This window comes from Thermohalobacter berrensis, from assembly GCF_003609645.1.
In the GTDB taxonomy this organism is placed as follows: domain Bacteria; phylum Bacillota; class Clostridia; order Tissierellales; family Thermohalobacteraceae; genus Thermohalobacter; species Thermohalobacter berrensis.
This window is the reverse complement of the sequence record NZ_MCIB01000001.1, coordinates 1-230686: the sequence shown is the minus strand read 5'-3', so window position 1 is coordinate 230686 and position 230686 is coordinate 1. Positions and strand designations below refer to the sequence as shown.

General features: G+C 29.0%; 245 protein-coding genes, 1 tRNA gene, 2 pseudogenes, 2 riboswitches and 1 other annotated feature (1 of these 251 cut by a window edge). Of the genes and pseudogenes, 16 read left to right on the top strand and 232 right to left on the bottom strand.

All coding sequences use genetic code 11. The annotated features are described in order from the left end of the window. The 64 genes from infB to BET03_RS00895 form a co-directional block, all read right to left on the bottom strand. Positions 1–1912 carry the 5' portion of a translation initiation factor IF-2 gene (gene infB, locus BET03_RS01210; RefSeq protein WP_120166417.1) on the bottom strand. Its footprint begins 128 nt before the window's first position, so 1912 of the gene's 2040 nt are visible here — the first part of the coding sequence; the start codon lies at positions 1910–1912; its stop codon lies off the left edge, out of view. A 34-nt stretch (positions 1913–1946) separates the two neighbouring features. Then, positions 1947–2243 (bottom strand): L7Ae/L30e/S12e/Gadd45 family ribosomal protein, encoded by a 297-nt coding sequence (locus tag BET03_RS01205; RefSeq protein WP_120166415.1) that lies wholly within the window; start codon positions 2241–2243, stop codon positions 1947–1949. After that, a complete protein-coding gene (gene rnpM / locus BET03_RS01200; protein ID WP_120166413.1) occupies positions 2236–2505 on the bottom strand; it encodes an RNase P modulator RnpM in 270 nt (89 codons plus the stop codon). Before rnpM ends, BET03_RS01205 begins: the two co-directional genes overlap by 8 nt. A gap of 16 nt (positions 2506–2521) precedes the next feature. Next, on the bottom strand, positions 2522–3634 hold the full coding sequence (nusA, locus tag BET03_RS01195) for a transcription termination factor NusA (protein WP_120166411.1): 1113 nt from the start codon (positions 3632–3634) through the stop codon (positions 2522–2524). Between the two features lie 12 nt (positions 3635–3646). Next, entirely contained in the window at positions 3647–4117 is a 471-nt protein-coding gene (gene rimP / locus BET03_RS01190) for a ribosome maturation factor RimP (RefSeq protein WP_120166409.1), read from the bottom strand. 164 nt (positions 4118–4281) lie between these two features. Further along, positions 4282–8592, bottom strand: a complete 4311-nt coding sequence (locus BET03_RS01185; RefSeq protein WP_120166407.1) for a PolC-type DNA polymerase III — start codon at positions 8590–8592, stop codon at positions 4282–4284. 18 nt (positions 8593–8610) lie between these two features. After that, positions 8611–9273, bottom strand: a complete 663-nt coding sequence (locus BET03_RS01180) for an MgtC/SapB family protein (protein WP_120166405.1) — start codon at positions 9271–9273, stop codon at positions 8611–8613. Between the two features lie 9 nt (positions 9274–9282). Beyond that, a complete protein-coding gene (locus tag BET03_RS01175; RefSeq protein ID WP_120166403.1) occupies positions 9283–9918 on the bottom strand; it encodes a glycosyltransferase family 2 protein in 636 nt (211 codons plus the stop codon). A 23-nt stretch (positions 9919–9941) separates the two neighbouring features. Further along, positions 9942–10991, bottom strand: a complete 1050-nt coding sequence (gene ispG, locus BET03_RS01170) for a flavodoxin-dependent (E)-4-hydroxy-3-methylbut-2-enyl-diphosphate synthase (protein WP_120166401.1) — start codon at positions 10989–10991, stop codon at positions 9942–9944. Between the two features lie 12 nt (positions 10992–11003). Beyond that, a complete protein-coding gene (rseP, locus tag BET03_RS01165; protein WP_207666019.1) occupies positions 11004–12008 on the bottom strand; it encodes an RIP metalloprotease RseP in 1005 nt (334 codons plus the stop codon). A 13-nt stretch (positions 12009–12021) separates the two neighbouring features. Next, positions 12022–13170 carry a 1-deoxy-D-xylulose-5-phosphate reductoisomerase gene (locus tag BET03_RS01160; RefSeq protein ID WP_120166396.1) on the bottom strand — a complete coding sequence of 383 codons (1149 nt, stop codon included), beginning with the start codon at positions 13168–13170 and terminating at the stop codon, positions 12022–12024. Positions 13171–13181: 11 nt separating this feature from the next. Then, positions 13182–13958 carry a phosphatidate cytidylyltransferase gene (locus tag BET03_RS01155; RefSeq protein WP_120166993.1) on the bottom strand — a complete coding sequence of 259 codons (777 nt, stop codon included), beginning with the start codon at positions 13956–13958 and terminating at the stop codon, positions 13182–13184. Positions 13959–13971: 13 nt separating this feature from the next. Continuing rightward, on the bottom strand, positions 13972–14721 hold the full coding sequence (locus BET03_RS01150; protein ID WP_279230321.1) for an isoprenyl transferase: 750 nt from the start codon (positions 14719–14721) through the stop codon (positions 13972–13974). Positions 14722–14786: 65 nt separating this feature from the next. Continuing rightward, a complete protein-coding gene (locus tag BET03_RS01145) occupies positions 14787–14975 on the bottom strand; it encodes a hypothetical protein (protein ID WP_120166392.1) in 189 nt (62 codons plus the stop codon). Positions 14976–14980: 5 nt separating this feature from the next. Then, positions 14981–15538, bottom strand: coding sequence for a ribosome recycling factor (gene frr / locus BET03_RS01140; RefSeq protein WP_207666018.1), 558 nt, complete (start codon positions 15536–15538; stop codon positions 14981–14983). 2 nt (positions 15539–15540) lie between these two features. After that, complete coding sequence (gene pyrH, locus BET03_RS01135; RefSeq protein ID WP_120166388.1) at positions 15541–16257, bottom strand: UMP kinase; 717 nt, start codon at positions 16255–16257, stop codon at positions 15541–15543. Between the two features lie 137 nt (positions 16258–16394). Beyond that, on the bottom strand, positions 16395–17042 hold the full coding sequence (gene tsf, locus BET03_RS01130) for a translation elongation factor Ts (RefSeq protein WP_120166386.1): 648 nt from the start codon (positions 17040–17042) through the stop codon (positions 16395–16397). A gap of 81 nt (positions 17043–17123) precedes the next feature. Next, positions 17124–17822: a 30S ribosomal protein S2 gene (gene rpsB, locus BET03_RS01125; RefSeq protein WP_120166384.1), complete on the bottom strand. Its 699-nt coding sequence runs from the start codon at positions 17820–17822 to the stop codon at positions 17124–17126. 207 nt (positions 17823–18029) lie between these two features. Further along, complete coding sequence (locus tag BET03_RS01120; protein WP_120166382.1) at positions 18030–18488, bottom strand: hypothetical protein; 459 nt, start codon at positions 18486–18488, stop codon at positions 18030–18032. Positions 18489–18502: 14 nt separating this feature from the next. After that, the gene (locus BET03_RS01115; RefSeq protein WP_120166380.1) at positions 18503–18820 is read right to left on the bottom strand and encodes a hypothetical protein; all 318 of its coding nucleotides are present in this window, start codon (positions 18818–18820) and stop codon (positions 18503–18505) included. Between the two features lie 13 nt (positions 18821–18833). Then, positions 18834–20648 (bottom strand): FapA family protein, encoded by a 1815-nt coding sequence (locus BET03_RS01110; RefSeq protein WP_120166378.1) that lies wholly within the window; start codon positions 20646–20648, stop codon positions 18834–18836. A 27-nt stretch (positions 20649–20675) separates the two neighbouring features. Further along, the gene (locus tag BET03_RS01105; protein ID WP_120166375.1) at positions 20676–21422 is read right to left on the bottom strand and encodes a FliA/WhiG family RNA polymerase sigma factor; all 747 of its coding nucleotides are present in this window, start codon (positions 21420–21422) and stop codon (positions 20676–20678) included. A 55-nt stretch (positions 21423–21477) separates the two neighbouring features. Continuing rightward, entirely contained in the window at positions 21478–21960 is a 483-nt protein-coding gene (locus tag BET03_RS01100) for a chemotaxis protein CheD (RefSeq protein ID WP_120166373.1), read from the bottom strand. A 2-nt stretch (positions 21961–21962) separates the two neighbouring features. Continuing rightward, on the bottom strand, positions 21963–22574 hold the full coding sequence (locus BET03_RS01095) for a chemotaxis protein CheC (protein WP_120166371.1): 612 nt from the start codon (positions 22572–22574) through the stop codon (positions 21963–21965). A gap of 10 nt (positions 22575–22584) precedes the next feature. Further along, complete coding sequence (locus tag BET03_RS01090; RefSeq protein ID WP_120166369.1) at positions 22585–23037, bottom strand: chemotaxis protein CheW; 453 nt, start codon at positions 23035–23037, stop codon at positions 22585–22587. Between the two features lie 16 nt (positions 23038–23053). Beyond that, complete coding sequence (locus BET03_RS01085) at positions 23054–25072, bottom strand: chemotaxis protein CheA (RefSeq protein WP_120166367.1); 2019 nt, start codon at positions 25070–25072, stop codon at positions 23054–23056. Positions 25073–25075: 3 nt separating this feature from the next. Then, entirely contained in the window at positions 25076–26122 is a 1047-nt protein-coding gene (locus BET03_RS01080) for a protein-glutamate methylesterase/protein-glutamine glutaminase (RefSeq protein ID WP_120166365.1), read from the bottom strand. Further along, positions 26123–26782 carry a flagellar brake protein gene (locus BET03_RS01075; RefSeq protein WP_120166363.1) on the bottom strand — a complete coding sequence of 220 codons (660 nt, stop codon included), beginning with the start codon at positions 26780–26782 and terminating at the stop codon, positions 26123–26125. A 4-nt stretch (positions 26783–26786) separates the two neighbouring features. Further along, positions 26787–27689, bottom strand: a complete 903-nt coding sequence (locus BET03_RS01070; RefSeq protein WP_120166361.1) for a MinD/ParA family protein — start codon at positions 27687–27689, stop codon at positions 26787–26789. After that, complete coding sequence (gene flhF / locus BET03_RS01065) at positions 27673–28812, bottom strand: flagellar biosynthesis GTPase FlhF (RefSeq protein WP_120166359.1); 1140 nt, start codon at positions 28810–28812, stop codon at positions 27673–27675. Before flhF ends, BET03_RS01070 begins: the two co-directional genes overlap by 17 nt. After that, positions 28809–30842 (bottom strand): flagellar biosynthesis protein FlhA, encoded by a 2034-nt coding sequence (gene flhA, locus BET03_RS01060; RefSeq protein WP_120166357.1) that lies wholly within the window; start codon positions 30840–30842, stop codon positions 28809–28811. The genes flhF and flhA overlap by 4 nt, the downstream gene beginning before the upstream one ends. Positions 30843–30857: 15 nt before the next feature. Beyond that, positions 30858–31946 (bottom strand): flagellar biosynthesis protein FlhB, encoded by a 1089-nt coding sequence (flhB, locus tag BET03_RS01055; RefSeq protein WP_120166355.1) that lies wholly within the window; start codon positions 31944–31946, stop codon positions 30858–30860. A gap of 4 nt (positions 31947–31950) precedes the next feature. Beyond that, a complete protein-coding gene (fliR, locus tag BET03_RS01050; RefSeq protein ID WP_120166353.1) occupies positions 31951–32736 on the bottom strand; it encodes a flagellar biosynthetic protein FliR in 786 nt (261 codons plus the stop codon). A 16-nt stretch (positions 32737–32752) separates the two neighbouring features. Beyond that, on the bottom strand, positions 32753–33022 hold the full coding sequence (gene fliQ / locus BET03_RS01045) for a flagellar biosynthesis protein FliQ (RefSeq protein ID WP_120166351.1): 270 nt from the start codon (positions 33020–33022) through the stop codon (positions 32753–32755). A 16-nt stretch (positions 33023–33038) separates the two neighbouring features. Then, positions 33039–33803, bottom strand: a complete 765-nt coding sequence (gene fliP / locus BET03_RS01040) for a flagellar type III secretion system pore protein FliP (RefSeq protein WP_183108662.1) — start codon at positions 33801–33803, stop codon at positions 33039–33041. Further along, positions 33796–34332: a flagellar biosynthetic protein FliO gene (locus BET03_RS01035; RefSeq protein ID WP_120166347.1), complete on the bottom strand. Its 537-nt coding sequence runs from the start codon at positions 34330–34332 to the stop codon at positions 33796–33798. Before BET03_RS01035 ends, fliP begins: the two co-directional genes overlap by 8 nt. Positions 34333–34348: 16 nt before the next feature. Then, the gene (locus BET03_RS01030; protein ID WP_120166345.1) at positions 34349–34711 is read right to left on the bottom strand and encodes a response regulator; all 363 of its coding nucleotides are present in this window, start codon (positions 34709–34711) and stop codon (positions 34349–34351) included. A 20-nt stretch (positions 34712–34731) separates the two neighbouring features. Next, a complete protein-coding gene (fliY, locus tag BET03_RS01025; protein WP_120166343.1) occupies positions 34732–35886 on the bottom strand; it encodes a flagellar motor switch phosphatase FliY in 1155 nt (384 codons plus the stop codon). Beyond that, the gene (gene fliM, locus BET03_RS01020; protein WP_120166341.1) at positions 35876–36874 is read right to left on the bottom strand and encodes a flagellar motor switch protein FliM; all 999 of its coding nucleotides are present in this window, start codon (positions 36872–36874) and stop codon (positions 35876–35878) included. Before fliM ends, fliY begins: the two co-directional genes overlap by 11 nt. Before the next feature lie 13 nt (positions 36875–36887). Continuing rightward, entirely contained in the window at positions 36888–37307 is a 420-nt protein-coding gene (locus tag BET03_RS01015) for a flagellar basal body-associated FliL family protein (RefSeq protein WP_120166339.1), read from the bottom strand. Between the two features lie 19 nt (positions 37308–37326). Continuing rightward, the gene (locus BET03_RS01010; RefSeq protein WP_120166337.1) at positions 37327–38076 is read right to left on the bottom strand and encodes a flagellar motor protein MotB; all 750 of its coding nucleotides are present in this window, start codon (positions 38074–38076) and stop codon (positions 37327–37329) included. Next, entirely contained in the window at positions 38077–38862 is a 786-nt protein-coding gene (locus BET03_RS01005) for a motility protein A (RefSeq protein ID WP_120166335.1), read from the bottom strand. A 115-nt stretch (positions 38863–38977) separates the two neighbouring features. Continuing rightward, positions 38978–40411, bottom strand: coding sequence for a flagellar hook protein FlgE (locus BET03_RS01000; protein ID WP_120166333.1), 1434 nt, complete (start codon positions 40409–40411; stop codon positions 38978–38980). A gap of 76 nt (positions 40412–40487) precedes the next feature. After that, positions 40488–40865, bottom strand: a complete 378-nt coding sequence (locus BET03_RS00995) for a TIGR02530 family flagellar biosynthesis protein (RefSeq protein WP_120166331.1) — start codon at positions 40863–40865, stop codon at positions 40488–40490. A 13-nt stretch (positions 40866–40878) separates the two neighbouring features. After that, positions 40879–41337 carry a flagellar hook assembly protein FlgD gene (locus tag BET03_RS00990; protein WP_120166329.1) on the bottom strand — a complete coding sequence of 153 codons (459 nt, stop codon included), beginning with the start codon at positions 41335–41337 and terminating at the stop codon, positions 40879–40881. A gap of 11 nt (positions 41338–41348) precedes the next feature. Beyond that, positions 41349–42779, bottom strand: coding sequence for a flagellar hook-length control protein FliK (locus tag BET03_RS00985; RefSeq protein ID WP_183108661.1), 1431 nt, complete (start codon positions 42777–42779; stop codon positions 41349–41351). Positions 42780–42810: 31 nt separating this feature from the next. Next, on the bottom strand, positions 42811–44043 hold the full coding sequence (locus tag BET03_RS00980; protein ID WP_120166325.1) for a MotE family protein: 1233 nt from the start codon (positions 44041–44043) through the stop codon (positions 42811–42813). A 12-nt stretch (positions 44044–44055) separates the two neighbouring features. Then, positions 44056–44493 (bottom strand): flagellar export protein FliJ, encoded by a 438-nt coding sequence (fliJ, locus tag BET03_RS00975; RefSeq protein WP_120166323.1) that lies wholly within the window; start codon positions 44491–44493, stop codon positions 44056–44058. A 14-nt stretch (positions 44494–44507) separates the two neighbouring features. Next, complete coding sequence (gene fliI / locus BET03_RS00970; RefSeq protein WP_120166321.1) at positions 44508–45830, bottom strand: flagellar protein export ATPase FliI; 1323 nt, start codon at positions 45828–45830, stop codon at positions 44508–44510. 6 nt (positions 45831–45836) lie between these two features. Then, a complete protein-coding gene (locus BET03_RS00965) occupies positions 45837–46574 on the bottom strand; it encodes a FliH/SctL family protein (RefSeq protein WP_120166319.1) in 738 nt (245 codons plus the stop codon). Further along, on the bottom strand, positions 46567–47574 hold the full coding sequence (fliG, locus tag BET03_RS00960; RefSeq protein WP_279230299.1) for a flagellar motor switch protein FliG: 1008 nt from the start codon (positions 47572–47574) through the stop codon (positions 46567–46569). Before fliG ends, BET03_RS00965 begins: the two co-directional genes overlap by 8 nt. A 13-nt stretch (positions 47575–47587) precedes the next feature. Next, complete coding sequence (gene fliF, locus BET03_RS00955; RefSeq protein ID WP_120166315.1) at positions 47588–49135, bottom strand: flagellar basal-body MS-ring/collar protein FliF; 1548 nt, start codon at positions 49133–49135, stop codon at positions 47588–47590. Between the two features lie 30 nt (positions 49136–49165). Then, positions 49166–49459: a flagellar hook-basal body complex protein FliE gene (fliE, locus tag BET03_RS00950; RefSeq protein WP_120166313.1), complete on the bottom strand. Its 294-nt coding sequence runs from the start codon at positions 49457–49459 to the stop codon at positions 49166–49168. A 17-nt stretch (positions 49460–49476) separates the two neighbouring features. Beyond that, complete coding sequence (gene flgC / locus BET03_RS00945; protein ID WP_120166311.1) at positions 49477–49917, bottom strand: flagellar basal body rod protein FlgC; 441 nt, start codon at positions 49915–49917, stop codon at positions 49477–49479. A gap of 3 nt (positions 49918–49920) precedes the next feature. Then, on the bottom strand, positions 49921–50322 hold the full coding sequence (gene flgB, locus BET03_RS00940) for a flagellar basal body rod protein FlgB (RefSeq protein ID WP_120166309.1): 402 nt from the start codon (positions 50320–50322) through the stop codon (positions 49921–49923). 279 nt (positions 50323–50601) lie between these two features. Continuing rightward, complete coding sequence (codY, locus tag BET03_RS00935) at positions 50602–51384, bottom strand: GTP-sensing pleiotropic transcriptional regulator CodY (RefSeq protein ID WP_120166307.1); 783 nt, start codon at positions 51382–51384, stop codon at positions 50602–50604. A gap of 15 nt (positions 51385–51399) precedes the next feature. Next, positions 51400–52791: an ATP-dependent protease ATPase subunit HslU gene (hslU, locus tag BET03_RS00930; RefSeq protein WP_120166305.1), complete on the bottom strand. Its 1392-nt coding sequence runs from the start codon at positions 52789–52791 to the stop codon at positions 51400–51402. 12 nt (positions 52792–52803) lie between these two features. Further along, positions 52804–53334: an ATP-dependent protease subunit HslV gene (hslV, locus tag BET03_RS00925; protein ID WP_120166303.1), complete on the bottom strand. Its 531-nt coding sequence runs from the start codon at positions 53332–53334 to the stop codon at positions 52804–52806. A 52-nt stretch (positions 53335–53386) separates the two neighbouring features. Next, on the bottom strand, positions 53387–54709 hold the full coding sequence (gene trmFO / locus BET03_RS00920) for a methylenetetrahydrofolate--tRNA-(uracil(54)-C(5))-methyltransferase (FADH(2)-oxidizing) TrmFO (protein WP_120166301.1): 1323 nt from the start codon (positions 54707–54709) through the stop codon (positions 53387–53389). A gap of 4 nt (positions 54710–54713) precedes the next feature. Then, positions 54714–56807, bottom strand: coding sequence for a type I DNA topoisomerase (gene topA / locus BET03_RS00915; RefSeq protein ID WP_120166299.1), 2094 nt, complete (start codon positions 56805–56807; stop codon positions 54714–54716). Between the two features lie 80 nt (positions 56808–56887). Then, positions 56888–57979, bottom strand: a complete 1092-nt coding sequence (dprA, locus tag BET03_RS00910; protein WP_120166297.1) for a DNA-processing protein DprA — start codon at positions 57977–57979, stop codon at positions 56888–56890. A 30-nt stretch (positions 57980–58009) separates the two neighbouring features. Next, a complete protein-coding gene (locus BET03_RS00905; RefSeq protein WP_120166295.1) occupies positions 58010–59548 on the bottom strand; it encodes a YifB family Mg chelatase-like AAA ATPase in 1539 nt (512 codons plus the stop codon). A gap of 225 nt (positions 59549–59773) precedes the next feature. Then, positions 59774–60607 (bottom strand): family 1 encapsulin nanocompartment shell protein, encoded by an 834-nt coding sequence (locus BET03_RS00900; protein WP_183108660.1) that lies wholly within the window; start codon positions 60605–60607, stop codon positions 59774–59776. Positions 60608–60622: 15 nt separating this feature from the next. After that, complete coding sequence (locus BET03_RS00895; protein ID WP_120166291.1) at positions 60623–60994, bottom strand: demethoxyubiquinone hydroxylase family protein; 372 nt, start codon at positions 60992–60994, stop codon at positions 60623–60625. 284 nt (positions 60995–61278) lie between these two features. On the opposite strand from BET03_RS00895, the gene BET03_RS00890 reads away from it, so the two are divergent. Together BET03_RS00890 and BET03_RS00885 are read left to right on the top strand one after the other, a co-directional pair. Continuing rightward, positions 61279–62091, top strand: a complete 813-nt coding sequence (locus BET03_RS00890; protein ID WP_243096827.1) for a histidinol-phosphatase HisJ family protein — start codon at positions 61279–61281, stop codon at positions 62089–62091. Between the two features lie 116 nt (positions 62092–62207). Then, on the top strand, positions 62208–62621 hold the full coding sequence (locus BET03_RS00885) for a putative ABC transporter permease (protein ID WP_120166289.1): 414 nt from the start codon (positions 62208–62210) through the stop codon (positions 62619–62621). A 30-nt stretch (positions 62622–62651) separates the two neighbouring features. Here BET03_RS00885 and BET03_RS00880 read toward each other — a convergent pair whose 3' ends face one another. From BET03_RS00880 to BET03_RS00750, 27 genes are all read right to left on the bottom strand, one after another. After that, on the bottom strand, positions 62652–63005 hold the full coding sequence (locus tag BET03_RS00880; RefSeq protein ID WP_279230298.1) for a YraN family protein: 354 nt from the start codon (positions 63003–63005) through the stop codon (positions 62652–62654). Beyond that, positions 62995–63276, bottom strand: a complete 282-nt coding sequence (locus tag BET03_RS00875) for an EscU/YscU/HrcU family type III secretion system export apparatus switch protein (RefSeq protein WP_120166287.1) — start codon at positions 63274–63276, stop codon at positions 62995–62997. The genes BET03_RS00880 and BET03_RS00875 overlap by 11 nt, the downstream gene beginning before the upstream one ends. Before the next feature lie 4 nt (positions 63277–63280). Beyond that, entirely contained in the window at positions 63281–64663 is a 1383-nt protein-coding gene (locus BET03_RS00870) for a flagellar hook-length control protein FliK (RefSeq protein ID WP_120166285.1), read from the bottom strand. Then, a complete protein-coding gene (locus BET03_RS00865; protein ID WP_120166283.1) occupies positions 64650–65303 on the bottom strand; it encodes a ribonuclease HII in 654 nt (217 codons plus the stop codon). The genes BET03_RS00870 and BET03_RS00865 overlap by 14 nt, the downstream gene beginning before the upstream one ends. Positions 65304–65590: 287 nt before the next feature. Next, positions 65591–66454, bottom strand: coding sequence for a ribosome biogenesis GTPase YlqF (gene ylqF / locus BET03_RS00860; protein WP_120166986.1), 864 nt, complete (start codon positions 66452–66454; stop codon positions 65591–65593). A 104-nt stretch (positions 66455–66558) separates the two neighbouring features. After that, the gene (rplS, locus tag BET03_RS00855) at positions 66559–66906 is read right to left on the bottom strand and encodes a 50S ribosomal protein L19 (protein ID WP_120166281.1); all 348 of its coding nucleotides are present in this window, start codon (positions 66904–66906) and stop codon (positions 66559–66561) included. Positions 66907–67002: 96 nt separating this feature from the next. Beyond that, entirely contained in the window at positions 67003–67740 is a 738-nt protein-coding gene (trmD, locus tag BET03_RS00850; RefSeq protein ID WP_120166279.1) for a tRNA (guanosine(37)-N1)-methyltransferase TrmD, read from the bottom strand. Continuing rightward, positions 67737–68237: a ribosome maturation factor RimM gene (rimM, locus tag BET03_RS00845; protein WP_120166277.1), complete on the bottom strand. Its 501-nt coding sequence runs from the start codon at positions 68235–68237 to the stop codon at positions 67737–67739. Before rimM ends, trmD begins: the two co-directional genes overlap by 4 nt. 50 nt (positions 68238–68287) lie before the next feature. Further along, complete coding sequence (locus BET03_RS00840; RefSeq protein ID WP_120166275.1) at positions 68288–68518, bottom strand: KH domain-containing protein; 231 nt, start codon at positions 68516–68518, stop codon at positions 68288–68290. Between the two features lie 24 nt (positions 68519–68542). Beyond that, positions 68543–68812, bottom strand: a complete 270-nt coding sequence (gene rpsP, locus BET03_RS00835; RefSeq protein ID WP_120166273.1) for a 30S ribosomal protein S16 — start codon at positions 68810–68812, stop codon at positions 68543–68545. A 28-nt stretch (positions 68813–68840) separates the two neighbouring features. Continuing rightward, entirely contained in the window at positions 68841–70181 is a 1341-nt protein-coding gene (gene ffh, locus BET03_RS00830; protein WP_120166271.1) for a signal recognition particle protein, read from the bottom strand. An 11-nt stretch (positions 70182–70192) separates the two neighbouring features. Then, positions 70193–70561: a YlxM family DNA-binding protein gene (gene ylxM / locus BET03_RS00825; RefSeq protein WP_120166269.1), complete on the bottom strand. Its 369-nt coding sequence runs from the start codon at positions 70559–70561 to the stop codon at positions 70193–70195. A gap of 81 nt (positions 70562–70642) precedes the next feature. Then, on the bottom strand, positions 70643–71668 hold the full coding sequence (ftsY, locus tag BET03_RS00820) for a signal recognition particle-docking protein FtsY (protein ID WP_120166267.1): 1026 nt from the start codon (positions 71666–71668) through the stop codon (positions 70643–70645). 13 nt (positions 71669–71681) lie between these two features. After that, positions 71682–75266: a chromosome segregation protein SMC gene (smc, locus tag BET03_RS00815; protein WP_183108659.1), complete on the bottom strand. Its 3585-nt coding sequence runs from the start codon at positions 75264–75266 to the stop codon at positions 71682–71684. Between the two features lie 84 nt (positions 75267–75350). Continuing rightward, positions 75351–76439: an elongator complex protein 3 gene (locus BET03_RS00810; protein WP_120166263.1), complete on the bottom strand. Its 1089-nt coding sequence runs from the start codon at positions 76437–76439 to the stop codon at positions 75351–75353. Further along, positions 76432–77154 carry a ribonuclease III gene (gene rnc / locus BET03_RS00805; protein ID WP_120166261.1) on the bottom strand — a complete coding sequence of 241 codons (723 nt, stop codon included), beginning with the start codon at positions 77152–77154 and terminating at the stop codon, positions 76432–76434. The genes BET03_RS00810 and rnc overlap by 8 nt, the downstream gene beginning before the upstream one ends. An 88-nt stretch (positions 77155–77242) precedes the next feature. Then, on the bottom strand, positions 77243–78484 hold the full coding sequence (gene fabF / locus BET03_RS00800) for a beta-ketoacyl-ACP synthase II (protein ID WP_120166259.1): 1242 nt from the start codon (positions 78482–78484) through the stop codon (positions 77243–77245). 82 nt (positions 78485–78566) lie between these two features. After that, positions 78567–78803 (bottom strand): acyl carrier protein, encoded by a 237-nt coding sequence (gene acpP / locus BET03_RS00795; RefSeq protein ID WP_479725443.1) that lies wholly within the window; start codon positions 78801–78803, stop codon positions 78567–78569. 38 nt (positions 78804–78841) lie between these two features. After that, positions 78842–79585, bottom strand: coding sequence for a 3-oxoacyl-[acyl-carrier-protein] reductase (gene fabG, locus BET03_RS00790; protein ID WP_120166255.1), 744 nt, complete (start codon positions 79583–79585; stop codon positions 78842–78844). A gap of 14 nt (positions 79586–79599) precedes the next feature. After that, positions 79600–80544 carry an ACP S-malonyltransferase gene (gene fabD / locus BET03_RS00785; protein ID WP_120166253.1) on the bottom strand — a complete coding sequence of 315 codons (945 nt, stop codon included), beginning with the start codon at positions 80542–80544 and terminating at the stop codon, positions 79600–79602. 10 nt (positions 80545–80554) lie between these two features. Further along, a complete protein-coding gene (gene fabK, locus BET03_RS00780; protein ID WP_120166251.1) occupies positions 80555–81493 on the bottom strand; it encodes an enoyl-[acyl-carrier-protein] reductase FabK in 939 nt (312 codons plus the stop codon). Between the two features lie 15 nt (positions 81494–81508). Continuing rightward, the gene (locus tag BET03_RS00775) at positions 81509–82507 is read right to left on the bottom strand and encodes a beta-ketoacyl-ACP synthase III (RefSeq protein WP_279230297.1); all 999 of its coding nucleotides are present in this window, start codon (positions 82505–82507) and stop codon (positions 81509–81511) included. A gap of 9 nt (positions 82508–82516) precedes the next feature. Beyond that, positions 82517–83503 (bottom strand): phosphate acyltransferase PlsX, encoded by a 987-nt coding sequence (plsX, locus tag BET03_RS00770; protein ID WP_120166249.1) that lies wholly within the window; start codon positions 83501–83503, stop codon positions 82517–82519. A gap of 20 nt (positions 83504–83523) precedes the next feature. Further along, positions 83524–84087: a transcription factor FapR gene (fapR, locus tag BET03_RS00765; RefSeq protein WP_120166247.1), complete on the bottom strand. Its 564-nt coding sequence runs from the start codon at positions 84085–84087 to the stop codon at positions 83524–83526. 213 nt (positions 84088–84300) lie between these two features. Next, positions 84301–84480 carry a 50S ribosomal protein L32 gene (gene rpmF / locus BET03_RS00760; protein WP_120166245.1) on the bottom strand — a complete coding sequence of 60 codons (180 nt, stop codon included), beginning with the start codon at positions 84478–84480 and terminating at the stop codon, positions 84301–84303. An 18-nt stretch (positions 84481–84498) separates the two neighbouring features. Beyond that, positions 84499–84999 carry a YceD family protein gene (locus tag BET03_RS00755; RefSeq protein ID WP_183108658.1) on the bottom strand — a complete coding sequence of 167 codons (501 nt, stop codon included), beginning with the start codon at positions 84997–84999 and terminating at the stop codon, positions 84499–84501. Between the two features lie 126 nt (positions 85000–85125). After that, positions 85126–86322 (bottom strand): acetate kinase, encoded by a 1197-nt coding sequence (locus BET03_RS00750; RefSeq protein ID WP_120166241.1) that lies wholly within the window; start codon positions 86320–86322, stop codon positions 85126–85128. Between the two features lie 220 nt (positions 86323–86542). Between BET03_RS00750 and BET03_RS00745 the strand changes: the two genes are divergently transcribed. Continuing rightward, positions 86543–87802, top strand: coding sequence for a nucleotidyltransferase (locus BET03_RS00745; RefSeq protein ID WP_120166239.1), 1260 nt, complete (start codon positions 86543–86545; stop codon positions 87800–87802). Here the strand turns inward: BET03_RS00745 and BET03_RS00740 are convergent, their stop codons facing one another. After that, complete coding sequence (locus tag BET03_RS00740) at positions 87803–88591, bottom strand: patatin-like phospholipase family protein (protein WP_120166237.1); 789 nt, start codon at positions 88589–88591, stop codon at positions 87803–87805. A 66-nt stretch (positions 88592–88657) separates the two neighbouring features. Then, positions 88658–88807, bottom strand: coding sequence for a hypothetical protein (locus BET03_RS13535; protein WP_183108657.1), 150 nt, complete (start codon positions 88805–88807; stop codon positions 88658–88660). Between the two features lie 170 nt (positions 88808–88977). On the opposite strand from BET03_RS13535, the gene BET03_RS00735 reads away from it, so the two are divergent. After that, positions 88978–89652: a hypothetical protein gene (locus tag BET03_RS00735; protein WP_120166235.1), complete on the top strand. Its 675-nt coding sequence runs from the start codon at positions 88978–88980 to the stop codon at positions 89650–89652. Positions 89653–89702: 50 nt separating this feature from the next. On the opposite strand, the gene BET03_RS00730 is transcribed toward BET03_RS00735, so the two are convergent. From BET03_RS00730 to BET03_RS00690, 9 genes are all read right to left on the bottom strand, one after another. Further along, on the bottom strand, positions 89703–89939 hold the full coding sequence (locus BET03_RS00730) for a hypothetical protein (RefSeq protein ID WP_120166233.1): 237 nt from the start codon (positions 89937–89939) through the stop codon (positions 89703–89705). Between the two features lie 242 nt (positions 89940–90181). Further along, positions 90182–92236 (bottom strand): methyl-accepting chemotaxis protein, encoded by a 2055-nt coding sequence (locus BET03_RS00725; RefSeq protein WP_120166231.1) that lies wholly within the window; start codon positions 92234–92236, stop codon positions 90182–90184. A gap of 73 nt (positions 92237–92309) precedes the next feature. After that, on the bottom strand, positions 92310–92912 hold the full coding sequence (locus tag BET03_RS00720; RefSeq protein WP_120166229.1) for an HD-GYP domain-containing protein: 603 nt from the start codon (positions 92910–92912) through the stop codon (positions 92310–92312). Positions 92913–93021: 109 nt separating this feature from the next. Continuing rightward, positions 93022–93112: riboswitch (cyclic di-GMP riboswitch) on the bottom strand. Positions 93113–93252: 140 nt separating this feature from the next. Further along, entirely contained in the window at positions 93253–93708 is a 456-nt protein-coding gene (locus tag BET03_RS00715; RefSeq protein WP_120166227.1) for a GNAT family N-acetyltransferase, read from the bottom strand. A 283-nt stretch (positions 93709–93991) separates the two neighbouring features. Then, positions 93992–94327 (bottom strand): L,D-transpeptidase, encoded by a 336-nt coding sequence (locus tag BET03_RS00710; protein WP_279230296.1) that lies wholly within the window; start codon positions 94325–94327, stop codon positions 93992–93994. Between the two features lie 133 nt (positions 94328–94460). Then, the gene (locus BET03_RS00705; protein ID WP_120166223.1) at positions 94461–94970 is read right to left on the bottom strand and encodes a GNAT family N-acetyltransferase; all 510 of its coding nucleotides are present in this window, start codon (positions 94968–94970) and stop codon (positions 94461–94463) included. Positions 94971–94991: 21 nt separating this feature from the next. Then, entirely contained in the window at positions 94992–95555 is a 564-nt protein-coding gene (locus tag BET03_RS00700; protein ID WP_120166221.1) for a flavodoxin family protein, read from the bottom strand. Between the two features lie 248 nt (positions 95556–95803). Then, positions 95804–96289: a GNAT family N-acetyltransferase gene (locus BET03_RS00695; RefSeq protein WP_120166219.1), complete on the bottom strand. Its 486-nt coding sequence runs from the start codon at positions 96287–96289 to the stop codon at positions 95804–95806. A gap of 77 nt (positions 96290–96366) precedes the next feature. Further along, on the bottom strand, positions 96367–97035 hold the full coding sequence (locus tag BET03_RS00690) for a DNA alkylation repair protein (protein WP_120166217.1): 669 nt from the start codon (positions 97033–97035) through the stop codon (positions 96367–96369). A 343-nt stretch (positions 97036–97378) separates the two neighbouring features. On the opposite strand from BET03_RS00690, the gene ylbJ reads away from it, so the two are divergent. The 3 genes and pseudogenes from ylbJ to BET03_RS00675 all read left to right on the top strand — a co-directional run. Next, complete coding sequence (ylbJ, locus tag BET03_RS00685) at positions 97379–98665, top strand: sporulation integral membrane protein YlbJ (protein WP_183108656.1); 1287 nt, start codon at positions 97379–97381, stop codon at positions 98663–98665. A 106-nt stretch (positions 98666–98771) separates the two neighbouring features. Next, the gene (locus tag BET03_RS00680; RefSeq protein WP_183108655.1) at positions 98772–99719 is read left to right on the top strand and encodes a calcium/sodium antiporter; all 948 of its coding nucleotides are present in this window, start codon (positions 98772–98774) and stop codon (positions 99717–99719) included. A gap of 62 nt (positions 99720–99781) precedes the next feature. After that, positions 99782–100309: pseudogene (locus BET03_RS00675) on the top strand (MntP/YtaF family protein); the annotation flags it as partial. 13 nt (positions 100310–100322) lie between these two features. On the opposite strand, the gene BET03_RS00670 reads toward BET03_RS00675, so the two are convergent. The 9 genes from BET03_RS00670 to BET03_RS00635 form a co-directional block, all read right to left on the bottom strand. Further along, a complete protein-coding gene (locus BET03_RS00670; RefSeq protein WP_120166208.1) occupies positions 100323–100565 on the bottom strand; it encodes a hypothetical protein in 243 nt (80 codons plus the stop codon). 89 nt (positions 100566–100654) lie between these two features. Continuing rightward, positions 100655–101044, bottom strand: coding sequence for a hypothetical protein (locus tag BET03_RS00665; RefSeq protein WP_183108654.1), 390 nt, complete (start codon positions 101042–101044; stop codon positions 100655–100657). 240 nt (positions 101045–101284) lie between these two features. Continuing rightward, on the bottom strand, positions 101285–101446 hold the full coding sequence (locus BET03_RS13530; protein WP_183108653.1) for a hypothetical protein: 162 nt from the start codon (positions 101444–101446) through the stop codon (positions 101285–101287). A gap of 487 nt (positions 101447–101933) precedes the next feature. Continuing rightward, positions 101934–102380: an ATPase gene (locus BET03_RS00660; protein WP_120166204.1), complete on the bottom strand. Its 447-nt coding sequence runs from the start codon at positions 102378–102380 to the stop codon at positions 101934–101936. Positions 102381–102384: 4 nt separating this feature from the next. Next, positions 102385–102864 carry a pantetheine-phosphate adenylyltransferase gene (coaD, locus tag BET03_RS00655; protein WP_183108652.1) on the bottom strand — a complete coding sequence of 160 codons (480 nt, stop codon included), beginning with the start codon at positions 102862–102864 and terminating at the stop codon, positions 102385–102387. After that, positions 102864–103424, bottom strand: a complete 561-nt coding sequence (rsmD, locus tag BET03_RS00650) for a 16S rRNA (guanine(966)-N(2))-methyltransferase RsmD (protein ID WP_120166200.1) — start codon at positions 103422–103424, stop codon at positions 102864–102866. Before rsmD ends, coaD begins: the two co-directional genes overlap by 1 nt. A 211-nt stretch (positions 103425–103635) precedes the next feature. Then, positions 103636–105708, bottom strand: a complete 2073-nt coding sequence (recG, locus tag BET03_RS00645; protein WP_423246969.1) for an ATP-dependent DNA helicase RecG — start codon at positions 105706–105708, stop codon at positions 103636–103638. Positions 105709–105834: 126 nt separating this feature from the next. After that, positions 105835–107469, bottom strand: a complete 1635-nt coding sequence (locus BET03_RS00640) for a DAK2 domain-containing protein (RefSeq protein WP_120166196.1) — start codon at positions 107467–107469, stop codon at positions 105835–105837. 18 nt (positions 107470–107487) lie between these two features. Further along, positions 107488–107844 carry an Asp23/Gls24 family envelope stress response protein gene (locus BET03_RS00635; RefSeq protein ID WP_120166193.1) on the bottom strand — a complete coding sequence of 119 codons (357 nt, stop codon included), beginning with the start codon at positions 107842–107844 and terminating at the stop codon, positions 107488–107490. A gap of 181 nt (positions 107845–108025) precedes the next feature. Here BET03_RS00635 and rpmB point away from each other — a divergent pair, with 181 nt between their 5' ends. Then, the gene (gene rpmB, locus BET03_RS00630; RefSeq protein ID WP_120166191.1) at positions 108026–108217 is read left to right on the top strand and encodes a 50S ribosomal protein L28; all 192 of its coding nucleotides are present in this window, start codon (positions 108026–108028) and stop codon (positions 108215–108217) included. A 45-nt stretch (positions 108218–108262) separates the two neighbouring features. Here rpmB and BET03_RS13525 read toward each other — a convergent pair whose 3' ends face one another. The 20 genes from BET03_RS13525 to dapF all read right to left on the bottom strand — a co-directional run bounded on the left by BET03_RS13525 (position 108263) and on the right by dapF (position 125722). Continuing rightward, entirely contained in the window at positions 108263–108406 is a 144-nt protein-coding gene (locus tag BET03_RS13525) for a hypothetical protein (RefSeq protein ID WP_183108651.1), read from the bottom strand. Positions 108407–108418: 12 nt separating this feature from the next. Further along, a complete protein-coding gene (locus BET03_RS13520) occupies positions 108419–108583 on the bottom strand; it encodes a hypothetical protein (RefSeq protein ID WP_183108650.1) in 165 nt (54 codons plus the stop codon). 116 nt (positions 108584–108699) lie between these two features. Then, positions 108700–109335 carry a thiamine diphosphokinase gene (locus BET03_RS00625; protein WP_120166189.1) on the bottom strand — a complete coding sequence of 212 codons (636 nt, stop codon included), beginning with the start codon at positions 109333–109335 and terminating at the stop codon, positions 108700–108702. Between the two features lies 1 nt (position 109336). After that, positions 109337–109999 (bottom strand): ribulose-phosphate 3-epimerase, encoded by a 663-nt coding sequence (gene rpe / locus BET03_RS00620; protein ID WP_120166187.1) that lies wholly within the window; start codon positions 109997–109999, stop codon positions 109337–109339. Between the two features lies 1 nt (position 110000). Further along, positions 110001–110876: a ribosome small subunit-dependent GTPase A gene (gene rsgA, locus BET03_RS00615; RefSeq protein ID WP_120166185.1), complete on the bottom strand. Its 876-nt coding sequence runs from the start codon at positions 110874–110876 to the stop codon at positions 110001–110003. Positions 110877–110888: 12 nt separating this feature from the next. After that, positions 110889–112898 (bottom strand): Stk1 family PASTA domain-containing Ser/Thr kinase, encoded by a 2010-nt coding sequence (gene pknB / locus BET03_RS00610; protein WP_120166183.1) that lies wholly within the window; start codon positions 112896–112898, stop codon positions 110889–110891. A 14-nt stretch (positions 112899–112912) separates the two neighbouring features. Continuing rightward, a complete protein-coding gene (locus BET03_RS00605; protein ID WP_120166181.1) occupies positions 112913–113647 on the bottom strand; it encodes a Stp1/IreP family PP2C-type Ser/Thr phosphatase in 735 nt (244 codons plus the stop codon). A 36-nt stretch (positions 113648–113683) separates the two neighbouring features. Then, positions 113684–114727, bottom strand: coding sequence for a dual-specificity RNA methyltransferase RlmN (rlmN, locus tag BET03_RS00600; RefSeq protein ID WP_279230295.1), 1044 nt, complete (start codon positions 114725–114727; stop codon positions 113684–113686). Positions 114728–114789: 62 nt separating this feature from the next. Then, positions 114790–116136 carry a 16S rRNA (cytosine(967)-C(5))-methyltransferase RsmB gene (rsmB, locus tag BET03_RS00595; protein ID WP_120166177.1) on the bottom strand — a complete coding sequence of 449 codons (1347 nt, stop codon included), beginning with the start codon at positions 116134–116136 and terminating at the stop codon, positions 114790–114792. Between the two features lie 42 nt (positions 116137–116178). After that, positions 116179–116880, bottom strand: a complete 702-nt coding sequence (locus BET03_RS00590; protein ID WP_120166175.1) for a zinc metallopeptidase — start codon at positions 116878–116880, stop codon at positions 116179–116181. A 3-nt stretch (positions 116881–116883) separates the two neighbouring features. After that, the gene (locus BET03_RS00585) at positions 116884–117636 is read right to left on the bottom strand and encodes a DUF116 domain-containing protein (RefSeq protein ID WP_120166173.1); all 753 of its coding nucleotides are present in this window, start codon (positions 117634–117636) and stop codon (positions 116884–116886) included. 15 nt (positions 117637–117651) lie between these two features. After that, on the bottom strand, positions 117652–118581 hold the full coding sequence (gene fmt / locus BET03_RS00580) for a methionyl-tRNA formyltransferase (RefSeq protein ID WP_120166171.1): 930 nt from the start codon (positions 118579–118581) through the stop codon (positions 117652–117654). A gap of 11 nt (positions 118582–118592) precedes the next feature. Further along, the gene (gene def / locus BET03_RS00575; RefSeq protein WP_120166169.1) at positions 118593–119045 is read right to left on the bottom strand and encodes a peptide deformylase; all 453 of its coding nucleotides are present in this window, start codon (positions 119043–119045) and stop codon (positions 118593–118595) included. Between the two features lie 13 nt (positions 119046–119058). Then, the gene (priA, locus tag BET03_RS00570; protein ID WP_120166167.1) at positions 119059–121533 is read right to left on the bottom strand and encodes a primosomal protein N'; all 2475 of its coding nucleotides are present in this window, start codon (positions 121531–121533) and stop codon (positions 119059–119061) included. A gap of 64 nt (positions 121534–121597) precedes the next feature. Next, positions 121598–122797 carry a bifunctional phosphopantothenoylcysteine decarboxylase/phosphopantothenate--cysteine ligase CoaBC gene (coaBC, locus tag BET03_RS00565; RefSeq protein WP_120166165.1) on the bottom strand — a complete coding sequence of 400 codons (1200 nt, stop codon included), beginning with the start codon at positions 122795–122797 and terminating at the stop codon, positions 121598–121600. Between the two features lie 14 nt (positions 122798–122811). Further along, positions 122812–123021, bottom strand: coding sequence for a DNA-directed RNA polymerase subunit omega (gene rpoZ / locus BET03_RS00560; protein WP_120166163.1), 210 nt, complete (start codon positions 123019–123021; stop codon positions 122812–122814). A gap of 1 nt (position 123022) precedes the next feature. Beyond that, the gene (gmk, locus tag BET03_RS00555; RefSeq protein ID WP_120166161.1) at positions 123023–123628 is read right to left on the bottom strand and encodes a guanylate kinase; all 606 of its coding nucleotides are present in this window, start codon (positions 123626–123628) and stop codon (positions 123023–123025) included. Between the two features lie 14 nt (positions 123629–123642). Next, positions 123643–123915 (bottom strand): extracellular matrix/biofilm regulator RemA, encoded by a 273-nt coding sequence (remA, locus tag BET03_RS00550; RefSeq protein WP_120166159.1) that lies wholly within the window; start codon positions 123913–123915, stop codon positions 123643–123645. A gap of 16 nt (positions 123916–123931) precedes the next feature. Then, the gene (locus BET03_RS00545; RefSeq protein WP_120166157.1) at positions 123932–124813 is read right to left on the bottom strand and encodes a YicC/YloC family endoribonuclease; all 882 of its coding nucleotides are present in this window, start codon (positions 124811–124813) and stop codon (positions 123932–123934) included. Between the two features lie 75 nt (positions 124814–124888). After that, positions 124889–125722: a diaminopimelate epimerase gene (gene dapF / locus BET03_RS00540; protein WP_120166155.1), complete on the bottom strand. Its 834-nt coding sequence runs from the start codon at positions 125720–125722 to the stop codon at positions 124889–124891. Between the two features lie 184 nt (positions 125723–125906). Between dapF and BET03_RS00535 the strand changes: the two genes are divergently transcribed. Further along, positions 125907–127682 (top strand): Rqc2 family fibronectin-binding protein, encoded by a 1776-nt coding sequence (locus BET03_RS00535; RefSeq protein ID WP_120166153.1) that lies wholly within the window; start codon positions 125907–125909, stop codon positions 127680–127682. Between the two features lie 10 nt (positions 127683–127692). On the opposite strand, the gene pyrE is transcribed toward BET03_RS00535, so the two are convergent. The 11 genes from pyrE to BET03_RS00480 all read right to left on the bottom strand — a co-directional run bounded on the left by pyrE (position 127693) and on the right by BET03_RS00480 (position 139336). Then, positions 127693–128271 carry an orotate phosphoribosyltransferase gene (pyrE, locus tag BET03_RS00530; RefSeq protein ID WP_120166151.1) on the bottom strand — a complete coding sequence of 193 codons (579 nt, stop codon included), beginning with the start codon at positions 128269–128271 and terminating at the stop codon, positions 127693–127695. A gap of 18 nt (positions 128272–128289) precedes the next feature. Continuing rightward, the gene (locus tag BET03_RS00525; protein WP_120166149.1) at positions 128290–129210 is read right to left on the bottom strand and encodes a dihydroorotate dehydrogenase; all 921 of its coding nucleotides are present in this window, start codon (positions 129208–129210) and stop codon (positions 128290–128292) included. Beyond that, positions 129203–129973, bottom strand: a complete 771-nt coding sequence (locus BET03_RS00520; RefSeq protein ID WP_120166147.1) for a dihydroorotate dehydrogenase electron transfer subunit — start codon at positions 129971–129973, stop codon at positions 129203–129205. Before BET03_RS00520 ends, BET03_RS00525 begins: the two co-directional genes overlap by 8 nt. A gap of 11 nt (positions 129974–129984) precedes the next feature. Further along, on the bottom strand, positions 129985–130872 hold the full coding sequence (gene pyrF / locus BET03_RS00515) for an orotidine-5'-phosphate decarboxylase (protein WP_120166145.1): 888 nt from the start codon (positions 130870–130872) through the stop codon (positions 129985–129987). A 5-nt stretch (positions 130873–130877) separates the two neighbouring features. Continuing rightward, a complete protein-coding gene (locus tag BET03_RS00510; protein ID WP_120166143.1) occupies positions 130878–132152 on the bottom strand; it encodes a dihydroorotase in 1275 nt (424 codons plus the stop codon). Positions 132153–132215: 63 nt separating this feature from the next. After that, on the bottom strand, positions 132216–133484 hold the full coding sequence (locus BET03_RS00505; RefSeq protein WP_120166141.1) for a uracil-xanthine permease family protein: 1269 nt from the start codon (positions 133482–133484) through the stop codon (positions 132216–132218). A gap of 90 nt (positions 133485–133574) precedes the next feature. Next, the gene (pyrR, locus tag BET03_RS00500; protein ID WP_120166139.1) at positions 133575–134111 is read right to left on the bottom strand and encodes a bifunctional pyr operon transcriptional regulator/uracil phosphoribosyltransferase PyrR; all 537 of its coding nucleotides are present in this window, start codon (positions 134109–134111) and stop codon (positions 133575–133577) included. Between the two features lie 215 nt (positions 134112–134326). Beyond that, positions 134327–135610 (bottom strand): L-cysteine desulfidase family protein, encoded by a 1284-nt coding sequence (locus tag BET03_RS00495; RefSeq protein ID WP_120166137.1) that lies wholly within the window; start codon positions 135608–135610, stop codon positions 134327–134329. Positions 135611–135808: 198 nt separating this feature from the next. Beyond that, a complete protein-coding gene (locus BET03_RS00490; RefSeq protein WP_120166135.1) occupies positions 135809–137110 on the bottom strand; it encodes a dicarboxylate/amino acid:cation symporter in 1302 nt (433 codons plus the stop codon). A gap of 112 nt (positions 137111–137222) precedes the next feature. After that, complete coding sequence (locus tag BET03_RS00485) at positions 137223–138065, bottom strand: response regulator (RefSeq protein ID WP_120166133.1); 843 nt, start codon at positions 138063–138065, stop codon at positions 137223–137225. Next, complete coding sequence (locus tag BET03_RS00480) at positions 138062–139336, bottom strand: ATP-binding protein (protein WP_120166131.1); 1275 nt, start codon at positions 139334–139336, stop codon at positions 138062–138064. Before BET03_RS00480 ends, BET03_RS00485 begins: the two co-directional genes overlap by 4 nt. 306 nt (positions 139337–139642) lie before the next feature. On the opposite strand from BET03_RS00480, the gene pyrB reads away from it, so the two are divergent. Continuing rightward, positions 139643–140569 (top strand): aspartate carbamoyltransferase, encoded by a 927-nt coding sequence (pyrB, locus tag BET03_RS00475; protein ID WP_120166129.1) that lies wholly within the window; start codon positions 139643–139645, stop codon positions 140567–140569. 3 nt (positions 140570–140572) lie between these two features. After that, on the top strand, positions 140573–141010 hold the full coding sequence (locus BET03_RS00470; protein WP_120166127.1) for an aspartate carbamoyltransferase regulatory subunit: 438 nt from the start codon (positions 140573–140575) through the stop codon (positions 141008–141010). A gap of 11 nt (positions 141011–141021) precedes the next feature. Here BET03_RS00470 and BET03_RS00465 read toward each other — a convergent pair whose 3' ends face one another. From BET03_RS00465 to BET03_RS00405, 14 genes are all read right to left on the bottom strand, one after another. Then, entirely contained in the window at positions 141022–141942 is a 921-nt protein-coding gene (locus tag BET03_RS00465) for an RluA family pseudouridine synthase (protein WP_120166125.1), read from the bottom strand. Positions 141943–141954: 12 nt separating this feature from the next. Continuing rightward, positions 141955–142413, bottom strand: a complete 459-nt coding sequence (gene lspA, locus BET03_RS00460; protein WP_120166123.1) for a signal peptidase II — start codon at positions 142411–142413, stop codon at positions 141955–141957. 133 nt (positions 142414–142546) lie between these two features. Further along, positions 142547–143218, bottom strand: coding sequence for a TraR/DksA C4-type zinc finger protein (locus BET03_RS00455; protein WP_120166121.1), 672 nt, complete (start codon positions 143216–143218; stop codon positions 142547–142549). Positions 143219–143228: 10 nt separating this feature from the next. Continuing rightward, a complete protein-coding gene (locus tag BET03_RS00450; protein ID WP_120166119.1) occupies positions 143229–143513 on the bottom strand; it encodes a DUF5665 domain-containing protein in 285 nt (94 codons plus the stop codon). A 78-nt stretch (positions 143514–143591) separates the two neighbouring features. Then, complete coding sequence (locus BET03_RS13515; protein WP_183108649.1) at positions 143592–143729, bottom strand: hypothetical protein; 138 nt, start codon at positions 143727–143729, stop codon at positions 143592–143594. Between the two features lie 102 nt (positions 143730–143831). Next, the gene (locus BET03_RS00445; protein WP_120166117.1) at positions 143832–144647 is read right to left on the bottom strand and encodes a bifunctional 3-deoxy-7-phosphoheptulonate synthase/chorismate mutase; all 816 of its coding nucleotides are present in this window, start codon (positions 144645–144647) and stop codon (positions 143832–143834) included. 17 nt (positions 144648–144664) lie between these two features. Further along, the gene (locus tag BET03_RS00440; RefSeq protein ID WP_120166115.1) at positions 144665–145363 is read right to left on the bottom strand and encodes a 5'-methylthioadenosine/adenosylhomocysteine nucleosidase; all 699 of its coding nucleotides are present in this window, start codon (positions 145361–145363) and stop codon (positions 144665–144667) included. Between the two features lie 152 nt (positions 145364–145515). Continuing rightward, complete coding sequence (gene ileS, locus BET03_RS00435) at positions 145516–148293, bottom strand: isoleucine--tRNA ligase (RefSeq protein ID WP_120166113.1); 2778 nt, start codon at positions 148291–148293, stop codon at positions 145516–145518. An 87-nt stretch (positions 148294–148380) separates the two neighbouring features. Then, positions 148381–148593: a binding site (T-box leader), on the bottom strand. Positions 148594–148650: 57 nt separating this feature from the next. Further along, complete coding sequence (locus BET03_RS00430; protein WP_120166111.1) at positions 148651–149109, bottom strand: DivIVA domain-containing protein; 459 nt, start codon at positions 149107–149109, stop codon at positions 148651–148653. A gap of 12 nt (positions 149110–149121) precedes the next feature. Continuing rightward, complete coding sequence (locus tag BET03_RS00425) at positions 149122–149853, bottom strand: YlmH family RNA-binding protein (RefSeq protein ID WP_243096826.1); 732 nt, start codon at positions 149851–149853, stop codon at positions 149122–149124. 67 nt (positions 149854–149920) lie between these two features. After that, positions 149921–150187, bottom strand: coding sequence for a YggT family protein (locus BET03_RS00420; protein WP_120166107.1), 267 nt, complete (start codon positions 150185–150187; stop codon positions 149921–149923). A gap of 20 nt (positions 150188–150207) precedes the next feature. Further along, positions 150208–150639 carry a cell division protein SepF gene (locus BET03_RS00415; protein WP_120166105.1) on the bottom strand — a complete coding sequence of 144 codons (432 nt, stop codon included), beginning with the start codon at positions 150637–150639 and terminating at the stop codon, positions 150208–150210. 12 nt (positions 150640–150651) lie between these two features. Then, on the bottom strand, positions 150652–151338 hold the full coding sequence (locus tag BET03_RS00410) for a YggS family pyridoxal phosphate-dependent enzyme (protein WP_341466497.1): 687 nt from the start codon (positions 151336–151338) through the stop codon (positions 150652–150654). A 20-nt stretch (positions 151339–151358) separates the two neighbouring features. After that, positions 151359–152669 (bottom strand): biotin/lipoyl attachment domain-containing protein, encoded by a 1311-nt coding sequence (locus BET03_RS00405; RefSeq protein ID WP_120166101.1) that lies wholly within the window; start codon positions 152667–152669, stop codon positions 151359–151361. A 172-nt stretch (positions 152670–152841) separates the two neighbouring features. Here BET03_RS00405 and BET03_RS00400 point away from each other — a divergent pair. Then, a tRNA-Pro gene (locus tag BET03_RS00400) sits at positions 152842–152918 on the top strand. Positions 152919–152959: 41 nt separating this feature from the next. On the opposite strand, the gene spoIVA is transcribed toward BET03_RS00400, so the two are convergent. The 48 genes from spoIVA to BET03_RS00160 form a co-directional block, all read right to left on the bottom strand. Next, on the bottom strand, positions 152960–154438 hold the full coding sequence (gene spoIVA / locus BET03_RS00395; RefSeq protein ID WP_120166099.1) for a stage IV sporulation protein A: 1479 nt from the start codon (positions 154436–154438) through the stop codon (positions 152960–152962). Positions 154439–154696: 258 nt separating this feature from the next. Then, positions 154697–157135: a bifunctional diguanylate cyclase/phosphodiesterase gene (locus BET03_RS00390; RefSeq protein ID WP_120166097.1), complete on the bottom strand. Its 2439-nt coding sequence runs from the start codon at positions 157133–157135 to the stop codon at positions 154697–154699. Positions 157136–157326: 191 nt separating this feature from the next. Continuing rightward, positions 157327–158355, bottom strand: coding sequence for an NAD(P)H-dependent glycerol-3-phosphate dehydrogenase (locus BET03_RS00385; RefSeq protein WP_120166095.1), 1029 nt, complete (start codon positions 158353–158355; stop codon positions 157327–157329). A 16-nt stretch (positions 158356–158371) separates the two neighbouring features. Further along, entirely contained in the window at positions 158372–158968 is a 597-nt protein-coding gene (gene plsY, locus BET03_RS00380) for a glycerol-3-phosphate 1-O-acyltransferase PlsY (RefSeq protein ID WP_243096825.1), read from the bottom strand. Positions 158969–158970: 2 nt separating this feature from the next. Beyond that, positions 158971–160293, bottom strand: a complete 1323-nt coding sequence (gene der / locus BET03_RS00375; RefSeq protein ID WP_120166091.1) for a ribosome biogenesis GTPase Der — start codon at positions 160291–160293, stop codon at positions 158971–158973. 4 nt (positions 160294–160297) lie between these two features. Beyond that, positions 160298–161632, bottom strand: coding sequence for a DUF512 domain-containing protein (locus BET03_RS00370; RefSeq protein WP_120166089.1), 1335 nt, complete (start codon positions 161630–161632; stop codon positions 160298–160300). Positions 161633–161805: 173 nt separating this feature from the next. Continuing rightward, positions 161806–162000, bottom strand: coding sequence for a capping complex subunit for YIEGIA (locus BET03_RS00365; protein WP_120166087.1), 195 nt, complete (start codon positions 161998–162000; stop codon positions 161806–161808). 12 nt (positions 162001–162012) lie between these two features. Further along, on the bottom strand, positions 162013–162930 hold the full coding sequence (locus BET03_RS00360; RefSeq protein WP_120166085.1) for a YIEGIA family protein: 918 nt from the start codon (positions 162928–162930) through the stop codon (positions 162013–162015). A gap of 22 nt (positions 162931–162952) precedes the next feature. Next, complete coding sequence (spoIIP, locus tag BET03_RS00355) at positions 162953–164023, bottom strand: stage II sporulation protein P (protein WP_183108648.1); 1071 nt, start codon at positions 164021–164023, stop codon at positions 162953–162955. After that, positions 164013–164711: a DUF1614 domain-containing protein gene (locus tag BET03_RS00350; RefSeq protein ID WP_120166081.1), complete on the bottom strand. Its 699-nt coding sequence runs from the start codon at positions 164709–164711 to the stop codon at positions 164013–164015. The genes spoIIP and BET03_RS00350 overlap by 11 nt, the downstream gene beginning before the upstream one ends. Positions 164712–164822: 111 nt before the next feature. Further along, a complete protein-coding gene (locus BET03_RS00345) occupies positions 164823–166037 on the bottom strand; it encodes a methyl-accepting chemotaxis protein (RefSeq protein WP_120166079.1) in 1215 nt (404 codons plus the stop codon). Positions 166038–166069: 32 nt separating this feature from the next. Then, positions 166070–167083, bottom strand: coding sequence for a cache domain-containing protein (locus BET03_RS00340; protein WP_120166077.1), 1014 nt, complete (start codon positions 167081–167083; stop codon positions 166070–166072). 213 nt (positions 167084–167296) lie between these two features. Then, positions 167297–169057: a two-component system histidine kinase PnpS gene (gene pnpS / locus BET03_RS00335; RefSeq protein WP_120166075.1), complete on the bottom strand. Its 1761-nt coding sequence runs from the start codon at positions 169055–169057 to the stop codon at positions 167297–167299. An 11-nt stretch (positions 169058–169068) separates the two neighbouring features. After that, complete coding sequence (locus tag BET03_RS00330; protein ID WP_120166073.1) at positions 169069–169764, bottom strand: response regulator; 696 nt, start codon at positions 169762–169764, stop codon at positions 169069–169071. A 20-nt stretch (positions 169765–169784) separates the two neighbouring features. After that, positions 169785–170606: a peptidoglycan editing factor PgeF gene (pgeF, locus tag BET03_RS00325; protein WP_120166071.1), complete on the bottom strand. Its 822-nt coding sequence runs from the start codon at positions 170604–170606 to the stop codon at positions 169785–169787. Between the two features lie 202 nt (positions 170607–170808). Further along, on the bottom strand, positions 170809–171270 hold the full coding sequence (gene nrdR, locus BET03_RS00320) for a transcriptional regulator NrdR (RefSeq protein WP_120166069.1): 462 nt from the start codon (positions 171268–171270) through the stop codon (positions 170809–170811). Between the two features lie 107 nt (positions 171271–171377). After that, positions 171378–171647: a YlmC/YmxH family sporulation protein gene (locus BET03_RS00315; protein WP_120166067.1), complete on the bottom strand. Its 270-nt coding sequence runs from the start codon at positions 171645–171647 to the stop codon at positions 171378–171380. 94 nt (positions 171648–171741) lie between these two features. Then, positions 171742–172515 carry an RNA polymerase sporulation sigma factor SigG gene (sigG, locus tag BET03_RS00310; protein ID WP_120166065.1) on the bottom strand — a complete coding sequence of 258 codons (774 nt, stop codon included), beginning with the start codon at positions 172513–172515 and terminating at the stop codon, positions 171742–171744. 140 nt (positions 172516–172655) lie between these two features. Next, entirely contained in the window at positions 172656–173387 is a 732-nt protein-coding gene (gene sigE, locus BET03_RS00305) for an RNA polymerase sporulation sigma factor SigE (RefSeq protein ID WP_120166063.1), read from the bottom strand. A 16-nt stretch (positions 173388–173403) separates the two neighbouring features. After that, on the bottom strand, positions 173404–174297 hold the full coding sequence (gene spoIIGA, locus BET03_RS00300) for a sigma-E processing peptidase SpoIIGA (protein WP_120166061.1): 894 nt from the start codon (positions 174295–174297) through the stop codon (positions 173404–173406). Between the two features lie 161 nt (positions 174298–174458). Then, the gene (gene ftsZ, locus BET03_RS00295) at positions 174459–175556 is read right to left on the bottom strand and encodes a cell division protein FtsZ (protein WP_120166059.1); all 1098 of its coding nucleotides are present in this window, start codon (positions 175554–175556) and stop codon (positions 174459–174461) included. Positions 175557–175582: 26 nt separating this feature from the next. Further along, complete coding sequence (gene ftsA / locus BET03_RS00290; RefSeq protein WP_120166057.1) at positions 175583–176830, bottom strand: cell division protein FtsA; 1248 nt, start codon at positions 176828–176830, stop codon at positions 175583–175585. 35 nt (positions 176831–176865) lie between these two features. Then, positions 176866–177207, bottom strand: coding sequence for a small basic family protein (locus BET03_RS00285; RefSeq protein WP_120166055.1), 342 nt, complete (start codon positions 177205–177207; stop codon positions 176866–176868). Between the two features lies 1 nt (position 177208). Next, entirely contained in the window at positions 177209–177931 is a 723-nt protein-coding gene (locus BET03_RS00280; RefSeq protein ID WP_120166053.1) for a DUF881 domain-containing protein, read from the bottom strand. A gap of 17 nt (positions 177932–177948) precedes the next feature. After that, a complete protein-coding gene (locus BET03_RS00275) occupies positions 177949–178683 on the bottom strand; it encodes a DUF881 domain-containing protein (RefSeq protein WP_120166051.1) in 735 nt (244 codons plus the stop codon). Between the two features lie 3 nt (positions 178684–178686). Beyond that, positions 178687–179472 (bottom strand): cell division protein FtsQ/DivIB, encoded by a 786-nt coding sequence (locus BET03_RS00270; RefSeq protein WP_120166049.1) that lies wholly within the window; start codon positions 179470–179472, stop codon positions 178687–178689. A 52-nt stretch (positions 179473–179524) separates the two neighbouring features. After that, positions 179525–180775 (bottom strand): UDP-N-acetylglucosamine 1-carboxyvinyltransferase, encoded by a 1251-nt coding sequence (gene murA / locus BET03_RS00265; RefSeq protein WP_120166047.1) that lies wholly within the window; start codon positions 180773–180775, stop codon positions 179525–179527. Positions 180776–180866: 91 nt separating this feature from the next. After that, positions 180867–181982 carry an undecaprenyldiphospho-muramoylpentapeptide beta-N-acetylglucosaminyltransferase gene (gene murG, locus BET03_RS00260; RefSeq protein ID WP_120166045.1) on the bottom strand — a complete coding sequence of 372 codons (1116 nt, stop codon included), beginning with the start codon at positions 181980–181982 and terminating at the stop codon, positions 180867–180869. Positions 181983–181988: 6 nt separating this feature from the next. Beyond that, positions 181989–183092, bottom strand: a complete 1104-nt coding sequence (ftsW, locus tag BET03_RS00255) for a putative lipid II flippase FtsW (RefSeq protein ID WP_120166043.1) — start codon at positions 183090–183092, stop codon at positions 181989–181991. Further along, positions 183070–184452 carry a UDP-N-acetylmuramoyl-L-alanine--D-glutamate ligase gene (gene murD / locus BET03_RS00250; protein ID WP_120166041.1) on the bottom strand — a complete coding sequence of 461 codons (1383 nt, stop codon included), beginning with the start codon at positions 184450–184452 and terminating at the stop codon, positions 183070–183072. The genes ftsW and murD overlap by 23 nt, the downstream gene beginning before the upstream one ends. 18 nt (positions 184453–184470) lie before the next feature. After that, a complete protein-coding gene (gene mraY / locus BET03_RS00245; protein WP_120166039.1) occupies positions 184471–185433 on the bottom strand; it encodes a phospho-N-acetylmuramoyl-pentapeptide-transferase in 963 nt (320 codons plus the stop codon). A 45-nt stretch (positions 185434–185478) separates the two neighbouring features. Then, positions 185479–186942, bottom strand: coding sequence for a UDP-N-acetylmuramoyl-L-alanyl-D-glutamate--2,6-diaminopimelate ligase (locus BET03_RS00240; RefSeq protein ID WP_120166037.1), 1464 nt, complete (start codon positions 186940–186942; stop codon positions 185479–185481). Between the two features lie 93 nt (positions 186943–187035). Beyond that, a complete protein-coding gene (locus BET03_RS00235) occupies positions 187036–189213 on the bottom strand; it encodes a stage V sporulation protein D (RefSeq protein ID WP_120166035.1) in 2178 nt (725 codons plus the stop codon). Between the two features lie 19 nt (positions 189214–189232). Continuing rightward, positions 189233–189700, bottom strand: a complete 468-nt coding sequence (gene ftsL / locus BET03_RS00230; protein ID WP_120166032.1) for a cell division protein FtsL — start codon at positions 189698–189700, stop codon at positions 189233–189235. 30 nt (positions 189701–189730) lie between these two features. Then, complete coding sequence (gene rsmH, locus BET03_RS00225) at positions 189731–190663, bottom strand: 16S rRNA (cytosine(1402)-N(4))-methyltransferase RsmH (protein WP_120166030.1); 933 nt, start codon at positions 190661–190663, stop codon at positions 189731–189733. A 58-nt stretch (positions 190664–190721) separates the two neighbouring features. After that, positions 190722–191153 carry a division/cell wall cluster transcriptional repressor MraZ gene (mraZ, locus tag BET03_RS00220; protein WP_120166028.1) on the bottom strand — a complete coding sequence of 144 codons (432 nt, stop codon included), beginning with the start codon at positions 191151–191153 and terminating at the stop codon, positions 190722–190724. A 310-nt stretch (positions 191154–191463) separates the two neighbouring features. Continuing rightward, on the bottom strand, positions 191464–191610 hold the full coding sequence (locus BET03_RS00215; RefSeq protein WP_120166026.1) for an aspartyl-phosphate phosphatase Spo0E family protein: 147 nt from the start codon (positions 191608–191610) through the stop codon (positions 191464–191466). A 177-nt stretch (positions 191611–191787) separates the two neighbouring features. Beyond that, complete coding sequence (gene lgt, locus BET03_RS00210; protein ID WP_120166024.1) at positions 191788–192531, bottom strand: prolipoprotein diacylglyceryl transferase; 744 nt, start codon at positions 192529–192531, stop codon at positions 191788–191790. Positions 192532–192634: 103 nt separating this feature from the next. Next, entirely contained in the window at positions 192635–193924 is a 1290-nt protein-coding gene (gene yfmH / locus BET03_RS00205; protein ID WP_243096824.1) for an EF-P 5-aminopentanol modification-associated protein YfmH, read from the bottom strand. A gap of 12 nt (positions 193925–193936) precedes the next feature. Then, entirely contained in the window at positions 193937–195211 is a 1275-nt protein-coding gene (gene yfmF, locus BET03_RS00200; protein ID WP_120166022.1) for an EF-P 5-aminopentanol modification-associated protein YfmF, read from the bottom strand. Between the two features lie 82 nt (positions 195212–195293). Continuing rightward, the gene (locus tag BET03_RS00195; RefSeq protein WP_120166020.1) at positions 195294–196487 is read right to left on the bottom strand and encodes a ferrochelatase; all 1194 of its coding nucleotides are present in this window, start codon (positions 196485–196487) and stop codon (positions 195294–195296) included. Between the two features lie 88 nt (positions 196488–196575). Beyond that, complete coding sequence (locus BET03_RS00190) at positions 196576–197172, bottom strand: YhcN/YlaJ family sporulation lipoprotein (RefSeq protein WP_183108647.1); 597 nt, start codon at positions 197170–197172, stop codon at positions 196576–196578. Between the two features lie 82 nt (positions 197173–197254). Continuing rightward, positions 197255–197902: a phosphate signaling complex protein PhoU gene (gene phoU / locus BET03_RS00185; protein ID WP_120166016.1), complete on the bottom strand. Its 648-nt coding sequence runs from the start codon at positions 197900–197902 to the stop codon at positions 197255–197257. 12 nt (positions 197903–197914) lie between these two features. Beyond that, positions 197915–198670, bottom strand: coding sequence for a phosphate ABC transporter ATP-binding protein PstB (gene pstB, locus BET03_RS00180; RefSeq protein WP_120166014.1), 756 nt, complete (start codon positions 198668–198670; stop codon positions 197915–197917). Positions 198671–198689: 19 nt separating this feature from the next. Then, entirely contained in the window at positions 198690–199547 is an 858-nt protein-coding gene (gene pstA, locus BET03_RS00175; RefSeq protein ID WP_120166012.1) for a phosphate ABC transporter permease PstA, read from the bottom strand. Continuing rightward, entirely contained in the window at positions 199547–200491 is a 945-nt protein-coding gene (pstC, locus tag BET03_RS00170) for a phosphate ABC transporter permease subunit PstC (protein ID WP_120166010.1), read from the bottom strand. The genes pstA and pstC overlap by 1 nt, the downstream gene beginning before the upstream one ends. 181 nt (positions 200492–200672) lie before the next feature. Further along, positions 200673–201635 carry a PstS family phosphate ABC transporter substrate-binding protein gene (locus BET03_RS00165; RefSeq protein ID WP_120166008.1) on the bottom strand — a complete coding sequence of 321 codons (963 nt, stop codon included), beginning with the start codon at positions 201633–201635 and terminating at the stop codon, positions 200673–200675. A 347-nt stretch (positions 201636–201982) separates the two neighbouring features. Next, the gene (locus BET03_RS00160; protein ID WP_120166006.1) at positions 201983–202183 is read right to left on the bottom strand and encodes a hypothetical protein; all 201 of its coding nucleotides are present in this window, start codon (positions 202181–202183) and stop codon (positions 201983–201985) included. Between the two features lie 116 nt (positions 202184–202299). Here BET03_RS00160 and ychF point away from each other — a divergent pair, with 116 nt between their 5' ends. After that, the gene (gene ychF / locus BET03_RS00155; protein ID WP_120166004.1) at positions 202300–203388 is read left to right on the top strand and encodes a redox-regulated ATPase YchF; all 1089 of its coding nucleotides are present in this window, start codon (positions 202300–202302) and stop codon (positions 203386–203388) included. Positions 203389–203417: 29 nt separating this feature from the next. On the opposite strand, the gene BET03_RS00150 is transcribed toward ychF, so the two are convergent. The 13 genes from BET03_RS00150 to BET03_RS13510 all read right to left on the bottom strand — a co-directional run bounded on the left by BET03_RS00150 (position 203418) and on the right by BET03_RS13510 (position 214348). After that, entirely contained in the window at positions 203418–204761 is a 1344-nt protein-coding gene (locus BET03_RS00150) for a methyl-accepting chemotaxis protein (RefSeq protein ID WP_120166002.1), read from the bottom strand. Between the two features lie 214 nt (positions 204762–204975). Next, positions 204976–205647: a deoxyribose-phosphate aldolase gene (gene deoC, locus BET03_RS00145; protein ID WP_120166000.1), complete on the bottom strand. Its 672-nt coding sequence runs from the start codon at positions 205645–205647 to the stop codon at positions 204976–204978. Positions 205648–205661: 14 nt separating this feature from the next. Next, entirely contained in the window at positions 205662–206234 is a 573-nt protein-coding gene (gene pduL / locus BET03_RS00140) for a phosphate propanoyltransferase (RefSeq protein WP_120165998.1), read from the bottom strand. A 162-nt stretch (positions 206235–206396) separates the two neighbouring features. After that, on the bottom strand, positions 206397–206942 hold the full coding sequence (locus tag BET03_RS00135) for a GNAT family N-acetyltransferase (RefSeq protein ID WP_120165996.1): 546 nt from the start codon (positions 206940–206942) through the stop codon (positions 206397–206399). 26 nt (positions 206943–206968) lie between these two features. After that, on the bottom strand, positions 206969–208249 hold the full coding sequence (aroA, locus tag BET03_RS00130) for a 3-phosphoshikimate 1-carboxyvinyltransferase (RefSeq protein WP_120165994.1): 1281 nt from the start codon (positions 208247–208249) through the stop codon (positions 206969–206971). Further along, on the bottom strand, positions 208246–209328 hold the full coding sequence (aroB, locus tag BET03_RS00125) for a 3-dehydroquinate synthase (RefSeq protein WP_120165992.1): 1083 nt from the start codon (positions 209326–209328) through the stop codon (positions 208246–208248). Before aroB ends, aroA begins: the two co-directional genes overlap by 4 nt. Before the next feature lie 4 nt (positions 209329–209332). Beyond that, complete coding sequence (gene aroC / locus BET03_RS00120; RefSeq protein ID WP_120165990.1) at positions 209333–210484, bottom strand: chorismate synthase; 1152 nt, start codon at positions 210482–210484, stop codon at positions 209333–209335. Positions 210485–210660: 176 nt separating this feature from the next. Continuing rightward, positions 210661–210963: an MTH1187 family thiamine-binding protein gene (locus BET03_RS00115; protein WP_120165988.1), complete on the bottom strand. Its 303-nt coding sequence runs from the start codon at positions 210961–210963 to the stop codon at positions 210661–210663. Between the two features lie 12 nt (positions 210964–210975). Beyond that, positions 210976–211548: a flavodoxin family protein gene (locus BET03_RS00110; protein ID WP_120165986.1), complete on the bottom strand. Its 573-nt coding sequence runs from the start codon at positions 211546–211548 to the stop codon at positions 210976–210978. A 106-nt stretch (positions 211549–211654) separates the two neighbouring features. Continuing rightward, positions 211655–212629 (bottom strand): restriction endonuclease, encoded by a 975-nt coding sequence (locus tag BET03_RS00105; RefSeq protein WP_120165984.1) that lies wholly within the window; start codon positions 212627–212629, stop codon positions 211655–211657. A gap of 116 nt (positions 212630–212745) precedes the next feature. Then, positions 212746–213435 (bottom strand): TIGR01906 family membrane protein, encoded by a 690-nt coding sequence (locus BET03_RS00100; protein ID WP_120165982.1) that lies wholly within the window; start codon positions 213433–213435, stop codon positions 212746–212748. Between the two features lie 15 nt (positions 213436–213450). After that, on the bottom strand, positions 213451–214074 hold the full coding sequence (locus tag BET03_RS00095; RefSeq protein ID WP_183108646.1) for a DedA family protein: 624 nt from the start codon (positions 214072–214074) through the stop codon (positions 213451–213453). A gap of 97 nt (positions 214075–214171) precedes the next feature. Continuing rightward, the gene (locus tag BET03_RS13510; RefSeq protein WP_183108645.1) at positions 214172–214348 is read right to left on the bottom strand and encodes a hypothetical protein; all 177 of its coding nucleotides are present in this window, start codon (positions 214346–214348) and stop codon (positions 214172–214174) included. A gap of 125 nt (positions 214349–214473) precedes the next feature. On the opposite strand from BET03_RS13510, the gene BET03_RS00090 reads away from it, so the two are divergent. Together BET03_RS00090 and BET03_RS13505 are read left to right on the top strand one after the other, a co-directional pair. After that, complete coding sequence (locus BET03_RS00090) at positions 214474–215037, top strand: flavin reductase family protein (RefSeq protein ID WP_120165977.1); 564 nt, start codon at positions 214474–214476, stop codon at positions 215035–215037. 133 nt (positions 215038–215170) lie between these two features. Further along, positions 215171–215335: a hypothetical protein gene (locus tag BET03_RS13505; protein WP_183108644.1), complete on the top strand. Its 165-nt coding sequence runs from the start codon at positions 215171–215173 to the stop codon at positions 215333–215335. Positions 215336–215352: 17 nt separating this feature from the next. On the opposite strand, the pseudogene uvsE reads toward BET03_RS13505, so the two are convergent. The 10 genes and pseudogenes from uvsE to BET03_RS00035 all read right to left on the bottom strand — a co-directional run bounded on the left by uvsE (position 215353) and on the right by BET03_RS00035 (position 222557). Further along, a pseudogene (uvsE, locus tag BET03_RS00085) lies at positions 215353–216248 on the bottom strand (UV DNA damage repair endonuclease UvsE). 11 nt (positions 216249–216259) lie between these two features. After that, complete coding sequence (locus tag BET03_RS00075; protein ID WP_120165971.1) at positions 216260–217030, bottom strand: nitroreductase family protein; 771 nt, start codon at positions 217028–217030, stop codon at positions 216260–216262. Positions 217031–217105: 75 nt separating this feature from the next. Beyond that, complete coding sequence (locus tag BET03_RS00070; protein ID WP_120165969.1) at positions 217106–217558, bottom strand: Fur family transcriptional regulator; 453 nt, start codon at positions 217556–217558, stop codon at positions 217106–217108. A 9-nt stretch (positions 217559–217567) separates the two neighbouring features. Then, a complete protein-coding gene (locus BET03_RS00065; protein ID WP_120165967.1) occupies positions 217568–217924 on the bottom strand; it encodes a NifB/NifX family molybdenum-iron cluster-binding protein in 357 nt (118 codons plus the stop codon). A 12-nt stretch (positions 217925–217936) separates the two neighbouring features. Next, complete coding sequence (locus tag BET03_RS00060) at positions 217937–218791, bottom strand: ATP-binding protein (protein ID WP_120165965.1); 855 nt, start codon at positions 218789–218791, stop codon at positions 217937–217939. Further along, positions 218792–219628 carry an ATP-binding protein gene (locus tag BET03_RS00055; protein ID WP_120165963.1) on the bottom strand — a complete coding sequence of 279 codons (837 nt, stop codon included), beginning with the start codon at positions 219626–219628 and terminating at the stop codon, positions 218792–218794. It abuts the gene before it with no gap. Further along, positions 219628–220005 carry a NifB/NifX family molybdenum-iron cluster-binding protein gene (locus tag BET03_RS00050; protein WP_120165961.1) on the bottom strand — a complete coding sequence of 126 codons (378 nt, stop codon included), beginning with the start codon at positions 220003–220005 and terminating at the stop codon, positions 219628–219630. Before BET03_RS00050 ends, BET03_RS00055 begins: the two co-directional genes overlap by 1 nt. Positions 220006–220016: 11 nt before the next feature. Then, positions 220017–220766: an Mrp/NBP35 family ATP-binding protein gene (locus tag BET03_RS00045; RefSeq protein ID WP_120165959.1), complete on the bottom strand. Its 750-nt coding sequence runs from the start codon at positions 220764–220766 to the stop codon at positions 220017–220019. 131 nt (positions 220767–220897) lie between these two features. Next, on the bottom strand, positions 220898–221680 hold the full coding sequence (locus BET03_RS00040) for a GNAT family N-acetyltransferase (protein ID WP_183108642.1): 783 nt from the start codon (positions 221678–221680) through the stop codon (positions 220898–220900). A gap of 25 nt (positions 221681–221705) precedes the next feature. After that, on the bottom strand, positions 221706–222557 hold the full coding sequence (locus BET03_RS00035) for a GNAT family N-acetyltransferase (RefSeq protein ID WP_120165953.1): 852 nt from the start codon (positions 222555–222557) through the stop codon (positions 221706–221708). A gap of 287 nt (positions 222558–222844) precedes the next feature. Between BET03_RS00035 and BET03_RS00030 the strand changes: the two genes are divergently transcribed. After that, positions 222845–224218: an MATE family efflux transporter gene (locus tag BET03_RS00030; RefSeq protein WP_120165951.1), complete on the top strand. Its 1374-nt coding sequence runs from the start codon at positions 222845–222847 to the stop codon at positions 224216–224218. A gap of 174 nt (positions 224219–224392) precedes the next feature. Here the strand turns inward: BET03_RS00030 and thiT are convergent, their stop codons facing one another. The 5 genes from thiT to BET03_RS00005 all read right to left on the bottom strand — a co-directional run bounded on the left by thiT (position 224393) and on the right by BET03_RS00005 (position 230455). Next, the gene (gene thiT, locus BET03_RS00025; protein WP_120165949.1) at positions 224393–224950 is read right to left on the bottom strand and encodes an energy-coupled thiamine transporter ThiT; all 558 of its coding nucleotides are present in this window, start codon (positions 224948–224950) and stop codon (positions 224393–224395) included. A gap of 101 nt (positions 224951–225051) precedes the next feature. Further along, positions 225052–225157, bottom strand: a riboswitch (TPP riboswitch). A gap of 340 nt (positions 225158–225497) precedes the next feature. Beyond that, positions 225498–226757: a PTS ascorbate transporter subunit IIC gene (locus tag BET03_RS00020; RefSeq protein ID WP_120165947.1), complete on the bottom strand. Its 1260-nt coding sequence runs from the start codon at positions 226755–226757 to the stop codon at positions 225498–225500. Between the two features lie 68 nt (positions 226758–226825). Continuing rightward, positions 226826–227110 (bottom strand): PTS sugar transporter subunit IIB, encoded by a 285-nt coding sequence (locus tag BET03_RS00015; protein ID WP_120165945.1) that lies wholly within the window; start codon positions 227108–227110, stop codon positions 226826–226828. A 38-nt stretch (positions 227111–227148) separates the two neighbouring features. Continuing rightward, positions 227149–229263 carry a BglG family transcription antiterminator gene (locus BET03_RS00010; protein WP_120165943.1) on the bottom strand — a complete coding sequence of 705 codons (2115 nt, stop codon included), beginning with the start codon at positions 229261–229263 and terminating at the stop codon, positions 227149–227151. A gap of 433 nt (positions 229264–229696) precedes the next feature. Then, positions 229697–230455, bottom strand: a complete 759-nt coding sequence (locus BET03_RS00005) for a transposase (protein WP_120165941.1) — start codon at positions 230453–230455, stop codon at positions 229697–229699. Between the last annotated feature and the right edge of the window lie 231 nt (positions 230456–230686).

Genomic DNA, 230686 nt, shown 5'->3' with positions numbered 1-230686 from the left:
TAAGTGAGGAAATTTCTCCTTCATGTATTACAACATTGTCTCTTAATAATCTAACTTTTGAATTTCTAGTAATTTTACCCTCTTGAACATATATACCTGCTACAACACCTACGTTAGGTATTTTAAATGTAGCTCTAACCTCCGCTCTACCTAGCACAACTTCTTTATACTCAGGTTCAAGCATACCTTTAATCGCAGCTTCAATATCCTCAATAGCATTGTAAATTATTCTATATGTTCTAATATCTACCTTTTCTCGCTTTCCTAAATCCCTAGCTGGAGATGTTGGTCTTACATTAAAACCAACTATAATTGCATTTGAAGCTGAAGCTAGCATTACGTCACTTTCAGTAATAGCACCAACACCACCATGTATTGTATTTACTTTTACTTCCTCATTACTTAACTTTTCTATTGCTTGTTTTACTGCTTCTATAGATCCTCTAACATCAGCTTTTATAATCACATTTAAGTCTTTTACTTCTCCTTTCTGAATCTGATCAAAAAGGTCATCTAATGTTATTTTTTGTTTTGCTTTAAGTTGTTCTCTTCTTAATTTTTCTTGTCTATTTTCTGCTATAGTTCTAGCCTTTTTATCATCATCAACAGCATATAGGATTTCACCTGCATCTGGAACTTCAGATAAACCTAATATTTCTACTGGAGTAGATGGACCTACTTTTTTAACTCGTTTTCCTTTATCATCAATCATTGCTCTAATTCTTCCATAAGAAGTTCCAGCTACAACTGCATCTCCTACTTTTAATGTACCTTTTTGTACTATTACAGTTGCCACAGCTCCTCTACCTTTATCAAGCTGTGCTTCTATAATTGTACCTTTAGCTTTTCTATCTGGGTTTGCCTTTAGCTCCTGCATTTCTGAAACTAGAATTATCATTTCTAAAAGTTCATCAATACCCTGTTTTTTTAGGGCTGATATAGGTACAAAAATTGTATCTCCACCCCATTCTTCAGGTACTAATCCATGTTCTGTAAGTTCTTGTTTAACTCTTTCGGGGTTTGCATTTGGTTTATCTATCTTATTAACAGCTACAATTATAGGAACATCTGCAGCTTTTGCATGGTTTATAGCTTCTACAGTTTGAGGCATTACACCATCGTCTGCAGCTACTACTAATATAGCTATATCTGTTACCTGAGCTCCTCTAGCTCTCATCGCAGTAAATGCCTCATGTCCCGGTGTATCTAAGAAAACTATCTTCTTATCATTAACATTTACTACTGAAGCACCTATATGTTGAGTAATTCCTCCTGCTTCTTTTTCTGTTAAATTAGTTTTTCTTATTGCATCTAATAATGATGTTTTTCCATGGTCAACATGTCCCATTACAGTTACAATTGGTGCTCTTGGGGCTAAGTCTTCTGGCTTATCTTCAAAATCTAATCCTTCATCTTCGTTATCTTCTTCTATTTCAGCTGCTTTAACTTCATAATTAAATTCTTCTGCTATTATACTAGCAGTATCAAAATCTATTTCTTGATTAATATTAGCCATAACACCTAAACCAATTAGCTTTGTAATAACTTCATTTGGATTCACATTAATTTTTTCTGCTAACTCTTTAACAACTATCTTTTCTTCAATTTCAATAATTTTATTTTCCTCTTTATTTGAATTTTCTTTTTTGCTTTCGTTCTTATCTTTTTTATTCTCATCATTTTTTGACTTATTCTTATTATTATTATTAGATTTTGATTTATTTTGTTTTTGATGATTGTTCTTATTATTTTCCTCTTCTTTGAATAATTCTTTTAATAGTTCTGCTTCATCTTCCTCTAAAGTATTCATATGAGATTCAACATTTATATCTAATTCTCTTAGTTTAGACATTAACTCCTTACTGGTAATCCCCAATTCCTTTGCTAGTTGATATACTCTCTTTTTTGACAATTTCTTCACCCCCTATTTTTTTACAGGTGATAAATTATATTAAAATATCTTCTAATGTTGCAGCAAAATTATTATCACAAATAGCTATAACTGAAATTAAACCTTTACCTATAGCATTTCCTAAGCTATCTTTTTGTCCAAATTCTATATATTTAACATTATACTTATTACATAATTTTATAAATTTTTCTTTAGTGTTTTTAGAAGCATCTTTTGCTATTATTAATAGTTTACACTTTTTCTTTTTTACTGATAGAGTACAACCTATTTCACCATATTTTATTTTTCTAGCTTTTTGTGCAAATCCAAGCATAGTATAGGCTTTACTCATTTTCCAATATCACCTTTTTTATTTCTTCATATATTTCCTTTGGTATATCAATCTTTAAAGATCTATTTAGCTTTTTTTCTTTTATAGCTTTATTTATACATTCTTCACCTTTACATATATATGCTCCTCTACCTTTAGCTTTACCTGTTTGGTCAATATTCACTTGACCTTCTTTATTTCTAACAACTCTTATGAGTTCCTTTTTTGGTTTGCTCTCACCGCAACCTACACATTTTCTAAGTGGTATTCTTTTCTTTTTCATATTATACCACCCCTTATTAATCTATTAATTCAATATTTTCTGATTCAACATCATCTAAAGATTCTTCTTTAGTTATATTTTCATTTACCTCTTCAGCTTTTGCTTGACTTTCACTTTTTATATCAATCTTCCAATTTGTTAGTTTAGCTGCAAGTCGAGCGTTTTGCCCTTCTTTTCCTATAGCTAGAGATAGTTGATAGTCAGGAACTATTACTTTTGCAGTTTTCTCTTCTTCATTGACTTCAACACTAAGTACTTTAGCAGGACTTAAACTATTTGAAATAAATTCTTCGATGTTTTTATTCCATGTAACTATATCTATTTTCTCACCATTTAATTCATCAACAATGGCTTTAACCCTACTACCTTTATAGCCAACACATGCTCCTACTGGGTCCACGTTTTGGTCATTTGAATAAACTGCTATTTTAGTTCTTGAGCCAGGTTCTCTAGCAATACTAAAAATATCTACTATACCATCATGAATTTCAGGTACTTCTAATTCAAATAATCTTTTTACAAGACCTGGATGGGTCCTAGATAAAATAATCTGAGGTCCTTTAGTAGTCTTTTTAACTTCTAATATATACGATTTTATTCTATCACCTTGATTATAAATTTCCCCTTGAATTTGTTCACTATTTGGTAATATACCTTCTGTTCTACCTAGATTTACTAATATATTAGACTTACTTACTCTTTGCACTAAACCTGTTACAATCTCTGATTCTCTATTAACAAATTCTTCATAAACTATTTCTCTTTCTGCCTCTCTTATACGCTGAAGAACAACTTGTTTAGCAGTTTGGGCTGCTATTCTTCCAAAATTTTTAGGTGTAACCTCTACCCTTACAATATCTCCAATCTCATACTTAGGATTTATTTTTCTCGCTTCCTCAATATTCAACTCTAATAAATCATTTTCAACCTCTTCTACTACAGTTTTCTTAGCATAAACTTTAGCGTCTCCATTTTCTTTATCTATTTCTATTTCAACATTTTGTGCTGAACCAAAATTTTTCTTATAAGCAGTTTTTAGTGCAGCCTCTAAAGCATCATACAGTATATCTTTTGAAATTCCCTTATCCTTTACTATTTCTTCTAAAGCATCTAAGAACTCGGCTCTCATCATTATACCTCCCTATTCAAATTTAACAGCCAAGTTAATTTTAGCTATAATTTTCTTCTCAATATCTAAAGTACCAACACTTTCATCTTCAATTTGAATTTTATCATCATCAAATTTAATTAATTTACCCATAAACTTTCTTTTTCCATCAATTGGCTTATATAGACTTACTTCAACATCTTTGTTAAGATTACGTTCCAAATCTCTATCTGTTTTTAATGGTCTGTCTATTCCTGGAGAAGAAACTTCTAAAAAGTATCTTTCTTCTATAGGATCAATTTCATCAAGTTTGTCACTTAATCTTTCACTCACTTTTTGGCAGTCATCTATAGTAATCCCACCAGGCTTATCTATGTAAACCCTTAAAAATTTTTGAGAGCCCTCTTTTACATATTCTACATCTACAAGTTCAAAGTCATAATCATCTAAAATTGGTATTGTTATATCTTTTACTATTTTTTCTATTTCTTTTTTAGTACTCATTATCTCACCTCCATTTTATTACATTTATTTTTATTTTTTCATAAAAATTTTTTCTTATACTAAGTCTTTTCTTGAAAAACTAAAGAGTGGGACAAACCCACTCTTTTTCCTTACTTAATTATCTCGTTGTTTACTTTTAAATATAACACATTCTTTTCAAAAAATCAAATACTAAATAGGCTTAATTGGTTGCTTTCTGGCATTCCGTCTAGACAACCATGTCCTTTTAAAGCCTCAATTACTGTTTTAGTAACCTTAGCCCTATTTACCAAGTCTTCTATAGATAGAAATTGACCGTTTTCCCTTTCTTTTGCAATACTTTTAGCTGCATTTTCACCAACTCCTTGAAGGGATTTTAGAGGTGGTATAATTCCATTTTTGCCTATTAAGAATTTATCACTATCTGATTTATATAAGTCTACTTTTTCAAACTTTAGACCCCTTTTGTACATTTCTAAAGCAACCTCTAGAACGGTTAGTAAATTTTTCTCTTTTGCTGTTTTGTTATTCCCCAATGATTCTAATTCTTTAATTTTTTCTTTTACAGTTTCTTCCCCTTTAGTTATTAAATCTGCATCAAAATCCATTGCTTTTGAAGTAAAATACGTAGCATAAAATGCTTCTGGATAGTAAACTTTAAAATAGGCTATTCTAAATGACATCATTGTATAAGCAACAGCATGTGCTTTAGGGAACATATACTTAATCTTTTTACATGATTCAATATACCAATCAGGAATATTATTTTCCCTCATGTATTGTTCTTCCTCTTCTGTTAACCCCTTACCTTTTCTTACTTTCTCCATAATTTTGAAGGATTTCTTTTTATTTAAACCATTATAAATAAGATATAACATAATATCATCTCTTGTAGAAATAACCTCTTCCAAAGTGGCTACTCCATTTTTAACTAAATCTTGTGCATTATTTAACCAAACATCAGTACCATGGGATAAACCACTTATTCTAACAAGACCTGCAAATGAATTTGGCTTTGTATCAATAAGCATTTGTCTTACAAATTTTGTTCCAAATTCAGGTATTCCTAAAGTGCCTACTTCACAGTTTATATCTTCTTTACTAATACCTAAAGGTTCTGTTGAAGTAAAAATCTTTAGTGTTTGTTTATCATCTAATGGTATTTGTTGAGGATCAACTCCTGTTAAATCTTCTAGCATTTTTATAATAGTAGGAACATCATGACCTAATATATCAAGTTTTAATATCCTACCACTTATTGAATGGTAATCAAAATGAGTAGTTATTACTCCAGAGCTCTTATCATTGGCTGGATATTGTATTGGTGTAAAATCAAATATTTCTTTATCTTGAGGAACTACCATTAATCCTCCTGGATGTTGACCAGAAGTTCTTTTAACTCCCGTACATCCCTTTACTAATCTATTAATTTCCGCATTATTTACTGCAACTTTCTTTTCATCAAAATACTTCTTTACAAATCCATAAGCAGTTTTTTCTGCAATTGTACCTATTGTACCAGCCCTAAAAACATGTCCTTTTCCAAACAAAGTTTCTGTATATTTGTGAGCTACAGGTTGATATTCACCTGCAAAGTTTAAATCAATATCTGGTTCTTTGTCTCCTTCAAATCCTAAGAAAACCTCAAAAGGTATATCATGACCATCTTTTTCATATTTAGTTCCACATTTAGGACAATCTTTATCAGGAAGGTCTACACCTGACCCTATAGAACCATCTGTAATAAATTCACTGTTCTTACATTTAGGACAAACATAGTGAGGTGGTAATGGATTAACTTCTGTAATGTCGCTCATAGTTGCAACAAAAGAAGAACCAACAGATCCTCTTGACCCAACTAAATATCCATCTTTTAACGATTTAGTAACAAGCTTTTGAGCAATTATATATAAAACTGCATAACCATTTTTTATTATAGAATTTAACTCTCTTTCAAGTCTATCCTCTACAATCTCAGGTAATGGGTCTCCATATATACTTTTTGCTTTTCTATAGGTCATTTTTCTTAATTCTTCTTCAGATCCTTCAATCTTCGGTGGAAAAGTACCTTCAGGGATTGGTAACATATCCTCAATCATATTTGCTATAAAGTTAGGATTTTTTATGACTACTTCCTTTGCTTTTTCTTTACCTAAATAACTAAATTCTTCTAGCATTTCGTTAGTTGTTTTAAAATATAAAGGTGCTTGGTTATCAGCATCAGCAAACCCTTGACCATGCATTAATATCCTTCTGAAAGCTTCGTCTTGTGGATCTAGAAAATGAACATCTCCCGTGGCAACAACTGGTTTATTAAACTTATTCCCAAGGGAAACAATTTTTCTATTGATTTGTCTTAACCCCTCTTTATCCTTTACGAATCCTTTCTCTATTAAATGTAAGTTATTATCAATTGGTTGTATTTCTAGGTAATCATAAAAATTAACGATATCCCTTATTTCATTATAACCTTTATTTTCTAATATTGCTTTATATAATTCACCAGCTTCACATGCTGTACCTAAAATTAAATCTTCTTTATATTTGGCAATTAAAGATTTAGGTATTCTTGGTTTTCTATAAAAGTATTTAAGATGTGATTCTGATACTATTTTATAAAGATTTTTAAGTCCTCTATAGTTTTTTGCAAATATAACAATATGGTAAGCTTTGTCTGACTTATTAATTTTCTTGTCAGTAAAGATTTTATTTAAATCTTCTAATTTTTCGACTTCTTTTTGTTGTAAAAGTGTAAAACATTTCAATAGAACTTTAGCTGTAGCTTCAGAATCATCTACAGCTCTATGATGGTTTTCAAGTTTAACATTTAAATGTTCACAGACTTTATTGAGCCTATGACTCTTTAATTTAGGAAACAATGCTCTAGTAAGTTCTAAGGTATCTAGAATCGGATTGTTTAAGTTTAAGTCTAATCTTCTACAATTCTCTTTTATAAAGCTTGTATCAAAATTTGCATTATGTGCAACTATAACAGAGTCACCAATGAAATCAATAAACTTTGGTAACACCTCTTCTATAGTAGGCTTGTCCTTAACTAATTCATTAGTTATACCAGTAAGTTTCACAATTTTTTCAGGGATTTCTACTTCTGGATTAATGAGTTGATTGAATCTATCAACAATTTCATTGTTTCTTATTTTTACTGCTCCAATCTCTGTAATTTTGTCATTAGTAGGTGAAAGCCCGGTAGTTTCAATATCAAATACTACATATTCACAATTTAATGGCTCATCATTGTAATTAATTACAATAGGTTTACTATCATTTACTACATAACCTTCAACCCCATAAAGGACCTTAATACCATATTTTTTTCCAGCTTCCATTCCTTCAGGAAAACTCTGAACAACTCCGTGGTCAGTAATAGCAATTGCTTTATGTCCCCATTCTGAAGCTCTTTTAGCAATATCTTTGAAACTTGAAACACCATCCATAGAGCTCATTTGTGTATGTACATGTAATTCAACCCTTTTTTCATTACAATCATCTACTCTTAAAGGCTTATTAACAATTTTTATTGCTTTACACATTACAATTAATTGTTTTATAAAGTTATCATATACAACATTCCCTTGCACTCTAACATATAAACCATCCTTCAAATTAGAGTCTAAAACTTCTTGAGACTTTTTATTAGCAAATACTTTTACAGTGATAGAATTTGTAAAGTCTGTGATGTTGAATATATATAGCTTTTTATTGCCTTTTTTCAAATTTTTAACCTCAACATCAAATATTTCTCCCTCTATTATAGCGGTGCCAGTTTCTGTATGAATTTCTGATATTTTAATTACATCATTATCAATTTGTTTTCCATATAAAAGTCCGTTATTATTCTTTTTCTCATTTTTATTGCGATTTCCTTGACTATCCTTTTCAGTTTTCTGGGTTATTTTCATCTTATTAATAAGATTTAATTCTTCTTTTTCCTTTAACTTATTATATTTATCTTTTCTTAATTCTAATTCTTTATTCTTAGAATTTGTAAAAATTACATCTAACTTTAATTTAAATTTCTCATTAATTATACTTTTAACCTGTTTGTCTAATTTTTTATTTTGAATAGTAAATAAAGCAATTTCACTTCCAACTTCAACAATAAAAGTATTATCTTCTAAATGATATTTAAGGGTTTTTATCCAAGCAGAACTAGAAGGTATTTTCTTCTTAAATAAATATACTATATTAGGCCATATTTTTTTAATAACATGGTCTTTGGGACAATCTATATTGCAATAGGTAATATCAAAATTTACATCATTAAATTTTTTTAATCTGCTTTTAAGTTCTTCTCTTATTTTATCTATATTGCTATAATCTACAACATCATAACTATTCAATTTTATTTTCATTTTTTTATTTTGTGGATTAACATATACTCTTTCTACTTCTGAATCAAATAATACCTTATCTGTAATACTTATATCTACAGCTTTTAATAATTCACCAAACACTTTAACATTTGATAAAGACATGTAGATAAAATCCTCCCTCTATTTTTCGGTTACTTCATTTATGCCTTCAATATTCCCTAGATTAGTTATTAACTCTAATTTTACTGATTTATCTGGCAATAATGCAGTTATATAAACAATTACTAAATCCTCTTCCCGAGAATCTAATTCTATATTTTTTATATTAGCACCCATATCTCCCATTACTTTTCCAATCTTCCCTAATTGGCCAGGTTTATTTATAGAAACTATTCTTAAGTTAATGTAATTTCTTCTTGTCTTAATACGTTTATCCACTTTTGAGAATAGGTATAAAGTAATAATTACAAAAAATGTAGTAAATATAGCCCCAACATAGAACCCTGCACCAACAGCTAACCCAATACATGCTACTGCCCATAATCCCGCTGCTGTTGTAAGTCCTTTAACTGTTGTACCTTCTTTTATTATTGTTCCAGCCCCTAAAAAACCTATTCCACTTATTACTTGAGCTCCTAAACGTGCTACATCAAGGTCTGACTCATACTTAAAAGTATTAACTAGATGAATACCAACTAGCATAGCTAAAGTAGAACCAACACAAACTAAAATATGTGTTCTAAAACCAGCTGGTCTTTTTATACTTTCCCTTTCTAGTCCAATTAACCCAGAAAGGATTATAGATAATAATAGTCTAAAAATAATCTGTTCAACTGATAACATCTTCAACACCTAACTTTTGAAGTTTATAAACTTTGCAATATCCCTATACATTTTTAATCTCTCAGTGAATCCTTTAACAACACCTAGTTTCTCTTCTTTCATTACATGTGTCAGATTATCTAATACAACTTCCTTTGTTGAAATATGATTTTGTGAAGCGTATCTAGTTAAAGCAACTTCAACTCCATATCTTGTGATATCCATATTGGATATTTCCTTAATAACATTTTTTCTTACTGCTCTTTGGCCTGATAAATAAGGTGCTACTTTTTGAGCTAAATCTGTAGCAAATCTACCATTACTAAAAATTCCAATAGTCATATCACATTCTTTATTTATAACTGGTAAAAGTAAACTATTGATATGGTCAACCCTAAGGCCAATAAGGTCAGCATCTAAAAATAAAACTATATCACCTTCTGAATTCTCTACACCCTTTTTTAAAGCTCCACCTTTACCAACATTTTCTTTTAAATCGATTACTCTAACACCATAAGATTGAGATATCTCAACAGTACTATCTTTTGAACCATCACTTACAACTATGATCTCATTTATAAGTTCTGCTTGTTTAACAACATTAAGAACATCGCCTATAGTTTTTTCTTCATTATAGGCAGGTATTATAGTTGTTATATAATTCATATAAGCTACTCCCCCTTGAAACTTTACATTTTTTCTATTTCTTTTATGAGTTCATTCAATAAATCTTCTTCCTTAACCTTTTTTAATATCTTTCCTTTTTTAAATAGCAATCCACTTTCTTTTCCCCCAGCAATTCCAATATCTGCTTCCTTTGCTTCCCCCGGACCATTAACTGCACATCCCATAATAGCAATTTTTATAGGCTTATCTATATTTTTTAGCTTATCTTCAGCTTTCTTCACTAATTTAATAAGGTCTATTTGTGTACGTCCGCAAGTAGGACAGGATATTATTTCAATTTTATCTTTTAATAGTCCCAAGGACCTTAAAATTTGTTTTCCTACTCTAACCTCTTCGATTGGGTCGCCTGTTAAAGAAACCCTGATCGTATCACCTATTCCTTTTAATAACAATGCACCTATACCTATTGCTGATTTAATAGTTCCACTCCAAGTAGTACCAGCCTCTGTAATACCTAGATGAAAAGGATAATCAACTAATTTTGCCATTTTTTCATAGGCTTTAACTGTAAGTTCAATATCTGTTGCTTTAAGTGATATTACAATATCCTTAAAATCCATATCTTCTAAAATCTTTACATGTTCTAAAGCACTATAAACCATAGATTCTGTATTTACCCCACCATATTTCTCAAGATAAGCCTTTTTGATTGAACCTGAGTTTACTCCTATTCTTATAGGTACTTGATATTCTTTACAAGCTTTTACAACTTCTCTTACTCTATCTTCAGCACCAATGTTTCCTGGATTAATTCTTAGTCCGTCAACTCCATTCTTAACAGATTCTAACGCTAGTTTATAGTCAAAATGTATATCTGCAATTAAAGGAATTTTTATCTCTTTTTTTAATCTTTTTAAAGCTTTAGCATCATCTATATTTCTAACTGCTACCCTTATAATATCGCAGCCCTCTTTTTCTAGCATTCTAATCTGTTTAATAGTTTCATTTAAATTTGCTGTATGTGTATTAGTCATAGATTGAACGGTAATTGGCGCATCTCCACCTACTCCTACTTTATCATAATAAATTTTTCTGCTACTTCTTCTTTCCATCATTTCACCTACCTAAAATACATTGAATCTTATTAGATCCTTATATGCAATGAATATCATAAGGAGCATTAAGAAAACAAAACCGACAAAATGAATAAAGCCTTCTTTTTCCGGGTCAATTGGCTTTCCTCTAAATAACTCTATTATTAAAAACATTAATCTACTACCATCTAAAGCAGGTATAGGTAATAAGTTAAAAAAACCTAAGTTAACACTTATTAATCCTGCAAGTGATAAGACATTCAAAAAACCTAATTTAGCAGCTTCTCCAACTAAATGAATAATTCCCACTGGACCAATCACATCAGTAGTATTAACATTTCCAGTTAAAAGCATTCGAAGAAATCTAAACATCATACTTAGCATAAAAATCATTCTATCAAAACCATTTTTTATTGAATACAATATAGATTTTTTCATTTCGGGAACTATTCCTATTATGGCTCTTCCTGTATCTTTTTCAATCACTGGATCTACATAAAAATCTATCTTTTTATTGTTCCTTAAAACTGTTACTTTTAGTTCTTTTCCTTCCGATTTACTTATTACACTAACTAATTCATCCCAAGTATCTATATCTATATTATTAACACTAATAATTTTGTCACCACTTTTTATACCTGCATTATAAGCTGGCATGTCTTTTGTAGTTTCCATAATTGTTGTAGTAGGCGCACCAATAATATAAGAAATCAAACTAAAAACTAATAAAGCTAATATAAAATTCATAATTGCTCCAGCAGCAATTACAGCCATTCTTGCTAATACTGGTTTATTACTAAAACTCCTTATGTCATCAGATTTTTCATCTTCACCTTCCATTTTTACATATCCACCAATAGGTAAAGCCCTTAGAGAATAATCCGTTTCGCCTTTTTTTACTTTAAAAATTCTTGGTCCCATTCCAATTGAAAATTCATGTACTTTTATATCAACTAGTTTAGCAACTATAAAGTGTCCAAATTCATGAAAAACTACAACAAGAAAAAAAACAAAAATTGCAGCAAGTGCTGTCATGATATTACACCACCTATCTACTAAATTTTGACTTCACTAGTTCCCTAGCCCAACTGTCTGTATTTAAAATATCATCTAATGACGGATTTTCTATAATTTTATGTTGATTCATTATTTCTTCTATTATATATGGTATTTCAATAAATTTAATTTCTTTCTTTAAAAATAAATTAACCGCAACCTCGTTAGCAGCATTTAGTACCGTAGGCATAGTTCCTCCTATCTTTATAGATTTAAAAGCAAGTTTTAAGCATGGAAAAGTATCTATATCAGGAGCTTCAAAATCAAGTTTTCCTACTTCAACTAAATTTAACCTTTTTAATTCATTTGTTTTCCTTTTAGGATAAGTTAAAGCATATTGTATAGGAATTCTCATGTCTGGTATACCCATATGTGCAATTACACTTCCATCAACAAACTCAACCATTGAATGAATGATACTTTGAGGATGTACTACTACCTCAATATCATTTATATCTACATCAAAAATCCATTTAGCTTCAATTACTTCTAGTCCCTTATTCATTAAAGTTGCAGAGTCAACAGTAATTTTTTTACCCATTGACCAATTTGGATGATTTAATGCTTCTTCTAGTGTGACATTTTTCAAATCCTCTTTTGTTTTCCCTCTAAATGGTCCTCCTGATGCAGTTAATATTAGTTTTGATATTTCATTATAATTTTCTCCATTTAAACATTGGAATATAGCTGAATGTTCACTATCAACAGGAATTATATGTACATTATGTTTTTTTACTTCATCCATAACTAATTTGCCAGCAGTAACTAAAGTTTCTTTGTTAGCTAAAGCTATAGTTTTTCCAGCCTTAATTCCTTCAAGGGTTGGAATTAATCCAATCATTCCTACTACAGATGTTAGTAAAATATCTGCAGATGATTGAGTAGCTACTTCAATTAATCCATCTAAACCACTAACTACTTTTATATCATACATCTTAAGCTTATCTTTTAGTATTTTTGCTTTATTTTTATTATATACAGCAACAACTCTAGGTTTAAACTTTAAAGCTTGTTCTTCAAGAAGTTCTATATTTCTATTAGCTGATAAGGCAACTACATTAAATTCAGGATTTTTTTCTATTACATCAAGTGCTTGAGTCCCTATTGAACCTGTTGAACCTAATATGCTTACTCTTTTCAATATTATCACTCCTAAATTATTTTTAATACTATATCTAAATAATAATATATTATAGGTGAAGTTAAAAGTATGCTATCAAATCTATCTAAAATCCCACCATGTCCTGGCATTATATATCCATAATCTTTAATATTGGCTAATCTTTTAAACTTTGAAGCAGTTAAATCTCCTATTTGAGCTATTATTGATGATATGACACTTAGAATTGATAATTGTAAAATATGTTGTTGATTTAAAACTATTAAAAATATTATAGTCACAATCAATGTTCCAATAACCCCACCTATAGCTCCTTCTACTGTTTTTTTAGGGCTTAACTTTGGACACAGTTTTCTTTTACCAAAAAATCTTCCACTAAAATAAGCAAATGTATCAGTTGCCCATGAACTAATGAAAACTAACCAAATCAAAATTGTAGTTTTAAGTAAGACTAAATGAAAAAGAAAAAAAGATATATACATACCACCTAAAAGAGTAATACCTAGGTCTACTGGTTTTATACTTCTAGCAAAAACAAAACAAACTAGAAGTGAAAAAACATAAATAAATAATAAAAAAGGTAAAAGGTTAAGCTTGTCATATAAAAATAAAATAAAAAGACCTATTGTAAATAAATACCCGATAATACTTAGAGGTCTTATATTATATTTTTTAATTGCTGTAAAAAATTCATATAATCCAATTAAAGATATAGTTAAAACAGAAAAATCAAATAAAATTCCTTTATTTATTACAATATATACTAAAATTATTAAGCCTAATACTCCACTTATAATTCTCTTTTTCACTTTTTCACCATCCCTATATACCGCCAAATCTTCTATTCCTATTTTGATAATCTAATATAGCCTTAAATAAATGCTCTTTAGTAAATTGAGGCCAATAAATATCTGTAAAATAAAACTCTGTATATGCAATTTGATATATTAAAAAATTACTAATTCTTAACTCCCCACTAGTCCTTATTAACAAATCAGGATCAGGTTGACTGCCAGTATATAAAAATTCCTTAAATAATTCTTCATTTATGTCTTCTAATTGAATCTTATTATCCTTAACATTTTTAGCCAATAATTTAATAGCCCTAATAATTTCATCTCTGCCTCCATAATTTAAGGCTATATTTAATATTAATTTATTATTATTTCTTGTTTTTTCAATTGCATTAAAGACTTCTTGTTTAGGTAATGAAGGTAATTTTTCTAAATCTCCAAGGATGTTTATTTTTACATTATTTTTATGTAAAGTATTTAACTCTTTTTTTAAGTATTCTACTAGTAATTTCATTAAAGAATCTATCTCATCTTTAGGTCTTTTCCAATTTTCCGTTGAAAATGCATATAAAGTTAAATACTTGATTCCTAAATCACCACATGCTTTAACTATTTCTCTTACTCTTTTTACTCCCTCTCTATGACCTGCTGTACGGGGTAAGAATCTTTTTTTAGCCCATCTACCGTTGCCATCCATTATTATAGCGATATGATTTGGTAAATTTGTTTTATCTATTTCCTTGATTAATTTTCTTTCTATATCTGTATTTTTAGCCATTGATTCCATTTTTAAACCTCCATTGCAATAATCATTAAAAACCCCTTCTCTTAAAAAGAAGGGGATTAAAAATATCCTATAACTATGTTTACTGTATTATTTTCCTTTTTTACTCTTAGAATCCTTCTTTGACTATTATCTACCTCTTTATTAACATAAGTTTCAGTAATGTTAATATGAAAATTATCTAACTTATCTTTTAAAATCTTTAAACCCTCTTCAAGCTCTAGTCCAAGTACATCATAGTTTTCCAACTAAATTATACCTCCATTAATTCCTTTTCTTTTCTTTCCATCATTTTATCAATTTCTTCAATATATCTATCAGTTAATTCTTGTACTTTATCTTCTGCCCTTTTTAAATCATCTTCTGTCAATTCTCCATTTTTTTCCATTTTCTTCAGTTTATCGTTTGCGTCTCTTCTTTCATTTCTTATTGCAACTTTGGCATTTTCTGTTGTTTTCTTTAAATATTTTGTTAGTTCTTTCCTTCTTTCTTCAGTTAATTGAGGTATAATTAATCTTATGTTTTTCCCATCTGTTGAAGGATTTAGTCCTAAATCAGATTGCATTATAGCTTTTTCAATGTTAGGTATCACATTTGCATCCCATGCTTGTATAAGAAGCTGTCTTGGTTCTGGTGCTGTTATACTCGCTATTTGTTTTAGTGGAGTTGGAGTACCGTAATAATCTACAACAATCTTATCAAGCATAGCTGGATTTGCTCTTCCAGCTCTAATACCTGCAAGTTCTTCACTATAAACCTTTATTGTTTTTTTCATTTTTTCTTCTGCTTCCTTATGAACATCTAAATACATACTTATTCCTCCTTTATTTGAGTTCCAATTTCCTCACCATTAATTACCTTTACTATATTTTCTGGTTGATCTAATCCAAAAACTATAATTGGAATTTTATTGTCCATACAAAGAGATGTAGCTGTAGAATCCATAACTTTTAATCCCATATTAAGAATATCTATGTAATCTAACTTATCGAACTTTTGTGCATTAGGTTGCTCCATTGGATCTGCATCATATACTCCATCTACACCTTTTTTAGCTAATAAAATAACCTCTGCTTCAATTTCTGCAGCCCTTAATGCAGCAGTTGTATCAGTAGAAAAATATGGATTACCAGTTCCAGCTGCAAATATTACTACACGTCCTTTTTCTAAATGTCTAATAGCTCTTCTTCTAATATAAGGTTCAGCTACTTCTCTCATTTGTATTGCAGTCTGAACCCTAGTATCTACTTCGTTATTTTCTAAAGCACCCTGCATAGCTAAGGCATTAATAACTGTAGCTAACATTCCCATATAATCAGCTGTTGCTCTATCCATTCCTTTTCCACTTCTACCTCTCCAAAAGTTACCTCCACCTACTACAATAGCTACTTCTACACCCATTTCATGAATTCTTTTTATATATTTAGCAATGTTTAATAGAGTATCTGGATCTACTCCGAATCCTTTTTTACCTGATAATGCTTCACCGCTTAGTTTTAGTACTATTCTCTTATACTTTGGTTGCTTCATATGAACACTCCCAATATTCCTATTATTTATTCTATTTCATTAATTCTACAATATTATTAAAAATCCTTTTAATTTACATAAAATAAAATTTTACTATTATTTAAATGGAGAACACAAAAGTGTTCTCCTATAAGAATTTATTGGTTCATTTGTTTAGCAACTTCTTCAGCAAAGTTTTCCTCTTTCTTTTCTAACCCTTCGCCTACTTCAAATCTAACAAATCTTCTTATTTTAAGATTTTCTCCAATTTTAGCTATTTTTTGAGTTAATAGTTCTTTTATAGTAATATCAGTATCTTTAATAAATGGTTGTTCTAGTAGACAAACTTGCTCAAAATATTTTTCGATTCTTCCCTCAACAATTTTTTCAACTATATGATCTGGTTTTCCTTCGTTTTTAGCCTGTTCTCTTAGAATATTTTTTTCCTTTTCAAGTTCTTTCTCAGGTACTTCTTCTCTTGATATGTATTTAGGATTTTGAGCAGCTATTTGCATAGCTATATCCTTTACAAATTGCTTAAACTCTTCATTTTTAGCAACAAAATCTGTCTCACTATTAACTTCTACTAAAACACCTATTCTTCCTCCGTGAATATATGCATCTACAATACCTTCAGCAGCTATTCTGTCAGCTTTTTTAGCTGCTTTTGATAAACCTTTTTTCCTTAAGATCTCTACTGCCTTTTCTATATCTCCATTAGTCTCTTCTAAGGCTTTTTTACAATCAAGCATTCCAGCTCCTGTCTTTTCTCTTAACTCTTTTACCATTGAAGCTTTTATAGCCATTTTATCCCTCCTATGTTTATTGTAAATAAAAAGGTAAGAGTAGTAAGGGATAAAACTCCCTTATAACCCTTACCGCAGTTTTTATTCTTCCATTTGTTCGCCTTGTTTACCTTCAAGCACAGCGTTTGCCATAGTTTCTGTTAATAGCTTAACTGCTCTTATTGCATCGTCATTTCCTGGTATAACATGGTCCACCTCATCAGGATCGCAGTTAGTATCAACTATTGCAACAATTGGAATTCCTAACTTCTGTGCTTCTTTTACAGCTATTTTCTCTTTTCTTGGGTCCACTATATAAATTGCATCTGGAAGTTTATTCATATCTTTTATTCCACCTAAGAATTTCTCTAATCTTTCTCTTTCATGTCTTAGCTTAATAACTTCTTTCTTAGGTAAAACATCAAAAACTCCGTCTTCTTCCATTTTTTCTAATTCACGTAGTCTATCGATTCTTGTTTTTATAGTTTTAAAGTTTGTTAACATACCACCAAGCCATCTTTGATTTACATAGTGCATTCCACATCTTTTAGCTTCTTTTTCAATAGACTCTTGAGCTTGTTTTTTTGTACCTACAAAAAGAATTTGTCCACCATTTTCAATAAGTTCTTTTACAAACTTATAAGCTTCATCAACTTTTTGAACTGTTTTTTGCAGATCGATAATATAAATTCCATTTCTTTCAGTAAAAATGTATTGAGCCATCTTAGGATTCCATCTTCTAGTTTGATGGCCAAAGTGAACCCCTGCTTCTAATAGCTGTTTCATATTAAGTACTGACATTATGGCACCTCCTCTTTGTTATTCCTCCACTCAACTCATCTTCCTAAAAGACCTAAATTTAGGCACACCTTTAGGAATCGTTAAGTGTGTGTGATTTCACCGTAAGTAGTATATCATACCTTTTAGTATTTGACAATATTTTTTTTTAACTTATTTAATATATTTTCCTTAATCATAAATTATATACAAAAGAATCCATAATTAACTTTATTTTTTTCTCTTACTATTTTCTAATTTTAAAATAATATCTATTTCCCTAATGCTTTTTCCTAATTTTTTGGCTATTTCATGTTTATTAAGTCCTAATTTCATTAAATTTATTATTTCATTATAAATGTTATCATGTTCATCTATTTCCACATTATTAATATCTTTGTTATTGGTTATTATGTAATCTTCATTAGTTATATGGTTATTATGATTATCAGGATAATCATGTTTGTAATTCGAATCATCCGTTTTATTGTTATTAGATAAATATAAATCTAATTTATCATTTAGCTTGTCTGCTATCTCCTCAATGATTAAGGCATAATCATTTATATCTTTATAAATTTTTTTTATTTCATTATATTTTTCATCTTGTTCTCTTTCTTCCTTAAGAAAGAGTAAAACTGAAAAAGTAATACAAATAATACCAATTATCATTAATATTATACCGAACATTGTTGCCTCCTTAATTATATTTTTATATCAATATGGTTCCCCAGTTCTGTTAGAAGCTTTTCTTGTTCTTTTTGATTTTTTTTATTCTTATTTTTATTTCTTTTTTTATTATTCCTATTATTACTCCCTTTCCCCTTATCTTTGTTCGCTCTCATTTTGTAAGGCTTATCGGTATTATTTACTTGTTTTTGTTCTCTTTTTATTTTTTGATTAAGGTTAGTCCTCTCACTATGTATATAATTATTATGCTTAAACTGTTCCTGTTGCTTAGTTTTAGCAGCTTCTTGGGTTTTAGAAATATTAACCTGTAAATCAATTGGTTTGATAGACATAACTTTCCCCCATTTACTCCTTATAATGAGCTATTTTTATCTCCCCATCTTCCCTATATATAGTGCATGCTTTAACCTCTTCTTTTACATGCATTGTACTGTTCCCAATTACTATTTTTACCCCTGGATATACTACATTACTTACTTTAATTTTTCCTTTAGATAAACATTCTATTCTATACTCAATTTCTTCTAATTCTTTTTTCACTTTCTTATATTGTTCATCTAAAACCTTTTTAGTTTTAATAAATTTTATTAGTAATTCTTTTTTATCCTTAGTAAGCCTATTATTATCATTTAATCTTTTTAATAAAAGGATAGACTTATTTACCTTATCTATATTATTTTTTATTTTTTTATTCTCTTCTTTTAAATTCTCGTATTTAGTCTTTAGATTTGGGTCTATTCCAACTTCTATAGTAGTTAATGTTGACATACTAGAACCAATAGTTTTAGCCCTTACTTCTTTTGCTGCTCTACAGGTCCCTCCTACAATTAGCCCCTTTCTTCCTAAAGCCTCAACTGTATCATTACTAGAAATATCACTATGCATTATTGCATCAGCTTGTACTAACCCATTACATTCTATAAAAGCATTTTCAACATATTTAGCTATAATATTTCCTTTAGAATTTAATTTTCCTTTATGATGACCTTGTATTCCTCTTTTTAAAATAATATTACCTTCACTTTCAATTAAAGCTCCCTCTACAACACCTTGTATTTCAATATCACCAATTGCCTTTACTTTAAAACCCGTTTTTACATTACCATTTATCTTAATACTACCATTAAATTGAATATTGCCAGTAGAATTATCAACATCTTCATTTATTTTATGTATCTTTTCTACATGTACCCTGCCATTTTTCAGTATAACCTCACCATCTATTAATGAAATAACTTTATTTCCATCTTCAGAATACTCTACATTCTTACCTAATTTTACCTTTTTAGATTTGCCTTTTTTATGTTTTAATACTTTACCTGTAACTGTGTAGCCAGCATCTCCTTCTGTAGGAGGGACTATTTCTGCTAATATATCTCCTTTCTTTACGTTGTTAATAAGCTGTAGATTTTTAAAATCAACAGATCCATCTTCTAATTCTTTGGGTATGTATTTTTTTTCTGTATCAAAAAAATATTTTATATAGCCATCTTTTCCATCAATAGGAAGTTTACCTTCAGCTATTAATGTTCTTTTATAGTATTGTTTTTTATTTATAATGTCTTTCATATGATTATAATTTATACCAAATTTAATCTTTTGCTCAACTATTTTTAAAGCATTATCATAACTTAAATCCTCACCATCTTCAGGTGGAATTAATGTCATATAAGCTTTCATATCATTGTCTTCTATTTCTATAATAATATCAGCATCTATCTTTTTCTTTTCTTGTTTAGGTGCAATTTTAACAGGCTGTTCAACATTTTCTTTAATGGCCTTTATAATTTTATTCTCACTATAATCTTCTATTCTCTTTCTCTTTATAGTATCTAAGATTTCTTCATAGAGAGCATTAGAGTCCTTATTATTCCTAATAACATTTAGATAAACACCATCATCTAAATAGTCAATAGAATATGTTTTTAATTTAAAGTTCATGTTATCAATTTCTTTAATTATCTCATTGTCAATAATGTTATCATTTTTTTTTCTTGAAATTTTAACCTTATATTTTTTTACCCAAACCCCCAAAACCTTTTTTCCTTCTTGTAAAATTTTAACATTAGCGTTTTCTTCTGTTATATTTAATTTTTCTAATCCTTCCTTAATTAAATCATCCAAGCTTGTTCCTTCAACAATAATGTGGTTTCCCCCCATGATGTCACCACCTTTATCTTAAACAAATTAATTATAATTATTAACACCTATTTTATTCAAATTATTTTTTATTTGAAGTATAATCTTGCTATGAAGTTGAGAAATCCTCGATTCAGAAAGGTTTAATACTTCCCCAATCTCTTTATAGGTTAATTCATCATAATAGTAAAGTGAAATAATAAGTTTTTCTCTCTCAGGTAGAGAATCAATAACTTCTTTTAAAATTTTCTTAATCTCTTTATTTTGGTAAATAGTTTCTGGTGTATCATAGGATTTGCTATAAATATTATATTCTCCTCTTTCTGTAAGGATTTCTTCTAATGATACTAAATTAAAAGTTGAAGTTTGTCCTAAAATTGTCTTAATTTCACTTTCATCTTTATCTAATTCTTCTGCAATATCTTTTATTGTAACATTTCTTTGTAATTTATTTTCTAATTTATTAATTGCCTTCTCAATTTCCTTAGTTTTTTGTCTTAAAGACCTAGGAATCCAATCTAATTTTCTTAAATTATCTACTATTGCACCTCTTATCCTAATTTGAGCATATGTTTCAAATTTTAAATTTCTATTGATATCAAATTTTTCAATTGCATCTATTAATCCAAATACACCATAACTTAATAAATCATCATATTCTACATTCCCACCATAATAATTATACATTCTCCCAGCTACTATCTTTACTAAATCAATATACTCTTCAATAAGTCTTTTTTTAAGTTCTATATCATTGCTATCTTTATATTTTTTCCATAATTCATCTTTTGTCATAAAGAGTACCCCCTAAAATTGGGTTACATAAAACTTTTATGTAAATAAAATTTCCTTATATTACTTTTGTTCCATGTCCTATTGTTTTAACTAGCAAATCTCCATTAGATGAATCTAATTCAATTGTCCTTCCATAATTTCCTCCTGTATCTTCCGATATAATTTTAATTCCTAACTGATTTAATTTCTTTTTACTGGCAAGGACATTCCTCTCTCCAATTTTTAGGATATCATTCTTTGTATTAAATGAGAACATTTGAGCTCCACCAGAAAGTTTAGCAACAATGTTCCATTTATTTGAACCTAACGACTCCATTTTTTCTAATAGAATTTCTATTGCTGTATCTGCAAATTTAGCTTTATTAGAATTATTTTTAATTTCTTTGCTGTTTGGGAGCATTATGTGAGCTAATCCTGCAATTTTGGTTCTTTTATCATATAATGCAATCCCAACACATGAACCTAATCCTAAAGTAATTAATTTACCTGGTGATTTAACTACTGCTAAATCCGCCATTCCTACTTTTATTATTTTCATGGTTATACTACCCCTAATTTATTTAGTATTGTATTAAATGAATCAATATCTGGTATCAAAAACAAGTCTCCTGTCACTTGGTTTTTACCTTCTTGAAACTCTGTTTCTATAAATAATACTTTATCTCCCATAACTCCAAACTGAATAGCTGGTACACTTAATATTGCGCCTGCCATATCTATTGATATAGATGGCACTGAAATCTTTAGCTTTAGACCAGTTAAAGTACTTAAGGAATTAATATAAGATGCAGAAAGGATATTTCCAACCTCAGATAATGCAGAAATATCCATTTCATCTAATTGTTTTCCATTATCTCTATTAAATAATATATTAACTAAATTTTTTGCAGATTTTTGGCTTAGAGCAAATAGAATATTGCCAGCAGCATCACCCTCAAAATGAAAATATATTCCTACAATTACATTTTCTGGTCCCCCCAAGACGTCTGATACATCTTTATAGTCTAATATTTTTACCTGTGGTACAGACATATCAACCTTTTTATTTATCATTTTTGCTAAGGCAGTTGCTGCATTTCCAGAACCTATATTACCTAACTCTTTCAAAACATCTATCATATTTGAATTTAAATTATCTATGTCTAAACCCATGTTTACACCTCTAACTTTCTTCAATATTGGTTTTAATACCTAATACTTTTTCAATATCTAATATCATTATTAATCTTTCACCATCTTTACCAATATGTTTAATAAAATCTTCAGTAACATTCCCCTCAACATGAGGTGGGTTGTCCAAATTTTCAGCTGTCAATTGTAAAACTTCAGATGATGAATCAACAATTAAACCAACATCTATATCATTAACTGTAACTATTATTATCCTTGAATTACTATAATCATTTTTATTTGGTAAATTAAATCTTTTTCTTAAATCTATAACTGGAACAACTTCTCCTCTTAAATTTATAACACCCTTTACATAGTTTGGAGCATTAGGTACCCTAGTAAAGTTTTGTATTTTTTCTATCGTTTTAACCTTTGAAATATCTATTCCATAATATTCATCATTGAGTTTAAACAAAACATATTGTGCGCTGTTTATATTACTCATTTTTCTCACCTTCCTTTTATAGAAGTGAATTTACATCTAATATTAAAGAAATACTACCATTACCTAAGATAGTTGCTCCAGCTATATGTTTTATTCCTGATAAAAATTTCCCTAATGATTTAATTACTATTTCTTGTTGACCAATAAGTTCATCAACAATTAAACCTGCTTCTTTTTCGCCTTTTTTAACAATAACAATGACTAGTTCTTTTTTATTAATGTTATCTTCAATACCAACTATACGATTTAATCGGATGATAGGCAAAGTTTTATTTCTAAATAATATAACTTCTTGGTTTTGGACTTTTCTAATTTTTTCACTATTAATAGTACTTATTTCTTTAATTGAACTTAAAGGTATAGCATAAATTTCTTCTTTTAATTTAATAAGTAATGCTTGAATGATTGCTAAAGTTAGAGGTATTCTAATTGAAAATTTTGTCCCTTTGTTTGATTCTGTTTTAGTTTCTATAATTCCACCTATAGATTCAATTTTTGTTTTAACTACGTCTAATCCTACACCTCTACCGGAAACATCTGATATTTCATTGGCAGTACTAAATCCAGCTTCAAATAAAAACTCGATAATTTCTTCTTTTGGTAAATCCTTAGCCCTATCCTCTGAAACTATACCCCTCTCTATAGCCTTTTTTCTAACTTTTTCAATATCAATACCTCTACCATCATCTTCTACCTCTATAACAACATGGTTTCCATCAGGATATGCTTTCAATTTTAATGTACCAGTTTCATCTTTTCCAAGCTTATTTCTTTCATCAGGACTTTCAATTCCGTGATCTATAGAATTTCTTATAAGGTGTACTAAAGGGTCTCCTATTTCATCTATTACTGTTCTATCAACTTCTGTTTCTTTTCCAGTCATCTCTAAATTAACTTTTTTACCTAGTTCCTTTGATAAATCCCTTACCATTCTCGGAAATCTATTAAAAACCCTTTCGATTGGTACCATTCTAACTTTCATAACAGCATCATGTAAATTAGTTGTGATTCTTTCTAAGTATTCAATAGCTTCATTCATATTTTGTCTTTTAGAATCATCCCCTATATCTTCCATCCTTGTTTTTATAATGATAAGCTCACTTACAAGATTCATTAAATTATCAAGTCTATCTATATCTACCCTTACAGTTTTTCCTACAATATTATTTTTCTTTTTCTTAATATTAGTTGTTGTCGAAGGTGTTTTTGACTTATTTTTTTTAACAAATGCTTTATTGCCTTCTTTTTTACCAAGAGATTCTTTTTGGTCTTTTATTATTTTCCCAATATTTATTTCAGCTACTTCTACTTTCTCAATTTCTGAAACAGAATTTATTTCCTTTTCAATTAAACTTTTTTCTTCTTTTGTTAATACTATTAGTGATATCTCAAAATCAAACTTTTCATCTTCAATATCTTCAACAGATGGTTCAGATTTTATGATTTCAGAAATAGCTTCTAATTTGTTAAATAAAATAAAAGCTCTTGCAGATTTTAACATGCAATTTTCATCAAGTCTTATTTTTATACTATAAGCTTTATATCCATCTTCTTTAGCTTTACTTAATATATTGATAACATGGTCTTCTAAATCTCTAATTTGGTCATCAAAATTTTCTTCATTTTGTTCTTCATTTACTTCTTCATTTTTTGAATTACCTAATAAAGCATTTAATCTGTTTACAAGCCCTGAACTATCTATATTTCCTTCTTCTCCACTTATACTTATTGAAGTTATGTATTCTTCTAAGACATCAAAACATTCAAACAATGTATCTATAATATCTACATTAATTTCAATTTTACTACTTCTAATTTCATCTAATAGATTTTCCATTTGGTGTGTCAAACTCTGCACCTTTTCAAAACCCATAGTACCTGCCATTCCTTTTAATGTATGGGCAACTCTAAATATTTCATTGATTAATTCCATATCATCTGGGTTTTTTTCTAGGTTTAATAAATTTTCATTCATATTTTGTAAATGTTCCTTAGCTTCTTCTATAAAAATTTCTAAATACTGATTTACATCCATTTTTTACACCCCCACTCTATTCATTATTTCTTGAGCTATTTTTTCTAATGGTAGTATTTTGTTAATACCTTCAATTTCAACTGCTGATTTAGGCATACCATAAACAACACAGGTTTCTTCATTTTGTGCTATAGTAAATCCATTATTATCTTTAACGCTTTTTATGCCTTTAGCTCCATCTGATCCCATCCCTGTAAGGATAATACCTATTTTTTTCATGGATTTAACTTTTGAAACTGACTTCATTAGTACATCTACTGAAGGCCTATGGCCTGAAACTGGCCTATCTTTGTTTAGTCTTATATATAACTCTTTTCCATTTACTTCATCAATAGTCATATGATAATCCCCTGGAGCAATATAACAATATCCTTTTTTTATCCTTTCATTATTCTCTGCCTCTTTAACGGTTATCTCCGAAAGGGAATCTAATCGTTTGGCTAAAGATTTAGTGAATCCTGGTGGCATATGCTGAACAACAACAATACTCCCATTTATATTCTTAGGTATATGTGGTATTATTGCTTGTAAGGCTTTTGGTCCACCTGTTGAAGTACCTATAGCTATTAAGTTTGAGAATTCTCCTCTGTTTTTTTTATAGTTATTCATCCTAATTATTTTATGTTGACTGTTAAGTTTACCGTTTAAAATTTTCACTTTAGATGAAATTTTCACTTTTTGAATAATTTCTTTCTTTTTTTCATCAGCACCAACTTTAAATATGTTAGTAGGTTTTGTGATAAAATCAACAGCACCTATTTCTAAAGCTTTAAGTGTTGCTTCAGCTCCTTCTTTTGTTAAGCTACTTAGCATCACAACTGGTTTTTTAAAATCATTCACTATATGTTTCAAGGTTGTTATACCATCCATGATTGGCATCTCAATGTCTAAGGTAATTACATCTGGTGATAATTCTTTAATTTTTCCTAATGCCTCTTTCCCATTTTTTGCAGTATCTACTACCTCTAATATTTCATCTTCATTTAATATATCTGAAATAAGTTTTCTCATAAAAACTGAATCATCAACAACGAGAACCTTAATGGCCATTTATATCAATCCTTTTTGTCTAAGTTTTCTCTGTTCATCAAAGATAAACTTTATTATCTTTTCACGTTGATAATCTGTTATATCTATAAACTTCATTCCTAAGGAGTACTTATAATTTTTATTATCACAATCTTCAGTTCTAACAACTTGACATTTTAAGCTTAATTCAATCCCATTCATAGTAAATTTACATAATACTATGTCATCAAGATTATGCTTTTTGTTACATAAAATTCTTAAACCACCACCACTAATATCTTCAGTTATACACTCTTCTTTCTCTATTTCTTTGTTTTTCATGTTCTGAAATTGTTTTATTACTTTAATCATTATTGGTAATCGATAAAAATTTCTTTCTTGCAATCTTTTTATCTTGTTTAACCTCTCAATTTTTATCTTATATATTGGTTTTTTCTCTCTTTCAATAATTTTAGCCTTAAACATAAACCGACCTTTTTGTTCCTTACAATACATTACTTTTATTTGTAATCCCAATGATAAAGGTACAATATTTCTTTTATGGATAGGACCGCTTATTTCATAGGTATATTCATCTAAAACATTCAATATTTGACTAACATATTTTTCTTTATATGATGGATCCAAAACTTTTATATCAACTTTATCTCCTACCTTAGGTAAGCTGAATTTAGATGCCATTAAGCTAGTTTCCCCCTTTATCTAAAAAGCTTTTAAAAACATTCACAAATTTTTTAATACCCGAACTATCTTCATAGCTTTTCTGATCTCCTAATATTTTTAAAGCTATTCCATTAATTTTTTTAGCTATTGGTGAATTAGGATACATTAATAAAAGTGGATTTTGTTTTATGACTGAATCAGTTAATAATTTACTATTATATAAATATCCTAGATATTCTACATTAACATTTAAAAATCTACTAGACACCTTTTCAATCTTTTCATATATATCATTGGCCTCTTTACTATTTTTAACTCTGTTTATAACTAATTGTATTTTATTATCTTCATCCATCATAGTTAAAACTTTTATCATAGCATATGCATCAGTAAGTGAAGTTGGTTCTGGAGTAGTTACTAGTATAACTTCATCAGCAGCTTTTACGAAATTTAATACTGTATTAGCAACTCCAGCACCAGTATCAATTAATATAAAATCTGCCATACTTTCTAACTTTTCTAATTGATTAGAAAGTTTGTCTAACATTATTCTATCAACATTCATTAATTCTGTTATACCAGAACCTCCAGCTATAATTTTGATTCCATTGGGCCCATCTGTAATTATATCTAAAATATTTTTTCTACCATTTATAATATCAGCTAAAGTGTATTTTGGATATATACCAAATAATACATCAATATTAGCTAGTCCTATATCAGCATCGAATATAACAACCTTATATCCAAGATTACTTAGGGAAATGGCAAGGTTGACAGTAAAATTAGTTTTACCTACTCCTCCCTTACCACTTGTAATGGCTAAAACCCTAGTATTTTTTGTTCTTTTCCTATTGTTATTAATATTATTACTAAATTTTAGATCCCTCATAATCTCTCTTAACTTTTCAGCTTGGTCTCTCATATCCTAACTCTCCAATCAATGTTTTGCTTAATTTTTGTATGTTTGCTAATTCTATATCCTCAGGAACATTTTGTCCCATCGTAACATATGAGAGTGGTTTATTAGCATAAAATTTTGTATTTAAAATAATTCCTAAATTATCAGCTTCATCTAGCTTTGTAAATATTATTTTATAATCTTTTATAAAACTATATCTATCTAAAATTGTTTTAATATTGTTAAAATCAGTAGTTGCACTTAACACTAGATAAACCTCTTTGTTATTTACAGTTTGTAAAAGTTCCTTAATTTCATTTAATTTGTTTTTATCCTTGTGGTTTCTTCCAGCAGTATCGACTAAAATAAATCTCTTATCTTTTAAATTCGCCAAAACTTTATAAATTTCCTTTAAATCATATACAACTTTTAATGGTATGCTTAATATTTCACTATATGCTTTTAACTGGTCCACTGCTGCTATTCTATAAGTATCTGTTGTAATTAGACCGACTTCATTCTGGTTCTTTATACATAATTGTGCAGCAATTTTCGCCAAAGTTGTAGTTTTACCAACACCAGTTGGACCTATAAAAAATATTACTTTTTGATTATTAGCTGGAACTAAAGGATAAGACTTTCCTAAATATTCATTTATGTTGTATAGTATTACATCCTTAATTGTTTTCTCATCCATTATATTAATGTTTACCTTATCATTTATATCTTTTAATATCTTTATAGCTATATTGTCTTCAATGCCATTTTGTTCCATAATTTCTCTATACTTTTCCAGTTTAGATGGTAATGACTGTTCATTTTTACCGATCTGACTCATGAAAAACTTCATCTCATTTCTTAAACGTTTAATTTCTAAATCTATATTAGATAGATTATTATTTTGCTTATTAATTATTATATTATCATTCAATTGTTTAGTCTTTATTTCCTTCTTCATATACTCTTCTTTAGCCTTGTTGTCATCTACTGCTGCAACTATCTCAATAATAGGTTTCTTTATAAACCCCATTATTCCTGGCTTTCTAATTTTCCTTGTGTGGAGGATAACAGCATTTTCTCCTAATTCTTTTTTTAGCTTATACATTGCTTCTTGATTTGTCTTCCCTATAAACCTTTTTATTTTCATTTTAATGTCACCATCCCTAAGGATTGAATTTCAACTGAAGGTTCTAATTCATTATAAGACAATACAATTAGGTCTTTTATTGCATGTTCAGTAATTCGTTTAAAATATATTCTAACAATTGGCGCAGTTAAAACTATAGGTTGTTCTCCGATGGAAGTAAACTTTTCTACGTTCATAGAAAGGCTATTTAAAATTCTTTGTATTGTATTAGGATCTAACGTTAAATGAGTTCCAGTTTCTGTTTGATTAATAGATTCCATTATAAGTTGTTCAAGTTCACCATCTAAAGTTATTACATTAATTTTATTCCCTTGAGTATATTTCTTTGTAATATATCTAGACATGCTTTGTCGTACATGTTCTGTCAATATATCAGGATCTCTAGTTATAGGTGCGTTATCTGCAAGAGTTTCTAATATAGTAACCATATCCCTTATTGAAATATTCTCTTTTAATAAATTGGCAAGCACCTTTTGTATTTCTCCAATCGAAAGAACATTCGGTACAACCTCATCAACTAATGCAGGATGTTCTTCTTTTACGTTATCAATTAGCTTTTTAACATCCTGTCTATTTAGTAATTCATGAGCATGCCTTTTTATTATTTCGGTTAAATGGGTAGATATTACAGAAGGTGGATCAACAACTGTATATCCTAATACCTCTGCTTTTTCTCTTTCTTCTTCAGTAATCCATTTAGCTGGAAGGCCAAATGCAGGTTCTGTTGTTTCAACCCCCTCAATATCGCCTTCAGCTGTACCTGGATTCATTGCTAAATAATGATCAAATAAAACTTCTCCTTTAGATATTTCTATACCCTTTATTTTTACTACATATTCATTTGGATTTAGTTGTATATTATCTCTTAATCTAACCATAGGTACTATAATTCCTAACTCAAGGGCAATCTGTCTTCTTATCATTACTATTCTATCTAATAGGTCTCCACCTTGATTTGCATCTGCCAAAGGTATTATTCCATAACCAAATTCTAGTTCTATATCTTCTACTTTTAGTAAAGACATAACATTTTCTGGACTCTTAACTTCCTCTACTTCAGCTTCTTCAGCAATTTCTTTTTCCTCTTCTGTGGAAATTTTTAATCTTGAATGAATTTGATATCCAATTAGAAAGAATGATGAAGATAATATAATATAAGGTATATTAGGTAAAGGAGTTAGTAATCCTAATACTAATAAAACACTTCCTATGATGAACATAACTCTATGATAAGCAAAAAGCTGTTTTAAAACATCATTTCCCATATTTGTGTCAGAAGCAGCTCTAGTAACTACAATTCCAGTAGCCGTAGATATTAAAAGAGCTGGTATCTGGCTTACTAAACCATCTCCAACTGTTAATAAAACATATTTATTTAGAGCTTCTAAAAAAGACATATTATTAATTATTATTCCAATTGTAAAACCAGCTGCTATATTTATAATGGTAATAACTATTGATGCAATAGCATCACCTTTTACAAACTTACTGGCACCATCCATGGCACCATAAAAGTCTGCTTCTCTTTGTATTTCTTTTCTTCTTTGTCGTGCCTCTTCTTCAGAGATTAATCCTGAGTTTAAGTCAGCATCTATAGCCATCTGTTTTCCTGGCATAGCATCTAATGTGAATCTTGCTGCAACTTCTGCTACCCTTTCTGCACCCTTTGTTATAACAATAAATTGTATAATAACAATTATAAGAAATATAATAAAACCAACTACAGCATTCCCTCTTATCACAAATTCTCCAAAAGCCTCAATTACCTTACCTGCATCTGCCTCTGATAGAATATATCTTGTAGTAGAAATGTTTAATGATAATCTGAATAATGTAGTAATCAGTAAAAGTGAAGGAAATATAGAAATTTGAAGGGAATCCTCAATATACATAGAAATTAATAGAATTAATAAAGCCAAAGAAATATTAAAGCTTAAAAGTATGTCTAGAGCACTTTTTGGTACCGGTATTATTATAATTATTACTATGGCAATTATAGACATTGCTACTATGATATCACCAAACTTCATAATTGTCCTCCTATCTTAACTCCTTAAACTATACACATAAGCAAGAATTTCAGCTACTGCTTGATATAATTCTTCTGGAATAACATCACCAATATCGACCATTTTATATAACATTTGAGCAACTGGCTTGTTTTCCACAATAGGTATATCTTCTTCTTCACCTATTTCTTTTATTTTTTCTGCAACTTTATCTTTACCCTTTGCCAACACATATGGAGCATCATATTTATCCTTATCATACTTAATTGCTATTGCGTAATGAGTTGGGTTTGTTATAATTACATCTGCTTTCGGTACATCCTGCATCATTCTTCTCATAGCAATTTGTCGCTGTTTTTCTTTAATTTTAGATTTAATCTGGGGGTCTCCTTCAGTCTGCTTATGCTCTTCTTTCACTTCCTGCTTACTCATTTTTAGATTTTTTTCATGTTCCCACCACTGATAAATATAATCTATTATTGCAATCACAAGAAGTACTGCCCCTACCCTCATAGCTACTTGAAATGAAATATTAGCAATATAATTAACTATTGACTCGATATTCATATCCATAAGCTTAAAAGTATTTTGAATCTCTTTTAAGCCATAAATGTAAACTACATAACCTGCAACAAAAACTTTTATAACTGATTTTAACAATTCTATTAATGCCTTTTTAGATATTATTCTTTTAAAGCCCTCTATTGGGTTTAATTTTTTAATGTCAGGCTTTAATGTTTCTGTAGTAAATAAAAAACCGACCTGAACATAACTCACTCCTATACCAATAATGAAAGCAATTGCACTAATAGGCAGTACAGTTTTTCCTGTGGCAAAAAACATGTTTAAAAATAAATTATTAAGACCTTTTACTGTAAATGTAGTATCTGATTGTACATATTCAGTAAATACAAATCTACAAAACTCAATCATTTTCTCTAACATATATCCACCAAATATTTTTAATCCTAGAAAAGTGGCTATTAACACAAATGCAGAATTTACTTCTCTACTTTGAAGTACCTGTCCTTTTTTTCTAGCTTCACGTCTTTTTTTAGGTGTAGCTTTCTCCGTTTTTTCTTCACCAGCAAATAGTTGTAAGTCAATCTTATAATCTAATGTCATAAAATCATCCCTTATTTACAGCCTTTAAAAAGTCAACTACTGATGAAAACATGAAATCAAATATATGCTGAAACACAACACTATATAATGGAATCATAATAACAATAGTTAAAATACCTATAAGAATTTTTAAAGGCATACCTACAATAAATACATTCATCTGAGGCATCGTTCTAGCTAAAATAGCTAAAAGGACATTAGTCAAAAAAATTGTGGCTAATATTGGAGCACTTATTTTAAAACCAATAACAAATATTTGAGAAAAAATAAAAATAAACTGCTGAAATATGGAGTCACTAAAACCAATTTGACCAAGTGGAACAATATTGAAAGAATTTACAAGTTGCTTAATTAATATATGGTGTCCATTAATAGTAAGAAAAGTTAATATTGCAATAATATAATAAAAATTACCTACAATAGGAACTTGCGAATTATTTAGAGGATCAAATACATTAACCATTCCGAAGCCTATTTGCATATCAACTATTTGTCCAGCAATGTATAGAGACATCAGTGTAATATAACATATAAATCCTATTAAAAAACCTAGTATAAGCTCTTTAACTAAAACAATAAATATTTCTAATCCATTTAAGGTAATTAAATTTTCTCCATTCACAGAATAAATAAGTAAAATTGAGATTATCAATGTAAAGCCTATTTTGGTTATATTAGGAATATTTCTTCTACTAAAAAGTGGACTTATAATAAATATTCCTGACATTCTAATAAAGATGATTAAAAAAACATCATATTTTTGTAAAATATAATTTAATATATCAATCATTCATTTCACCTAATATTTATTTAATGTAAAGATTAATATTAGTAAATAAATTTCTAGTAAAATCTGTGATTACATTTATCAGCCAAGGAGAAAAAATTAAAAAAGAAAGTAGCACAGCAACTATTTTAGGTATAAAAGCTAAAGTTGCCTCTTGAATTTGAGTAGTCGCTTGAAAAATACTCACTAGTAAACCTACTAAAAGTCCAAACCCCAGCATTGGGGCAGCAAGAATCAAAACTGTCATCATAGCTTGCTGTGCTAAGGTAATTATATCACCTTGCGTCATTTTATCACTCCTAATATTATCTAAAACCTAATAGTAATGCTTTTACTATTAAATGCCATCCATCTACCATTACAAATAGTAATATTTTAAAAGGTAATGAAATCATAACTGGAGGTAACATCATCATACCCATTGACATTAAGGTACTAGCAACAACCATATCTATAACTAAAAATGGAATAAAAAGTATAAATCCAATTTGAAAAGCTGTTTTTAATTCACTAATAATAAAAGCTGGAATTAATACCCTTGTTGGTATGCCGTCTAAATCATCTTTATCCTCTAAATTTGTGTTTGATATATCCATAAACAGTGCCAAATCTTTTTTTCTAGTCTGTTTAAACATAAACTCTCTAAGTGGTTTTATGGCTTTATCAATAGCTTCTCTTTGATTTATTTCTTCATTTAAATAAGGCTGTATAGCATCTTCGTTAATTTCACTAGCAATAGGTGACATTATAAAAAACGTTAAAAATAATGCTAATCCTATTAAAACCTGATTTGGCGGTGTTTGTTGAGTTGCTAACGCATTTCTTATTAAAGATAGAACTATAATTATCCTGGTAAAGCTAGTCATCATTATTAAAATTGCTGGTGCTAGGGTTAAAATAGTAAGTAAAACTAGCAGTTGTATACTAAAAACATAGTCGTCAGGATTTTCAGTATCATTAAGTGTTACTGTTTTACCTAAAATAGATATCTCTGGATCAGCATATATATTAGACGAAAGCAGAACAATAACTGCTAACGTAAGAAGAGTTATTTTAAATATATTAGTCATAACTTTCATCCTTGTCTAAGCCATTTTGCTGGTCTTTGTTTAGTATCCTTATTTTATTTTTAAGACTCATTAGTTTATCATTACTAGTACTATCAGTTTCATATAAATCTATTTTACTAGTTTTAAACTTTTCTATTATATTTTCTAGATAGTTTTGAAACTTATTATTAGATAAATAAGTTTCGTTAGTCTTAATATTTATATTAGTTTCATTTATTTTGTCTACAACTGTAGTATCATTGTTATTTAATGAAAGAATATAAACATTGTTAAATATTTTTACTATAACAATTTTATGGCTATTATCCAATGAAATATAGTCAATAACTTTTATATTGCTTGTACTACCATAATTAGTAGCCTTTTTTGCCATAAATTTAGTAAAATAATATGCTAATACAACAACTACTATAAAAGATAATAAATAAACAAAAGTAGATACTAATATAGAAGTATCTCCTATTTTTTTTAGGCTGGAGTCTTCTAAAATATTAGCATATAAGCTTATATAACTAATAGGCATGTCCATTATCTAAAATGTTTAATTATCCTAATACTTTCTTTACAGCTTCTAGTACCCTATCAGCTTGGAAGGGCTTAACAATAAAGTCTTTTGCTCCAGCCTGTATTGATTCTATAACCATAGCTTGCTGTCCCATAGCAGAACACATAACTATATTTGCATTATTATCCATACCTTTTATTTCTTTTACAGCTTGAATCCCATCAACTTCAGGCATAGTTATATCCATAATTACTAGGTCAGGATTTAATTCTTTATACTTTTCTATTGCTTGTGCACCATTTTCTGCTTCTCCCACTACTTCATATCCGTTTTTTGTTAAAATATCCTTTACCATCATTCTCATAAATGCTGCATCATCAACAACTAAAACTTTTTTACTCATTTTAAATTCCTCCTTATTCTTTATTTTTTAATACGTTTTGATGGACTTATAATATCAGTTATTCTAACTCCAAAATTATCATCAATAACCACAACTTCCCCTTTAGCAATAAACTTTCCATTGGCGAAAATTTCAAGGGGTTCACCAACTAATTTGTCAAGTTCAATTATTGTTCCAGGACCATATTCAAGAATTTCTTGAATTTTCCTTGTTGTTCTACCTAATTCTACAGTAATTTCTACAGGTATTTCCTGTATTAGATTTATACTTTCATTATATTCTATTTTTTCTTCATTATCAAAGGATCGAAACTGAGCTTTTTGAATATTTACAGCTTTTTCTTCTTTCTTTTTATCATATTGAGGTTTTTCGATATTTTTTTCTTTAGTTTCAAAATTATCCTTATTAGATGTTGCTATTTCTTTGCTTATCGTTTCTTCACTTATCTTTGCTTCATTTTCCATTTCTTTTGGCTGGATAGGTTGGGAGTTATCTGAAGAATCTCCCATTAATTTCTTTACCATATCTTGAGCAAATTCTAAAGGTATTAGTTGCATTATTTCACTATCAATTAAATCACCTATAATCATTCTAAAAGATACTTTTACAATCTCTTCATTTTTATCAAAAAGCAGTGGTATATCTTCACTTGAAAAATCTATTTCAAAAGCTTCTGGTGGTTCTATATCTATTGTATAAGAAAACATTTCTGATAGTGATGTGCATGAAGAACCTACCATCTGATTCATAGCTTCGCTTATAGCGCTTAAATCCATTTCATTTAAGTCTCTATCAATATTGGTTCCATCACCACCCATCATTAAATCAGCAATAACTTTAACATCGTCCGTTTTTAGAATTAATAAATTTGTTCCTCTTAAGCCTAATTTATATTTAACCTGTACAGCTACAAATGGAATTTGATATTCAGAACTTAATTCTTCCATTGTAGTAATTTTTACTTTTGGTGTTGTTATTTTAACTGGTTGATTTAATAGTGTATATAATGTTGTAGCTGCTGTCCCCATACTTATATTTCCTATTTCTCCTAGGGCATCTTTTTCTACGTCATTTAGTGCATCTTGAGAGTCTGATTCACTTGTATTTCCTATATCACCTAGATTCCCTTTTAAAAGGGCATCTATTTCCTCTTGAGAGAGCATATCATTGTTCATCTATGTCCTCACCGTCCTTCTTAATTCTAGAAATTTTTACGGCTAATTTATTATTCTTTTTACCTGGTGTACCAAAATATTTTACATTTGAACCTAATTTAATTTTTATCTCATCTCCATATTTACTATCAAGCTTTATTACATCTCCAATATCTAAATCTAATAATTCTCCTATTGTAAGTTTAGCAGCGCCTATTTCAGCCTTAAGGGTTACTTTAGCTTTTTTTAGCCTATTTTCTATAGCTTTTATATCATCCTTAGTAACTTCCTGTTGGGCTGCAGAAAACCAAAGTTTTGTGCTTAACTTGTCAAGTATTGTTTCTATTGTTATATGGGGTATACATATATTTATCATTCCTTCTACATCTTCTATAGTTATATTCATTGTTACTAAAGCAATTGTTTCATTAGGTGAAATTATTTGAGCAAATTGTGGATTTGTTTCAACTTTATCTAAAGTAGGTCTAATGTCAATTACATTTTCCCATGCTTGTGCCATTAAGTTTAACAGCCTATTTACTATTTTTTTAAGAAGTACAAGCTCAATTTCTGTAAAGCTCCTTTGTGCTGTTATGCCCTTTCCTTTTCCTCCTAATAAACGATCTATCATTGCAAAAGCAGTTTTAGTTGAAATATCCATAATTATTTGACCTGACAAAGGTTTAAAATCGATAATAGATAAAAAAGCTGGATTTGAAATAGCATTGCTAAACTCACTATAGGCATATTGGTCAACTGTTAATATTTCAATATTAACTGGTGACCTCAAATAGCCTGATAAGAATGTTTGTGTCAGCCTACCAAAATTATCATAAATAATTTCTAAAGTCCTCAGCTGATCTTTAGCAATCTTTTGAGGATTTCTAAAATCATATTTTTTTACTTTTCTTTCTTCACTCTCTTCCTTTATTTCTTGTACATCCACTTCACCTGAATTAAGGGCTTGAAGTAGGGCATCTATTTCGTTTTGTGATAAAACTTCAGACAATAGCTATACCTCCCTACTGAACAATAAATTCTTTGAAATATATGTTATTTATTTTATCATTTTGAAAAATCTCTTTTAATGTTTTTGTTATTTCTTCTTGCAACATAATTTGTCCATTACTTCCTTCAATGTCTTCTTCATTTTTACTTCTTATAATCTTATTTATTTCATCTTTAATTAAAAAGTCTTTATTAGTAAATACCTCAATTAATTCTTCATCTGTAACTTCTATTGTTATATTTAGTTTCGCAATTCTGCCTGTATCCTTTAAATTACAATACATTTCTCCTACATCAAAGTAATACTTTTCAGCAGGTGATTCTTTTGGTGGATTAGTCCCATTTAAATAAAAAATACCAAAAACTATTGCTGCAATTAGCAGTAATAGAAAAAAAGAAACTGCTGAAATAATTATAATTTTTTTTGTACTCAATATAGTCAACTCCTTCTATTTATTCTGGTTCCCATTCTCCATATGAAGATTTAAGTATAACTATATCTACCCTTCTATTTTTAGCTTTGTTTTCAGGAGTATCATTTGAAGCAACAGGTCTATAGTAAGCATATCCTGCCGAGGATATCCTACTACCATCTATATCCTTTTTTTCGATAAGAAATCTTAAAACATTTGTTGCTCTAATAGCAGAAAGTTCCCAGTTTGAAGGAAACCTGTAAGTATTAATAGGGTCAGTATCAGTATGTCCTTCTATTTTTATATGTTTATCTTTAAACTTATCCTCTTTTAAAACATCTCCAATATATAATAAAACCTCTTTAGCTTGATGTTTAATATCAGCCTTTCCAGAGTCAAAGAAAAGATTATCAAGTACCCTTATTATTAAACCTCTTTCCTCTATCTCTACAATTATTTTATTTTCTATTCCCTTTTCCTTTGCATACTCTTCAATATGAGCCTTTAACACCCTAAAGTCCTCTAACTCTTCCCTTTCAACAGTAGTTAAATCACTTGGTAAATTACCATTATTGATATAGGGAATTTCTTCTATTGTTTTTCCACCTTCTAATACTCCTAAAGAACCTTGGAATGATCTAATTATAGCTTGAAATTTTTGAGCATCTATTTTTGAAAAGGAAAAAAGTAAAACAAAAAAGCAAAGGAGTAAAGTTACCATATCACTATATGTAAGCATCCAATCATTTTTTGTTTCATTATTTGTGCTACTTCTTCTCTTTCTATTCAATTAAGCTCCCTCACTTTCAGCTTCTAATTTCATATTTTTCCTTTGCTCGGGAGATAAAAATGTTTTTAATTTTTCCTCTATTATCCTAGGGTTTTCACCAGCTTGTATCGAAAGAAGTCCTTCTAATATCAACTCTTTAACAAGAATTTCTTCTCTGCTTCTGCCTTTTAATTTATTAGCTAGTGGTAAAAATATTAAATTGGCAAAAAGGGATCCATAAAAAGTAGTAATCAATGCAACTGACATATTAGGACCTATACCTGAAGGATCATCTAAGTCTTTTAACATATTAATTAGTCCAATTAATGTTCCTATCATACCAAAAGCAGGAGAAAAACCTCCCATAGTCTGAAATATGTTTTGACCTTCACCATGTCTTTCTTCAAGGAATGCTACTTCTGTTTCCAAAATATTTCTTACTAGCTCAGGGTCTGTTCCATCAACTATTAAAATAATTCCTTTTTTTAAAAACTCATCATCAATACTTTCTGCAGCTTCCTCTAAAGCTAGAAGCCCTTCCCTTCTTGCAACATTTGATAATTCTATAATATTTTGTATTATTTCAACTGGCTCTATAGTCTTTTCAATAAAAGCATTTTTAACAACCTTTATAGTTTTAAATACCTTTTTTAATGGAAAACTTATAAAGGTTGCTGCAACAGTTCCACCTAAAACAATTACTATAGAAGGTATATGAAAGAATGTAGTAACCTCACCGGTAAGAGTAATTCCCCATATCATAAAACCAATGCCTATAATAAAACCTATAGCAGTTGCTAAATCCAATAACTACACCTCATTTCTTGTACTATAGTTTTATATTATTTAATTGAATATTAAGCTTGCATCATATGTTAGTACATTCTAGTTGGGTAGACTTAAAAGTCTACCCAACTAAATATTATCTTTTCATATTTACTAATTCTTGTAACATTTCATCAGTAGTAGTTATTACCCTTGAGTTAGCTTGAAAGCCTCTCTGGGTTTTTATCATTTCTGTAAACTCCATAGATAAATCTACATTTGACATTTCTAAGGTTCCAGGATTTATCGATCCAAAGCCACTATTTGCAGGTTTACCAACCTGTGGTTCACCTGAGTTTGGTGTGTTTTCAAAAAAGTTATTTCCTACTTTTTGAAGTCCCATAGGATTGTCAAATTTAGCTAATGCTATTTGCCCTAAAGCTTTCTTTTCTCCATTAGTAAAGCTACCTGTTATCACTCCATTAGCTCCTATTGCAAAACTGTCTAAGCTGCCAGCACTATTACCCTCTATAGCATATGGCTTTGCATCAAATTCATTAGCATATTGTGTTAACTGAGTATAATCAATACTTATTTCATTACTATAGGTACCACTAGTTTCATCATATTCTCCAAATCCAACTGGTAAATCAGGACTTCCTGTAAATTCTATTGTTAAATTACCACCTGAAGCTAACTCTCCATTATTATCAAATGTTATTTCTTGAGGTTCATCCGTTGGTGATATTTGAAAACTAGCTCCTGAAGGTAATCCTTCTATACTTTTTATATTCATTATCCATTTATTGGAACTCCAATCAATAGTTGGTTGTGTAGCATAGCTTCCAAATTCATCATTTTTATAATCTGCTGGATTTAATGATGTACCATCAACAGTTATAGCTTTCATAAATTCAACTTTAACTGTATAAGAATTTCCATGACTGTCTTTTATAATAGTATCGGTTACATAAACTCCCTCATCATCTCTAACAAGTTTGTAAGTACCAGGAGATGTACTATCTTCAATTACTTTAAAAGGAAGTTCAGCCGTTGAATCTAAATTATCTCTTATTTCTATATTCTTTGTTGTAGTTGGTGCTACAGTTTCTGATCTATTTATTTTAATAGGTGTGATTTCGCTTGTCCAATTTCCATTTTCATCATACTTATAACCTAAAACCTTATATCCATCAGGGGTTACAAGGTAACCCTCTTTATCTAATGCAAAATTCCCAGCCCTTGTATAATATCTATTTTCAGCATTGGGATCATCTGAGACAATAAAAAATCCTTCACCATCTATCATTAAATCCGTAGGATTATCAGTCCTTTGGGTTGACCCTTTTGTATGTACAGTATTTATTGCTCCAACTTTTAATCCTAAACCAATTTGTTGAGGGTTCGTTCCTCCTCTTCCCCCTTGTGGAGCACCTGCACCTTTAACTACTTGACTAAATACCTCTTGAAAGGTAACTTGTCCCTTTTTGTATCCAACTGTATTTACATTGGCTATATTATTGCCTATTACATCCATTTTTAATTGATGTACTTTTAAACCTGAAACACCTGAATACATTGACCTCATCATAATAAATGACCTCCTTTTTAAGCCGTATTATGCCATCTGTCAGTCAAGCATAAATAGCCTCCTTTAAAAGGTCCAGCTATATTATTACGGCTCCATCTATATTTGTAAACACATTTTCTTTTAACTGGTCTTCAGTTGCAGTAGTAATTATAGTTCTATTGTTTATACTTGCAATAAAAGCTGTATTATTCATTAGTATTAAAGCTTCTTTTACACCTTTGTTTGCAGCTTTATCTATGGCCTTTTCTATAGATTTTATCTGTTCACTGTTTAAGTTAATATTTCTTAACTTCATTCTCTCTTGAGCATGTTTTGAAAATTTAACACTATTATTATTTTTTATTTGATTAAAAACTTCTTCAAAACTTTTTTTATATTTAACATTATTGTTAGCAACTGAATACCTATTTTTTATGATATTATTATTTATTTTATTTAAATTTAGCTTGTCCATAAAGACCACTCCATTATTGGCTTCCATTCTCGCTGTTAGAATTTAAAGAATCACTAATTGTGTCTAAACTATTTATGATCTCTTCTTGCTTTTTGATTAAAGTATCATGATTAGTTGTATAAGAATTGTATGCATTTTCAATCAATTCTTTTATGCTTTGTTGATTTTCTTTATATGTATTATTTAAATTTTCAATACTATTTTTTATTTCTTCTTGAGATTTTTGTAGGTTTTTATCTATATTTTGTAACTGTTCTAGAGTGCTAAACTGAGCCATTTGTGAAATAACCTCTTTATTATCCATAGGACTTAAAGGATCTTGGTTCTTCATTTGTGTAACTAATAATCTTAAAAAAGCATCTTTGCCTAAAACACCTTTATTTTTATTTTCTTTTTTATCTGTTGTTGATTTTTTTTGTGTTTTTTCAAAGTTATACCATAAAGTATCATTTTGGGTGCTTTCTATTGCCATTCCTTTACCTCCTAAATAATTAAATCAATCCTTCCCAAGCCAAAATTGCTTTTCTCTTGCTCAATTATTACTGCATCTTCATATAGGTTTTCTTCTTTAATAATTTTTGACTTTCCTTTAAACTGTCTATTTCTTCCCATATTCCAATTATTTGAATTATTATTACTAAAGCTTGTATCCTTACCTACAGTAACTTCGAAGGTTTCAATTTTAACTCCCTGTTCTTTAAGACTTTCTTTTAACTGATGTAAATTTGACTCTAGCACCTCTTTTACATAATAGCTTTCTACAACAGCTTTAGCAGTTGCTAGCCCTTTTTCCATTGTAACTTTAAGTGTCATTTCACCTAATATATCAGGCTTTAGTTTTATTTTAACTTGTGATTCATTACCATTTACATTTACTTTTGCCTGTTTAATAATTTGATTTATAAGATTATATTTATCAGTTACAGACGCTTTATTTAAATTCTCTTGATTAGGAATAGTAGCTTGAGTATTCTTTAATATTTGAGAATTTGTTCTAGTTACTATCTGTGCTTCTAAATTCTGTATGTTTTTAGAATCATTTGTTGAATTCGTACTTATTTTTACTAGTTTATTAAAATTATTATTTTCATTTTTTAACTCTAATTTTTCTCTACTATTTTTTATATTGTTTTGGATTAATTCAGTATCTTTACTATTTAGTATTCTTTTTTCAAAAGTAACATTATTTTTCTTCTCATTTTCTTGTATATTGTAATTAAGTTTATAGATATTATTTTTTAAATCATTTTTAATATTTTCCAAATTTTCCTTAGAAAGCTTAATTTGTTTCCCTTCTTTTGTTTTTTCTAACATTACTAGTATATCTTCAATATTATCCATTATCTCTATATTAGACTTAATTTTTAAATTATTAAAATCATTGGTAGATTTTAATGCTTGTAGTAGTTTTTTAATTTCATTAATTAAATTATAGGCTTTTTTTGTTAACTTAATATTAATAGATGATTCTTTTTCTGGCTTATTTTTTAAGACTTTATCTAACATTAACATTAGTCTTTTTAATTCTTCATTTAAAACAATGAGCTTAGTATCTTCCTCTTTAGTTTTATTCTTTGTATTCTCCATTTTTGTATCATTTTTTTTAGTTGGTTTTTTTATTTCATTTTCTGATGTTTTATTTTTTGTTATTTCTTTTATACTATTCTTGCTACTTGTTTTTATATTTCTATTATCTTTTTTACTATCATTTACTTTTGTTTCTTTATTAATATTTTGTTTGATTTTATTGTCCTTTGATTTATTCCTATATTTTTTATCATTATGGGTTTTATTTGCTAAATCTAATATTGATTCAAAAGATGTTTTATTACCTTTATTTTGTTTATTTATCTTTTCATCATTAAGAAAATTATTAAATTGGTTAACTGCTAAAACATTACCACCATTTCTCATCTTTTCACCTCCTTTCTATGAAGTTATTTTTTTATTCAATGGCAAGCCTTTTTGTTATTTCAGCTGCCTTTCTTGTGTCTAAATAATTTAATATCTCAGATAGATTATTCCTTTTTATTCTACTTAATATGTCTAAAATTATTGTTGAATCTGAAATTTGATATTGAAAATCGGGTCCAATTTCGAATAATGTAACCCTATTATCATTTATCATCATTTTTTCTACAATATTTGCCACTTCCTGAGGATTCATTTTTTCATAAATGTTTACAAGTTTGTCTACTTTACTCTCATAATCTTTTATTGCATTTATTGCTTTATTAATTTTTATTGTATAGGAATCTTTAACTCCTAATAGTCTTTCTTCTTCTCTTATTTCTGTAAAAAGTTCATCCAGAAATTGATTATCTGTACTAAATTTAAGTATTTCTGCAGCATTTTTTACATGTAAATTCATAAATATTATTGCTAGTTCTTCCATTGAATAAATTTCTGTATTACCTAATTCTCTAAATGCTTCATAAGGGTCTTTTTGTTCATATTCTTTAGCTATTTTCTTTAGTTCATTATTTCTTATTTCTTTTTGTAGAAGTAGAATATCAAGTTGTTGACGTTTATTAACATTATTAATAGATGATATTATTTGCATCCTCTTATTTTGATCTAGATAATAAAGAATGTCGGCCACTATTTGTTCATCCATTAAATGGATTAGAGATAATATATAATTTAATCCATCTTCACTTTCTGCTAATATATTCTCTATTTCATTTACTGCTAAATATAATTGTAAATTTTCCAGAGTTTCAGCCTCATTTTTTATTTTAGATTCTTTTTCATTTATTACTTCTTCATAGATGGAAAAAAGCAAATCCTTTCTTAACTCAATATTTCTAACCTGTTCTACTATTTTTTTAGTCTTATTAGATGAGTAATTTGCCATGTATTTTACTATATCGTTATACAATAATTCATCTTCCTGTTTTATAATATACATTTTATCTGCTGCATTTTTTTCATTAAGGGATAAGTAATATTGGGCCAAATATTGCTTTTTGCTTTCCCTTTCTTCCTCTGTTGGATACTTTTTAAAATGATCTCCTATAAAACCAGGTACTTTCCTTAAATAATTATTAGCAGAAGTTCTAAAAGCATCATTACTGTAATAAATTAAAGAAATAATTCCTATGGGGACTAAAATAAAAACTATAAAAAGGATTATTATTATTTTAAATACATTGTTTTGTTTTTGTTCTTTTACCATGATATACCCCCACTAATTTTTACTATTTTTAAAAGATACTAATTCATCTGTAATTTTATCCTCTTCTTTTTTAACCTCATATAGATAATTTTCATAGTGTCTTTCCTTTAATTTTTCTAACATTCTTTTTTCCTTTGAAGCCTCTATAAGTTCTTTTTTTCTGTTATCTAATTCCTGTTGATATGTAAAAACAACTTCTTTTTGTTTCTCTATTTTTTTATTTACATGGGTTAAAAATAAACTATAATGTTTCAAATCAAGTATTGTTGAATTTTCAGAGACTTTATTTTTTTGATTGATAATCTTTTTTTTGTTTATAATGTAGTTATCCAGTTTTTGTTTTTCTGTTCTATATTTCTTTAGAGCTTGTACATAATGAGCCTTTTTATTATTTTCAATTTGTTCTTTAAATTCTAATAGGTTGTTCATTTTAAATATGAATTTCTTCACAGAGTATCACCCCATTAGATATCCTTAGAGATATCTTCTAATAAACTTAAAGTATCTTCCATTTTAAAACTTTCCATTATGCCTTGTCTCAAGAAACTGTTAATTCTATCTATTGATTCAACAGCCTTGTCAAGCTTTTTATTATTTCCTTTTTTGTATGCTCCTATGTTTATTAAATCCTCTGACTCTCTATATGTTGCTATAATATCTTTTACCTTATTTGATATGCTTAAATGCTTATCATCACAAATGTTGGGCATTACCCTACTTATACTGGCTAATATGTCTATTGCTGGGTAATGATTTTGGCTTGCTAATTTTCTCGAAAGAACTATATGTCCATCTAATATACCCCTTACGGTATCAGTTATAGGCTCATTTAAATCATCACCATCAACAAGCACAGTATATAGTGCTGTAATTGATCCTTTATTTGAAGTTCCAGATCTTTCTAATAATTTAGGTAGTGTAGCAAATACTGAAGGAGTAAAACCTCGTGTAACAGGTGGTTCTCCAATAGCTAGTCCAACCTCTCTTTGTGCCATGGCAAACCTTGTTAGAGAATCCATAAGAAGCATAACATTTTTCCCTTGGTCTCTAAAATATTCTGCTATAGCCGTTGCAAGCAATGCCCCTTTCATTCTTATTAGGGCAGGCTTGTCAGAAGTTGCAACAATAACTACTGACTTTTTAAGTCCCTCTTCTTTAAGGTCATTTTCTATAAACTCCCTAACCTCTCTTCCCCTTTCTCCAATTAAAGCAATAACATTAATATCTGCTTCTGCATTTCGAGCAATCATACCCATTAAAGTACTTTTACCTACTCCACTACCTGCAAAAATACCTATTCTCTGTCCTTTTCCGCATGTTAATAAACCGTCTATTGCTTTTATACCTAATGGTAGTATTTCTTTAATCTTTTTCCTTTCAAGGGGGTTAGGAGGTGTATTAGATACAGGGTAGTAGGTCACATTTTTTAAAGGACCTTTTCCATCTATTGGATTACCTAATCCATCTAATATCCTTCCTACAAGGTTATGACTTACATTCACCTTAAGGGAATATCCACTGGCTACTACTTTACTACCTGGACCTATGCCTTCCATTTCACCAAGGGGCATAAGAAGAATCTTATCTTCCTTAAATCCTACAACTTCTGCTAAAATAGGTTCTTTACTTTTAACCGGATATATATAACAGAGTTCCCCTATTTTAGACAAAGGGCCGTTAGATTCAATTGTTAAACCAATAACTTTAGTAACTCTTCCAGTATATTTTATAAATTCAGTGTTGTTGACGGCGTTTATATATCTTTTAATATCTGTTATCGTATCCATTACTTATCACTCACCGTTTAGTAAGTTATAAAGTAGATTTTTCATTTCTTCAATTTGTGTTGATAAACTTATATCGGCATTACCTTTAGAAGTCTCAATAATACAATCCCCTCTGGCCAAATTATTATCTAATTTTATATCAATATCTTCAACTAAACTAGCCATGGCTAATATTCTATCCTTAGATTCTAAAATAAAATCATAATCATCGTTAGAGACCCTTAACATAACTTCATCACTTACAGCTAATTTTTCTAGTCCATCCTTAATAACATTAATTAGTATTTCTTTATCATTATCAACTTTTTGGCATAAAATTTTCTCACAGATAGTAATCGTTAAGTCTATAAGATCTTTCTCTAATGATCCAAGCACTTCTTTTTTCTTCAAAAGATATTCCTTTTTTATCTCATTTGCTTCTTTGATTAATCTATCAGCCTTTTCTTTACCCTCTGAAAAACCCTTTTTATATCCTTCTTCAAAACCTTTTTCTTTAGATTCTTCAATAATACTTTTTGTTTCTATATATGTCTCTTCAAGAATTGAATCAGCTTTTTTCTCAGCATCTTCAATTATTTTGTTTGCTTTTTCATTAGCTTCCTTTAAAATTTGATTATACTTTTCTTTTGCTTCTTGAATAGTTTTTTCTATTGTAAGGGCAGAATTATCTTTTTGAGAACTAAGAATAACGTCTTTTTTAATTTTAGTTTCAATAACCTGGTTAGACTTTATAACATTAGACAATTATCTCATCTCCTTCTCTTGGAGTGACAATTTCTCCTTCATCTTCTAATCTTCTAATTACATTAACTATATTTTGTTGTGCATCCTCTATGTCTTTAAGTCTAACAGGTCCCATAAATTCCATATCTTCCTTTATCATTTCAGCTAAACGTTTAGACATATTAGAAAATATAACCTCTTTAACCTCGTCGCTAGCAGCTTTTAATGCAACAGCCCATTGATTATTATCAATTTCTCTAATAATTCTTTGTATTGATCTACTATCAAGGGTAACGATATCTTCAAATACAAACATTCTTTTTCTAATTTCTTCACTTAGCTCTGGATCCTGCGCTTCTAGTTCTTCCATTATTCTCTTTTCTGTACCCCTATCAACTGAGTTTAGTATTGAAACAATAGATTCAATGCCACCAGCTGAAGTAAAATCTTGAGAAACCATTGTAGAAAACTTGCTTTCCAATACCCTTTCAACCTCTTTAATAATTTCAGGGGATGTTCTATCCATTGTTGCTATTCTTTTTGCAACCTCAGCTTGTTTTTTATCAGATAAACTAGACATAATTTGTCCAGCTTGGCTTGGTTTTAGATATGAAAGTATCAAAGCAATAGTTTGAGGATGTTCATTTTGTATATAATTCAAAAGTTGATTCGGGTCAGCTTTTCTTATAAACTCAAATGGTCTTACTTGTAATGAAGCTGTTAGTCTGTTTATAATATCAACTGCCTTCTGTGAGCCCAATGCCCTTTCTAATACGTCCTTAGCGTAATTGATACCACCTTCTGAAATATATTCTTGGGCAAGGCATAGTTGATAAAAGTCTTCTAATATTTTCTGTTTTTCTTCAGGAGAAACCATTCTTATATTTGCAATTTCTAAAGTTAGCTCCTCTATTTCTTCATCGCTTAGATGTTTGAAAATATCTGCTGATTGCTGAGGTCCTAATGCAATTAATAAAATTGCAGCCTTCTGTCTGCCTGAAAGTTGCCTAATATTAGTCACAGTTTCTCCTCCTTTAATCTTCATTTAACCATGTTCTAAGTAATTGTGCTACTGCCTCTGGGTTTTTGTCTACAAATTTTTCAATTTGTTTCTTAACTTCAGACTTATCCCCGTCTAAATCTATTTCCTCTACTTCTTCCATTTCCGAGCTCTTTTCCTCAAGAACATCATTTATGTCATATTTTGGAGTTTTTCTTCTATAAACAACAAAACTTAAAATTCCTATTATAGATAAAGCTCCAATTGCTATTGCCCACATATACCAGTTATCAGGTATTTGGGCTTCATTATCACCAAATACATTCTCATTTGAGCCAATTAGTTCTTTATTAAATCTACTTGCACTAACAAATACCTGTTTTGTATTTAAACCGGTTGCTGCATAAATTAAATTTGTTATCTCTTTTTCTTTCTCTTCAGTTAATTCACCATCAACTAAAGAATCTTCGTTTATAAGTATTGCAACTGTCACAGATTCAATTTGACCAGGTGCCCTTTTAATTTGTCTATTAATTTCATTTAACTCATAATTAATAACTCTACTAGCCTTTTGGTATTTAGAATTTTCATTTTCAATTTGTGCATAGTCTGTAATTTCATCTGTGTTTGACTCTGTACCGGGTACTCCACCATTTGCTCCATTAACCATTTCTTCTTCAATTTCTTCCATACTCCTAATGAGTCCTTCATCATTGCCTTCTATAGGCGGTGAAAACTGTACTATACTTGTTACTTCACTATCAAAATTCATTTTTACATTAGTTCTTACATCTACATTTCCATACCCAAATACATTTTCTAAAAACCTTTTTATACTGTTATTAATCCTATTTTGAATATTTTGTTGGATATTTAACTGTTCAGTTAAGTTATAATTCTCCAAAGAATCTTCATCATTTGTTAAAAGGCTGCCTGAATCATCAATAATTGTTACATTATCAATACTCATTCCTTTAATAGCTCCAGCAACTAAATTTTTAATAGCCGATACTTTAGCATTTGATAATGGGATTCCCTTTGCAAGTTTTACAAAAACAGAAGCCTTGGCATTTGTATCTTCGTTTAATATATATCCTGACTCCTCTGGAATATCTATGTAAACTTTAGCATCTTCTATACCATTTATTTCTGATATAGTACTTGCTAATTCGCTTTGTAGAGCCAATTTTAACCTTTGCTTTTTTTCATAGTCAGTCATAGTCCAGCTTGTACTATTTATAGCATCTAAAAAGCTGTATCCTTCCTTTGGTAAGCCTTCAGAAGCTAGTTCTATTTTAATTTTGTTTTTCATTCCCTTTGGAACGAGTATCGTTGTTTCGTTATCTCCACTTTTCCACTGTACACCCATTTCATCCAACTGTTGTGTAATTGAAGCTGTATCTTTAAGGGTTAAGTTTTTATATAAAACCTCATACTCTGTTCTAGTAGTAAAATAAATAATTGCTGTCATACTTATAACTATAAATAAACTACTAATTCCTAATTTTATTTTTTTATTCTTATCTAATCCTTGCCAAAATTCATTAAGCTGCTTTTTAATCTTGGCAATTATTTCTCCCACCTAATCACCTCATTTCTTACTGCGTCTAAGTTAAATTTGCATTCTCATTATTTCTCTATATGCATCCATAATTTTATTTCTAACACTAATAGTAAACTGTAAAGCAATGTTTGCTTTCTCAGTAGCAATCATAGCTTCATGTATGTTATTAACTTGTCCTGTAGCTAAAAGCTTTCTATAACTATCTGCTTCTATTTGTAGCCTATTTACATTATCTAAGGCATTTTCAAGATATGTCCCAAATGATATAGAGCTTTCTTTTTCATTAACCTTAACTTTATTTTTTATTATTTCACTGCCAATTTTATTAACACTATCTATCATTTCTTATAACCTCCTCATTATTTTCCAATATTTAAAGCCCTCATTGCCATTGACTTAGAGGAGTTTATCGCAGTAATGTTAGCTTCATATGCACGGGTTGCAGATATCATATCTACCATTTCTTTAACTATATCTACGTTAGGCATTAATACATAACCTTCTTCATTAGCATCTGGGTGACCTGGATTATAAACCTTTTTAAAAGGTGTTTTATCTTCAGCAATTGTACTTATTTCAACTCCACCCGTTTTAACGTCTTTTTGAGTATAACTAGATAGGTATTCAGCAAACGACTTAGATTCCTTTTCTTTAAAAACTACCATTTTTCTTCTGTATGGTTTACCACTACTAGTTCTTGTGGTGTTAGCATTAGCTATATTTTCAGAAATAATATCCATTCTAGTCCTCTCAGCTGTTAGTCCACTAGCACTTATATTTATTGAATTAAATACACCCATTTACTATTTGCCTCCTTCTCTTAAAACGGTTTTAATTTTATTAAACTCATCTGAAACCTGTCTTATGATAGCATTATACATAATTGTATTTTTAGCCAAGTTTGCCATTTCCACATCTATATTAACGTTATTTCCATCTTTTCTAGTAGAAGTGCTTTTATCTCTCTTAATTAAAGGAGAAAAATTTCTTAATGGGTTACTAATATGCTTATTATTAGTTGTTATTAATTGTACCGACTTTTCGTCTAGAGAATCTTTTAAATGCTTTTCAAATTCAACTTCTACTTTTTTATAGTCTGGTGTATTTACATTTGCAATATTGTTAGAAATTGCCTCATGTCTAAGTGATAATCCATTTAATGCTTTTTGTAAAAAATTGATGTTTGAGTAAAGCTTATTTAACACAAAATCACCTCATTTATACTTTCATAAATATATATTCGATATTTTTTTACAAAATCCTCCGCATAAAATAGTATAATACATAATTCTATAATTTTCCACAATATTCTATTCTATTCAATTGTTTAATATCCTTCTTAAAAGTTAATTCTCCAGTTTATTAGTCCAAAAGTCCTATAATTATATTGTAGTGGAAATTTCGACATCTTAATTTAACAAAATTTGCTCTAATTAATACAAAAAAAATGGTATGACTTTTCGTCATACCATTAGATAGGATTTTTATCTATTAACCTTTTTTAATTCATCTAATAGCTTATCATTTAATATTTTAATGTAAGTTCCTTTCATCCCTAGTGATCTAGATTCTATTACACCCGCACTTTCAAATTTTCTTAATGCATTAACTATTACTGATCTAGTGATACCTACTCTATCAGCAATTTTGCTTGCAACTAGTAAACCTTCATTGCCATCTAATTCATTAAAAATATGTTCTACTGCTTCAAGCTCTGAATATGAAAGGGTTCCAATTGCCATTTGAACAATTGCCTTTTTCCTTGCTTCTTCTTCGATCTCTTCATTTTTAGCTCTAAGGATTTCCATTCCTACTATAGTAGCACTGTATTCAGCTAAAACTAGATCCTCTTCAGTAAATTCTCTACCAAACCTCGCCAAAACTAAAGTTCCTAATCTAGTACCACCACTGTTTATAGGTACAATTGTACTCAATTTATTTGGATAATTACACTTAGATACTTGATCAAATACACATTCAGCAATTTCTTTTACATTTTCTCTAGTTTCTGAAATTTTTAATAGTTCTTCATTATATTTTTTAGGAAATCTTCTTTCTTCAACTACTTCATTTTCTATTATGCTACATTCAAATCCTTCTAGCAGTGAAAAACCTAAAACCCTTCCTTTTCTACTAGCAATATATACATTAGCTTCTAATATATCACTTAGAGCTCTACTTAATTCTGAAAAAGAAACAGGCTTGCTTCCAGTATCTTGCAAAATCCTATTAAGTTTTCTAGTTTTCTGTAATAAAGTTTCTCCCATAATAATCCTCCTCTTTTATAAAATGTATTTTGTCATGTTGCTATCCTCTAGTTTTCTTTTGAGTTTTTGACTTACATATTTGCTATCAACTATAATTTCATTTTTATCTATATCAGGTGCTTCAAAAGATATGTCTTCTAAAAGTTTTTCTAATATTGTATGTAATCGTCTAGCTCCTATATTTTCAGATTGCTCATTAATCTTATAAGCAATTTTAGCTATTTCACTAATAGCATCCTCTGTAAATGTTATTTTTATACCCTCGGTTTCCAATAAAAGCTCATATTGCTTTATAAGAGCGTTTTTTGGTTTAATTAAAATTTCTTCAAAATTTTCTTTTGTAAGATTTTCAAGCTCTACTCTAATAGGGAACCTTCCCTGAATCTCTGGAATCAAATCAGTAACTTTCGCAACATGAAATGCTCCAGCTGCTATAAATAATATATGGTCAGTTTTTACTGGTCCATATTTTGTAATTACCGTACTTCCCTCTATTATGGGGAGTATATCTCTTTGAACACCTTCTCTTGAAACATCAGGTCCTGCACCATATCCCCTTCCTGCTATCTTGTCAATCTCATCAATAAAAATTATTCCATGCTGTTCAGCTCTTTTAATACCATCATTAACAGCTTCATCCATATCTATAAGCTTTTGTGCCTCTTGAGTTGCAAGGATTTTTCTAGCTTCCTTTACTGTAACTTTTCTTTTTTTAGTTTTTTTAGGTAAGATACCACCTAAAATGTCATTCATATTAATATTTAGTTCCTCAGTTCCTATTCCACTAAACATCTCTATAGTAGAATTTCTATTTTCTTCAACTTCTATTTCTACTATTTCATTTTCCAATTCTCCGTTTTTTAGTCGTTCTTTCAATTTCTGTCTTTTTTTCATAATATTTTGAACATTCTCGGCATGGATATTACTTTCTTTTTCTTTGTTATCTCCAAAAAATATTTCTAATGGATTGGCAAAATCACTTTTTTGACTTGGCAATGGTAGTAAAATTTCTACTATTTTATTATTTGCCATTTCTTTAGCTTTACTATATATCTTTTCTATTCTTTCTGTCTTTACTAATCTTATTGAGGTTTCTACTAATTCCCTTATCATAGATTCAACATCTCTGCCAACATAACCTACTTCAGTAAATTTAGTGGCTTCAACTTTAACAAAGGGGGCATTAACTAGTTTGGCTAATCTTCTAGCAATTTCAGTTTTCCCTACTCCAGTAGGTCCTATCATTAAAATATTTTTGGGCTTTACTTCTTCTTGAAACTCTTTATCTAAAAGGCTTCTTCTATACCTATTCCTTAATGCTACTGCCACTGATTTTTTGGCACTATCTTGGCCTATTATATATTTATCTAATTCTTTAACAATCTGTTTTGGAGTTAACTCCTTCATATTAACACTCCCCTATACCTCCTCCACAGTTATATTGCTATTTGTAAATACACATATTGAGGAGGCTATCATTAAGGCTTCCTTAGCAATCTCATTTACACCTAGATTTGAATACTTTAGCAAAGCCTTTCCGGCAGCTAAAGCATAGTTGCCTCCTGAGCCTATTGCAGCTATTCCATCGTCTGGTTCTATTACCTCACCATTTCCCGATATTACAAACAAATTTTCCTTATCACCTGCAATTAACATAGCCTCTAATTTTCTTAAAACCTTATCTTTTCTCCATTCTTTTGCAAGTTCTACAGTTGCACGTCTTAAATTTCCACCATATTGCTCTAATTTTTCTTCAAGTTTTTCATACAGAGTAAATGCATCAGCAACAGAACCTGCGAATCCTACTAGTACTTTTTTGTTATATAACCTTCTAACTTTTTTAGCAGTGTGTTTCATTATTGTTTTATCACCCATTGTTACTTGCCCATCACCAGCAATTGCTAGATTATTACCTTTTTTAACTGCTATAATTGTTGTACCATGTAACACATTATCCCCCCTGAAAAAACAGACCATTTGAATAATAACAAAAATTAAGTCATTATTCAACATAAATTTTATTAATTTTTAAAAATTCATCTAATATTTCTAAACTTCTTTCCGATTTTTTTCTATTTCTGTCTCTTTTTGACTTGATTTTTTTATTCAATTTTGGCATAAGACCAAAGTTCACATTCATTGGTTGAAAGTTTGAAATACTACCATCTGAAATATAATGGCTTAATGCTCCAATTGCAGTCTCTTTTGGAAAAACTAATGGTTCTTTATTCTTAACTACTCTTGCCATATTAATTCCTGATACTAATCCTGATGAAGCTGATTCCACATATCCTTCTACACCAGTAATCTGCCCTGCAAAAAGTATTTTGGTATTTTGTTTAAATTGATAAGTTGCCTTTAAAACTTTAGGTGAATTAATAAATGTATTTCTATGCATTACCCCATATCTTACAAACTCAGCATTTTCCAATCCAGGAATTAAACTAAATACTCTTTTTTGTTCACCCCATTTTAGGTTTGTTTGAAATCCTACTATATTATATAATGTTCCTTCTTTATTATCCTGCCTTAACTGAACAACAGCATAATAGCTTTCTCCTGTTTTAGGATTTTCAAGCCCAACAGGCTTTAATGGCCCATATCGAAGGGTATCTTTACCCCTTTTTGCCATAACTTCAATTGGCATACATCCTTCAAATACTATTTGTTTTTCAAACTCTTTTAATGAATGTACTTCTGCATTTATTAGTTCTTGGTAAAATTTTTCATATTCTTCCTTATTCATTGGACAATTAATATAATCAGCTTCTCCCTTATTATATCTTGAACCTTTGAAAACTCTTTCTTTGTTTATTGAATCATAAGCAACTATTGGAGCAGCTGCATCATAAAAATATAAATACTTTTCATTTGTTAATTTAGCAATGTCCTTTTCTAACCCCTTAGAGGTTAAAGGTCCAGTAGCAACAATTACATATTTATCCTTTGGAATTTCTGTTAACTCTTCTCTAATTAATTCAATATTAGGATGGTTAGTTATTCTTTCTGTTATTTCTTCTGAAAATTTTTCTCTATCTACAGCTAAAGCCCCTCCTGCTGGCACTCTATGTTTATCAGCACATTCAATAATAATGGAATTTAATTTTCTCATTTCTTCTTTAAGCAAACCTACTGCATTTTCAAGACTGTTTGATCTTAAAGAATTACTACACACAAGTTCTGCTAACTTCTCAGTATGATGTGCTTCAGTATTTTTTTTGGGTCTCATCTCATATAACTTAACTTTAACCCCTCTATTTGCTAATTGCCAACTTGCTTCACTTCCTGCTAAACCTCCACCTATAACGATTACTTCGTTAGTCATTATATCACCCTCTTTTTTTCTTATTGTATTCTTTTCTGTGACCACATTCTTTATTTGTACATTTTATATATGTTCCCTTTTTTGTTCTTTTTAGTACCATCATACCATCGCATTCAGGACATTTTTCGTTAACTGGCTCATCCCAAGAAACAAACTTGCAATCAGGATAATTGCTGCATCCGTAAAATTTTCTACCTTTTTTTGATTTTCTTTCTACTATTTCATTACCACATTCAGGACATTTAACTCCTATCTCTTTTACTATAGGTTTTGTGTTTTTACATTCTGGATAACCAGGACATGCGAGGAATTTTCCGTATCTACCATGTTTAATAACCATATTCCTACCACATTTCTCACATATTACATCAGTTTCTTCATCTTCTATTTCTATTTTATTAATCTCTTTTTCAGCAGTTTCTAATATTGGTTTAAAGCTTGAGTAAAAATTCTTTATTACATCTTTCCATTGTACCTTTCCTTCTTCAACTTTGTCTAATTTTTCTTCTAATTCTGCTGTAAACTTCTCATTCATTATGTTTTTGAAATATTCTTCTAACAACTCTGTAACAACAGTTCCAAGTTCAGTTGGTTTAAGGCTTTTGTTTTCATATATTACATATCCCCTACTTAAGATGGTACTAATGGTTGGAGCATAAGTACTGGGTCTTCCTATTCCTAATTCTTCTAAAGTTTTTACTAAAGAAGCTTCAGTATATCTTGAAGGTGGTTGAGTAAAGTGTTGTTTTGGTTCTATTTTATTTAATTCTATCTTCTCACCTTTAGCTAAACTAGGTATATCAATATCTTTATCTTTACTTGATATATTGTAAATTTTTAAAAATCCGTCAAATTTAAGTTTTGAACCCCTAGCTTTAAAAATATAGCTTCCCACTTTAATTTTTACTGAAAGGGTATCATATATTGCTGGACTCATTTGACTGGCTACAAATCTCTCCCAGATTAGTTTATATAGTTTATATTGGTCTTTATTTAATGATTCTTTAATTGCTTCAGGCGTTCTATAAATTGACGTAGGTCTTATACATTCATGGGCATCCTGTATATCATTCTTTTTACCTTTGCTAAATTGTCTTTTTCCTACAGAATATTTGTCTCCTATTTTCTCTTTTATATAATTATTAGCACTATTTAGAGCCTCTTTAGAAATTCTAACAGAATCTGTTCTTATATAAGTTATTAAACCTACAGAACCTTCTCCCTTAATATCAATTCCTTCATATAATTGTTGAGCTATTAGCATAGTCTTCTTAGTAGAAAAGCCTAATCTTCTTGAAGCATCTTGCTGTAAACTACTTGTTGTAAAAGGTGGATAAGGGTTTCTTTTTTTCTGTTTCTGTTTAACTTCATCAACAATAAATTGCTTGTCTTGTATATCTTTTAAAATTTTATTAACTTCATCTTTATTATTAATCTCTACTTTTACTTCCTTATTTCCCTCTTTTTTACCGTAGAATGAAGCTTTGAACTCTTCACTATTTTTGCTTAAAATTGCATCAATAGTCCAGTATTCCTTGGGTTTAAAATTTTCAATTTCCTTTTCTCTATCACAAATCAGTTTGACAGCAACTGACTGAACCCTTCCAGCACTTAAACCCCTTTTTATTTTTCTCCAAAGTAAAGGACTAATTTTATATCCTACTAATCTATCTAAAATTCTTCTAGCCTGCTGTGCATCAACTAAGTTTTGATTAATTGGTCTTGGATGCTTTATCGCATTTTTAATGGCATTTTTTGTTATTTCATTAAACTCTATTCTTACATTATCATTTTCATCTAAGCCTAAAATATATGCTAAATGCCACGATATAGCTTCCCCTTCTCGATCTGGGTCTGTAGCTAGAAAAATTTTTTCTGCTTTTTTTGCCTCTTTCCTTAATTCCTTTAATACCGGTCCTTTACCTCTTATTGTAATATATTGTGGCTGAAAATCTTCTTCTATATTTATTCCTAATTTACTTTTAGGCAGGTCTCTTACATGTCCTACTGATGCTTTTACTTTATATTTTCTTCCCAAAAACTTGGCTATAGTTTTTGCTTTTGATGGTGATTCGACAATAACTAAAGATTTTGCCAAAGTATGCACCTCCGAATATAATAATGATTATTATAATTAAAAACAAGTATATGTATAACAATATGTACCACCTTAATTTATTATAATGACAGTGAAAATATTTTCCCTGGTAATTGTTTTGCAATTCCTTTCATTTCTAATATGGTTAATATACTATTGACTTTTGAAATTTCTATACCTGTATGATATGAAATTTTATCACAATGCATAGGATATTCATAGATACATTTTACTATTTTTGCTTCATCTTCACTTAAATTGTCTAAGTTAATTTTTTGATTTTTTATTTTTTTAGACTTTTCTTTTAATTGTTTAATCTCATCAAAAATATCTTCTACTTCTGTTAAAACTTTAGCTCCATCCTTTATAAGAAGATTAGTTCCTCTACTGTATATACTATTAATATTGCCTGGAAGTGCAAACACTTCCTTACCTTGCTCTAATGCATGATTTGCTGTTATTAGTGACCCACTTTTTTCACTAGCTTCTATTATAACTATCCCTATTGCTAATCCACTAATAATCCTATTTCTTTTAGGAAAATTCCCTGGAAATGGTTTGGTGCCAGGAAAATATTCAGAAATAATAGCACCGTTCTCCTGTATTTTATCATATAATACTTTATTTGATTTAGGATAAATAACATCAACCCCACTACCTAATACAGCAATAGTTCGTCCATTTGCTTTTAATGCACCTTCATGTGCTTTTGTATCTATACCTACAGCCATTCCACTAATTATAGTAACATCCATTTTAGCAAGTTCTTTTGCAAATTTCTCTGATGCCCATTTACCATATGGGGTAGCTTTTCTTGAACCAACTATTGCAATTGCTAATTTATCATTTACTTTTAAGCTGCCCTTAACATACAATACTTTAGGGGGGTTATAAATTTCTTTAAGTCTATCAGGATAATTTATGTCATTAATACAAAGTACATCTATTCCAGTATTATAGATTAATTTCTTTATTTTTTCAAAGTATTCTTTATTTTTATATGATATTATTTTATTTTTTATTTTATCACTAATTCCTTTTAATGACATTATTTCTTTGTTGGAAGCTTCCCAAATATATGATAAGTCAATAAATTTTTTTTGCAATTTATCTATTGTAATATTATCAATATTTAAACTGTTTAACCAGATTAAAATATCTTTGTTATTCATATTATTACCTACTTCCTCTTAATATTATAATCAACTGTTAAATTTCCTGTCTAAACTTCGAAATTGAATAGCTTCTGCTAAATGATGTTTTTTTATTTGTTCACTATTTTCTAAATCAGCAATAGTTCTTGAAATTTTTAATATTTTGTTATAAGCCCTAGCACTTAACCCTAATGTATCAAAAGCAGTTTTTATAAGTTCTTTACATTCTTTATCAAGCTTGCAATATTTATTTATGCTTTTAGCTCCTAATTGTGCATTGGAATATATATTTTTCTCCTCTTTTGAATACCTTTCCAACTGAATTTTTCTAGCTCTATTTACTCTTTTTCTAATTTCTTTAGATGATTCCGATTTTAAATTTTCACTTTCTAAATCTTCATATTTTACTGGCATAACTTCAACATGTATATCTATCCTATCCAATAAAGGTCCACTAATTTTATTTTGGTATTTACTTATTTCTCTAAATGAACATGTACACTCATGAATAGGGTCACCATAATATCCACAAGGACATGGATTCATACTTGCTACTAACATAAACTTGGCAGGGTATGACAAGGTAGCATTTACTCTAGAGATAGTTACAAGTCCATCTTCCATAGGTTGGCGTAAAACCTCTAAGACACTTTTTGAAAATTCAGGTAATTCATCTAAAAAAAGAACTCCATGATGAGCTAAAGATACTTCACCAGGCTTTGGAATTCTTCCTCCTCCAACTAAAGATACTTTTGATATAGTATGATGAGGTGCTCTAAAAGGTCTTTCAGTTACTAAAGAATTTTTAGAAAGGTTACCAGAAATACTATATATTTTTGTAATCTCTAAAGATTCTTCAAAGCTTAATTTGGGTAATATAGATGGTAGTCTTCTTGAAAGCATAGTCTTTCCTGACCCAGGTGGTCCAATAATTAATATATTATGTCCCCCGGCAGCTGCAACTTCCATAGCTCGTTTAATATTTTCCTGTCCCTTTACATCCTCAAAGTCTTCATAGTTTTCATTATCTATATCAAAGAATGACTCTGTTTTTGTTTTATAGGGATAAATTTCTTTTTCTTTATTAAGAAATTGTACTAGTTCATAAAGATTTGATACAGGTATTATATCAATATCACTAATTACACTACATTCTTTTTTATTTTCATAAGGAACAATTACTTTTTTTATACCCATTTCCCTTAAAGATATTATTATTGGTAATGCTCCATTTATTTTAGTTATCTTCCCATCAAGTGACAATTCTCCGATAAAAGCAAAATCATTCAAACTGGAATTCTTAATTACTTCAGTAGCCCTAAGAATTCCTACAGCAATTGATAAGTCTAATTGTGAACCTTCCTTTTTTAAATCTGCCGGTGCCAAATTTATTGTTATTCTGTTTAAAGGAAACTGAAATCCACTGTTTTTAATAGCTGTTCTTACCCTTTCCTTTGATTCTTTAATAGATGTATCAGGTAATCCTACAATGTTAAAGGCTGGCATACCACGGGATATATCAGTTTCTACTTCAACTAAATACCCCTTTAAACCCTGTAAAACACATGTGTTAATCTTGGCTAACATTATATCTACTTCCTCCCTATCTATACCATATTGATTAAAATTCGATATCTTATTATTAAATCCTCTATTTTTTTTGAAAATTCTGTATTATATACAACTGGATTGTATTCCAAAAAGGTGATTAAAGCTCACGCCACTTGGGGATATATATTTTATGTCTAGCTCAATGATACTACAGCAAATATATTTCGCATAAAAAAATCCCCATCAAAAGATGGGAATTTTTTATTCAATAGTACATATACTTTTTGGTCTTTTAATTCTAAGGACTACACTTTCCATAACTCTAAAAATATGATTTAGCTGCTCATCACCTAAATATGCTGTTACCATATCTTGACCTATAACTAGGTCTAAATTTTGCCTACCCATTGATACAACTACCCCTTTATCATTATTAATAACAGGAGTTTGATATACTCTACCATCTACTAGCTCTTTTACACGTGATAAAACTGTAACACCTGTTCCATCTTGAATCCTCTGCATTTTTACATATAATGATGGACTAACTACTAAGGAATAGGGTCCATAGGAACCTTCATTTAGTAAATTCTCTATTGATTTAGCAACATCTTTATAAGGGTTATCATCTACTGCCCAATCACCCTTTTCAACTACCAGTCTTCCCTTCACATTCATTATACCCTCTGTTTCTTTTGTTCCATTAAATATAATATCATCTTCTTTATATGAAAGAGCACTTACGGCTGCACCTAATACTGAATAATCTAAAGGTCTACCCATTTCTTTAACTAATTCTAAATCTCTCCAAGTATATAAAAAATCTTTATAAATAAGTGATATAGAAATATATTTTCTATCTTTAGTTTCAATTATATCTTCAGTTTCATTACCTTTATCACCTAAGTTTGCTTTTCCATCATCCTCAATCTTATCTAATTCTATACTTTGATAACCTCCCCCTAAAGGTCCAAATATGTCAATAAATCTTCTACCAACTAATCTGTTAGATGCTATTTTTACTACTAACTCATCAATCTCTTCCCATTGTTTTTCAGTTAATGGAGCTTCTTCCCTCATTAAATAATCTTTCAAAATCATCAACCCCTTCTATTTATTAATAAGACTACCTACAGTTTTTGGCTCCTTGTCAGATAAATCTATTTCTTTTTTAGGCATTTCTATGTTTAATTCTTCCATCATTTCTTTTACTTCTTCTTTTCCATTGGCAAATAGTTCTGCTTCTCTAGGGTCAAGTATGTTAAGTAAAGTCATTAACTCACCTACATGCTCCCTTTCCTCATCCCTGATATCTTCTAATATTTTTTTAGCCCTAGGGTCATCTGTAGCTTGAGCATGTGCATCATATAAAAATATAGCTTCTAACTCCCCTACTATATCCTGCCTAATAGCTTGAATTAATTCTTCCTTAGTTATTTTTTTTGGTATTTTCATTCCGAAAGGATTTGGCATTTGTGGCATACTTACTCCTCCTTATTACTAATTTTTTTATAATATTATTTTGTTACCCCTATTTATTATTCTCAAACAGTCTAAATAAATTTAAGTTTTTTGTCACATTAATTTTATATTTATTTAATAGTTTATATATGATAAAATTATTTAGAAAATAAAAAAGTCTTTTATTAAAAATTGAAGATTCTCAAGGTTGACTTTTTTGAAACACATAACGGAAATTATATTTTTTATCTACAATATTTATTTGATTATAATTTCCTATGTGTTATGAAAAGGAGATGATAATTATGTATATTGCTGACTACCATATACACTCTCATTTTTCAGGTGATTGTAATACTCCCATGGAAGATATAGTTAAACATGCAGTAAATTTAGAATTAAAAGAAATTGCTTTTACTGATCATGTGGATTTTGACTACCCATCTCCTGACCCTAATTTTGAAATAGATTTTGATGACTATCTTGAAAAGTTTAACGAAATTAAAGACAAATATAATCATAAAATAAATATTATTTTAGGGATAGAGGTAGGTCTTCAGCCTCATATTTCAGATAAAATAAAAAAACTAGTCAATAAATACCCATTTGCATTTGTGATAGGTTCAATTCATGCAGCAGACAGAATGGACTTATATAATGGGGATTTTTTTAGAGGTAAAAGTCAAAAAAATGCTTATTTGAGATACTTTGAAAATGTCTTGGAAAATATAAAAATACATGATGAATTTGATGTATTAGGACACATAGACTATATAATAAGATATGGAAATTATGAAACTAAAAAGCTTTCTTATAATGATTATACTGATATAGTTGATACAATTTTAAAAAGCCTCATAACAAAGGGAAAAGGGTTAGAGTTAAACACTTCTGGTTATCGTTACAAATTAGATCAAACCCACCCTCAATTTAGTATATTAAAACGTTACAAAGAGCTTGGTGGAAGTATAATTACAATAGGCTCAGATTCTCACATTGTTGAAGATATATGCTCTCACTTTAAAAAGGCATATAACCTCTTAGAGAGAGCAGGTTTTAATAAAATAACTTTATTTAGAAACAGAACTCCTATTTTTGTTGATTTTATAAATATATAGTTTTATTTTTATTCCCTGGGTAATAGTCAAATACCGACATTCATGCCCTTTTTTGTCCTAAAATGTATTATTATCTTTTAATGAATAAAAATTTGTGATTTGATCATAATAAGTTTATGTTAACTCGTTATATTATATATGGATTTAGTGGCTTAATAATTGAAATTTTCTGGACTGGATTAGGGTCATTATTTTCAGGAAATCTTTCTTTAACTGGTCATACTTATATATGGATGTTTTTTATATATGGTTTTGCTGTATTCTTAGAACCTATACACGATAAAATAAGAAACAATAATATTTTTTTAAGAGGCATAGTTTGGACGGTTTTAATATATACAATAGAATTTTTTTCAGGTATGCTTTTAGATTATCTAATAGGTATATGTCCATGGGATTATACAAAATCTACAAAATATACACTTTATGGATATATAAGATTAGATTATTTTCCTGCATGGTTTCTAGCTGGTATCTTTTTTGAAAGATTTCATGATTTCTTAGATAGTAAAATTGCGCACATAGAATAAGGGCATCCATATTGGGATGCCCTGTAGTTTTTATATCCAAAAAGCATTTTTAATGTGGTTAATCTTTTCTTTTTTATTTAAATAGACTTCTACTATATCAAATCTATATTGTGTATTATTCAATTTATTTTGTCTTATATAACAATAGGCTGTATTAATAATTTTATTTCTTTTTCTTTTATTAACTGCCTCATAAGGATAACCATAATTAAGATTTTTTCTCGTCTTAACCTCTATAAAAATAATTGTCTTATCCTTTTTAGCAATTATATCAATCTCTCCAATTTTATTTTTATAGTTTTTCTCTAAAACTTTATATTTGTTTTTGGTTAAATACTTAGCTGCAATTTTTTCACCAATTATCCCTGTAATCCTATTCCCCAAGATTATCCCCCTTATTTTTATCCAGTTGATAAACAAAAGCTAAAATTTCAGCAACAGCTGTATATAACTCTTCAGGTATTTCCTGACCAATATCCAAATTAATAAGTTTGTCTGTAATTTCTTTATTTTCTACTACCTCTATGCCTTCTTCTTTTCCTTTGTTTATAATTTTTTTAGCTACTTCACCTTTTCCCTTTGCAATTACTTTAGGTGCAATATCACCTTCATTATATTTAATTGCCACTGCCTTTTTTTTATTGCCATTTTTCATTTAATCACACCCTTATATCAAGCAAGTAATTACTTGGTCTATCTTCTGAAAAGAGGTCTAAAGGGTCAGTTTTTTCTTTAACCTTAAATTTTATATTTACATTGAATCCGTATTCTGATAATTTGTTTTTTAAGTTCTCTTGTTTCTCTTTAAATAGTTTTATAATACCTTCATTTTCTAAATTAAATATTACATTTAAATTCGATTGATTCAAATGGCATAAAATATTAACTTTATTTAAATTTTTTGTATTTAGTGATATAAAAACCTTAAAATCATTACTATTTCTTTTTAGTCTTTTTTTATTTAAAATAAATAGTTGTTGACCTTTTTTATTTTTATTATTTAGAGTAATTGGTATATATAGAAATGTACCATTCTCATTTAATCTATTAATAAAATCTATTTTACTTTGAATTTGCTCAAATTTATTTAAAACTTCCTTAGAAATCTTTCTATTTTTCTCTAAAATATCTTTTATATTATTAATAATTTCATTTAATTTTTGATAGTAATTCTTAATATTTTCTTTATCTTCATTATTAAACTTTACATTGACACCTTCAATTATTTTGGATGCTTTATTTATTAATTCTTTATCTGAGATTTTTTCTTTTAAAAGATTAATTATTGCGTCAATATCCTTTTCAATTGGATTTTTCCCCTCTAATATTTCAGACAAAAATTTAAAACTATTAATTGATATTTTCATATCTGCTTTTAATAAAAAAACTACTCTTTTAATAAGCTGATAGATTACCTTTTTTTCTTTATAATCACTAGTTATATTATTGAACATATCCTTTAATACACTTTTATTTGCTAAGGAAAGTTGGTTTTTCATTTCATTATTTATATTACCCTTTACTTTAACCTTAATTAACTTTTCTAGGCTTTCATTGAGTATATCTTTACTATTACCCATTACTTCAATATTTTCATCTTCCTTAAGATTACTTAATCCAATTATTTTGTTAATAAGTACACGTATTCTATTAATTGTTTCTCGATTTACTGGCATTTTATATTTAAATAAATTTTTTAATATCTCAAGATTTTCTTCATTAATTTCTAAATTATTTTTTAAAAGTACTGTCTTTAAGTTTTCTTCATTATCCATTGTATTAACATTTTCATTATTAAGAGGTGTCATAATTATTTTAGAATCATTTGCATCCTTTATAAAAAATCTTAGAGTTTTACCTAATTCTTCTTTAAGAGGGATATTAGTTTTACCCTTCAAAATATTTCCATGGCCTAAATCTAATGTCACATATTCTCCATTAATTTCTATTACCTTAGCTCTAATAACAGTCCCTTTGGATAAAGCTATACTCTTTTCATTCTTTATTTGTAAACTATCTGATAAAAGTTTACCTATCCTCATTTTCATCACCAAATAGGCTTATCTGCTTTTCTTGAGTTAATATTTTTTTTAAAAAACTTTTTCTATGTATAGCTGAAGGTCCTAATTTTTTCAAAGCCTCTCTATGTTTTTTTGTCCCATAACCTTTATTATTTTCTAAGTCGTAGCCTTCATATTTTTTTGACCAATCATAACATAATCTATCTCTAAATACTTTAGCTATTATAGATGCAGCAGCAATTCCATGACATTTACTATCCCCTTTTATAACACTCATTTGTGGTATATTCATATCTATTTTTTCTGCATCAATTAAAAGAAAATCAGGTTTAATCTTATTACCTTCTTTATCTTTTAAATTCTCAACTGCCCTTTTCATAGCTAATAATGTACTTTTTTTAATATTGATTTCATCTATTGTCTTAGAATCAACACGACCAATCCCAACACCAATTGCTTTATCTAAAATAATATCATACAATTTTTCCCTTTTTCTAGGAGTTAACTTTTTTGAATCTTTTACATCTTCTATTACTAACTCTTTTGGCATTATTAATGCACAGGCTACAACATCTCCAGCTAAACAACCTCTTCCAACTTCATCTATACAAGCAATATAATCATAGCCTTTTTCCCATAATTCTTTTTCTATTTTAAGCATTATATCTCCCTCCACCTATATTAATAAATTCTCTTTTAATATATAAATTCCTTTTTAAAAATAAAAAAAGCCAGCTTTGCTCGCTTCCGCTAGGGGATCCTAGTTCCCCTTCGGCCATTGCTTGTAAGTCTTTAGAACTCCTCTAATACCAAGGGATTTCATCCCCTACAACCCTTTATTTTTATTGTCTCACAAAAATCTACACATTCCTCAAATGTTGTATTTTCTTTTTTTTAAAGAATACATAAAAATATACTTTATATAGACAATAAAAAAGGCACATTAATTTAAAATGTGCCCTCAATTTGATTAGGTTCTTCCAGTGTTATTTTACCAATTATCCCTTTTCTAAATTCATCAAGTATTAAATGGGCTACTCTAGTATAGTCAACTTCTCCACCACTTACAATACAACCTCTTTTTACTGCAATATCATCTAATACTTGTAGTCCTGTTTTATCTGATATTTCAACATTATATCTATTCTCTAGTTTTTCAGGGGATATTTCTATTAATCTTTCAATTAACCTTAAAGCTAAAGTTTCAGTATCTATTATTTCATCTTTAATGGCTCCTGTAAATGCGAGATTAAGCCCAACCCTTTCATCATCAAACTTTGGCCATAAAATTCCCGGCGTATCTAAAAGCTCTAAATTTCCTCTAAGTTTAATCCATTGTTTTCCTTTTGTAACACCAGGTTTATTTCCAGTCTTAGCTCTCTTTTTCCCTGCCAAAGCATTAATCAATGTTGATTTTCCCACATTAGGTATTCCCACTATCATAGACCTTATTGGCTTGTTCTTAATTCCTTTTTTTCTTAATGCCTCTATTCTATCTTTCATAATCTCATTAGATTTTTTTATTATTTTGTCAATTCCCTTATTATTTGCAGCATTCGTTAACACAATTGGAATATTTTTAGAATTAAAATACTCTATCCACTTAGTATTTATATCTTTGTTGCTTAAATCGGCTTTATTAAGGATAACTATCCTAGGCTTATTCCCTATTATCTTATCAATTTCTGGATTCTTACTACTTATAGGTATTCTTGCATCGAGCAATTCAAATACAATATCTATAAGCTTAAGATTCTTTTTAAGTAACTCTTTTGTTTTTTTCATATGCCCAGGATACCAGTTAATTTTCATTCTATCACCAGCCTTTTTTTCTATTATCACCTAATAGTAAGTCTTTATTCTAATTATCTTTATTTAAAAATAAATATTGGGACTGAAAAACAGTCCCAATACCATTAATAATCTCTCTTCTCTTTTACTCTAGCAGCTTTACCAGTTCTATTTCTTAAGTAATTAAGTTTAGCTCTTCTAACCTTACCTCTTCTAGTTACAACTAACTTCTCTATTCTTGGAGAGTGCACAGGGAAAGTTCTTTCTACTCCTACACCGTAAGATATTCTTCTTACAGTGAAAGTCTCTCTACAACCTCCACCTTGTCTTTTAAGTACTGTACCTTCAAATACCTGTACTCTTTCTCTGTTTCCTTCTTTTACCTTATAGTGTACTTGTACAGTATCTCCTACGTTGAAATCTGGTATATCGTTTCTTAGTTGTTCTTGTTCTATTTGTCTTATTATATCCATGGCTGTACCTCCTTTCTTCCTAGACGTTCTTATCACATTATGTGACAGAGGACCGCCCGTTTTGCCACATGTAATTATAGCATATATAGAATAAAATTACAATAATTTATTCATATCTTCTTTAATTTGTTTTAATAATTTTTCTTCTTCCTTTGTTAGCTTCTTATTTTTTAGTAGATCTGGTCTTCTAATATATGTAAGTTCTAAGGCTTTATATTTTCTCCATTCTTCTATTTTTTTATGGTTACCTGATAGCAATACTTCAGGAACCTTATGACCTTTAAATTCCCTAGGCCTAGTATATTGTGGGTATTCTAATAGCCCATCATAATGTGATTCTTCTATAAAGGATTCTTCTTTCCCTAATACTCCTGGTATTAATCGAACCACAGAATCTATAACAACCATGGCAGGTAATTCTCCACCAGTTAATACATAATCTCCTATTGAAATTTCATCAGTTACATAATTTTCAATAATTCGATTGTCTACTCCTTCATAGTGTCCACATAGGAATATTAAATGCTTCTCCTTAGATAAACTATTTGCAATTGATTGATTATATACTTTCCCTTTTGGTGTTAGAAATATAATTCTAGAATCAGCAGCTTTTACGGATTCTATTGCATCATAAATAGGTTCAGGCTTTATCACCATTCCTGGACCTCCACCAAAGGGATAATCATCTACTTTTTTATGTTTATCTTTAGAAAAATCCCTAATATTAATACAATTAATATCAACAATTTCTTTTTCAATAGCCCTTTTTAATATACTACTTCCAAAAACACCCTTAAACATTTCAGGAAATAGAGTTAAAATATCTATTTTCATTCTATCATTCCTTCAATAGGGTCTATTACTATTTTTCCTTCCTCAAGATTAATTTCCTTTATAAACTCTTTTACTGCTGGTATTAGATATTCTTTATTTCCATTTTTAACAACATATACATCATTAGCTCCTGGTTGTAATACATCAACTACTTTACCTATCTTTTCTCCATTGATATGATATACATCTAATCCTTTTATTTCAAAGATAAAATAACTGTCCTCAGGTAATTCAATTGCATCATCTTTATGAATTAAAATAAATCTATTTTTAAATTTTAAAACATCATTTATATTATTATATCCTTTTAATTTTAGAATAACAAAATTTTTCTTATACCAAACCTTTTTAACTTGAAATTCATCTTCTTCCTTTTCAATAAAGATAGTATCTAATTTTTCAAACCTTTCAATATCATCAGTTAAAGGAATAACCTTTAATTCACCTTTAATACCATGAGTATTAACTATCTTACCAATTTGAATATAATCAGTCATACCCATTACCCCTCTTATATAAAATAAAGGGACTAGTAAAACTAATCCCTTTACTGAATTATCTCTACTACTACTCTTTTATTCTCCTTAGTAGCAGCTGCTTTCACTACTGTTCTTATAGCTTTTGCTATTCTACCTTGCTTACCAATAACTTTACCCATATCTTCTGGGGCTACCTTTAGCTCAATTATAACTGATTGTGTTCCTTCTATTTCATTTACTCTTACATCTTCTGGTCTGTCAACTAGTGCTTTCGCAATTGTTTCTACTAGTTCTCCCACATAGTTTCACCCCCTGAGGAATAATTATGCTTCTTTTGATTCTTCTAATTTTTCATAAATTCCATTTTTCTTAAATAAGTCATTTACAGTATCAGTTGGCTTTGCCCCATTTTTTAGCCACTTAACAGCCTTCTCAGCATCAATTTTAACTTCTTTAGGCTCTGATACTGGGTTATAAAAACCTAACTCCTCAATAAATCTACCATCTCTTGGTGAACGAGAATCAGCAACTACAATTCTGTAGAAAGGCTTTTTCTTAGCACCCATTCTTCTTAATCTAATTTTTACTGCCATTAAAATGCACCTCCTTAAATATTTTTATCTATCTGAAAAATGGAAATTTAAACTTTCCTTTTTTCATAGCTTTTTCCATATTTGTCATCTTCTTCATCATCTTTTTAGTTTCTTTAAATTGCTTTAAAAGTCTATTTACATCTTGTATATTTGTACCACTACCTCTAGCTATTCTTTTTCTTCTGCTTCCATTTATTATAGATGGATTTTGTCTTTCTTCTTTAGTCATAGATTGAATAATTGCTTCTATTTTAACTAATTCCTTTTCATCTACCTTTAGCTTTTTAAGCTGTTTTGATCCTATACCTGGTATCATCTCAAGTATTTGATCAAGTGGTCCCATATTTTTCATTTGCTGTAATTGTTCAAGGAAATCATCAAATGTAAATTGCTGAGTTTTTAACTTTTTTTCAAACTCCATTGCTTTTTTAGCATCTATGTTTGCTTGAGCCTTTTCTATTAGTGTTAGGACATCTCCCATTCCTAATATTCTTGAAGCCATTCTATCTGGATAAAAAGGCTCAAGCTGGTCTAACTTTTCTCCCATACCTACAAACTTGATAGGTTTATCGGTAACAGCTCTTATAGATAAAGCTGCCCCTCCTCTAGCATCACCATCAAGTTTTGTTAAAACAACACCATCTATACCTAACTTATCATTAAAAGATTCTGCAACTGTTACAGCATCCTGTCCTGTCATTGCATCTACAACTAAAAGAATCTCTTTAGGATTTACTTCACTTTTTATATTTTCTAACTCATCCATAAGCTCTTCATCTATATGAAGTCTTCCAGCTGTATCTAAAATTACCACATCATATCCATTCTTTTTTGCATGTTCAATAGATGCTTTTGCAATATTTACTGGATTTTGCTTATCACCCATTGAGAAAACTGGTATATCAGCCTTTTCACCAACTACTTCTAATTGCTTTATTGCTGCTGGTCTATATATATCACAAGCTACTAGTAATGGTGATTTACCTTTTTTCTTTAATAAAATACCTAATTTTCCAGAAGTAGTTGTCTTACCTGCTCCTTGTAATCCGCACATCATGATTATAGTAGGAGGTTGTGGTGCAAACTCTATTTTCTTCTGTTCTTCACCCATTAATTTAGTTAATTCATCATTAACTATTTTAATTACTTGTTGTCCAGGTGTTAAACTTTCCATTACCTCATGCCCTACTGCTCTTTCCTTAACACTGTTTACAAACTTCTTTACAACTTTAAAGTTAACATCTGCTTCAAGTAGGGCTAGCTTTACTTCTCTCATAACCTGTTTTACATCTTTTTCCGATAACTTACCTTTTCCCTTTAACTTATTTAAAGACTTTTGCAGCTTTTCGGCTAAACTTTCAAAAATCATTACTTAACCTCCTAATTTTTTTCTAAAATATCCAAAGCAATTTCCTTAATCTCTTTTATATGATTTTTTAACTCGCCGTTTTGTTCTGCTGTCAGTTCTTCATTTACTTTATTAGCATAATCTAAAATCTTTTTAAGTTTCTTTTTATTATCTTGGAATTTCTTAACGAGACCTAATTTATCTTCATAAGAATACAATTTATCTTCTGCCCTTTTTAATATATCATAAACTCCTTGTCTGCTTATCTTAAGTTGTTCGCCTATTTCTGCAAGTGATAAGTCATGTAAATAATACATCTCAATAATTATATACTGTCTTTCACTTAAAAGTTTTCCGTAAAAGTCAAATAGTAAACCTATTTCAACAACCTTCTCATACATTATAATCACCAACATTTTACCTGTCAAGTTAACAACTTGACAGGAGTATTTTATAATAATAATTTACTTTTGTCAATATTTTTATTCAGAAAAAATTGCTTCTACAAAATTATCTGGATCAAAATCTTGTAAATCATATATCTTTTCTCCAACACCTACTAGTTTTACAGGAACCTTTAACTCTGACTGTACAGCTAATACTACTCCACCTTTAGCTGTACCATCTAATTTTGTTAATACTATACCAGATATATCACATGCTTCCTTAAATGTTTTTGCTTGTAATACAGCATTTTGTCCAGTTGTAGCATCTACAACTAATAGTACTTCTTTAGTTGCCTCAGGATATTCTCTCTCCACTATTCTGAAAATTTTATTTAATTCATTCATTAAATTTTTCTTATTATGAAGTCTACCAGCTGTATCACAAATCAATACGTCTGATTTTCGTGCTTTGGCAGCTTGAATTCCATCATAAATAACTGCAGCTGGATCTGCACCCTCTTGATGAGCTATAATATCTACGCCAGCCCTATTTGACCATTCAGTTAATTGCTCAATTGCTGCAGCTCTAAAAGTATCACCAGCTGCTATAAGAACCTTTTTACCCTCATTTTTAAGCCTATAAGCTAGCTTTCCTATAGTCGTTGTCTTTCCAACTCCATTTACTCCAACAACTAATACAATTGCTGGGGACGGTTCAATATTAAGTGAAATATTTTCATCAACCTCAGTTAATATTTCTTTTAGTTCCTCTTTTAATAATTCTCTTATCTCTTCAACTTCTGTTATTTTTCTTTCCTTTACCTTATCTTTTACATCCTCAATAATTCTCATTGTTGTATTTACTCCTACATCAGCAGTAATTAATACCTCTTCTAATTCTTCAAAAAGTTCTTCATCAATTTTTTTATAAGACTTTAAAATAACATCTACCTTTTCAGTAATTCCCTTTCTCGTTTTAGAAAGCCCTTTCTTTAAACGACTAAAAAAACCTTCCTTTTTGTTCTCTTCTGACTCAGTAGTGTTATTTTCTTTTTCAATCTGCTGAGTCTGTTGATTATTATTTTCACTATTATTTTTTTTTCCAAAAAGTTTTTTAAACATTTAGATTCCTCCTTTAACTAGCCATTTCTTTTATTTTATCTGTTAGTTTAACTGAAACCATTTTTGTAACTCCTTCTTCCTCCATAGTTACACCATAAAGTGTATCTACAGATTCCATAGTACCCTTCCTATGGGTAATTACTATAAACTGTGTCTGTTTTGAGAATTCTTTTAAATAATCGGCAAACCTGTAAACATTAGCTTCATCTAATGCTGCTTCAATCTCATCTAATACACAGAAAGGAGTTGGTTTAGTTTTTAATATTGCAAAAAGCAATGCAATAGCTGTTAAAGCCCTTTCTCCACCAGATAAAAGAGATAAAGTTTGAAGTTTTTTTCCTGGAGGTTGAGCAGTAATCTCAATCCCACTTTTTAGAATATCATCTTCATTTTCAAGGTAAATCTCGGCCTTTCCTCCACCAAATAGCTTTTTGAATACATCATTAAAATATTTTTTTATTATTTTAAATTTAGCAATAAATTCTTCTTTCATTTTCTTCTCCATATCTTTTATTACTTTTTTAAGGGATTCTTCAGCTTCGATTAAATCATCTCTTTGACCTTTAATAAACTCATACCTCTCCTTAACTTGTTTAAATTCTTCTATTGCATCAATATTTACATTTCCTAATTCTTTTATTTTTTTCTTTAAATTCCTTATTTCATTCTGAACTTTTGTTACATTTTCAATATTCTTTTTATATTTTAGTGCCATTTGATATGATAATTCATATTCATCCCATAATTTATTAATATAATTTTCCATTTTCATATTATATTTAGCATATTTCACATCTAATGTATTTAAACTTTTTTGTAAATCGCTTATCTTTAAATTCATATCCTTAAGATTTTCCTGAAAGGAATAAAAACTTTGCATTAAATTATTTTTATCACTTTTTAACTCCTTTAGTTTTATATCAAACTCTATTAATGTTTCTTTAAGATGACTTTTCTCCTTTTTCAATGAATCAATTTTATCTTTCAATCTATCAATTGTATCTTGTGATTTTTTATATTCTTCTTCTTTAGATTTTATCTCACCTAAAATTCTATTTTTGTCTTGATTCATTTTATTTAATGAATCATCAACTGCTTTAATTTCTTGATTGTATGATGCTATTTTTACTTTTAAATCTGTAATTTCCTTCTGAAGTCCTTCTCTTTTTTTCTTTTCATTCTCAAAATATTTTATCATATTATCTATATTTCCTTGAGTTGAAGCATTCTTTTCTTTTAGTTTTTCCAATTTTTCCTTTTGGCTATATTCATCTCTGTTTAAGCTATCCTTCTCTTCTAAAAGTTGTTCTTTTTCTTTTAAATTCTTTGATATAGAATGTTCAATATTTTTCATTTCCTGTTGAGTCTGGTTTAGGGTATTTTCTAACCTCACTAACTTCATTTCCATGTCGTTAATTTTTGTATTACTACTTTCTAATTTAGAATCTAATTTTGATAACTCTTTCTTATACTCTTCAAGTTTTGTATTATAATTATTATACTTATCTTTCAATTTTCTTATATCATTTTCTAATTCTTCTATTTGTCTTTTTCTACCCAATAGACTTGAATTATTTTGTGTCTTATAACTTCCTCCTGTTATTGAACCACCTGGATTAATTACATCTCCATCTAATGAAACTATTTTTAAGGTATAATTAATCTTTTTAGCTATATTTATTCCATCATCAATATTTTCTACTATTAAAACCCTTCCTAGAAGATATTTAAATATATTTATATATTTGTTTTCAAATTCAATTATATCAGAAGCTATTCCAATTAATCCTTTACTATCTAGAATTTTTTTCTCTCTACTATTAAGTCCTCTTCCTCTAATTGAAGTCATAGGTAGGAAAGTAACCCTTCCAAGCTTTCTCTTTTTAATATATTGAATAATATTTTTTGCATCTTCCTCTGTTTCAGTAACTATATTTTGTATTGAAGAACCTAAAGCTACCTCAATTGCCTTTTCATATTTTTTATTAACTTTAATAAGTTCAGCTACTACTCCTTTTACTCCCTTTCCTAAGTCTCTATTTCTTTCACATGCCTTAAGGACATTTTTTACACTTTTATAAAAACCTTCATAGTCATCTTTCATTTCTTTTAAGAAGTTATATCTTGAAACTTTTCCTTGTATTTCACCCTTTAGGTTGTTTAATTTGTCTAGATTCTCATTAAAGTTAACTTCTTTTTCTTTTTTTATTTTTTCTAAATTATCTTTCTCCCTTTTTAATCTATTTAAATTATCTTTAAGATCTTTTGTTTTTTCATAATTTGTCTTAATTTCACTTTCTTTATTAATTTTGCTTTTGTTAAGCTCATCTATTTCAATCTCTATTTGTTTTATTCTTTTGTCTATATTTTGTTTAAATGAATTTATACTATTAATTTTACTTTTTATATTAGCAATATCATTTAATGACTGTATAATATCACTTTTTTGTTCTTCTATATTCTTTTCTTTGTTTATAATATCAGCATTTATTATCTGTAGTTTTTCAGATTTTGTTTCAAGTTTATTATTTAAATTATTAACATTTGTCTCTATACTTTTTCTATGTTCTTCTAATTTTTCTTTTTCTTTATTTATTTTTTCTATTCTTTCTTGTAGGTTTTCTTTTTCCTTCTCTAACCTCTGTAAGTCCTTTCTTAATAAGATTATTTTTTCATTATTTAGATTTAATTCCCCTTCAATTTTTTCTTGTTTATTTTCAGTACTGTGCTTAAATTGTTGAATTTCCTCTAAGCTTGATTCTAGTTTTTCAATTTCGTTTTTAGATTTATTGTATTTTTTTTCTATCTCTTTTTTTCTATCTTCATTATATTTTAATTGTTCATTTATTAATTCTTTTTGGTTTTCAATATGAGAAATTTGCTCTTTAAGTCTTTCTATTTCCCTTGCAAAAAGATTAACCTCTATATCCTTTAGTTTTTCCTTTAAAGTTAAATATTCCTGAGCTTTTTTAGATTGCTTTTCTAATGGTGTTAGTTGATTTTCTAACTCACCAATTATATCTTCTATTCTAACTAAATTTTCTTTAGTCTTGTCCAATTTTTTCTCTGCCTCTATTTTTCTAGTTTTATATTTAACTATACCTGCAGCTTCTTCAAAAATACTTCTTCTATCTTCTGATTTACTACTTAAAATTTCATCTATTCTTCCTTGTCCAATTATAGAATAACCTTCTTTACCAACACCTGTATCCATAAATAGCTCTCTAATATCTTTTAATCTACATGATGTTTTATTAATATAATATTCACTTTCACCAGACCTAAACAATCTTCTAGTTATACTTACTTCAGAATAGTCTATTGGCAATTTACCATCCTTATTATCAAAAACTAAAGTTACTTCAGCAAAGCCTAAGGGCCTTCTTTTAGAAGTACCAGAAAAAATTACATCTTCCATCTTACTTCCTCTTAAAGATTTAGCACTCTGTTCACCTAATACCCATCTTATTGCATCAGATATATTACTTTTTCCACTTCCATTTGGTCCCACAACACCAGTTATACCGCCTTGAAATTCGATTGCTACTTTGTCTGCAAATGATTTAAAGCCTTGTATTTCTAGTCTTTTTAAATACAATGTCATACACCTCTTCTTTTTATCTAATTTAGGCAAATTAAAAGGTTTCCATTTATATTGGAAACCTTATTTTATATATTCTCTCTAATTTATTATTTTCCTTTCTTTTAAGTATTTTTCTATATAGTACATTTTATCTATTTTTAGTTTTAAATTATCATATTCAACATAAAAATATCCACTAGGTATATTTTCTCTTAAGACTTTTACCTTTTTAAAACCAAATTTTGATTTTAAGTATTTAATATTACTTGATTTTTGACCAACTATATTAGCTATTTCCTTATTATTTGCCCTAAATATTATTATATCATTTTTGAACTGTCTGTTTTTTATAAAATTATCCAATATAATTTTATAAAAATTTGATTCAACTAGTTGTCTAATAGAAGGGTGAAAAGGGCCTGTTATTACATCTTTATCTAAAGCAATATTTTCACTAGGTTGTAATCCAATTCTAATTACCATAATATTATTATAGTTAAACAACATTAAAAGCTCAGTACATATACTTACTGCCTCTTCTAGAGATAAGGGAGTATATGTTCCATTTAAATACATTCTTTCTAAATATGTGTCCTTTACTACAAGTGTAGGATATATTCTTACAAAGTCTGGTTTTAATTCAATAATCTTTTTACCTGTATTAAGGGATTTTTCCCTTGTATCACCAGGTAATCCTATCATCATTTGTAATCCTAATTTAAAGCTATATTCTTTTATTAATTTAACTGCATTTATTACATCTTCAGGAGTATGTCCCCTAAAGCTTCTTTCTAAAACAGTTTCATCTAAAGATTGAACTCCTAATTCTATAATATCAACACCAAGTTTTTTTAATAATTCTAGTCTCTCTATATCTATATAATCTGGTCTAGTAGACAACCTGATTCTATGAATTAACCCTTTTTCTTTATATTTAAAAACAGTTTCTAAAAGCTCTTTTTGTGTCTTTAACTCTATACCTGTAAAACTCCCACCATAAAATGCTACCTCTATATTATTAACACCCTCTGGTATTGTTTTTAAATATTCTGTTACTATTTTATCTACTTCATCACTAGTTACATCAGTTGTTAAACCTGTTATCTTTTTCTGATTGCAAAATACGCAATCATGGGGACAACCTCTATGGGGAACAAAAATAGGAATGATTCTATATCTATTACTCATCTAAAACACCCATTCTAAATAATGCGGCTTTAGCTGCACATTGTTCCGCTTCCTTTTTACTTTTTCCCTTTCCTTCACCTAAAACATTATTACCAACTCTTACTTCAACATAGAAGGTTTTTCTATGGTCTGGCCCTTCTTCATCTATAACATTGTATTTTATCTTATCATTACTATCCTTTTGTACTTCTTCTTGTAGCTGAGTCTTGTAATCTAAGAAAAGTTTTCCTTTAACAGCTTCTTCAATGAGTTTGGATAAATTTGATAGAACAAAATTTTTAGCATTTTTGAAACCACCATCTAAATAAATAGAGCCTATAAGTGCTTCAAAAGCATCTGCAAGTATAGAAACCCTTTCTCTGCCTCCAGTAGCTTCTTCACCTTTTCCCAAAGACAAATATTTCCCAAGCTCTATTTTTTTAGCTACATTAGCTAGAGAAGGTTCGCAAACAACAAGTGCTCTTAACTTACTAAGCTCTCCTTCGGGATAATTAGGATACTTTTCAAAAATGTAGTTGCTAACAACTAACCCTAAAACAGAGTCCCCTAAGAACTCAAGTCTTTCATTATTTTTAATATTTTTATCTTTATTCTCATTAGCATAAGAACTATGAGTTAATGCCCTATCAATTAAATTCAAATCTTTAAAGTTATATTTTATTTTATTTTGTAAATCTATTAATTGCTTTTTTCTTTCGGTACTTAACTTACCCATTAGCTACCTCCAACAAAATAAAACTTTAAATCAGTATATAGTTTACTATATATTATATAATTAATGCAAATCTTTATTATAAATATATTTACTCTTTAAATTTTTTCATAACTATTGTTGCATTATGGCCACCAAATCCAAGTGAATTTGACATTGCATACTCAACAGTATGTTCAATCCCTTTATTAGGTACATAATCTAAGTCACAATCTTCATCTTTTGTCTCGTAGTTAATTGTTGGAGGAATAAAATCTTCATATAATGAAAGGGCTATTACACTTCCCTCTAAGCCTCCTGCAGCTCCAAGAAGATGTCCTGTCATAGACTTTGTAGAACTAACCTTTAATTTATACGCATGCTCCTTAAATACATTCTTAATTGCTATCGTTTCAAATTTATCATTATATGGAGTAGATGTACCATGTGCATTTATATAATCTACATCAGTTGGATTTATATTAGCATCTTCTAAAGCTAACTTCATTGCTCTAGCTGCACCTTCTCCATCCTCTACAGGTGCTGTAATGTGATATGCATCTGAAGTCATTCCATATCCAACAACTTCTGCATATATTCTTGCTCCTCTATTTAAAGCATGTTCCAATTCTTCAAGTATTAAAATTGCTGAACCTTCCCCCATAACAAATCCATCTCTATTTTTATCAAAAGGTCTGCTTGCTCCTTTAGGATTTTCATTATTAGTAGATAATGCCTTCATTGATGAGAAACCTGCTAATGCTAAAGGTGTTATTGATGCCTCAGCTCCACCAGTAATCATTATATCTGCATCTCCTCTTTGTATTATTTTAAAGGCATCTCCAATAGCATTAGTCGATGATGCACATGCAGTTACAACCGTTTCATTAGGCCCTTTAGCTCCAAGAATAATAGATATTTGACCTGCAGCTAAGTTACTTATCATCATAGGTATAAAAAATGGACTTACCCTTTTTGGCCCTTTCTTTAACAATCTTTTGTGTTGTTTTTCAAGTGTCTCTATTCCACCTACTCCTGAACCAAGAACTACCCCAAACTTTTCTTGGTTTATTTCATCAGCTTTTAGATCAGCGTCTTCTACTGCCATTTTACTAGCTGCAACAGCATATTGAGTAAATCTATCCATCCTCTTAGCTTCTTTTTTATCTATATAATCACGAGGGTCAAACTCTTTTACTTCTGCAGCTATTTTAGTAGTAAATTCTTCTGTATCAAATCTAGTTATATAATCAACACCACTTTTGCCTTCTTTTAAAGCTGTCCAAAAATTTTCTTTTCCAATTCCTACAGGGCTTACTATTCCTATACCAGTTACAACGACTCTTTTTTTCATTTTTAAACCCTCCTAAAACTTGTTAAATAAATATATTTATTTAGAAGGTCCCGAATTTTTTCGGGACCTAGTGTTTTCTTAATTATGCATGCTTTTCGATGTACTCCACAGCATCCTTAACTGTTTCAATCTTTTCTGCATCTTCATCAGGAATTTCAATGTCAAATTCATCTTCAATAGCCATTATAAGTTCAACAACATCTAATGAATCTGCATCTAAATCATCCTGGAATGAAGATTCCATTTCAATCTCATCTTCATCAATTTCTAATTGCTCAGCTATTATTTCTTTTAGTTTTTCAAATGCCACTATGTACACCTCCTTTCAAAATTACTAAAAAAATTTATATTAACAAATTACATTAACATTCCACCATCTACAACTAATACTTGCCCTGTTATATATTTTGACATATCACTTGCTAAGAATAATACTGCATTTGCAATATCTTCAGTCTCTCCAAATCTATTTAATGGTATCTTTTTAATATATTCATCTTTAACTTTATCTGGTAGCTTATCTGTCATATCAGTTTGAATAAATCCTGGAGCTATTGCATTTACTCTTACATTCTTTTTAGCAACTTCCTTAGCTACTGATTTTGTAAATCCTACAAGTCCAGCCTTTGATGCTGCATAATTACATTGTCCAGCATTTCCTGATAAGCCAACTACTGAAGCTATATTTATTATGCTACCAGATTTTTGCCTTAACATTTTTCTTATTATGGATTTAGTAACATTAAAAGCTCCTTTTAGGTTTACACTTATTACATCATCCCATTCATCCTCTGACATTCTCATTAAAAGATTATCCCTTGTAATACCTGCATTATTTACAAGTATATCTATTTTTCCAAATTTTTCAATAGCTTTATTTATTAATTCCTGTGCTTGATCTAACTTAGAAACATCGGCCTGTATCGCTATACCCTTTCTACCTAAATCTTCAACTTCTTTAATAACTTCCTTTGCTTTTTTATCATTTCTTGAATAATTTATTACAATGTTTGCTCCCGCAGAAGCAAGTTTTAAAGCAATTGCTTTTCCGATTCCTCTAGAACCTCCAGTTACTAAAGCAACTTTTCCCTCTAGATTCATAGTTTATCCACCCCTTAAGTTAATTTTTGCTTCAGCTTTCCTAAAGTCTTTAAATTTTCAACATTAAGTGCTGTAACTTTTTTCTTTAATTTCCTTGAAATCTTTTTAGTAAATCCAGTTAATGCTTTACCAGGTCCTATTTCTATAAATGTATCTACACCATCTTCTATCATAAGTCTTATACTATCTTCCCATAAAACAGATTTTGAAACTTGTTGCATTAATAAACTTCTAATATCATCATCTCCAGATATATAGTTAGCAGTTACGTTTGAAATAACTTTCTTTGTTGGTTTATTAATGCTTACCTTCTTTAATTCTTCCATTAGTTTATCACCAGCTGGTTTTAGCATACTACTATGGAATGGAGCACTTACTGGTAACTTTATAGCCCTTTTTGCTCCTTTTTCTTTAGCTAATTCACAAGCCTTTTCTACAGCTGGTACTTCACCTGATATTACAATTTGTCCTGGACAATTGTAGTTAGCACCTTCAACTACTCCAGTTTCTTTAGCACTATCTATTATTCCATCAACAACTTCTCTATCTAATCCTATTATTGCTGCCATAGTACCCTTCCCTAATGGTACAGCTTCCTGCATATATTTACCTCTTTTTTTAACCAAGTTTACTGCTTCTTCAAATTTTAGTACATCACTATATACTAATGCTGAGTATTCTCCTAAACTTAAACCGGCTGTAACGTCTGCGTTAATTCCCATTTCTTTTACTGCCTGCAAAATAGCAATTGAAGTTGTTAATATTGCAGGCTGTGTGTTTTCCGTTTTTACCAGTTCTTCCTCCGGTCCTTCAAAGCATAACTTCTTTATATCAAAGTTTAAACTTTCATTTGCCCTTTCAAAAATTTGATTAGCACTTTCATATTCATTAGCTATTTCTTGACCCATTCCAACGTATTGTGAGCCCTGTCCAGAAAATAAAAATGCTATCTTACCCATTTTATCACTCCTATAAGGTTTTTAAACTTCCAATTACTTCTTTCGCTTCACTTATAATATCTTTAATAACATCTTCACAAGTCTTTATTTCCTTTATAAGACCACTTATCTGTCCTGCCATTACTGAACCATTATCAGCATCACCATTAATAACAGCATTCCTTAAAGCACCAACACCTAGCTTTTCGATTTCTTCCTTATTAGCACCTTCTTTTTCTAGCTTTATAAACTTTTTAGCAAGTTTATTTTTAATTATTCTTACTGGGTGTCCTGTACTCCTTCCTGTTGCTATAGCATCTCTATCCTTTGCCTTAATTATTTTCTCTTTATAATTGTCATGGGCTATACATTCTTCTGTGCAAACAAACCTAGTTCCTATCTGAACACCCTTAGCCCCTAGTGCTAATGCTGCTACAACACCTCTGCCATCAGCTATACCTCCTGCAGCAATTACAGGTATATTTACTGCATCTACTATTTGAGGAATTAAAGCCATTGTTGTTAATTCTCCTATATGCCCTCCGGCTTCTGTTCCTTCTGCTATTATAGCATCTGCTCCTACCTTTTCCATTCTCTTTGCTAATGCTACTGATGGTACAACAGGAATTACTTTAGTACCAATACTTTTAAATCTATCTATGTATTTTCCTGGATTTCCTGCTCCAGTTGTAATTACAGGAACTTTTTCTTCATAAAGCAAATCCATTATTTCATCAACATAAGGTGATAATAACATTACATTTGCTCCAAATGGTTTATCAGTTAATTTTTTAACTTTATCAATTTCCTCTTTTATAACTTCCGCAGGAGCATTACCACAGCCAATAATTCCTAGTCCCCCTGCATTTGAAACAGCAGCCGCTAGTTCAGCTGTTGCAACCCAAGCCATACCTCCTTGGATTATTGGATATTCTATATTTAATAGCTTACATATTTCTGTATTGAACATTTTTTTACCCCCTAACTACTTGTGCCATTTTATTACACATGATCCCCAAGTTAATCCAGCACCAAAACCAACTAAAACTATATTGTCACCATCTTTTATTTTATTCTTTCTATTTGCCTCATCTAGAGCAACAGGAATTGAAGCAGCAGACATATTACCATACTTATCTAGATTTACATATACTCTATCTTCATCTAATTTAAGTCTTTTTCTAGCTGCTTCTATTATTCTAATATTAGCTTGATGAGGAATTAAAAAGTCTATATCTTCAATATCTAATCCACTTTTTTGTATAACCTTTACTGAAGCCTTTTTCATAGTTCTAACAGCAAATTTAAATACTTCATTTCCTTCCATATTAATATAATGTAGCTCATTATCAATAGATTCTTTAGTTGCAGGCATCTTTGAACCACCAGCAGGCTGAGTTAAATATTCTTTTCCACTACCATCTGCTCCAAGGTCAATAGCTAATATACCCTTTTCATTTGGAACTCTACTAATTACAGCAGCACCTGCACCGTCACCAAAAAGAACACAAGTGCTTCTATCCTTCCAGTTTATAATTCTAGATAGAGTCTCAGCTCCTATTAAAAGTACATTATTACTTAATCCTGCCTTAACTTGACTATAAGCTAAAGATAGTCCATATAAGAAACCTGAACATCCCGCTTCTAAGTCAAATGCAGCGGCATTTTTACAATCCAAATTATCCTGAACAATACATGCAGTTGATGGAAAAGCCATATCTGGCGTTACAGTTGCTACCATAATTAGATCAATGTCTTCAGCGTTTATACCTGCATTTTCTATAGCTCTTTTAGCTGCTTCTGTAGCCATATAAGAAGTAGCTTTATCTTCCTCAAGAATCCTTCTTTCTCTTATACCTGTTCTAGTTCTTATCCATTCATCACTTGTATCTACAATTTTCTCTAAATCAAAATTTGTAAGTATCTTATCCGGAACAAAACTTCCAGTACCTATTATTCCTACTCCCATGTTATTAAGTTCCATTTTTACCCCCTACTCTTCAATATTTTCTTTAATTTTTTCTAATACTTTATTTTCAACAAAAATTTTAGCCTGTCTAATTGCATTCTTAATTGCCTTAGCATCTGAACTACCATGTGCTTTTATAACTGCTCCATTTACACCTAATAAAGGTGCTCCTCCATATTCTGTATAGTCAAGTTTATTTTTAAAGTTCTTTAGTCCTGGTTTTAACATTAAAGCACCTAATTTTGTAAATGGAGTTTTCGTAAATTCTTCTTTTAACATTGAAAATATTGTTAAAGCTAGGCCTTCTGTCAGTTTTAATATTATATTACCAACAAATCCGTCACAAACTAGTACATCAACTAAACCTTCAGGAATATCTCTAGCCTCTAAATTACCATAAAAGTTAATATTAGATTGAGACAAAATTTCGTATGTATCCCTTGTTAATTCGTTTCCTTTCCCTTCTTCTGTTCCGATATTTACAAGGCCTACTTTAGGATTTTTAATATTTAACACTTTTTCAGCATAAATTGAACCCATAATTGCAAATTGTTCTAAAAATTTTGGCTTACAATCAGCATTAGCCCCTGCATCTAGAAGTACTGAAATACCTCTCTTAGTCGGATAAACAGGTGCTAAGGCTGCCCTTTCTATTCCTTTTAATCTACCAACTACAAATAAGCCTCCTGTAAGTAATGCTCCTGTATTCCCTGCAGAAATGAAAGCATCAGCTTTTTTGTCTTTTACCATTTTCAAACCAACAACCATAGAAGAATCTTTTTTCCTTCTTATTGCTTTTACTGGTTTGTCTTCATTGGCTATAACTTCTTCTGCATTTATTATTTCAATATTATTTCCTTTATATCCGTTTCTTTCTAATTCCTTTTTAATTTCATTTTCTTTACCTACTAAAATTAAATCTATGTCATACTCAGATGCAGCTTGGATGCTCCCCTTTACCGTAGCTCTAGGGGCATTATCGCCTCCCATAGCATCAACTACTATCTTCATTTTTACCCTCCTATGTAAAACTAATCATCTATAGAAACTAATATAAACTTACCTCTAAAAACCTGTTCTTGACCTACATATGTAAAAACATGAACAAAGTGCTTATTATTCCTTCGTCTTACAACTTCTGCTTTAGCAATAAGCTTTTGGCCTGCCTTCACAGGATTTTTATACTTTATATTTGAAACACCTGTTAATGCTGCATCAGCATCTATAACAGCCATAGCTAAAGATTCTGCTTGTGCAAAAATATGGTGTCCTTTTATAACATTTGTTTTCTTAAAAGCCATACTTTTATCTGTTTCTAATATTGATATTCCATTTTCTCCTAAATTTAAATCTACCAGTTCTCCTACTATTTCTGCTCCACCTATTGACCTAACCTTTGAATAGTTTTGTTCAGCTACTTTTTTTATTCGCTGTCTTAATTCTGGAATTCCTAATTCTAGTCTGTCTAACCTGATTGTTTGAATACTAACATTAAACATCTGCATTAACTCTTCATCTGTCAAAAACGGGTCTTTTTCCAGCTCTAATTTAAGTCTTTTTTGCCTTTCTTTTTTAGGCAATCTCTTTACACCCATTATTTTCACCTCAAATTAACACTTGCATTTAGTACCTATTACTAATAGTAAGTATATATCAATTATTTAAAAAAAGCAAGAAATTTTTCCATTATTATCTTCCTATTATATAAATCAAAAAAGCGAGCAAAGCTCGCTTTAGTTAAGAATATCACTAATAAATTTTATATAATAAAAAAGATAGTGATATAACATCACCATCTTTTAAGAAAATTACTCAGCATCAATAACCTCTTTGTTTTTATAGTATCCACATGACTTGCATACTCTATGAGGTAATTTTGGTTCATGACATTGTGGACACTTGCTAATTGCTGGTGCCGCTAACTTAGAATTTGCAGATCTTCTTTTATCTCTTCTTGCTTTTGAAGTTTTACGCTTAGGTACTGCCATTAAAAACACCTCCTTAAATCAGTCAAGTAGTTCTTTTAATTTTGCAAAGCGTGGGTCAATATTGTCATCTTCACAATTACATTCAACTTCATTTAAATCTTGACCACATTTTGGACAAATTCCTCTACACTCTTCATTACAAAGAACCCTCATAGGTAAGGATAGAAGAATTGTATTAATAGTTAGTTCATCTAAATCAACTTCATTTCCCTCATAAAAAATTTCAGTTTCATCTTCATCATTTTCAATTTTATTTTTTTGCTCTTTCTCCACAAGTCTACCTGAGATAGAAGTGTCAACTTTATCTTTTACTTCCTTTAAACACCTAGCACATTCATCTGAATATTCATAGGTAATATTTGCACTTAAGTAAAGTCCATCATTTGTTTTAAATACATTACCAGTAACTTTAACTGGACTTGTAAGTATAATCTCCCTATCTTTAGTTTTTATTTTCTTAATATCAGCAGTTTCGTCAAAGCTTATTTTACTCTCTGTTCCATCAATTAATTTAGACAAATCTATTCGCATACTATTCACCTCTAAAATGTTGACACAAATTTTATTATATAAGCGCAAATCTCATTTGTCAAGTTATAATTGTATATTTAAAGGCAGGAAGCTATCCTGCCTTTAAATCCTAAACTATTTCACTACTAGTTCCTTTGTATCTCTTGCAATCATAAGTTCTTCGTTTGTTGGAACTACTAATATTTTTACCTTTGAGCTTTCAGTATTAACAATAGCTTCTTTGCCTCTTACTTTATTTTTATCTTTATTTAATTCTATACCCATAAACTCTAAGCCTTCGCAAATCTTTTCTCTCATTTCAGCTGAGTTTTCTCCTAATCCAGCAGTAAATACTATAGCATCAACTCTACCCATTAAAGCAGCATAAGCTCCTATATACTTTTTAACTCTACTAGCAAATTTATCAAGTGCTAGTTGAGCTCTTTCGTTTCCATTTTCTGCAGCTCCTTCTATATCTCTAAAATCACTGCTAACACCAGAAATTCCTAAAACACCTGATTTTTTGTTAAGAAGATTATTAACCTCATCTAATGTCATATCTTCTTTTTCCATTAAGAAAGGAACAATAGCTGGGTCTATATCTCCACTTCTTGTTCCCATAGCTAATCCTTCTAATGGAGTGAATCCCATACTAGTATCTACTGATTTTCCACCTTTTACAGCAGCTAAGCTTGCACCATTTCCTAGATGGCAAGTAATAATATTTAAATCTTCAATATTTTTGCCTAATATTTCAGCTGCTCTATTTGATACATACTTGTGTGAAGTTCCGTGGAAACCATACTTTCTAATACCATATTTTTCATATAATTCATATGGAAGAGCATATATGTATGATGATTTTGGCATAGTTTGATGGAAAGCCGTATCAAATACTGCTACCATTGGTACATTTGGCATAAGCTCTTTGCAAGCCTGAATACCCATCATATTTGGTGGGTTGTGTAGTGGTGCTAAATCAGCGCATTCTTCAATAGCTTTCATAACCTCATCATCAATTATAACTGATTCCGCAAATTTTTCTCCACCATGAACTACCCTATGTCCTACAGCATTTATTTCTTCCATAGATTCCACAACGCCATGCTCAGGATTTACTAAGGCATTAATTACTATTTCTAAAGCTACCTTATGGTCTTTCATTGGTTTTTCAATTACAACCTCTTCTTTTCCTGATGGTTTATGCTCAACCCTTGAACCATCTATTCCTATTCTTTCTGCCAAACCTTTTGCCAAAACTTCTTCTTTTGTCATGTCAATTAACTGGTATTTTAAAGACGAACTACCACAGTTAATAACTAGAATTTTCATATGTATACCTCCTACTTTTTATAATATTTACCATTATCCATATTATTATAACTTATAAAAAAAATCAACTATATTGTAATTTATTTAACTTTTTCAGTATTTTTTATTCACTCTGTTTACTTTTCAAATAATTTTTGGTATGTTTTTTATAGTTTACTTAATTTTGTAGTAAAATATAATTTGTAATTATCAATAATATTACTTAAATTGGAGGATAAAAATGAGAGTTGTTGGATTAATTACAGAATATAATCCATTCCATAATGGTCATAAATACCATTTAGAAAAATCAAAAGAGATATCTAGAAGTAATTATTCAGTTGCTGTAATGAGTGGTAATTTTCTTCAAAGAGGAGAGCCAGCTATAGTTGATAAATGGACAAGAGCAAAAATGGCTATAGATAGTGGTGTAGATTTAGTTATTGAGCTACCAGTTGTTTATGCATGCCAAAGTGCAGAGTACTTTTCATATGGTTCTGTAAAACTATTAGATTCTCTCGGAGTAGTAGATAGTATTGTTTTTGGAAGTGAAAGTGGAGATGTAAAAAAAATAAATGCGATAGCTGATATATTATTAAAAGAACCTAATAATTTTAAAAATTACCTAAAAGATTATCTAAGTAAAGGGAATACTTTTCCTAAATCTAGAACTAAAGCATTAATTAAATATGCTAGAAACCATTTAAATTCAAAATTATCAACTGAAGATATAGAAGATATAATTAATTCCCCTAATAATATTTTAGGAATAGAATATTTAAAGGCCCTAAAGAAAATTAATAGTAAAATAGTACCTTATACTATCAAGAGAATAGGAAGTGATTATCATCAGGAAGATATCACGGGAAAATTCTCAAGTGCAACTTCAATAAGAAAGAAGATTTTTGAAGATGGAAATTTAGATACCATTAAAGATATTGTTCCATACCACACATATATACACTTAAATAATTTTCTTAATAAATATGGTTCTTTTAATAAAACTTGTAATTATAATGATATACTACAATATATTTTAATTAACACAGATCGTAAAAAATTAAAGGAAATCTTAGATGTAGAGGAAGGGTTAGAAAATAGGATATTAAAATGTTTCAATGAAAATAATACAATTGAAGGCTTAATAAACTGCATAAAAACTAAAAGATATACTTTAACAAGAATTCAGAGAATTATCATGCATCTACTAATTAATATTAATGAAAAGATATTTTCAGAATTTCATAAAACTGGCCCATTATATATTAGAGTTTTAGGTTTTAATAGTAAAGGAATAGAATTGCTTAGGGAAGCAAAAAAGAAAGCAAAACTCCCAATAATAACTAATTTCTCTAATTATAGGAAACTAAAAGACCATAAAATAAATAGAATGATAAGCTTCGATAAAAGGGCTACTGATATATATTTTTTAGGTCTTAAAAATTATAATAGTGAAAAAAAGAATTTAGACTTCTATACAAATCCATATATAAAAAAATAATTATTTCATTACAATACTTTTTTCAAGTACCTTATTAATATCTCCAATTCTCTTTTTTGCTTCATTATAACCCCTTTTTACACATTTTTCTACTTCATCAAATCTAGATGGTCTAATGTCAGATAAATGGGGTTCTATTAATATATCTGCATGTGTAACACTATTAGATAATATCTGCATAGACATTACATCAATCGATTGTAATATTACATCAAATATATGATTGATTCTACCCTGATTATTAGAAAAACCAACATCAACACCTATAACAATGTCTGCCCCCATTTGCTTTACTACTGTAACAGGTAGTCTATCGGTTACTCCACCGTCAACTAAAACCATATTATTCATTTTTAAAGGTATAAAAATACCTGGAATAGAAATACTAGCCCTCACAGCTTTATAGATTGGGCCTTCCGTAAAAATATATCTTTTAGATGTTTTTAAATCTGTTGCTACAATTGCCAATTTTTTATCTAAATCCTCTATATTTCTTTCCTTTGTTAATAATTTAATTATCTCCTCTATTCTATCACCTTTTATAAATCCCCTTTTAGGCACAGATAAATCTACCCACAGTTTTCTATCTAACTGCATGGCTATTCTTTCAATAGTATCAGGATCAATACCACAACAATATATAGATCCAATTAATGCCCCAATACTGCTACCCGCTACATAATCAATCTCTATATTATTCTCCTCTAAAGCTTTTAAAACTCCTATATGAGCTAATCCTTTTGCTGCCCCTGATCCAAGTGCTAAACCTATCTTAGGCTTATTACTCATCAAAAAACCCCCCCAAAACTAATCTATTTAAGTTATAGATATTTCTTATTTATATATGTATTATCATCAGTCAACATCTTTTCTATTTTTATATAATTCATTATGAATATCAGGGTCTGATCCTGTTGCTCCTTTTGTATTAATCTGCTTCATATCATAACCTATTTTTCCTGATTTTTTGTTTTCAACTTCTTCGTTTTCTTTTCGTTTTTTCATAATACCACCTTAATAACCTTATTTTAACATATTTTATTGTACTCAATAATTAAATATTTATTCAATATCAGTGAACCTCCTTAATTATTATCTATAATAAAATTAATTAGATTTAACTTTACATATTTGATATAATATTTTTGTATATTAACAAAAAGGAGGTAAAAATATTGAAAAAGTTCGACATATTGTGGTTATTAGGACTCTTACTAGTTGCTTTTATTCTTTTATATCCTACAACTCATAATGTTTTTGTTTCTGCAACAAATTCCCATCCATATATTATGGGATTTATAAAAGTTGCAATACTTGCAACAATGGGTGAGTTGTTAGCCTTAAGAATTGCTACAGGAAAATTTACTAAACCCCACGGGCTTATTTATCGTCTTATTGTATGGGGCTTTTTAGGAATGTGTTTTGTAATAGTATTTGATTTGTTTGCTAATGGAGTTAAAGGGGCTATGGGAAAAGGTTTGCTTCCAGCATTATCTAATAATCCTTTAGGATCTAAAATATTATTTGCATTCTTTACTAGTACATTTATGAATTTAATATTTGCACCTACATTTATGGCACTTCATAGAGTAACGGATACCTATATAGATTTAGGCAAAGGAAGCTTAGAAAAGATACTAAAGGTTAAACTTGATGATGTAATTAATAACATTGATTGGAATGGCTTTATAAGCTTTGTTGTTTTAAAAACTATACCTTTTTTCTGGATTCCAGCCCATACTGTAACTTTCATGCTACCTTCAGTATATAGAGTTTTAGTTGCAGCATTTTTATCTATCGCTTTAGGGGCTATCTTAGCCTTTGCTAAACGAAACAAAGCTAAAGCTTAATATTATTTAATAAATCCCCGAGTTAAACTCGGGGATTTTTAATAGCTAAATTATACTAATCCTCTATTTGTTAGACCTTGAGTAGCACTTTTTTGCATTTCTTGTCTTACTTGCTGAATTTCTTGTTGTCCAACTGAAGTTGAGTTCTTAAGAGATGGAATTCCACCCATTGTCATATTACCTTGAGTAGTTTGACCCATATTTCTCATTTCTTGTTGAGCTTTTTGAACTTCTCCTTGCCCAACAGCTGTAGAGTCATTTAAACTAGGAGCATTTTGATAGTTCATTAAAGGCATACCTCCAAATTTAATTTTATTTTAAGGTTTTAACCTTACATTTAATATTATATGTAGATTTAAGTTAAATATGGCTTGAAATATTTTGATAACTTATATAAAATTGTATCTATTAATATTTATCATTTATGATGAAGTTAATTATGATATTTAAATATATACAAAAAGTAGATGCATTATCAACACATCTACTTTTTGTAGTTTTAACCATATTTTGTATTTTATCTCTCAACCTACTCTACTTTAAACCTGTTAACTGCACCTTGTAACTCTTCTGCAAGAGTTTTTAGATTATCTACATTAGATAGAATATTTTCAGTTGAAGCTAATTGTTCCTCAGTTGAAGCTGATACCTGTTGAGTAGCAGCAGAAGTTTGCTGTGCTACTGATGAAATATTAGAAATTATATCAACAATTTCATCCTTTTTATTTGACATTTCTTCGTTGTAAATCTTTATTTGGGAAACTTTTTGACTTAAATTCTGTATAGATTCAATTATTTGACTGAATATCTCTTTAGTTTCTTTTACAGCAACATCTTGAGCTTCTATAATAGATTTTGACTTATCCATAGCTGAAACTGCTAACTTGGATTTATTTTGAATACCTTCAATCAGTTTTTTTATTTCATCTGCTGCTTTTGAAGATTCTTCTGCTAATTTTCTTATTTCTTCTGCAACTACTGCAAAGCCTTTTCCATGTTCTCCTGCCCTTGCTGCCTCTATTGCAGCATTTAAAGCAAGTAAATTCGTTTGTTCAGCTATTTGTGCTATCGTCTCTGTTATTACTCCGATTTCTTCTGAACTTTTATCTACCTGTTGTATAGCCTCATTTACCTCATTTGTAGATTCATTACTTTCTTTATTCTTTTCTGTTAAAAGATTTACTGTCTCTAACCCTTTATTACTTAGCCTATTTGTTTCATTAGAAGCATCACTTATTTCTTCTGTTAAATTAACCACATCTTCAATTTTACTAGCTAATTCATGAGTGTTAGAAGCTCCTCTTTCAGTATCCTTTGCTTGTTCATCAGTACTTTTTGCTACTTCTTCAACTGTTTTAGCTATTTCTTCTGTAGCTGTAACAGTTTGTTCTGTAATTTCATTTAGAGAATTTGATGATTCATATACAGTATTTGAAGATTTTATTACATCTTTTATTAAAGCCTTTATATTTGTAATCATTTCATTAAAGCTTTGGCCAATTTCACCAAATTCATCATTAGACTTAATATTAACTGTAGTTGTTAAATCTCCAGTTGTAGCCTTAGTAAAAGCATTTTTTATAGTATTTATAGGTTTAGAGATATAACCTGAAATTAGTATGGAGATTATTACAGCAACTGCTAAACCAATGGCTACTCCAACTAAAGTAAAGTTTTTAATAGCATCTGTATCATTTAATAGTTCTCTATCCTTTAAGGTAGCAGCTATCTTCCATCCGGTCTTTTCATTTGTAACAAAAGTTAAAAACTTATCTTCCCCTTCGTATGTATAACGGGCAAATCCTTTACTATTAGATTTAACTGTTGGCCAAAACTCCTGTTCTGTAGGAGCATTAGTACCAACTAATTCTTTACTAGGATGACTAATTATTGTCCCTACAGCATCTGATATAAAAACATAACCCTCTTCGCCTACAACTATTTGAGCTAACTTTTTAGACAGTCTATCAAGGTCTATGTCAATCCCAATTACTCCAATTACCTCTCCATACTTTACTACTGGTTTTGACGCTGTAATAACAACTTTTCCTGTAACTGCGTCTATGTATGGTTTTGACCAAGTTACCCTATTTTTATTCTTAATAGCACCCTTATACCAAGGTCTTAGTCTAGGGTCGTAGTCATCATCTAAATCTTGAATTGGGTATAGATGCATTTTACCATCCGTAGATCCAAAATATGCATTAGTAATGTCTGAGCTACTTTCTTGTGTATTCTTTAGAATTTCCATAAATGATAAATTAGCCTTAGGGTTACCTCCTTGTTCACCTTCTAAAGTAGTACTATCTATCTCTTTAAAACGTGAGTCAGCAGCTAAAATATCAACAATATGTTCAACTCCAATAAGATACTCATTTAAGGCTTCATTTACTTCTGCCACAGTTTGTCCACTTGTAAGTACTAATTTGTCTTCTAGTATATTAAAAGATCTCTGATATGAGAAATAACCTAGCAAACTTAAAGGTAATACTATTGCTATTATCAATATTGGAATAAGTTTATTCCTCAATTTTCCCCTTGAATGCTTTTTCTTATTAATCTTCTTTTTACTTTTTTTCTTCATTGTTATCCTCCTTTTCTATTAAATTAATTTATATTCTTTTTAAAAATAAACTTTAAATATCATGATTAATTGTTTAACTTTCTCTAAACAAATTTTTAAATTTAGGCCATAACATTTCTACTTTATCTACTAAATATGGGTCAAATTGAGTCCCTTTATTATTATGAATTTCATTTAAACATTCCTTAAAAGTTAATCTTTTTCTGTAAGGTCTTTCAGATAGCATAGCATCAATAGAATCACATATTGATATAATACGTGAGCTAATAGGTATGTCTTCTCCCTTAATTTTATGGGGATATCCTTTTCCATCCCACCACTCATGATGGTGTAAAACAATTTTGGCAACATTTTTCAAGTTATTCGATTGGCTAAGTATTGAATATCCAATTGCAGGATGTTCCATAATCTTTTCCCATTCTTTTTTGTCTAGTGGGGTTTTTTTATTTAAGATAGAATTTGGAACACTAATTTTACCTATATCATGTAGTTTTGCTGCAATATAAACTTGTTCTATTTCATATTCTTTTAGTCCAATTGATTTGCATAATTCATAAGTCATTTGTGCTACCCTTTTAGAATGACCACTAGTATATCTATCTTTTGCTTCAAGTGATGCAACTAAACAAAGCATTATTTCATAAGAAATATTATTCTTTATTTTAAAGTTATACATTAAATTCCCCCTTCAAACAAAAAAAGCGCCTTTTTAAGGCGCAAAAAATGAGTCATTTTGATTGTTTAAGACTACCTATAAAAGTACATATTTAAATTTTAAATATTACTTCGGTAGTCTGGCAATCATAGGGATATAAGTATCCCCTTAGACCCATGACTTTGCGCCCTTACCTTTCAGTAAGTTTGCCCTTATCGGTATTTTTTAGCTGGAAACACCGCATCTATTATAATATAAAAAATCTATAAAGTTTGTCGAAGTTTGTCGCATGTTAAATTTTTTTACAAGTTTTTTGGTATTTTTTGTGTCTTTTGTCGAATTTTCTATAAATAAAAAAACTTTATTTAATAATTTTTTTCTCATATAGCATTTCAATATGTGGGATGCCATCTTCTAAATATGTACCTGACACTGCTTTAAACCCTAAGCTTTTATAAAAATTAAGCAAATACTCCTGTGCTGATATTCTGATTCTGTCTTCTCTTAACTCATCTATAATATACTTTATTGCCCTCTCCATTAGACTTCTACCTAATCCATTTCCTCTATAATCTTTTTTTACTAGCACTCTCCCTATTGATGCTTCCTTATAAGAAACTCCCGGTGGAATAATTCTAGCATAAGCGACAATTTCATTATTATCAGTTGCATATATATGATATGAGTCTAAATCTTTATCATCACATTCAAAATAAGGACATTTTTGTTCAACAACAAAAACATTTATTCTCTGTTTAATAATTTCATATAATCCATTTGTAGTTAATTCATTAAAATGCTTTATCTTCCACTCCATAATAAACCTCCTAATCCTTTTCCATTTACTATATCATAGTTATTAAAATCATACCAAATACTCCTTAATATTTCATTATCGAGTTATAATAATTCTAGAAATACAAAATAAAAAAAGCCTAACTTACTTTTTATTAATTAGGCTCTTTAAAAAGTATCTTCTATAATTTTTGTATTAAAAGTCTATAGACTTATAAAGATTTTTTACTGTTATAATAATAAACTTAAATTCCTCTTAATAGTTACAAATTACTTAGACTTTACTTTAGTTAACTATAAAAATACTATATTATTTTTACAGTAGTACCAATTGGAACTATATTAAAAAGCTCAATAATATCTTTATTATACATTCTAACACAACCATTTGATACTGCTTTACCTATTGATGCTGGATTATTTGTTCCATGAATCCCGTAATGGGGTATACTTAACCCTAGCCATCTCACTCCAAAAGGTCCTCCAGGGTTAACAGCCTTATTTACAATTGTATAGGTCCCTTTCGGTGTGGGAGTTGATGGTTTGCCTACTGCAATAGGGTATGATTTAAACCATTGTCCATTTTTAAATAAAGTTAATGTACGAGAACTTGTATTAATTGTAATACTATAAGTTTGCAAAATTGAAGGATAAAAATACATTTTTTCACTCCCTAACTTTATATTTGTTTAGTATAGAATATGAATTGAAAAATATGGGAGTGAAATATATTTATTTTAATAAGTATTAATATTATCTAAAAGCCTTTACAATTTAATCAAACTCTGGATTTAACATAATATATTCTAATCTTTCTATCCCTTTATATTCAATAGTTCTATTATATTCAAAACCACATTTTTCAGCTAATTTAATGGATGATATATTTTTAGGATCTATTTCTGCAACTATTTTATTTAATCTTAGTGTGTTAAATCCGTATTTAAGCAATGCTTGAGCTATTTCATACCCTAACCCTTGTCCCCAATATGCTTTATCTACAATGTAAGAAATATTTATATTTCCCCCTTTAATCTTATAATGTAAACCTCCAAAACCGACGGTCTTTAAAGAACTTTTATTAAGTACAATAAAATCTCCAAACCTATTATTCTCCCAATGAGATACAATCTTTTTGACTCTCCTTCCAGTTTGTTCTATAGTTTCATCTTTTCCTGATACGAAATATCTAGTTAACTCTTCATCACTAAATATCTTAAAAAGCTTTTCAGTATCTTTTAATTGAACTCTTTTTAAAAATGTCCTCTTAGTTTCTAGTTGCATTATTCTTCCCCTAAAAAATAATTAGTTTTTTACCTTCTTAATTAATTTTAGTATATTAGTTCCAAGGATTTCAGCTTGTCTTAAAGCTTCTTTTTGTTGGAGAATATCACCAGGGTCAGATGCTTTTGCTGTAACACCATTTAATTCACCAGGAACACATATTACCCCACATGATAGCATCCAATTATAAATTGCATTTATAGTAATAGCTTGACCAGCCCCTCTACCAACTGCTATTGCACCGCCAAATTTACCTTCTAGTGGTCTTTCATTTTTAACTGCATAATGTCTATCTAATATTGCTAATAATTGAGAACAAATATTTCTAGAATATACAGGGCTAGAAATTATTATTCCATCACACCATCTAAAAGCCTCGTAGATTTGATGCATATCATCTTTTATTATGCAAACCCCACTTTTATTACATTCTTCACAGCCTTTGCAGGGATTTACTCTTATTTCACTTAATTTTATATGTTTTGTCTCAAATCCTTTATTTTTAAAGGGTTTTAAAGAATGTTTTAATAATATCTCACTATTTCCATTCGGTCTTTGTGTACCTGATATTCCTAAAATTTTCATATTTAATAACTCCTTTCGAAAGTTTATCTAAACCTAAGGAATATAAAATTGCTAAATTTAACCATTATTATATAAAAACAAATTATTAAAATCAAATAATAATCTAGTATATCTTCTCCAGTAATACATATTTTGAATAGATATCATTATCATTTATGATAAGATTTGTTATGATATTTAGCTTCAACTATACCCCTTATAATTCTTTATAAATAAAAAAGTGAGGTTGTACCTCACTTTAATTCTACTTAGTTATCCAATATCATAACAATAAAATTAATATTCCCTTTTTTATTTTTCCTAGTAAAATAATCTATTTCTTCAAAACCAACTTTTTTATATACTTTAATTGCTCTTTTATTAAAGCTTGCAACTGTTAAACGAAATTTATTTTTTATAAAAATACTTTTAGCATAATCTAATCCTGCTTTAACAAAATTATATCCTTCTCCTTTTCCACACATTTCAGGTTTTAAACCTAACCCAATATCAATATAATTTTCATTATCATATACACCGTACTTTTTTCCTACTGGTATCTGTGCAGACTCACCAAAGCAAAAATATCCTATCAGTTTGTTATTTTCATAAACAAAATAATAGGATCCATTCATAAATTCTGCAATTGTTTCTTCACTTCCATCTAAACTATATATGGAATAAGGCTCTTCGTATTTCCAATTTGAAATTTCTTTTGCTTCTTCTTTTTTCATATTATTAAAGATTAATTTCATTTTCATCACATCCATTTAAAATTATCTCAGTTTGGTAAATAAGCCTATTTTTAATTCAGTTTTAAAATAAATATATATTATAGGCTCATTAGTTCCTCTTTTATATCTTGTGGAGCTTTTTCAAGTGCATATCTAAAAATAGTCCGAGGTAAATTATTAACATTATTTTTTAAATAATTATATATTTTTTCTGGATAACTTAAATAAGCATATTTTAGAAGCCATCCAACACCTTTTTGTACATGTATTTCATCATCATGTTTTAATTTCTCTGCAATCGTATAAACCTTTTCAAAACTGCAATTAACAGTAAAACTTCTATTTGATTTTAACAAACTGACAGGTGCTGCTCGTCTTACATATGTTTTTGTGGAATCTGTCCATTTCAATACATTTTGAAATAACTGAGGGTATTTATCTACCATCGGGTTAAGGACTCTATAACAAAAAACATCACATGTTCCCCAATGATTAATATAATTATATAACCACTTTTCATAATATGACATGTATTTAAGTTTATATAATTCTTTTCTTCTTTTTATCCACATAGTGACAAGCCAAAATAATCTCCATTCCTCAACTGAAACTAAGAAATCAAAAAGTTCCATTAATTGGTCATTGTCACTAGGTAACTCTGGGTATATTTTTCTTTGTACTTGTTCCCTTGCCTTAGCATTAGATGCCATTCCTAATTTATTAAACTCATTATATATTTTTTCTAAAATCTTGCGGTTTTTCTCCAATATTATTCTCCCCTTATAATACTAAAATTCACATAATAAAAACTACTTCAAAACTTGTTGACATAAATAATTCTTAATTTTAAGTATTAAGAATTATTTATATTATCTTACTTCTTTATTAATTCCTATTTATCCTCTTTATTGTAAATTTTATCCTTATTAGGTTCCATTATACCAGGTTCCATTGCTATCATTATAGTTATTCAGTTCTTCTACTGTACTTATAAGCTCAACTGTAAAACTATAAAATATTTAAGTTTATTACTTATGATAGTTTCCTTTAAAATCATATTAATCTAACATATTCAATATATATATGATAAGAAACTTCAGGAGGTACAATATGTCTAGCTTAATCTTTTTACCTTTATTTTTTGGGTTTATAATTGCATTAAAAATTACTCTCAATTCATTTTTAAAAAAGTATAGAAAATATATTGTAACGTATTTTTCAGCATTATCAGTAATGTTAATTGTTCTTACAATCGTTTTATTCCCTGAAAACTCGGTAAAAGCAGCCTACAGAGGAGTTAATACTTGGTTTAATATTGTTCTACCGTCTTTATTACCTTTTTTTATATGTTCAGAAATTTTAATTGGATTAGGTGTTGTAAATTTTATTGGAACGCTTCTTCAACCTATAATGAATCCTTTTTTTAATGTTCCAGGAGAAGGGGCATTTCCCTTTGCTATGAGTATAACCTCTGGTTATCCTGTAGGGGTAAAGTTAGCCGCTAAGCTTAGAACTCAAAACATTTTGACTAAAGCAGAAGCACAAAGGTTAGTTTCTTTTTCTAGTACCTCTGGTCCATTGTTTATGATAGGAGCTGTTGCAGTTGGTATGTTTAATAATGCTACTTTAGGTGCTTTAATCGCTATAGCACACTATCTGGGAGCAATAACAGTAGGATTAATATTTAGATTTTATGGTGATAAGAGAAAAATTCCTAAAAAATCAGAAAAAAGCTATATTAAAAAAGCCTTTAGGGAATTGATTAAAGCAAAAGAAAATGATGGTAGAAGCTTCGGTATGCTTATGGGAGATGCTGTAAAGGAATCCTTTAATACAATGCTTATGATAGGTGGCTTTATTATACTTTATTCAGTAATAATTGAAATTCTTACTTTAACTAGATTAGAAGAATTAATATCCTACTTAATTACTTCATTAGTTCCTATATTAGAAGACAAAGAGCTTATTAGAGCAACGTTAAGCGGTATTATTGAAATTACCAATGGATGTAACATGCTTTCAAATGTTACTAATAGTAGCTATCTATCGAAAATTTCAATTGTGAGTTTTTTAATCGGCTGGAGTGGTTTTTCAATTATTAGTCAAGCTGCTAGTATTATTAGTAAGACTGATATTAAGCTTAGTATTTATACTTTAAGTAAATTCCTACATGGTATATTTGCAAGTATTTATACAATATTACTTTATATACTTTTCTTTAAAGATAAAGTAAAGCCTGCTTCAATAGTTCTGCAGCAAGGTAAAGTTAATTTTGTTTCAAGTGATTGGATCTCAATATTTAGTTTTTCAACTAAAATATATTTCATTATACTATTATGTTTGATACTTATAGGTATAACTTTAAGTTTATTAAATCAAAAAATTGTAACTAGGTAAAAGTAAATAGGTATTTAATAGAAGTTATATTGAATATAACTATTTTATATTGCATAGAAATTAGTAGATGATTAAGAATAGTTGTAATAATTAGGAGGTAAAAATTTTGATAATAACTATTCTACTATTCTGTTTAGGTCTTATTCTAGTTGTCAAGGGTGGAGATCTGTTTGTTGAGTCATCTGTTAATATAGCTAGGACGTATCATCTGCCCGAGATATTTATTGGGGCTACAATAGTGAGTATAGCAACAACAGCTCCTGAAGCAATTGTTTCAGTCACGGCTGCAACTGCAGGACACACTACCATGAGTGTGGGAAATGCAGTCGGTTCCATAATTTGTAATACAGGTCTAGTATTAGGTGTTACCAATATAATCTCTCCCAGTAGAATTAAAGGTAAATTTTTTAGATTAAAATCTCTTATTCTTCTAGCCGTATTTTTAATCTTTTCTACTATTTCTTATGATGGTTTAATTACTACAAAAGATTCTGTAATTTTAATTATAATTTTATTAGGATATATTATCTTAGATACCTATATATTAAGATATAAGAATAATCAAACTTCACAATATAAAAGAAAAATCTTTAATCTTAGGAAAAAAGTTAAGACAATATTCTTCTTTATTACTGGTATATTTAGTATTATAGTTGGCTCTAATTTACTTATTGATAACGGTATAGATTTAGCTAAATTTATTGGTGTTCCAGAATCAGTAATTAGTTTATCTTTAATTGCTTTTGGAACTTCTTTACCAGAACTAACAACTGCACTAACTGCTTTAAAGAAAGGTCATACCTCATTATCAGCAGGGAATATTGTAGGAGCTAATATTCTAAACGTAGCACTAGTTCTTGGATCCTCTGGAATGGTATCTTCACTTATAATTGAAAGACAGAATTTAGTTTTAGATTTTCCTGTTGCTTTTTTAATGCTATTAATTCTTACAATTCCGTGTTTATTTAAAAATAAAATTAGTAGATTTCAGTCCATTTCTTTATTAATTTTATATGCATTATATATATGTATACTATATAGAATACATATGTAACTAGTACTAGATATGTTTATGTTAATGTATATTATAAATGTGAAGATTGCCATACAAAGGAGGATGTTTTAGTAATTGAAGCAACTTTAATAGCACTAGCTATTTGTATTGACTCTTTTGCTTTAGGTATGACCTATGGTATTAAACAAATACGAATTCCAAAAGCAGCCACATTAATAATAAATTTTGTAACTATTATCATCTTAGGAATTTCAATATATTCAAGTCATATAGTAGTAAAGTATATATCTGAAAATACTTCCACTTTAATAAGTTGCATTATACTAATTAACTTAGGATTAATTTTCATGTTGGAAGGATACATTAAATATAAAATTGAAAATACAAATGATGATAAACTAGCTAAATTTTATATACTCAAGCTAGGACTTATAATAGATATTGCACTTGATACCACTAAAGCCGACTTAGATGTTTCTGGAGATATAAACATAAAGGAAGCTTTCTATTTGGGCTTTGTATTATCGATTGATGCTCTTGGGGCCGGATTTGGACTTTCTTTAGGTGGAATTAATTATCTTTATTTTTTACCTTTAGTATTTTGCTTTAACATTATATTTATCATGTAATTTACTTATATTATTATAGCTTTGTATATATTACAACAAACATAATCAATACCACTAGATTTAAAATAATTTTAACTGGCCTTCTATCTTTAAACATTAATTCATTAATTATTTCAAGTGTAGAATTAATAATAACTATTATAACTAAATATATTAAATCAACCATATTCATAATTGTCATAATTCCTATAATAATTAATAGTGTGGCTAAAATATATTTTATTATATTTAGATATTTAGTCTTATCTTTGTTCATCTCTCTTCACTCCAGCACCTTTGATTAAATTTAAAAATGTATTCAAGAAATCCATTAAACATAAAATTTGTAAACTTGCCTTAAATTTATTATTTATTTTTAAGAGTTACAACTTCTTTATATAATTGTCCACCTTTATATATACCTAATACTTCTATAATGTAACCTTCTTGTAATCCTTCTTCTATCATTCTATTAAATTCTGTATTTGAATCCGTAACTATGTTTATTCTTAAATCCCTATTATATTTTTTTAAAGGTTGTAAGATTATTAGCAATCCTTCATAATAGTTTTCTATTTTTTCTATAACTCCTATAATATTTCTAAAATCCATTTTCTTTACATCTTTTATATTACAACCAGCTTTCGAAACTTCAACAACCATTTGAACAAAATTTCTGGATTTTAGATTATATTTATAAATTTCAGAATTAGAAACTAAAAATTTTCCTCCAGATTCTTTCATTGGATCTTCCAAAAAAAACTCGAGAATATTTTTTTTTCCTTTTGACTTTGTTCAATTTTAGTAATTATTGCTCTCCAATTCTTTATTTCTGTATTAACACGTGAATCTAATTTATTATCTTCAAAATTATCCTTTTTATCATTTATATGAGTACTACAGCCTGTAAAAAGTAAAGGAATTAATATTACAAATATTTATACTTTTCTTTTTCATATTTAACTCCTATTTTTTACATAATATATTTTTATAAATTTATTGCATAGGCAAGAAACAAACTTTCCATATGCCTTCTTTATTTTTTATTAGCCTAAAAGTAAAAACAAAATCTTCTTCATTTTCTGTATTAGAGTAAACTTTATTATTTTCCCATGTTATTATAGCCTCTTGTTTATTTTCAGAGTATTTAACTTTCAAGTTTTCAACATTTTTAAATACCTCAAGATTTCTGCTTGTTCTTTTATTTATATCTTCTAAGTGTTTTTCTTTAGACCAACCTAAATATTTGTCATCTTGTATATAAAATTCATATTCTGTTTCATAATCTTGTATTTGTCCAGCATGTAGATATAGTTTGCATACAGTAATAGGATCTAATCCATTTAAAACTGAATCATCATGGTCTTGTGCAAATTTACTATATATTTCTTTTTTCTCCCTCTGTCAATTTCAGCAAGTTTACAGTATTTGAGTTAGAAGCACAGCCTATAAAAAATAAGTTCAAAATAAAAAAGATAATAGAATAAGTAAATATTTTTTTCATACTACATATTCTCCTTTTAAAATTTAAGTTAACTACAAATTAATTATATTACATTATATGGTAAACAACAAATCCTTTTACATATTTTGTAATAATAGTATATTTTCAAACAAAAAAAAGGCTCCATAATCTGGAACCTTCTTACTTTAAACCTTTTAGTTCTTCTCTATTTTTATCTAGTGTATCTATAAGTGTCTTCAATTGTTCTTGAACATTTTTTAGTAGTTCATCTGCATATTCTCTTGCTCCTATTCTTATCTCCTTTGCATTACTTTTGGCCTTATTTATTATTTCTTCAGCTCTTTCTTGAGCCTTCTTTGTTATTTCATCTTCCTCAACCATTTCCTCAATATGTAATTTAGCTTCATTAATAATTGTATCAGCTTCGTTTTGAGCTTCTGCTAAAATCTTTTGTCTTTCTTCTTTTATCCATTCAGCCTGTTTTATTTCATCTGGTAGTTTAATTCTTATTTCTTTTATTATTTCTAATAATTCCTCTTTATCTAATAATACTTTTCCTGCAAAAGGTATAGAAGAACTTTCATCAAGAATATCTTCAATTTCATCTAAAAGATCCATTACTTCCATATCCTTATTCCCCCTTTATCTTTACTTTTATTGCTTGTTCTACTGATTTAGGTACTAAATCTGATATATCACCATTAAACCTTGCAACTTCCTTTACCAAGCTTGAACTTAAAAACGAATATTTTGCACTTGTCATTAAAAATAATGTTTCTATATCATTATCTAAGTTCCTATTCATTAATGCCATTTGTAGTTCATATTCAAAATCTGAAACTGCCCTTAAGCCTTTTACTATAGCTGATATATCCCTTTTTTTTGCATAATCAACTAAAAGGCCTGAAAAACAATCAATTTCTACATTATCATAATCCTTACATACTTCTTGTAATAGCTTTACCCTTTCCTCAACAGTGAACATTGGCTTTTTTGAGGGATTATTTAATACTGCCACTATTACTTTATTAAACTTTTTAGAACATCTTTTGATAATATCAAGATGTCCATTTGTTACTGGATCAAAACTTCCAGGATAGAGTACAACCATTATACTTCCTCCTCTGCTTTATAAAAAGAAATAGTTGTATTTCCGTATTCCCTTGAATGAACTTTTATTAAATTATGTACTTTTTCGGGTAAAATAGTATTGGTTCTATGTTCAACAATTACTATTCCATTATGTTTTATGATTTTATGCTCTGCGATTTTATTTAGTGTTGGTTCAGCAAAGCCTTTATTATAAGGTGGATCCATGAAAATAAAATCAAATTTTACATTCTTTTTTCCAAGAATTTCTATTGCTCTACCTACTTTATTTTTATAAACATATGACTTATTTAATAGTTTTGTATTTGAAAGGTTTTCTTTAATTATTTTTATACACTCTGAACTATAGTCAATAAAATAACATTCATCAGCTCCTCTGCTTAAAAATTCAATTCCTATATTTCCTGTTCCTGAAAATAAATCTAGTACAATACTATTTCCAGGAATTTTACCTAATATATTAAATAAAGATTCTTTAATTCTATCAGTTGTAGGTCTTGTTTCAAGTCCTTTAGGAGCTTTTAATTTATGTCCCTTAGCTGTTCCAGTTATTACTCTCATTTTTTCACCTCTCTAATACCATTATTTTAGCACAATATCAAAATTAGTACAAAATTAAATATTTTTTTACAAATTGTTACTGTATATTTTACTTTAAAAAACAAATAATATGTACATAGAAGAAAATTCCCCTAAAACTATTCCTTAAAATTCTCCTCTCCCAACTAAATTAATAAAAAGAAAGATGCCTTTTTGACATCTTTCTTTTTTATTAATTAAAGCTTATATCTTTTATTTTATCCTTAAAAAGATTAATTATTTTATTCTTAATCTTTTTATATTTTTCAGATTGTAGATGTCTGTCCTCTTCTAGTATTTTAAGTGCCAACTTTTGAGCCTGTTTTAACATATCCATATCTCTAAAAATATTACCAATTTTTAAATCAGGAATTCCATGTTGTCTAGTTCCAAAGAATTCTCCGGGACCTCTAATTTCTAAATCTTTTTCTGAAATAACAAACCCGTTATTTGTTCTTTCCATTATCTTCATTCTTTCTCTAGCAACTTTACTATTACTATCATTTATTAATATACAATATGACTGATATTTTCCTCTTCCTACCCTTCCTCTTAACTGGTGAAGCTGTGCCAATCCAAATCTTTCTGCATTTTCAATTACAATTATATTTGCATTAGGGACATTTACTCCGACTTCTATTACGGTGGTTGAAATAAGTATATCAATTTCATGGTTTTTGAATTTAGCCATTATTTCATCTTTATCCTTTGCATTCATTTTACCGTGTAAAAGTGCCAATCTCAAATCTGTAAAATACTCATTACTTAACTCTTCATATAGCTCTGTAGCAGATTTTATATCTAAAGAATCAGATTCTTCTACTAATGGACAAACAATATAAGCTTGTCTTCCTTCTTTTATTTGTTTTTTTACAAAATCATATACTCTTTTTTTCATTTTACTATTAACTGCATATGTTTCTACCTTTTTTCTTCCTGGTGGAAGTTCATCAATTATAGATATATCTAAATCCCCATATAAAATTAGTGCTAAAGTTCTAGGTATCGGAGTAGCTGTCATTACTAAAACATCTGGATTTAAACCTTTTTGTGTCAATTTAGCCCTTTGTCTTACCCCAAATCTATGCTGCTCATCTGTTATTGCAAGACCTAACTTATCAAACTCTACAGTATCTTGTATTAATGCATGTGTTCCAACTACAATATCTATTTTCCCTTCTTTTATTTTCTTAAGTATTTCTTTTTTCCTTTTATCAGGCACACTACCCACTAATAACTCTATTTCAATATTATAATTATTTAAAAATTCTTTTATACTTTCATAATGCTGTGTGGCTAAAATTTCAGTAGGTGCCATCATGACAGCTTGATATCCAGACATAACAGCTTTTAACATTGAAAGTACAGCAATAATAGTCTTCCCTGATCCAACGTCTCCTTGGACTAGTCTATTCATAGGCTTATCTGATTCCATATCTTGTTCAATTTCCTTAAATACTCTCTTCTGAGCATTAGTTAATTCAAAAGGAAGTGTATTTATAAACTTTTTAATTTCATCAACTTTATTAAATTTTATACCATTTTTATTGTTACTATAATTTTCTTTTATCATTAACAACCCTAGTTGCAGTATTAATAACTCTTCAAATACTAGTCTTTGTCTTGCTTTTATATAGCATTTCCTGTCCTTAGGAAAATGAATATTTTTTAAAGCATCATTTACAGAAATTAAATTAAAATTTTTTCTAATAACATCAGGAAGGCAATCTTCAACTTTATCTATGTAATTTTTTAAAACATTATTAGCTATCTTAATCATTTCATTATTACTTAACTTTTCTGTTAAGGGGTATATTGGTATTATCTTTCCTACCTTTTCCCCTTTTCTATCATTTTTGTCAAATACAGGGTTTTGTATTTGAATTTCATTATAGGCAATTTTTACTTTTCCATTAACCCTTAGAATCTCACCTATTTTAAAATTTTTTGCCATATATTCTTGATTAAACCAAACTAAAAAGGCTAATCCCGTTTCATCTTTTACAGGAACCTTTGTTATGGAAAGTCCCCTTCTTGGTCTATATATTACTGGAGAACCAGATACGATTACCTTTAAATTTACCTTTTCTCCATTTCTACATTCCTTTATACTATTTAATTTTCTTCTGTCTTCATAGGTTCTTGGAAAGTAATAAAGCATATCTTCAACAGTCTTTATGTTAAGCCTTTTAAGTTTTTTTGCTCTTTTTGGGCCAACACCTTTTACATATTGGATTGATGTATTTAAATTTTCCAAATTCTTCACCCCTAGAACATATGTTTATATTTATTATATAAAAAGAATATTTTCCAAGCAACCAAGTAAGTAATCAAGTAATTGTTATAGTTAAACTTAAATAAAAAAGTAGCTAAGCATAATGCCTAACTACTTTTACTCCACTGAAAATATATAGTAGTAAAGTGGCTGACCTCCATAAACTACTTCAATATCACACTCTTCCATTTCTTCTTCTAATAATTCCCCTAATTCTTCTGCCTTTTCCTTACTAATATCTTCTCCATAAAATATGGTTATTAAATCATTTTCATCTTCATCTATAATATTTCTTAATAGGTCCATTGAAACTTCTCTAATATCATTACCAATTGATTTTATTTCACCTTCAGATATTCCTATTACATCATCCTTTTTTATTTCTTTACCATTAATTGTAGTATCTCTAACTGCAAATGTTACCTCTCCAGTTTTTACTTCTTTTATAGCCTCTTCCATATTCTCAATATTTTCATCTAGATCAAGGTCTTCATCAAAGGATAATAAAGCTGTAACACCTTGAGGTATAGTTTTAGTTGGTACCACTTCAATATTTCTATTGCTTAATTCTTTGGCCTGTTTTGCTGCTAAGATTATATTACTGTTATTAGGTAATATAATTATATTTTCACCCTTTACATTTTCTACAGCTTTTAAAATATCTTCTGTACTTGGATTCATAGTTTGTCCACCTGAAATAACATAGTCTACCCTTAGATCCTTAAAAACATTTTTTATTCCTTCACCCATTGCAACTGTTATTATACTATATTTCTTCATTTCATCTTCTTGATTTTGTTGTACATGTTTTTCATCAACTACTTTACTTTTGTGTTGATATCTCATATTATCAATTTTTATATTAGTTAATTCTCCAATTTTTAACCCCTTTTCTAATACTTCACCTGGATTATTAGTGTGAATATGAACCTTTATATGTTCTTCATCACCAATAACTAACATTGAATCTCCAAACTTAGTTAGTTCGTCTTTTAATTTTTCTATATCACCATTTTTACTATTTATGATAAACTCAGTACAATATCCAAATTTAATATCTGCTTCTTCAGTATATTCTTTTGTTTCTTCATCTGCTTTAAGATATTCATCTAATTCATCAAAAAACTCATCATCGTCAAAAGTTACAGCTTTTAATGCACCTATTAAAATATAAAGTAATCCTTTTCCTCCAGCATCAACTACCCCAGCTTGTTTTAAAGCATCTAACATTTCAGGTGTTTTTTTAAGGGTTTCATCACCATGTTTTATAACCTCTTCTAAGAAGATTTTAATGTCATTTTCTTCTTTTGCTAATTCTTCAGCCTTTTCTGCACATTCTCTTGCAACTGTTAGTATAGTACCCTCAATAGGCTTCATAACAGCCTTATAAGCTGTATCAGAAGCCATTTTAAAGGCTCTAGCTATATCTTTTGTATTTGCCTTTTCGATTCCTGTTAAACCTTGTGCTAAACCTCTAAAAAGTTGTGAAAGGATAACCCCAGAGTTTCCTCTAGCTCCCATTAATGAACCCTTTGAAGCTGCTTTAGCTATATCTTCAATATTATTTGCATTTGATTTTTTTACTTGTCTTGCTGCTGACTGCATAGTTAATGCCATATTGGTTCCAGTATCACCATCTGGTACTGGGAAAACATTTAAATCATCTACGACTGTCTTATTTTTTTCTAAGTAGTTTGCTCCGCCTATAATCATTTTCTTTAGTATGTCACCATCTATATATTCGATTTTCAACCTTAGTACCTCCTTAATCTACTTTTGTACTCTTACACCTTGTATATTAATGTTAACCCTTTTTACTTTTAAGCCTAAAAATTTCTCTATATTGTATTTTACCTTTTCTATAATATTATTTGCAACAACAGAAATTTTCGTCCCATACTGTACTACTATATGTAAATCGATTATGATTGAATCATCTTCAGTGCTAACTTTAACACCTTTAGTTAGATGTTCTTTTCTTAATAATTCTGCTAAACCATCAGTAGCATTTCTGCTTGACATTCCAACAAGTCCATAACATTCCATAGCTGCTAATCCTGCTATTGTAGCAATAACAGAATCATCAATAACAATTGAACCATATTTATTATTTATTTTTCCAGGCATAAAAATCCTCCTTTAGTAGGTTATATATATATTCTACCCTATTATTATTCTGTATTCAACTTACTGAACAATATGAATTTTTACATATTCTTATCTAGTTATTGCAAAAATATTCGTATATATGTTAAAATAGTAATGTTTCTAGAGTAGAATTCATAGAACAATTAGGGAGGTGTAAATCATGGCAAGAAAATGTGACGTATGCGGCAAAGGTAAAGCAACTGGAAATAAAGTAAGCTTTTCAAATCGTCATAATAAAAGAACTTGGCGTCCAAATTTACGTAGAGTAAAAGCAATCGTTGATGGTTCTCCAAAGAAAATTCGTGTTTGTACAAGATGTTTAAGATCTGGTAAAGTTGAGAGAGCTCTTTAATAATATATGGCTTCCTTGAATTTGGAAGCCTGTTTTACTTTTTTGCTAAATACTATATAATTCCCAGCCTATTGCCATAAGACTTATTCCGAGAAAAGCTAACGTTATCCATTTAGGAAGTACATAAATCAAGTATATTGAAGCTATAATAACCACTAATGTCATTATAATCCTAATTAAACCCTTCATATAAACCAACCCCTATATCATTCTATAAATTGTCCAGCCTAAAAAAATTAGTAAAAAACCTAATATAAGAACCCATATTTTTAATGGAACAACATATATTACTATAAAGCCGCCAATAACAGCTAAGACTATTCCCAGGACCTTTCTAATACTTCTAGTAAGTATAATTTTCCTCATTTATATCACTCCTTTAAAGGTCCATATATACCTATATTATTCATTTAAAAAGATTATGTTACATTATAGACTATTCTTATCTCTTTTCATATAAAAAAAGCTGCATTAAGCAGCTTTTAATCTCTAGATTTGATAACTAAACATACCCCATCTTTAATTTTAACTTTTCCCTTATCTGAAATAACTTTATTACTTATTCCTAATGTTGAGCTAAATTTAATATCAATATTATTTGTTTCATACTCAAATCCCTTCAGAGTAACTCCCTCTACGTCTCCTAAAAAAGGAATAATTGAAACAAAGGTATTTATATCTTTACTTATCTTTAACTTATTATCTGTAATATAAATCTCGTTATGACTATCTATAATTTTAGCTTTAACACCTTTCTTTAGGAGTTTATACAATAAAAATATATTTGCTAATGTATGGTCAATTCTTGTACCTGTTGCTCCTAATAAAACTATCTCATTTGCTCCCTTTTGTAATGCATAATCTATTGCTAAATCAGTATCAGTATTGTCTTTTTTAGCAGGAAATTTTACAAATTTTATTCCTTCTTCCCTATATTTTCCTAAGGCCTCATTTGTAATTGAGTCTAAATCACCAACAATAACATCTGGTTTTAAGTTAGCCTTAAATAAATGCTTTGCACCTCCATCTGCACACACTATAAAGTCTACTTTGGAGGCTTCATTTTTTAGAACCTCATAATCTTTTATATCTCCATTTGAAATTATAAGTGTTTTCATGTTAATCACTCTTTTCAATCAATTGCTTAAACTCTTTGGTTGTTTTTATAACATCTTCTGATTTGAAAATTGCAGATCCAGCAACAACTATATCTACTCCCCAATCAATAACCTCTTTTACATTATTAGGCTTTATTCCACCATCAACTTGTATGTCAATATCAAGTTGATTAGAATCAATAATTTTTCTTATTTCCCTGACTTTTTCTTCCATAGAATGAATAAGTTTTTGTCCACCAAAACCTGGATTTACTGTCATGATTAAGATCATATCAATATCCTTTAGAACATATTTTATATTTTCCAGTGGAGTCGAAGGATTTAATGATACACCTGCTTTTACTCCAAATGATTTAATCTGTTGTACTGTTCTATGCAAATGAACTGATGATTCTGCATGTACTGTTATAATATCCGCTCCTGCATCAACAAAATCTTTTATATATCTTTCTGGCTTTTCGATCATTAAATGAACATCAAATGGTAAATCTGTAATTTTTCTTATATTTCTTATAACAGGTGGACCAATTGTAATATTAGGCACAAATAAGCCATCCATTACATCTAAATGTATATAGTCAGCTCCACCTTTTTCTACTTTTAATATCTCTTCACCTAATCTACTAAAATCAGCTGATAATACCGAAGGGGCAAGTTTAGCCATTTTAATACCTCCTATTTTTCTTTAGTTCATCTAAAAATTTAAGATAATTTTCATACCTTAATTTACTTATAGCTTCATTTTCAACAGCCTCTTTCACTGCACAACCTGGCTCTTTATAGTGTCTACAACCAGTAAATTTACAATCTACACTGTAGTCATTTATTTCTCTAAAATAAAGCCCTAATTCATCATCTTCAATGTAATCTATTTTTAATGAACTAAAACCAGGTGTATCTACTACCCAACCACCTATATTTAGCTCTAATAATTCAGCACATCTTGTAGTATGTCTACCTCTTTTAGTTTTTTGACTTACTTCTCCTGTTTTTAACTGTAGATTGGGTTGTACATTATTTAACAAAGTGGATTTTCCTACTCCTGAAGGTCCAGCAAAGACTGTTATTTTATCTTTTAATATCTCTCTTAACCGATCTATCCCTTTGCCTGTTTTACAGCTTGTTGTTAAAATCCTGTATCCAGCTTTTTTATAAATGTTTATAAATTCTTGTGTATCCTTTTCATCAACTAAATCAATTTTATTAAAACAAATTGTTATATCTAAATCTTGTGATTCTGCCAACAATAAAAATCTATCTAATAACCACAAATTAGGGTCAGGTTTTTTAACTGCGAAAACTATAACTGCGTGGTTAACATTTGCCACAGGAGGTCTTATAAGTTCAGTTTTTCTTTTTTGAATTTCTTCTATATAACCTGAATTGTCCTCTTCATTTATTCTAATTTTTACCTTATCTCCCACAAGGGGAGTTATTTTCTTTTTTCTAAAAACCCCCCTAGCTCTACACTCATAAATTTTATCATCTACTTTTACATAATAAAATCCCCCAATTCCCTTAATAATTATGCCTTCTTCCATAAACTACCTCCTCTAGAAGCTAATCTCTTTTTCTTTATATAATTCACCATCAAAGTAAATTGCAAACTTGGCTTTTCCTTTACCTGAAACTGTTACAGCTATCCATTCTTCTTTTGTTTCATGAACTTTACTGTATATTAATTCCTTTATTCCATCTTGGATTTTATATATTTTAACCTCAACTTCATCTTTATTCTGTGGTAAAGGTATGTTTATATGAAGGGCTGTCTCCTTATTTTCCTCTTCATTCTTCTCTTTATCTCCATTTTCTGACTCTGTAGTATTTGTTGAGTCATTGTCTGTATTTACATTATCCTGTCCATTTTGGTCTTCCTCATCATTTGATATTTGTGTTCCATTACTAACAATTAAATCAATTGAAGTATTTTCTTCAATTTCTGTACCGGCAGGATAGCTTTGCCAAACAACTACATTTTTATCAAATTCATCATTGTATTCATATTTTATCTCTCCAATTGAAAAACCTTTAGATATTATCTCTTTTTTCGCCTTTTCAATATCTAATCCAATAAGCTTTGGCATAATAATATATGAAATTTCTGGTCCTTCACTAACAACTATATCAACTTTTGTTCCTTCTGGAACTTTTTGATTTGGTTTAGGATTTTGCTCTATAACTATATCAGTTGGAATTTCACTATTTTCAAAAACAACTTCTCCCATTTTTAATCCTGCATTATTTAAAACTATTTCTACATCACTATAGTATTTATTTGTTAAATTAGGAACCTCTACAGTTTTAGGTCCTTTACTTACATATACTTCTATAGGATAACCTACTACAACCTTATAGCCTGGCTCTTCACTTTGTGAAATAACAACTCCCTCTTTATAGGTATCATCATATCTTCTACCTTTCACTTTAAATTCAAGCCCAAGGCTTTCTATTTTCTCCCTTGCTTTATCTTCATGCATTCCTACTATTTGTGGCATTACAACCTCTTCTGTAAATAAATAGTCTTTAACAACAATGAAACCTACTGCTAACCCAGATGTAATTAGAAATGCTAAGACTATCGCTATGGCTGTAATATAATTACTTTTTTTGCCTTTTTCTTTTTTTTCTGACTTTTTATTTTTTCTACTACTCTGTTTCTTTTTATCTATTTTTTCATCTTTTATTGCTGGCATCACTCTTGTGGGAGAATCATCTAGGTTTTTAAATTCAACAAAGTCTCCATCTGAAGAACTTTTAGCTTTCTGTAAATCCTTTAGAACCTCTCCTGCACTTTCATATCTTAAAGACTGATTTTTCTCTACACATTTTAATATTATTTTTTCAATACTCTTTGGTATAGATTTATCAATTTCTCTAGGCGGTATTATATCTTCTTGAATATGTTTTAATGCAATAGATATTGGACTTTCCCCTTGGTAAGGTACTCTGCCTGTTATCATTTCATACATTACAATTCCTAATGAGTAAATGTCTGATTTCTCATCAGTATATCCACCTCGAGCTTGCTCTGGTGAAAAGTAATGTACAGACCCTATAACATTACTAGTGTTAGTGACAGTAGTACTAGTTGCCGCTCTAGCTATACCAAAATCAGTAACTTTTACCCTTCCATCATCAGTTATTAAAATATTATGTGGTTTGATATCTCTATGGACTATATGATTTTTATGAGCATGATTTATAGCCTCAGTAATTTGAGTAGCAATGTCTAATGTTTCCTCATAGCTTAATTTCCCTTTCTCCCTAATAAGCTGTTTTAAAGTTTTTCCTTTAACATATTCCATTACTATATAATGTATATTATCCTCAACACCTACATCATATATATTTACTATATTGGGATGACATAGACTAGCAGCAGCCTGAGATTCTCTTTTGAATTTATTTATAAACTCGTCATCATTAGTAAATTCAGTCCTTAGAACTTTTATAGCTACATATCTATTTAAAAGTCGACATTTAGCTTTATATACTAAGGCCATTCCGCCTCCGCCAATTCTTTCAATGATTTCATACCTGTCTCCTAGTATCTTGCCTATCATTTCTTCACCTCTTTCTACTCAATTCCTATTAACATCACAGTTGTATTATCAAAACCACCTAAATCATTAGCAGTTTTTGTTAACTCATCACATGCATCTTGTAAATTTTTATTTAAAAGTAAAATTTCTTTTATTCTCTCTTCACTAACCATATTAGTTAACCCATCTGTACATAATAATATAATATCATTCTCTATTAAATCCTTACTAATAATATCTATCTCTATATCTTCTTCCGTCCCTAAGGCTCTAGTTATAATATTCTTTTGGGGATGATTAATAGCCTCTTCCTTTGTAATACTCCCTTTTCTTACTAACTCAGCAACCAATGAATGATCCTGTGTTAATTGTATTAACTCATTATTCCTAAATAAATAGGCTCTACTATCACCAATATGTCCAATAAATAGTCGATTATCATATATATAAGCCATAGTTACTGTTGTTCCCATACCATAACATTCTTCTTTTTTCTGTGCTTCTTCATAGACTATTAAATTTGCTTTTTTTAGAGTATTCTTAATAAATTCTGATACTTCAATATCGTTATTTAATAATTTTTCTTTATTATCATAAAATATTTTTTTAACTATTTCAACTGCTCTGCGACTTGCTACTTCACCTGCATTATGACCTCCCATACCATCTGCTACAACAAATAGTGGAAATTGATCTAAATCTGAATAGAAAAAAGAATCTTGATTAATTTTTCTTATTTCCCCAACATCAGTACATACACCTACTTGCATAAACTCACCTCACCATATAGAAAAATCCTTTTCCAGTTAATCCTTTTTTGATTCCATATATTTCCGTCTTAACTGTCCACATGCTGCATTAATATCTCTACCCATTTCTCTTCTTATTGTAGCTTTAATTCCTCTGTTCTCTAATTCCCTTTTAAAATTTTTAACTGATTTTTTGTTAGAACTTCTATAGTCTACTTCTTTTATTGGATTAAGGGGAATTAAGTTTACATGACATAACATTCCCTTTAATAAATTAGCTAATTTTTTAGCATTTTCTTTAGTATCATTAACTCCTTTGATAAGTGTATATTCAAATGTAACTCTTCTGTTTACCTTCTCTATATAATATTTACATGCTTTTATTACCTCTGATATGCTATATTTATATGTTATAGGCATTACTTTTTTTCTTTCATTATCATTAGTAGCATGAAGTGAAATTGACAAGGTGATTGGTAGCTTTTCATCTGCTAACTTATAAATATTTGGTACAATTCCACAAGTAGATAAAGTTATATGTCTATAGCCAATGTTTTGACCATGTTTATGATTTATAATTCTTAAAAATTTTAATACATTTTCATAATTATCTAGTGGTTCTCCACTTCCCATTAAAACTATATTACTAACTTTTATATTTAAATCTTTTTGAATTTTATAGACTTGATCAAGAATTTCCCCAGTAGTTAGATTTCTTATAAGGCCATCTTTAGTAGATGCACAAAATGTACATCCCATTTTACAGCCTACTTGAGTAGACAAACATACACTAACTCCATGTTTATATTCCATCATTACACTTTCAATAATATTTCCATCTTCCAATAAAAATAGATATTTTTTAGTATTATCTATTTTAGAATCAAATCTTTTAAATATTTTTAGATTAGTTATTTTATATTTGTTCTCTAGCTTGTCCCTTAACTCCTTACTGAGGACAGTAATATCTTGAAAGGATTCAACATTCTTCTGATGAATCCAGTTAAAAATTTGTTGTCCTCTAAATGATTTTTCGCCAATTTCAACCATTAGTTTTTTTAATTCTTCTAAGTTGAAGGATTTTAAATCTATCTTATTCAAAAAATCCCTCCAATCCATAATTTCATCTTTTAATTATATCATACTATGTATATTTTTATCTATTAACTTAATTTTATTAACTTTGCAATAAAAAAGCCATCTGTTCTATGAATATGAGGATATAATTCTATATATCCATCCTTAAGAGTATCTAAGTTTTCTTTATAATTAATTAAATGATCAAATCCTATTAACTTAAAGTTACTATTTTTTTCTAAGAATCTTTTAACTAACTCTATATTTTCTTCTTTTTCAATAGTACAAGTACTATATATTAATGTTCCTTCAGGTTTTAAGTATTTACTAGCATTCTTTAAAATTTTATATTGTAAAGAAGCAATCTCTTTTAGGTCATCTCTATTTTTATTCCATCTTATATCAGGTTTTCTCCTCAATAATCCCAATCCTGAACAAGGAGCATCAACTAAACAAAAATCAGCCTTTCCTATTAATTTTTCATCTATTTTTAATGCATCAAATTTTTCTGTATCTATAATATCTATTCCTAATCTTTTAGCACTTTTATTTATTAAGTTTAATTTATGGTCATATATATCTCTAGAAATTATTTTCCCTTTATTATTCATTTTTTGAGCAAGATGTGTAGCCTTGCCACCTGGGGCACTACAAACATCTACAACTAAACTGTCCTCCTTAGGTTCCATTATCTGAGCAACTAGCATAGAGCTTTCATCTTGTATTTGAAAAAATCCATTTTTAAATTCTTCTAAATTTGTTATTTTTTTCGGGTTTTCAACTATAATACCATCATTAGCATACTTAGTTTTTTGTACTTCTAACCCCTTTCTCTCTAAAATATCCATAAGCTCTTCCCTTGTGATTTTTAATGTATTTACTCTAATATTTAGTTTAGGCTTCTTATTATTTTCTGCTAGTAAGCTCTCAGTAAAATCAAAGCCATACTCTGCTATCCACCTTTCAACCATCCATTTAGGATGGGAATATTTTAATGATAGATGTTCAATAGGCTTTTTACTCTTATTAGGTAACTTAATATTGTTTTTGTTTCTTACAATATTTCTTAAGACCCCATTTACAAACCCATAAACACCTCTATGCCCATATTTCTTGGCTAATTTTACAGATTCATTACAAGCAGCACTATCAGGTATTCTATCCATAAAAATTATTTGATAAATCCCCATTCTTAATATTTCTCTTATCATAGGTGAAATCTTTTTAAATTTAACCTTAGAAAATTGCTTAATAATATGGTCTATATATAATCTATTTTCTAAGACTCCATAAACTAACTCTCTAATAAAAGAATCATCAATATTTCCTACATCATAATCAATATTTTTATTTAAAGATATATTTGAGTATGCTTTTTTTTCATTTATTTCATACAAAACCCTAAGTGCAATCTGACGAGAATTTTTACCCATATTTCATACCTCCATCAAAAAAATAAAAGGGGAAAACCCCCTTTAATCTCTTCTACTACTAATTAAAATTAATCTCATAAGTTGTGCTATTGCAGTTAATGTTGCTGCTACATAAGTTAATGCTGCTGCATTTAATACCTTTTTAGCAGGTCTTATTTCTTCTCTTGATAATATTCCAGCTTCTAGTTGGGCAATTGCCCTATTACTTGCATTAAATTCAACTGGTAATGTAACAACGTGAAATGCAATTACAGCTAGGTATAATAATATTCCTAGATGCAAAAGATTAAATCCAAATATTTCTATTCCAGGTATAAACAACCCTGCAAATATTAAAAACCATACAAATCTAGAACTAAAACTTGCAATTGGAGCTATATTGTTTCTTAATATTAACGGGTAATATCCTTTAGCATGTTGAATTGCATGACCTGCTTCATGGGCAGCAACTCCAATTGACGCAATCGATGTGCCATTATAAACGTTCCTTGACAATCTTAATACCTTACTTCTAGGGTCATAATGGTCTGTTAAGTTACCACCTATCATTTCAATTCTAACATCATGTAGACCATTGCGGTCTAGTATATTTCTTGCAGCTTGAGCGCCTGTATATCCTGACCTACTACCAACTCTTAAATATCTCCTAAAAGTAGAAGTAACCTTTCCTTGTGCATACATAGCAAATATTATAGCTGGTAATAAAAGAATCATTGTAGGGTCAAACCAGAAAAATGGGTACATTAACTACCCCTCCTTTAAAAAGTCTTTTATTGCATTTTCTATTTTTCTAACATCTACTTTTGTATCAAAACAAGGTCCATTTGGTCTTTCATTTGTTATTCCATACACAGGTAATATTTTAACATCATTTATACCACTTGCTAAATCCCTTTCACACGCAACTGCTATAATAGCCTTTGGCTTTGTTTTTTTTATCCATTCTCTAGCTAGTGTTCCTCCAGTGGCAACAATTGCTTTTACATTATATTTATTACATATTTCTATAATAGAATCTATATCGCATTTTCCACATCTTCTACAATTATTTATATCATTTGTAATTTTATATTCACATTTTGAATCTTGTAAACAGTGTGGTAACAAAATTAATATTTCATTATTCCTTACTTTAATATTTTTTGTCATTACTAAAAAATTATTTACTTCAGCAAAAACTCTTCTTATTGAATTTTTATCTATTTTAAAGATTTTTGATATTCCAATTAATATTGGAAATAAAACTCCCATTAGGCTTTTTATGGCTCTATAATTAGAGGCTGATATTTTTTTGCCATTTATTACCCTATATATTATAAATATACTCCAGATAATTGCAAAAGTAAATATACCTATTGTTGCTGTAATAATTATCAAAATTATTTTCAACGTCTCTACTTCTTTAAAAGATAGAAAGTAAATATTTAGACCAATCACTCCAATTAATATAAAAATGATAGTTAAAAGTAACGTAAAAAAATTCTTTTCATCCCTTTTCATATATTTCACACCTTGTTACTGTAATATTACATCTTCCTCAAATGAATTTCCTAGTAGGTATTGTCTTATAGTCATTTTTCTCTTATTGGGGAATTGTAGTCTCTTAATAACAATGCATCCTTCCTTAGCATTTACATATATACCTTCATCGCTAACTTTTACTACTTTTCCAGGCTCACCTTCTTTAAATTGATCTATTGCATCTACTTCAATAATTTTCACCTTTTTTCCTTTGTAATTTGTATAGGCCCCTGGCCATGGGTATGTTCCCCTAACTAAATTTTTTATTTTTTCTGCACTTTTTTCCCAATCTATTTTTCCAAGTTTCCTATCCATCATAGGTGCATATGTTGCCTTATCATGATCTTGTGGTATTCTTTCTAATGTACCATTCTCTATCTTTCTTAAAGTTTCTACTAAAACATCAGCACCTAGATACATTAACCTATCGTGTAATTCACCTGCAGTTTCATCTTCCCTTATGTCTATTCCCTCTTTTAAAAGAATGTCTCCACTATCAAGGCCTTTATCCATGTACATAGTAGTAATTCCTGTTTTTTTCTCACCATTTATAATTACCCAATTAATTGGTGCTGCCCCTCTATACTTTGGTAATAAAGATGCATGTACATTTACACATCCATACTTAGGTAAATTTAATAAATCCTCTTTTAGAATTTGTCCATATGCAATAACTACAATAACATCAGGAGAAATTTTTTCTAATTGTGTAATGCATTCTTTATCATTAACATTTTGTGGTTGATATACATCAAGACCAAGCTCCTTAGCTTTAATCTTCACAGGAGGTGAAGATAACTTTTTTCCCCTTCCTTTAGGTCTATCAGGTTGAGTTATTACTAAGGGAATATCATAACCTTCATTATATATTTTTTCTAATGTAGGAACTGCGAAATCTGGAGTACCCATAAAAACTACCTTCATAATTAACACCTCTATTCTTCATCAGCTTCTATAATTTTATCAATGAAAAGTATTCCATTTAGATGGTCTATTTCATGACATAATGCTCTTGCTAATAGTCCTGTTCCTTCTATTATTTGTTCTTCACCATTTTCATCTAAATATTTAACTTTAACCATTGCAGGTCGTTTTACTTTTCCTGATTCACCTGGTACACTTAAACATCCTTCCTCATCAATTTTTTCTCCATCTTCTTCTATTATTTCTGGGTTTATAAGCTTTATTGGACCATCCCCAACATCAATTACAACAACTCTTCTTAATATACCAACCTGTGGTGCAGCTAACCCTACACCTTCTTCTTTATACATTGTCTCTAACATATCTTCTAAAAGAATTTTTATCCTATCATCAATTTTAGTTACTTCTCTTGACTTTTTTCTTAATATTGGATCTCCCTTAAATCTTAGTTGTCTTATTGCCATATTATCATCTCCTTTATAGTATTGAATTTGGATTTATATCTATACTGACTTTTATATTTTCATAAGTAGTATTAATAAAAACCTTTTTAATTATTTTTTTAAGAAAAGCTAAATGATTACCTTTACACTTAATTAAAACTTGCCATCTATGATAACCTTTAATTTTTGAAATTGGAGCAGGATGTGGTCCTAAAATTTTTATATTACCATTTTTTATTTTCTCATAACCTATTTTTTCTTTCAATATATCAATAGTTTTGTAGCATGTATTATAAAGTTTTTTTTCATCTGTATCTGCCATTATTATATTTATTATATCAACAAATGGTGGATAATCAAATTCTTTCCTAATAGCAATTTCTTTATTATAAAAATTTATATAATCATGTTCTTTAGCTGTTTTTATACTGTAATGTTCAGGTTCATAGGTTTGAAGAATTACTCTACCTTCTGTTTCTCCCCTTCCTGCTCTTCCACCAACCTGAGTAATCAATTGAAAAGTTCTCTCTGCAGATTTGAAATCTGGTAAGTTTAAAGTAATATCTGCAGCAATAATTCCGACTAGGGTAACATTAGGAAAATCTAAGCCTTTAGATATCATCTGTGTTCCTATTAATATATCTACATCTCCATTTTTAACTTTATCTAATATTTTCTGATGGCTTCCCTTTCTAATTGTTGTATCAACATCCATCCTTGCAACTCTAGCCTTTGGAAATGTCCTCTTAACAATTTCTTCTACCTTTTGTGTTCCTACTCCAAAATATTTTATGTATTTACTTTTACATTCCGGACAAATTGTTGGTGGTTTTTTAGCTAACCCACAGTAGTGGCACTTTAAAATATTTTCAGATAAATGATAAGTAAGAGAAATATCACATTTATTGCATTTAGCAACATAACCACATTTTCTACAAGATATAAATGTAGAAAAACCCCTTCTATTTAAAAATAATATAGTTTGTTTTTTGTTTTGTAAATTTTCTTTTATAGCCTCATAAAGGCTCTTGCTAAATATAGATTTATTACCATTATCTAATTCTTCTTTCATATCTATAATTTCAATTGGTGGCATTTTTCTATTGTTAATCCTTTTAGAAAGTGTTAAAAGCTTAATTTCACCTTGCTGAGCTTTATAATAAGTTTCTATTGAAGGTGTAGCAGAACCTAAGATTAAAGTAGCATTTTCCAGTTCACATCTCTTTTGAGCTACTTCAATTGCATCATATTTAGGGCTCATACTAGATTTATAGCTTGTTTCATGTTCTTCATCAATAATTATAAGTCCTAAATTATCAAAAGGAGCAAATATTGCAGACCTTGCACCTACAACAATCTTTACTTTACCCTCTCTAATCTTTCTCCACTCGTCATATCTCTCCCCTAATGAAAGTTTGCTATGTAAAACAGCTACTTTATCTCCAAATCTTCCTACAAACCTCTCAACAGTTTGGGGAGTTAAGGATATTTCTGGTACTAATACAATAGACTGTTTTTCTTTTTGTAACATTTTTTCTATAAGTTGTAGATAAACTTCTGTTTTACCACTTCCTGTTACCCCATGAATTAAAAATGTATTATTTTTTCCTTCAGAAATATCTTTATAAATGGTATCAACACAGTTTTTCTGTTCTTCTGTTAATTCTAATTTTTTTGTTCTAGGTATTTTTTTATTTATTGGATTTCTCTTAATTTCCTTTTCTACTATTTTTATATATCCTTTATTTTCTAAAGATTTAACAGATGAAAGAGAACTTTCGGTTTTTATCATTAAATCATTTAATGCTACTGATTCATTATTACACATAAATTTAATTATCTCTAGTTGTTTAAAGGCTCTTTTATTTATATTTTGTAACACCTTTTGTATATTAAATGTATTAAAATTTCTAAAAACAAATTTCTTATATTTTTTCTTAACTTCAGAGGCTAAAATACTTCTTATAGTTATTAAATTCTTTTTTTCAAGTGCTTTTATACTTGAAGAAATATTTTTTATTTTTAATTTATTTTTTAAAATATCTACACTACTTTCACCATTATCATATAAATACTTTAATATTTTTTTTTGATTTTCTGATTTGATATTTTTTATTTCCTCAAAGCTAATACCATTATTTAAACTTACATATTGCTTTAACTTTTTAGAAATTCCAGTAGGCATAATAGTTTTGAAAACATCTATATATTGAGCTAAATATTTATTTTTCATCCAAATTCCTAGTTTTAGCATCTCTTCTGTTAGAATCGGTTTGTTACCAATTATTTCCTCTATGCTTTTTACCTTACTTATATCAACATCAGAGCTATTTTTAACATTTACTACTATTCCTTCAACTAGTTTATTCCCAAATCCAAATGGAACTAGGACCCTCATTCCTCTTTTTATAGTAAATTTATGTTCATCAGGTATTAAATAACTAAATGGTCTATCAGTTTTTGTACTTTTATTATCCACTATCACATCAGCAAAAAGTCTTTTGTTCATCATATCAACCTTTCAAGACAGGTAATATCCTTAATTTTTAAAAGCTAGGTATAGATAGCTATACCTAGCTTTTACTCTTTAAAATTGAAATTATTTTATCTATAATTATCTTTGAAAGTTCTTTTTTAGTCATCTTTGGATATTCTTCAATTCTACTTTTTCTATCTATTATTGATACTATATTGGTATCAGCTCTAAATCCAGCATCTTTTTTTGATATATCATTAGCAATAATTAAATCAAGATTTTTCTTATTAAGTTTCTCTTGTGCATACTGAATAACTTGCTCACTTTCTGCTGCAAACCCGACAACTATTTGATTTTTCTTTTTATTTCCAAAATGAGCTAAAATATCAGGATTTTTTATAAATTGTATGTTTATCTGGTCTTTATCTTTTTTTATCTTTTTATCTTGAACATTTACTGGTCTATAATCTAGTGGAGCCGCCGCTTTAATTAAAACATCACAATCATTAAAATATTTTCCAACAGCATTAAACATTTCATTAGTTGTTTTTACTTCCACAAATTTTATTCCACAAGGTGGATTAGTATTAGTGGGCCCACTTATTAAAATAACATCTGCTCCTCTTTGTTTTGCTTCTTCTGCTAATAAATACCCCATTTTACCACTTGAATAATTAGTCAAATATCTAACTAAATCAAGTGGTTCAATTGTAGGACCTGCTGTCACAACAACTTTTTTACCTTTTAAATCATTATTTGCAAATTTATTGACAACATATTCGACTATTTCTTCTGGTTCAGCCATTTTACCTTCACCATAATCACCACAAGCTAATCTTCCTGAACCAGTTTTTATAAACTCATATCCTAAACCTTTAAGTTTTTCCATATTACTCTTAAAAATTGGATTATTGTACATATTGGTATTCATTGCTGGAGCAAAAACTACTTTAGACTTAGTTGCCATAATAGTCGTAGAGAGCATATCATCAGCTATTCCATTTGCTACTTTTCCTATTATGTTAGCTGTTGCAGGTGCTATTAAAAATATATCCGCTTTTTTAGCTAACGATATATGTTCAACATCCCAGTTTCTAGGTCTTTCGAACATATCAACTGTTACTTTGTTTTGAGAAAGTGTCTGAAAAGTTAAAGGTGTTACAAACTTAGCGGCTGATTCAGTCATTATTATATCAATATTTGCATTAAGCTTTTTAAGTCTGCTTACTACATCAACTGCTTTATATGCTGCTATTCCACCTGTAACACCCATAACTATATTTTTATTATGTAGCAAATTAAATCACCTCATTATTTATATCCATTAACATTAGGCTTTTCATATTCAATCTTACCATCTGCAACCTCATGGATAGCCTTTGTAACAGATTTATTTGTATCTACATCTACTAAAGCCTCTTCACCATCTACCAATTGTCTAGCCCTTTTTGATACAACCATAACTAAAGAATATCTACTATCAACTTTCTTTAATAAATCATTAATTGAGGGATATAACATATTATACCTCCTTGTATTTATTTATTATATCTTTTTGTCTGTCTACTCTTGCTTTTTCAGCAATAATAATTGATTCTACTTTATTTACAGCAGAATCTACCTCATCATTTACAACTGCATAATCATATTGTTTAACATATTCAACTTCCTTATATGCACTCCCAAATCTTTCTTGTAGGGATTCTTCTGTTTCTGTACCTCTTTTTTCTATCCTCTTTTTTAGTTCCTCCATAGAAGGAGGTAATATAAATATAAAAACACCATCTGGATATATTTTTTTCACATTTAAGGCACCTTGTATGTCTATTTCCAATAGTACATCTTCACCTTTATTAAGCTTTTCTAATACAAATTTCTTAGGTGTACCATAATAGTTACTATAAACCTTAGCATATTCTAGAAATTCATCATTCTCAATCATTTTTTCAAAGGTTTTTTCATCTATAAAATGATAATTAACCCCATCTTTTTCTCCTACTCTTGGCTTCCTAGTAGTAGCCGAGACTGAAAGGGTTATTTCTTTATTTCTATTTAATAACTCTTTACATATAGTCCCTTTTCCTGCACCTGATGGTCCTGAAACAACTATCAATAATCCTTTTTCCATTTTAGTCCCTCTTTCTATTCCTTATTTGTTTCAACATCATTATTTTCTCTATTGTCTAATCTATGTGCAACAGTTTCAGGTTGAACAGCTGACAGAATAATATGGTCACTATCAGTAATAATTACAGCTCTTGTTCTTCTACCATATGTAGCATCAATAAGCATTCCTCTTTCCCTTGCTTCTTGTATAATTCTTTTAATTGGTGCTGACTCAGGACTAACAATTGCAACAAGTCTATTTGCTGAAACTATATTACCAAAACCTATATTAATAAGTTTTATACTCATATTATAACCTCCTTAATTACTCTATATTTTGTATTTGTTCTCTTATTTTTTCTAATTCGCTCTTTATATCAACTACTTTATTTTTAATTTCAATATCTCCAACCTTTGAACCAATCGTATTTGTTTCTCTATTCATCTCTTGTATTAGAAAATCAAGTTTTCTTCCTACTGGTATATCAGAATCTAATGTCTTTGTAAGCTGATTTATATGACTATATAATCTAACAATCTCTTCATCTATATTACTTTTATCAGCAAAAAAAGCAACTTCATTTTCCAATCTATTTTCATCTAAATCATAATTTTCTTCAAGGAGTTCATTAATTCTATTTTTTAATTTTTCCTTATATTCAACAACCACCTCTGGGGCTCTTTTCTCAATTTTTGATACCATTTGCTTAACCTTAAATGCCCTTTCTTTGATGTCTTTAGCAAGCTCTTGTCCCTCCTTTATTCTCATATCTACCATCTTGTTTAATGCCTCTTCAAGACCTTCCCTTAAACATTCCCAAACCTCATCTTCATTTTCTTCTTTTTTCTCAGTTTTGATAACATCTGGAAATTTACTTAAAAGTTCTATTGAAATACTATCCATAATTTTTAGCTCTCTACTTAATTCTTCTAGGACCCTTTTATATGATTGGGCAAGTGACAAATTATAATTAACATCAATATCACTTTCACCTATATATTCTAATTTAATATATATTTCAATTCTACCCCTTTTAACCTTATTTTTTACTAATCTTCTTATTTTTTCTTCCAGATGATTTAGATGTTTAGGCATTCTTATATTTATATCATTATATCTATGATTTACTGACTTTATTTCTATTGTAAAATGCCTATTTTCATCTTTACTTTCACCTCTTCCAAAGCCAGTCATACTCTTAATCATATATCTCATCCTTCCTAGCTTATTATAATCAATTTTATCATAATTTACACTTGTGTCAATTTAGTATACACTTATTTAATTTAGATTATATAATCCAGTACATATAAGTTTTGCTGGTCCAGTCATATAAACTTCATCATCTTCCTGTTCTATTTTTACTGTACCTCCTAATAAATGTACATTTACACACTTACTAGTATTATTAACAATTGAACTAATTACTGCTACACTAGAAGCACCTGTACCACATGCCAAGGTCTGCCCTACTCCCCTTTCCCAGGTTAAAACTTTAATGTTATCTTCGTCAATGACTTGACAAAAGTTTACATTTATTTTGTCAGGGAACAATTTGTGATTTTCAATAATTGGACCAATTTTTTCTATATCAATATCATCTAAATTATTAACAAAAACTACAGCATGGATACTTCCTACTGATACTGCAGATATATTAAACTTTTTATTATCTATAATTATCTCTTTATCTATAAACTTATTTTCCTCAGTAGCAACAGGAATAGCTTTAGTATCAAATATAGGTTTTCCTAAATTCACCTTTACTTTTGATACTAGGTCGTTTTCTATGTAAACCCTAGGTCTCATTATACCTGCTAAAGTTTCCACAGTAAAGTCCCTACTTTTTACATAATTATTATCATATACAAATTTAGCAAAACACCTAATACCATTTCCACACATTGGGGCTTCAGTCCCATCTGCATTAAAGAAAACCATTTTAATATCAGCTTTTTTAGATTCCTCTACTATTATCATTCCATCTGCACCAATTCCAAAATGTCTGTCACAAACTTTTTTTGCAAGTTCATTGTAGCTTGGCAGTTTCTGTTTAATACCATCAAAAACTATAAAATCATTTCCTAATCCATGTAACTTTGCAAATTCTAACATAGCAAACCTCCTATATAGGTTGTAAGTAATATTATAATAATATAAATACTAAAAAAAGATGTGAATTTCCTTTTAAATGTTACAAAAATTTAATATTCGTTTTTCAAAATTACTTTCTTTGATAAAAAGGAAAGCAAATGATATATTATATAATATCAAATAATTTTATTTTGGAGGAATTAATATGGCTTTAGATGGAATTGTAATCAACTCATTGGTTAATGAATTTAAATCAAAAATGTTAAATGGTAAAATTGATAAAGTTTATCAACCTGAAAGAGAAGAAATTGTTATAAATATTAGAAAAAAAGGTCAAAAACTTAAATTATTTATATCAGCAGCTAGCAATAACCCTAGAATTCATCTAACAGAATTAACTAAATCTAATCCTTTAAATCCACCTATGTTTTGTATGCTTTTAAGAAAACACCTACAAGGTGGAAAGATAATAGATATCAAACAGCCCTCATTTGAAAGGATAATAAAGATTGAAGTTGAGAATCTAGACGAGCTTGGAGAAATATCAGTAAAGGAAATTGTTATTGAGATAATGGGAAGACATAGTAATATTATCTTAGTAGATAAAAAATCAGGGAAAATAATAGATGCAATAAAAAGAATTACTCCAGATATAAGTAGTGTTAGACAAGTTTTACCTGGTTTAAAGTATAGTTATCCTCCTTCTCAAAACAAGAAAAATCCTTTGAAAATTGATAAAAATATCTTCTTTAAAGAATTAGATTCAGCTAATGATGGTACTGTTATATATAAGTTTTTATATAGATCTTTTACAGGAATCAGTCCATTAGTTGGACGTGAGATATGTTATAAAGCTGGTATAGATGAAAGTAAACAATTAGCGTTATTAAATAATGAAGAAAAAGAAAAGCTATATCAAGAATTTAATAAAGTAATTTCAGATGTTAAAAATAACTTTTATAATCCTTGTGTAATTTTTGATGAAGAAAATCAAAAGCTAATAGCCTTTTCTGCCATAGATATAAAACAATATAACAATTTTAAAAAAGAATATATCCATTCAATAAGTAAAGTTCTTGAAAAATTCTACTATACTAGGGATAAGCTAGATAGGTTAAAACAAAAATCAATTGAACTAAAAAAACTAGTCAATACAAAGTTAGATAGAAGTCTTAAAAAATTAGCTAAACAAAAAGAAGAACTTTTAAATGCTGAAAAAAGAGAAAAATATAAAATATATGGAGATTTAATAATGGCTAATCTATATCATATTAATAAAGGAGATTCTAATGTAGAAGTGCAAAATTTCTATAGTGAAAAAGGGGAAAAAATTAAAATTAATCTAGACCCTAGGTTAACCCCAGCAGAAAATGCCCAAAAATATTATAAAAGGTATAACAAGTTAAAAAATGCCCATGTAGAAGTTTCAAAACAAATTACTAATACAAAGGATGAAATAGATTATTTAGAAAACATACTAGTAAGTATTGAAAACTGTTCTGATCCATCTGAGATAGATGAAATAAGAGAAGAGCTTATAAAAGAAGGTTATATAAAGTCTAAGTTAAGAAATAGAAAAAAGAAAAAAGAAGCTCCTTCTAATCCTTACCATTTCATATCCTCCGATGGGTATGACATATATGTAGGTAAAAACAATAAACAAAATGATTACCTCACACTTAAATTTGCTAATAAAGAAGATATATGGCTACACACAAAAGAGATACCAGGGTCACATGTTATAGTAAAATCTAAAGGAGAAGAAGTTCCAGAAAACACTCTAAAAGAAGCTGCACTATTAGCTGCATTTTATAGTAAAGGTAAAATGTCAAGTAATGTACCTGTTGACTATACAGAAAGAAAAAATGTAAGAAAACCTAATGGAGCTAAACCAGGAATGGTAATATATGATAATAATAATACAATTTATATTACTCCAAAAAAGACAGAAGTAAATAAAATCAAAAAGGTAGAGGATTAACCTCTACCTTTTATTTCTTTAATTTTCTACTTCCAGGCTTTACAACTGGTATATCCTTCTTACAAAGAGGACATTCATCTTTGTTGTATGTTTCAATATTAAATTTAATCACTGAATTTAATTCTTCATTAAACTTTCTTTCACCAGTACTTCTATCTACAATACATCCAACTCCTACAATTTCTCCGCCTTTTTCCTTAACAATATCTATAACTTCTTTTACAGATCCTCCTGTAGTTACTACATCTTCAACAACTAAAACTCTATCACCCTTATTTATTTTAAAACCTCTTCTTAGTGTCATTACACCATTTTCTCTTTCTGCAAATATACTTTTAACCCCTAGCTGTTTTGCAACCTCATAGGATAAAATAATTCCACCTATAGCTGGTCCTATTACAATATCAATTTCTTTATCTTTAAATTTGTCTGCCAATATTTTAGATATTGTTTCAGAGTAGTTTGGATATTTAAACAGCTGAGCACACTGTATATATTCTTCAGAATGTCTCCCTGAAGTTAATAGAAAATGTCCCTTTAATAGTACTCCTGCTTTTTTAAATACTTCAAGTATTTCCCTTCTATCCATATAAATCACTCCCCTTATTTAATATGGTTCAATTTTTCCAACTAACTCATTAACATTAGAAATATTGTTATCAATTAAATATTCTTCTAATTTATCTACTAACTCCGAATTAATAGCTGGGTTAATAAAATTACCAGTGCCTATTGCTACAGCATTAGCTCCAACTAATAGAAACTCTATAACATCTTCTATACTAGTTATGCCTCCCATTCCAATAATAGGAATATTTACAGTGTTACTTACCTGCCATACCATCCTTAAAGCAACAGGTTTTATTGCTGGGCCAGATAACCCTCCTATATTGTTCTTAAGTATAGGTCTTCTAGTCTTTATATCTACAGCCATCCCTATTAATGTATTTATAAGACTTAAACAGTCTGCTCCTCCTTTTTCAACACTTTTAGCTATTTCTTTTATATCAGTAACATTTGGTGATAGTTTTACTATAAGGGGTTTATCTAAATTATTTTTTACTTCACTGGTTATTTTATATACCACATCTTTATCTGTTCCAAAGGCTACTCCACCCTTTTTTACATTTGGACATGATATATTCATTTCAATAGCATCACACTCAGTATCATTTAATATCCTTGCCATCTCACAATATTCTTCAATAGTATTTCCTGCTATATTAGCTATTACTGTCATACCTTTTCTTTTAAGATAAGATAATTCTTCTTTTATAAAATGCTCAACACCCGGATTTTCTAATCCTATACTATTTAGAATTCCACTTGGGGTTTCAGCTATTCTAGGGGTCTTGTTTCCCTTTTTAGGCTTTAGTGTTAATCCCTTTACTACAACTGCCCCTAATTTACTAATGTCCATAAAATCTTCATATTCTTTACCAAAACCAAATGTTCCAGAGGCTGTCATAATAGGATTTTTTAATATTAATCCATTTAAGTTTACAGAAGTATCTACCTTTTTACTCATCTAAATTCACCTCATTACTCCAAAATACTGGTCCATCTACACAAACCTTTTTCATTTGTCCATTTACTTCTATTGAACAACCTAGACAAGCTCCTATACCACAACCCATTCTTTCCTCTAGGGAAACTTGACACCTAATATTAAACTCTTTAGCTATATCTTTAATCTTTTTAAGCATTCCCTTAGGACCACATGCATAAAGTAAATCAAGGTTTCCTTCCTTTATATCCTTTTCTAAAACTTCTGTAATAAATCCCTTGTAACCATAAGATCCACTTACTGTTGATACTTTGACTATATTACTTAATTCATTAAGTCTGTTTATTAGATAGGGTTTATCATTAAAGCCAAGATAAATATTAACATTGTTTTTCTGATATAGTGATTTTGCTAATTCAACTAATGGAGCTATCCCTATTCCTCCTCCTACTATTCCAATGTTTAATCCTTCATAACTTGTATCAAAGCCATTTCCTAAAGGTCCCACTACACTAAGTTTTTCTCCCTTTTTAACCTGACTTAAGATTTTAGTACCTTTACCAACAGTTTTATAATATATAACTAAAAGATTTTCATCTAAATTAATCTCATTAATACTAATTGGCCTTCTTAATAAAGGATAATTAAGATTATTTACTTTAATCTCTAAAAATTGTCCTGCTTTACTATCCTTTACTATTTTATTGCTTTTTAATTCCATTCTATATATATCATCAATTATTTTTTCATTCTTATTTACAGTACAATTTTCTATATACTTCATACCATCACCCTTTAATTAAATTTCCTTTTAAGCTCATTATTTATATCATTTTTCATTTTGATTGCTGCATCCCTAATTGCTAAATGAAAATCTTCTTCTTTATAGATTTTCTTATACTCCTCCTTTGTATGGGCTGCAATTATTCCCCTTGATGAATTAATAATTGCACCTAATCCATCGTCATTGAAAGAGTGTATAATGTCCTTAGCTGTACCACCTTGTGCTCCATATCCAGGTACCAAGAAATAGGCACTTTTCATTATTTTTCTTAGTATTTTCATTTCCTTTGGATATGTTGCACCTACAACAGAACAGACTGAACTATACCCATAATTACCTATATATTCATTGCCCCATTTTTCTATATAATGTCCAACAGTTTCATAAATCCTTTTTCCCTTTGTTGTTAAATCCTGTAAGTCCTTTGAAGATTTGTTAGAAGTTTTAGCTAGAATAAACACTCCTTTATCCTTGTTACAATAATCTGTAAAGGGTACAATTGAATCTTCTCCTAAATAGGGATTAATTGTTACAGCATCTACTTCAACAAAGCCTCCTTCTAAGTATGCCTTAGCATATGCCTTTGCTGTTGAACCAATATCTCCCCTTTTAATATCAGCAATAACTATAAGACCATTTTTTCTTCCATATTCAACAGTTCTTTTAAATATTTCTAGTCCTTTAACTCCTAAGGCTTCATAAAATGCAATTTGGGGCTTAATACATGGAACAATATCCTTTATAGTATCGATAATTATCTTGTTATAATGGTATACTGCTTCAATATCTCCATATTTTTTTCTTAAAAAAACTGGTATAAACTCTATTCTTGGATCTAATCCTACAACAGTAGGATTATCCTTTTCTTTAATCTTTTCAATTAATCTATCTATAAACACATACATTACCCCCTATAAACTATTTTTCCTGACACTATTGTCCATTTAACTTTCCCTGTTAATTTTTCACCAACAAAAGGTGTATTTTTTCCTTTTGAAAATAAGTCTTTTTCTTCAACTATAAAACTCTCATTTAAATCAACAATAGTAATATCTGCAGGATTACCAGCTTTTAATTTCCCTCTATTTATACCGATTATAGAGCTTGGATTAAAACTCATAAGCTTAGCTAATTCCACTATATTAATAATTCCTTTTTTTAGAAGATAAGTTACAGTAATTGAAAATGCTAATTCTATACCTGATATTCCAAATGGTGCTTTAGATAAACCTAATTGTTTTTCTTCCTTTGAATGTGGTGCATGGTCTGTAGCAATTGCATCAATTGTTCCATCTTTTATACCTTCTATTATTTCCTCTATATCTTTTTTAGTCCTTAAAGGTGGATTAACTTTACATAATGATCCCTTTTCTTTAATTAAATCTTCAGTTATTGAAAAATGATGGGGTGCTACTTCACAAGTAACCTTAACTCCATCTTTCTTTGCTTTTCTGATCATTCTAACACTTTCTTTAGTACTAACATGACAAATATGAATTCTGCATCCTAATTTTTTAGCTAGCTTTAAGTCCCTTTCTATCATGGCATTTTCGGCATCTCTATCTATACCTCTTACGCCTATTTTTTCTGATACTTTCCCTTTGTTAATACATCCATTATTTACATATCTCATATCTTCACTGTGTATCATTAAGGGAATACCTAATCTGTCTGTTTTAATAATTATCTCATTTAATAATTCAGCATCCATTATAGGTTTGCCATCATCTGAAATAGCTATTGCTCCATTTTTTTGTAGACCTTTTATGTCTGTTATTTCCTTTCCTTCTAGACCCTTTGTTGCAGATGCTATAGGTAATACGTTTATGCAGCTATCCTTTTTAATTATTTCTTTTAATTCTTTTAAAACTTTTACATTATCAATTACAGGGTTAGTATTAGCCATAACACAAACTGTTGTATACCCTCCGGCACTGGCTGCCCTAGAACCTGTCTTCATAGTCTCTTTATATTCATATCCTGGTTCTCTAAAATGTGCATGGATATCAACTAGTCCAGGTAAAACATATTTTCCATTAGCATCAATAATTTCCTCTACTTTAGTATTAATGTTTTTTTCTAGTCTTCTAACTTTTCCATTGCCTATTTCTATATCAAGTTTTTCAACAGTATTTTCAATAGGGTTTACAACATAACCATTCTTTACTATTATTGACATAATTTAGCCTCCTATTTTAAAAAAAAGGCAATATAAGCTTTACAGCCTATATTGCCCCCTTTTTTAGCATTCTGGTAAAATTTTATTTACAACTACCCCTATTAAGGCAGCTAAACTTAAACCAATTATTTGTATATTTTCAGTTATTTGAATTCCTATTACACCATTAAAATTAGGATTAGCTTTTAAAAACTCTGTTCCTATACCTGCTACTAGTATTAATGAAGCTACTATTAAGTTTCTATTACTTGAAAAATCTACTTCAGCGTTTGTAATTGTTCTAATTCCTACACTAGCAATCATACCGAATAATATTAAACTTACTCCACCCATAACTGCTTGTGGAATAGTCTGAAGTATAGCTCCAACTTTTCCTATAAAGCTTAACCCTATTGCTATTACTGCTGCAATTCTAAGTATAGATGGATCATAAACTTTTGTAACAGCTAAAACACTTGTATTTTCTCCATATGTTGTATTTGCTGGACCTCCTACTAAGCCTGCAAATAATGTTGCTAATCCATCACCCATTAGTGTTCTATGAAGTCCTGGATCTTCAATAAAGTTTTTGCCTACAACTGCTCCATTAGTAGTTACATCACCAATATGTTCCATGAATACAGCTAAGACTATTGGTGCAATCATTGCTATCGCTCCAAATTCAAACTTAGGTAATGTAAATTGTGGAACACTAATTATACTTGCATTAGTTATAGGAGTATAGTCTATTATTCCTAACATTGCTGAGAAAATATATCCTACAGTTACTCCACATAGTATAGGTATAACTTTAAAAAATCCTTTAGAAAATATTGACACTGATATCACAGTTGCAACAACTACCATTGCTACTAACCAATTTGTAGAAGCCATTTGTATAGCTACAGGACTTAATATTAAACCTATCACTATAATCATAGGTCCTACTACAACCGGTGGAAAGAAGCTTTTTATTCTCTCTACTCCGAATATTTTTATAAGTAAAGCCATTACTAAATACAATCCACCTGCTACCATTATACCACCTTGGGCATAACTTAAATCTCCGTATTGATTTGCAACTGCTGTTATTACTGGTATAAATGCAAAACTTGAACCTAAGAATACAGGTACTTTTCCTTTAGTTACTAGGTGGAATAACAATGTTCCACATCCTGCCGTAAAAAGTGCTACTGCAGGATTTAAACCTGTTAAAATTGGAACCAATACTGTAGCACCAAACATAGCAATAACATGCTGAATGGCCAAAATTCCCTTTCTAGCAACCTTCTTAGCCTTTTCATTAGATGTAACTGTTTCAGTTTGACCTTCTAGTAATTCATTTTTAAGCATAAAAATACCTCCCTTTAATTTTTTTGGTAGGGAGATAGTTAAAATCTCCCTTTATCAGCCTCACAGGACTGATTTAAAAGGCCACTGTATTTACATTTCATTTATAATAACTTTATTAATATCATCAGTTTCTTCAAACTTTACACTTACTATTTCTTTCCTTGAAGTAGGTACATTTTTACCTACAAAATCTGCCCTTATTGGCAACTCTCTATGTCCTCTATCTATTAATACAGCTAATTGAACTCTTTTTGGTCTTCCCTTATCTACTAAAGCATCTAATGCAGCCCTTACTGTTCTACCTGTATATAATACATCATCTACTAAAACAACTATTTTATTAGTTATATCGTAATCAATTGCCGAATCACTAACAACAGGTTTATCATCAATTTCAGTAAGGTCATCTCTATATAAGGTTATATCTAGTGTAAGTACAGGGATCTTTTTACCCTCTATTTGCTCAATTTTTCTAGCTAATCTTTCAGCAAATGGTACTCCTCTAGTTTTTATACCTACTAATACTAAATCATCTACTCCTTTATTTTTCTCAATTATCTCATGGGCTATTCTAGTTGTAGCTCTAATAATTGCTTTTTCATCCATTATTTTAGCTTTAAATTTCACTTTTCCACCTCCTAACTTCTTTTTAAGTTAGGCAAAATAAAAAACTTCTTATCGATTGATAAGAAGTTATACTTTCCCTAAAAACCACACTGGTGTGGCCCTACAAAAGTTAACTCCTTATCAACCTCTCTGGGTTTGATTAAAGGAGCCTTATTTAATTTCTATCATAATATACCATATTTTTTTATTATTGTCTAGTTTTTTTTATAATTTTTTTACTTATTAACCATTATATCTAAAATATATTTGTCTGTTTTATGCATACCCTTAGATCCTATCTCTCCAATTTTTTTAATAGTTTTATCTACATCTTTTTCGATAATACCATCATATTCTGATATTTCTATGCCATCTATAGCTAGTAAAGCAGATTTAATAGCAGCACTTACTCCTGTTGACACTTTAAGTGCACATCCTGGTTTGGCTCCATCACAAATCATACCTGCAATATCACCAATCATATTTTTTATAGTTGCAACTATATTATGATATTTTCCACCTAATAAATAGGTTATACCACAGCTTGATCCTATTGAAGCAACAACAACACCACATAGAGCTGACAATCTACCTAAATATGTTTTTATATATATAGTCATTAAGTTACTTAATGCAAGGGCCCTTATTAATTTTTCTCTGTCAACATTTAATTTTTCTGCTACAGCAACCACTGGAAGCATAACTGTTAATCCTTGATTTCCACTTCCTGAGTTACTCATTACTGGATACATACATCCATCCATTCTAGCATCAGAGGCTGCAGCAGTAACTGACATAGCATATGTCATTATATCATCACTTAAAATTCCTCTTTTAACTTTTTCAGCTATTTTCTTACCTACCATTAAACCATAATTCCCTTTTAATCCTTCTTTTGAAATAGCTTTATTCATTTTTGCTCCATCAAGTAAAAACTCAATATTTTCAATCTTTTCTGTATTAGCAAATTTAAATATTTTTTTCACATTTAAATCTACAGTATTATTTTTATCTAACGCTACTTCTGCTTTTTTACTATCTTTTTTTAATAATAAGTCATTATTTAATCTAACTTCAACAATATTAGAATGATTTCCTTTAATAATTACCCTTGAAATATTATCTTTAGTACTACAAATAGCTTCAATATATAATTTTTCATTAGTATCCTTTAATTTAATACTAACTTTATTTTCCTTTACTATCTCTTTAGACCTTTCTATATGTTGGTTATTTATATATTTTAATACTTCTAATTTAGCTTGGGAATTACCCCCTATAGCTCCAAGGGCTGCTGCAATTTTAAGGCCAGTCATTCCCGTTCCAGGTATTCCAACTGCCATACCATTTTTTAGGATATTTCTACTTACCAAAACTTCAATTTTATCTGGTTCTTCTTTTAATACCTCCCTTGCTTTAGATGTTGCTAATGCAACTGCTATTGGTTCTGTACACCCAAGGGCTGGGACTAATTCTTTTTTTAATAAACTAATTATTTTTTCAAAATCATTCCACCCCATTACTACACCCCTTTTCGTTAGTTATTAAGTTATCAAACCTTTTTATGTAGATTATCACTTAATATTTTGTTGTTAAGTATATAATACTAAATAATTTGTGATTTGTCTAAAAAGTTTGAATTTTTCTATTTTTTGTGTTTTTATTCTATTAGAAAAAAAGTTAAAAATTAAAGCCACAAGGCTTTAACCTTGTGGCTTTTAAGCTACTTCAGCTTCTCTATCATCAGCATTTGTACTTCCATTATCATTTTTTGCATAATATATATCTTTATCAAATTCATTTTCAGACTTTGCTATAAGGATTGTACAAACAGTATCTCCAGTTATGTTTATAACCGTTCTACTCATATCTAAAAGTCTGTCTATACCAATAATTAAAGCTATACCTTCAACAGGAAGACCTACCGATTGAAGCACCATTGAAAGTGTTATAAGACCAACTCCTGGAACTCCTGCAGTACCTACTGAAGCAAGTGTTGCTGTTAATATAACTGTTATTAATGCTTGTAAACTTAAATCTATACCATAAACCTGTGAAATAAATATTACCGCAACTCCCTGCATAATTGCTGTTCCATCCATGTTAATTGTTGCACCTAATGGAAGTGTAAATGAAGCTATATTTTTTGATACTCCACATCTATTTTCAGCAGTATCTATAGTCACTGGAAGAGTACCACTACTTGAAGCTGTTGAAAAGGCAACTCCCATTGCTGGGGCAAAGTTTTTGAAAAATTGAATTGGGTTTAATTTTCCAATTGTACCTAATGCTCCCATATAAGTAAAAGTAGCATGTAATACTAAAGCTAAAAGTACAGCTATCATATACTTAAGTAATGGTAGCATTGCATCATATCCAACTGTAGCAAATGTTTTTGCAATCAATGCAAATACCCCGTATGGAGCTATTGTCATTATAACCATTACCATTTTCATCATTATTTCATTTAAAGAATTAAAAATATCTATAACTGGTTGAGCTTTATCCCTTATCATAGCCATTGTTACCCCTGTAAGTAGGGCAAAAACGATTATTTGAAGCATTGAACCATTAGCTAGGGCAGCTATTGGATTGTTAGGCACCATATCAGTAATCACATTAACTAATGATTTTGATTCACCTATTGTTGGTTCAACTTTTAATACATTTGATAAATCTAAACCAATACCTGGATTTATTAATTTACCTAAAACTAGTGCTAAAGTTATAGCAATACAAGTTGTTATAAGATAGAATAAAAGCGTTTTCCCTCCGACTCTTCCTAATTTCTTTATATCACCAATAGCGGAAGCACCACATACTAAAGATACAAAAACTAGAGGTACAACTAGCATTTTTATTGCGTTTATAAATATTCCACCAACTAGTTGTAATATTCCGTCAATTAATAGAGTATCTTTTATATATCCAGATGGTACTTTATTTAAGATTAGACCGAATAATGCACCTAATACTAAACCTATAAGTATCTTTTTTGTTAATGAACTCTTGTTTTTCATTTAACCCCTCCCTTGAAATATTAAATAATTGTAAATAAATTATAGGGGGTGACATTCAAAAAAATACAAAATGAATCAAAATCCTTCGCTGAATTTTCTTAATAATGCAATTTTATCTTAAATCCATTTCACTATAGAACATTAGACCATCTATAAATTTTTTTACACTAATCTTTCCACCTGTTGATTTTTTCCCTCTTATATAGTCCATTTCAGATTTAACATCTTCAAAATTAAATAAGCTATTTGAAAATCTTACAAAGTTATCATTCATATAGTCTTCTATACCTAGATTAGCTAAGTTTACTAAGGCTTTATTAATAGCTCTTCTTATCCTTTGTTCCATTGCCTTAGGATTAGAACTTAGCATATTGCATATTTCATTTATTTTGTAATTTAAACTATTTTCCTTTTCATCTATTAAATATTTGCAAATATCTAAAATATCCTGTGCTCCCTTTTCACCAATTATACCTATTTTACTAAGAACTAATCTAATATTTTGAAGTTTATTGGTACCTTTAAACTGTCTTTTATTTAAATCTAAGTTTTCAAAGGTAGCTTTAATATTATTGAGTGTTTTTTCCATCTTTAATTTATCAGATACATTCTTAACTACATTTACTACTTCAATTATATTAATTGGTTTACTAATAAAAAATTCAATTCCATGATTATAAGCCTTACCAATTAAATCTTTAGATGAAACCTGGGAAATCATTATAAATTTAATATCTTCTAAGCTTTTTCTTACATCCTTTACAAGTTCAATACCATCTTTGTCTGGCATTAAAAGGTCAACTAAAACAATATCTGGTCTTTTAGACAAAATTTCATCTACTCCATCATTTCCATTTAATGAATATCCTAAAACCTCACCTAAATTATAATCTTCTATTATATTTTCAATAATTTTAACAATGCTCATATCATCCTCTACTATATAAAATTTCAATTTTCCTTAACCTCCAATCTATCTATAGGAATAATAATATTAAATTTTGAACCCTTCCTATATTCAGAATCTACTAGTATTTTACCATCAAAATATTTTTCAACTACATCCTTCACTAGTGTAAGTCCCAAGCCCCTATTTACATCTCCTGTGGCTTCATTAAATTTAGTTGAAAATCCAGGATTAAAGATATACTTTAAATCTCTATCTTTTATACCCTTTCCATTATCATATATAGTAAATATATGTTCTTTGCCCCTTTTTGAATGGGATACTATTATCATTCCATCTTTTTTATCATTAATAGATTCTATAGAGTTGTTAATTAGATTTCTAAGTACCGATATAAGGGCATAATGTTTCTCAGTTTTAAAATTTTCTCCTGTTTGAAATATTAGCTTAACATCTTTGTTCTCACTTTCTACAAAACGCCTTGTATTTTCTTTTAGTATTTGAAATATATCTTTTAAGTCCATATAAGAATATTCTATTTTGTTTACAACAGTTTCTTCTATACCTCTAATTACTCGAATATAATCCTTTTTTATTTCATGTACATCCTTAGCTATGGAAAGGGATAAACTTTTTAACCCTTCAACATTTTTATTTTCAGATATATTTTCATATAGTTTATATGAATTGTTCATAACATTTTCTATATAATCAATGTTTTTCTTCATAAAATATATTTCACTTTTTAAACTTGATGCCAATAATACTAATCTCCTATATCTATCCTCATGCTCTTCTTTAATTATTAAAAGTTTATAATATCTAATAAAATAATAGGAAATTATTACAAAAAGACTTCTGGCTAAAGCCACTGAAGCTAAAACTTTTGAGGCTTCAAGAATATTATTGATTGTAATACTATCAAGTCTTAAAATAATCTCACACAAGTTGGATATAAAATCACAGGTCCAAATCCCCACAATTAAGTGTATTATTTTTTTATGTTTGGTTCTTAAGTTTAATAAGTAAAATATTATACCAAATAAACTGTAGTATATAAATACTGGATAATTTATTAAAACACTCTCTTTTAAATTTAATTCATTAACTAAATACCAAGAACTTCTAAATAAAAAGACTGTAAACCCTGTTACAAAGGCTATTTTAATAGAATCTATATCATTATATAAAAGCAAGAAAAGGGTAAAAACAATTACAGCTAATGATATCCTAAAATCATTTGTAATCAAGTTTACATATAGTTGTGATACAAATGTTACAGTTAATGCAATAAGAAGTATTCTTTTTATCCTTTTCATAAAATCACCTCAATCCATCTACAACAAATATTATCATATATATTAAAATATGAAAACGCTTCATACAATTTTTTTATTATTGACATTTAATTTTTTATTTGCTATCCTAAATACGAATACCTTTAATTTAGTCCTGTGAGGCTAAGAAGGGTATAAATAATCTATGTTAATTTATACATAGGGATATTTATACCTTCTTGCCCATAGGCAGAAGGTTTTTTTATTGCCTATAATTACCTTTAACTTAGTCCCGTGAGGCTAAGAAGGGAGATTTTATCTCCCTAAATATAAGAGAGGGGGATTGTTATGAATTTAAAAGGTAGACATCTTATTGATCCAAATGATTTTACAATTGATGAATTAAACAGTATTTTAGATTTAGCAGTTGATATGAAGAAAGATTTATCAAGGTATAGTAATTTATGTAAAGGTAAGATATTGGCAACTTTGTTTTATGAACCAAGCACAAGAACAAGATTAAGTTTTGAATCGGCAATGTTAAGGATGGGTGGAAATGTACTAGGATTTGCAGATTCTACAACAAGCTCAGCTTCTAAAGGTGAAAGCTTATCTGATACTATAAGGGTTATAAATGGATATGCTGATATTGCCGTAATACGCCATCCAAAGGAAGGTTCTGCTAAATTAGCCTCAGAGCATTCTTATATTTCAGTAATCAACGGTGGTGATGGAGGTCATCAACACCCAACTCAAACCCTTACTGACCTACTAACAATTAAACTATATAAAGATAATATTGAAAATCTTAAAGTTGCTCTTTGTGGAGATTTAAAATATGGTAGAACTGTTCATTCTCTTATCAAAACTTTAGCTCGCTACAATAACATCTCTTTTTATCTAGTCTCACCAAATCAATTGAAACTCCCAGAATATATTAAAGAAAATGTTAAAGAAAAATATAATGCTACTATTTTTGAAACTGAAAATTTAGAAGATGTAATAAATGAAGTTGATATTTTATATATGACTAGAATACAAAGAGAAAGATTTTTTAATGAGGAAGATTATCTAAAACTTAAAAATAGTTATATTCTTACAAAGGATAAAATAAGTAAATCAAAGGAAAATATGCTTATTATGCATCCGTTGCCAAGGGTAAACGAAATCGACTCTAGTGTAGATAGTGATAAAAGAGCAGTTTATTTTGAACAGGCTCATAATGGAGTCTTTGTTAGAATGGCTCTGATGGCAAAACTTTTAGGGGTGGTGTAAATTATGTTAGAAGTAACTAGTATCAACTGTGGAATAGTAATAGACCATATAAACTGTGGGAATGGCCAGAAGATATTTGAGAAACTAAATTTAGGTAATGTAGATTTTCCTGTTGTATTGTTAATGAATGTACCTAGTAAAAAATTAGGAAAAAAAGACATAATAAAAATTGAAAATAAAATAGATTTGAATTTAGATATGCTTGGATTAATAGATTCTGATATAACTATAAACATAATTGAAAATGGTAATATTTCTAAAAAAATGAATGTAGATATACCTAAAAAAGTTAGCGGGCTATTTAAATGTGAAAACCCAAGATGTATTAGCAATTCTGATATATATGCAACTCCTACCTTTACTCTTGTAAATAAAAACAAAAACAAAATAAAGTATCAATGTAATTATTGTGATGATTTCACATATTTTAATCAAAGATAGAGCTAAGTATTTTACTTAGCTCTATCTTTTTCAAGAACATTTAAAACCCTTTGAAAGTGTTCTGGTAACTCTGAATCAAATTCCATATATTCATCAGTTCTTGGATGATTAAAACCAATAACTTTCGCATGTAGTAGCTGGCCATTTAATTTAAATTTTTGGTTCTTACTCCCATATACTGGATCACCTACAATAGGATGCTTAATATATTTCATATGTACTCTTATTTGATGTGTTCTTCCCGTTTCTAGTTTAGCCTCTATTAAAGAGTAATCTCCAAATCTCTCTAATACTGTAAAATGAGTTACTGCATTTTTACTATTTTTATTAGTTACAGCCATCTTTTTTCTATCTACAGGATGTCTTCCAACAGGCGCATTTACTGTCCCTGAATCCTCTTTTATGTTTCCTTTTACAAGTGCATAGTATCTTCTAGTAATTGTATGCTCCTTTAACTGTTCAGATAATTTGTTATGAGCATTATTGTTTTTAGCAATCATTAAAAGACCTGAAGTATCCTTATCAATTCTGTGAACAATACCTGGTCTTATAATACCATTAATAGATGATAGGCTATCTAAATGGTATAACAATGCATTTACTAATGTCCCACTATGATGTCCAGGGGCTGGATGTACTACCATTCCTTGAGGCTTATTAACAACAGCTACATCTTCATCTTCATATACAATCTCTATTGGTATATCCTCTGGCTTAATCTCTAACTTTTTAGGTTCCGGCAATTGTACAACTATTATATCTCCTTGACTTACAATATACTTAGGTTTTACTTTTTTATCGTTTACTCTAACTAAGTCTTTTTTTATAAGTTTCTTAATATATGACCTAGAAACATCATCTAATTCTGATGCTAAAAATGCATCTACCCTTTCATTATCCTGTTCATCTACAATTATCTCAATTGTCTCCATTTAATCACTCTCTCATACAATTTCATGCTTATTAAATAAAACTAAATAAACAATAATTATTGTAGCAACGACTATAAAACTATCTGCCAAATTAAATACTGGATAATCATATAAAGTACCAAATTTTACATCAATAAAATCTACAACGTATCCTAATCTAACTCTGTCTATAAAATTTCCAATAGCTCCACCAATTATCATAATAAGTGAAGCCTTCATAAGTTTAGTTAAGTTTTTATTCATTATCATATAAGCAATAATTCCTATTAAAATTAAAGAAGTAGTAATTATAAAAAATAGCTTTTTGTTTTGTAAAATTCCAAAGGCTGCTCCATAGTTTTCGACATAATTAAATTGTAAAAATTTTTCAATTATAACATACGGTCTACTCCCTTTAAGTAATTTAACAGCATAGTACTTTGAAATCTGATCTATTAATATTATTGATAAAACACTTAAAAAATACAGCATATGTTCCTCCTTATAAGAATTTATCACAAGTAATATTTTAAAGGATTCATTTTAATATTACAATAGCTATTTAAAAACATCCTACAATATTAACCAATAATAGTCATAAAAAAGTAGCCAAAACTGGCTACTTCTACTCATCAGAATCATCTACTTGTCTTTTAAGTTGTTGATTTGTTATTTTATCGGTATCTTCTACTATACCATAATCTATTTCATCAAATACTGCCTGGTCATCTCCAGTTTTATTTGACGGGTCATCTTTAACTTTATTAAATATTTCTACTGATTGTAAGCTATCTTCACCATCAAAGGCCGTTTGATTAACATCAGTTTCATCATTAAAAGTTCTACTAAAAGGATATTTTAAAACATCTTCTTCAACAGGTCTATCTATATCCATGTTTAGATGGTTTACTATATCATGGTCTATTTTTTCATGTCTTGTTTCTTTCGTACAATCTATACAAGTGTTAGCATATGGCAAAATATCTAATCTTTCTTCTTCTATATCTTTTCCACAAATATCACACTTTCCATATTCACCTCTATCAATCTTACCTAACGCATTTTCTATTTCATCTATTAAGTATTCTTCATTCCTTTTAAGATTCATTGCTTGTTCCATAATAAATGTTTCCGTTCCCATATCTGCTGGATGATTATCATATAATGATAATTCGTCAAAGTATTCCTGTTGAGATGCATTAGGTTCATTTTCTTCCATTCTATTAAGGGTATTTTCCATACTCTTCCTTTCTTTTAATAGTTTATTTCTATAATAATTAAGTTTCTCTTTATCCATAGTAGCCTCCTTACAAGTTTTCTTGTACTATTTTTACAATTTCAGTTATAAAGTCACCAATTAAAGGTAAATTTAATGCAATTAATCTCTGCAAAACATAAATTACAAAGGCACCTAATATTGTAAAACCTACTGCCATTCCAAATCCTCTAGCTAATCCAATTAAGAAATTAATATAAAGTAACCTTTTTTTATTGTTCATTAAGTCTACATATTCACTTATTTTTATTTCCTCTAACCTTTCTGCTATTTTATCTAATCTTTTTTCAAGGTTATTTTTATCATTATTATTCACAATTATACCCCTTTAAATATTTACCCTTATATAATATAGTTTATTTATTTTTATATAATTTTATTTAAAAATCTCAAATTAAGTGTAAGTTGTTAGTATTAAATAAAAAAACAATAAATTATTCTTTTCATATTTGGCATTCCAAATTTCCGTTAACACTAAAAAGAAAAACAAAAGATAATCAGCTTTAACCCTTCCCAAATTCTCCTTTCTCATCTTTATCACCCCAATACATTGTTTCTTATTATATTTTATGAAAAAATGTATTTATAGTGACTTGTAATAAAAAAAGTGCCCTTTTTAAGGACACTTTTTTATCTAATCTAATTTATCTACACACTTTTTTATAATATTTACTTCTTTCCTTAGTTTTTTTAATTGTTCAAAATCTAATGATTGATATCCATCTGATAAAGCATCACAGGGACTTGGATGAGTCTCTACCATAACACCATCGGCACCAACTGCAGCAGCTGCACGAGCCATAGGTATAACAAGCTCTGTTTTACCAGTCCCATGACTAGGATCAACAATCACAGGCAAATGAGTTAGTGATTTCAAAATCGGTACAACAGTTAAATCCAGTGTATTTCTTGTGTAATTTTCAAAAGTACGTATTCCTCTTTCACATAAAATTATGTTGTCATTTCCCTCTAAAGCTATGTATTCTGCAGCCATTAACCATTCTTTAACTGTTGCAGTCATTCCCCTTTTTAACATAACAGGCTTATCTGTTTTACCAACTTCCTTTAATAGGGCAAAATTCTGCATATTTCTTGACCCTATCTGATATATATCTATAAAATCATATGCTTTTTCTACATCCCTAGGATCCATTATTTCAGAAATAATATTTAAATTATATTTTTTAGCTGCCTTTTTTAATAGCTTTAATCCTTCAAATCCAAGTCCTTGAAAAGAATAAGGGGAAGTTCGTGGTTTAAAAGCTCCTCCCCTTAATATTTCTATATCTAAGGAATTTATGTACTTCGCAATAGAAAATATCTGTTCTTCACTTTCTACAGCACAAGGTCCTGCTATTATAGTAAAATCTCCCGAGCCTATACTTGTATTATTATTTATTTTTACTACTTTATCCTCTCTGTTTTTTCTGCTTACATGTCTTAATTCCATTTTGATTCCTCCGCTTTCTACATGAAGGCTATCATTTTTTCTACAATATCAGCAGAATTTTTAGCAGCTTCATGTACAAATTCACTGAAGTTTACATGAGCCGAACCATCTGCCTTATCTGATATTGCTCTAAAAATAACAAAAGGTTTATTATTTAAATAACATGTTTGAGCTATAGCTGCACTTTCCATTTCTACACAATATCCTTTAAAAATATTCCATAATTTCTCTTTTTTATCTGGGCTTGCTACAAAAACATCTCCAGATAATATTCTACCTAAGTGTACATTATGTTCTACAAGCTCCTTTTCACTTACTTTTTTAGCCATCTGTATAAGTGATTCATCAGCTTTAAAAATATATTCATCAAGTCGAGGTATTTCACCTGGTTTATACCCAAAACCAGTTGCATCCATATCATGGTGAATAACATCTGTGGATATAACTATATCACCTATATCAAGTTCATCATATACTGCACCAGCAACTCCAGTGTTAATTATAGCATCTACATCAAAATGCCCAATAAGAATTTGGGTACATACTGCTGCATTAACCTTTCCTATTCCACACCTTACTAAAACTATTTTTTTATCATTTAATTTACCTTCATAAAAACTCATTTTAGCAATCTCTATAGTATTTATTATATCCATCTTATTTTTTATAATTTCAACTTCTTCATCCATAGCACCTATAATTCCTATCCTATTCATGTTTATCCTCCTATCACACTCAATTTTACTCTATAATTATATATTTTCTATCTACTCTGTCAAGTATATCAACTACAATAAAGTTAAAAACAGTAGAAAAATAGTAGCGGAAATCTCTCCGCTACTATTTTTAGTATAATCAGCTTATTTTATTATTCTAAGTTCTCTATACATCTACTACAAATTGTAGGATGTTCATCATTTTTTCCAACTGTTTCACTGAATACCCAACATCTTTCACATTTTTCACCTGGTGCCTGTTCAACAACTACCTTTATGCCTTCATTGTTTTCTCCTTTAGTATAATCAGCTTCTAATTCTTTATCTTTATATAACTCAACTTTTGAAACTATTAAGATTTCTCTAAGCATATCTTCTATTTGGGCTAAGAAATTATAGTCCTTATCTTCTGCATATATTTTAACTAAAGCATTTAATGAATGTCCTATAATTTTTTCAGCCCTTGCTTTTTCAAGTGCTTTTGCGATATCTTCTCTATATGAAATAATTTTCTTCCATTCATCTTCAAGTTCATCATTATAGTATTCTTCTTTTACTTTTGGCCAATCTGTTAGATGTACACTACTTTCTTCGTCTTCATATAAGAACTGCCAGATTTCTTCAGATGTAAATGGTAATATTGGAGCAAGCATTTTTACTAAGGCATTTAAGATTTTAAACATTACTGTTTGTGCAGCTCTTCTAGCCTTTGATGTAGCCTTTTGTGTATATAACCTATCCTTAATTATATCTAAGTAGAAATTACTCATGTCTACAACACAGAAATTATGGATAGCATGATAAATTACATGGAAGTCATAATTATCATAAGCTTTAGTTACCTTTTCTATTAGCCTATTCATCTTTATTAATGCCCATTTATCAATCTCAAGCAATTCATCATATTTAACACTATCCTCTTTTGGATTAAAATCCTTTAAATTACCTAATATGAATCTAGCAGTATTTCTTATCTTTCTATATACCTCTGATAATTGCTTTAATATTTGATTAGACATTCTTACGTCTGATTTATAATCTGCTGAAGAAACCCATAATCTTAAAATATCTGCTCCATATTTTTCTACTACTTCAAGTGGATCTATACCATTACCTAATGATTTAGACATTTTTCTTCCTTCACCATCAACTATCATTCCATGTGTTACTACTCCTTTATATGGAGCTTTACCCTTAGTAGCTATAGCAGTTAATAGTGATGACTGGAACCAACCTCTATATTGATCATTACCTTCAAGGTATAAGTCTGCTGGATAGCTTAAATCTTCATTTTCATCTAGTACAGCTGAATGACTTGAACCTGAGTCAAACCATACATCCATAATATCCATTTCTTTTCTAAATTCACCTGAACCACATTCACATTTAATATTTTCAGGAAGTAATTCCTCTGCAGTTAGTTCATACCATGCATTGGAACCTTTTTCTCTAAATATTGAAGAAACTTTTTTAATTGTATCTTCATTAATTAATTCCTTTCCACAGTCTTTACAATAGAAAATCGGAATTGGTACACCCCAAGTTCTCTGTCTTGATATACACCAATCTGCTCTATCAACTACCATATTTATAATTCTATCTTCACCCCAGCCTGGTATCCATTCAACACCTCTTGCAGCTTCTACAGCTTCATCCTTAAAAGCATCAACTGAAGCAAACCACTGTTCTGTAGCTCTAAAAATTACTGGTCCTTTACATCTCCAACAATGTGGATATGAGTGGACTAATTCAGAATCTGAAAGTAAAGCTCCACTTTTTTCTAGATCATCTATTATAATCTTGTTAGCTTTTTTGTAATATAATCCTTCATATTTACCAGCTAGTTCAGTAAAATGTCCTTTATTATTAACTGGGTTTAAAACATCTAAGTCATATTTTTGTCCTACTTCAAAGTCCTCCTGACCATGTCCTGGTGCTGTATGAACGCATCCAGTACCTGATTCAAGTGTTACATGGTCTGCTAATATTAATACTGAATCCCTTTCCATAAATGGATGTCTAGTAACCATATGCTCTAAGTCTGTTCCTTTAAATGTAGCTAAAGTCTCATACTCTTCTATTCCTACTTCCTTAGTTACTGTTTCAACTAAATCTTTAGCAATTATGTAATATTCACCTTTAACTTTTATTAAGCTATAATCAAACTCTGGACCTACAGCAATTGCTAAGTTTGCAGGAAGAGTCCATGGTGTTGTTGTCCATATAACAAAATAAGTATTATCTATACTATCAACATGCTCTTCCAATAGACCTTTATCATCCTTTACCCTAAACTTTACATATATTGAATGTGATTTATGGTCACTATATTCAATTTCAGCTTCCGCCAATGCAGTTTCACAACTTGGACACCAATATACTGGTTTTAATCCTTTATAAATATATCCCTTTTTAGCCATTTCACCAAAAACTTCAATTTGTCTAGCCTCATATTCTGGATTAAGAGTCAAGTAAGGATTTTCCCAATCTCCAGTAACACCTAGTCTTTTAAATTGCTCTTTTTGTTTTTCTACTTGGCTTAAGGCATAATCTCTACATTTATTTCTAAATTCAACTGGTGATATCTCATTTTGATTTAATCCCATTTCCTTTATCGCCTTCAATTCTATAGGAAGACCATGAGTATCCCAACCTGGTACATATGGAGCATAATAACCCCTTAAACTTTTATATCTAACAATTATGTCTTTTAATATTTTATTTAATGTATGACCTAAGTGAATATCACCATTTGCATAGGGAGGTCCATCATGCAAAATAAAGCTTTGATTATTTTTATTTACTTCTAAACTCTTTTCGTAAATCTTTTCCCTTTCCCACTTTTCTAGAAACTTTGGCTCTCTTTTAGGTAGATTAGCCCTCATAGGAAACTTAGTTTTTGGTAAGTTTAGCGTCTTTCCGTAATCCACTTATATACACCTCCATTTATTTTTAAAGATTTGCTATTATCGAAAAAATATACTATATTTTTCTAAAAAATAAAAAAAACTCCATCCATTTGGGACGAAGTTATTCCGCGGTACCACCCAAGTTACTACTATAATTATAGTAGTCACTTACTTAAATTTAACGGTTATACCGGATCCTCCTACTGCTATTTCAGAGGCCGACTCCAGGGTGATCTTCGCTAATGCAAGATTACTAACTTCCACCAACCGTTAGCTCTCTATAAATCTTCCATTAACTACTCTCCCCTTCATAGTCTTTAACTATATAAAATTTTAAGACTATTATATATTATATACAGTGATTCGTCAATAATCGAATTATTCTTCATCTATTTCATCAAAATATTCATCGACAGTATCTAGCTGTGATTTTAATAATGTTTTAAACCTAGTTTTAAAAACATATAATTCCTTTTTCAGTTCTTCATACTGTTTTTGTATTTTAGCAACTTCTTGATGTGCATCCTCAATAATTTTTCTTGCTTGTTCTTCTGCTTCTTTAATAATTAATTCTGCTTTCTTTTTGGCGTTTAAATTAACTTCTTCTGCAGTTTTTTGAGCAACAACTAATGTATTTTGAAGGGTTTCTTCAATTTTATCATATTGTTCTAATTTTTCATTAAGCATTTCTATCTTTTCTTTATATTCTTTATTTTCTTTATATAGTTTTTCATAATCAACTATTATTTCATCAAGAAAACTATCAACTTCACTCTCTTTATATCCTCTAAAACCTTTATTAAATTCTTTATTTTGTATATCTAAAGGTGTTATCATAAAATCCCTCCCTTACTTAAATATTTTAATAGCTACTCTCTGTCTTCCCTTTCTAGTTTCTCCTAAAACTTTATATAGCTTAAACCTTCCTTTACCTCTAACAGAAATCATATCCCCTTCATTTGCTTTATAAGATGCTGTATCTATTGGTTGCCAATTTAGTTTTACTCTACCATTTTTTATATAAGACAAACTTCCTGACCTAGAAATGCCATAAGCAGCACTTAAAAGACTATCAATTCTAAGTGAAGCAACAGTTCTTATAATTTCTTTAAACTTTTCAGAAGGTCTATTAATTTCATGAAGCTTAATCTCTTTTACTTTCACTGGCTCTTTACCAATCTTTTTCAAATTTAAAATAACATAGTCTATAATGTCTTTATGTAGTATTACCTGTGTATATTTTTCATGGACTAATATATCTCCTATCTTCTCTCTTTTAATTCCTAATCCTAAAATAGCCCCTAAATAATCTCTATGATTTAAATCATTAAATCTAAAGCTACCATCTAATCTAATAGCTCCAATATAACTCTCAAGATATGATTTATCCATATAATGGGGATAGATAACTATTATTTTTCTTTCTGCACCTTCTAGACCACCTTCTTCATGATAATTAACTTCCATAAAACGATTAAGGAAAGAATAGCACAATCTACGCTGATATGGATCTAAAAAGTCTGTAAACTCAACAGTATGTGTAATCAAAGTCTTTTCAACTTTATCTAAAACCTTTCTCATTGTGAGAATTTGATCCGTATCCTTAATATGTTCTAAATATTTGGATTTGTCTCCTAGCATAATTTAATCACCAGACTAAGACTTCTAGTATATATGATAATAAATTTAGAAACATAAAAGCCAATAATGGTGAAAAATCAAACATGCCTGTACTAATACCAAGTTTACTAATAAGATTTCTAAATGGTGCTAAAATTGGCTCTGTAACTTGGTAAACCAAATTAAATATAGGATTAGAAAAATCCCTTATAATAAAAGATAACAATATTCTTACTATGATCAATGTCTCAATTATATCTACAAATATAGCAAATGCCCTTTCTAAAACCCACATTTATTTTCACCTCTTAATCATTATTTTTTCCAAGGAAAAATACCTCTGTTTTTAAGTTCTTCTTTTATTTTACCATTAATTTCTACATTATTCGGTGCTATTATAAAAATATCTTTAGCTACTTTTTGTATATTACCTTCTAAAGCATACACAGCACCGTTTAGAAAATCAAAAACCTGCCTTTTTAAATCAGATTCTATTTTATCTAAATTCATTACAATAGTTTTCCTAGACTTTAAATCTTCAACAATTTTAGGTGCATCTTCATATTTATTTGGTTGATGTATTATAAGTTTCATATTAGAGTTTGTATGTATATTTAATATTTTATTGCTTTTGCTTATTCCATGTTTTATTTCTTCATCTTCATATTCTTCAATATCCTCTTCATAATCATCAAGGCCTATAATATATTTAACTTTATTAAGTATCTTTTCACTTTTCTTTACCATTTGCTAACCCCCTTAATATTTACGTTTTCCAAAAATTCCAGTACCTATCCTAACCATATTAGACCCTTCTTCTATAGCCACTTTATAGTCATTTGTCATTCCCATTGAGAGGTATTTCATTTCAACATTGGAATAACCTTTAGCCTTTATATCTTTTGATAATCCTTTAAGTTGTCTGAAGACATATCTAACTTTTTCGGGATTTTCTACAAAAGGTGCAATAGTCATTAAACCTTTTATCTTTATTCTATCAAATTTAAGTATTGACTCTATAAACGGTATAACTTCTTCTCCCATTAATCCAAACTTACTTTCTTCTTCAGCTATATTTACTTGAACTAGTGTGTTAACTATAACATTATTTTTTTCTGCCCTTTTTTGTATCTCTTTTGCTAAAGACATTCTATCTAATGAATGAATAAGGTCAACTTTATCTATAATATATTTAACCTTATTGCTTTGTAAATGGCCTATCATATGCCATAGTATATCTTTATCTTTTAATTCTTCATATTTTCTTGTCATCTCTTGTACTCTATTTTCACCAATGTTTCTAACCCCATGTTCAACAGCTTCTTTAATTTTGTCTACGTCAACAGTTTTAGTAACCGCAATTAATGTTATATCATCTTCTTTTCTTCCAGATTTTTCAGCAGCCTCTTTTATATTTTGCTTAATTTCTGCTAAGTTGTATTTAATGCTAATTTTTCTCCCCTCCTTTAATTGATCACTTGATTTTCATTGACTTTGTCTCCATTTATAATAACCTGATCAAACATAGTAATAGTCCTTAATCTTTCAGTTTCCCCATTTATTTCAACGTCTACATAACCATCTTTAACTACAGCATACTCTCCACTTTCACCTATTATCTCAATAGGTCTAAATTTAACTATATCACTTATATTTCTTGTGTAAACACCTTTTATTCCGTTTCTTTTAACAATAGCACTTTTAGGTATTTTTAGGCCTTCATATTCATCAATAATGATATTTACATCAACATATCTTTCGTTATAAAACTTATACAAGTGACTATTAAGTTTAAAAAATATTAGGGTTTCTTGTTTGTCTTTAATTATTCTCGTTACTTTAGCTTTTATCCTTTCATTATATTTCAAAACCTCTATATATACATCCTTGCCTTCTTTTAGTGTATCTATACTTTCATTGTTTTTTAGTTTCACTAATATATACCATTCATAGTTATTGATAATCTTGTAAATAGGATTGCCTATATTTACTCTTGTCTGGCTTTTAAGATTTTTAATTTTTCTTTCAATTATTTTATAGTCATTTGCAGTAAATTTAGATATATTTTTAACAGAATAAATTGCTTCTAACCCATCAATAGTATAACTAAGTATACCAGTTCTTTGAGAATAAGAGTTTACATTAAGTTTTTCTATTACTTTCTGAATTTTTTCCTTTTTCTCATTAAGATTATCTAAACTATCGTTTAATAGTGTTTTTCCTCCTGACATAGCTTTTTGCTTGTCCACTTTTTTCTTAAGTTCTTCCTTGAGGATTTTCACTTCTTTGTATCTACCTTCAACTATATATTTTTGTATTTTTTCTATCAACACATTTATATCTTCTTTATTCTTTTTTAAATCCTTTTTAAACAATTCATTATTTTTCTCTGTTTGTTTAAGGGATTCAATAGTTTTATTTATTTGATTGAGCTCATCTTCTAATTGTGACACTTTATTGTCTGAATAAATTTGAGCTACTTTTATTCCCTTTGGAATCCTTTTTCCCTCATCTTGGTAAAAAATTACTTCTCCTTGAACCTCTGATCTGTAAACAGTTTCATCTTTTAATATTATTCCCTTTGATTTAGCTGATATTTCAATAATATCATTTTTTACAGTCATAGTCTTTAGATTGGAAGCATATAATACTGGTACCATTCTAAATAGAAGATATAAAAACGTTACAGTAATCAATAAAATTCTAAATTTTTTCCTTCTCAATCTTTTTTTTCTTCTCTTCTCACCTATCATATTATCACCACTATATGTAAACATTAACACTTATATATAATTCTTCATATTTTAAAATTTTCCTTCATACAATTTACAAAAGAGTATTTTAGTCCTATATTTAAAGCTAGTAATAAGTATAGCATAAAAATTTTAATAAATTAAGAATTGCTAACCTTTACAAAATAATAATTATTATGTATAATATTTTATGCTTCGGGATGTGGCGCAGTCTGGTAGCGCACAAGTCTGGGGGACTTGGGGTCGCTGGTTCGAATCCAGTCATCCCGACCAACTTTTCATAAAAAAAGGGAAGGTACATACCTTCCCTTTTTTTATACTATTATGCAAATTAAACCTTTATTTCCCTCATTTACAATCTTTTGCAATGTTCTTTGTATTTTACTTCTTGCATTTTCTGGCATCATATTTAATTTACTTTGTAATTGTTCTTTCACAAGGTCGTGTAATGATTTACCAAACATATTTGATTCCCAAATTTTAGATGGGTCATTCTCAAATTCTTCTAATAAATAATTAATAAGTTCTTCACTTTGTTTTTCTGTTCCAATAATAGGTGAAACCTCTGTAGTTATATCTGCTCTAATTAAGTGAAGACTAGGTGCATTTGCTCTTAATTTTACTCCAAATCTATTGCCTTGTTTAACTACTTCAGGTTCTAAAAGCTCTAATTCTTCTAGGCTTGGTGCAACTAATCCGTAGCCTGTTTCTTTTACATCATTTAATGCCTTTTCAACTTTATCATATTCTCTTTTTGCTTTTGCTAGCTTATCCATTAATGCTAGTATTTGATGCTCTCCTTTAATATTATAACCTGTCATCTCACTAATTACTTCATAATAAAGATTATTGTCTATCCCTATCTCAACACTGGCAACTCCTTCACCTAAATTGATTTCTGTAAGTCTTACATCTTCTACTACCTCTGCATCTTTAAACTTATTTATTGCTGGATTAATGTCACTAAGTCTATATAAGTTATTAACAGTTCCCTTAATAGCATTAATAATACTAGTTTGTATCCAATGATCTTTTGATAAGCCTTCTACCCAACCTGGTAAGTTAATATTTATTTCTCTTATAGGGAATTCTAAAAGAACCTTTTCAAATATACTATTTATATCATCCATAGTCATATTTAAGCAATCAGCTGCAATAACAGGTACATTATATTTTTCCTCTAAGCTTTCCCTTAATGCTATTGCACTATCTGAATCTGGATTCCTAGTATTTAAGACTATTACAAAGGGCTTTTCTAACTCTTTTAATTCATTTACTACCCTCTCTTCTGCTTTTATATAATTAGGTCGTTCAATATCTGATATAGAGCCATCAGTAGTAACAACTATTCCAATAGTAGAATGATCTGTAATAACTTTTTTAGTTCCTATTTCTGCTGCTTCTTCAAAAGGAATTTCTTCTTCATACCAAGGTGTATTAACCATTCTTGGCATATTATTTTCTTCATGGCCTAGAACACCTTTTACTAAATAACCAACACAATCTACTAATCTAACTTTAAACTTCAAATTATCCTTTAATTTCAACTCTACTGCTTCACTAGGAACAAATTTGGGTTCTGTTGTAGTTATAGTTCTACCAGCACCACATTGTGGTAATTCATCATTTGCCCTTTCTTTTCTGTATGTATTCTCAATATTTGGTAAGACTAGTAGTTCCATGAATCTTTTAATAAAAGTTGATTTCCCTGTTCTAACCGGACCTACAACTCCTATATAAATATCCCCATCTGTTCTTTCCGATATATCCTTGTATATATTATATTTATCCATCATTTTCCCTCCCTTTTATATAAAAAATATTATTATGCACAATATACTTAACATTATAAATATATGATTCAAATTTCAAATTATGACATGCTTAACATAAATTCTTCAAATTTAATTAATAGAAGTACATATTAGAATTTTAAATCTAGTTAATATTAATAAAAATATATGCTTTAAACTATATTTTATGACATGAGTATATTACACAATAAAAAAATGTGCCCAATGCTGGACACATTATTTATTAAAGTATTTTACTTAATATTTATATTTTGAATTTTTATCTACCCAAATTTCAAACGAATCAACATCTAATGGTTTACTAAATAAATAACCTTGTCTAAAATCACAACCTAAAACTTTTAAAAGTTCTAGTTGGTTTCTTGTTTCTATTCCTTCTGCTACTACCTTTAGGTTAAAGTTTTTAGCCATATTAATTATTGTTTTTAATAATTTGTTATAATCTTTTTTATAATCTAGATTACTTTCAATATAATCTATAAAAACCTTATCAATTTTAAGTTTATTAATAAATAGCTTTTTTAGCAAAGATAGGGATGAATAGCCTGTACCAAAGTCATCCATTGATATTTTTATTCCGATTTCACTAAGTTCCTTTACTGTTTTAGCTATCTTATCTATATTACCTGCTGAAACACTTTCAGTTATTTCAAATTCGATATACTTAGGTTCAATGTTATAGTAATCTAAAGTCTTTCTGACAAACTCAGTAAATCTAATATATTCTAACTGTTTGACAGAAATATTAACTGAAATAGGTATTAGCTTTAATCCTTTCTTTTTCCATTCATTTATTTTTTTACAAATATTCTCAATTACCCATTCTCCAATACTATAGATAAGTCCAGTATTCTCAGCAATAGGAATAAATTTATCTGGTGAAACATTCCCTAATTTACTATTTTTCCACCTTAATAAGGACTCTGCACCTACAATTTGGTTGTTATTAATTTGTATTATAGGTTGATAGTTTATGTATAATTCATTATTCTCTATAGCTTTTTTTAAATAATTTATCATAGTAAAATTTTGTTCTATCTCAATTCCCATATCTCTAGAATAGAATAAAATTTTATGCTTGCTTGCAATATTATACTTGGCTTTATACATAGCTGTGTCTGCATTCTTAACCAATGTATAAGAATCTTTTCCGTCTATTGGATAAACAGATATTCCTATACTAACTGACAAATAAAAATAATTATCATTTATTATAAAAGGATCATTTAGTAAATCAATTATCTTTAGTGCTATAGCCTTTAAATCACTTTTACTTTTGACATTATTTATAACTAATACGAACTCATCTCCTCCAAATCTAGCAAATAAGTCACAGTTCTTTAACTTATTTTCAATCCTCTTTGAAAACTCAACAAGTATTTTATCACCTATATGATGACCAAGAGAATCATTTATATCCTTGAAATTATCAATATCTATAAAAAGTACTCCTAATCTATCCCCTTTACTTACCTCTGAAATTAATAATTGAAATTTCTTATTAAAATAAAATCTATTATATAAACCTGTTAGGGAATCCCTTTCTGCTAAATACTTTATTTTTTTATTCATTCTTTTCTTGTCAGTGATATCTTTAAAAACTACATTGCCACCTATTATTCTGTTATTGCTAAATATTGGGTAGGCTAATAGCTCTACATCAATAAGTCTTCCATCTTTTCTTTTCCTTCTAGTTTCACATTCTACTAACCCACCTTCTAGAATAGAATCTAATATGTTTTGATTATCATTTTCATCAATATTATTACATTCGCTTATACAAATAAATTCTTTTAAGTTTTTCCCCTTAATTTCATTTAGTGAAAACTGAAATAAATCTGTAAATTTTTTATTTATATTTATTACTCTATTTTTATTATCTAAAATCGCCACTGCATTTGGTGAATTTTTAAACATATGATGGAACATAGATTGTTCTGTAATTTTATTATTAACATCATAAATAATTGAAAACAAAAGTTTTTTCTCATAAATTTCTATTGGAAAACTACGAACTTCAACATCTCTAAACTCTCCATTAGCTAATTTATGGGTAAATAAAAAATAGTTTTTACTCTTTGATCTTGCCCTTTTCATTTCCTTTTTTACTTCTTCTTTAGGTAAAACATTTATATACTGTATTTTTTTATTAAGTAATTCATCTCTACTATACCCATAATATGAAATAGCAGCTTTATTTGCATCAATTATTGAGCCTGTTTCTGAATCTATAAGTATCATAATAGTTTGATGATTATTGAAAATAAACTTATAAATATCTTCCTTAATTTTCAATTCCATTCTTAATTTTTCTACCTCAGTTATATCTGTAATAACAGCATACAAAAATAGTCCTATTCTATATAGTTTTATATTAGCTATAAAATCTTCTCCAGTTTTTCTTTTATGGAGCCATTCAAACTCATAGTAACCTTTTTCGTAAGCTATATTAACAATTTCTTTCCCTTTAGTTTTTGATAGCTTACCATCTGGCTGTTTTTTAGGGGACATCTCATATGGCCTAAGTCCTATTATCTCTTCTTTGTTATCATATTTAAAAACTTCCAATGCTGAATTGTTACAGCCAACAATTGCATCATCCTTTATTATATATAATGCATTTAGAAAAAGGTCAGCAATATCATCTGCTTCTACTTTTTCTTTATTACTATTCACAGGATTACCCCCTCAATATATAACCGATTATAAAACAATTATATCATAAAAGCTAATATAAATGTCTAATCGTGTTGTATATTATCGATTTGTGGCATTTTTTAATATTATACAAATTTTAACTTAATAAAAAAATCCTTAAGCAGATAATTATCTGCTTAAGGATTTTTAAACTAAATTTATTGATTCTACTATGAATTCCATTCCCAATGTTCTGCTATATCTTCCATTTCATGTTTTTTATCCCTTAGCATTAAATTTATTACTGCATTTTTAACATCTTTACCTTCATATAAAACTCCATATATTTCTTCAGTAATAGGCATTTTCACATTGTATTTTTTTGATAACTGATAAGCTGCTTTAGTTGTTTTTATACCTTCTACTACCATTCCTACTGATTCTATTGCTTCTTCTAGGCTATATCCCTTTCCTATTTTTATTCCAGCCCTTCTATTTCGACTATGCATACTAGTGCAAGTAACTATTAAATCCCCTATTCCAGATAAGCCAGCAAAAGTATTTTTATTTGCTCCCATTTTTTCACCTAATCTAGATATTTCAATTATACCTCTATTCATTAAAGCTGCCTTAGTATTATCACCATATCCTAAACCATCTGAAATTCCAGCACCTAAAGCGATAACATTTTTTAAAGAGCCTCCCAATTCTACCCCTATAACATCTGGGTTAGTATAAACTCTAAATTTAGGTGTCATAAATACCTCTTGTATGTATTCAGCTACTTTCTTCTTTTTAGAAGCTGTTACAATTGTAGTTGGTATATCCTTGGCAACTTCTTCTGCATGAGATGGTCCAGAAAGTACAGCATAATTAATATTAGGAATTTCTTCATCTACTATTTCGGATATTCTCATTAATGTATCACATTCTATTCCCTTTGACACATTTACAATTGTTTTTTCCTTATCAACCTTATTTTTAATCTTCTTTAAGGTTTCTCTTACAGCATGTGAAGGAACTGCTAAAACTATTATTTCTTTATCTAAAACAACTTTTTCAATATCATTTAATATTTTAACATTATTCGGAATTATAACTCCTGGGAGATATTTAACATTTTCTTTTGAAAAATTAATATTATCGCATTGTTCTTTATTTCTTATCCATAAATCTATATCATAACCTTTTTTAGCCAATAAAACAGCTAAGGCGGTTCCCCAACTTCCTCCTCCGAGAATTCCTATTTTGCTTAACATATTGTCTCCTCCTTAACTAAGCCTTCTCTCCAAGTTTTCTCTCTGTACCAGCTAAAAGCCTTTGGATGTTCCCTTTATGTCTAAAAATTGCAAAAGCTGATAATATTAAAACAAAAATTAGAAAGTTTACATCTATAGGTCTCTCTATTATTAGAGTAACTATAGGTAACAAAGCCATACCTGTAACTGAACCTAATGAAACATATCTAGTTTTTGCAATAAGAATTATACCTATTACTATACAAATAAGTGCTAATATATAGTTAATGGATAATACTACTCCAATAGTAGTAGCTATACCCTTTCCACCTTTAAATTTCAAAACTACTGGCCAGTTATGACCTACTACTACACTTATTCCTCCTATTAATGCACCAATATCACCTAAAATGTATTTTCCAATAATTACAGCCACTGCTCCTTTAGCACAATCTAATAAAAAAGTTGTTAGACCCATTTTAACTCCAAATACTCTCAATGCATTTGTAGCTCCAGCATTACCACTACCATAATTTCTAATATCAGTATTTTTAACTAACTTTCCTAAAATATAAGCAAAGTTTAAATTACCTAAAATGTAACCTATAATAATAGTTAAAATTACATCACCCAAAATTAATCCCCCTTTTTCTTCTCTCTAAATTGAAACCAAATAGGTGTCCCCTCAAATCCAAAGGCCTTTCTTATTTCATTTTCTAGATATCTTTGGTATGAAAAGTGTAAAAGCTCTTTATTATTTATAAATATTACAAATTTAGGTGGTTTAACACTAACTTGTGTAGCATAATAGATTCTAAGTCTTTTTCCTTTATCTGAAGGTGGCTGATTCATTAAAATAGCTTCACTTATTATATCATTTAAAATTCCTGTACTAATTCTCATAGAATGATTATTTGATACAGTTTTTATCATATCTATTACTCTATTTACCCTTTTTCCTGTCTTAGCTGATATAAAAATTAGTGGTGCATAGTTTATAAAAGATAGTTTTTCTCTAACTTCCTTTTCAAAATTTAAATAAGTATTAGTTTCCTTTTCAATCAAATCCCATTTGTTTATTAAAATTACAATTGCCTTTCCATTTTCATGAGCATATCCTGCAATCTTAGTATCTTGTTCAGTTACTCCTTGAGTAGCATCTATTACCATAAGGCAAACATCTGCCCTTTCTATTGCGGTTAGTGACCTTACTACACTATATCTTTCTATATTTTCTTTTACTTTTTTCTTTCTTCTCATCCCTGCTGTATCTATAAATACGAATCTATCCTCTCCTACTTCAAATAGTGTATCAATAGCATCCCTTGTTGTACCGGGAATATCACTTACTATAACCCTTTCTTCGCCTAAAATTTTATTTACTAAGGAAGATTTCCCAACGTTTGGTTTTCCTATCACTGCAACTTTTATAATGTCTTCATCATATTCTGTATCTTTATCTTCTGGAAATCTTTTTATAACTTCATCTAATAAATCTCCAGTTCCTAATCCTTGTGAAGCTGATATTGGAATTGGATCTCCTAAACCTAATTCATAAAATTCATAAAAAGTATCTGGTAATATGTGAGTATCTACTTTATTACATACTAGTATAACATTTTTATGGTTTTTTCTTAGCATATTAGCAACTTCTCTATCAGCACTTGTAATTCCTGCTTTTCCATCTACTATAAAAAGAATAACATCTGCTGTTTCAATTGCAATCTCAGCTTGACTTCTCATTTTAGATAGGATTACATCACTAGTATCTGGCTCAATTCCACCAGTATCTATTATAGTAAAATAATTGTTTAACCATTCTCCCTCAGCATATATTCTATCTCTAGTAACTCCTGGTGTATCTTCAACTATAGCAATTCGCCTTCCAGCTATTCTGTTAAATAGTGTAGATTTTCCTACATTAGGCCTTCCTACTATAGCTACTACAGGTCTTGCCATAATTTCACCTCTCTTCAATAAGTTTATTTATAAAATCTTCTCCATCTACATCAGATACTAAAACGTTACATTTTAATTCTTTTCTCAAGTCATCTATAGTTATATCATCAAGAAAAATATCCTCATCCCTTTTTAACATTGTTTTAGGAATTATAATACCATCTTTAATTTCATACTTACTCAACTTATTAATTAAATCTCTACCTGCTATAAGACCAGATACAGTAATTGTTTCACCAAAAAAGTGGTTTTCAATAGGTAAAACTTTAATATTTAAACCACTTATTTCATCCATTATCATATTTGCAATATCACACATAAATTTATAAGCTAAAGTACCTGTTACTACTATATAGCTTTTATCCTTTACTATTTTTTTATTTAGCTTTTTTAAAGCAATTTTAACTTCATCATAAAAAAGTCGCATTAATCCTACGCCATTTTCATACTGAGGAAAGCCTTCATACTCTTCATAGCTAGGTATTTTTTTATTAGCTTGTACATAAAATTCGTCTGCAGCAAAAACAAAACGAGTATTTAGCTTATTCATATATTCTTTTTGTTTATGATGTATATAGTTTAATAACTCCTTAGATAATTTTTTGTTATATGGTGTAAGCTCAAATAATCCCTCTCTATATTTTGTAATTCCAACAGGTACTACTGCTACACTGTTAATATTAGGGTATAAACTAGATAAATCATTTATTGTTTTCTCAAGATGTTCTCCATCATTTATTCCCGGACATAAGACTATTTGACAATTCATCTTGATTCCCGCATCACTAAATCTTTTAAGAATCTCATATATATTGCCTGCTCTTTTATTATTTAGCATTTTAATCCTTAAGTCCGGGTCAGTAGTGTGTACTGATATATTTATTGGACTTAATTTGTATTTTATAATTCTTTCTATTTCTTCATTACTCATATTTGTAAGTGTTATGAAATTACCATGTAAAAAAGAAAGTCTTGAATCATCATCTTTAAAATACAAAGTTTTTCTAAGTCCCTTCGGTAATTGGTCGATAAAACAAAATACACATTTGTTTTTGCAACTTTTAGCTTTATCTATTAAAGGATTTGTAAATTCAATACCAATATCTTCATTAAAATCTTTTTCAATTTCAAGTTGCCAAATTTCACCATCTTTTTTTTGGATTGTAACCTCTATATAATCATCTGCTATAAGATATTTATAATCTAAAATATCTTTTACTTCTTGACCATCTATGGATATTAAAATATCACCTTTTTCAATTCCCATTTCCTCAGCTATACTACCCTTTTGTATATTCTCAATTATATTTTTATTCTGTTTACAATACTTGATTTCCATAATATCCCCTCATATTAATTATTTGCTATTAGGACCTAGTAATAATAGTATACCATAAATATTTTTATTTTACATTATACCTTTGTTATGCTACCAATTTTTCTTATAAAAATCAAGTAAATGTATCAAATATTTATTACATTTATAATATAATTTACATGATATATTAACTATTAGTGTTTTACAATTATATAGCAACCATTTTCCAAATCATGAATCATGCCAAGTGTAACTTTTGCTATAAGTAAAGCAATCTTTTCTTTTTCATCTTCATCCTTTGCATAAAAAATTGGAACACTACCACTAGATACTACATCCCTATCTGTAGTTATAATTGCAAGTATTGTATCTTTTAAACCAACATCCATATATATCACCCCCTAATCTGCCGCTTTCCTACCAGCTTTTGAATCTAAAGGCTTCCTTTTTGAACTTTCTAATACAATAGTATTTTTTACTGCCTCTACTAGGCATTCGACATCTGGCTCTAGTGATACTATTGCCATAACAACATTTCCAGTATGAGGGTCCCTTCTTGCTATGGGTGTAAAATCTGGTTCATCTTTATCTTTTCTTATTCCTAACTGAGTAGCGGCATTATGTTGTATTGCCTGTCTTTGACCTAAATTAGCTAGTGTTGCTATTCCATTTTCATCTTTAGGAATTATTTCTACAGCAATTCCATTTTTCATATATATTTCTCTAGAAGCCTTTAATCCTATATTCATAATAATAACTCCGTTAACAGTTAATAAAGGGCCTTGAAACTCTATTTTTGCTGGATAGACATCAGCTATATCCTGTATAGTTTGCCTTGAAATTGCTCTATTAAAATATATAATAGCAATAAACCCAATGAGAATACCAATAAGTATAGCCAAGGTCTTATGAATATTAGCCTGTGTAAGTGTAAATATTACAATACTAACTATTACTGAAGTTAAAATAGTCATATAATTTCTTGCTTCAAAGGCCTTTGCTATATCCTCTATATATGCAGTTCCCCTTGCAACTAATTCTGTAGGTTCCATATTATCTAAGCTCTGCCTTTCTAAATTTCTTACATCCCTAAATTGTTGTGCAGCCAAAGCTAAAAATGTTACAGCTGCAAATTCTTTTTCAGCTAATGCTGGTACTGCTACTGAACCTAAGGCTGCAGCTATAATTCCCAATGTTAGATGTGAAAATGTGCCTTGGGGATAACTTGGATATTGTCTTGAATCAATTCTTAACATTGATAACCTTGATAATACACCTAAAACGATTGAAGGTATTATAGTATATCCATATTCAAACATAATAGTACTCACCCTTTAATTATTAATGTCTTATATTCAAAAACTTAAGTAGTCTATTAATAATGTCTTCTATTTTTGCTTTTCTTTCCTTTTTGCTAGAGCTTATAAATAAAAATAATAGACTTCCTAAACTTACAAAAAATATTATAGTTACTAGTCCTTTATAAGCTCCTTTGTTACTTTTTTGTACTCCCTTTACTTCCCTAGTTCCAACAAGTCCACCAAAAACTGCTTTTTTTATAATTTCAGCTAAATATTTGTTAGATTTATTTACTTGACTTTGAGAAAGTGTATATGTTCCCATTTCTAATAACAAACTCTTAGGTGTTAAATCTTGATTATAATTACCTCTACCATAATATATATCCTTTACTAATCCAGGATACAATTCATCTGCTATTGCTTTTATATATAGTGCTAATTCTTCATTTACCATTAAATTTGGATTTCTTCTTCCTAATACAATCCTTATTCTAGATACTGTTTCTCCATTTAACTCTGTAATATATTCTTCCTTAGGAACTCCATCTCTATGTAAATCAAATAAAGCATCTGGTTGCTTTAATAGCATTCTAAAGACCGTTCGTCTTGATCTTTTATATGATGCAGCATCATGTGGGTCATGTCTGGTTTTATTTAAAATAACTGTAATACCTTGTTTTTCTAAATTATTAGTGAAATTTTTACCTACTGCAATTATGTCTCCATTTCCCCATTCACTTGCTGTGCCAGATGTTGGTATATAGGATTCATCTGTATGTGTAAAATATATTCCCACTTTTTTAACATCTTCTTGCTTAAATACAGTCTCTTCTAATACATTAGAAATATCAGGCATTTTTATATCCTTTAAACATTTTGCATAAGCAATATTTCCTTTTTCTACTTTAATAATTTCATATAATTTATTATCTTCACTATGGTATTTATCTCCTATATTTACTTGCCAAGCAGTTAGAAATAATTTTTTCTTTGATTTCATATCATAAACTGTAAAATAACTTTTCCCATTCAAATACCAGTCATCAGCTTCAACATAATTAATAGTTAGTATAATAAAAATTAGTGCCAATATTATGCATCTATTTTTCATTTTCGTCATCCCTTTTTATTTTTACCCTCTCATCTAAAATATTGGTAAACTCACCTCCTTCAAACTTCATATCTTTTTTGTTTGTTCCTCCTTGAATTTTTTCTCTAAATTCTCCTATGGTTTCAGCTAGAAAAAGGGCTGATACTCCAGCTAAAATTGTAGAGTCAAATGCCCCTGCTCCTCCAAAAAAAACAGGTACATTATAACCTCTATAAATATTTAATATAAACTGTATAATATCACTAAAAATAACGCCTAAAACTCCTGCAATAAAAGCACTTCTTCTTGATCTACCCAATATATAGGCTATTATTCCCCCAGTAATTCCATATAGAATATTAAGGTCAAATAAGAACGATTCCGGTTTTCCCGACAATATTTTGCCTGCTAAATAAATAGCAAAGCCTGATAAAATCCCTCCTACTATTGCTCTTAATTTTTCTTTCTTAGTTCCAGCCTTTATAAAAAGATACAAAACTAATATTAATGGAATAATAGCCCCACCTATATTAATATAAACTAAATCTGTAATCTTAATATCTGGTAGAAAAAAAGTTGAAAAGATAATTGAGATAACAACAAGTAATGCTTGTTTGTCATTTAATCTTAATCTATCTAATGCTCTTTGAGATAAGCCACTAAAAATTAAAATAGTTGTTCCAATAAGAATAATAATGCCTATAGACATTAAACAAATATCCTCCTAGGTTAATAATTCAATTATTAGGTTACCCTGTATTTTTTCAGTCTATTCAGTTTTGGGTTAAATAAAAGGATGTCCCTTTAAAGGAACATCCTTTTATTTTTCTATATTAAATTGTTTTATACTTTCATTTAAGCTCTCTGATAAGTTATTTAATTTGTCACTGAAATTCTTTATTTCTTCTACTGTAGCAAATTGTTGCTGTGACTTTGCATTTGCTTCCTGTGATATACTAACTGTTTTGTTAGCAGTTTCATTAATATTGGTAATAGAAGAAACTATTTCTTCATTTTGTTTATCAACCTTTTCAATTTCAGAAACTATATCTGATACTTTTCTTAGCATTTCTTTTGTAGAGTCATAAATGGTTTCAAATGACTTTCTTGTATCTTTAACAGCCTTATTTTGATCTTTAACTATTTCTTCACTAGTATTAGAAACATTTTCAACGTTATGTGCCTTTTCTTGGATACTATTTATTATATTTCTAATATTATTCGTTTCAACAGCAACTTGTTCAGCTAACTTTCTTATTTCCTCTGCCACTACAGAAAAACCTCTACCTGCCTCACCAGCCCTCGCAGATTCAATTGCAGCATTTAAAGCTAACAGATTAGTCTGCTTGGAAATTTCTGTAATAGTCATAATTATCTTCTCTATTTCTTTTATAGAATCATTTAATTCTACTACTTCCTTGTGTACTCTATCAGAAATTTTATAGCTTTCTTGAGACTTACTACTTAAAGTATTAACTTGATTTAGTCCATTCTTTATCACTTTATCTGTATCTTCAAATGTTCTAAAAATATTATCTGTATAACTATTGACTTTTCCCATTATATTTGATAGTTTATTTATCTTATTTACACCAGTATTTACATCATCAGCTTGGTGAGCTGCTCCTACTGCTATTTCCTCAATAACTTGAGATACATGCTTATTAAAACTATATGCATCTGTTGAAATCTTATTTAGTTTATGTGAGACATCTGCAACATCAGAAGATATTTTTATTAATTTACTAATTAAATTTTTTAATTTTTCACTCATATTATTAAAACTATCATTTAATAATTCTATATCTCTATTAGTATGAAAATCGGCCCTTTTACCTAATCTTCCTTCAGAAATTTCTTTCATAAGGTTTGCAAGTTTACTAATAGGTTTTGTTATTATTCTTGAATATAGTAAAGCTAAAGATAAACAAATTAAAGCTAGGGTAATTACTGCTACAATCATAAAACTTCTGATAACATTTGTACTATTTTCAAATTCACTTTTATCCATTGTTGCAACACTTATCCAATTCATACTATTAAGTTTGTTATAAACTGCAACTTTCCCTATGCTATCATATGTATAAACACCAAAGCCCTGTATATTCTTTTTACCTTTTTTATTTCAATAATAGCATTATTAATAAGACTATTTTCAATCTTTGTTAACAGTTTGTCTTTTTCTTTATGATAAACAATAGTGCCTTTCTCATTAACTATATATATGTATCCAGTTTTTCCTATTTTTACTTCTTTAAAAGGCTTAGTAAATTCCTCTAAATCAAACATAATTACCATTATGCCTAATCTATCAGAAAGACTATCAATAGGCTTAGCAACTGGTATAACATATCTTCCTGTTGCCTTTGATATTATTGGCTTGCCTATTACAACACCTTTTTCATCGACCTTTAATTTTTTATAGTAATCGGTATTGGAAATATTAATATTCTCATAAACTTCTTTATATCTAGAACCATCACCTATAACATTTCCCTTTACATTGGTAATAAATATAGTTTCATATAATCCATCAGAACTATTAACTGCATTTTTTAATGAAAGAAGCACTTTATTTAAACTTATAATATTATCTAATTTGTTATCATTATGTATATCTTCTAACAAAACTAACATATCTGTCTGAGCAGAAAGACTTTTAAAAACATTTTCTGCACTACTTATCGTTGTATCAATATTATTTTTAACACCTAGTGCATGGGCTGAAAGCATATTTTTTTGAACCTTACTAACTTGAGAATAAACTTTATTATATGTAACAAATCCTAATAATGTAACTGGTACAATTGATATTAGGATAAATACAATCATAAGCTGTTGTTTTAAAGAGAGTTTTCTAACATTATTAAATAAACCTATACTTATTCTTTTTCTCTTCTTTTTTTCCTTATTATTTTTGTTTTTATTATCTTTGGTCTTTTTTAATTTTATTATTTTTATTTTAGTCAACTTTTTAAAAGATTTTTTCGATGAATTATAGATTTTTTTAATAAAGAATTTGGTAAAATTTTTTTCCAAAAGTTTATCATAATATTGTTTCCCCCTATCAGATTTTTCCATTTTTTCAGCCTAAAAATAAAGGAAAGGAACAAAAGCTCCTTTCCTTTATCAAATTAGGAAGATTGGGTTTGTATAGTACTTGGTGGTTTCACTAATTTCATTTGGTTTTTCAATTATAACTATAATGCCTATATGTTAATCGGGCATTAAATGATTGTTAAATCCTAGTTAAAAATAAAAACAGTGAATAGGCTTTTAACCTACTCACTGTTTTTATTTATCTGTCTTTTTTACCGGTAATGTAATCTTAAATTCAGTTCCTTTATTAACTTCACTTGTTACATCTATTTTACCTTTGAAGGATAAAACTATGTGCTTCACAATTGCAAGGCCTAAACCAGTACCTCCTACTTGTCTAGATCTAGCTTTATCTACCCTGTAAAATCTCTCAAATAATCTTGATAGATGTTTTTTCTCAATCCCTATTCCTGTATCCCTAACTTTAATTATTACAAAGTCATTAGTTCTATATCCAATTACCTCAACCTTTCCTCCAGCTGGAGTATACTTAATACCATTGTCAATTAAATTAATAAGCATTTGTTTAAACCAAGTTCTTTTTCCATAAAGTTTTGGAATATTTTCTTCTACATTGTTTATAAGTTCTATATCCTTACTTTTTGCTATTTCATTTAAAATTTGAATTACTTCTCCAACTGACTTATTTACATCTATCTCTTCCATTTCTGCCATCTGATGCTTATTCTCTATTTCAGAAAGCATTAGTAAATCTTCTATAAGTGCTGTAAGCCTTCCTGTTTCTATATCAATTATATCTAAAAACTTATTTCTAACTTTTTTATTTTCCACAGCCCCTTCTTTTAATGTTTCTATAAATCCCTTTATTGAAGTAAGGGGAGTTTTTAATTCATGGGATACATTGGCTACGAAATCTTTTCTTAATCTTTCTAGTTTTCTAATTTCTGTAACATCTTCTATTATTATTAATACACCAATTTTTCTATTTGGATTGTCCTTTAAAGTTATTGGGTTTGAGTGTATATTAAGTATTCTATACCTAGGTTCATGGACTTCAATTTCCTGTTTAGAGCGTTTATTTTCTGCAAGTAGCTTTTGTATAAGTTCATCTAATACATTATTTCTCACAACTTCCAATAGATGTTTACCCTTTACTTTTTCTGTATCGAGTCCAAACATTTCCTCAGCAGCTTTATTTAAAAACACAATTCTTTTGTAATTATCTAAAGCAATTACTCCATTAATCATACTACTTAATATTGCTCTCATCTTAGTATTACTGTCCTGAAGCTCATTAATAGTATTTCTAAGTTTTTCACTCATAGTATTAAAATTCTCAGCAAGAATTCCTAACTCATCTTCAGTTTTAAAATAAACCCTTTCTCCGTAATCTCCCTGAGAAATCTTCTTAGTAGCAACTGTTAATTGTTGTATTGGTTTTGTTACATTATTTACATATCTAATCCCTAAAATTAGTGCAACAAGTAAACCAGCTCCTACTGATATAGCCATGTATTTTAATAAAGCTCTATTAAAATTAATTATATTAACTAAAGGTACTGATAATCTTATTACAGCTAAATCACTTCCTTTTTTGTTAAAAGGAATAGCTACATACAACATATCATATCCTAATGATTCACTAAATCTTTGACTTATACCTGTATAACCTTTTAAGGCCTTTTTTATTTCAGGCCTATCCTTGTGATTTTCCAAAAACCTTATATCTGCTTTTGAATCACCAATCACTTTTCCCGTTCTATCTATGAAAGTTATTCTTGCATTTACATTATCTGAATATAATTCTGATATTTCATCATAGTTTACTTCATCTAATGAATATAAAAATTCTCTAATAAGTTTAGAATTTGTAATTAATCTTTCCTCAATAGAATATAAGTGGTTCATTCTATAAAGATTAAGTGCTAATACTCCTGTCGTAATAATTCCTATTAAAACAAGAGTAATAAATGTTATAAATATTTTCCTTTTCATTTCTTCCCCCTCTATTTCATTTTATAGCCTACTCCTCTAATGGTCTCTATATATTTAAAGTGTTTATTCTCATCTTCAATTTTCTTCCTTAAATGTCTAATATGAACATCTACGGTTCTAGTCTCACCATAATAATCATATCCCCAAACTTTGTCTAAAAGATAATTTCTTGAAAGAACTTTCCCTTTGTTTTGAGCTAATATTTTTAAAAGCTCAAACTCTTTAAGAGTTAAATCTATCTTTTCCCCATTTTTAGAAACTTCATGTTTTTCAATATCAATAGTTATATCACCAACTTTTATTATCTGAGCTTCTTCTTTTTTAGTATCTTTACTTCTCCTTAAAACAGCTTTTACTCTAGCTATAAGTTCTCTAACACTAAAGGGTTTTGTAATATAATCATCTGCACCAATTTCTAGTCCTAGAACTTTGTCAGTTTCTTCACTTTTTGCAGTAAGCATAATTATTGGAATATTTTCCGTTATTGAATCTCTTTTCATTCTTTTACAGACCTCTATCCCATCTATTCCCGGAAGCATTAGATCTAATACTACTAAATCTGGTTCCTCTTCATATACCTTATTTAAAGCTTCTTCACCCTCAAAAGCTGTAACTACTTCATAGCCATTTTTCTCTAAATTAAACTTAATTAATTCTACAATATGCTCTTCATCATCAACTACAAGTATTTTCTTTTGTAAATTCAATAATTACACCTCCTAGGTAGTTAAACAAGCTGAATAATAGCAGCCATTCTTCCTGTTTTACCTTTTTCTTTTCTATAGGAATAAAAAATATCATTGTTACAACTTGTACATAAATTACTTATAGTTATATTTCTACTTTTAATTCCTTTTTCCTTTAAGGCTTCCCTATTAGCTTCCCATAAATTTAACATCCATCTACTTGAACCCCTCTTTTTTAACATATTTCGAGTGTTTGTAAAATTTTCGTTAAATCTTTTAAAAACATCTTCTGAGACTTCATAGCAGCAAGGGCCTATAGATGGTCCTATTCCTATAAGTATATCCTCTGGCCTAGATCCATAAACCTTAATCATTTTATCAATCATTTTTCCTGCAATTTTTTCTACAGTACCTCTCCATCCACCATGGGCTAATCCAACAACCTTTTTTACTTTATCCAAATAAAAAATCGGTACACAATCTGCATAAAAAGTAAATATAGTCAATCCTGGTATGTCAGTTAAAAGTCCATCAACACTTTTATAATCTTTTTGTCTTACAATCCCCTTTCCAGCGTCTTCTTTAGTAACTATTCTTATATTAGTACCATGTGTTTGATCTGATAGGACACAACTATCTAATGAAACCTCCATAACATCAGAAACTATTTTATAGTTCTTTAAGACATTTTCTTTTTCATCTTCAAGATTAAATCCCAAGTTTAAACTATCATAAGGTTTAGGACTTACTCCTCCAATTCTCGTTGTAAACATATGCTTTATTAACCCTGTCTCATCAAAGCTAGGTATTGTATAATATTTAACCCCATTTTTTTCATTTAATATAAACTTATTATTCCCCATTTTTTCACTTCCTTTTTCTTAATAAATATTAATTTATAATATTATTTCTAAAGCAAATATAATTATCATAAAGAAATAGATAAACTTGCTCTACTAAGGTGTTTATACTACTTCACATTTTTCTTTATAATACTATAAAAATATATTTTCTTAAATAAACTAAAAAGGACTCAAAAGAGTCCTTTTTAGTTTATTTACAGCTTTAATATTTCTTTTCATCTAATAACTTTTTAAGTTCATCCATAAAAGTGTTTATATCTTTAAATTGTCTATAAACGGAAGCAAATCTTACATAAGCTACTTCATCAACATTTTTTAGCTTATTCATTACCATTTCGCCTATTTTTTTAGTGGTAATTTCTTTTTTCATAGAATTATATAAACTTTTTTCAATCTCATCTACTATTTGTTCCATTACTTTAATAGAAACAGGCCTTTTTTCACAGGCTCTAATTATTCCATTTAAAAGTTTACTTCTACTAAAGGACTGTCTAGTTCCATCTTTTTTTACAACCACAAGGGGAATTTCCTCAATTTTTTCATAGGTAGTAAATCTTTTACCACACTTTGTACATTCTCTTCTTCTTCTTATTGCTTGTCCTTCATCTGTAGGACGTGAATCTACAACTTTTGTTTCATAATAGTCACAATAGGGACATATCATAAAATTCCCCCTTTTAATCTATACTTTATGCTACAAATTATAATATAATCTATACTTTATGCTACAAATTATAATATATTTCTGTAATTATGTCCAATTTTTTTAATTTAAATATTTTTTCCGCTATCTTCTCTTTCCCAATTTAGGGAGAGATCTACTAATATTACATCTTTACCAATCTTTTTTATATTTCTCCATTCTATAATATAATCACCCCTTCGATTAAATAAACTAAATAAATTACCATGACCTGGTACTACTATTGCTTTTATTTCACCTCTTTTTAAATCAATTTCTATATCACTAATTAATCCTAGTCTTGACCCATCTCTTATATTTATCACTTCTTTTTCCTTTAACTCTGAAGTCTTAACCATTTGCTCACCTTCTTATTATTTATACTCTTATTAAAATAATATATTAACTTGTCTTAAATTATTACTAATTTTGTAAAAGGTGAGCAAATTTTAGTTAAATAAGTTTTCTCATATGCTTTAATGCAGTTTTTTCTAACCTAGATACCTGTGCTTGAGATATACCTATTTCTTCTGCAACTTCCATTTGTGTTTTTCCTTCGTAAAACCTTAAATTTAGTATTAATTTTTCTCTCTCATTTAGCTTTCTTAATCCTTCTCTCAATGCTATTCCTTCAAGCCAAGTTTCATCTTCACTTTTCTCATCACTTACTTGGTCCATTACGTAAATAGCATCACCACTATCATGATAAATTGGTTCAAAGAGAGATATTGGATCTTGTATTGCATCTAACGCAAATACAACTTCTTCTTTAGGTAAATCAAGCTCTTTAGCTATTTCAGTAATTGTAGGTTCTTTTGAATTTTTACTCATTAATTGTTCTCTAACTTGTAAAGCTTTATAAGCTATATCTCTAAGAGATCTACTTACTCTTATTGAGTTATTATCTCTTAAATAACGTCTTATTTCTCCAATAATCATTGGTACAGCATAAGTAGAAAATTTAACATTTTGACTTAAATCAAAATTATCTATAGCTTTAATTAATCCAATACATCCAACTTGGAATAAATCATCTACATTTTCTCCCCTTTTATTAAACCGCTGGATTACACTTAAAACTAACCTTAAATTACCTCTTATAAACTCTTCCCTTGCTGTTAGGTCTCCAGCGTGTATCCTATCGAAAAGTTTTCTCATTTCCTCATTTGTAAAAACAGGTAGTTCAGAAGTATTTACTCCGCATATTTCAACTTTGTTGATATGCATCCCTACATATCATCCTTTCATTAATATTTCCCCCTTTAGTTTTAAAGTATTGCCTTTAATTTCTTTTTTATGCAATAATTAAAGTAAATACTTTAGGATTTTTATATTATTCTAAAAAAAATAAAGGCCAAGATCGGCCTTTATATCATTCTATTTATCTCTTTTCTTAACCTCTTTATAATCCTTTTTTCTAATCTAGAAATATATGACTGAGAAATGCCTAGAAGGTCAGCAACCTCTTTCTGAGTTTTTTCTTCACCATTGTTTAACCCAAACCTTAATTCCATAATCTTTTTCTCTCTTTTAGGTAGTTTTTTCATTGCTTCATCTAAAAGTTCTTTATCAACTTCTTCTTCTAAAAATTTAAAAATTATATCATTTTCTGTACCTAAAATATCAGACAATAATAACTCATTTCCATCCCAATCTATATTTAAAGGCTCATCAAAAGATATTTCTGTTTTAGTTTTACTGTTTCTTCTTAAAAACATTAATATTTCATTTTCTATACATTTAGATGCATATGTTGCAAGCTTTATTTTTTTATCTGGTTTAAATGTATTTACTGCTTTAATTAAGCCTATTGTTCCAATAGATATTAAATCTTCTACACCTACACCTGTATTTTCAAATTTTCTTGCTATGTAAACAACTAGACGTAAATTCCTTTCAATTAAAATTGATCTTACTGAATCATCTTCTTCTAGCCTAGATACTAAATAACTCTCCTCTTCAGGTGTCAAAGGAGGTGGTAATACTTCACTACCTCCTATATAAAATATCTCTTCTTCTTTATACAATTTAAACTTTTTTAAAATTTTAATGTAATTAACCTTTAAAAATAACTTTAGCTTGTCAGTAAATTTTAACACCTTGTCTCCCCCCCAACTAATCTAAAAGATCTGGATGTAATAATGCCTTATAATCATTTTCATTAGAAAGTTTGTTATTATAAATTCCAACAATAATATTTGTTACATTTTTTATTGCATCTTTTTCATTAACTATTACCCTATCTGGTTTAAAACCTATAAGCATACCATTTTCCTTGCCTAGAGATTTAAAAGGAATTAGTCTAAACTTCATTTCTTGTATCGATTCTTCCATTATTGATGAAATAATTTCAAGACTATTTTCTTTATATTTTAAAAAAATATTTTGAACATCTTTTGGTAGTAAATTTTTTATAGCTGAAAATTCAGCAATTATTACAGGTATATCAGTAATTGGGTCTTTCAAAGAATTTCCAGTATCCAATAAAGCTACTATATCAACACTATTATGATTTGCTTCAATAGTAATAGGAATAAAAACTCTAGCTTTACTAAGTTTTGATTGTATATATCCCCATGAAAACTTTATTAATATCCAAGAAGTTATAATTGCAATAATTAATAATCTCAAAGGAAAGTTATTTATGTAAAAAATTCCATTTCCTACGTAAACTTCAAAATCTGATAGATAAAATAATGCAAGGGCTGCACCTGCAAAAACAAAAGATACTACATAAAAAGTAGCTATTAGTGTCAAAAACTTCCTCAACCTAACTGGATTAAAAGCTATAATTATAATTAAAATTGATATGGAAAGTTTTATTATAAACGTAGTCATAAACTTTAAAGAAGGAAAAAAAACAACTAATGTGTATAATGCTCCAATAATAGAAGCAATAACTAGTCTTAATCTACTAGTTTCTGTTCTTGAAAAATGTTTAGTTACATATAATATAATAAAGTTAATTATAAAGTTTTCTAGCAATAAATATTCTGCATATATGTACACTTATTATCCCCCTTTGGGAAAAACTTCCTCTATTCTACTCATATTCATTTGAAATTCAATTTATTCATATTATACAATACTATGCTTTAAAAATCTGTCATATGCTGAAGTCGAAAAAACAAAAAAAATCCCTTTTCTTTTCAAAAGAAAAGGGATTTCTCTTATTTATTTCTTTTTCTTAAAAATGTTGGAATATCCAAATCATCTGAATCAAAATCATTAATATTTGATACTACGTGTTTATCAGTATTTCTTTTATTCTGTATCGTTTGATTATTACTTTCTCGTTTCTGGCTTTCTTTGTTTTCTTCTGAAAAACCAGTTGCAATAACAGTAATTTTAATATCATCTTTTAAGTTTTCATCAACTACAGCACCAAATATAATATTAGCATCTGGGTCAACTGCCTGTTTTATAAGGTCAGCAGCTTCGTTTACTTCAAATAATCCTAAGTTTGGTCCACCTGTAATATTAAGAAGTACACCTTTTGCTCCCTCAATTGAAGTTTCAAGAAGTGGACTTTGAATTGCTTGTTTTGCTGCTTCAGCTGCCCTGCCTTCTCCATTTGCCCTTCCTATACCCATATGGGCTAAACCTTGTTGTAACATAATAGTTTTTACATCTGCAAAGTCTAAGTTAACTAAGCCAGGTACGGCAATCAAATCTGAAATACCCTGGATACCTTGCCTTAAAACATCATCTGCTATTTTAAATGCATCCATAATTGACGTCTTTTTCTCAACAACTTGTAAAAGTCTATCATTAGGTATTGTTACAAGGGTATCAACTCTACTTTTTAATTCTTCAATTCCTTTTTCAGCATGTAACATTCTCTTTCTACCTTCAAACATAAAAGGCTTTGTAACAACACCTACTGTAAGTATATCCATTTCTTTTGCTATTTCTGCCACAATAGGGGCAGCTCCTGTTCCTGTTCCACCACCCATCCCAGCAGTAATAAATACCATATCTGCTCCTTTTATAGCTTCAGTTATATCATTTCTACTTTCCTCAGCAGCTTTTTTACCTATTTCTGGATTGGCTCCAGCTCCAAGTCCTCTTGTTAATTTTTCTCCAATTTGTATTTTTTGTTCTGCCTTTGAAGTGTGAAGGGCTTGCTTATCAGTATTAACTGCTATAAACTCTATCCCTTGAACTTGAGATTCTATCATTCTATTTACTGCATTATTACCTCCACCACCTACTCCAATAACTTTTATGCGTGCAAATTGATCTGTATCTACATCAAATTCAAACACATTATAACCCCCTTACTTTCTCTTAGTTAAAAATATTCATCCCATATTTTTTTTATAAAATTCATTACATTTTTTGAAGTTGAAAATCCTTTTCTATGTTTTGAATTTTTATTCTCCACATTATTATATTCTATGTAATAATTGAATTTCCTCTTATATCCGTAATTTACCAATCCAACACCAGTAGAAAAAATTGGTTCTTTTGCACCTATTATATTGGGTTGTCCTAATCTAACTGGCAAACCAAATATTTTCGAGCCAAGTTCTTTAATTCCGTTAAAGTAGTTTACACCACCACCTGTTAAAACTACTCCTGTCAAAATCTCATTTTTTATTCCTTTATTAATTATATCTGAATTAATAAGCTCAAATATTTCACTTATTCTAGCCTCTATAATCTGGGCTAAGTTTACTTCATTAACTTTTATAGTTTCATCAATAGAAATAGGTTTTATTTCTATTACATTTTCTTCTTTAGCTAAAGGAACATAGGCTAAGCCATGCTTTTTCTTAATATCTTCACTCTCTTTAAATGGTATCCTTAAACCAACTGAAATATCATTAGTAATATGGTTACCGGCTACTGGAATTAAATTAGAGTATATTAATCTCCCATGTTTAAATAAAGATAAATCTGTAGTACCTGACCCAATATCTACTAAAAGAACTCCTAATTCTTTTTCATCTCTAGTAAGTACAGCTTCAGAAGTAGCCAGTGGCTCCATTATTATTCCTAAAACTTCAATACCAGATCTATTTACACTTCTCACTAAATTTAAAACTGAAGTTACTGATCCTGTAATTATATCACAATCAACTTCTAATCTTATTCCTACCATACCAATTGGGTCTTTAATTTCATCATAGCCATCAATTATATATTGATTAGGAACAACATCAATTATCCTCTGATCTTGAGGTATAGATACTATAGTAGCTGAGTTTAACACCCTTTTTACATCTTCCATAGTAATCTCTCTATCTTCATTAGAGACAGCAATAACACCTTTATTCTTAATTAAATTTGTATAACCACCAGGTATATTGATAAATGCTTCTTCAACTTCAATATCTGCCATATTTTCTGCTTGTTCTACTGCCTCTAATATTGAATTGGTTGTTGCTTCTATATCAACTACTATACCCTTCTTTATACCTTTACATGGGCTTTTTCCTAACCCAATTATTTGCGTCTTACCTTTTTCATCTATTTCAGCAATCATTACACATACTTTTGAAGTTCCGAGATCAATCGCTGTTATTAAATCTCCCATTTATAAGCCCCCTCTAAAATAGCATACTATAAAATTTATGTGGCATCATTTTTATTAAATATAAATCTTCTAATAATAGCAAAATTTTGAAATAATCGGCTTCCAAAAGCGAAAATAGCTGCATAGTAAAGGGGCACTCCTAATCTATCACCTATATAAGCTAAAAAAGCGGCCAATATAGCATTTCCAAAGAAGCCTGAAATAAAAATACTTGTATTAAATTTGTTTTCTAAACTTGCCCTTACCCCACCAAATACAGAATCCATACATGCTAATATAGCAACAGACATATATAAGGAATAATTTGTTGAGTAAGTTATAGGTAAGTATAATCCTACAACAATTCCTATTGCAATTCCAATAATAGCAAATATCATATTATTCACCTTCTTTTACAGGTTTAGCATACTCAAGTTTAAAGTCACCTAAATACCTTGGTATAAGAATGTTATCACTTATTTCAGTTCTAATTTTTATATTATAAACTTCCTTCAACATATTACCATAAGTATTAGGAGCATTTACAGCTGCATATAATACTTTAGGGTCACCTATAGCTTTAATTACAAAAGGTGTTGCCAAACTGTGCTCATTAATCCTAATAATAGGACCACCGCATTTTATCTCTGAATTAGATAAAACCCTTTGTCCGTTTACACTAATAGCTTCTGCCCCTGCTACTTTTAATTCGTTAATTAAATATAATACATCTATATCATGAACAATATCATAGTTTGGATTATCACCTATTTTTATCTCATCATCATTATCTTCAACAATAATAAAAACTCCAGGTCCTTGTACATCTTCTAAACCTGATATCATCTTCATATTTTCTAATTCTTTTTCTAAAACATCTACAATACTTCCCTTGTTTTCTATAATTTGTTCATATTTCTTAAGCTCAACCTTCTTTTTATCTAGCATATTCTTTAAATTTTTAATTTCCTTTTGAGTATTTTTAATTTCATTTTGCATAGAACTTATAGACTTAAGTGTAACAAGAGAATAATTTTTATTATTTTGTTTTATTTGAACACCTAATACAAGACCAAAAACTGTACAAATTATTAAGATATATATCTTAAATTTAACTTTCATAAAAACCCTCCTGCGGGTTAATTAGGTAGTTCATCAACTGGTTTAGCGTATCTGAACTCTTTTATTTTTGTATATCGTGGTATTTCTATATTATCCTCTGCCTTTATTTGAACATCTAAATTAAACATATTTTCCATATACCATATAATTCCACCTTTAATTCTTAAAGCAGCTTCTAGAATTTCTGGTTTCCCTATTGCCTTTATTATAAAAGGTGGATTAAAGGATACACCATTAATATTAACATGGGTTCCTACTTGAACTATTTCTGTATAATTTGTATATCTTTGCCCATTTATAGAAATGGCCTCTGCCCCTGCAGCATTTAGATTACTGATAATTTCTAATAAAAATTGATAATTATTAACTATAACACTGGTTTCATCTCCAAATTGAACTTCTAACGGAGGGTCCTCCACAGTAATTATTATACCAGGTCCGTGAACTTTTTCATATCCTGCAAATATCCTATATTTTTCTAATTCTTCAGTTAAATTCTCTACATAAACACTTTCCTTAGCAGCTTCATCTTCATATTGTTTTAATTTAGATTCCACTTTATCTAACTCTTGAATTAATCTATCCCTTTCTTCAGTTAATTTTTTAAGTTCAAGGACTAATTGTTGAGCCCTTTGAGTAGGGATTACTCCTGAACCTACAGTTTTATTTACCGTTTTAAACTGAATAGCTAAAATTATCCCTAAAATGATACAAACAAAAATTATTGCTAAATTATTTCTTAATTTCGCCATTTATTAATCCTCCCAGTTTTTATGAGGTTTAAAAATTGGGTCATCTCCTTTGGTAAAATAAAGGGTACTATCCTTAAGTATTATGTTCTTTTTCTCTGCTTTTTTATTAAGATCTTCTAAAATTTTAATTAGAAAGCTTACCTTATATTTTACATTATATAAGTTACCAAATGCAACATTTAGTCCAGAATTCATGGTTAACTTTATATTAAATTTATTATCAATATTAATCCTAGATATTTCTTTAATCAAATCATTTTTTTTACAATCCTTTAAGAAATTTAATAATTTATCAATATCTTGATTATCTTCTAACATGATTTTTTTGCCTATAGACATATTTTTTATTTTAAGTCCATCAACAACTATTAAATTATCTTTCTTATCTGATAATATATTTAATACAATACCTTCATTATCTAAATAAATATATGAACCAATATAAGAAATTGCAGCTATTTCTTTCCTTTCTTCTATGTAAATACTTAATTTATTTGGAAATATCCTTTTAACTTTTGTCTTTTTTATATAAGGGTGTGAAATTAAATTTTTCTCCATTTTTTCAGTATCAATTTTAAAAATATTTTCCTCTATTGTAAGACCAGAAGCCATAATTATCTTATCCTCTGTCAATTGTTCATTACCAATTATCTTTATTTCACTTACATTAAAAAAGCTTGTCTTAGTTAATAGTATAAGAAAAGTTGTTACAAAAAGTAGTAATAATGTAAAAATAAGTCCTATTTTTTTACGCTTAATTTTTTTATCTATACTATTTCTTCTTTTCATAAATATACCTCCTCAAGGCTTGTCCTTAAGGCAAAAGCAGCCTTAGGCTGCCTCATATTCTTCTTATATCAGCACCTAGAGAAATCAATTTTTTATCAAATTCTTCATATCCTCTGTCAATATGGTAAATATTGTCTATTACAGTTTCTCCTTTTGCAGCTAAACCGGCCAATACTAGACAAGCTCCACCCCTTAAGTCTTTAGCTGTAACTTTTGCACCGGTAAGCTCTTTTACTCCTTTTATTACTGCAACTCTACCCTCTGTTTTTATGTTAGCTCCCATTCTAAGTAATTCCTCAACGTGCTTAAATCTATTCTCAAAAACTGTTTCACAAATTATACTAGTGCCATCTGCTATTGTTAAAAGTGCCATCATCTGTGCCTGCATGTCAGTAGGAAAACCAGGATATGGAAGAGTCCTAATAGTTTCCACTGCTCTAACCTTTTTAGGTCCCACTATCTTTAATGTTGTGCAATTATTATAGATCATACATCCAGCTTCTTTAAGTTTTGCAATAATAGACTGAATATGTTCAACCTCTATATTTTTTAAAACAACTTCTCCTCCTGTTATTGCTGATGCAACCATAAATGTTCCAGCCACTATCCTATCTGGTATAACTGTATGTTCTACACCCCTTAATTCCTTTACACCATCTATTCTTATAGCACTTGTTCCAGCTCCATAGATTTTAGCTCCACAGGCATTCAAAAAATTTTGAAGATCCACTATTTCTGGCTCCCTTGCAGCATTTCTTATAATTGTAGTCCCTTCAGCCTTTGTAGCTGCCAACATTATATTTTCAGTTGCCCCTACACTGGGATAATCTAATTGAATTTCACATCCCTTTAGTTTATCAGCTTTACAATGAATAAATCCATGTGATTCATTTATTGTAACACCTAAATCCCTTAAAGCCTTTAGATGTAAATCAATTGGTCTTGGTCCAATTTCGCAGCCCCCTGGATAAGAAACGATAACTTCTCCAAGTCTTGAAATCATTGAACCCATTAAAATTATTGATGATCGCATTTCCCTTACTAAATCCTCTGGAATTTTAGCAGTATTTAAGGATTTGGTGTCAACTGTCATAATATCATCTATTTTTTCAACTTTACATCCTATAGATTTTAGTATCTTCTTCATAATGTGAACATCTCTTATATCGGGAATGTTAAAAATAGTGTTTATATCACTATTAATAACAGTTGCTGCTAATATGGGTAATGCTGCATTTTTAGCACCACTTATAGATACTTCCCCTACTAATCTTTTGCCACCTTCTATGATAAATTTGCCCATTTTTTCACCTCCAGAATATGCAAATAAAACATAAGTAATGAACACTATATAAATATCTTATGCATAATAACTGGAGGTGTTACAGTAAGTCCTAAGCATGACTTAATAATTCTTTTACAACCTTAACAATCTGGTTTGTTACATCAGTTTTTCCCAGACTTTTGCTGTTTACAGACATTTTCTTAAGTCTTTTTCTATCAGATAATAGTTCCTTGATCATTTTATTAAGCTTTGAACCACTTAACTCTTTTTCAAGTATTACAACACTTGCTCCTTTCTTTTCTAGTGCCCTTGCATTATGTTCTTGATGATTTTCTGCAGTATAAGCCTTTGGAATTAAAATAGTCGGTACACCTATAGTAGTAACTTCTGCTAATGTTATGGCTCCAGCACTTGTTATTACCAAATCAGCCGCAGCAAGCCCCATAGGCATTTCAAATAAATATGGTACTATTTTAATATTAGAATTATCAATCTTTTCTATTCCCTTTTCCGACAGCTTCTTTATAAAATCTTCATAATGCCTTTTTCCGGTTACATGTAATATTTGGATATTTTTACTGTCTACATTTTTTGTTATTACCTCTAACATTGCATCATTTAGTTTTCTTTGTCCTCCACTTCCTCCAAAGGACAAAATAAATGGCTTTTTATCATTAATATTAAGCTTTTTATATGCTTGTTTTTTGTCTACAGTTATTATATTTTCTCGAACAGGATTACCTGTAATTACTACTTTAGATGGGTCATGAAAATATTTAATAGACTCTTCAAAGCTGGCCGCAACTTTATCTACAAACCTAGATAGTATTTTATTAGTAACTCCAGGATAGGCATTTTGTTCATGAATAAGTGTGGGTATTTTCTTTAATGCTGCAACTAAAACTACAGGACCACAGACATAACCGCCAGTGCCAATTACAATATCTGGATTAAATTTATTAATAATTTTTCTTGCATCATTAAGACCTAATGCTAATTCTTTTAATGACATTAATGTATCAAAGGATAATTTCCTCATAAAACCTTTAACTCTTATAGTTTGAAAATTATAACCTTCCTTTGGTACTAATTCTGCTTCTAAGCCCTTTTTGGTCCCTACATATAATATTTCTGGGTTTTTAAATTCTTTTTCTATTCTACGAGCAATTGAAAGGGCTGGGTAAATATGACCTCCTGTTCCTCCGCCTGTTACAAGAACTTTCATTTATATTCAACTCCTATCTAGTTCTGTATATCTTGATATGTTGAGTAATATTCCTATAGCTGACATAAAAACTAATAGTGCTGTACCTCCATAGCTAACAAAAGGTAGTGGAATACCTGTTGTTGGTGCAGATGAAGTTACAACAGCTATATGTATTAAAGATTGGACAGTTATTAATGATGTAATCCCTGAAGCTAATAAACAAGCAAATAAATCTCTAGAGTTTAAAGCAATTCTAATTCCTCTCCAAATAATTAATAAGAATAATATTATTACAGTAACACACCCTACAAAACCTAGCTCTTCACCTATTATAGAAAATATGAAATCATTATAGGGTTCAGGTATATAAAAAAACTTTTGCCTGCTCTTTCCTAATCCTAATCCAAATATTCCACCTGAACCTAATGCATATAATGACTGTACAACTTGCCAACCTACAGTATCTTTATATTTAAATGGATCAAAAAAGGCTATAAACCTTTCCATTCTATATTTTTCGCTAAAAATAGCTGCTGCTATCCCTGCTACTCCTGCTGCTCCCATTAAAAATAATTGCCATAATTTTATACCTGCGATAAAAAGAATAGCTACCAAAGTAGCACCTAATGTAACACTTGTACTTAAATCTCTTTGGATTAAAATTAAAATACAAGAAAACCCAATTATTATAAGGGAGGGTATTACTCCCTTTTTAAAGTTTTTAATATCCCTATCCTTCTTAGTAAGATAAGAGGCAAAATATATAATTGAACCTAATTTTATTGCTTCTGAAGGCTGAAAAGTAGTAAATCCTAAATTTATCCATCTCCTAGCTCCGTGATATTCTGTTCCCAATGGAGTAAAAATAAGAAAAGCTAAGACTATACAACCAAGATATATTAGTTTTGAAAGCTTATTTAGTCTCCAATAATCAAAATTCATAAAAAATATCATTACAAATACACCTAGTAAGCTATACATTAACTGTCTTTTTAAAAAATAATAACCATCCTTCAATTTGTAATAGGCTTCAGGATAACTAGAACTAAACACCATAATAATACCGATAAAAACAAGTAATATGGTGGCTATCATTAAAGTAAAATCACTGGCCTTTTTCTTCGCCATTAGATATCCTCCTTAAATTATAAACAGCTTTTTTAAAATCTTTGCCCCTTTCTTCAAAGCTTTTATACATATCCCAACTAGCACATGCTGGAGATAATAAAACATTATCTCCTTTTTCTGATAAATCATATGCTTTATTTACAGCTTCTTTCATACTATTTACTATATATATATTATTAAATCCTAGATTTATTGCAGTTTCCTTTATTTTTAAAGCCGTTTCACCTAATAAAATTAGGGATTTTACCTTATTATTAAAACTTTTAATAAAATCATCAAATTGATTGCCCTTATCTAAACCACCTGCTATTAGAATAATTGGTTTATTTATAGCTTCAACTGCTTTAACTGCTGCATCGGGATTTGTTGCCTTAGAATCATTATAAAAATTAATTCCACTCAAAGTTTTCACAAATTCAATTCTATGCTCTACACCTTCAAATTCACGTAAAGTTCTTCTAATATCATCTAGTTTAACTCCCATAATCCAAGATGCACAAATGGAAGCCATTGCATTTTCCAAATTATGTTTCCCTGGAATTTTAACTTCTTTATATGGCATAATTTTAATAACTTTGCTACCATCATTAAGTACAATATAATCTCCTTTTAAATATACACCTTTTGTTAATTCTGACTTTTGGCTAAAAAACATAATATTACTATTAGTTTCATCTTTCAAATTTCTTAATAATGGATCATCATAATTTAATACAGCATAATCTTCTTTATCTTGATTTACAATAATTTTTTTCTTTGCAGAAACATAGTTTTCAAAACTTTTATGCCATTTTAGATGGTCAGGGGTAATGTTTATTATTACACTAACTTTAGGTTTAAAATATTTAGTACTTTCTAACTGAAAACTGCTAGCTTCTATTACAAATATATCATCTTTAGAAGAGTTAATTAATTCTCCTAGAATACCTATACCAACATTACCAGTTACATGGCAAGTCTTTCCTGAATTTTTTAATATCTCACCAATTAAGGTTGTTGTTGTTGTTTTACCATTAGTACCAGTAATAGCAACAAAAGGATTAGATGAAATTCTATATGCTAGTTCAATATCAGTTATAACCTCGATTCCCATCTGTTTTGCCTTCTTAATAACTGGAATATTTAGTGGTATTCCGGGACTTTTAATAATTAGGTCTATATTTTTAAGATTAACATCATTAGTACCTAATACATATTTAATTTCTATTCCTTTAAGCTTTTCAATAAAGTCAGATAACTCTTCTTCTCTCTTAGAGTCACTAACAACAATATTAGCACCTAATTTATCCAGTGCCTTTACTGTTGATACCCCTGTTATACCTAACCCTAGTACAAGAATATTTTTTCCTTTAACAATCATACAATCACCTACTTTATATTATTGAAGGCTATATATTCCTACTAAGCATAAAATAACAGTAGTAATCCAAAAAACGGTTACTACTTTTGTTTCCTTCCAACCTTTAAGTTCAAAATGATGGTGTAGTGGACTCATTCTAAAAACTCTTTTTCCTGTTAGTTTATATGATATTACTTGTATAATTACCGATAAAGCCTCTACAAAGTAAATACCTCCAACAATTGGTATAATAAGTGGCATATTTAACAATATTGCAATAGTTGATACTGCTCCTCCTAACGCCAATGAGCCTGTATCCCCCATAAAAACTTTAGCAGGATGTGCATTGTATTTTAAAAAGCCTAAACATGCACCTGCTAATGCTGCTGAAAAGACTGCAATACTATCTACACCAAGATGTAACGAAATTAAACTGAAAAAGGATAAAACTATTAAAGTTACTCCTGTTGCCAGTCCATCTAATCCATCAGTTAAATTAACACTATTTACAGTCCCTACTACAACAAAAGCAATAAAAGGTACATATAATGGCCCAAGATCAATAGTTAAGTCAAAGAAAGGTACAATTGTTTTTGTTCCCATAAAAGAAGTATTAGATTGATAAACAGCTAGTATTACAGCTAATAGTATTTGTCCAATCAATTTCTGATATGCTCTAAGTCCTAATGATCTTTTTAGTACAACTTTTATGAAGTCATCAACAAATCCTATTAAACCAAATCCTAAGGTTGCTGCCATTAAAATATAGATATTTTTGTTCATTATTCCTGATGTTAATGTTGTAATTACAAGGGCTGTCAGCATTATTATACCACCCATTGTAGGTGTACCACTCTTTTTTAAGTGTGACTTTGGACCTTCATCCCTTACTTTTTGCCCGACCTTTAATTTTCTTAACACAGGAATAACTATAGGACCTAAAATTAAAGTAATAAAGAATGAAATCACTATAACTCTAATTATATCTACATAATCTGCCATATTACTTCTCCTCTCATATCAATCTTATCTAGTGTTATTAAAAAATTACTTGATTTCATCTAGAATTTCTAAAATAATTTTTCTTTCATCGAAAAGATATATATTATCTCCAATTATCTGGTAAGTTTCATGACCCTTACCTGCAACTAATATTACATCCTTAGGTTTACTATTTTCTATAGCATACTTTATTGCTTCTCTTCTATCTAATATTATTTTATAATTTCCATTAACCTTTTTGACACCAACTAGAATATCTTCTACAATATCTGCAGGGTCTTCAGACCTAGCATTATCTGTAGTTAAAATAGATAAATCACAATATCTAGCTGCTATTTCTCCCATTTTTGGTCTTTTTGTTCTATCTCTATCTCCTCCACAACCAAAAACTATTATCTTTCTACCTTCAGCAAATTGTTCAATAGTATTTAGCACCTTTTTAAACCCATCTGGAGTATGTGCATAATCAATTATTATACTAATATCTCTATTATTTGGTACTAATTCAAATCTTCCTTTTACCCCTTTTACTCTTTCTAATGCCTTCTTTATAGTTTCTAATGAAATATTATAAGCGTATCCGCAAGCTGCAGCAGCTAAACTATTATAAACACTAAATTTCCCTGGTATATTAAGTTCTATTTTTATACTTCCCTTTGGGGTATTTAAAAGATATCTAACTCCATTGTTATTATATTCAATATCAGTTGCTTTAATATCTGCTTTTGAATCGATTCCGTATGTTAGTACTGGTGTATCAAGTTCTTTTATTTTTTCAATTATTTTTTTTCCATATTTGTCATCACTATTTACTATATTATAATCCTTAGTTTTATAAAACAACTTTAACTTAGCTTCAAAATAATCTTCTAGTGTTTTATGAAAATCTAAATGGTCTTCACTAAGGTTAGTAAAAATACCAACATTCACATCACTAAAGTCAACTCTATTTAATTCTAGTGAATGTGAAGATATTTCCATTACACAACTGTCTAGTCCTTTGTCCACCATTTTTCTAAAGCTTCTCTGTAAATCTAGTGACTCAGGTGTTGTATTATTGGTTTTATTTATTTCATTACCTACAATACTTCCCATTGTACCAATAAGACCTATTTTTCTATCTGCAGCCTCGAAAATTGACTTTATAAGATAAGTAGTAGTTGTCTTTCCATTTGTCCCTGTAATTCCAATTAAATCTAACTTTTCTGAAGGATTTTTAAAAAAAATAGATGATAACTGTGCTAATGCAACCCTACTATTATTAACTCTTATTACTGACACATCATCTTTTACATTAACCTTTTTTTCTACTACAACAGCCTTTGCCCCTTTGTCTACTGCATCGGCTATAAACTTATGACCATCAACCTTAAAACCTTCTATAGCTACAAAAATACTATTTTCAGTGGCTTTACGTGAATCATATACTATATTATCTATATTAATATCTAAATTTCCCTCAATATTTACTATATTATGAAGATTATTGACTATAGTCTTAAGTTTCATTCTTATCAACACCCCACATTACAAATTTATAACATTTTTTTCAATAAAACAACCTAGCCTAAAGGGTAACTTTATAAAGTTACCCTTTAGGCTTTATTGGTCAATCCTATCAAACTCTACTTTAACTAATGCATTAAAATCTACTTTAGTTCCTGGTTTAGGTGTTTGACTTACTGCTTTTCCTTCACCTTTAAAGTTAAATCTTAAGTTTAACTTATTAAGTATTTTTATTACTTCTTGACGACTTTTTCCCGTTAAATTTGGAACAACGATCTCATTACTTTCTTTTCTTTTAGTTTTTACATATAACTCTACTAATGAATCTTTATTCACCTTTGTTCCTGGAAGAGGGAATTGGTCAATAACTACGCTATCTTTTTCAACATTTAAAGTTTCGGTATTATAGTCTAACCCTAACCTTAAAAGAATTCTTCCGGCTTCTCTTAATGTTTTATTTCTTACATCTGGTACTACAACATTTTTTTCATTAAATTTTTCCTTTTCTTCCTCTGTAAATTGTGGTTCAACATCCAAATAGCTTAAAGTCTCTTTTACTACTTGACCTGCCACAGGTGCTGCAATTCTACCACCATAATATTCACCATTACTTGGTTCATCAATTACAGCTAAAACAGCTATTTTAGGATCATTTACTGGTGCTATTGCAACAAATGATGCTATATATTTACCATCAGCATATCTACCATTAATAACCTTTTGTGCTGTACCAGTTTTTCCTCCTACTCTGTAGCCTGGTACATAAGCTTTTTTACCAGTACCAGTAGAAACAACTGTTTCAAGTATTTTAAGCAATGTTTTAGATGTTTCTTCAGATATAACCTTTCTTCTAACCTCTGGTTTAAATTTTTCTATTATATTACCATCTTGGTCTATTAATTCTTTTACAATTCTAGGTTCCATCAATTTTCCGCCGTTAGCAACTGCTGAAATAGCAGTAATAAGCTGGATAGGTGTAACTGCAATCCCTTGACCATAAGATATAGTCGCAAGGTTTACTTCCCTCATAGAATCGGCGCTTCTCGGAATAATACCTGATTGCTCACCTGTAAGGTCAATTCCTGTTTTTTCTCCAAATCCAAATCCCTTTATATATTTTAACATATTTTCTTTTCCAAGCCTTTGACCTACAGCTACAAAAACCTCATTACATGAATTTTGTACTCCTTCAACAAAAGTTTCGCTTCCATGTGGATTATAATATCTCCAGCATTTCAGTCTAGCCCCTTCTACACTAGTTATAAATCCATCACAATAAAATTGACTGGTAGGTGTAACTACTCCTTCTTCTAGTCCGGCAGCAGCAGTAATTATTTTAAAAGTAGAACCTGGTTCATAACTATCATTTATGGGGAAGTTTCTCCACATATCATACCATTTTTTTATTTGTTCATTCACTGGCAATTTTGCCCATTCTTCCTTTAACTTTTCATTTAAAGGTTCTCTTGGATTATTAGGGTCATAGTCAGGCTTTGACGCCATAGCTAATATGTCCCCTGTTTTAGGCTCCATAACAATTATAGATACTTTTTTGGCTTTGTTTTTCACCAATGCTTCTAAAGCGGCTTTCTCAGCAAAATGCTGAATCGTTTCATCGATAGTAAGAACGAGATTTAATCCATTTTCAGGTTCATAAAACTTTTCATTTTCATATGGTAATTGCCTACCAACAGCGTCAGCAGTTTTTATCCATCTTCCCGGTGTACCTGTTAAATATTTATTATATGTCTTTTCAACACCATATTGTCCAACTTGGTCAATGTTTGTATGGCCAAGAATATAAGATGCGAAATTTCCAAATGGATAATACCTTTTATTATCATCAACAATTTCTATTCCTTTTAAATTTTCTTTTCTAAGGGCATCCGCTTTTTCTTTATCTATCCACATTTTTACTCTAACTACACTTTGCTTTTTAGTAAGCTTTTCTAAAACTTCATTTTCATCCATTTCTAGTATATTAGCAACAATTTTAGCGGTTTCTTTAGGATTTTCTATATCTGCTGGCCTACACCAAACAGTATTAGTACTTATACTTATAGCTAACTTTTTTCCTTTTCTATCATAGATAGTTCCTCTTTTAGCCTTTACAGGTATATCCCTAGTCCACTGTTCTAAGGCCTCTTTTTTTAGTTCTTCTCCTTTTACAATCTGTATGTATCCTAATCTTATTGTAAGTCCTAATACAAAAATTGAAACTATAAGCAGCATTGCAATTAATCTTTTTTTAGTAGATATTGTAGGTGATGGCAAAACTTGATCCCCCTTAATTCTAATTTATAAAATTGACCATCTTATTTACAACATTTCTAAAAGCTTTTAAAAATATAAAATTATTATTCTTTTCTTTAGCAATCTTTTCTTGATTTTCTATAGATTCATCACCTACGCTTATATAAACCACTTGATCTTCAGTTGGATATATCATACCTAGTTTAGCCTTAGCATTTTTTTCTACAATTTCAGAGTCTTTAATAGTTTCAAGTTCTACAATCAACTCCTGTTTCTCTTTATTTAATTCTTCTATTTGTGTATCTATTTTTGCTATATCATATTTGAGCTGTGTAATATATGCATATCTTAATAATATCAATAAACAAATTCCTAATGCAACAAATGAAAAAAGAAAAAGTTTTAACCTCATTTTTACTTTTACTTTTGACTTTTTGTTTTTTCCTCTATATTTTTTTGTCCGCATTTCATTTTGTTGGAGCTTATTTTCTTTTTTTGCTATTAACAAATTTATTCACTCCCTTTAAAATTTAGAACTCTAAACTTTTTCCCCTATTCTCAACTTAGCACTTCTAGCTCTTGGATTATTTTCAAGTTCTTTTTTAGTAGGAACAATAGGCTTTCTAGTTATTATTTCAATTTCTTTTTTCTTGTCACATTTGCATATTGGTAGTTCTGGCGGACATACACAATCTTTGTTTAGTTCTTTAAAAGTTCTTTTAACAATCCTATCTTCTAAAGAGTGGAAAGTTATAATGCAAAGTCTTCCTCCAGTATTTAATAAATCAAAGATATTAATGATTGTATCCTTTAATATTTCCAGCTCTCTATTTACTTCAATTCTTATTGCCTGAAATGTTCTCTTAGCAGGATGTGGGCCTTTTCTTCTTGCACTAGCTGGTATGGCTTTCTTTATAACTTCTACTAATTCTTCTGTAGTATCAATACTCTTTTTTCTTCTTTCCCTTTCTATAAATTTAGCTATTCTCTTTGCCCATTTCTCTTCACCATACTCTTTTATAATTCTTGTTAAATCTTCGACAGAATATTTATTTACAATATCCCAAGCTGTAAATTGCTGAGTTGTATCCATTCTCATGTCTAATGCTCCACTTTTCATATAGGAAAAGCCTCTCTCTGGAACATCTAACTGATGTGATGAAACTCCTAAATCAAGTAAAACCCCATCAACTTTTTTAATATTTAAGTCATTTAATACGCTTTTAATATTTTTAAAATTATTGTGTACTATAGTAACTTTATCTGAATAGTCTTCCAATTCTTTACTTGCCTTTTTAATTGCATTCAAATCTTGGTCTATTCCTATTAATCTACCTGTAGATAATTTTTTAACAATTTCCTTTGAATGACCTGCTCCTCCAATAGTACCGTCTACATAGATTCCGTCTTGTTTTATATTTAAACCTTCTAAAACTTCATCTAGCATTATTGGTATATGCTCAAACTTCAATTTCCACACCTCTATTTTCTTATTTTAAATTTAGTATTTACATTATTATTCTAAATATCTATATTCCTAATTCAGCCATTTTTTCAGCTATGTTTTCATAACTTAAATCATCTGCCTCATTATATGAATCCCATTCTTCTAAACTCCATATTTCAACTCTATTTGAAACACCTATTATAACGGCGTCTTTCTCTAATTTACAATGTTTTCTTAAATTGCTAGGAATTAATATTCTACCTTGTTTATCTAGTTGACACTCAGTAGCTCCTGCAAAAAAGAATCTTACAAAAGCCCTAGCATCTTTTCTAGTCAATGGAAGTGAGTTCAGCTTTTCTTCAAATTTTCTCCATTCATCTAAAGGATATACAAACAAACAATTATCTAACCCTTTAGTCAATATAAAAGAGTTCCCTAGGGCTTCTCTAAATTTTGCAGGTATTATAAGTCTACCTTTTTTATCTATAGAATGTTGATATTCACCAATAAACATACACTACACTCCATTTTAAGGCAATGTCCCCCACTTCCTACCACTTTAAACCACATTTATTATTTCTACAACAAAAGTTTAAATCCTTCAATAATTAGTAATTTTTTTTACTGAAATAAAAAAAAGCAGCTATAAGCTGCTTTTTTACACAATTCTAGATTTATTTTTATTAAAAATAGTAATATATACCTATATAAAACAAAAGTGTTCAATCACATTTTTAATGGTGGTTTATAATCCCATTTTTGAAAATCATTTTATATAATTTATTAATTTTAAGTGTGGTTTAAAGTGGTAGGAATTTTCTTTGTTATTTCAGATTTGTTGTCTTATAGAATAGAGTTATTAGTTTGTCTAATTTAATACTTAGATTATAAATTACTTCATAACTTTCTGCTTTCTCAATAGACTTGTTTAGTTCGTTTCTTAAAGCAACAATCTGATCATTGATAGTCACTTTCACCAACTCCTACCCTTATTTTAATTGCAAGATATTGTCATTCTATTACATATTTCTCCACAAGTCAATTCTACTAAACAACAATCAACAAATATATTCTTGTTTATATTAAATTAAAATCTTTATATCTTCTTTTTTCTTCTATTAGTACAATTTTTCTACTAATTTATAATTTTATTCTACATTTTTTATATGTTTTTGTCTTCTCTGAAAGAATAAATATAAACTAACAAGTATTAATAATATACTAATAAGCTGTGCTACTCTTATAGGCCCCAACATTAAACTATCTATCCTTAAGCCTTCTATAAAAAATCTTCCAAGGGAATATAAGGCCAAATATAGTAAGAAAACCTCCCCTTTTACTTGCACTTTATTTTTTCTATACCAAAGTAAAAATAGAAAGACTAAAAAATTCCATAAAGATTCATATAAAAATGTTGGATGAACCTTTTGACCATTTATCATTATACCCCAAGGTAAATCTGTTGGAGTTCCATAGGCTTCTTTGTTTATAAAATTTCCCCATCTACCAATAGCTTGACCTAATATAATACTTGGTGAAGTTATATCTGCAATCTGCCAAAAGCTAACATCTTTAATTTTACAATATATTAGTGCTACTATTACTGCAGCAATAACTCCACCATGTATTGCTAAGCCTCCACCTCTAATGTTTATAATTTTATATATATCTCCTTTATAATAATCCCAGTTAAAAATCACATAATAAAGTCTTGCACCAACTATTGCCAAAGGAACTGCAATAATGAGCAAATCAATTAATGTCTCTTCATCTAAACCTACCCTTTTTGCTTCCCTTGTTGCCAATATAGTTCCAATTATCATTCCCACAGAAATAAGTATTCCATACCATCTTATAGATATTCCAAAAATTTCAAAAGCCACTGGGTCCATTTTTTATCACTCCTAGTCAATAATTTAAGCTACTAGATAGACTAGTAGCTATAATTCTTTAACACAAGTTTATTATATTTTTATTCAAGTACTAAGTCAACATTTATCTATTACAAACAATAGATAGAGTATAGTTTTCAGATGTAAAATGGCTATTAAAGCGTTCAACTATATCTTTAAAATCTACTTCTTGTAAAATTCTTAAATAATTAATTAAAGATGTGTTATTAAAATAATATTTTATAAAGGTATTAGCAATATATTCAAGGGAATTAAAGTCCATTAAATGATATCCTATAAATTTCTTTTTTATTCTGTTAAAATCTTCTTCCGATAATTTTTCATTTTTTAATTTAGTGATATAATTTAATATTTCTTCCATAACAACCTTCGGTTTTTCAGATTCTCCACCTAAAATAGAATATCCATAGTCTTTATTACCTACATATTGGGTCCCAAAGGTATTATCAATTAACCCTTCATCATAAAGTTTTTGGAAAAACTCAGAGCTTTCACCAAACAACATTTCATGAAGTATATCTGTCACAATTTGCTTTTTAAGAAGTTTATCTCCATAATACCCTACATCTGAATCTTTAAATCCTATATTAAATAGAGGGGTTGATATACTCATTTTTTCTTCCATAAATTGATTTTTTATCTCCTTTGGTTCCTCTGGATAGAATCTTTTAATTGAACCTGTATAATTTTCTATATCTTCCCTTTGATTTTTCTCCACTATTTCTAAAGCTTTATCAAAATCTATATCACCCACTATAAACAATATCATGTTTTTAGGATGATAAAATGTATTATAACACTTATATAGTGTTTCCTTAGTAATTCTATTAATACTTTCTACTGTACCTGCAATATCTATTCTTACAGGATGATTATGATACATCCCCCTTAAGCAATTAAAGAACACCTTCCAACCTGGAGAATCCTCATACATGCGAATTTCTTGCTCAATTATACCCTTTTCCTTATTAACATTTTCATCGGTAAAATAAGGGTTTTGAACAAAACGCACCAATAGCTTTAAATTATCATAGAATTTGTCAGTGCAGGTAAAAAGATATGCTGTTTGATTAAAATTAGTATAGGCATTTACATATGAACCTAGCTTTGAAAAATCATTAAATACATTTCCATCTGGCTCTTCAAACAATTTGTGTTCTAAAAAATGGGCAATCCCTTCCGGTACTTCAATTGCTTCATTTTCTCCAATTGGAACAAATTTATTGTCATTTGACCCATAATTGGTTGCAAAAACTGCGTATTTTTTAGTAAATCCTTGCTTAGGCATATAAAATATTTTAAGTCCATTATCTAATTCCTTAATAATAATTTCTTCGTTAAGCTTTTTACTTTTAATAGTATTATTTATCAATTTGAATCCTCCTTACTGGTTCCTATTCTTTAAAAAATAAATAGTATCAAGATTTGCTCTATTAGCTGCTTCTATAATCTCTTCTCTTTTAATTCTTTTTACTCTGTTTACCATTTCTTCAATAGTTTTTTCCTCTTTAGTTATAGATTGGCTTAAAAGAAATTCCGATAATGAATAATTGCTATCTTTTAAAGCTTCAATGGTAGTTATTAAAGCTTTTTTAGATTGTTCAATCTCATCATCAGTAAAATTACCTTTTTTCATTTCATCTACCTGTTTTTTTATTATATCTAATGCCTTTTCGAAATTTTTAAATTCAATTCCTGAAGTTATAATCATAAGTGATTTGTATTTGTACGTTTTACTGTGTATATAGTATGCTAAGCTTTCTTTTTCTCTTACATTTATAAAAAGCTTTGAATGGGGTCCTCCACCTAATATATTACTCATTAATAATAATGCTTCGAACAAATCTTCCTCATAAGGAATATTAGTTCTAAAACCTAATGTAAGTTTTCCCTGATTAACATCCATTTCTTCAAATACCCTTTTATGAGTCTTTACATCCTTTAATATATTTTCTCTAGGGATATATTCAACATTTTTTCTAGGAACTTCAAATGTATTTTTTATAGTTTCAAAAACTTCTTCCTCTTCTAGATTACCCACAATATTTATCTCAATTGGACTACTCTCTAAAATCTTTACATAGTGGTCATATAACCTTTTACTATCTATTTCATTTAAATCTTCTACGTAACCATATTTATATATACTATATTTTTCATTTTTACACATTTCCTCTATACATCTTTCAACAGCATAGCTCTTTTTATTATTAATTCTAGCCTTTATTCTCTTTTCTAGATTTTGCTTTTCTTGCTCCAGGTACTTATCTAAAAATTTATTGTTTTCTGTCAAAGGTGAAGTTATAATTTCTGTTAACATTTTAAATTTTTGTTGAAAGAAATTTTCTAATGGTAGATAATCACTATTAGGACCTTCTATAGAAAATCTAACTACTTGTCTTTCTCCCTTTTTAGTTACATCAATACTAAAATTTAGTCCATATAGTTCTTCTAATCTTCTCTGTATATCTAAAGATGTCTTATTAAATTTTGTACCCCTTTTTAGCACCATAGGTATTAAAGCATTTTTAGTAACTTCTTCTCTAATTAAAGGTCTTAAAAAGTAGATACTTATAAAATTAGTCTTAAATTTTTTAGTTTTGATAAGATTTAAATGGATACCTTCATCTAATTTTTTTCTTATAGTTTCTAATTCCAATATTCTATACCTCCTACTATGTTTTTTATATATAATTACAAACAAACTTTTAAAATCTAATAGTTAATCTTTCCTAAAGAACTTAATTCCACTTTTGTAAATTTGTAAATTTAATTCTACTTACTAATTCTTCAATAAAGTAAGCATCATTTAAAAATCCATCTACAACCTTTACCTTTACTCCCTCAGGGATTTCAACTTCTTCTTTTATTTCAAATGCAATTGTATAATTTTCAATATTAGTAGCTGACGGATTTACATATAAACAAATTATATTTCCTACTCCATATTCCAGTAAACGTTGGAATTCATAGACATAATTAGGTTCTACATAATTCATCCAAGCCAGCTTAATCTTATTTTTTCCAATTTTAATATCATTTACTAGATAATTTTTTATTTTTTTTCTGAACAATAAATCCTGCTTAATTCCCTCAATATATTCTTCCCTGCCGTAGCCTCTTTCACCATGTCCAATAAGAAGTATTCCTGTATCGGATGTTTTATTAATATCTGTTTCAAATAAAATCTTTTCAACATATGAGTTTATAATTTTTTCACTATCCCATAATGGTTCAGTCCACTTTATGTATATATTTTGATTAAATAGTTTTAAATTATTTATTCTTTCTTTTAATTCTGTAAATTCATTTCCTTCAGTTATAAAAACTGGTACAACTATAATTTTATAATACCCATCATTAACTATGTTAATTAAAATTTCTTCAATATATTTTGTAGATTTTAAATATCCTAAATAAACTTTATAGTTTTCATTTAATCTTTTTTCTACTTCTTTTTTTACTTTAATTGTATTTTTAATATAATCACTTTGTCCTATTTCTTCATAGTTTCTCTTGGTTTTATGTAAAATAAAAGGTGCTTTTACTTTATTTATAAAGTTTTCGTCCATTTTTAAATCATTTATTCTTTTTCCCATATTAAACATATTATCTTCACCATAATAGGTAAGTAAAACTGCTGTCTTTTCACTTTTTCTACCTATATAGGATGTTTTAAGATTCATATTATAACTTTGTGTAAATAAAAAAAATACTGAGATTATGTAAAAAATTAGCATAAATATAATTAAGAATATAATCCTTCTTTTTGTATTTAGCTTTGATCTATTTTTAAATATCATTATTAATCCTGAATAGGAAATAATTAAAAAAACATTTTCTATTGGATCTTCATATGCTAAAAACAAGTTAAAAAAGAATACAAATAATAATATATAAAATATTTCATTTTTAATATCTTTTATATCCCCCATATAAAACCCCCAAAAACATCTTTTTTTAATTTTATGTAATCCAATATTACTTTTATGAAAATTATCCGGTCAAAAGACCGGATATTCCCTACCTAGTTGGCTGTATTCTCCTTAAAATATCTTGTATTTCTTGTGTGAATCCTGTCATAGGCCTTCCCCTATTAATACCTGTTGCTATATCATCAATTTGCTCAAATAAATTAGGGTCAGCAGTAACTACAACATTATTAATTCTTCTGTCAACACGTCTTACTGTATCTTCCACTCTCTCATTCATAGTGGCTGTAAAACCATTATTTCTACCATTAACATATTGTACTCCTACTAATGCAGTATTTTCACTAATAACAACGGTTGCATCATCTATACCAGGTATATCTACTAAGCTATCAGCTATGTTTTCTGCCCTCATAGATAGATCATCATTCATATCTCTATTTATGTCTCTATTCATATTTCTATCCATATCCCTATCCAAATCTTCATCCATATCATTATTCATGTCATTATCTAAATCTGTGTCTCCATCGTCATCTATATCTCCGTCATTTCCTCTGTCTACTTCACCAGGTTGCTCTTCATTTGGTAAATTAGGTCTTTCAGCAGGTCTACAGCCAACAAATAGTAGAGTAAATACAATAAATAGTAGTGTTAATAAAGATACTATTTTTAAATATTTTTTCAACAGTCTCACCTCCTATACTTATTGTGTCTTTTTGGCCATTTTTTATTAAACAAAAAATCCATTCCGAAGTTTCGGAATGGATTTAATATTCAACCCTTTCACCTGTAGCCATATATACTATTCTTTCACATATATTAGTTGTATGGTCAGCAATTCTTTCTAAATACCTTCCAATAAATAGAAGGTTTACAACCTGCTGCATAATCTTTTTGTTTTCACTTAACATTTCTAATAATTCAATATATATATCTTCATATATATCATCTACTAAATCATCCATTTTTGCTACTTCCTTTGCCAACTCTACATCTTCATTAATAAAACTATCTAAACTTTTCTTTACCATTTCTTTTGCTATATCAGCCATTTTAGGAATATCAATTAAGGGCTTTACAAACTTTTCTTTTCCTATTTTTCTTGTAACCCTTGCAATATTTACACCATGATCTCCAATTCTTTCAAGGTCAGTTATTATCTTTAATATTCCACTTATTTGTCTTAAATCTTTAGCAAGTGGTTGTTGAAGAGCTAAAAGTTCTAAGCACTTTTTTTCTATATATATTTCCATTTCATCTACTTTATCATCTTTTATAATCACTTCATCTGCCTTTGCTAAGTCTTGTTCAATAAGTGAAGTAATTGCAGTATCTATTACATCTTCCACCATTGCCCCCATTTTTAAAAGTGACTGATGTAAATTTTTTAATTCTTCATGAAAATGCTTCCTCATTCTCCCACTCCTTTAACCAAATCTTCCTGTGATATAATCTTCAGTTCTCTTATCACTAGGATTAGAAAATATTTTTTTAGTTTCTCCAAATTCAATTAATTCTCCCATAAGGAAGAAGGCAGTATTATCTGATATTCTTCCTGCCTGCTGCATTGAATGGGTTACTATTATTATAGTATAATTATTCTTCAATTCATCAATTAATTCCTCTATTTTTAATGTAGCTACTGGGTCTAATGCTGAAGTAGGTTCATCCATTAATAATACATCTGGCTCCATAGCAAGTGCCCTAGCTATACATAATCTTTGCTGCTGACCACCTGATAATGCCCATGCAGAAGTATTTAATCTATCTTTAACCTCATCCCATAATGCAGCACCTTTAAGGCTTTTTTCCACTATTTCATCTAATTTAGCTTTATTTTTTATACCATGTCTTTTTGGTCCAAATGCTACATTTTCATAAATAGATTTAGGAAATGGATTTGGTTTTTGAAAAACCATTCCTATCTTTTTTCTAAGTTCAACAACATCTACCTTTGGTGAATAGATATCTTGACCCTCATATAATATTTCACCTTCATGTCTTGTTCCTTCTATTAAATCATTCATTCTATTTAATGTTCTTAAAAAGGTAGATTTACCACATCCAGATGGTCCAATAAGAGCAGTTACTTTGTTTTCCTCTATTTTCATGTTTATATCTTTTAGAGCTTTAAAATCGCCATAATAGAAATTTAAATTATTTATCTCCATTTTAGCATTCATTGCAATTCTCCTCCTTAAATTAACCCTTAATTCTATCTTGATATTTGTCCCTTAATAAAACAGCTAAAGCATTAGCAGTCAATAAAACAGCTAAAAGTACTATTATTGCAGCTGCAGCTAAATTGTGAAAGTCTGCCTGTGGTCTAGAAGTCCAACTATATATTTGCATTGGAAGAGTTGTAAATGAATCAAATATACTTTCAGGAGTAAAAGCTGCGAATGTTACTGCTCCAACCATTATTAAAGGTGCAGTCTCTCCTAAAGCCCTTGCGATTGAAATAATAGTACCTGTTAAAATTCCTGGAATAGCATAGGGTAAAACAACACCGGTTATTACTTGCCATTTAGTACATCCAAGGGCATAAGCTCCATGCTTTAAATCCTTTGGCACACTTCTTAGGGCCTCCTGGGCTGAAACAATAATAATAGGAAGTATAAGTAAAGCTAAAGTCAATCCGCCTGATAAAATACTCCTACCAAAACCAAAAGTATTTACAAATACACCTAACCCTAAAATACCGAACACAATTGAAGGAACCCCAGCTAAATTTGAAATATTAATTTGGATTATATTTGTAAACCAATTTTTTGGTGCATATTCCTCAAGGTAAAGGGCAGCTCCAACACCAACTGGAAAAGACACACTAGCCGTAATAACTATTATCCAAAGACTTCCAAAAAGTCCTGCTTTAATTCCTGCTCTCTCTGGAAATCTTGATGTAAAATTTTTGAAAAAGTCTATACTAAGCCATTTATATCCATCCATTACAATATCACTTAAAAGTACAATAAGTACAATTAGGGCAAATAAAGTTGAAGAAAGTACTAGTCCATGGAAAATTTTATTTTTAAGTTTTCTTAGCTTTAAATTTGACATTAATACTCCTCCCTAAATTTCTTAATTATTAGCTTAGCTAAAATATTCATAGCCAGTGTTATTACAAATAATAACATACCAACTGCAAATATTGTTTTATATATTAATCCTCCATGTTCTACGTCTCCTTTAGCAACCTGAACAATAAATGCAGTCATAGTCTGAATACTTTCTAATGGATTTAACGTTAAGTTCGGAGTTGATCCTGCTGCTAATGTAACTATCATCGTCTCTCCTATTGCACGAGAAATAGCTAATACAAAAGATGCTATTATACTTGATAATGCAGCAGGGACTACTACCTTTGTTGCAACCTCAAATTTGGTGCATCCTAAAGCATAGGCTCCATGACGTAAAGAATCTGGTACTGCCTTCATGGCATCCTCACTTAATGATGAAACCATAGGAATAATCATTATACCTACAGTTATACTTGCACTTAAAGCATTAAAGACCATTGTGTCAGGTACAAATTTTCTAATGATCGGAGTTATAAATGTTAAAGCAAAGTAACCATAAACAATTGAAGGTATACCAGCTAATATTTCTAAAACTGGTTTAATAATCTTTCTAGTCCTTTTTGATGCATATTCACTTAAATATATAGCACATCCTAGTCCTGTTGGAATTGCAACAACACTACCATAAAATGCTATCATTAATGTGCCACTTACTAATGGTAGAACGCCAAATTTAGGGTTAGCAAATAGGGCTGTCCATTCTGTACCCGTTAAAAACTCTAATATTGACACTTCTTTAAAAAATCCAACCGTTTCCTTTAATAATATCGTAACTATACCTATTGTTGTGAATATTGAAACAAGTGCAAATAGGAACAATATTCCCTTTATTACATTTTCACCATGTCGAGGTTTCTGTTGTGTTAAATTATTCTTTTTTGAAGAACTCTTATGTGACTTTTTAACTTTAACATTTTCTACCATTGTCCTAGCCTCCAATTAATTTTTATTAATCCACAATTTTATTATAGGATAGATAAATAACTTCAATGTTTATCTATTGTTAAGCTTATGTTAAATCTATGTTAAACTAATAAACGAAAGTAAAGGAGCAGTTAATACTGCTCCTTTACTGAAGGGGGAAACTTATCTTTGTTTGACCGTACTACTTAACGGCATTTATAATTTTTTCTAATTGTTCATCATATTTATCTTGTGGTAATGGTACATAACCAGTTGATGGAACTACGTTTCTAGCATTCTTTAAGTAGAATTTTACAAACTCTGCAACTTGAGGCTTGTCTTTGAATGAATTATGTGATACGTATATGAAAATTGGTCTTGCTAACGGAGTATATTCTCCATTTCCTATAGTTTCAGTTGTTGGTTCAACTCCATTTATAGTAACTGCTTTTAGCTTGTCTTGATTTTCTTCATAGTATGCATATCCGAAATATCCTAGTGCATATTTATCTCCTGTAATACCTTGTACTAGTACGTTGTCATCCTCACTAGCTGTGTAATCAGTTCTTGAAGCTCCACCTTCACCTACTATTGCTTCAGTGAAGTAATCAAATGTACCTGAATCTGTTCCTGGACCATATAGATGAATTTCTTTGTCTGGCCATTCTGGTCTAATATCTTTCCAAGTCTTAACCTTACTGTTTGGCTCCCAAATTTTCTTTAATTCTTCTACAGTTATATCTGTAGCCCAATCATTTTGAGGGTTTACAACTACTGTAATACCATCATAAGCAACAGAAACTTGAGTATATTCAATTCCATTTTCTTCAGCTTTTGCAGCCTCTTTATCCTTTATTAGTCTTGAAGCATTACTTATATCAGTTTCACCTACAGTAAATCTTTTAAATCCTCCGCCAGTACCTGAAACCCCAACTGTAACTCTTGTATCTGGATATTGTAACTGGAATTCTTCAGCTATAGCCTCAGTTATAGGATAAACTGTACTTGAACCATCAATCTCTATTTTACCTGATAAACCTTTTTCTTGTTGATTTCCTTCTTGACCTTGCGGTTGTTTATTCTGTCCACAAGCAGCTAATACTGTTAAAGACATAACTAAAATTAATGCTAGAGCGATAAACTTAGATCCCTTAAATAATTTCATAATTAATCCCCTTTCATTTAATATTTTGTTTTGCCTTTTCACAATTCACATTATAACAGGATTAATATAGCATTGTGTTTAGCTAATGTTAAACAAAAGTTAAATATATGTTAAGTAGATTTTTGTCATTTTATTTGATAAATCGGTGAAAATAATAAAAAGGAGGTTTTAAAATGATCTATATAATTCTATTTATCTTTATTTTTCTTATTACAAACAAACAATCTATCTTTTTTAAATTACTATTTTTAGCAATGTTTTTACTTATGATGCTTAAAGAAACTACAATCATAATAAAATTTGGAGAAAAAGAAAATAGAGGCTGTAATAAAATATACAGCCTCTATTTATTCTATAATCTGAAAGCATTCATCTATTACATCATGTGTAGCCCTTGGTAACTTAGCATGCAGCTCCTTAATAATTTCATCATCTACTCTACGATTTTTTTCTCCTAGTATTTTTGCTGCTACAATCCTACTAGCTGTTGATTCCCTATGTTCATCTACAAATGAAAGTATAGATTTTATTTGTGTGTCTCTATTCATTTATAGTCACCTCCTATATTTAAGTTGAAGTAATTCCACCAATGTTGTATAATTTACTCTGTGTTAAATTTGAAAGATTACATATTATATTATTAACTATTGAAAGGAAGATATATATGAAATTAGGAATTGTAGGTCTACCAAATGTTGGTAAGAGCACTCTGTTTAATGCTATTACAGCAGCAGGAGCAGAATCTGCCAATTACCCTTTCTGTACAATAGACCCAAATGTTGGAGTTGTAACTGTTCCTGATGAACGTTTAGAAAAATTAGCTAAAATAGTAAATCCAAAAAAAATCACACCAACAACTATAGAATTTTATGATATTGCAGGATTAGTTAAGGGAGCTAGTAAGGGTGAAGGACTAGGTAATCAATTCTTATCCCACATAAGGGAAGTTGCCGCAATAGTCCATGTTGTTAGATGTTTTGAAGATGAAAACATCACTCATGTTGAAGGTAATATTGACCCATTAAGAGATATTGAAATAATTAATCTTGAATTAATTCTTTCTGATTTAGAGTTAATTAATAAAAGAATTACCAAAACTGAAAAATTACTAAAAGGCGATAAATCATATCAAAGTGAATTAGATATTTTAAATAGGATTAAAGATATTTTAGAGAATGAAAAGCCAGCTAGGGTATTAGATTTTGATAAGGAAGAGGAAAAATTTGTAAAGAGCTTAAATCTTTTAACCTATAAACCTGTATTATATGCTGCAAATATATCAGAAGAGGATTTATTAGATGGAGGTAATGAACACGTTGATAAAATAAAGGAGTTAGCAAAAGAAGAAGGGGCAGAAGTAATAACACTATGTGGAAAAATTGAAGCTGAAATTGCAGAATTAGATGAAGAAGAAAAGAAAGATTTTCTAGAAGAATTGGGCCTTAAAGAATCAGGTCTAGATAAACTTATTAAAGCTAGTTATAGATTACTAGGATTAATAAGTTTTTTAACTGCAGGTGAAAAAGAGGTTAGAGCTTGGACTATAAAAAAAGGAACAAAAGCTCCTCAAGCCGCAGGAAAAATTCACTCTGATATGGAAAGAGGTTTTATAAGGGCTGAAGTTATTAGTTATGAAGATTTAATTGATTGTGGTGGATACACAGAAGCTAAAGAAAAGGGGTTAATAAGATTAGAAGGAAAAGACTATATCGTTAAAGATGGTGATGTTATAGTATTTAGATTTAATGTATAAAAAATACACCTCAATCTGAGGTGTATTTTTTATATATCTTTAACTTTAAATTTGTTTACTAAGCTAGCCAAACCATTTGCCATATCACTTACACCCTGTGCTGATTCTGTTACATTTTCTAAAGTTGCTGTTTGCTCTTCTGCAGCTCCTGATACCTCTTGACTATTAAAAGCAGTCTTTTCTGAAACAGATGATACCGAATTAATCAATTCTACTACTTGGTCTGATGTTGCAACCTCATCTTTAGTAATATCTAGTACCTCATTTATGTTATCTATAGTTTCATCAACTGCTTTTATTATATCTTCAAAAGTTTTTTCTGTTTCACTAACTATACTAGTTCCATTTTTTACTGCTTCTTTACTTTCTTCTATAGATGCTACTACTCCATTAATTTGTTTTTTCATCTCCCCCATTAGCTTTTCTATATCTTCTGCACCTTTATGGGATTCTTCAGCAAGTTTTCTTACTTCCTCAGCTACAACTCCAAACCCCCTACCATGTTCACCTGCTCTGGCAGCCTCTATAGATGCATTAAGGGATAATAAATCAGTTTGAGCTGCAATATTATTAATCATGTTTGCTATTTCAGTAATCCTTTCTGATAATGTATGTAAGCCTTCGATTACTTTAGAAACATTTGATGTTTTATTGTTAATTACCTTCATTGCATTAACTGTATCTTTTACTTTTTCTTTTCCTTTGTTAGCTATTATTTTAGTATTTTTAGAATTATCTGTTGCTTTTTCGCATTTATTTTTAGCAAGTTGAACAAGACTCGACAAATGGAGTAAAGATTTTGAAGCTTCAACAATTGAATTACTTTGTTTATCAGTCATTAAAGCAATATCTTCTATAGATGCTGTAATTTGTTGTGTTGCAGTATTAACCTGCTCTGTAGATTCAAACATATCTTTCGATGCATTAGTAAGTTCTAATGACTTTTTTCTTACTTCACTAATAATTTGTGATTGATTCATTAACATTTTATTAAAGAAATCTCCTAAAACTTTCATCTCATCATTGGATTTTATCTCCACAAATTCAGTTAAGTTTCCTTCACCAGCTTTCTCCATTTTGTTAATTATTTCTTGTAGGGGTTTTAAAATAATAAATCTTAAGCTAATGTAAATTATACTAGTTACAATTAAAAGGTTAATTCCTGTAGATACATAAACTGCTATATTCCCTTTTACAAGATTAGTCTTCTGTACCATATTATTTATATATACTGCAATAGTAGGACTTATTATTAAAGCTATAACAACACTAATAATTATTTTAGTTCTAATTCCCAATGGTACTTTTTGAATATTAAGCATTTGTACACCTTTATTTGCTTTCTCCATAACATTGTTTTTATTTTTTTTCATAAACTTTCCTCCTAAATAATTATTATTACTTATGGTTAATTAGCTATTTTATCACTCTAATATAACTTAAACCATCTTAATCCACATATATCTATCACATTTATAATTTCTCACTTTTACCATATTTCACCTTTATTTGTGAAAAAAAAGAACAAAATAGGTCTTTTTACCCATTTTGTTCTTTTTAAATCTTTAACTTCAATGTATTTTAACTTTAATATCCATTACTATCTACTTTTTGGCCTTCTACTATTGCTACAGATGAGCTTGCTCCTATTCTAGTAGCACCTGCTTTAATCATCTTTTTAGCCTTTTCAATATCTCTTACTCCTCCTGAAGCTTTAACACCCATTTCTTCTCCAACAGTATTTCTCATTAATTCTACATCTTCAACTGTTGCACCGCCTGTACTAAAACCTGTAGAAGTCTTAACAAAATCTGCTCCTGCTTCCTTTGCTAGTTTACTAGCAATAATTTTTTCATCATCAGTTAAAAGGCAAGTTTCTATTATAACCTTTACAATTGTATCTTCTCCTGAAGCTTCTACTACTGCCTCTATATCTTCTTTTACAGTATCATAATCCTTATCCTTAAGTGCCCCTATATTTATAACCATATCTAACTCATCTGCTCCATTTTCAACAGCCTTTTTAGCTTCAAATGCCTTTACCTCTTTAAGGGTGCTACCTAAAGGAAAACCTATAACTGATGTTACTTTTATGTTAGAATCTTTTAATAGTTCCTTTACATATTTTACATAATAAGGATTAACACATACAGAAGCAAAACCATATTTTTTGGCTTCTTCACATATTTTTTTTACATCTTCTTTTTTAGTATCAGGTTTTAGAATAGTATGATCTATTATTGATGCAATTTGTTTCATTTAAGTACCTCCATCTATTTAATTAATTCAACCATTTCTCCATTTTTAACTCCAGCTGCATTACCTTCATCTATATCAACGTGCATTTCTAAAGCATACTTTGGACTAACTCTAACTAGAACATTTTCAAACACTAATCCTCTTTCTCCTCCTACTTTTACTTTTACAATATCCTTATCTTTAACTCCAAATTCTTCAGCATCATCTGTATGCATATGTATATGTCTTGCAGCTGCTATTACTCCCTTTTCTAATTCAACTTCTCCATTTGGTCCAACTAGTTTTGCTCCAGGGCTTCCATCTAAATCCCCAGAATTTCTTACTGGTGCTTTAACACCTAATTTAAAGCTATCAGTTAGAGATATTTCTACTTGAGTTTCTTTTCTAGCTGGTCCTAATACCCTTACACCTTTAATAGTTCCCTTTGGTCCAACTAGATCAACCTTTTCTTCAGCAGCAAACTGTCCTGGCTGAGATAAATCCTTCTTTTTAGTTAATTCATAACCTTCTCCAAATAAAACTTTGATGTGTTCCTCACTTAAGTGAACGTGTCTGTTTGATAATGCAATTGGTAATTCTTTTCTCATAAGTATACCCCCTTAATATAATATTTTTCTAAAATTTGTTATTTTTCTAACCATTATACTATAATTGTAGCATATGGTATTTTTAATTTAAACAGATATTTCCAAGGAAATTATTTTGCCAATAAAATTATAATTCTTTCTTTTATAAAAATCAAATAATTATTAATCTAAACATATACCCATTGCAATAATATCGATAAATTTGCCATTAACTAAAAATCCCCTTTTAATTTTTCCTTCCTTTTCAAATCCCATTTTTTCATATAGTTTTATAGCTTTATGATTATCAAAGCGAACCCTTAAGTTAATCTTTTTTATTTGCCCTTCACTTTTAGCCCAATCTAATAGTGTTTTCATAAGTAACTTCCCAATTCCAAGTCCCCAGTATTTTTTTAACACTGTAATTCCAAATTCTCCAGAATGTTTGGTTCTTGGTCTTTTGCCTGATCGAAAAGTAAGATTTCCAACAATCCTTCCATCTACTTCAGCTATTAAGAATAAATCCCTTGGAGAATTTAAACTGTTTTGTATTATTTTCTTCTCCTGTTCAACATTTACATTAAATTCCCCTTCCCCAAAGGTTAAGTTGTCAGATTCTCCAGCTACTTTGTTTATATATTGTATAAGATCTTTAGCATCACAAGGTTCTGCTTCACGTATAATTAGAGCTTTATTATTTTTAAGTTTATATTTATTATTTATCCCCATAATATCCCCCTTTAATAAACAACTTATTAACTTTTAACTTTATCCACTAAATTAAAGAAATTTGGAAAAGAAACTGCTATACTATCTGTTTCTTCTAATTCAGACTCACCATCTGCATATAAAGAAGCAATACTTAAAGACATTGCTATTCTATGATCAGCATATGTTTTTAAAAATGCTGAATTTAACTTTTTATTTCCCTTTATAATCATCCCATCTTCCCTTTCTTCTATATCTACCCCCATTTTAGTTAGTTCATCTACCATTGCCTTTATTCTGTTACTTTCCTTAACTTTTAGCTCACTTGCATCTTTTATGATAGTTGTCCCCTCTGCAACTGATGCAGCAACAGCAATTATTGGTATTTCATCAATAAGTCTTGGAATTAAGTCACCTTCTATAGTTACTCCCTTTAACTTAGAGTGTTTTACATGAATATCACCTATAGGTTCATTGTTAACAGTCTTAAGATTACTGATTTTAATATTACCTCCCATTGCCTTTAGAACGTCAATTATACCTGTTCGTGTTTCATTTAATCCAACATTCTTTAAAGTTAATTTAGAACCTTTAAGTATTAATGCAGCAACCATAAAAAAGGCTGCTGAAGATATATCACCTGGTACTATAACTTTTTTACCTTTTAATTTATTTCCTGATTTTATATATACTTCATTTCCAGTAACTTTAATATCAGCACCAAAATATTTAAGCATTCTTTCGGTATGGTCTCTAGATATTTTCGGCTGAATAACTTTTGTAATACCTTCAGAATAAAGCCCAGCAAATAATAAACAAGATTTAACCTGAGCACTTGCAACTGGCTGTTTATATGTGATACCCTTTAACCTATTTGATGGTCTAATTTCTAAAGGAGCAAACTTATCATCTTTTCCTTTTATATTTGCCCCCATTTTTCTTAAGGGTGTAATAATCCTGTCCATTGGTCTTCTCTGTATTGATTTATCACCAGTTATATAAGATGTAAAATTTTGCCCTGCCAGTATTCCACTTAATAGTCTTATTGTAGTACCTGAATTTCCGACATTTAAAGTTTTTTTAGGTTCTTTAAGTCCTTTTAAGCCAGGTCCCTCAATAAAAACCTTATTTTTTTTAATATCAATATTAACACCCATATTTCTAAAGCATTCTACTGTAGATAAACAATCTTTACCTAATAAAAAATTATGTACTTCTGTTCTACCATCAGATAGAGCACCAATCATAATTGCCCTATGGGATATAGATTTGTCACCTGGAACTTCTATTTCACCCTTTAAATAAACATTACCACCTTTTATTTTCATAATTTTACCCCATCCTTTAAACTTTTTATAATTACCTTTTTATCTGTTTCAGTAAATATATCTACCTTCCCTTTTCCAATTGGAAGAACAAAAACATTTTTATTGTTTATCTTCTTTTTATCATGTTCCATTTTTTTCATTATTTCTTTTATTTCTTTATCATTAAAAGCTTTTAATTCAACTATTTTGCTTACCATATCAGTGATTTCCTTAAAATATTTTTCATCTATCATATCTAATTTTTTACTTATAAAGCTTTCATATACTATTCCTAAAGCCACTGCCTCACCATGTTTATATCTATTGAAATTATCTAAAGATTCAATTCCATGTCCTATTGTATGACCAAAATTTAATATCCTTCTTATTCCTTTATCCCTTTCATCAATTTCAACTACATCTCTTTTTATTTTTAATGATTCCATAATTATATTTACTAAACATTCCTTATCTAATTGGATAATTTTTTTAAAGTTATTCCTTAACCAATTAAAAAAATCATAATTTTTAATCAGTCCGTATTTTACTACTTCACCTAAGCCTGAAAAAAAGTCCCTTTTACTTAATGTTTCAAGAAAATTAACATCAATAATTACTGTCCTTGGTTGATAAAAAGCGCCTATAATATTTTTATATGAATCAAAATTTACTGCAACTTTGCCTCCAACACTACTATCCACCTGTGCTAATAAAGTAGTAGGTACCTGTATAAAATCTATTCCCCTCATATATGTTGAAGCAACAAATCCTGCTATATCTCCAACTACGCCGCCACCTAGACTTACAACGGTAGTTTGTCTGTCACATCGACTTATCAACATTTTTTTATATATTTCTTTAGCAACCTCTAAATTTTTACTTTTTTCTCCCGGTTTAATCATAAAATAGTTTACCTTGTAATCCCTTAAATAACTTAAACATTTATCTAGATAAAGTCTTCCTACATTTTCATCTGTTATTATAAATACATCGTTACTAACATCTAAAGAATTTAGTATATCATGTATATTACTAAATATCCCTGCTCCTACATATATGTTATATTTAGTATCCTTCAAATCAACATTTAAAACTCTCATAGGATCACCTACTATTTACATAATCTATGTATCTATTGTAATTATCTTTCATTTCACTTATACTGTCTCCTCCAAATTTTATTGTAATTTCATTTGCTAGAATCCAAGCTAAGATATGTTCTGCTACAATACTTGCCGAAGGTACAGCACATACGTCAGCCCTTTCTTTTTGGGCTTCAAAGGCTTTTTTGGTTTCCATATCAACACTATTTAAAGGGCTCCCTAAAGAAGGGATAGGTTTCATTGCACATTTTACTATTATATTATTTCCATTAGAAATACCCGCCTCTATACCTCCAGCATTATTAGTCTTTCTATAATACTGGTTTTCATAATATATTTCATCATGTACTTCAGACCCTAATCTTCTTGCACTTTCAAAACCCATTCCAATTTCTACACCTTTTACTCCCTGAAGTGACATCATGCCTTGAGCAATTTTTCCATCGAGCTTTCTATCCCAGTTTACATGACTACCTAATCCAATAGGTACATTATATGCTACAACTTCAAATAAGCCACCTAAAGTATCTCCTTTTTCCTTCGTTTTATCTATTTCTGTTATTATTTGATTCTCAGCTTGTTTATCTAAAACTCTAACTGGTGACCTATCTGCCATTTCTAATTGTTCTTTATTTATATTTTTAGTTTCAACTTTTACTTTTCCGATCTGAATTACATGACTATATATCTCTATGTCAAAAGCTTTCAATAACTGTTTTGCAATTGAACCTACTGCAACCCTCATTGCTGTTTCTCTTGCACTGGCCCTTTCAAGTATATTTCTTATATCCTTATGGTTATATTTAATAGCACCAGCCAAATCTCCATGGCCTGGCCTAGGTCTTGTAACTATTTTTTCTTTAGGTAATCTTATATTCTCTACATCCATAATTTCCTTCCAATTTTCCCAATCTCTATTCTTAATAATCATTGCAATAGGACTTCCCAAAGTTTTCCCATTTCTAATACCTGATATTATCTCAATTTTATCCCTTTCTATATCCATCCTCTTACCTCTACCATATCCTTTTTGCCTTCTCTTTAATTCATTATTAATAAACTCTATATCTATATTTAAATTAGCCGGTAAACCCTCGATAATACCAACTAGCCCTTTGCCATGGGATTCTCCTGCCGTTAAAAATTTAAGCATAAATTCTACTCCCTTCGTATACTATAATTACTAGTATATTTTAAGTCGTTTAAATTAATCACCAAATATTCTCAATGTCTTTTAATCTTTTTGGAAAAATATTAGGCTCGCCATAAAGGTCGAGCCATGTAATTTAATAATTTGAAGTTTTATGTAATAAAGTTTATTATATTTTGTTATTTTAATTTACTTTCAACTGCCTTTACCTTTCTTTCCATACTAGTTTCCTTATCCCTTCTATCATCTATCTTTATTTGTGTTGAAACCCTCTTGGCCCCTTCTCCAAAAGGTACTTCATGCATTTTTCTTATAGTTGATAATATTTTATCCAAATCACCTTCTATAATTGTTCCCATAGGTGTAAGCTGATATTTTATTTCCTCTTCTCTCTTAAGAATTTCGTGACACTTTGCCACATATCTACTTAAACTAGTATCTCCTGTTCCTAATGGAACAATTGTAACTTCAACTATTGCCATTTTTTCACCTCCTTAATCAAAAAATTTATTTCCCATACTATATGCTTTAGCCAAAATATCCTTTCTATTCCATACAGGTACTTTATCAGTATCTGAAACAAGAATATTATATTTGTACGTTGTATTTATTGCTTTAAAAAACAAATCAATTACAGGAAAACATCCATCAAAATGTTTCCTATTGTAGGGGGCACCACCCACACAAATAAACATTCCTATTCTATCCTTAGTTGTGTCTATATATGGATTCTTTAGAACAAACTTGTTAGACCAATAAACCTGGCACCTATCAATCATAATTTTAGCTATACTACTTACAGTATTAAAGTATAAAGGTGATGCTAAAATTATTCCATCACTATCATTAAATTTATCGTATAGTTTTTGTATATCATCATTTATAACACATTCTCCTCTTTTAGCACAATAATTACATCCAGTACAAGGATTTAATTCCATATCACTAAGATAAATCTTTTCTACATTGTTACCATTTTTCTTAATTCCTTTAATAACCATATTTAATAGTATATCTGTATTTTTCCCTTTTCTAGGACTTCCCATTATAGCTAATACTTTGTTCATTACAATCCCCCTATACTAAAAGCTACTAGTTTACTAGTAGCTTTTAGAAATAGCATGTTTTATAGTAATATTTTATGATAAATTGTTATATTTGTAAATAAATCCATTAAAATAGACTATCTTCTTCTATATTCGTCGATTCTTCTAAAAGATAAGTAATAATAAATTTACCTATAGATATAATACCAAGGAAAAATAAAACATAGGCTGCTATTCTATAGTAAAGTTCATAAGGTGTTATTCTACCCCAAATAAGAATTAAAATCCCCACCATAAAATACTTAAAGGTTTTCCCCTTTGATAATACAACTTCCCTGTATTCTTTAATTTTAGTTTTCTTATCTGCTACTTTATTTAAAATCATACTATCTATTTCTTTTTTAGTTGGATAAGAATTGGCTTTTTTTAATAATTTTATTAATCCATCTAAATTAAATAAATATAACTTCGTATATTTTTCTAATTTAGGTAAAAAGTCTTTAACATCTTCTGAAAATGAAGAAGTAGTTATTACAATTCCTTGATCTATCTCTAATGTTCTTAATGATAAGAAAAAATCCCTAATCTCATTAACAGTAACCTTATAATCATCTTCATATTGAAAACATTTAATGCCAACAGTATTACCTTGGAATTTTCCAATTATATCTAAATCTTTTTCATATTTTAATTTTAAGTCATTAATCCCACATTTTTCTAGAATATCTTTCATTTCTTCAACAAATTCAACTGGTGTTTTATTTAAAAAATCTTTTTTAATCTTGTTCTTTGCCAATCTTTCATTTATAGCTTTTACATTTTTTATAAATCTCATTTTATTTATTTTATATATTAGTAAGTTTAATAAGATAAAAACTTGTATAGTTATTGCTATAGCAAAAAGCATATCATTTGTTAAAAAGTACATATATACAAAAAATATGATGGTAATAAAAAATCTAATAAAAAAGCTATCTAATATCATGGCAATGTGGCTTTTACCCTCATTTAACTCTTCCATATAGAATCTTTTTATTTTCCTTTTCTTAAGTAACTTTTTCACATTATCTATAATGTTTTTTGAAAAACTTTTATCTGCCATAACAAAACCTCCCGATTAATATGTTTATCTAAATAATTCCCATATTTTATGTTTTATATAACATGTTTTAATTATATTATTTTTTACGTAAAAAAAGCCGATGGATTCTATATCCATCAGCTTTTAATAAGTTCTCTGTTTTGAATTTTTAATAAGACAAATCCAATAATAAATATTATAACAAGTTCTATAACAAAGTAGGTAATTATTCTATATGCTATACTATTAAAAAATTGAAGTGGATACATTTGAATTAAAATATCGGTCTTTGGATTTAACAGCCATAAGTCATTACTAAAAAATATTTCATGAAAGTATGTAAAGTATCTGTAAAAATCTATACTTAAAAGTATCGCCAAAACTAACATAAAACCCAAAGGAATAATTGAAGTAAATATAAGCGCTTTAGGCAGTTTTTCCCTTGTAAATAATGTTAGGTATAAAATAGATAAAATAGAAATAAATAGGGATATTCTTCTAATAAAATAACCCTTTTGGTATAGGTTTTTAACATCCTTTAAGTGTAATAATTCCCTTCTTTCAAAAACTTGCTCCCTTTTACCATTTACATTTGCATAAAGAATAATATCTTCTCTATCACCCTTTAAGTATTTTAGTAGCTGCTTTGTTACACCCATTAAAGTTTCTTTATCCATACCAGTTTCTTCAACAATATTATATTCATCATATTTTTTTGAAAAATAGTCTAAATCAAAGGAAGCTATCTCAACATTAGTAAGTAATAATAAGAGCGGTAAAAATATTATAAGTAAAACAATAAATAGAATAGTTGACCTTTTAAACATTTTGTCCCCCCATATTTACTCTTGAAATAATTTATTTTTTATTAAAATTAATAGCCCGTATATTAATATACCTAAAACAGCCAAAATAATTACATACTTATTATAAGCTTCTATTTTATATAAAATGACTTTCCAGTTTTCACCAACTAAATTCCCCAAATAAATCAATAATATGTGATGTAAAGCAGTAATAACAGCTATTGATATGTAGGCAATCCTTTTTGGAACTTGAAATATCCCAGCAGCAAGAATAGTTACAGAGTAAATTCCTGGTATAAACTTACTAGCAATTATAGCTACTGGACCATAATTATCGAATAAATTTCTTAATTTATCTACCTTTGCAGTATCAAACAAATAATTAATTATTTTTGACTTTAAAATTTTTTCCTGTTCCTTTTTACCAATATGATATAGTAATATTGATGAAAGAAATGTGGCTAAAATAGCATTTAATGATACTAAAACAATATTAATTTCAGCTATTCCTGATAAATAACCTTCTAGTATTAAAACCATATCTCCTGGATATGGAGGAAATAATACCTGTAGACTTTGTGATATAAAGAAAAAAAAGAATGATAATATTTTGTTATTTTCAACAAGACTTCTTGCAAGTTCAACAATAATTGTTTCCATGTGCATTACTCCTTTAAAAACTATATACACTTCTATTTTATATGTAATTTATAAATTTGAAAAGTTTAAAAGTAAAAAAACCCGAAAATTTCGGGTTTTACATAGCCATAGCCTTTTCTAATTTATCTAAATGTTGTATTGGAAACATCCTTAAAAGTTCTTTAAACTGCTCTACTGTAAGTCCTTGTGTAGTAGTATATATTCTTATTTTTTCTTCTAGGCTTGCATTTTTAAATCTTTCTTTAATTTCCAGAAAATTAACATTTTGCCCCATATTATCACTCCTTATTTGCAAGTTTAATTTAATATTATTATGTTTTGATATTTGATAAAATATACTATACTATTTAAAAGATAATATTTTAAAATTTTTAAAATTGAAAAGAAAGGAGAATTCTTATGAAAAAGGTAAAAGTAAATCCTTCTACTTTTGTGTATCCAGTACCTGCTGCCATGGTTTCTTGTAGAAACTCAAATGGTGAAGACAATATTATTACTATAGCTTGGATAGGTACAGTATGCTCTGATCCTCCTATGCTTTCAATATCTGTAAGACCTCAAAGGCATTCCTTCGATATGATTATGGAAACAAAAGAATTTGTCGTAAATCTAACAAATGAAAGGGTTGTATATGAAACTGACTTTTGTGGAGTACGCTCTGGTAGAAATCTAAATAAGTTTTCTGAACTTAATCTTACAAAGCTAGAGGCAGATAAAATAAATGCTCCTCTTATTAAAGAGTGTCCTGTTAATATTGAATGTAAGGTTAGAAAAGTTGAAAATTTAGGCTCACATTACATGTTTATAGCTGAGGTTATAAACGTACATATTGATGAAGAACTAATAGAAGATGATAATATTAACCTAATGAAAGCAAATCTCATTTCTTATGTAAAGGGTAACTATTGTAAAACTGGTAAAATTATGGGAACCCATGGATACTCAATTAAATCCAATGCTTAAAGCGGCCAAATGGCCGCTTTTATTATGTAACAATTTAATAAAAAACAACATAACATATATTAGACATACAAATCAAATACAATTTAAAATTAAATATTTAAACTATTTTTACAATATAAAAGGAGGTTACATTATGGATAGAAGACCTATGCCACCTATTGAAAAGGTAGAGCGAGAAGTAGCAGTTGGAGAGCCTGCTGAAGAACAAGGTTTCTTCTTCGGAGGATTTTGGTGGATATTTATCTTTTGTATCTGCTTCTTCTTCATATTTGGTGGCTTTGGATTCAAGAAATATTAAGCTTTAAAGCCCATGTATTAAACATGGGCTTTATTCTTTAATATATCATGTATTTTTTCAACTGATATGTTTTTATCTTTAACTTCAAACATTATATCTAAATCTATACCCTTAATCTTTTTCAAAAAATTCAAAAATGTTTTAGGTTCAATTGTGTCTGAATGTTTTCCTACTTTTTTCCCTTTTGCCTGCTGGGAATAGTGTATCTTTTGAAGACCATCTTTTTCTCTCCAAGTTTTTCTACATTTTAGTATTATTTCTTTAATATCAGAATTATCCCCATTTATCTCGTGATGAAGATTATCAAAAACAACTGGTATTCCTATTTTACTACTAATTAATAAGACATCATTAATAGTATAATTTTTTTCATCATTTTCAATTACTAAACGTCTTTTAATATTTGTAGACAATTTTTTATAATTATTAATAAATCTTTCTATAGCCTTATCTTTATCACCATATACTCCACCAATATGTAATATAATTTTATGCTCATAGTTATCACATATACTATCTAAAAATCTACAATGATATTCTAAATCTCTAATTGCATTTTCAACTACAGTTTTTTTGGGGAATTTAAAACTGTATATTGTCCGGGATGCATAGATACTCTCATATTCCCCTTTCTAATCAATTTCTTAATTTCTATTAAATCATCTTTAAAATCATTCCACCATTCAATTTCATTTATAGGATGTGATCCAAAGGGAATGATATCTGAAGTAATTCTATATAAGCTTATACCTTTATCAATATTATACTTCAAAACCTTTTTTAGTCCATTAAGATTTTCACTAATTAATTCCCTTAATCTATCTTCTGTTGCATTTTTTAGTAAACATCTTTTATTTGTTTTTGCATCAATAGATAAATTAATACATGCATATCCTATTCTGATTGTTATCACTCCCAAATATTTTAGATTTCTTTTTTCCAGAATTCAAGAGCCTCTTTTACCGACCTAGACATTTCTTTTGCAAAATCTGCCCCTGTTTTTCTAGCATAGAAATACTGGCCAAAATTTTTTGCATTGTATTTATTATTTTCCTTTACTTTTCTATTTTTAAACATATCTTCTAGTTCTTTATTCTTTAATCTTTTATAACTTTCATTAAAAACTATATATTTTCTATCAAATCTAGGCTTAATCCTTCTTTTTATATCTAGTGGATAATATCCCATACATAACATGGCTATTGGAAACACCTTGTCTGGTAGGTTAAACATTTCTTTATGTACTTCGTAATTTTCCATTATATCTCCTATATAGCAAGAGCCTATTCCTAGGGATTCAGCCGCTATTACTGCATTTTGTGCAGCTATAATTGCATCGCTTGATGCCAACAATAAGTCTGCTTCATCTGGGGCTCTAAATTCAATTTGATTTCTTTTGCAATATTCTTTAACATCACAATAATTATAATAATCATACCACCTTTGCATATCAGCTAAAAAAATTAAAACTAAAGGAGCCTTTGCAATAAAAGACTGATTATCACAAGTTATACTTAATTTTTCCCTTTTTTCTTCATCCTCAACAATTAAAATGGAATATAACATCATATTTCCTGCAGTAGGAGCCCTCATTGCACTTTCAATAATTATATCTAGGTGTTCTTTTGAAATAGGTTTATTTTGGTATTTTCTTAATGACATCCTATTCTTAATTATATCAATAGTACTATTCATATAAAGTTCCCCCTTTTTTAGGCTATTTATTATATTTTATCATTTTTCCTAAAAAAATAAAGCCCTTAAAGGGCTTTATTTAACATTACAAGCTTTACAATAGCCTGAAAATAATATATCTATATTCTCAACCTTAAAATCATATTTATTTTCTATTTCTTCTATTTTAGATATTATATCTAGAGAAATATTAGAATCTATATAGTTCTTTATTTTATCGCAATTTAAACAATTAAAATGAACATGGACACTTTTTTGTCCAAATAGTTTTAATTCATAAAGCTTTTTATCTTCATATATAAGTTCTTCAATTATATCACATTCTTTTAAAATCCTTACTGTTCTATATATGGTAGACAAACTAACAGAATTCCCTTGACTTTTTAACTTTTCATAGATATCTAAAGGTTCAAAGTGTTTATTTAAATTTCTTAAAAAAAACATAACAACAGTTTTTCGGGAGGAAGTTAATTTATATCCTTTTTTATGCAAAATATTTTTTATAAAATTAATCTTTTTTTCATACATTTTTCATCCTTACTTTCCGCATTCCTCACTATGTTCATGTTTGTCACATACTTCATCAGTAGATTCTAATTGTCCATTAATAAAGCTATCAATTACATCATCAACATTTCCTCTTGCACCAGTTATAACCTCTACTCCATTCTGATTAAACAACATTTGGGCTGTAGAACCCATTCCACCAGAAATTACTAAATCTACAGCCTTTTCACTTAAAAATTTAGGTAGAAAACCGGGTCTATGACCTGGGTTTTTAAGAAAAATTCTATTACTTATTTTTTTATCCTTAATATGAAATATTTCAAACCCTTCACAATGTCCAAAATGTTGAGATACTATTTTCCCATCAACAGCTACAGCAACCTTCATACTATTACCTCCTTATATTTTTAATTCTTCTTTTACATAATTCCAAGCCTTTTTAATTTCCTCAGCTGCTAGACTTTCTTCAAAAAGTATTACAGGCTTGTTTTCTTTTATTGCCTTATTAACATAATTATCAAATGGAATCTCACTTATAACTTCAATTTCATTCTCCTTACAGGATTTCTTTATCTCTTCACTTTTATTTATGTTTATATCATATTTATTTATAATTACATAAGCTTTGATATCAAAAAATTCTAGCAATGAAATAACCCTTTTCATATCATCTAAACCAGACTGAGTTGGTTCTGTTACAACTACTGCTGCATCACACCCAGTTATAGATGCCATTACTACACAACCTATCCCAGGAGAGCCATCAATAATAGTTAAATCAGCATTATGATATTTTTTTAAACTCTCTCTTATTTCTGTTACTACCTTCCCAGCACCATCAGCTCCAATATTTAGTTTTCCATAGGCAAACTTTCCACCACTAATATCACTCAATAAGATATTTCCAGTTTCATCATCCATCATCTCAATAGCATTATTAGGGCATACATTAAAACAAACTCCACACCCCTCACATTTAGCTTCTTCTATTTCGTAATTTGAGTTTATTGCTCCAAATCTGCACTTGTCTTTACAGATCCCACATTTTATACACTTAACTTTATTTATATTGGCAATTTTTCCACCAATATATTGTTCCTTTTTTATAAGCTTATTATTTAATATTAAATTCAAATTTGGGGCTTCTACATCACAATCTGCTATGTTTTTATTTTTAGCTAAATAGGCAAATGAAGATGATATTGTAGTTTTACCTGTCCCTCCTTTACCACTTATAACAACTAGAGTCTTCATTTAATCTACCTCCACTACTTCAGAAATAATCGAATCAAAAATACTAGCTATTTTTTCATCATTTATTAATAAATCTCCCTTTGAATATTTATGGGCTATTTTTCTGTCAAATGGAATTTTGGCAATTATTTTTATATTGTTTTTATTACAAAAATCTTCAATAATATTATCTTGCTGTGATTTATTAATTACTACTCCATAGGGTATATTAAATTTCTCTACAACTTTTACGGCTATTTTCAAGTCATGAAGTCCAAATTTAGTAGGTTCTGTAACTAATATTGAATAATCAGAACCCTCTATTGAATGAACAACATTACAAGAACTACCTGGTGGTGAATCTATAATATTGATATAATCTGATTTAGTTTGTTCTTGTAATTTCTCAATTATAGGAACTCCCATAGGTTCACCAATATTTAAAATTCCCCTATAGGTTATTAATTTTCCATTAAATCCCTTCTCTATTTTTCCTATAACTCTGTCTGTCTCTGTGACAGCCTTTTGTGGACATATAATACTACATAATCCACAACTATGGCACAATTTTTCAAACAAAACAACTTTACCTTTTACCACTGATATAGCATTAAAATTGCATTTTTTAGCACATAAACCACAACCATTACATAAATCTTCATCTATTTGAGGAACTTTTACAGCTACATCTTCTCTATTTTTAATTTGTGGTTTAAGAAAAATAAATCCATTAGGTTCTTCAACATCAAAATCCAAATATTGAGTTTTATAACCTTTTGTAGTTAATCTTACTGCTAGATTAGTAGATATAGTTGTTTTTCCTGTACCACCTTTGCCACTTAAAACTGAAATATTCATTATCTATCCCACCTATTTTTTAATCCACTATGTGCCTTTACTGATTTAGTTATTTTATTTAATGATTTTTCTTTAAACTTTTCTATGTTATCTTTTAGAGAATTTTCTGTTCCTTTATATATTTCTATATCTCCTTTTGATAAAAGCTTCATAGCATTTGGTCCCACATTACCAGTTATTACTACATCTACTCCCTGTTCTAAAACTGTATCTGCTGCTGTTACTCCAGCACCTTGTGGACTATCAGCTCCTTTATTATATATAGCTTTAGCTTCATTTGTTTCAGTATCTACTATTACAAAATACTGACATCTACCAAACCTTATATCTAGCTTACTTTCAATACCTTTACCAGTACTGCTTAGACATATCTTCATAGTTACACCTCCTATATTCTTTCTAATACACTTTCACCTAATGATGTAAATTCAGTTAATTGATTATTAAAATACTCTATTCTACCTTCATCACATAATTGAGTTAACTTAGGATTTATAGGTAATTGTACTAACAAGTCTAAATCCATTTCTTTTGCAACTTTTTTAGCTTTACTTTCTCCAAATAAATTTATTTTTTTATTACATTCAGGACATAATCCATAGCTCATGTTCTCAACTATTCCTAAAATAGGAATATTCATTTTCTTGCTCATATGGATAGACTTTTCAACTATTAAATTAACTAAATCCTGAGGTGATGTAACAACTACCATATAATCGACAGGAATAGATTGCATTACTGTTAAAGTTACATCTGATGTTCCAGGAGGTAGGTCTATTATTAGATAGTCTAAATCCCCCCATTCAGTATTGTCATAAAACTGTTTAACTACACCAGAAATCATAGGGCCCCTCCAGATTACAGGCTTATTCTCCTCATCAATTAATAGATTTAATGACATTACTTTTATTTTTGTAACTGTTTCAACTGGGTGTAATGTTTCTTTATCTGCTCTAGCCCTTTTTTGATTAACACCAAAAATTTTAGGGATACTAGGTCCAGTAATATCAGCATCTAAAATGCCAACCTTATAACCTTCCCTTCTAAGATTAACAGCCAAAAGGCTAGAAACAAAAGATTTACCTACACCACCTTTACCACTCATTACAGCTAAAATTTTTCCGATATTTCTTTTCATATATCTTCCTCCTTACTTTACACTATAGTTTGTAGCATATGCTAATAATATTATACATCTTTTTTGGTCAAATGCCAATTATTTTTCACAAAAAAAACATCCACTTTCGTGGATGTAGCCTTAAGACTATATTATTTGTTATACATAAGCCATTTTCCAATATCTTCAAAGCCTAATCTCTTATATATCTTTCCTGCATTTGGATTATCGTAGAATAAACATAACGTTTTTCCTTCACTTAGAAGCTCTCTACAAAGCTTGTTCATGCAAGCTGATGCATATCCCTTTTTTCTATAGTCTGGATGAGTACAAACACCTACAATCATTGCAGAACTACTATTTTCTGCTGTAGTTTGAGCTACGGAAATAATTTTTCCCTTATCTTTTATACAGTAACCCCTTTTAAAGCCTTCTTTTATTTCTTTCTTTAAATTTTCAACAGATACTTCAGTAGTAAATTCATCTATTAAATCATATAAATTTGCTATATCTTCAGCATCTTCTTCATTAATCCTTTCAACCTTTGAAAATAATTGGTTCTTATTTTCTAGTTTATCCATACTATCTAATTTGCTAAAGTAAGTTTCCCGCTTTTTTGAAAAGTTATGAAGTTTTTCAAATCTTTCTATAATTGCTTTTTCTCCTGAAAGCATTTTAAAGTCTTCCTTAATCATAATATTATAAAAACCTTCTAAGTCATAATCATCTCTAGAGTATACTACAAAGGAATCACGATATTTTAATAAGACTCCTTTAAGTTTGCCATTGTCATCAAAATCTCCCCAAACCTTTTGAAAATCTTGGTTAAAGCCATAATTTTCTACATCCCCTATTATAAACAAATTTATCTCCTTTTCTCTTTTAACATAATCCATTAATAGATTATAATCATTATCATTTAATAATCTTATCATAGCCATCCCCCTTGTATTTAAATTATTACAATGGTAAATACATTTCATATTGGGATAGTTCACTTTTTGTAAAATCGTTTTTTCTAAAGAATCCCTCTAATAAAGAATTATTTGGAAAACTGCAAAACAATTTATTTAACTTTAAATCTTTTACAGTATAAAATGAAAGATTAGTTGCTAAACCCTTATTTCTAAATTCTGGCTCTATCCAAAGAAACTTTATTTCACCAGTTTTACTAATACTAATTCCACCAATTAATTCACTTTTATCATAAATTCCATAGTGGTATTGATTATCTAGTTTTTCTATGTAATCCATAGTATTTTGCCAATTAATATGAGTATCTATCATTTTACCTTTGAGATATTTTATATCTTCTATTTCAATAGGCTTAATACTAAAGCCATCTAAGGATTTTCCTTTTATTTTATTAACATCTTTAAGAATGTAATAATGTAAATTATATACTTTTTCATACCCTAGCTTTTTATAAAAATTTATTGCCCTATCATTTCCTACAATAACTTCAAGGAATAATTGTTTGCATTTATTTTTAATAGCAGTTTCTTTATGTAAATTAAATAACTTCTGAGCTACTCCAGTTCCCCTATAGCTTGGAATAACACATAAAGCACCACATCGCATTGTTTTTAACCCATCAAATTTTTTTATTCCACCGAGGACAACTCCAATTGGTTCTTCATTATCTAGGGCTATAAAAGAGTAGTTTAAATCATTACCCTCTGGACCTAAAAATCTCTTAATAAAGCCTTCTTTAGATATATCAAATTTTACTATATAGTCAGCAAAACCCCTTTTAAATGCTTCATAAACTAAGTTAACACTAACCTCTTTACAATTTTTATAAACTACCATATCCTCCCCCCTTTTACCAAATAATTTACTTTGAAACTTAAATACATGTTATTGTAATTTTTCCATATTATACTTTAAAGTATCGAAAATTTCAATCTTTTTATAAAATTTTAATAAATCATATAATTACTAAGTATTTCCTATATAAACCATATTATTTAATCTTACAGAAGGAATTTAAAGGTTTTATAATTAACATCCCATATATTATGATGTATAATGTAAACTATACAATTAAAACCTATTTTTGTATTTACTTGTTATAGGTTTGTTGAGGAGGGAGCTTTTTGAATCAGTCAAAAAAAGAAAATAGGCTAGGTACTGAACCAATACTTCCGCTATTATTTAAACTATCTATTCCTTCTATTTTATCTATGGCTATTCAAGCTTTGTATAATGTAGTGGATAGTATATTTGTTGCAAGATTAAATCAAAACGCATTGGCAGCTTTATCTTTGGCCTTTCCAATTCAGATGGTTTTAATTGCTATTGCAGTTGGTACAGGGGTTGGTACTAGCTCACTAATATCAAGGTTACTTGGCCAAGGTAAGGATAAAAGAGCTTCAAATGTTGCAGAACATGTAATTTTAACCTCTATAGCATATGGGTTAATAATAGGTACCTTTGGAATATTATTCTCAGATCAAATAATTAGTGTTTTTACTGATAATCCTGTACTTATAGATTATGGAACCCGTTACATAAGGATTATACTTATTGGTTCAATAGCCCTTTTTATCCCTATGATATCTAACAATATTTTAAGGGGAGAAGGAAATACCATTATTCCTATGATAACAATGCTTATAGGATCTATATTAAATATTATTCTTGACCCTCTATTAATTTTTGGTATAGGTATTTTCCCTAAATTGGGAATTGAAGGAGCAGCAATTGCAACTGTTTTTTCAAGGGCTGTAAGTGGTAGCTTTATTTTGTTTATGCTATTTAAAGGAAATCATCAGATAAAACTTAATTTTCAAGTTTTTAAATTTGACTTATCTATACTAAAGGGTATATATCAAGTAGGTTTTCCTGCTATGATTATGCAGTTTTTAGCTTCTTTTATGATTGCAGGATTAAATACTATATTAAATAGTTACAGTGCAACAGCAATTGCAGTAATGGGAATTTACTTTAGACTTCAATCATTTGTTTTTATGCCAGTTTTCGGATTAAACCAAGGATTTATGCCAATAATGGGATATAATTATGGTCATAATAAACCCGAAAGAATGAAAAAAACTATGAAATATGGATTTATAATTGCCTTTACATTTACAACTTTAGGTTTTTTGATTTTCCAACTATTTGCAGAAAACCTAATTAGAATGTTTAATGATGACCCAGAACTATTAAGAATTGGAACAAGGGCATTAAAAACAATTACTTTAGCGTTTCCTATTATAGGTCCTGCTATTATTGGTTCTACTACTTTTCAATCTATTGGTAAAGGCCTTCCCAGTCTAATACTATCATTTTCTAGACAAATAATTTTACTTTTACCTTTAGCCTATATATTAGGTAAAATTGGTGGATTACATATGATATGGTATGCCTTCCCAATTTCAGAGGTAATATCGGGAATATTCCTAATAGTATGGTTAAGAAGTACACTAAAAGAAGTATTTTATAAAATGAAATTAAGAACACAAGAATAAAAAAATGGTCAGACTTGAATAATTGAATTATTCAGGCTGACCATTTTTTTATATCCATATTCATAAAAAGGAACTAAATTTGCCTAAATATTATGCTATTAATTCTACTTAAAAAAGTACACAAAAGCAGAAAATGGAGTGGAATTCCCCCTTTTGGTATACACTTTAGTATGGTTAATTTGTTGAACTTTTTATGGGCTTAGGTATTTTAGTTACTGGTTTCCAAATTAATAAAATTATAATAAGTGATACAATAAGTTCAATTCCTAAATAACTTCCATTATAAAGCGTAGAATATAGCCATGGGTTCATATCTCCTGCATATTCGTAAAAGAACACAACCCCTGATAATAAATGAGCAATAAATCTACCTAATATTGCTAACAATATTCCAATCCCTAAAGTTAAATGGTTAACTTTATTTTTCTTTTTAATATTTATAATCCCAGCTAAACCTAGTAACCCAAAAGCTATAGGATAATCAAGCAAAAATTGTACTGGATGATAAAAATATGGCTTTAAAATAAATTGTAATACTCCATAGATAGAGCCTACTAAAATTCCCTGTAGCATTCCCCATCTAGCTGCAAATATCATTATAGGTATCATACTTCCTGCAGTTACCGACCCACCAAAAGGTGCTTCATAAACCTTTATTAAACTTAATAATGTAGCTAAACCAATCATAACTCCGCCTTCTGCAATAAGCTTTGTGTTAATCATTTTATTCATAATGGACTCCTCCTTTTTATTTTTAGATACAAATAAATATCTGAGGAGCCTTTTATACAAAAAAACCATTACCTGATTAAGGCAATGGTTGTAGTCGAAAGTAGCAAGTTACTGCACTTCCCTTCGCTAGTATTACCTAGATCAGGTTATGAGGGTCGAAAATATAAAAATTTCCTCTCAGCCATAAAGGCTCCCCTAGTGCTTAAATATTTATTTGTATCTGTTATTAATTTCTAATAAATTATAACAATACAAACCAATATTGTAAAGTCTTTATAAAGTAAAAATGTATCAAAAATCACTTTTTCCATCACAAAGGGACGGTTCTGTTGTGTCATACTCTTCTTATTCTGCTAAAACTAATGCCTGTTAATCTTTCTAATTGTCTTATTGATAACCCTTTATTTCTTAATTACTTTGTCTCTTCTTTCTTTTTTCTTTTATAAAGTATTGAGTTCCATACTCGACTTTCTCATCTCTCTTTCATGTTTAATAATGTCCTTATATATCACAAAAGAACCGTCCCTATGTGTTTGTATTTAAAGTTTTACTGAACAAACAACTTAACAATATTTCCCAATATAATACCTACTACCCCAAAGTCAGCATCACTAAAAGTTGTATTTGCAAAGCCCAAATCTCCCAATACTGGCATTAATAAAACAGGTAGAAAAGTAATTAATAACCCATGGGCAAATGCTCCGAAGAAAGCTCCTTTTTTACCTCCTGTTGCGTTACCAAAGACTCCAGCTGTAGCTCCACAGAAGAAATGAGGTACAACACCAGGTAATATTATAGTAGTCTTAAGTGCTATTAGTATTAACATACCTACTATTCCGCCTATGAAACTTGATAAAAATCCAATTAACACAGCATTAGGTGCATATGGGAATACAACTGGACAATCCAATGCAGGCTTTGCATTTGGAACAAGTTTTTGAGATATACCTTTAAATGCAGGTACTATTTCAGCTAAAATTAAACGAACTCCAGATAATATAACATATACTCCACCTGCAAAAGTAATAGCCTGTATTATAGCAAATAAAATATAATTTTGTCCTTCACTTAGTCCATGTACATATTCGGGGCCTGCTGCGATTGCTACTATTACATAAAATATGGCCATAGTCAATGCTACTGCTACAGAACTATCACGTAAAAATCCTAAGCTCTTAGGAAAATTCATCTCTTCAGTTGATTTAGAATCTTTTCCTACTAGATTTCCTACCCATGCAGATAATACGTATCCAACTGTACCAAAATGAGCAAATGCTACATCATCTGTACCTGTTATCTTTCTCATGGTAGGTTGAGCTATTGCAGGGAAGAATGCCATAATAAATCCTAATACTATAGAACCTACAAGAACAAGTGAAAAACCACTTAATCCACCTACCATAAGAATAACAGCTATCATAGCAGCCATATAAAGGGTATGATGACCAGTAAGAAAAATATACTTCATCCTAGTGAATCTAGCAAATAAGATGTTTACTAACATACCAAAGGCCATAATAAGAGCTGTACTAGTACCATACTCTTCTAAAGCTAAAGCTACTACAGCTTCGTTATGAGGTACAACCCCCTGCATATTAAATGCTTCCTGAAACATGCTTCCAAAATGTCCTAACGCAGAAACTGCTATTCCTGCTCCACCACCAAGAACTAAGAATCCTAATATTGTTTTAATAGTTCCTTTAAAAACATCTGAAGAAGGTTTCTTTTGAAGTAATAAGCCAACTAACGAAATAATACCAACTAGTATAGCTGGAACACTTAGTATATCAAGAATAATTTTAAACATAAATTTCAAAGCCCCCTTTTTTGTCTATACAAAAAGCTCATAACTAATTATCATAAAGTACTAATACATTATAAAATTTCTTTTTCTTTCAGCTTTGCTACAAGCTTCTCTCTTAATTCGTTCATGTCTATCATACTATTTAAAGATACAGTATCTCCTAAAGCTTCTAAGTTACTAGCTATGTCTCTTGTTCCTACATAGATATCAGCATTAGAGCCTGAAGCACTAGATAAATCTGAATGTCCTACTTCAACATTGTCAACGTTTAATTCTTTTAATATTTTTTTTATATTCATTTCTATCATAAAACTACTTCCTAATCCTGAACCACAACAAACAAGTATTTTAAACACTTTTATCACCTCCTTATAAGATACATTTATTAGTAGTATTAATTACTTGAATATTTATTTATTACTGATAGTACAGCTTCTTTATTAGTAGCATTAATAACTTGATTTAAGTCATCAGTATTCATGAGCAATTCCATAAGCTGAGATAATGCTTTTAAGTGACTTTCATTATCCACTGCAGCAAATGTTACTATCATATTAACAGGGTCATTCGTTTTATGTCCAAACTTTACAGGATTGCTTAAAGTAACTAAACTCATACTTAATCTATTTACACCATCTTCTGGTCTAGCATGTGCTAAAACTATACCAGGAGCAACCACCATATAAGGCCCTACTTCTTTAAAGTTATTAAAAATTGCACTAACATAATTATCAGTTATACATCCTTTCTTTAATAACAGATTAGTTCCTTTCTTGATAGCTTCTTTCCAATCTCTAGCTTTAACATTTAAATCTATTACTTCTCTTGTTAAAAGGTCATTTAACATATATGTCCCCCTCTCATTAAAAAAGCGTTTTCTATTTTCCTTTAGTTCATACATTAATTCATATTCTAATAATCCTCTATCTTTTATATCACAGTATTTTTCTATTGTTTTCATCAACTTATCAACTAAAATATAATCACTATTTAACTTAGCTTCATATTTTGTTTGTAAAAATTTTTTTAGTTTTTCGTAATCTTTTTTTAAAAATAGAGGACTAATTTTTACATAATCATTTTCACTATATTCAGAAATATCAACTGTACTTATTATTAAATCATAGTCTTCATTGTCCACCTTTCTAATCTCTCTACTAGATATAGTATCAACTATATCTACATTGAACTCTTTCATAAGCTGAGATGCCACCATCTTAGCTGTTCCAATCCCTGTACCACAAACTACAATAACTTTGACATTTTTATTTTTATTATCAACTGTATTTTGAAGAGCTGCTCCAAAGTGTAAAGCTATATATGATAATTCATGTTCATTAATATTCGTACCTAAATAATCTTCTAAATGTCTTGCTACAGATTTTGTATTTAAAAACAATTCCTTATAGTTTGTAATAATCTTATTGTGTAATGGATTTTTTTGATGTAGTCCAAACTTAACCCTATATATCATTGGTCGAAGATGTACAACTAAATCATCAACAATTTTATTTCGATCTTTAAAAGATACGTTATAAATGAATTCTATCTCTTCAATCATTTTTTCAACTATACTACTCAGCTCATTTTCTTCCACTTCGCTATTTTTTAAAGATTTAGCTCCCAATAAATGTAAAGCTATATAATCGAGTTCTACTTTGGGAACCTTTATATTAAATTTATCTTCAATTCTACTTATTATTTCTTTTGATACCTGATACTCTTTAGATTCTTTTATTCCTTCAATATTAATATCAGGTATATATATCTTTTTATTTAATTGTAATCTTTTTATCATTATGGCTATATGACTAATTATATTTCCATATCCATCATCACTAAATTTTTTATTTAATTCATTCTCAGCATAATTTATTAAGCTATTTAAAAAATCTATATCAATTTCTGAAAATAATAATTCAAATTGAATATTATTAATCTTAGACATAGCAATTTTTCTATTAATATATCCATATATTTCTTCCAAAGAAATATTTTCAGAAGTGCATTCAATGATTGCTTTTCTTTTATCTAATTCACTACCTTCAATTAACAAACCTATCCTTGGTTTTCTTATTAGGTTAAGATTTCTTTTTTTAAGCCACTTTTCAATATCATCTAATTCTTTCAATACTGTATTTCTAGATATAAACAACTTTTTTTCAAAATATCCTACTTTCAAAGGTTCATTAGCTTGTAACAACTCTAATATCATGATTGTAATTCTTTCACTTTTTGAATACACGTATTTATATGGTGTTTCTGTGTTTATAAAGTTGTTTATAAAATTTTCCAAACCTTTTTGCTTTTTTAATTTAACTCCTCTGATATGATGTCTATCAAGATATTCAAATCCATTCTTCACTAAAAACTTTTCTATTTTATCTAAATCATATCTAATAGTTCTAGGTGTAACCTTATATAAAACTGCTAATTCTTTAGTTCTTATATAGTCATAACTTTTTCTTAAACGTTGAAGAATATCTATGCATCTTTTATTTAGTTGCATACCATCATTCCCTGTATTTTAAGTTTTATTACAATTTCACTTTAATTAACGGAAATTGTGAACTATTATATTTTTATAAAAATATAATTCTTTACTCATGTTTAACTAAGTGTCCTATAGTATAAGCTTTATTTTCGTTGTAAAACGATTTCCTAATTTAATTTTATATCCATTCTACATAAAATACAATATACTTCGATAACTTAATCCTTCCTATTATTCCGGAAATTTTAAACTTTATTGCAGAAGTTGTGTAGCTTTCAACATTATTACACAATGTCATTCCCCTTAATATTCTGAATGTTTCCACTTTTGTTTTCGATAAATATTGCTAAAAATATTTTAATATTTACTAGAAAAGGTCAAGATTGAAACATCCTTTAGTTTCAATCTTGACCTTCATAAACATAAACAAAGGGACGGTTCTGTTGTGTCATACTCTTCTTATTATGCTAAAACTAATACCTGTTAATCTTTCTAATTGCCTTATTGATAACCCTTTATTTCTTAATTCCCTAATTACTTTATCTCTTCTCTCTTTTTGAAATTTCTGAATTTGTGTTGTGTTTTTAACTTTCGCTACTTTCATTATTATTTTTGCTGCTTCTTTATCATTTATCCTAACTAGTTTTTTATATTCGAGACATTTATCATCGTTTTCTTGAATGTTAAATTCTTTAAACAACACTAGTGCTCTTTTTTTATCATTTGCGAAAAATTTCAATGGATACTCTGTATCACAAATACCGTTCTTTCCTAAGTACTCATTGTAACTACTCCATCTATATTTATCTATATCATCCTCTATGCCTGCTTTAATTGGATTTTGATGTATGTACCTTAATACTGTTAAAAAATATTTATCATTCTCTACTACCTCACTTTTATACCTATCTTGAAATAAATGTCCACTTCTACTATATTTCCTATTATACCAATATACATAGCTTACTCCTATTCTTCGAAAAGTTATTCCTAAATCTTCTTTTCCTTCTTTTATCAATAGGTGTATATGGTTGCTCATAAAACAAAAAGCATATATTTTATAACCACATACTTCTTTATACTTTTTTAATGTTTTGATTAATTTTTCATAATCTTCATTATCATGAAATATTGTTTGTCCATTTATTCCTCTAAGCATCACATGATATATTCCTGTTATACTTTTTTCTCTTCTTTTCCTTGGCATAAAACCTCGACTCCACCTCTCTTACATGTTTATAAAGTTCTCCTATCACTGTTCTGGAAACAAGTATGCCAATTAGGCCTACATAGCACAAAAGAACCCTCCCTGTGTGTTTCTATAATTATCTATTTGCTTATAAAAGTATAAATTTCTATAATAAAAAATACCCAAATATTGACAGACAAAACATACATTTAACTACAATCTAACATTACCTAATAAAACATTAAGCTC

Excerpts from the sequence above, each read along its gene's own strand:
- BET03_RS00720 (WP_120166229.1), bottom strand. The coding sequence starts at position 92,912 with ATGTATAACTTTAAAATAAAGAATAATATTTCTTATGAAATAATGCTT.
- spoIIP (WP_183108648.1), bottom strand. The coding sequence starts at position 164,023 with ATGAAAAATAGATGCATAATATTGGCACTAATTTTTATTATACTAACT.
- BET03_RS00090 (WP_120165977.1), top strand. The coding sequence starts at position 214,474 with ATGAAAAAGGTAAAAGTAAATCCTTCTACTTTTGTGTATCCAGTACCT.
- BET03_RS00510 (WP_120166143.1), bottom strand. The coding sequence starts at position 132,152 with ATGTCAATAATAGTAAAGAATGGTTATGTTGTAAACCCTATTGAAAAT.
- nusA (WP_120166411.1), bottom strand. The coding sequence starts at position 3,634 with ATGAGAGCCGAGTTCTTAGATGCTTTAGAAGAAATAGTAAAGGATAAG.
- BET03_RS01085 (WP_120166367.1), bottom strand. The coding sequence starts at position 25,072 with ATGGATGTAAATCAGTATTTAGAAATTTTTATAGAAGAAGCTAAGGAA.
- BET03_RS00115 (WP_120165988.1), bottom strand. The coding sequence starts at position 210,963 with ATGGCAATAGTTGAAGTTACAATTGTTCCATTAGGAACAGGAGATACT.
- rsgA (WP_120166185.1), bottom strand. The coding sequence starts at position 110,876 with ATGGAAGAAGGCATAATTATTAAGGGAATTGGGGGATTTTATTATGTA.
- BET03_RS00095 (WP_183108646.1), bottom strand. The coding sequence starts at position 214,074 with ATGGAAACAATTATTGTTGAACTTGCAAGAAGTCTTGTTGAAAATAAC.
- BET03_RS00865 (WP_120166283.1), bottom strand. The coding sequence starts at position 65,303 with ATGCTTAAAATAGAAAAAGAATTATGGGAAAAAGGCTATGATTATATT.
- BET03_RS00150 (WP_120166002.1), bottom strand. The coding sequence starts at position 204,761 with ATGAAAAAAAATAAAAACAATGTTATGGAGAAAGCAAATAAAGGTGTA.
- thiT (WP_120165949.1), bottom strand. The coding sequence starts at position 224,950 with ATGAATAAAATGATTAACACAAAGCTTATTGCAGAAGGCGGAGTTATG.
- BET03_RS01080 (WP_120166365.1), bottom strand. The coding sequence starts at position 26,122 with ATGGCCATTAAGGTTCTCGTTGTTGATGATTCAGTTTTTATGAGAAAA.
- BET03_RS00670 (WP_120166208.1), bottom strand. The coding sequence starts at position 100,565 with ATGAACAAAGATAAGACTAAATATCTAAATATAATAAAATATATTTTA.
- BET03_RS13535 (WP_183108657.1), bottom strand. The coding sequence starts at position 88,807 with ATGAAAAAACGAAAAGAAAACGAAGAAGTTGAAAACAAAAAATCAGGA.
- BET03_RS00280 (WP_120166053.1), bottom strand. The coding sequence starts at position 177,931 with ATGAAAGTTAAATTTAAGATATATATCTTAATAATTTGTACAGTTTTT.
- BET03_RS01185 (WP_120166407.1), bottom strand. The coding sequence starts at position 8,592 with ATGTCTTTATCAAATGTTAAAGTGTTTGGTGAATTATTAAAAGCTGTA.
- BET03_RS00505 (WP_120166141.1), bottom strand. The coding sequence starts at position 133,484 with ATGCTTAAAAATGAATTACTAGAAGGTCAAACTGAAACAGTTACATCT.
- codY (WP_120166307.1), bottom strand. The coding sequence starts at position 51,384 with ATGGGAGAAACTTTATTACAGAAAACTAGAAAACTTAATAGGATTTTG.
- gmk (WP_120166161.1), bottom strand. The coding sequence starts at position 123,628 with ATGGAAAAAGGATTATTGATAGTTGTTTCAGGACCATCAGGTGCAGGA.
- plsX (WP_120166249.1), bottom strand. The coding sequence starts at position 83,503 with ATGAAGATAGTAGTTGATGCTATGGGAGGCGATAATGCCCCTAGAGCT.
- ylbJ (WP_183108656.1), top strand. The coding sequence starts at position 97,379 with ATGTCTAGCTTAATCTTTTTACCTTTATTTTTTGGGTTTATAATTGCA.
- fliE (WP_120166313.1), bottom strand. The coding sequence starts at position 49,459 with ATGATAGATAGTGTTAATAAAATTGGCAGTGAAATAATAAAAAATAAA.
- BET03_RS00420 (WP_120166107.1), bottom strand. The coding sequence starts at position 150,187 with ATGTGGGTTTTAGAAAGGGCATTTGCTATATTTGTAGATATAATTGAG.
- ychF (WP_120166004.1), top strand. The coding sequence starts at position 202,300 with ATGAAATTAGGAATTGTAGGTCTACCAAATGTTGGTAAGAGCACTCTG.
- fapR (WP_120166247.1), bottom strand. The coding sequence starts at position 84,087 with ATGGGTGTAAAGAGATTGCCTAAAAAAGAAAGGCAAAAAAGACTTAAA.
- rsmD (WP_120166200.1), bottom strand. The coding sequence starts at position 103,424 with ATGAGAGTAATAACTGGAACAGCTAAGGGACATAAATTAAAAGCTCCT.
- mraZ (WP_120166028.1), bottom strand. The coding sequence starts at position 191,153 with ATGTTTATTGGTGAATATCAACATTCTATAGATAAAAAAGGTAGACTT.
- BET03_RS00895 (WP_120166291.1), bottom strand. The coding sequence starts at position 60,994 with ATGCCACAAATGCCAAATCCTTTCGGAATGAAAATACCAAAAAAAATA.
- BET03_RS00740 (WP_120166237.1), bottom strand. The coding sequence starts at position 88,591 with ATGAGTAATAAGCCTAAGATAGGTTTAGCACTTGGATCAGGGGCAGCA.
- BET03_RS01120 (WP_120166382.1), bottom strand. The coding sequence starts at position 18,488 with ATGTTCGGTATAATATTAATGATAATTGGTATTATTTGTATTACTTTT.
- flhA (WP_120166357.1), bottom strand. The coding sequence starts at position 30,842 with ATGAAGTTTGGTGATATCATAGTAGCAATGTCTATAATTGCCATAGTA.
- BET03_RS13520 (WP_183108650.1), bottom strand. The coding sequence starts at position 108,583 with ATGAGGAAAATTATACTTACTAGAAGTATTAGAAAGGTCCTGGGAATA.
- BET03_RS00695 (WP_120166219.1), bottom strand. The coding sequence starts at position 96,289 with ATGAAATTAATCTTTAATAATATGAAAAAAGAAGAAGCAAAAGAAATT.
- frr (WP_207666018.1), bottom strand. The coding sequence starts at position 15,538 with ATGTATTTAGATGTTCATAAGGAAGCAGAAGAAAAAATGAAAAAAACA.
- rpsB (WP_120166384.1), bottom strand. The coding sequence starts at position 17,822 with ATGTCAGTACTTAATATGAAACAGCTATTAGAAGCAGGGGTTCACTTT.
- dapF (WP_120166155.1), bottom strand. The coding sequence starts at position 125,722 with ATGTTAGAATTTGCAAAGTTACATGGATTAGGAAATGATTTTATAGTT.
- dprA (WP_120166297.1), bottom strand. The coding sequence starts at position 57,979 with ATGAATAACAAAGATATTTTAATCTGGTTAAACAGTTTAAATATTGAT.
- aroB (WP_120165992.1), bottom strand. The coding sequence starts at position 209,328 with ATGAGAGTTTTAAATGTTGATTTGAAGGATACTAAATATAACATATAT.
- BET03_RS13525 (WP_183108651.1), bottom strand. The coding sequence starts at position 108,406 with ATGAAGGGTTTAATTAGGATTATAATGACATTAGTGGTTATTATAGCT.
- BET03_RS00040 (WP_183108642.1), bottom strand. The coding sequence starts at position 221,680 with ATGATAAGATTATTAAATGATAATGATTATAATCTATTAATGGATTAT.
- flhF (WP_120166359.1), bottom strand. The coding sequence starts at position 28,812 with ATGAAAATAAAAAGGTTTATAGGGAAGACAAATCAAGAAGCAATGTAT.
- BET03_RS13505 (WP_183108644.1), top strand. The coding sequence starts at position 215,171 with ATGGATAGAAGACCTATGCCACCTATTGAAAAGGTAGAGCGAGAAGTA.
- BET03_RS01030 (WP_120166345.1), bottom strand. The coding sequence starts at position 34,711 with ATGAGTAAAAAAGTTTTAGTTGTTGATGATGCAGCATTTATGAGAATG.
- BET03_RS00270 (WP_120166049.1), bottom strand. The coding sequence starts at position 179,472 with ATGAAAAGAAGAAATAGTATAGATAAAAAAATTAAGCGTAAAAAAATA.
- flhB (WP_120166355.1), bottom strand. The coding sequence starts at position 31,946 with ATGACATTAGATTATAAGATTGACTTACAACTATTTGCTGGTGAAGAA.
- murG (WP_120166045.1), bottom strand. The coding sequence starts at position 181,982 with ATGAAAGTTCTTGTAACAGGCGGAGGAACAGGAGGTCATATTTACCCA.
- aroC (WP_120165990.1), bottom strand. The coding sequence starts at position 210,484 with ATGCTTAAATTTTTAACGGCAGGAGAATCCCATGGCAAAGGGCTAGTT.
- BET03_RS00810 (WP_120166263.1), bottom strand. The coding sequence starts at position 76,439 with ATGAGTAATAGATATAGAATCATTCCTATTTTTGTTCCCCATAGAGGT.
- BET03_RS00990 (WP_120166329.1), bottom strand. The coding sequence starts at position 41,337 with ATGGCAATAGAAAGCACCCAAAATGATACTTTATGGTATAACTTTGAA.
- BET03_RS01100 (WP_120166373.1), bottom strand. The coding sequence starts at position 21,960 with ATGAAAATAATAAAAGTAGGAATGGCGGATTTAGCAGTAGTTAAATCA.
- BET03_RS00365 (WP_120166087.1), bottom strand. The coding sequence starts at position 162,000 with ATGGATGTTGGTTTAAAAGATACAATACTTGCAATTATAACTACAGAT.
- BET03_RS00350 (WP_120166081.1), bottom strand. The coding sequence starts at position 164,711 with ATGTCTATAGGCATTATTATTCTTATTGGAACAACTATTTTAATTTTT.
- der (WP_120166091.1), bottom strand. The coding sequence starts at position 160,293 with ATGGCAAGACCTGTAGTAGCTATAGTAGGAAGGCCTAATGTAGGAAAA.
- BET03_RS01035 (WP_120166347.1), bottom strand. The coding sequence starts at position 34,332 with ATGGACATGCCTATTAGTTATATAAGCTTATATGCTAATATTTTAGAA.
- BET03_RS01150 (WP_279230321.1), bottom strand. The coding sequence starts at position 14,721 with ATGGCTAAAAATACAGATATAGAAAGAAAATTAATCAAGGAAATAGAT.
- BET03_RS00455 (WP_120166121.1), bottom strand. The coding sequence starts at position 143,218 with ATGGATAAAGAGAAACTTAATTATTATAGAAATAAACTATTAAAAGAA.
- BET03_RS01175 (WP_120166403.1), bottom strand. The coding sequence starts at position 9,918 with ATGAATTATATAACAACTATAATACCTGCCTATAATGAAGAAAAAACT.
- rpmF (WP_120166245.1), bottom strand. The coding sequence starts at position 84,480 with ATGGCAGTACCTAAGCGTAAAACTTCAAAAGCAAGAAGAGATAAAAGA.
- ispG (WP_120166401.1), bottom strand. The coding sequence starts at position 10,991 with ATGGAAAGAAGAAGTAGCAGAAAAATTTATTATGATAAAGTAGGAGTA.
- ylqF (WP_120166986.1), bottom strand. The coding sequence starts at position 66,454 with ATGAAAATTAACTGGTATCCTGGGCATATGAAAAAAACAAAAGAGTTA.
- tsf (WP_120166386.1), bottom strand. The coding sequence starts at position 17,042 with ATGGCTATAAAAGCTTCAATGGTAAAAGAGTTAAGAGAAAAGACAGGA.
- BET03_RS00870 (WP_120166285.1), bottom strand. The coding sequence starts at position 64,663 with ATGAGGATAGGTAAACTTTTATCAGATAGTTTACAAATAAAGAATGAA.
- BET03_RS00705 (WP_120166223.1), bottom strand. The coding sequence starts at position 94,970 with ATGCAACTAGAAACTAAGAGGACATTTTTAAAAAGAGTTCAATTAAAA.
- BET03_RS00730 (WP_120166233.1), bottom strand. The coding sequence starts at position 89,939 with ATGAACTATCAAAATGCTCCTAGTTTAAATGACTCTACAGCTGTTGGG.
- BET03_RS00275 (WP_120166051.1), bottom strand. The coding sequence starts at position 178,683 with ATGGCGAAATTAAGAAATAATTTAGCAATAATTTTTGTTTGTATCATT.
- ftsA (WP_120166057.1), bottom strand. The coding sequence starts at position 176,830 with ATGGGAGATTTAATAACAGCGATTGATCTCGGAACTTCAAAAGTATGT.
- fliQ (WP_120166351.1), bottom strand. The coding sequence starts at position 33,022 with ATGACGCAAGGTGATATAATTACCTTAGCACAGCAAGCTATGATGACA.
- phoU (WP_120166016.1), bottom strand. The coding sequence starts at position 197,902 with ATGAGGAAGCATTTTCATGAAGAATTAAAAAATTTACATCAGTCACTT.
- BET03_RS01075 (WP_120166363.1), bottom strand. The coding sequence starts at position 26,782 with ATGGCATCTAAATTCAGCTTACCTAAGGTAGGAGATAAAGTTGATATA.
- BET03_RS00165 (WP_120166008.1), bottom strand. The coding sequence starts at position 201,635 with ATGAAATTATTTAAGGGATCTAAGTTTATCGCTCTAGCATTAATTTTA.
- rpmB (WP_120166191.1), top strand. The coding sequence starts at position 108,026 with ATGGCAAGAAAATGTGACGTATGCGGCAAAGGTAAAGCAACTGGAAAT.
- BET03_RS00020 (WP_120165947.1), bottom strand. The coding sequence starts at position 226,757 with ATGTTTAAAATTATTCTTGATATACTAAGTGTTCCAGCTATACTAGTT.
- BET03_RS00340 (WP_120166077.1), bottom strand. The coding sequence starts at position 167,083 with ATGGAAAAATCTGATAGGGGGAAACAATATTATGATAAACTTTTGGAA.
- BET03_RS00060 (WP_120165965.1), bottom strand. The coding sequence starts at position 218,791 with ATGAAGACTCTAGTTGTTATAAGTGGTAAAGGAGGGACAGGTAAAACT.
- murA (WP_120166047.1), bottom strand. The coding sequence starts at position 180,775 with ATGGGCAAATTTATCATAGAAGGTGGCAAAAGATTAGTAGGGGAAGTA.
- BET03_RS00315 (WP_120166067.1), bottom strand. The coding sequence starts at position 171,647 with ATGGTTAAGACTTCAGAGTTAAAGGAAAAAGAAGTGATAAATATAAGA.
- rpoZ (WP_120166163.1), bottom strand. The coding sequence starts at position 123,021 with ATGTTATATCCCTCAATTAATGATTTATTAAAGAAAGTTGATAGTAGA.
- BET03_RS00635 (WP_120166193.1), bottom strand. The coding sequence starts at position 107,844 with ATGCCTGGAAAAATAAATAATAAATATGGTTCAATTGTTATTGATGAT.
- fabF (WP_120166259.1), bottom strand. The coding sequence starts at position 78,484 with ATGAAAAAAAGAGTCGTTGTAACTGGTATAGGAATAGTAAGCCCTGTA.
- aroA (WP_120165994.1), bottom strand. The coding sequence starts at position 208,249 with ATGAAAATAAAAGGTGGTAATGTTTATTTAAAGGGTGAAATAGAAGTT.
- BET03_RS00605 (WP_120166181.1), bottom strand. The coding sequence starts at position 113,647 with ATGCAAGTAGGTGTATGTACTGATGTTGGGGAAATAAGAAAAATTAAT.
- fliY (WP_120166343.1), bottom strand. The coding sequence starts at position 35,886 with ATGAACAATGATATGCTCTCTCAAGAGGAAATAGATGCCCTTTTAAAA.
- BET03_RS00405 (WP_120166101.1), bottom strand. The coding sequence starts at position 152,669 with ATGTTTACATATAGTGGTGATAATATGATAGGTGAGAAGAGAAGAAAA.
- BET03_RS00050 (WP_120165961.1), bottom strand. The coding sequence starts at position 220,005 with ATGAAGATATGTCTAAGCAGTACTGGTAAAGGTATTGAAAGTAAGCTA.
- fabD (WP_120166253.1), bottom strand. The coding sequence starts at position 80,544 with ATGGGTAAGATAGCATTTTTATTTTCTGGACAGGGCTCACAATACGTT.
- BET03_RS13510 (WP_183108645.1), bottom strand. The coding sequence starts at position 214,348 with ATGGGGCAAAATGTTAATTTTCTGGAAATTAAAGAAAGATTTAAAAAT.
- pstA (WP_120166012.1), bottom strand. The coding sequence starts at position 199,547 with ATGTCAAATTTAAAGCTAAGAAAACTTAAAAATAAAATTTTCCATGGA.
- BET03_RS01000 (WP_120166333.1), bottom strand. The coding sequence starts at position 40,411 with ATGATGAGGTCAATGTATTCAGGTGTTTCAGGTTTAAAAGTACATCAA.
- BET03_RS00520 (WP_120166147.1), bottom strand. The coding sequence starts at position 129,973 with ATGAAGTATATAGAAAATTGTACTGTAAATAAGAATGAAAAAATAATT.
- BET03_RS00875 (WP_120166287.1), bottom strand. The coding sequence starts at position 63,276 with ATGAAAAATGGCAATAAAAAAAAGGCAGTGGCAATTAAATATAATGAA.
- pyrE (WP_120166151.1), bottom strand. The coding sequence starts at position 128,271 with ATGGATAGAAGGGAAATACTTGAAGTATTTAAAAAAGCAGGAGTACTA.
- rnc (WP_120166261.1), bottom strand. The coding sequence starts at position 77,154 with ATGGGTAAGTTAAGTACCGAAAGAAAAAAGCAATTAATAGATTTACAA.
- fliP (WP_183108662.1), bottom strand. The coding sequence starts at position 33,803 with ATGACTAATATATTTAAAATAACTCTTCTTACGTTAGCAGTTATTGTT.
- ftsY (WP_120166267.1), bottom strand. The coding sequence starts at position 71,668 with ATGTTTAAAAAACTTTTTGGAAAAAAAAATAATAGTGAAAATAATAAT.
- BET03_RS00195 (WP_120166020.1), bottom strand. The coding sequence starts at position 196,487 with ATGGGGGATATAAAAGATATTAAAAATGAAATATTTTATATATTATTA.
- pgeF (WP_120166071.1), bottom strand. The coding sequence starts at position 170,606 with ATGGGGAATAATAAGTTTATATTAAATGAAAAAAATGGGGTTAAATAT.
- BET03_RS00010 (WP_120165943.1), bottom strand. The coding sequence starts at position 229,263 with ATGCAACTAAATAAAAGATGCATAGATATTCTTCAACGTTTAAGAAAA.
- fliI (WP_120166321.1), bottom strand. The coding sequence starts at position 45,830 with ATGGATACGATAACAGATATTAAAAGATATATAAACGCCGTCAACAAC.
- pknB (WP_120166183.1), bottom strand. The coding sequence starts at position 112,898 with ATGATAGGCAAGATACTAGGAGACAGGTATGAAATCATTGAAAGAATT.
- pstC (WP_120166010.1), bottom strand. The coding sequence starts at position 200,491 with ATGGTAGAAAATGTTAAAGTTAAAAAGTCACATAAGAGTTCTTCAAAA.
- BET03_RS00905 (WP_120166295.1), bottom strand. The coding sequence starts at position 59,548 with ATGTTAGCCAAGATTAACACATGTGTTTTACAGGGTTTAAAGGGGTAT.
- BET03_RS13515 (WP_183108649.1), bottom strand. The coding sequence starts at position 143,729 with ATGAGAAAGGAGAATTTGGGAAGGGTTAAAGCTGATTATCTTTTGTTT.
- BET03_RS00660 (WP_120166204.1), bottom strand. The coding sequence starts at position 102,380 with ATGGAAGTAATGGATCTTTTAGATGAAATTGAAGATATTCTTGATGAA.
- BET03_RS00385 (WP_120166095.1), bottom strand. The coding sequence starts at position 158,355 with ATGTTAAGCAAAATAGGAATTCTCGGAGGAGGAAGTTGGGGAACCGCC.
- pstB (WP_120166014.1), bottom strand. The coding sequence starts at position 198,670 with ATGAATGCTAAAATGGAGATAAATAATTTAAATTTCTATTATGGCGAT.
- BET03_RS00585 (WP_120166173.1), bottom strand. The coding sequence starts at position 117,636 with ATGAAAAGGGATGAAAAGAATTTTTTTACGTTACTTTTAACTATCATT.
- BET03_RS00100 (WP_120165982.1), bottom strand. The coding sequence starts at position 213,435 with ATGTTTAAAAGGTCAACTATTCTATTTATTGTTTTACTTATAATATTT.
- BET03_RS00495 (WP_120166137.1), bottom strand. The coding sequence starts at position 135,610 with ATGGGGTGGAATGATTTTGAAAAAATAATTAGTTTATTAAAAAAAGAA.
- rnpM (WP_120166413.1), bottom strand. The coding sequence starts at position 2,505 with ATGAAAAAGAAAAGAATACCACTTAGAAAATGTGTAGGTTGCGGTGAG.
- BET03_RS00625 (WP_120166189.1), bottom strand. The coding sequence starts at position 109,335 with ATGAAAACACTTATAATTTCAAATGGAGATATAAAAGATTATGAGGTT.
- pnpS (WP_120166075.1), bottom strand. The coding sequence starts at position 169,057 with ATGAAAAGGAAAATATTTATAACATTTATTACTCTTGTTTTAATAGGA.
- BET03_RS00440 (WP_120166115.1), bottom strand. The coding sequence starts at position 145,363 with ATGAATAGGATAGGAATTATAGGTGCTATGGATGAAGAAGTTGAAATT.
- BET03_RS01105 (WP_120166375.1), bottom strand. The coding sequence starts at position 21,422 with ATGACAAAAGATGAATTATGGAAAAAATATAAAGATAGCAATGATATA.
- BET03_RS00590 (WP_120166175.1), bottom strand. The coding sequence starts at position 116,880 with ATGTACCCATTTTTCTGGTTTGACCCTACAATGATTCTTTTATTACCA.
- BET03_RS00890 (WP_243096827.1), top strand. The coding sequence starts at position 61,279 with ATGTATATTGCTGACTACCATATACACTCTCATTTTTCAGGTGATTGT.
- BET03_RS00445 (WP_120166117.1), bottom strand. The coding sequence starts at position 144,647 with ATGGAATTAAGACATGTAAGCAGAAAAAACAGAGAGGATAAAGTAGTA.
- BET03_RS01180 (WP_120166405.1), bottom strand. The coding sequence starts at position 9,273 with ATGTTATCAGTTGAACAGATTATTTTTAGACTATTATTATCTATAATC.
- def (WP_120166169.1), bottom strand. The coding sequence starts at position 119,045 with ATGGCAATAAGACAACTAAGATTTAAGGGAGATCCAATATTAAGAAAA.
- fabK (WP_120166251.1), bottom strand. The coding sequence starts at position 81,493 with ATGTTCAATACAGAAATATGTAAGCTATTAAATATAGAATATCCAATA.
- BET03_RS00490 (WP_120166135.1), bottom strand. The coding sequence starts at position 137,110 with ATGAAAAACAAGAGTTCATTAACAAAAAAGATACTTATAGGTTTAGTA.
- BET03_RS00065 (WP_120165967.1), bottom strand. The coding sequence starts at position 217,924 with ATGAAGGTTGCTGTAGCTGTTGATGGGAAAATAGTATCTCAACATTTT.
- BET03_RS01205 (WP_120166415.1), bottom strand. The coding sequence starts at position 2,243 with ATGAGTAAAGCCTATACTATGCTTGGATTTGCACAAAAAGCTAGAAAA.
- BET03_RS00995 (WP_120166331.1), bottom strand. The coding sequence starts at position 40,865 with ATGGACAAGCTAAATTTAAATAAAATAAATAATAATATCATAAAAAAT.
- BET03_RS00035 (WP_120165953.1), bottom strand. The coding sequence starts at position 222,557 with ATGGTAGTTTATAAAAATTGTAAAGAGGTTAGTGTTAACTTAGTTTAT.
- BET03_RS01070 (WP_120166361.1), bottom strand. The coding sequence starts at position 27,689 with ATGAGAGACCAAGCTGAAAAGTTAAGAGAGATTATGAGGGATCTAAAA.
- hslU (WP_120166305.1), bottom strand. The coding sequence starts at position 52,791 with ATGAAGGAGTTAACTCCAAAACAGATTGTTAAAGAATTAGATAAATAT.
- BET03_RS00110 (WP_120165986.1), bottom strand. The coding sequence starts at position 211,548 with ATGAACAAAGTATTAGCTATAATGGGAAGTCCTAGAAAAGGGAAAAAT.
- BET03_RS00715 (WP_120166227.1), bottom strand. The coding sequence starts at position 93,708 with ATGGAGTGGAAGATAAAGCATTTTAATGAATTAACTACAAATGGATTA.
- BET03_RS00535 (WP_120166153.1), top strand. The coding sequence starts at position 125,907 with ATGGCTTTAGATGGAATTGTAATCAACTCATTGGTTAATGAATTTAAA.
- BET03_RS00415 (WP_120166105.1), bottom strand. The coding sequence starts at position 150,639 with ATGGTAAAGAAAAGTGAAAAGATACTTAATAAAGTTAAATATATTATA.
- fmt (WP_120166171.1), bottom strand. The coding sequence starts at position 118,581 with ATGAAGGTAGTTTTTATGGGTACTCCAGATTTCGCAGTTCCTACATTA.
- BET03_RS00360 (WP_120166085.1), bottom strand. The coding sequence starts at position 162,930 with ATGTTTGAATATGGATATACTATAATACCTTCAATCGTTTTAGGTGTA.
- BET03_RS00885 (WP_120166289.1), top strand. The coding sequence starts at position 62,208 with ATGTTAACTCGTTATATTATATATGGATTTAGTGGCTTAATAATTGAA.
- spoIVA (WP_120166099.1), bottom strand. The coding sequence starts at position 154,438 with ATGGATAAATATAATATATACAAGGATATATCGGAAAGAACAGATGGG.
- mraY (WP_120166039.1), bottom strand. The coding sequence starts at position 185,433 with ATGGCAGATTATGTAGATATAATTAGAGTTATAGTGATTTCATTCTTT.
- trmD (WP_120166279.1), bottom strand. The coding sequence starts at position 67,740 with ATGAAAATAGATATTTTAACTCTATTTCCTGAAATGTTTAAGGGTGTT.
- ffh (WP_120166271.1), bottom strand. The coding sequence starts at position 70,181 with ATGATTTTTGAAAGTTTAGCCGAAAAGCTGCAAAAGTCTTTAAATAAG.
- BET03_RS00075 (WP_120165971.1), bottom strand. The coding sequence starts at position 217,030 with ATGAATAGTACTATTGATATAATTAAGAATAGGATGTCATTAAGAAAA.
- BET03_RS00425 (WP_243096826.1), bottom strand. The coding sequence starts at position 149,853 with ATGAGAAAGGTTTTAGATAAAGTTGAAAAGACTTTGATTACACATACT.
- BET03_RS00070 (WP_120165969.1), bottom strand. The coding sequence starts at position 217,558 with ATGTATGAAAAAAAGATTAATTTTATAAAAAATATTTTGCATAAAAAA.
- coaD (WP_183108652.1), bottom strand. The coding sequence starts at position 102,864 with ATGGTTGTACTCTATCCTGGAAGTTTTGATCCAGTAACAAATGGACAT.
- ftsW (WP_120166043.1), bottom strand. The coding sequence starts at position 183,092 with ATGGCGAAGAAAAAGGCCAGTGATTTTACTTTAATGATAGCCACCATA.
- deoC (WP_120166000.1), bottom strand. The coding sequence starts at position 205,647 with ATGAAACAAATTGCATCAATAATAGATCATACTATTCTAAAACCTGAT.
- BET03_RS00985 (WP_183108661.1), bottom strand. The coding sequence starts at position 42,779 with ATGAGAAATGGTGGTAATGTTTTAGCAGTTAACCAATTTAATAATTTT.
- BET03_RS01095 (WP_120166371.1), bottom strand. The coding sequence starts at position 22,574 with ATGGGTTTAGACATAGATAATTTAAATTCAAATATGATAGATGTTTTG.
- BET03_RS00480 (WP_120166131.1), bottom strand. The coding sequence starts at position 139,336 with ATGAAAAGGATAAAAAGAATACTTCTTATTGCATTAACTGTAACATTT.
- BET03_RS00105 (WP_120165984.1), bottom strand. The coding sequence starts at position 212,629 with ATGGCAGATAAAAGTTTTTCAAAAAACATTATAGATAATGTGAAAAAG.
- BET03_RS00240 (WP_120166037.1), bottom strand. The coding sequence starts at position 186,942 with ATGAAACTTAAGACTATAGTCAATAATCTTCATAATATAGTAAATATT.
- fabG (WP_120166255.1), bottom strand. The coding sequence starts at position 79,585 with ATGAATCTAGAGGGAAAAGTTGCTTTAGTAACTGGAGGTTCTAGAGGA.
- remA (WP_120166159.1), bottom strand. The coding sequence starts at position 123,915 with ATGAGTATAAAACTTATTAATATAGGTTTTGGTAATATAGTTTCAGCA.
- BET03_RS00745 (WP_120166239.1), top strand. The coding sequence starts at position 86,543 with ATGAGAGTTGTTGGATTAATTACAGAATATAATCCATTCCATAATGGT.
- rimP (WP_120166409.1), bottom strand. The coding sequence starts at position 4,117 with ATGAGTACTAAAAAAGAAATAGAAAAAATAGTAAAAGATATAACAATA.
- rimM (WP_120166277.1), bottom strand. The coding sequence starts at position 68,237 with ATGACTGATTATATTCAAATTGGTAAGATAGTTAATACTCATGGTATT.
- BET03_RS00005 (WP_120165941.1), bottom strand. The coding sequence starts at position 230,455 with ATGCCAAGGAAAAGAAGAGAAAAAAGTATAACAGGAATATATCATGTG.
- rseP (WP_207666019.1), bottom strand. The coding sequence starts at position 12,008 with ATGACAGCACTTGCTGCAATTTTTGTTTTTTTTCTTGTTGTAGTTTTT.
- lspA (WP_120166123.1), bottom strand. The coding sequence starts at position 142,413 with ATGCTGTATTTTTTAAGTGTTTTATCAATAATATTAATAGATCAGATT.
- BET03_RS00545 (WP_120166157.1), bottom strand. The coding sequence starts at position 124,813 with ATGATTAAGAGTATGACTGGCTTTGGAAGAGGTGAAAGTAAAGATGAA.
- rplS (WP_120166281.1), bottom strand. The coding sequence starts at position 66,906 with ATGGATATAATAAGACAAATAGAACAAGAACAACTAAGAAACGATATA.
- trmFO (WP_120166301.1), bottom strand. The coding sequence starts at position 54,709 with ATGACTAACGAAGTAATCGTTATAGGTGGAGGTTTAGCAGGAAGTGAA.
- BET03_RS01090 (WP_120166369.1), bottom strand. The coding sequence starts at position 23,037 with ATGAGTAATATAAACAGCGCACAATATGTTTTGTTTAAACTCAATGAT.
- BET03_RS00465 (WP_120166125.1), bottom strand. The coding sequence starts at position 141,942 with ATGGAGACAATTGAGATAATTGTAGATGAACAGGATAATGAAAGGGTA.
- BET03_RS00160 (WP_120166006.1), bottom strand. The coding sequence starts at position 202,183 with ATGAATAGAGACACACAAATAAAATCTATACTTTCATTTGTAGATGAA.
- BET03_RS00430 (WP_120166111.1), bottom strand. The coding sequence starts at position 149,109 with ATGATAACACCTTTAGATATACAAAATAAAGAATTTAATAAAGGTTTT.
- BET03_RS00750 (WP_120166241.1), bottom strand. The coding sequence starts at position 86,322 with ATGAAAATTCTAGTTATTAACTGTGGTAGTTCGTCTTTAAAATACCAG.
- sigG (WP_120166065.1), bottom strand. The coding sequence starts at position 172,515 with ATGCATATCAACAAAGTTGAAATATGCGGAGTAAATACTTCTGAACTA.
- BET03_RS01110 (WP_120166378.1), bottom strand. The coding sequence starts at position 20,648 with ATGGGGGGAAACCACATTATTGTTGAAGGAACAAGCTTGGATGATTTA.
- rsmB (WP_120166177.1), bottom strand. The coding sequence starts at position 116,136 with ATGGGTAAAAATTCTCGTCAGATTGCACTTAGGGTTTTGTATGAAATA.
- ylxM (WP_120166269.1), bottom strand. The coding sequence starts at position 70,561 with ATGTATGAGAAGGTTGTTGAAATAGGTTTACTATTTGACTTTTACGGA.
- BET03_RS00285 (WP_120166055.1), bottom strand. The coding sequence starts at position 177,207 with ATGATATTTGCTATTATTGGAATTGCAATAGGAATTGTTGTAGGATTA.
- BET03_RS01115 (WP_120166380.1), bottom strand. The coding sequence starts at position 18,820 with ATGTCTATCAAACCAATTGATTTACAGGTTAATATTTCTAAAACCCAA.
- BET03_RS00725 (WP_120166231.1), bottom strand. The coding sequence starts at position 92,236 with ATGAAGAAAAAAAGTAAAAAGAAGATTAATAAGAAAAAGCATTCAAGG.
- pduL (WP_120165998.1), bottom strand. The coding sequence starts at position 206,234 with ATGAGAAAAGAATTACCAATTGCATTATCAAACAGACACGTTCACTTA.
- rpsP (WP_120166273.1), bottom strand. The coding sequence starts at position 68,812 with ATGGCAGTAAAAATTAGATTAAGAAGAATGGGTGCTAAGAAAAAGCCT.
- priA (WP_120166167.1), bottom strand. The coding sequence starts at position 121,533 with ATGAACAAAAGACTTTTTGCTGATGTGATAGTGGATAATAAAAGTACA.
- rpe (WP_120166187.1), bottom strand. The coding sequence starts at position 109,999 with ATGGCTAAACTTGCCCCTTCGGTATTATCAGCTGATTTTAGTAGATTA.
- BET03_RS00980 (WP_120166325.1), bottom strand. The coding sequence starts at position 44,043 with ATGGTAAAAGAACAAAAACAAAACAATGTATTTAAAATAATAATAATC.
- murD (WP_120166041.1), bottom strand. The coding sequence starts at position 184,452 with ATGATTGTTAAAGGAAAAAATATTCTTGTACTAGGGTTAGGTATAACA.
- BET03_RS00045 (WP_120165959.1), bottom strand. The coding sequence starts at position 220,766 with ATGAAAAGAAATATCGGAAAAATTTTAGCTGTAATGAGTGGTAAAGGT.
- pyrB (WP_120166129.1), top strand. The coding sequence starts at position 139,643 with ATGAATTTAAAAGGTAGACATCTTATTGATCCAAATGATTTTACAATT.
- BET03_RS00370 (WP_120166089.1), bottom strand. The coding sequence starts at position 161,632 with ATGGAAATCAAGTATTGTAAACAGAATAAAAATATAATTGAGAATATA.
- nrdR (WP_120166069.1), bottom strand. The coding sequence starts at position 171,270 with ATGATATGTCCCTATTGTGACTATTATGAAACAAAAGTTGTAGATTCA.
- pyrH (WP_120166388.1), bottom strand. The coding sequence starts at position 16,257 with ATGAAGCAACCAAAGTATAAGAGAATAGTACTAAAACTAAGCGGTGAA.
- BET03_RS00525 (WP_120166149.1), bottom strand. The coding sequence starts at position 129,210 with ATGAGTAAAAAGGTAGATACTTCTGTAAACTTAAATGGATTAATATTA.
- lgt (WP_120166024.1), bottom strand. The coding sequence starts at position 192,531 with ATGGACCCAGTGGCTTTTGAAATTTTTGGAATATCTATAAGATGGTAT.
- BET03_RS00345 (WP_120166079.1), bottom strand. The coding sequence starts at position 166,037 with ATGAATTGGATAAGTGTTGCAACAATGGATAAAAGTGAATTTGAAAAT.
- fliR (WP_120166353.1), bottom strand. The coding sequence starts at position 32,736 with ATGATTGATATATTAAATTATATTTTACAAAAATATGATGTTTTTTTA.
- BET03_RS00055 (WP_120165963.1), bottom strand. The coding sequence starts at position 219,628 with ATGAATATTTCAGTTTTAAGTGGCAAAGGTGGTACAGGAAAAACAACT.
- BET03_RS00775 (WP_279230297.1), bottom strand. The coding sequence starts at position 82,507 with ATGGAACTTAATAACATGGGAGTAGGAATAATAGGTACTGGAAGTTTT.
- flgC (WP_120166311.1), bottom strand. The coding sequence starts at position 49,917 with ATGGGTGTATTTAATTCAATAAATATAAGTGCTAGTGGACTAACAGCT.
- BET03_RS00470 (WP_120166127.1), top strand. The coding sequence starts at position 140,573 with ATGTTAGAAGTAACTAGTATCAACTGTGGAATAGTAATAGACCATATA.
- BET03_RS00700 (WP_120166221.1), bottom strand. The coding sequence starts at position 95,555 with ATGAAAATTTTAGGAATATCAGGTACACAAAGACCGAATGGAAATAGT.
- BET03_RS00135 (WP_120165996.1), bottom strand. The coding sequence starts at position 206,942 with ATGGGGATAAATAATAAATATAAACTTAAAAATAATAAAGCTCTAATT.